The 230686-nt window shown below is 48.6% G+C and carries 210 protein-coding genes, 1 tRNA gene, 4 other RNA genes, 7 pseudogenes and 1 other annotated feature (2 of these 223 running past the window's edge); of the genes and pseudogenes, 98 read left to right on the top strand and 124 right to left on the bottom strand.

The features are described 5' to 3' along the window. From proQ to htpX, 3 genes are all read left to right on the top strand, one after another. Positions 1-195, top strand: partial view of an RNA chaperone ProQ gene (gene proQ / locus A7K98_RS10725; RefSeq protein ID WP_087488549.1) — the 3' portion only. It extends 483 nt beyond the left edge of the window; only the last 195 of its 678 coding nucleotides appear in the window; its start codon lies off the left edge, out of view; it ends in the stop codon at positions 193-195. Between the two features lie 19 nt (positions 196-214). Next, positions 215-2254, top strand: a complete 2040-nt coding sequence (prc, locus tag A7K98_RS10720; protein ID WP_087488548.1) for a carboxy terminal-processing peptidase — start codon at positions 215-217, stop codon at positions 2252-2254. Positions 2255-2495: 241 nt separating this feature from the next. Further along, on the top strand, positions 2496-3377 hold the full coding sequence (htpX, locus tag A7K98_RS10715; RefSeq protein ID WP_087488547.1) for a protease HtpX: 882 nt from the start codon (positions 2496-2498) through the stop codon (positions 3375-3377). 33 nt (positions 3378-3410) lie between these two features. Here the strand turns inward: htpX and A7K98_RS10710 are convergent, their stop codons facing one another. After that, positions 3411-3665 carry a YobH family protein gene (locus A7K98_RS10710; protein WP_087488546.1) on the bottom strand — a complete coding sequence of 85 codons (255 nt, stop codon included), beginning with the start codon at positions 3663-3665 and terminating at the stop codon, positions 3411-3413. Positions 3666-3874: 209 nt separating this feature from the next. On the opposite strand from A7K98_RS10710, the gene A7K98_RS10705 reads away from it, so the two are divergent. From A7K98_RS10705 to A7K98_RS10685, 6 genes are all read left to right on the top strand, one after another. Beyond that, entirely contained in the window at positions 3875-4171 is a 297-nt protein-coding gene (locus A7K98_RS10705) for a YebO family protein (protein WP_087488545.1), read from the top strand. A gap of 22 nt (positions 4172-4193) precedes the next feature. Then, a complete protein-coding gene (locus A7K98_RS10700) occupies positions 4194-5186 on the top strand; it encodes an MBL fold metallo-hydrolase (RefSeq protein ID WP_087488544.1) in 993 nt (330 codons plus the stop codon). A gap of 448 nt (positions 5187-5634) precedes the next feature. Beyond that, the gene (locus A7K98_RS21725; RefSeq protein WP_157665920.1) at positions 5635-5778 is read left to right on the top strand and encodes a DUF2627 domain-containing protein; all 144 of its coding nucleotides are present in this window, start codon (positions 5635-5637) and stop codon (positions 5776-5778) included. 13 nt (positions 5779-5791) lie between these two features. After that, positions 5792-6001 (top strand): transcription antiterminator/RNA stability regulator CspE, encoded by a 210-nt coding sequence (gene cspE, locus A7K98_RS10695; RefSeq protein ID WP_001062678.1) that lies wholly within the window; start codon positions 5792-5794, stop codon positions 5999-6001. A gap of 137 nt (positions 6002-6138) precedes the next feature. Further along, complete coding sequence (gene rlmA, locus A7K98_RS10690; RefSeq protein ID WP_087490462.1) at positions 6139-6963, top strand: 23S rRNA (guanine(745)-N(1))-methyltransferase; 825 nt, start codon at positions 6139-6141, stop codon at positions 6961-6963. Between the two features lie 267 nt (positions 6964-7230). After that, positions 7231-8793, top strand: a complete 1563-nt coding sequence (locus tag A7K98_RS10685) for a TerC family protein (RefSeq protein WP_087488543.1) — start codon at positions 7231-7233, stop codon at positions 8791-8793. 52 nt (positions 8794-8845) lie between these two features. On the opposite strand, the gene A7K98_RS10680 is transcribed toward A7K98_RS10685, so the two are convergent. From A7K98_RS10680 to pabB, 3 genes are all read right to left on the bottom strand, one after another. Next, complete coding sequence (locus A7K98_RS10680; protein WP_087488542.1) at positions 8846-10210, bottom strand: L-serine ammonia-lyase; 1365 nt, start codon at positions 10208-10210, stop codon at positions 8846-8848. Between the two features lie 159 nt (positions 10211-10369). Continuing rightward, positions 10370-10933 (bottom strand): CoA pyrophosphatase, encoded by a 564-nt coding sequence (locus tag A7K98_RS10675; protein WP_087488541.1) that lies wholly within the window; start codon positions 10931-10933, stop codon positions 10370-10372. Continuing rightward, complete coding sequence (pabB, locus tag A7K98_RS10670) at positions 10923-12302, bottom strand: aminodeoxychorismate synthase component 1 (RefSeq protein ID WP_087488540.1); 1380 nt, start codon at positions 12300-12302, stop codon at positions 10923-10925. Before pabB ends, A7K98_RS10675 begins: the two co-directional genes overlap by 11 nt. Before the next feature lie 112 nt (positions 12303-12414). On the opposite strand from pabB, the gene A7K98_RS10665 reads away from it, so the two are divergent. Further along, the gene (locus tag A7K98_RS10665) at positions 12415-12612 is read left to right on the top strand and encodes a YoaH family protein (protein WP_087488539.1); all 198 of its coding nucleotides are present in this window, start codon (positions 12415-12417) and stop codon (positions 12610-12612) included. A 14-nt stretch (positions 12613-12626) separates the two neighbouring features. Here A7K98_RS10665 and A7K98_RS10660 read toward each other — a convergent pair whose 3' ends face one another. Next, complete coding sequence (locus A7K98_RS10660; protein WP_087488538.1) at positions 12627-12971, bottom strand: RidA family protein; 345 nt, start codon at positions 12969-12971, stop codon at positions 12627-12629. Between the two features lie 122 nt (positions 12972-13093). Between A7K98_RS10660 and A7K98_RS10655 the strand changes: the two genes are divergently transcribed. From A7K98_RS10655 to rnd, 5 genes are all read left to right on the top strand, one after another. Further along, on the top strand, positions 13094-15007 hold the full coding sequence (locus tag A7K98_RS10655; protein ID WP_087488537.1) for an ATP-dependent DNA helicase: 1914 nt from the start codon (positions 13094-13096) through the stop codon (positions 15005-15007). 187 nt (positions 15008-15194) lie between these two features. Beyond that, a complete protein-coding gene (gene tsaB / locus A7K98_RS10650) occupies positions 15195-15905 on the top strand; it encodes a tRNA (adenosine(37)-N6)-threonylcarbamoyltransferase complex dimerization subunit type 1 TsaB (RefSeq protein WP_087488536.1) in 711 nt (236 codons plus the stop codon). A 61-nt stretch (positions 15906-15966) separates the two neighbouring features. Continuing rightward, positions 15967-16563, top strand: coding sequence for a Slp family lipoprotein (locus tag A7K98_RS10645; protein WP_087488535.1), 597 nt, complete (start codon positions 15967-15969; stop codon positions 16561-16563). A gap of 220 nt (positions 16564-16783) precedes the next feature. Continuing rightward, on the top strand, positions 16784-18499 hold the full coding sequence (gene fadD / locus A7K98_RS10640; protein ID WP_087488534.1) for a long-chain-fatty-acid--CoA ligase FadD: 1716 nt from the start codon (positions 16784-16786) through the stop codon (positions 18497-18499). A gap of 95 nt (positions 18500-18594) precedes the next feature. Beyond that, positions 18595-19716: a ribonuclease D gene (gene rnd / locus A7K98_RS10635; protein ID WP_087488533.1), complete on the top strand. Its 1122-nt coding sequence runs from the start codon at positions 18595-18597 to the stop codon at positions 19714-19716. Positions 19717-19769: 53 nt separating this feature from the next. On the opposite strand, the gene minE is transcribed toward rnd, so the two are convergent. The 3 genes from minE to minC are packed head-to-tail and all read right to left on the bottom strand — an operon-like array spanning position 19770 to position 21611. Next, complete coding sequence (minE, locus tag A7K98_RS10630; protein ID WP_038020843.1) at positions 19770-20039, bottom strand: cell division topological specificity factor MinE; 270 nt, start codon at positions 20037-20039, stop codon at positions 19770-19772. Positions 20040-20042: 3 nt separating this feature from the next. Beyond that, positions 20043-20855, bottom strand: coding sequence for a septum site-determining protein MinD (gene minD, locus A7K98_RS10625; RefSeq protein ID WP_087488532.1), 813 nt, complete (start codon positions 20853-20855; stop codon positions 20043-20045). A 33-nt stretch (positions 20856-20888) separates the two neighbouring features. Next, positions 20889-21611, bottom strand: a complete 723-nt coding sequence (gene minC, locus A7K98_RS10620; protein ID WP_087488531.1) for a septum site-determining protein MinC — start codon at positions 21609-21611, stop codon at positions 20889-20891. Positions 21612-21770: 159 nt separating this feature from the next. Here minC and A7K98_RS10615 point away from each other — a divergent pair, with 159 nt between their 5' ends. From A7K98_RS10615 to A7K98_RS10605, 3 genes are all read left to right on the top strand, one after another. Further along, entirely contained in the window at positions 21771-22043 is a 273-nt protein-coding gene (locus A7K98_RS10615; RefSeq protein ID WP_087488530.1) for a YcgL domain-containing protein, read from the top strand. A 278-nt stretch (positions 22044-22321) separates the two neighbouring features. Continuing rightward, complete coding sequence (locus A7K98_RS10610) at positions 22322-22981, top strand: fumarylacetoacetate hydrolase family protein (protein ID WP_087488529.1); 660 nt, start codon at positions 22322-22324, stop codon at positions 22979-22981. A 67-nt stretch (positions 22982-23048) separates the two neighbouring features. Continuing rightward, on the top strand, positions 23049-23498 hold the full coding sequence (locus A7K98_RS10605) for a YcgN family cysteine cluster protein (RefSeq protein WP_087490461.1): 450 nt from the start codon (positions 23049-23051) through the stop codon (positions 23496-23498). A 35-nt stretch (positions 23499-23533) separates the two neighbouring features. On the opposite strand, the gene dsbB is transcribed toward A7K98_RS10605, so the two are convergent. Next, complete coding sequence (dsbB, locus tag A7K98_RS10600; protein ID WP_087488528.1) at positions 23534-24055, bottom strand: disulfide bond formation protein DsbB; 522 nt, start codon at positions 24053-24055, stop codon at positions 23534-23536. Positions 24056-24318: 263 nt separating this feature from the next. Here dsbB and fadR point away from each other — a divergent pair, with 263 nt between their 5' ends. Next, entirely contained in the window at positions 24319-25017 is a 699-nt protein-coding gene (gene fadR, locus A7K98_RS10595; RefSeq protein ID WP_087488527.1) for a fatty acid metabolism transcriptional regulator FadR, read from the top strand. A 36-nt stretch (positions 25018-25053) separates the two neighbouring features. Here fadR and A7K98_RS10590 read toward each other — a convergent pair whose 3' ends face one another. Next, positions 25054-26586 carry a SpoVR family protein gene (locus A7K98_RS10590; protein ID WP_087488526.1) on the bottom strand — a complete coding sequence of 511 codons (1533 nt, stop codon included), beginning with the start codon at positions 26584-26586 and terminating at the stop codon, positions 25054-25056. 483 nt (positions 26587-27069) lie between these two features. On the opposite strand from A7K98_RS10590, the gene A7K98_RS10585 reads away from it, so the two are divergent. Next, complete coding sequence (locus A7K98_RS10585) at positions 27070-28368, top strand: D-amino acid dehydrogenase (protein ID WP_087488525.1); 1299 nt, start codon at positions 27070-27072, stop codon at positions 28366-28368. A gap of 18 nt (positions 28369-28386) precedes the next feature. Next, positions 28387-29466, top strand: a complete 1080-nt coding sequence (gene dadX / locus A7K98_RS10580) for a catabolic alanine racemase DadX (protein WP_087488524.1) — start codon at positions 28387-28389, stop codon at positions 29464-29466. Positions 29467-29514: 48 nt separating this feature from the next. On the opposite strand, the gene A7K98_RS10575 is transcribed toward dadX, so the two are convergent. The 3 genes from A7K98_RS10575 to A7K98_RS21325 all read right to left on the bottom strand — a co-directional run bounded on the left by A7K98_RS10575 (position 29515) and on the right by A7K98_RS21325 (position 32894). Next, complete coding sequence (locus tag A7K98_RS10575) at positions 29515-30705, bottom strand: multidrug effflux MFS transporter (protein ID WP_087488523.1); 1191 nt, start codon at positions 30703-30705, stop codon at positions 29515-29517. Between the two features lie 122 nt (positions 30706-30827). Beyond that, positions 30828-32543, bottom strand: coding sequence for a potassium/proton antiporter (locus A7K98_RS10570; protein WP_407703101.1), 1716 nt, complete (start codon positions 32541-32543; stop codon positions 30828-30830). A 252-nt stretch (positions 32544-32795) separates the two neighbouring features. Then, positions 32796-32894: a YoaK family small membrane protein gene (locus A7K98_RS21325; protein WP_156994551.1), complete on the bottom strand. Its 99-nt coding sequence runs from the start codon at positions 32892-32894 to the stop codon at positions 32796-32798. 473 nt (positions 32895-33367) lie between these two features. Between A7K98_RS21325 and A7K98_RS10565 the strand changes: the two genes are divergently transcribed. Further along, entirely contained in the window at positions 33368-34105 is a 738-nt protein-coding gene (locus A7K98_RS10565; protein WP_087488521.1) for a hypothetical protein, read from the top strand. 64 nt (positions 34106-34169) lie between these two features. Here the strand turns inward: A7K98_RS10565 and A7K98_RS10560 are convergent, their stop codons facing one another. Together A7K98_RS10560 and A7K98_RS10555 are read right to left on the bottom strand one after the other, a co-directional pair. Beyond that, positions 34170-35444: a YeaH/YhbH family protein gene (locus A7K98_RS10560; protein ID WP_087488520.1), complete on the bottom strand. Its 1275-nt coding sequence runs from the start codon at positions 35442-35444 to the stop codon at positions 34170-34172. 88 nt (positions 35445-35532) lie between these two features. Next, on the bottom strand, positions 35533-37467 hold the full coding sequence (locus A7K98_RS10555; protein ID WP_038020827.1) for a PrkA family serine protein kinase: 1935 nt from the start codon (positions 37465-37467) through the stop codon (positions 35533-35535). 402 nt (positions 37468-37869) lie between these two features. Here A7K98_RS10555 and A7K98_RS10545 point away from each other — a divergent pair, with 402 nt between their 5' ends. Continuing rightward, positions 37870-38619, top strand: coding sequence for a MipA/OmpV family protein (locus A7K98_RS10545; RefSeq protein WP_232461619.1), 750 nt, complete (start codon positions 37870-37872; stop codon positions 38617-38619). Between the two features lie 81 nt (positions 38620-38700). Here A7K98_RS10545 and A7K98_RS10540 read toward each other — a convergent pair whose 3' ends face one another. Together A7K98_RS10540 and gapA are read right to left on the bottom strand one after the other, a co-directional pair. Next, the gene (locus A7K98_RS10540) at positions 38701-39576 is read right to left on the bottom strand and encodes a D-hexose-6-phosphate mutarotase (RefSeq protein ID WP_087488518.1); all 876 of its coding nucleotides are present in this window, start codon (positions 39574-39576) and stop codon (positions 38701-38703) included. Between the two features lie 86 nt (positions 39577-39662). Beyond that, positions 39663-40661, bottom strand: coding sequence for a glyceraldehyde-3-phosphate dehydrogenase (gene gapA / locus A7K98_RS10535; protein ID WP_087488517.1), 999 nt, complete (start codon positions 40659-40661; stop codon positions 39663-39665). Positions 40662-40981: 320 nt separating this feature from the next. Here gapA and msrB point away from each other — a divergent pair, with 320 nt between their 5' ends. Both msrB and A7K98_RS10525 read left to right on the top strand, forming a co-directional pair. Continuing rightward, positions 40982-41395 (top strand): peptide-methionine (R)-S-oxide reductase MsrB, encoded by a 414-nt coding sequence (gene msrB, locus A7K98_RS10530; protein ID WP_087488516.1) that lies wholly within the window; start codon positions 40982-40984, stop codon positions 41393-41395. Between the two features lie 3 nt (positions 41396-41398). Beyond that, positions 41399-41680, top strand: a complete 282-nt coding sequence (locus A7K98_RS10525) for a YeaC family protein (protein WP_087488515.1) — start codon at positions 41399-41401, stop codon at positions 41678-41680. 49 nt (positions 41681-41729) lie between these two features. Here A7K98_RS10525 and ansA read toward each other — a convergent pair whose 3' ends face one another. Together ansA and sppA are read right to left on the bottom strand one after the other, a co-directional pair. Then, on the bottom strand, positions 41730-42743 hold the full coding sequence (gene ansA, locus A7K98_RS10520; RefSeq protein WP_087488514.1) for an asparaginase: 1014 nt from the start codon (positions 42741-42743) through the stop codon (positions 41730-41732). Positions 42744-42843: 100 nt separating this feature from the next. Then, positions 42844-44709, bottom strand: a complete 1866-nt coding sequence (sppA, locus tag A7K98_RS10515) for a signal peptide peptidase SppA (RefSeq protein ID WP_087488513.1) — start codon at positions 44707-44709, stop codon at positions 42844-42846. A 171-nt stretch (positions 44710-44880) separates the two neighbouring features. On the opposite strand from sppA, the gene A7K98_RS10510 reads away from it, so the two are divergent. The 3 genes from A7K98_RS10510 to A7K98_RS10500 all read left to right on the top strand — a co-directional run bounded on the left by A7K98_RS10510 (position 44881) and on the right by A7K98_RS10500 (position 47801). Further along, complete coding sequence (locus A7K98_RS10510) at positions 44881-45429, top strand: NAD(P)H nitroreductase (protein WP_087488512.1); 549 nt, start codon at positions 44881-44883, stop codon at positions 45427-45429. 165 nt (positions 45430-45594) lie between these two features. Beyond that, the gene (locus A7K98_RS10505; protein ID WP_087488511.1) at positions 45595-47508 is read left to right on the top strand and encodes a DNA topoisomerase III; all 1914 of its coding nucleotides are present in this window, start codon (positions 45595-45597) and stop codon (positions 47506-47508) included. 2 nt (positions 47509-47510) lie between these two features. Further along, the gene (locus A7K98_RS10500; RefSeq protein ID WP_087488510.1) at positions 47511-47801 is read left to right on the top strand and encodes a DUF1496 domain-containing protein; all 291 of its coding nucleotides are present in this window, start codon (positions 47511-47513) and stop codon (positions 47799-47801) included. A 29-nt stretch (positions 47802-47830) separates the two neighbouring features. Here the strand turns inward: A7K98_RS10500 and xthA are convergent, their stop codons facing one another. The 8 genes from xthA to A7K98_RS10460 all read right to left on the bottom strand — a co-directional run bounded on the left by xthA (position 47831) and on the right by A7K98_RS10460 (position 51197). Continuing rightward, entirely contained in the window at positions 47831-48637 is an 807-nt protein-coding gene (xthA, locus tag A7K98_RS10495) for an exodeoxyribonuclease III (RefSeq protein ID WP_087490459.1), read from the bottom strand. Positions 48638-48946: 309 nt separating this feature from the next. Further along, a non-coding RNA gene (locus A7K98_RS10490) (RtT sRNA) lies at positions 48947-49071 on the bottom strand. 39 nt (positions 49072-49110) lie between these two features. Further along, a non-coding RNA gene (locus A7K98_RS10485) (RtT sRNA) lies at positions 49111-49235 on the bottom strand. Between the two features lie 40 nt (positions 49236-49275). Continuing rightward, positions 49276-49400: non-coding RNA, RtT sRNA (locus tag A7K98_RS10480), on the bottom strand. A gap of 39 nt (positions 49401-49439) precedes the next feature. Beyond that, a non-coding RNA gene (locus A7K98_RS10475) (RtT sRNA) lies at positions 49440-49564 on the bottom strand. A gap of 40 nt (positions 49565-49604) precedes the next feature. Continuing rightward, positions 49605-49689 (bottom strand) — tRNA-Tyr (locus tag A7K98_RS10470). A gap of 144 nt (positions 49690-49833) precedes the next feature. Then, positions 49834-50682: a formyltetrahydrofolate deformylase gene (gene purU, locus A7K98_RS10465; RefSeq protein ID WP_038020815.1), complete on the bottom strand. Its 849-nt coding sequence runs from the start codon at positions 50680-50682 to the stop codon at positions 49834-49836. A 53-nt stretch (positions 50683-50735) separates the two neighbouring features. After that, positions 50736-51197, bottom strand: coding sequence for a YchJ family protein (locus tag A7K98_RS10460; protein WP_087488509.1), 462 nt, complete (start codon positions 51195-51197; stop codon positions 50736-50738). 222 nt (positions 51198-51419) lie between these two features. Here A7K98_RS10460 and rssB point away from each other — a divergent pair, with 222 nt between their 5' ends. The 3 genes from rssB to A7K98_RS10445 all read left to right on the top strand — a co-directional run bounded on the left by rssB (position 51420) and on the right by A7K98_RS10445 (position 54762). Then, a complete protein-coding gene (gene rssB, locus A7K98_RS10455; RefSeq protein WP_087488508.1) occupies positions 51420-52445 on the top strand; it encodes a two-component system response regulator RssB in 1026 nt (341 codons plus the stop codon). 173 nt (positions 52446-52618) lie between these two features. Next, positions 52619-53518 (top strand): UTP--glucose-1-phosphate uridylyltransferase GalU, encoded by a 900-nt coding sequence (gene galU, locus A7K98_RS10450; RefSeq protein WP_087488507.1) that lies wholly within the window; start codon positions 52619-52621, stop codon positions 53516-53518. A 236-nt stretch (positions 53519-53754) separates the two neighbouring features. Then, positions 53755-54762, top strand: coding sequence for an NAD-dependent epimerase (locus tag A7K98_RS10445; RefSeq protein WP_087488506.1), 1008 nt, complete (start codon positions 53755-53757; stop codon positions 54760-54762). 86 nt (positions 54763-54848) lie between these two features. Here A7K98_RS10445 and hns read toward each other — a convergent pair whose 3' ends face one another. Then, positions 54849-55256 (bottom strand): histone-like nucleoid-structuring protein H-NS, encoded by a 408-nt coding sequence (gene hns, locus A7K98_RS10440; protein WP_087488505.1) that lies wholly within the window; start codon positions 55254-55256, stop codon positions 54849-54851. 275 nt (positions 55257-55531) lie between these two features. On the opposite strand from hns, the gene A7K98_RS10435 reads away from it, so the two are divergent. Further along, positions 55532-56164, top strand: a complete 633-nt coding sequence (locus A7K98_RS10435) for a thymidine kinase (RefSeq protein ID WP_087488504.1) — start codon at positions 55532-55534, stop codon at positions 56162-56164. A gap of 64 nt (positions 56165-56228) precedes the next feature. Further along, positions 56229-57578, top strand: a pseudogene (locus A7K98_RS10430) (IS3 family transposase). A 55-nt stretch (positions 57579-57633) separates the two neighbouring features. Here A7K98_RS10430 and adhE read toward each other — a convergent pair. The 3 genes from adhE to cls form a co-directional block, all read right to left on the bottom strand. Then, positions 57634-60312 (bottom strand): bifunctional acetaldehyde-CoA/alcohol dehydrogenase, encoded by a 2679-nt coding sequence (adhE, locus tag A7K98_RS10425; RefSeq protein ID WP_232461618.1) that lies wholly within the window; start codon positions 60310-60312, stop codon positions 57634-57636. Between the two features lie 464 nt (positions 60313-60776). After that, positions 60777-61100, bottom strand: coding sequence for an HI1450 family dsDNA-mimic protein (locus tag A7K98_RS10420; protein ID WP_087488503.1), 324 nt, complete (start codon positions 61098-61100; stop codon positions 60777-60779). A gap of 39 nt (positions 61101-61139) precedes the next feature. Beyond that, the gene (gene cls / locus A7K98_RS10415) at positions 61140-62600 is read right to left on the bottom strand and encodes a cardiolipin synthase (protein ID WP_087488502.1); all 1461 of its coding nucleotides are present in this window, start codon (positions 62598-62600) and stop codon (positions 61140-61142) included. Between the two features lie 137 nt (positions 62601-62737). Here cls and A7K98_RS10410 point away from each other — a divergent pair, with 137 nt between their 5' ends. Next, entirely contained in the window at positions 62738-62935 is a 198-nt protein-coding gene (locus A7K98_RS10410; RefSeq protein ID WP_087488501.1) for a YciY family protein, read from the top strand. A 1078-nt stretch (positions 62936-64013) separates the two neighbouring features. On the opposite strand, the gene A7K98_RS10395 is transcribed toward A7K98_RS10410, so the two are convergent. Continuing rightward, complete coding sequence (locus A7K98_RS10395) at positions 64014-64310, bottom strand: YciI family protein (RefSeq protein WP_087488498.1); 297 nt, start codon at positions 64308-64310, stop codon at positions 64014-64016. A gap of 155 nt (positions 64311-64465) precedes the next feature. Here A7K98_RS10395 and A7K98_RS10390 point away from each other — a divergent pair, with 155 nt between their 5' ends. Then, a complete protein-coding gene (locus A7K98_RS10390; RefSeq protein ID WP_087488497.1) occupies positions 64466-65266 on the top strand; it encodes an energy transducer TonB in 801 nt (266 codons plus the stop codon). A 59-nt stretch (positions 65267-65325) separates the two neighbouring features. Here the strand turns inward: A7K98_RS10390 and yciA are convergent, their stop codons facing one another. Genes yciA through A7K98_RS10375 form a run of 3 tightly spaced genes read right to left on the bottom strand, consistent with a single transcriptional unit; the run spans position 65326 to position 67123 of the window. Continuing rightward, positions 65326-65745 carry an acyl-CoA thioester hydrolase YciA gene (yciA, locus tag A7K98_RS10385; protein WP_087488496.1) on the bottom strand — a complete coding sequence of 140 codons (420 nt, stop codon included), beginning with the start codon at positions 65743-65745 and terminating at the stop codon, positions 65326-65328. 50 nt (positions 65746-65795) lie between these two features. Then, positions 65796-66332 carry a septation protein A gene (locus A7K98_RS10380; protein ID WP_087488495.1) on the bottom strand — a complete coding sequence of 179 codons (537 nt, stop codon included), beginning with the start codon at positions 66330-66332 and terminating at the stop codon, positions 65796-65798. A gap of 56 nt (positions 66333-66388) precedes the next feature. Then, positions 66389-67123 carry a YciC family protein gene (locus A7K98_RS10375; RefSeq protein ID WP_087488494.1) on the bottom strand — a complete coding sequence of 245 codons (735 nt, stop codon included), beginning with the start codon at positions 67121-67123 and terminating at the stop codon, positions 66389-66391. Positions 67124-67507: 384 nt separating this feature from the next. On the opposite strand from A7K98_RS10375, the gene ompW reads away from it, so the two are divergent. Beyond that, on the top strand, positions 67508-68140 hold the full coding sequence (gene ompW / locus A7K98_RS10370; protein ID WP_087488493.1) for an outer membrane protein OmpW: 633 nt from the start codon (positions 67508-67510) through the stop codon (positions 68138-68140). Positions 68141-68204: 64 nt separating this feature from the next. On the opposite strand, the gene A7K98_RS10365 is transcribed toward ompW, so the two are convergent. From A7K98_RS10365 to A7K98_RS10335, 6 genes and pseudogenes are all read right to left on the bottom strand, one after another. Continuing rightward, positions 68205-68519, bottom strand: coding sequence for a BON domain-containing protein (locus tag A7K98_RS10365; protein ID WP_087488492.1), 315 nt, complete (start codon positions 68517-68519; stop codon positions 68205-68207). Between the two features lie 130 nt (positions 68520-68649). Then, positions 68650-69453 (bottom strand): tryptophan synthase subunit alpha, encoded by an 804-nt coding sequence (gene trpA / locus A7K98_RS10360; RefSeq protein ID WP_087488491.1) that lies wholly within the window; start codon positions 69451-69453, stop codon positions 68650-68652. Then, positions 69453-70643 (bottom strand): tryptophan synthase subunit beta, encoded by a 1191-nt coding sequence (gene trpB, locus A7K98_RS10355; RefSeq protein WP_087488490.1) that lies wholly within the window; start codon positions 70641-70643, stop codon positions 69453-69455. Before trpB ends, trpA begins: the two co-directional genes overlap by 1 nt. Before the next feature lie 38 nt (positions 70644-70681). Then, positions 70682-72043, bottom strand: a complete 1362-nt coding sequence (gene trpCF, locus A7K98_RS10350; RefSeq protein ID WP_087488489.1) for a bifunctional indole-3-glycerol-phosphate synthase TrpC/phosphoribosylanthranilate isomerase TrpF — start codon at positions 72041-72043, stop codon at positions 70682-70684. Between the two features lie 2 nt (positions 72044-72045). Beyond that, positions 72046-73636: pseudogene (gene trpD / locus A7K98_RS21565) on the bottom strand (bifunctional anthranilate synthase glutamate amidotransferase component TrpG/anthranilate phosphoribosyltransferase TrpD). Continuing rightward, entirely contained in the window at positions 73636-75198 is a 1563-nt protein-coding gene (locus A7K98_RS10335) for an anthranilate synthase component 1 (protein ID WP_087488486.1), read from the bottom strand. The pseudogene trpD and the gene A7K98_RS10335 overlap by 1 nt, the downstream one beginning before the upstream one ends. 23 nt (positions 75199-75221) lie before the next feature. Then, positions 75222-75326, bottom strand: a sequence feature (Trp leader region). Between the two features lie 149 nt (positions 75327-75475). Between A7K98_RS10335 and rnm the strand changes: the two genes are divergently transcribed. The 3 genes from rnm to rluB all read left to right on the top strand — a co-directional run bounded on the left by rnm (position 75476) and on the right by rluB (position 78081). After that, positions 75476-76375, top strand: a complete 900-nt coding sequence (gene rnm / locus A7K98_RS10330) for an RNase RNM (protein ID WP_249776134.1) — start codon at positions 75476-75478, stop codon at positions 76373-76375. After that, on the top strand, positions 76372-76992 hold the full coding sequence (locus A7K98_RS10325) for an L-threonylcarbamoyladenylate synthase (RefSeq protein ID WP_087488484.1): 621 nt from the start codon (positions 76372-76374) through the stop codon (positions 76990-76992). The genes rnm and A7K98_RS10325 overlap by 4 nt, the downstream gene beginning before the upstream one ends. Positions 76993-77157: 165 nt before the next feature. Further along, entirely contained in the window at positions 77158-78081 is a 924-nt protein-coding gene (gene rluB / locus A7K98_RS10320) for a 23S rRNA pseudouridine(2605) synthase RluB (RefSeq protein ID WP_087488483.1), read from the top strand. Between the two features lie 55 nt (positions 78082-78136). Here rluB and A7K98_RS10315 read toward each other — a convergent pair whose 3' ends face one another. Continuing rightward, the gene (locus tag A7K98_RS10315) at positions 78137-78898 is read right to left on the bottom strand and encodes a YciK family oxidoreductase (protein ID WP_087488482.1); all 762 of its coding nucleotides are present in this window, start codon (positions 78896-78898) and stop codon (positions 78137-78139) included. Positions 78899-79069: 171 nt separating this feature from the next. On the opposite strand from A7K98_RS10315, the gene sohB reads away from it, so the two are divergent. Beyond that, positions 79070-80116 carry a protease SohB gene (sohB, locus tag A7K98_RS10310; protein ID WP_087488481.1) on the top strand — a complete coding sequence of 349 codons (1047 nt, stop codon included), beginning with the start codon at positions 79070-79072 and terminating at the stop codon, positions 80114-80116. A 49-nt stretch (positions 80117-80165) separates the two neighbouring features. Here sohB and A7K98_RS10305 read toward each other — a convergent pair whose 3' ends face one another. Beyond that, on the bottom strand, positions 80166-80417 hold the full coding sequence (locus A7K98_RS10305; protein WP_087488480.1) for a DUF2498 family protein: 252 nt from the start codon (positions 80415-80417) through the stop codon (positions 80166-80168). A gap of 360 nt (positions 80418-80777) precedes the next feature. Between A7K98_RS10305 and topA the strand changes: the two genes are divergently transcribed. The 4 genes from topA to acnA all read left to right on the top strand — a co-directional run bounded on the left by topA (position 80778) and on the right by acnA (position 87654). After that, positions 80778-83384: a type I DNA topoisomerase gene (gene topA / locus A7K98_RS10295; RefSeq protein WP_087488478.1), complete on the top strand. Its 2607-nt coding sequence runs from the start codon at positions 80778-80780 to the stop codon at positions 83382-83384. Positions 83385-83586: 202 nt separating this feature from the next. Continuing rightward, on the top strand, positions 83587-84561 hold the full coding sequence (gene cysB / locus A7K98_RS10290; RefSeq protein ID WP_087490458.1) for an HTH-type transcriptional regulator CysB: 975 nt from the start codon (positions 83587-83589) through the stop codon (positions 84559-84561). Between the two features lie 151 nt (positions 84562-84712). Beyond that, entirely contained in the window at positions 84713-84880 is a 168-nt protein-coding gene (locus A7K98_RS21320) for a hypothetical protein (RefSeq protein ID WP_157665918.1), read from the top strand. A 116-nt stretch (positions 84881-84996) separates the two neighbouring features. Further along, a complete protein-coding gene (gene acnA, locus A7K98_RS10285) occupies positions 84997-87654 on the top strand; it encodes an aconitate hydratase AcnA (protein ID WP_087488477.1) in 2658 nt (885 codons plus the stop codon). A gap of 47 nt (positions 87655-87701) precedes the next feature. Here acnA and ribA read toward each other — a convergent pair whose 3' ends face one another. Continuing rightward, on the bottom strand, positions 87702-88301 hold the full coding sequence (gene ribA / locus A7K98_RS10280; protein ID WP_087488476.1) for a GTP cyclohydrolase II: 600 nt from the start codon (positions 88299-88301) through the stop codon (positions 87702-87704). A 209-nt stretch (positions 88302-88510) separates the two neighbouring features. Here ribA and A7K98_RS10275 point away from each other — a divergent pair, with 209 nt between their 5' ends. From A7K98_RS10275 to yciH, 5 genes are all read left to right on the top strand, one after another. Continuing rightward, the gene (locus A7K98_RS10275) at positions 88511-89245 is read left to right on the top strand and encodes a phosphatase PAP2 family protein (RefSeq protein WP_087488475.1); all 735 of its coding nucleotides are present in this window, start codon (positions 88511-88513) and stop codon (positions 89243-89245) included. A 141-nt stretch (positions 89246-89386) separates the two neighbouring features. Then, positions 89387-89698 carry a LapA family protein gene (locus A7K98_RS10270; protein WP_087488474.1) on the top strand — a complete coding sequence of 104 codons (312 nt, stop codon included), beginning with the start codon at positions 89387-89389 and terminating at the stop codon, positions 89696-89698. A gap of 6 nt (positions 89699-89704) precedes the next feature. Continuing rightward, a complete protein-coding gene (gene lapB / locus A7K98_RS10265; protein WP_087488473.1) occupies positions 89705-90874 on the top strand; it encodes a lipopolysaccharide assembly protein LapB in 1170 nt (389 codons plus the stop codon). Between the two features lie 177 nt (positions 90875-91051). Next, entirely contained in the window at positions 91052-91774 is a 723-nt protein-coding gene (pyrF, locus tag A7K98_RS10260; protein WP_087488472.1) for an orotidine-5'-phosphate decarboxylase, read from the top strand. Then, positions 91774-92094, top strand: a complete 321-nt coding sequence (yciH, locus tag A7K98_RS10255; RefSeq protein WP_087488471.1) for a stress response translation initiation inhibitor YciH — start codon at positions 91774-91776, stop codon at positions 92092-92094. Before pyrF ends, yciH begins: the two co-directional genes overlap by 1 nt. Before the next feature lie 49 nt (positions 92095-92143). Here the strand turns inward: yciH and osmB are convergent, their stop codons facing one another. From osmB to A7K98_RS10240, 3 genes are all read right to left on the bottom strand, one after another. Further along, positions 92144-92353, bottom strand: a complete 210-nt coding sequence (gene osmB / locus A7K98_RS10250; protein ID WP_407703111.1) for an osmotically-inducible lipoprotein OsmB — start codon at positions 92351-92353, stop codon at positions 92144-92146. A 357-nt stretch (positions 92354-92710) separates the two neighbouring features. Continuing rightward, positions 92711-94645, bottom strand: coding sequence for an exoribonuclease II (locus A7K98_RS10245; RefSeq protein WP_087488469.1), 1935 nt, complete (start codon positions 94643-94645; stop codon positions 92711-92713). A 124-nt stretch (positions 94646-94769) separates the two neighbouring features. Beyond that, positions 94770-97079 (bottom strand): FdhF/YdeP family oxidoreductase, encoded by a 2310-nt coding sequence (locus A7K98_RS10240; protein WP_087488468.1) that lies wholly within the window; start codon positions 97077-97079, stop codon positions 94770-94772. Between the two features lie 245 nt (positions 97080-97324). On the opposite strand from A7K98_RS10240, the gene A7K98_RS10235 reads away from it, so the two are divergent. Then, positions 97325-98233: a LysR family transcriptional regulator gene (locus tag A7K98_RS10235; protein WP_087488467.1), complete on the top strand. Its 909-nt coding sequence runs from the start codon at positions 97325-97327 to the stop codon at positions 98231-98233. On the opposite strand, the gene A7K98_RS10230 is transcribed toward A7K98_RS10235, so the two are convergent. The 8 genes from A7K98_RS10230 to pspF all read right to left on the bottom strand — a co-directional run bounded on the left by A7K98_RS10230 (position 98230) and on the right by pspF (position 107158). Beyond that, the gene (locus A7K98_RS10230) at positions 98230-99285 is read right to left on the bottom strand and encodes a hypothetical protein (RefSeq protein ID WP_087488466.1); all 1056 of its coding nucleotides are present in this window, start codon (positions 99283-99285) and stop codon (positions 98230-98232) included. The genes A7K98_RS10235 and A7K98_RS10230 overlap by 4 nt on opposite strands. Before the next feature lie 206 nt (positions 99286-99491). Beyond that, positions 99492-100280: an enoyl-ACP reductase FabI gene (fabI, locus tag A7K98_RS10225; RefSeq protein WP_087488465.1), complete on the bottom strand. Its 789-nt coding sequence runs from the start codon at positions 100278-100280 to the stop codon at positions 99492-99494. Positions 100281-100422: 142 nt separating this feature from the next. Next, positions 100423-101232 carry a putrescine export ABC transporter ATP-binding protein SapF gene (sapF, locus tag A7K98_RS10220; protein ID WP_157666055.1) on the bottom strand — a complete coding sequence of 270 codons (810 nt, stop codon included), beginning with the start codon at positions 101230-101232 and terminating at the stop codon, positions 100423-100425. Next, positions 101232-102227: a putrescine export ABC transporter ATP-binding protein SapD gene (gene sapD, locus A7K98_RS10215; RefSeq protein WP_087488463.1), complete on the bottom strand. Its 996-nt coding sequence runs from the start codon at positions 102225-102227 to the stop codon at positions 101232-101234. Before sapD ends, sapF begins: the two co-directional genes overlap by 1 nt. Further along, positions 102227-103117: a putrescine export ABC transporter permease SapC gene (gene sapC, locus A7K98_RS10210; RefSeq protein WP_087488462.1), complete on the bottom strand. Its 891-nt coding sequence runs from the start codon at positions 103115-103117 to the stop codon at positions 102227-102229. The genes sapD and sapC overlap by 1 nt, the downstream gene beginning before the upstream one ends. Positions 103118-103373: 256 nt before the next feature. Further along, complete coding sequence (sapB, locus tag A7K98_RS10205; RefSeq protein WP_087488461.1) at positions 103374-104339, bottom strand: putrescine export ABC transporter permease SapB; 966 nt, start codon at positions 104337-104339, stop codon at positions 103374-103376. Further along, complete coding sequence (gene sapA, locus A7K98_RS10200; protein WP_087488460.1) at positions 104336-105982, bottom strand: ABC transporter substrate-binding protein SapA; 1647 nt, start codon at positions 105980-105982, stop codon at positions 104336-104338. The genes sapB and sapA overlap by 4 nt, the downstream gene beginning before the upstream one ends. Before the next feature lie 165 nt (positions 105983-106147). Next, positions 106148-107158 carry a phage shock protein operon transcriptional activator gene (gene pspF / locus A7K98_RS10195; RefSeq protein ID WP_087488459.1) on the bottom strand — a complete coding sequence of 337 codons (1011 nt, stop codon included), beginning with the start codon at positions 107156-107158 and terminating at the stop codon, positions 106148-106150. Positions 107159-107334: 176 nt separating this feature from the next. Here pspF and pspA point away from each other — a divergent pair, with 176 nt between their 5' ends. The 7 genes from pspA to tyrR all read left to right on the top strand — a co-directional run bounded on the left by pspA (position 107335) and on the right by tyrR (position 113114). Further along, positions 107335-108006 carry a phage shock protein PspA gene (gene pspA / locus A7K98_RS10190; RefSeq protein ID WP_087488458.1) on the top strand — a complete coding sequence of 224 codons (672 nt, stop codon included), beginning with the start codon at positions 107335-107337 and terminating at the stop codon, positions 108004-108006. Between the two features lie 48 nt (positions 108007-108054). Further along, the gene (pspB, locus tag A7K98_RS10185) at positions 108055-108288 is read left to right on the top strand and encodes an envelope stress response membrane protein PspB (protein ID WP_087488457.1); all 234 of its coding nucleotides are present in this window, start codon (positions 108055-108057) and stop codon (positions 108286-108288) included. Then, positions 108285-108647 carry an envelope stress response membrane protein PspC gene (gene pspC, locus A7K98_RS10180; RefSeq protein ID WP_087490457.1) on the top strand — a complete coding sequence of 121 codons (363 nt, stop codon included), beginning with the start codon at positions 108285-108287 and terminating at the stop codon, positions 108645-108647. Before pspB ends, pspC begins: the two co-directional genes overlap by 4 nt. 33 nt (positions 108648-108680) lie before the next feature. After that, on the top strand, positions 108681-108929 hold the full coding sequence (locus A7K98_RS10175) for a phage shock protein PspD (RefSeq protein WP_087488456.1): 249 nt from the start codon (positions 108681-108683) through the stop codon (positions 108927-108929). Beyond that, positions 108910-110307 (top strand): YcjX family GTP-binding protein, encoded by a 1398-nt coding sequence (locus tag A7K98_RS10170; RefSeq protein ID WP_087488455.1) that lies wholly within the window; start codon positions 108910-108912, stop codon positions 110305-110307. Before A7K98_RS10175 ends, A7K98_RS10170 begins: the two co-directional genes overlap by 20 nt. Next, the gene (locus tag A7K98_RS10165; RefSeq protein ID WP_087488454.1) at positions 110304-111389 is read left to right on the top strand and encodes a YcjF family protein; all 1086 of its coding nucleotides are present in this window, start codon (positions 110304-110306) and stop codon (positions 111387-111389) included. The genes A7K98_RS10170 and A7K98_RS10165 overlap by 4 nt, the downstream gene beginning before the upstream one ends. 150 nt (positions 111390-111539) lie before the next feature. Beyond that, positions 111540-113114, top strand: a complete 1575-nt coding sequence (gene tyrR / locus A7K98_RS10160) for a transcriptional regulator TyrR (protein WP_087490456.1) — start codon at positions 111540-111542, stop codon at positions 113112-113114. 53 nt (positions 113115-113167) lie between these two features. On the opposite strand, the gene tpx is transcribed toward tyrR, so the two are convergent. Continuing rightward, positions 113168-113671 carry a thiol peroxidase gene (gene tpx / locus A7K98_RS10155; RefSeq protein ID WP_087488453.1) on the bottom strand — a complete coding sequence of 168 codons (504 nt, stop codon included), beginning with the start codon at positions 113669-113671 and terminating at the stop codon, positions 113168-113170. A 299-nt stretch (positions 113672-113970) separates the two neighbouring features. Between tpx and A7K98_RS10150 the strand changes: the two genes are divergently transcribed. The 4 genes from A7K98_RS10150 to A7K98_RS10130 all read left to right on the top strand — a co-directional run bounded on the left by A7K98_RS10150 (position 113971) and on the right by A7K98_RS10130 (position 118506). Further along, positions 113971-115557 carry a peptide ABC transporter substrate-binding protein gene (locus A7K98_RS10150; RefSeq protein WP_087488452.1) on the top strand — a complete coding sequence of 529 codons (1587 nt, stop codon included), beginning with the start codon at positions 113971-113973 and terminating at the stop codon, positions 115555-115557. 162 nt (positions 115558-115719) lie between these two features. Continuing rightward, on the top strand, positions 115720-116703 hold the full coding sequence (gene zntB, locus A7K98_RS10145; protein WP_087488451.1) for a zinc transporter ZntB: 984 nt from the start codon (positions 115720-115722) through the stop codon (positions 116701-116703). Between the two features lie 388 nt (positions 116704-117091). Next, complete coding sequence (gene ttcA, locus A7K98_RS10135; protein WP_087488449.1) at positions 117092-117985, top strand: tRNA 2-thiocytidine(32) synthetase TtcA; 894 nt, start codon at positions 117092-117094, stop codon at positions 117983-117985. A 248-nt stretch (positions 117986-118233) separates the two neighbouring features. Further along, on the top strand, positions 118234-118506 hold the full coding sequence (locus A7K98_RS10130) for a putative hemolysin (protein WP_087488448.1): 273 nt from the start codon (positions 118234-118236) through the stop codon (positions 118504-118506). 311 nt (positions 118507-118817) lie between these two features. On the opposite strand, the gene A7K98_RS10125 is transcribed toward A7K98_RS10130, so the two are convergent. Next, positions 118818-119813, bottom strand: a complete 996-nt coding sequence (locus A7K98_RS10125) for a 2-hydroxyacid dehydrogenase (protein ID WP_087488447.1) — start codon at positions 119811-119813, stop codon at positions 118818-118820. 162 nt (positions 119814-119975) lie between these two features. On the opposite strand from A7K98_RS10125, the pseudogene A7K98_RS10120 reads away from it, so the two are divergent. Both A7K98_RS10120 and A7K98_RS10115 read left to right on the top strand, forming a co-directional pair. After that, positions 119976-122591 (top strand): annotated as a pseudogene (locus tag A7K98_RS10120) (YdbH family protein). Between the two features lie 14 nt (positions 122592-122605). Next, positions 122606-122758: pseudogene (locus tag A7K98_RS10115) on the top strand (YnbE family lipoprotein); the annotation flags it as partial. A 108-nt stretch (positions 122759-122866) separates the two neighbouring features. Here the strand turns inward: A7K98_RS10115 and A7K98_RS10110 are convergent. Next, on the bottom strand, positions 122867-123466 hold the full coding sequence (locus A7K98_RS10110; RefSeq protein ID WP_087488445.1) for an FMN-dependent NADH-azoreductase: 600 nt from the start codon (positions 123464-123466) through the stop codon (positions 122867-122869). Positions 123467-123732: 266 nt separating this feature from the next. On the opposite strand from A7K98_RS10110, the gene hrpA reads away from it, so the two are divergent. Continuing rightward, positions 123733-127632, top strand: coding sequence for an ATP-dependent RNA helicase HrpA (gene hrpA / locus A7K98_RS10105; protein ID WP_087488444.1), 3900 nt, complete (start codon positions 123733-123735; stop codon positions 127630-127632). Between the two features lie 43 nt (positions 127633-127675). On the opposite strand, the gene A7K98_RS10100 is transcribed toward hrpA, so the two are convergent. From A7K98_RS10100 to rstA, 6 genes are all read right to left on the bottom strand, one after another. After that, the gene (locus A7K98_RS10100) at positions 127676-128485 is read right to left on the bottom strand and encodes a trypsin-like serine peptidase (protein ID WP_087488443.1); all 810 of its coding nucleotides are present in this window, start codon (positions 128483-128485) and stop codon (positions 127676-127678) included. Between the two features lie 110 nt (positions 128486-128595). Further along, entirely contained in the window at positions 128596-128727 is a 132-nt protein-coding gene (gene ydgU, locus A7K98_RS21655) for a small membrane protein YdgU (protein ID WP_257789953.1), read from the bottom strand. Between the two features lie 39 nt (positions 128728-128766). Beyond that, positions 128767-129255 carry an acid resistance repetitive basic protein Asr gene (gene asr / locus A7K98_RS10095; protein ID WP_087488442.1) on the bottom strand — a complete coding sequence of 163 codons (489 nt, stop codon included), beginning with the start codon at positions 129253-129255 and terminating at the stop codon, positions 128767-128769. A gap of 181 nt (positions 129256-129436) precedes the next feature. After that, entirely contained in the window at positions 129437-130921 is a 1485-nt protein-coding gene (locus tag A7K98_RS10090; protein ID WP_087488441.1) for a carboxypeptidase M32, read from the bottom strand. A gap of 1 nt (position 130922) precedes the next feature. After that, positions 130923-132242 carry a two-component system sensor histidine kinase RstB gene (gene rstB, locus A7K98_RS10085; protein WP_087488440.1) on the bottom strand — a complete coding sequence of 440 codons (1320 nt, stop codon included), beginning with the start codon at positions 132240-132242 and terminating at the stop codon, positions 130923-130925. After that, positions 132239-132970 (bottom strand): two-component system response regulator RstA, encoded by a 732-nt coding sequence (gene rstA, locus A7K98_RS10080; protein ID WP_087490454.1) that lies wholly within the window; start codon positions 132968-132970, stop codon positions 132239-132241. Before rstA ends, rstB begins: the two co-directional genes overlap by 4 nt. A 168-nt stretch (positions 132971-133138) precedes the next feature. Between rstA and A7K98_RS10075 the strand changes: the two genes are divergently transcribed. Beyond that, positions 133139-133546 carry a hypothetical protein gene (locus tag A7K98_RS10075; protein WP_087488439.1) on the top strand — a complete coding sequence of 136 codons (408 nt, stop codon included), beginning with the start codon at positions 133139-133141 and terminating at the stop codon, positions 133544-133546. Positions 133547-133570: 24 nt separating this feature from the next. Here the strand turns inward: A7K98_RS10075 and A7K98_RS10070 are convergent, their stop codons facing one another. The 4 genes from A7K98_RS10070 to A7K98_RS10055 all read right to left on the bottom strand — a co-directional run bounded on the left by A7K98_RS10070 (position 133571) and on the right by A7K98_RS10055 (position 138252). Next, positions 133571-134965, bottom strand: a complete 1395-nt coding sequence (locus A7K98_RS10070; RefSeq protein ID WP_087488438.1) for a basic amino acid/polyamine antiporter — start codon at positions 134963-134965, stop codon at positions 133571-133573. 216 nt (positions 134966-135181) lie between these two features. After that, a complete protein-coding gene (gene ydgH / locus A7K98_RS10065) occupies positions 135182-136135 on the bottom strand; it encodes a DUF1471 family protein YdgH (RefSeq protein WP_087488437.1) in 954 nt (317 codons plus the stop codon). A gap of 279 nt (positions 136136-136414) precedes the next feature. Further along, the gene (gene uspE / locus A7K98_RS10060; protein ID WP_087488436.1) at positions 136415-137371 is read right to left on the bottom strand and encodes a universal stress protein UspE; all 957 of its coding nucleotides are present in this window, start codon (positions 137369-137371) and stop codon (positions 136415-136417) included. A 125-nt stretch (positions 137372-137496) separates the two neighbouring features. Further along, on the bottom strand, positions 137497-138252 hold the full coding sequence (locus A7K98_RS10055) for an FNR family transcription factor (protein ID WP_087488435.1): 756 nt from the start codon (positions 138250-138252) through the stop codon (positions 137497-137499). Positions 138253-138594: 342 nt separating this feature from the next. Here A7K98_RS10055 and smrA point away from each other — a divergent pair, with 342 nt between their 5' ends. The 3 genes from smrA to A7K98_RS10040 all read left to right on the top strand — a co-directional run bounded on the left by smrA (position 138595) and on the right by A7K98_RS10040 (position 140631). After that, positions 138595-139155 carry a DNA endonuclease SmrA gene (smrA, locus tag A7K98_RS10050; protein WP_087488434.1) on the top strand — a complete coding sequence of 187 codons (561 nt, stop codon included), beginning with the start codon at positions 138595-138597 and terminating at the stop codon, positions 139153-139155. A gap of 204 nt (positions 139156-139359) precedes the next feature. Beyond that, the gene (locus A7K98_RS10045) at positions 139360-140259 is read left to right on the top strand and encodes a LysR substrate-binding domain-containing protein (RefSeq protein WP_087488433.1); all 900 of its coding nucleotides are present in this window, start codon (positions 139360-139362) and stop codon (positions 140257-140259) included. A gap of 87 nt (positions 140260-140346) precedes the next feature. Further along, the gene (locus A7K98_RS10040) at positions 140347-140631 is read left to right on the top strand and encodes a YegP family protein (protein WP_087488432.1); all 285 of its coding nucleotides are present in this window, start codon (positions 140347-140349) and stop codon (positions 140629-140631) included. A gap of 91 nt (positions 140632-140722) precedes the next feature. Here A7K98_RS10040 and A7K98_RS10035 read toward each other — a convergent pair whose 3' ends face one another. The 3 genes from A7K98_RS10035 to A7K98_RS10025 form a co-directional block, all read right to left on the bottom strand. Then, positions 140723-141943 carry a sugar transporter gene (locus A7K98_RS10035; protein ID WP_087488431.1) on the bottom strand — a complete coding sequence of 407 codons (1221 nt, stop codon included), beginning with the start codon at positions 141941-141943 and terminating at the stop codon, positions 140723-140725. 114 nt (positions 141944-142057) lie between these two features. Further along, positions 142058-142615: a cytochrome b561 gene (gene cybB, locus A7K98_RS10030; protein ID WP_087488430.1), complete on the bottom strand. Its 558-nt coding sequence runs from the start codon at positions 142613-142615 to the stop codon at positions 142058-142060. Positions 142616-142798: 183 nt separating this feature from the next. Further along, positions 142799-144064 (bottom strand): MFS transporter, encoded by a 1266-nt coding sequence (locus tag A7K98_RS10025; RefSeq protein ID WP_087488429.1) that lies wholly within the window; start codon positions 144062-144064, stop codon positions 142799-142801. A 92-nt stretch (positions 144065-144156) separates the two neighbouring features. On the opposite strand from A7K98_RS10025, the gene A7K98_RS10020 reads away from it, so the two are divergent. The 3 genes from A7K98_RS10020 (at position 144157) to bioD (ending at position 147169) form a co-directional block, all read left to right on the top strand. Beyond that, positions 144157-145047 carry a LysR family transcriptional regulator gene (locus tag A7K98_RS10020; protein ID WP_087488428.1) on the top strand — a complete coding sequence of 297 codons (891 nt, stop codon included), beginning with the start codon at positions 144157-144159 and terminating at the stop codon, positions 145045-145047. Positions 145048-145164: 117 nt separating this feature from the next. Further along, positions 145165-146388: a sugar metabolism global transcriptional regulator Mlc gene (gene mlc / locus A7K98_RS10015; RefSeq protein ID WP_087488427.1), complete on the top strand. Its 1224-nt coding sequence runs from the start codon at positions 145165-145167 to the stop codon at positions 146386-146388. Positions 146389-146488: 100 nt separating this feature from the next. Beyond that, positions 146489-147169, top strand: a complete 681-nt coding sequence (gene bioD / locus A7K98_RS10010; protein WP_087488426.1) for a dethiobiotin synthase — start codon at positions 146489-146491, stop codon at positions 147167-147169. A gap of 51 nt (positions 147170-147220) precedes the next feature. Here bioD and A7K98_RS10005 read toward each other — a convergent pair whose 3' ends face one another. From A7K98_RS10005 to ydfG, 3 genes are all read right to left on the bottom strand, one after another. Further along, the gene (locus tag A7K98_RS10005) at positions 147221-147481 is read right to left on the bottom strand and encodes a DUF1161 domain-containing protein (protein ID WP_087488425.1); all 261 of its coding nucleotides are present in this window, start codon (positions 147479-147481) and stop codon (positions 147221-147223) included. Positions 147482-147524: 43 nt separating this feature from the next. Then, on the bottom strand, positions 147525-147869 hold the full coding sequence (locus tag A7K98_RS10000) for a DUF1283 family protein (RefSeq protein ID WP_087488424.1): 345 nt from the start codon (positions 147867-147869) through the stop codon (positions 147525-147527). 137 nt (positions 147870-148006) lie between these two features. Next, on the bottom strand, positions 148007-148753 hold the full coding sequence (gene ydfG, locus A7K98_RS09995) for a bifunctional NADP-dependent 3-hydroxy acid dehydrogenase/3-hydroxypropionate dehydrogenase YdfG (protein WP_087488423.1): 747 nt from the start codon (positions 148751-148753) through the stop codon (positions 148007-148009). 460 nt (positions 148754-149213) lie between these two features. Between ydfG and guaD the strand changes: the two genes are divergently transcribed. After that, the gene (gene guaD, locus A7K98_RS09990) at positions 149214-150536 is read left to right on the top strand and encodes a guanine deaminase (protein ID WP_087488422.1); all 1323 of its coding nucleotides are present in this window, start codon (positions 149214-149216) and stop codon (positions 150534-150536) included. A gap of 73 nt (positions 150537-150609) precedes the next feature. Here the strand turns inward: guaD and hpxO are convergent, their stop codons facing one another. Next, the gene (gene hpxO / locus A7K98_RS09985) at positions 150610-151767 is read right to left on the bottom strand and encodes an FAD-dependent urate hydroxylase HpxO (protein WP_087488421.1); all 1158 of its coding nucleotides are present in this window, start codon (positions 151765-151767) and stop codon (positions 150610-150612) included. Positions 151768-152206: 439 nt separating this feature from the next. Then, on the bottom strand, positions 152207-152755 hold the full coding sequence (locus A7K98_RS09980) for a TetR/AcrR family transcriptional regulator (protein ID WP_087490453.1): 549 nt from the start codon (positions 152753-152755) through the stop codon (positions 152207-152209). A gap of 382 nt (positions 152756-153137) precedes the next feature. On the opposite strand from A7K98_RS09980, the gene A7K98_RS09970 reads away from it, so the two are divergent. Further along, positions 153138-153920, top strand: a complete 783-nt coding sequence (locus A7K98_RS09970; protein ID WP_087488419.1) for an SDR family NAD(P)-dependent oxidoreductase — start codon at positions 153138-153140, stop codon at positions 153918-153920. Positions 153921-154268: 348 nt separating this feature from the next. On the opposite strand, the gene A7K98_RS09965 is transcribed toward A7K98_RS09970, so the two are convergent. The 4 genes from A7K98_RS09965 to A7K98_RS09950 all read right to left on the bottom strand — a co-directional run bounded on the left by A7K98_RS09965 (position 154269) and on the right by A7K98_RS09950 (position 158195). After that, a complete protein-coding gene (locus A7K98_RS09965; protein WP_087488418.1) occupies positions 154269-155486 on the bottom strand; it encodes a lactonase family protein in 1218 nt (405 codons plus the stop codon). 641 nt (positions 155487-156127) lie between these two features. Beyond that, on the bottom strand, positions 156128-156421 hold the full coding sequence (locus A7K98_RS09960; RefSeq protein ID WP_087488417.1) for a hypothetical protein: 294 nt from the start codon (positions 156419-156421) through the stop codon (positions 156128-156130). Positions 156422-157203: 782 nt separating this feature from the next. After that, on the bottom strand, positions 157204-157695 hold the full coding sequence (locus A7K98_RS09955; protein WP_087488416.1) for a M48 metallopeptidase family protein: 492 nt from the start codon (positions 157693-157695) through the stop codon (positions 157204-157206). Positions 157696-157928: 233 nt separating this feature from the next. Next, entirely contained in the window at positions 157929-158195 is a 267-nt protein-coding gene (locus A7K98_RS09950) for a DksA/TraR family C4-type zinc finger protein (protein ID WP_087488415.1), read from the bottom strand. A 280-nt stretch (positions 158196-158475) separates the two neighbouring features. Between A7K98_RS09950 and A7K98_RS09945 the strand changes: the two genes are divergently transcribed. Together A7K98_RS09945 and A7K98_RS09940 are read left to right on the top strand one after the other, a co-directional pair. Continuing rightward, the gene (locus tag A7K98_RS09945; RefSeq protein ID WP_087488414.1) at positions 158476-158787 is read left to right on the top strand and encodes a hypothetical protein; all 312 of its coding nucleotides are present in this window, start codon (positions 158476-158478) and stop codon (positions 158785-158787) included. A gap of 39 nt (positions 158788-158826) precedes the next feature. Next, positions 158827-159422, top strand: a pseudogene (locus A7K98_RS09940) (LysE family translocator). A 116-nt stretch (positions 159423-159538) separates the two neighbouring features. Here A7K98_RS09940 and A7K98_RS09935 read toward each other — a convergent pair. Further along, positions 159539-160396 (bottom strand): oxidoreductase, encoded by an 858-nt coding sequence (locus tag A7K98_RS09935; protein WP_087488413.1) that lies wholly within the window; start codon positions 160394-160396, stop codon positions 159539-159541. A gap of 95 nt (positions 160397-160491) precedes the next feature. Here A7K98_RS09935 and A7K98_RS09930 point away from each other — a divergent pair, with 95 nt between their 5' ends. The 5 genes from A7K98_RS09930 (at position 160492) to A7K98_RS09910 (ending at position 165878) form a co-directional block, all read left to right on the top strand. Further along, entirely contained in the window at positions 160492-161409 is a 918-nt protein-coding gene (locus A7K98_RS09930) for a LysR family transcriptional regulator (RefSeq protein WP_087488412.1), read from the top strand. Between the two features lie 327 nt (positions 161410-161736). Further along, positions 161737-163185 (top strand): amidase, encoded by a 1449-nt coding sequence (locus A7K98_RS09925; protein WP_087488411.1) that lies wholly within the window; start codon positions 161737-161739, stop codon positions 163183-163185. Further along, positions 163178-164488 carry a purine-cytosine permease family protein gene (locus A7K98_RS09920; RefSeq protein ID WP_087488410.1) on the top strand — a complete coding sequence of 437 codons (1311 nt, stop codon included), beginning with the start codon at positions 163178-163180 and terminating at the stop codon, positions 164486-164488. Before A7K98_RS09925 ends, A7K98_RS09920 begins: the two co-directional genes overlap by 8 nt. Further along, a complete protein-coding gene (biuH, locus tag A7K98_RS09915) occupies positions 164481-165164 on the top strand; it encodes a biuret amidohydrolase (protein WP_087488409.1) in 684 nt (227 codons plus the stop codon). Before A7K98_RS09920 ends, biuH begins: the two co-directional genes overlap by 8 nt. A gap of 153 nt (positions 165165-165317) precedes the next feature. Beyond that, a complete protein-coding gene (locus A7K98_RS09910; RefSeq protein WP_087488408.1) occupies positions 165318-165878 on the top strand; it encodes a nucleotidyltransferase family protein in 561 nt (186 codons plus the stop codon). Positions 165879-165969: 91 nt separating this feature from the next. On the opposite strand, the gene A7K98_RS09905 is transcribed toward A7K98_RS09910, so the two are convergent. The 4 genes and pseudogenes from A7K98_RS09905 to A7K98_RS09895 all read right to left on the bottom strand — a co-directional run bounded on the left by A7K98_RS09905 (position 165970) and on the right by A7K98_RS09895 (position 168086). Further along, positions 165970-166989, bottom strand: coding sequence for an aldo/keto reductase (locus tag A7K98_RS09905; RefSeq protein ID WP_087488407.1), 1020 nt, complete (start codon positions 166987-166989; stop codon positions 165970-165972). Between the two features lie 2 nt (positions 166990-166991). After that, on the bottom strand, positions 166992-167564 hold the full coding sequence (locus tag A7K98_RS09900) for an NAD(P)H-dependent oxidoreductase (protein WP_087488406.1): 573 nt from the start codon (positions 167562-167564) through the stop codon (positions 166992-166994). A 127-nt stretch (positions 167565-167691) separates the two neighbouring features. Next, positions 167692-167769: pseudogene (locus tag A7K98_RS21560) on the bottom strand (type 1 glutamine amidotransferase domain-containing protein); the annotation flags it as partial. An 8-nt stretch (positions 167770-167777) separates the two neighbouring features. Beyond that, positions 167778-168086, bottom strand: a complete 309-nt coding sequence (locus tag A7K98_RS09895; RefSeq protein WP_087488405.1) for a superoxide dismutase — start codon at positions 168084-168086, stop codon at positions 167778-167780. 139 nt (positions 168087-168225) lie between these two features. Here A7K98_RS09895 and A7K98_RS09890 point away from each other — a divergent pair, with 139 nt between their 5' ends. Together A7K98_RS09890 and A7K98_RS09885 are read left to right on the top strand one after the other, a co-directional pair. Further along, the gene (locus A7K98_RS09890) at positions 168226-169125 is read left to right on the top strand and encodes a LysR family transcriptional regulator (protein ID WP_087488404.1); all 900 of its coding nucleotides are present in this window, start codon (positions 168226-168228) and stop codon (positions 169123-169125) included. Between the two features lie 647 nt (positions 169126-169772). After that, positions 169773-170014 (top strand): annotated as a pseudogene (locus tag A7K98_RS09885) (IS481 family transposase); the annotation flags it as partial. Between the two features lie 93 nt (positions 170015-170107). Here A7K98_RS09885 and A7K98_RS09880 read toward each other — a convergent pair. Continuing rightward, positions 170108-171256, bottom strand: a complete 1149-nt coding sequence (locus A7K98_RS09880) for a Fic family protein (protein ID WP_087488403.1) — start codon at positions 171254-171256, stop codon at positions 170108-170110. A 345-nt stretch (positions 171257-171601) separates the two neighbouring features. On the opposite strand from A7K98_RS09880, the gene betI reads away from it, so the two are divergent. Genes betI through betA form a run of 3 tightly spaced genes read left to right on the top strand, consistent with a single transcriptional unit; the run spans position 171602 to position 175358 of the window. Then, a complete protein-coding gene (gene betI / locus A7K98_RS09875) occupies positions 171602-172192 on the top strand; it encodes a transcriptional regulator BetI (RefSeq protein ID WP_087488402.1) in 591 nt (196 codons plus the stop codon). 12 nt (positions 172193-172204) lie between these two features. Next, positions 172205-173677: a betaine-aldehyde dehydrogenase gene (gene betB / locus A7K98_RS09870; protein WP_087488401.1), complete on the top strand. Its 1473-nt coding sequence runs from the start codon at positions 172205-172207 to the stop codon at positions 173675-173677. Positions 173678-173687: 10 nt separating this feature from the next. Further along, a complete protein-coding gene (gene betA / locus A7K98_RS09865) occupies positions 173688-175358 on the top strand; it encodes a choline dehydrogenase (protein WP_087488400.1) in 1671 nt (556 codons plus the stop codon). Between the two features lie 81 nt (positions 175359-175439). Here betA and A7K98_RS21485 read toward each other — a convergent pair whose 3' ends face one another. From A7K98_RS21485 to A7K98_RS09845, 5 genes are all read right to left on the bottom strand, one after another. After that, the gene (locus A7K98_RS21485) at positions 175440-175592 is read right to left on the bottom strand and encodes a hypothetical protein (RefSeq protein ID WP_169715413.1); all 153 of its coding nucleotides are present in this window, start codon (positions 175590-175592) and stop codon (positions 175440-175442) included. Between the two features lie 131 nt (positions 175593-175723). Next, complete coding sequence (locus tag A7K98_RS09860; protein WP_087488399.1) at positions 175724-176974, bottom strand: flavin-containing monooxygenase; 1251 nt, start codon at positions 176972-176974, stop codon at positions 175724-175726. Between the two features lie 135 nt (positions 176975-177109). Then, on the bottom strand, positions 177110-177928 hold the full coding sequence (locus A7K98_RS09855; RefSeq protein ID WP_087488398.1) for an ABC transporter permease: 819 nt from the start codon (positions 177926-177928) through the stop codon (positions 177110-177112). Between the two features lies 1 nt (position 177929). Then, positions 177930-178784 (bottom strand): ABC transporter permease, encoded by an 855-nt coding sequence (locus tag A7K98_RS09850; RefSeq protein ID WP_087488397.1) that lies wholly within the window; start codon positions 178782-178784, stop codon positions 177930-177932. A gap of 61 nt (positions 178785-178845) precedes the next feature. Continuing rightward, a complete protein-coding gene (locus A7K98_RS09845; RefSeq protein WP_087490452.1) occupies positions 178846-179877 on the bottom strand; it encodes a polyamine ABC transporter substrate-binding protein in 1032 nt (343 codons plus the stop codon). Positions 179878-180213: 336 nt separating this feature from the next. Between A7K98_RS09845 and A7K98_RS09840 the strand changes: the two genes are divergently transcribed. Further along, positions 180214-181176: a LysR family transcriptional regulator gene (locus tag A7K98_RS09840; RefSeq protein ID WP_087490451.1), complete on the top strand. Its 963-nt coding sequence runs from the start codon at positions 180214-180216 to the stop codon at positions 181174-181176. A gap of 43 nt (positions 181177-181219) precedes the next feature. Here A7K98_RS09840 and A7K98_RS09835 read toward each other — a convergent pair whose 3' ends face one another. The 11 genes from A7K98_RS09835 to A7K98_RS09785 all read right to left on the bottom strand — a co-directional run bounded on the left by A7K98_RS09835 (position 181220) and on the right by A7K98_RS09785 (position 191013). Continuing rightward, positions 181220-182149, bottom strand: coding sequence for a 2-hydroxyacid dehydrogenase (locus A7K98_RS09835; protein WP_087488396.1), 930 nt, complete (start codon positions 182147-182149; stop codon positions 181220-181222). Next, entirely contained in the window at positions 182146-182595 is a 450-nt protein-coding gene (locus tag A7K98_RS09830) for a type II 3-dehydroquinate dehydratase (RefSeq protein WP_087488395.1), read from the bottom strand. The genes A7K98_RS09835 and A7K98_RS09830 overlap by 4 nt, the downstream gene beginning before the upstream one ends. Before the next feature lie 12 nt (positions 182596-182607). Then, complete coding sequence (locus tag A7K98_RS09825; protein WP_087488394.1) at positions 182608-183222, bottom strand: glutathione S-transferase family protein; 615 nt, start codon at positions 183220-183222, stop codon at positions 182608-182610. Beyond that, positions 183219-184226 (bottom strand): NAD(P)H-quinone oxidoreductase, encoded by a 1008-nt coding sequence (locus A7K98_RS09820; protein WP_087488393.1) that lies wholly within the window; start codon positions 184224-184226, stop codon positions 183219-183221. The genes A7K98_RS09825 and A7K98_RS09820 overlap by 4 nt, the downstream gene beginning before the upstream one ends. 2 nt (positions 184227-184228) lie before the next feature. After that, positions 184229-185383: an ABC transporter ATP-binding protein gene (locus A7K98_RS09815; protein ID WP_087490450.1), complete on the bottom strand. Its 1155-nt coding sequence runs from the start codon at positions 185381-185383 to the stop codon at positions 184229-184231. Between the two features lie 229 nt (positions 185384-185612). Beyond that, positions 185613-186287 (bottom strand): DUF1028 domain-containing protein, encoded by a 675-nt coding sequence (locus tag A7K98_RS09810; protein WP_087488392.1) that lies wholly within the window; start codon positions 186285-186287, stop codon positions 185613-185615. 508 nt (positions 186288-186795) lie between these two features. Beyond that, on the bottom strand, positions 186796-187695 hold the full coding sequence (locus A7K98_RS09805; protein WP_087488391.1) for a nucleotidyl transferase AbiEii/AbiGii toxin family protein: 900 nt from the start codon (positions 187693-187695) through the stop codon (positions 186796-186798). Next, positions 187692-188462, bottom strand: a complete 771-nt coding sequence (locus A7K98_RS09800) for a type IV toxin-antitoxin system AbiEi family antitoxin (RefSeq protein ID WP_087488390.1) — start codon at positions 188460-188462, stop codon at positions 187692-187694. Before A7K98_RS09800 ends, A7K98_RS09805 begins: the two co-directional genes overlap by 4 nt. Positions 188463-188651: 189 nt before the next feature. Continuing rightward, on the bottom strand, positions 188652-188978 hold the full coding sequence (locus tag A7K98_RS09795; RefSeq protein WP_232461617.1) for a 4-hydroxythreonine-4-phosphate dehydrogenase PdxA: 327 nt from the start codon (positions 188976-188978) through the stop codon (positions 188652-188654). A 94-nt stretch (positions 188979-189072) separates the two neighbouring features. Continuing rightward, the gene (locus A7K98_RS09790; RefSeq protein WP_087488389.1) at positions 189073-190392 is read right to left on the bottom strand and encodes an IS4 family transposase; all 1320 of its coding nucleotides are present in this window, start codon (positions 190390-190392) and stop codon (positions 189073-189075) included. 114 nt (positions 190393-190506) lie between these two features. Further along, positions 190507-191013 (bottom strand): phenolic acid decarboxylase, encoded by a 507-nt coding sequence (locus A7K98_RS09785; protein ID WP_087488388.1) that lies wholly within the window; start codon positions 191011-191013, stop codon positions 190507-190509. A gap of 99 nt (positions 191014-191112) precedes the next feature. Here A7K98_RS09785 and A7K98_RS09780 point away from each other — a divergent pair, with 99 nt between their 5' ends. Then, complete coding sequence (locus A7K98_RS09780; RefSeq protein ID WP_087488387.1) at positions 191113-192009, top strand: LysR family transcriptional regulator; 897 nt, start codon at positions 191113-191115, stop codon at positions 192007-192009. A 73-nt stretch (positions 192010-192082) separates the two neighbouring features. Here A7K98_RS09780 and A7K98_RS09775 read toward each other — a convergent pair whose 3' ends face one another. From A7K98_RS09775 to A7K98_RS09760, 4 genes are all read right to left on the bottom strand, one after another. Further along, positions 192083-193123, bottom strand: coding sequence for a carbon-nitrogen hydrolase family protein (locus A7K98_RS09775; protein ID WP_087488386.1), 1041 nt, complete (start codon positions 193121-193123; stop codon positions 192083-192085). A 35-nt stretch (positions 193124-193158) separates the two neighbouring features. Then, positions 193159-194982: a solute symporter family protein gene (locus tag A7K98_RS09770; protein ID WP_087488385.1), complete on the bottom strand. Its 1824-nt coding sequence runs from the start codon at positions 194980-194982 to the stop codon at positions 193159-193161. After that, positions 194983-195309, bottom strand: a complete 327-nt coding sequence (locus A7K98_RS09765) for a DUF485 domain-containing protein (protein ID WP_087488384.1) — start codon at positions 195307-195309, stop codon at positions 194983-194985. Positions 195310-195559: 250 nt separating this feature from the next. After that, positions 195560-196552 (bottom strand): LysR family transcriptional regulator, encoded by a 993-nt coding sequence (locus tag A7K98_RS09760; RefSeq protein ID WP_198361151.1) that lies wholly within the window; start codon positions 196550-196552, stop codon positions 195560-195562. Positions 196553-196744: 192 nt separating this feature from the next. Between A7K98_RS09760 and A7K98_RS09755 the strand changes: the two genes are divergently transcribed. The 5 genes from A7K98_RS09755 (at position 196745) to A7K98_RS09735 (ending at position 204638) form a co-directional block, all read left to right on the top strand. Further along, positions 196745-197857 (top strand): ABC transporter substrate-binding protein, encoded by a 1113-nt coding sequence (locus A7K98_RS09755; protein WP_087490448.1) that lies wholly within the window; start codon positions 196745-196747, stop codon positions 197855-197857. Between the two features lie 280 nt (positions 197858-198137). Continuing rightward, positions 198138-199286, top strand: a complete 1149-nt coding sequence (locus A7K98_RS09750) for an efflux RND transporter periplasmic adaptor subunit (protein WP_087488383.1) — start codon at positions 198138-198140, stop codon at positions 199284-199286. Positions 199287-199288: 2 nt separating this feature from the next. Beyond that, positions 199289-202447, top strand: coding sequence for an efflux RND transporter permease subunit (locus tag A7K98_RS09745; protein WP_087488382.1), 3159 nt, complete (start codon positions 199289-199291; stop codon positions 202445-202447). Between the two features lies 1 nt (position 202448). Then, positions 202449-203876: an efflux transporter outer membrane subunit gene (locus A7K98_RS09740; protein WP_087488381.1), complete on the top strand. Its 1428-nt coding sequence runs from the start codon at positions 202449-202451 to the stop codon at positions 203874-203876. Positions 203877-203969: 93 nt separating this feature from the next. Next, entirely contained in the window at positions 203970-204638 is a 669-nt protein-coding gene (locus A7K98_RS09735; protein WP_232461616.1) for a TetR/AcrR family transcriptional regulator, read from the top strand. On the opposite strand, the gene A7K98_RS09730 is transcribed toward A7K98_RS09735, so the two are convergent. From A7K98_RS09730 to hutC, 5 genes are all read right to left on the bottom strand, one after another. Then, a complete protein-coding gene (locus tag A7K98_RS09730) occupies positions 204616-205182 on the bottom strand; it encodes a TetR/AcrR family transcriptional regulator (RefSeq protein ID WP_232461615.1) in 567 nt (188 codons plus the stop codon). The two genes, A7K98_RS09735 and A7K98_RS09730, sit on opposite strands and share 23 nt — an antisense overlap. A gap of 191 nt (positions 205183-205373) precedes the next feature. Beyond that, positions 205374-205682 carry a hypothetical protein gene (locus A7K98_RS09725; RefSeq protein WP_087490446.1) on the bottom strand — a complete coding sequence of 103 codons (309 nt, stop codon included), beginning with the start codon at positions 205680-205682 and terminating at the stop codon, positions 205374-205376. Positions 205683-206124: 442 nt separating this feature from the next. Continuing rightward, complete coding sequence (locus A7K98_RS09720) at positions 206125-207591, bottom strand: pyridoxal phosphate-dependent decarboxylase family protein (protein WP_087488379.1); 1467 nt, start codon at positions 207589-207591, stop codon at positions 206125-206127. A gap of 13 nt (positions 207592-207604) precedes the next feature. Then, positions 207605-208990 carry a diaminobutyrate--2-oxoglutarate transaminase gene (locus A7K98_RS09715; protein ID WP_087488378.1) on the bottom strand — a complete coding sequence of 462 codons (1386 nt, stop codon included), beginning with the start codon at positions 208988-208990 and terminating at the stop codon, positions 207605-207607. Positions 208991-209609: 619 nt separating this feature from the next. Beyond that, on the bottom strand, positions 209610-210368 hold the full coding sequence (gene hutC / locus A7K98_RS09710; RefSeq protein ID WP_087488377.1) for a histidine utilization repressor: 759 nt from the start codon (positions 210366-210368) through the stop codon (positions 209610-209612). 415 nt (positions 210369-210783) lie between these two features. Between hutC and A7K98_RS09705 the strand changes: the two genes are divergently transcribed. Further along, positions 210784-211941: an alpha-hydroxy acid oxidase gene (locus A7K98_RS09705; RefSeq protein WP_087490445.1), complete on the top strand. Its 1158-nt coding sequence runs from the start codon at positions 210784-210786 to the stop codon at positions 211939-211941. Here the strand turns inward: A7K98_RS09705 and A7K98_RS09700 are convergent. The 8 genes from A7K98_RS09700 to A7K98_RS09665 form a co-directional block, all read right to left on the bottom strand. Continuing rightward, positions 211923-212684, bottom strand: a complete 762-nt coding sequence (locus tag A7K98_RS09700) for an SDR family NAD(P)-dependent oxidoreductase (protein ID WP_198361150.1) — start codon at positions 212682-212684, stop codon at positions 211923-211925. The genes A7K98_RS09705 and A7K98_RS09700 overlap by 19 nt on opposite strands. Next, entirely contained in the window at positions 212681-213643 is a 963-nt protein-coding gene (locus A7K98_RS09695; RefSeq protein WP_087488376.1) for a zinc-dependent alcohol dehydrogenase, read from the bottom strand. Before A7K98_RS09695 ends, A7K98_RS09700 begins: the two co-directional genes overlap by 4 nt. A 23-nt stretch (positions 213644-213666) precedes the next feature. Then, positions 213667-214950, bottom strand: a complete 1284-nt coding sequence (locus A7K98_RS09690; RefSeq protein WP_087488375.1) for a hypothetical protein — start codon at positions 214948-214950, stop codon at positions 213667-213669. Further along, complete coding sequence (gene hisD / locus A7K98_RS09685) at positions 214943-216271, bottom strand: histidinol dehydrogenase (protein WP_087488374.1); 1329 nt, start codon at positions 216269-216271, stop codon at positions 214943-214945. Before hisD ends, A7K98_RS09690 begins: the two co-directional genes overlap by 8 nt. A 16-nt stretch (positions 216272-216287) precedes the next feature. Continuing rightward, positions 216288-217049 carry an ABC transporter ATP-binding protein gene (locus A7K98_RS09680; protein ID WP_087488373.1) on the bottom strand — a complete coding sequence of 254 codons (762 nt, stop codon included), beginning with the start codon at positions 217047-217049 and terminating at the stop codon, positions 216288-216290. After that, entirely contained in the window at positions 217049-217891 is an 843-nt protein-coding gene (locus tag A7K98_RS09675; RefSeq protein ID WP_087488372.1) for an ABC transporter permease, read from the bottom strand. Before A7K98_RS09675 ends, A7K98_RS09680 begins: the two co-directional genes overlap by 1 nt. A gap of 63 nt (positions 217892-217954) precedes the next feature. Next, positions 217955-218878 carry an ABC transporter substrate-binding protein gene (locus A7K98_RS09670; RefSeq protein ID WP_237268683.1) on the bottom strand — a complete coding sequence of 308 codons (924 nt, stop codon included), beginning with the start codon at positions 218876-218878 and terminating at the stop codon, positions 217955-217957. A gap of 339 nt (positions 218879-219217) precedes the next feature. Then, complete coding sequence (locus A7K98_RS09665) at positions 219218-219922, bottom strand: alpha/beta fold hydrolase (RefSeq protein ID WP_087488370.1); 705 nt, start codon at positions 219920-219922, stop codon at positions 219218-219220. A 121-nt stretch (positions 219923-220043) separates the two neighbouring features. Here A7K98_RS09665 and A7K98_RS09660 point away from each other — a divergent pair, with 121 nt between their 5' ends. Further along, positions 220044-220961, top strand: coding sequence for an ABC transporter substrate-binding protein (locus A7K98_RS09660; RefSeq protein WP_087488369.1), 918 nt, complete (start codon positions 220044-220046; stop codon positions 220959-220961). After that, entirely contained in the window at positions 220958-222280 is a 1323-nt protein-coding gene (locus A7K98_RS09655) for an NtaA/DmoA family FMN-dependent monooxygenase (protein ID WP_087488368.1), read from the top strand. Before A7K98_RS09660 ends, A7K98_RS09655 begins: the two co-directional genes overlap by 4 nt. Before the next feature lie 171 nt (positions 222281-222451). Here A7K98_RS09655 and A7K98_RS09650 read toward each other — a convergent pair whose 3' ends face one another. Continuing rightward, complete coding sequence (locus tag A7K98_RS09650; RefSeq protein ID WP_087488367.1) at positions 222452-222856, bottom strand: GNAT family N-acetyltransferase; 405 nt, start codon at positions 222854-222856, stop codon at positions 222452-222454. A gap of 217 nt (positions 222857-223073) precedes the next feature. Further along, positions 223074-224315 carry an alpha/beta fold hydrolase gene (locus tag A7K98_RS09645; protein ID WP_087488366.1) on the bottom strand — a complete coding sequence of 414 codons (1242 nt, stop codon included), beginning with the start codon at positions 224313-224315 and terminating at the stop codon, positions 223074-223076. A 118-nt stretch (positions 224316-224433) separates the two neighbouring features. Between A7K98_RS09645 and A7K98_RS09640 the strand changes: the two genes are divergently transcribed. After that, positions 224434-225300, top strand: a complete 867-nt coding sequence (locus A7K98_RS09640; protein ID WP_087488365.1) for a LysR family transcriptional regulator — start codon at positions 224434-224436, stop codon at positions 225298-225300. 67 nt (positions 225301-225367) lie between these two features. Here A7K98_RS09640 and A7K98_RS09635 read toward each other — a convergent pair whose 3' ends face one another. Continuing rightward, positions 225368-226147 carry a hydroxypyruvate isomerase family protein gene (locus tag A7K98_RS09635; RefSeq protein WP_087488364.1) on the bottom strand — a complete coding sequence of 260 codons (780 nt, stop codon included), beginning with the start codon at positions 226145-226147 and terminating at the stop codon, positions 225368-225370. A gap of 511 nt (positions 226148-226658) precedes the next feature. Here A7K98_RS09635 and A7K98_RS09625 point away from each other — a divergent pair. Then, the gene (locus A7K98_RS09625) at positions 226659-227612 is read left to right on the top strand and encodes a helix-turn-helix transcriptional regulator (protein WP_087488362.1); all 954 of its coding nucleotides are present in this window, start codon (positions 226659-226661) and stop codon (positions 227610-227612) included. Here the strand turns inward: A7K98_RS09625 and mdlD are convergent. Both mdlD and A7K98_RS09615 read right to left on the bottom strand, forming a co-directional pair. Further along, positions 227574-228881, bottom strand: a complete 1308-nt coding sequence (gene mdlD, locus A7K98_RS09620; protein ID WP_087488361.1) for an NAD(P)-dependent benzaldehyde dehydrogenase MdlD — start codon at positions 228879-228881, stop codon at positions 227574-227576. The two genes, A7K98_RS09625 and mdlD, sit on opposite strands and share 39 nt — an antisense overlap. 17 nt (positions 228882-228898) lie before the next feature. Further along, positions 228899-229777: a transporter gene (locus A7K98_RS09615; protein ID WP_087488360.1), complete on the bottom strand. Its 879-nt coding sequence runs from the start codon at positions 229775-229777 to the stop codon at positions 228899-228901. Positions 229778-230078: 301 nt separating this feature from the next. On the opposite strand from A7K98_RS09615, the gene A7K98_RS09610 reads away from it, so the two are divergent. Then, a protein-coding gene (locus A7K98_RS09610) for a GMC family oxidoreductase (RefSeq protein WP_087488359.1) crosses the window boundary here: on the top strand, positions 230079-230686 show its start. It continues 988 nt past the right edge of the window; only the first 608 of its 1596 coding nucleotides appear in the window; it begins with the start codon at positions 230079-230081; the stop codon falls past the right edge of the window.

Raw genomic sequence — 230686 nt, 5'->3', positions numbered from 1 at the left:
CGGGCACCTCAGGCTGTCGAATCCCGTAAACCGGTGACAGATACTTCCGTACTGCAGGCAGGTCAGGCGATTAAAGTTAAAGCCGGACAAAATGCAATGGATGCAACCGTCCTGGAAGTATCAAAAGAGGGTGTGCGGGTTCAGCTTTCATCCGGCATGGCAATGATTGTACGCGCAGAACACTTGCAGTTCTGAAACGGAGAGTGACCAGGGCATGAACACCTTTTTTAAGTTGAATATTATCGCTGGCCTGCTGATTGCAGGTCAGGTTTTCGCGGCAGATACGATTACCCGTGAAGATCAAATTCCTGTTCTGCATGAAGAACCGCAACATGTGACGGTCAGTGAGCGGGTTACGACTCGTTTTACACAATCACATTACCGGCAGATTGATCTGAACAGCGATTTTTCGAAGAAGATTTTTGACCGTTACCTGAATATGCTGGACTACAACCATAATGTATTACTGGCATCGGATATTGCTCAGTATTCAGGTAAGGCAGCAACGGTTGGCGACGAACTGAAAACCGGAAAACTGGATGTTTTTTATGACCTGTTCAACCTCTCTCAAAGACGCCGCTTCGAACGCTACCAGTACGCGCTGGAAGTTCTGAAACGTCCGATGGATTTTTCGTCAAACGAAACCATCAACCTTGACCGTTCAAAAGCGCCGTGGCCAACATCTACCGCAGAGCTGAACAGCCTGTGGGATGCAAAAGTCAAATATGACGAGTTAAGTCTGAAACTGGCCGGTAAAACCGATGCCGAAATCAGAGATACGCTGACCAAACGTTACAACTTTGCTATTCGCCGCCTGGCTCAGACTAATAGCGAAGATGTATTCCAGCTGGCAATGAACTCCTTTGCTCATCAGATAGATCCACACACTAATTATCTGTCACCACGTAATACTGAACAGTTTAATACAGAGATGAGTCTGTCTCTGGAAGGGATTGGTGCTGTGTTGCAGTCAGATGATGATTACGTCGTCATCAATTCTATGGTTGCCGGCGGCCCGGCTGCCCGCAGTAAACTCCTGTCTGTGGGTGACCGGATTGTAGGTGTTGGACAGCCAGGTAAACCGATGGAAGATATTATCGGCTGGCGTCTTGATGATGTGGTTGAGAAAATTAAAGGCCCGAAAGGTAGCCGTGTCCGGCTGGAAATTCTGCCAGCAGGTAAGGGCAGTAAAACTCGCATTATTACTCTGACGCGTGAGAAAATCCGTCTTGAAGATCGTGCTGTACAGATGTCTGTACATAATGTCGGCAACGAGAAAGTCGGTGTTCTGGATATTCCTGGTTTCTACGTAGGTCTGACAGATGATGTGAAAGTCCAGCTTCAGAAGCTGGAAAAACAGCATGTTGACAGCATCGTTATTGATTTAAGAACCAATGGCGGTGGTGCGCTGACCGAAGCGGTATCACTCTCCGGATTGTTTATTCCTTCCGGCCCTGTAGTTCAGGTGCGTGACAATACCGGTAAAATCCGTCAGGACAGCGATAATGACGGCATTGTGTATTATAAGGGACCGTTGGTGGTTCTGGTCGACCGTTTCAGTGCTTCAGCTTCTGAGATTTTCGCCGCTGCAATGCAGGATTATGGCCGGGCTCTGATTGTCGGCGAACCGACCTTTGGTAAAGGGACTGTTCAGCAGTACCGTTCGCTTAACCGCATTTATGACCAGATGCTGCGTCCTGAATGGCCGGCATTAGGTTCGGTTCAGTACACCATTCAGAAGTTTTACCGTATCAATGGTGGCAGTACCCAGTTGAAAGGGGTCACACCTGATCTTCTGATGCCTACCGGAGTTGAAGCCGTTAAAACTGGTGAGAAGTTTGAAGATAATGCACTGCCATGGGACAGCATCCCTGCGGCGACTTATCAGAAAACCGGTGATATTAAACCTTATCTGCCGGAACTGTTGGCTGAACACAACGCCCGAATCGCTAAAGATCGTGAGTTCCAGTATATCCTTCAGGACATTAAACGTTTTGATGCGATGAAAGATAAAATTGATATTGTTTCCCTGAATTACGCTGAGCGTGAGAAAGAGAACAAAGAAGAAGATACAGAACGTCTTGACCGGATTAACGCGCGTTACCAGGCTGAAGGTAAAAAGCCGTTAACCAGCCTTGACCAGTTGCCGAAAGATTATAAAGAACCTGATCCGTACCTGGATGAGACGGTTGATATTGCCAATGACCTTGCTCAGTTGGAAGATGCGACTCCGGCAAAACCGGCCACTAAATAAGCTGTTTCTTGTCTGGAAAAAACACCGGTTTTCCGGTGTTTTTTTTTGCCTGTCGTCCAGAGACAGCAAAGATCTTCTGTGTTTTGTCAGGAACTGCCTGAGGAGCGCGGAAAACTGTCTCTGATAGTGTAAAGTTATGTCTTTTCAGGTATCTGGAGCGATTACTCTCTTGAAAACCGGTGTAATGCACATAGGATAGGTGACAGAAAACCTGCGTTAATAATGAGGATAACCGACGTCTATGATGCGTATAGCTCTTTTCTTGCTGACTAACCTTGCAGTGATGCTGGTGTTTGGTCTGATCCTGAGTCTGACTGGCATTCGATCAGGGAGTGTTCAGGGGCTGATGGTGATGGCTGGCCTGTTTGGTTTTGGTGGCGCATTTGTCTCGTTGCTGATGTCGAAATGGATGGCACTGCGTTCAGTGGGCGGTGAAGTTATTGAACAGCCGCGCAACGAAACCGAAAACTGGCTGATGACTACGATCGCGCAACAGGCGCGTCAGGCTGGCATTGCCATGCCACAGGTGGCTATCTACCATGCCCCGGATATCAATGCTTTTGCTACCGGAGCTCGTCGTGATGCTTCACTGGTCGCAGTCTCTACCGGCTTATTGCAAAATATGAACCGTGATGAGGCTGAGGCTGTACTGGCTCACGAAATAAGTCATATTGCGAATGGTGATATGGTGACCATGACCCTGATCCAGGGGATCGTAAATACCTTTGTGATCTTTATTTCGCGAATTATTGCTCAGATAGCCTCCGGCTTTCTCTCTTCCGATCGTGACGGAGAAGAGAACAGTAATGGCAATCCACTGGTCTATTTTGCAGTGGCAACGGTTCTGGAACTGGTGTTCGGTATTCTGGCCAGCATTATCACTATGTGGTTCTCACGCCATCGGGAGTTTCATGCCGATGCCGGGTCAGCGAAGCTGGTCGGCCGTGAAAAAATGATCGCAGCTCTGCAGCGTCTGAAAACCAGCTACGAGCCACAGGAGCCAGGAAACATGATGGCGTTCTGTATTAATGGTAAAGGGAAATCACTGAGTGAACTGTTTATGTCTCACCCACCATTAGATAAACGTATTGATGCGTTACGTCGTGGTGATTACCTGAAATAATCCTTTTGTTCCGCCAGCCACCCGGCTGGCGGATTATCTGACAGCCAGTGGATTGGCCTGCACTTCATTCAAACCATCACTTTTATTCAGCCACGGGCAACTGGATTTACCAATGACACCGCTATCTGTTCTGAGATAGTGCGAAACCGTCAACCCTTTTGCAGTAAGGTACTGACAACTTAACCCCAGCCCGGCAGCAATTCTATGACTACCTGTCAGCACACCGTAGCCACTCAACAGCATTGCCAGCCAGAGGAAAGCTAACACGATTACAACACGTACTATCATCTGTTTTCGCTCCTGAAATTAACGATAATCAACGTTTTGTGTGTTTAATGCAGAATGCAATAAATCGCTACAGAAGAGGATCAGAGATAACTGAATTATTTTTGCCAAATTGTTGCCGCTAAACTGACAGCAGATGATCATTTTTGTTTCCCGGAGTAGAATCACATTTTAAGGGTTATTTCAGTGATTCAGGGTGTTGAGGCAAGTATATGAATGATATTTCATTAGGAATGGGGCCGTTTATGCTACCTGCATTAATTGCAGTAGCTGTGATTTTTGCCCTGATTATATGGTTCTTTATTAACCGGGCGAGTGTTCGTGCGAATGACCGTGTACATCTGCTCGAAGCATTATTGCGTGAGCAGAAAAAACAGAATGCATTGCTGAAACGTCTGCTGGAACTGAATTTGCCGCCGGAACCTGTAGAAGAAGAGGTCCCGGAAGAAGCACCAGTGGTCGCTGAGCCAGAAGAGAATGGCTATCTTAAATTTGTTCCGGAAAGATAAGTTGTCACGAGGTTTATGATTGATGGCATGGCGTAACCCCTGGTATGACCCCGCGAAATCTCATCATAATCCGCACGGATTCCGGAATTCGGAACCCGATAGCAGAGAGAAGGGCGACCTGAAAAAATGGAGAAAAATGCGAAAGCAGCAGGGGGTTCCGCACCCACCGGCCGAAGGCTATGCTGCCTTCAGCCGACAGTGGGTGACGACGCTGTCACTTGACGGTGAAGATGACCGTCTGTGGTGGCTCGGACATGCCTCACTGATGTTAAGAATCACGGGTCGTTACCTGTTAATTGATCCGGTTTTTTCACGCAGAGCATCGCCGCTGCCATTTGCCGGTCCTGAAAGGAAAACTCCGACACCGCTGACGGTGAGTGAACTGCCGCATCTTGATGCAGTATTGATCTCTCATAATCACTATGATCATCTGGATAAACCCACTATTCGTCAGATAATTGCAGCCTTTCCGGCAGTGCAGTTTTTTGTTCCGTTGGGGCTGGAGCGCTGGTTTAAAAGTCTGGGAGCTCGTAATGTTGTGAGTTTAGACTGGTGGCAAAGCGGCATGGTCGCCGGTGCAGAAATTCACGCTGTGCCTGCCCGTCACTGGAGCCGGCGAAGTCTGTTCGACAAGAATCGCTCATTATGGTGTGGCTGGGTTATCAGCAATAGTCGTTTCCGGTTCTGGTTCTCCGGCGACAGTGGCTTTACCCGTAGCCTGTTGGCTATCCCACAACAACTGGGGCCATTTACCCATGCGGCATTACCGGTAGGTGCTTATGCCCCTGAGTGGTTTATGAAAAATCACCATATGTCTCCTGCAGAGGCTGTTGTGCTGTTTGAAGCTGCAGGGCAACCTGAAACGGTACCTATTCACTGGGGTGTCTTTGAGCTTGGTGATGAAGGGCTGGATACTCCACCCCTGGCGCTGTCAGATGCCATGAGCCAATATCCACAACCTGTAGCAGCGCGGTTTTCTGCATGGAAAATCGGAGAGAGCAGACCATTATCCTAAATTGCGCTTCGCCTGAATGCCATCAGGCTAAGCAGGCCGGTTTACCACAGCGTCATAATAAAAAGATATAACATGATTGACAGTTTTGTGACGGTATTATTTCTCTCAGGGCGCTGCTGATAATAACAACAGTCACTATATTTGCTATAAAGCGAAACGTGGTTTATGTTTATTCACCGTACTGTTTGATATCAGGTAATGTATTTATATTACTGTACAATATTTGGCAGAGTGATAGCATTTTTTGGTATTTTCTTAGCAAAAATGACCATATGCATTTCGCTGTGATGTTGTTAACAACCCAGCCCGCACGGTCTGCGTGATGTTTAAACTGTGTTTTACATCAATAAATATGCGTTAAGTTCTGTCCGGGTATTAAAAATGGCTTGCCATTAATTAAGGGATATGTAATAACAATTCATAGATTAATCGAGGTGCGATTCTGTTTATGTATGGCATTATCAGTAAAGAAGATATGAGTAAAGACGTTATCGTTAGAACTGCTTCCTTTGCCGAACCAAATATTAGTGCCTCATTCAGTAATGTCCCGCGTTTTTCTGTAACACTGCCTTCGGGCAAAATAAACATTTAAAGGAATTTGCAAAATGGCAAAGATTAAAGGTCAGGTTAAGTGGTTCAACGAGTCTAAAGGTTTTGGTTTCATTACTCCTGCTGACGGCAGCAAAGATGTATTCGTACACTTCTCTGCAATCCAGGGTAACGGCTTCAAAACTCTGGCTGAAGGCCAGAACGTAGAGTTCGAAATTCAGGACGGTCAGAAAGGACCAGCAGCGGTTAACGTAACTGCTATCTGATTAAACGAATCGCTTTCCGGAATCACTTCCTGAAATGATGAATTGTAAAACCCCGCTCAGTGAGCGGGGTTTTTTACTTTAGCCTCCGGCAACGAACAGGTACACTTGCGGCAGTTTTTATCAGTGGGGTATCCGCAGTGTATATATGTCCGTTATGCCATCAGCCATTGTTACAACAGCAAGGCGGATGGCGGTGTGCCGACAATCACCATTTTGACCAGGCCAAAGAGGGTTATGTCAACCTTTTGCCGGTGCAGCATAAAGGGTCAAAAATCCCGGGAGACAGCCCGGAAATGATGCAGGCCAGACGCCGTTTTCTGGACCAGGGCTATTATCAGCCAATGCGCAGTGCCGTGACTGATATGTTGGCGGAACACCTCCCACAAACGGATGTACAGATTCTTGATATCGGTTGCGGGGAAGGGTATTACACCGCAGAAATTGCCCGTTGCTTTGCAGAACGTCAGGGTGCTGAAGTGTATGGGTTGGATGTGGCCAGGGTAGCAATTAAATATGCGGCTAAACGTTATAAAGCGATTCGCTTCTGTGTCGCCTCAAGCTACCGTCTGCCATTTGCTGATCAAAGTCTTAACGCTGTTCTCAGAATCTATGCGCCCTGTAAAGACGAAGAACTGGCAAGGACAATAGTCTCGGGTGGCTATTTGCTGACAGTGACTCCGGGACCGGACCATTTGCAGCAATTAAAAGCACTAATTTATTCCGATGTTCAGCAACATGAAGACAATGAACATCCGTTGGCAGATTTTGTTCAGGTCAAAGAGACCCGACTGACTTACTCAATGGACTTAACGTCGGAAGCTGCTACTGCCTTGCTACAGATGACCCCCTTTGCCTGGCGAGCGTCTGAGCAGGTCTGGCAACAGCTGGCGTCTGTTCAGAAGTTCTGCTGCGATGCTGACTTCAGACTTCGTCTGTGGCAACGAAAGCCACATCTAACGTAATGTAATGTCATTTAGTGTGTAAATGTAAAAATTTTTTTTGACGACGTAGCAGATACTGATACAGTGATTCTCTGTTTATTATTCAGGAGTAACGGGCTTAGCCCGGTTTATGGACCCTCACCGACGCCGTTCAGTTTTCCCGCAGCTGCATTGTAGTGCCTGCAATTTTTCGATCGACCATCCCTGTATTTACCCGCAACCGGTTATTGCCACAATATTTGGCCGGACCTCTGTTGCCACGCTATTTTTGTCCTCAAGGAGCCATTAATGGAAATATTTCTGGACCCCTCCATCTGGGCAGGGTTGCTGACACTGATTGTTCTCGAGATTGTTCTTGGTATTGATAACCTGGTGTTTATTGCGATTATCGCCGATAAATTACCCCCGAGGCAGCGGGATAAAGCGAGAGTCATCGGGCTTAGTCTTGCACTGGTGATGCGTCTGGGGCTGCTGTCGCTGATTTCGTGGATGGTGACACTGACACGGCCATTGTTCCACATCGGAGATTTTGGCTTTGCCGGGCGCGATCTGATCATGCTGGCGGGAGGGATCTTCCTGTTATTCAAGGCAACCACCGAACTGCATGAGCGACTGGAAAACCAGCCGGAAACTCATCAGGGAAATAAAAGTTACGCCAGTTTCTGGTCTGTTGTTGCCCAGATTGTAGTACTCGACGCCGTATTCTCACTTGATGCGGTAGTGACAGCTGTCGGAATGGTCAGCCATTTATGGGTCATGATGACCGCGGTGGTCATTGCCATGGGCATTATGCTGCTTGCATCGAAGCCGTTAACACGCTTTGTGAATGCTCATCCGACGGTAGTCGTGTTGTGTCTCAGCTTCCTGTTAATGATCGGTCTGAGTCTGGTAGCAGAAGGATTTGGTTTTCATATCCCGAAAGGTTACCTGTATGCAGCGATTGGTTTCTCAATCATCATTGAGATGTTTAACCAGATAGCCAGACGTAACTTCCTCCGCCATCAGTCTCGCCGGCCTTTGCGTGAACGCACGGCGGAAGTGATTGTGCGGCTGATGGGTGGCAAACAATCGCAATCATCAGGTGACACCTCACAGCCACAAAACCAGGTTATGGCGACCGAAAGCTTTAAAGATGAAGAGCGGTATATGATTACCGGAGTATTGACCCTGGCATCGCGTTCGGTCCGTAGCCTGATGACTCCGCGCGGTGATATTTCCTGGGTTAACTCAGAAAGCTCTGCAGAGGAAATTCGTCGTCAACTGTTGGATACTCCGCACAGTCTGTTCCCGGTATGTCGTGGAGAGCTGGATGAGATTATCGGGGTTGTCAGAGCTAAAGAGTTGCTGGTGGCACTGGAGCAACAGGTCGATGTCAGCGCGTTTGCGTCGGAAAACCCCGCAATCATTGTTCCTGAAACACTGGATCCGATAAATCTGTTAGGAGTGCTACGCAGAGCCCGGGGCAGTATTGTGATTGTGAGCAATGAGTTTGGCGTTGTTCAGGGGCTGGTAACACCACTGGACGTGCTGGAAGCTATTGCCGGTGAATTTCCGGACGAAGATGAAACACCTGATATTGTGCCCGATGGTGACGGCTGGCTGGTCAAAGGGGGAACAGACCTGCATTCACTGGAACAGTTACTTGATGTGCACTGTCTGGTTGACCCGGCGGAAGATTATGCGTCAATCGCCGGTCGGTTAATCAGTCACCGGGATCAGATTCCACGGGCAGGTGAAGTTATAGATATTGAAAATCTGCACTTCACTATTCTGGAGGCTACTGATTATCGTATCGATCTGGTGCGGGTGACCAAAGACCCGTCAGAGACTGACGAAGACGAGGCTGAATAATTCAACGGCCCCGGGGATTTTTCCTCAGGGCCGTTTTTAACAGCGATGACAGTTAGTCACACTGTACTTTTATCGCCAACCCGCCACGCGAAGTTTCCCGATACTTAGCATTCATATCTTTACCCGTTTCGTACATGGTTTCGATGACCTTATCGAGCGAAACTCTGGGTTCTGTCGTACGTCTGAGCGCCATACGTGCCGCATTAATGGCTTTCACTGAGGCAATGGCATTTCGTTCGATGCAGGGGACCTGAACCTGTCCGGCCACCGGGTCACAGGTCAGGCCAAGATTGTGTTCCATGCCAATTTCTGCGGCAACACAGACCTGCTCAGGGCTGGCTCCGGATAATTCGGCCAGACCGGCTGCAGCCATCGAACAGGCAACACCCACTTCTCCCTGGCATCCAACTTCTGCGCCGGAAATCGACGCATTCATTTTATACAAAATCCCTACAGCTCCGGAGGCCAGGAAATAGCGCAGGGCCACTTCATTATTCACCGGTGAGATAAACTGGTCGTAATAAGAAAGAACTGCCGGAATAATGCCACAGGCGCCATTGGTCGGTGCCGTAACTACACGGCCGCCGGCCGCATTTTCTTCATTCACTGCCAACGCAAACATATTGACCCAGTCGATAACGTTCATCGGGTCGGTCGAGTTCTTACTTCCGGAAACCAAAAGACGACGTAATGCCGCCGCGCGGCGGGGGACACGTAAAGGTCCAGGCAATACCCCCTCAGTATTCAGACCGCGATCAATACAAGCCTGCATGGTCTGCCAGACAGCGGCAAAGTAATGACTGATATCATCACGGCTGTGCAACGCCAGCTCATTTTTCAGTACCAGGCCTGAAACCGATAAACCGGTAGAGTGACAGTGAGAGAGTAACTCTTTAGCTGAATGAAACGCATAAGGTACTTCGACGGTATCTAATGCCGACTGGCCAAAATGCTGCTCTTCGACAATAAATCCACCTCCGACTGAATAGTAAGTTTTTTTCAGCAGGCAGTGATCATCATTCCAGGCGGTGAGAGTCAGTCCGTTTTCATGCAGTGGCAGATTATCACTGCGGAACACCATTCCGCCTTCGCGAGGGAAGCTTACCTCATGCTGACCACCTGCCAGCAGCAAACGCTGACGCTGATTCACATCGGCAACAAACGCGGGGATGCTGTCAATATCAACGCTATCAGGTGTAGCCCCGGCCAGTCCCATAATAATCGCAATATCAGTATGATGCCCGTGTCCGGTGAGCGACAAAGAGCCATAAACATCAACCGCGATCCGGGTGGTAAGAAATAATTTATCCTCAGCCAGCAGTTCATCGACAAACTGTTTACCTGCTTTCATTGGCCCCACGGTATGGGAACTGGAAGGGCCAATACCAATTTTGAACATGTCGAAGACACTTATCACAACCTGAACTCCTGACTTAACAGCCAAATAGCGATCGATATACCGGACTCCACTGTACAGGCAGCGAGAGCGGTATAACAAATTGTACTGAACCCTCAGGGCTGCAGTACAAATAACTTATTCTGTAGATTTTAGCACTTACATCGGCTGGAGGAGTGACTATATGCCGAGTAATTGCTTACCAAGATCGCGGATGATACCAGCAGTCATGCCCCAGATAAACTGGTGCGGATAGTCTGATACCCAGACCTGACGTGATTTTCCATTGCGGGTCACTATCAGTGGTGAAAAATGACGACTATCAAGCAGTGGTAATAACGGGACTTCGAACACCATTGCAACTTCTGCCGCTTCAACTCTGACAGGTAAATCCGCCGGAAGTATTGCCACAAATGGCGTCACGCGGAACCCGGTCTGGCTGCTGACTGTTGGCAACTGGCCAATGACTTCTATCTTATCGCCCGTCAGTCCCAGTTCTTCGTGCGTTTCTCTGAGCGCTGTCTCTTTAAGTGAACGATCACTGAAATCCTGTTTACCGCCTGGAAAAGCAACCTGTCCGGGATGATTTCGGAGATGAGCAGAACGAAGGGTTAGTAACAGTGTTGGCTCCGGACGATCGATAACCGGTAGCAGCACCGCAGCCTGGCGATCGCTCGCTTTCCCTACCGGTTTTGCCTGAGGAAGCTGCAACAGGAAGCGCTGCCGGAATTGTTCAATATTCATCAGAGTTTATCGCCGATAAGCGGGTCAGTGCCGGCAAAATACGTTGTAATTTGTGTAATGTTTCCTGGTATTCATCTTCCATCACACTGTCAGCAACAATTCCGCCTCCGGCGGTACAATAGAGTTTCTGTTGCTCGGCAATCAGGGTACGGATTGTGATATTGGTATCCATAGTACCGCAACGGCTTAAGTAACCGATGCTGCCACACCAGGCATTACGTCGGTGAGGTTCAAGTTCATCAATAATTTCCATGGCGCGAATTTTTGGTGCTCCGGTTATCGAGCCTCCCGGAAAACAGGCACGTAGCAGATCGCTGTTTTCGGTACCGACAGGCAGTCTGCCACGTACGGTGCTGACCAGATGATAGACCGCCGGAAACGTCTCGACCTCAAATAACTGCGGTACACTGACACTGCCGGGTTCGGCCACTCGCCCGATGTCATTGCGCAACAGGTCAACAATCATCAGATTCTCAGCACGGTCTTTTTCTGCGGTTGCCAGTTGTCGGGCTTGTTCTGCATCCGCTTGTGGATCATCAAGGCGTGGTCGGGTCCCTTTGATGGGACGGGTTTCCACCTGGCTGTCTTTAACATTTAGAAAGCGTTCAGGAGATAAACTGAGTAAACAGCTACCTGGCAGGCGCATAAACGCACTGAACGGAGCCCGGTTCTGACGGCTTAGATATTCAAAAGCCTGCCACTCGCTGCCCTGGTAATCTGCAGAGAACCGTTGGGCCAGGTTTATCTGATAACAGTCTCCGGCATCAATATAATTTTTTACCCGACTAAAACGCTGTTGATACTGTTCACAGGAAAGATTGCTTTGCCATTCCGAAACCAGTCTGAAAGCAGAGGAAGGGCGTGATTGCTGCGAATTTAACCACTCCAGTCGCTGGCTGCTGTCACTGAGGCTGACCAGAGTAAGGCGTTGTTTATGATGATCTGCTATCATAGCCCAGTCGTAGATCCCCACTGCCATATCAGCAGTGTGTAACTCGCTGATAGCTGTCTCCGGAAGCTGTTCGAACCGCCGTCCTAAATCATAACCAAACAGTCCCAGAGCGCCGCCGGTAAAAGGCAGGTCGGGGAGTGATGTTGTCACTTCCGGAAGCGTCTGTAAGGCTTCCTGCAGTAAGTCCAGCGGGTCACGGGTAGAGTGATGAATTGTATCTCCGTCACTTATCCGTGTGGTATCACCGGTCGTCGACAGCGTTATCAGGGGAGAAGCACTGAAAATATCAAAGCGGTTATCGTGATGTTCGGCCGCTGAAGAGCTCAGTAATATGGCCCACGGCAGTTGTTCCACACGGGAAAACCAGTGATTAAGTGCATCCGGTGAGTATTCGAGAGAGATGGTATTCAGAGTCATAAACGTCGGGCTGTAGCAATAAACTGGTCATAAGCCTGACATATTTTTTAATTACTGACATCAGTTATCTCTTCACTAATGACGGGAAACTGACTGGCTGACAGAGGTTTGTATGTTTAATGGATTACCCGCACTTTCTCATCAACAGCAGCAGCAGGCTGTTGAGCGTATTCATCAACTGATTGCGGAAGGTATGTCAAGCGGCGAAGCCATTGCGCTGGTTGCTGCAGAAATACGCAAAACGCACCAGGGCGGGCAGAGTCTGGCACGTTTTGAAGATGAAGACGACGACGCTGACGAGCATGAGTGACAGCGGTTTTCGTCTTAGCGGGCGGCAATAATCTTGATTTCGACTTTGTACTTAGGATGCATCAGACCGGCCTGAACAGTACAGCGTACTGGTGCGTTATCAGGGGCAACCCACGCATCCCAGGCTTTGTTCATGGCGGCAAAGTCGTCTTTGTCGGTCAGAAAAATAGTGGCATCGAGTATTTTAGTTTTATCAGAGCCAACGCGAGCCAGTAACCGGTCGATAACCGCCAGGGCATCGGCTGTCTGGGCAAAAGCATCGCCCTCAAGGTCTTCAGGGACACTGGTGTAATACACTGTTTCGTTATGAATAACGGCTTCTGACATCCGGTGTTCCGGGTCAATCCGGGTAATAGTCATTATGGGCTCCTTTAGTTTCCGGCAGTCAGCCTGCCATAACGTAATGAATATGTCATCCCTGGTAGTCCGTCTTATGGAAAACTGACATAATTGCGCGGTTTTAAGCTGCATCGGGAGGCGATGTGACAGATGATTTTTCCCCTGAAGGGGCGCTGACAACCGCAATCCCGGGGTTTCGGCCACGCGAGGCCCAGCGGCAAATGGCCGGGGCTGTGGCAGAAGCAATTAATGATGGCGGCGAACTGGTGGTAGAAGCCGGTACCGGGACCGGAAAAACCTATGCTTATCTGGTACCCGCTCTGCGATCCGGTAAAAAAGTGATTGTATCGACCGGTTCGCGGGCATTACAGGATCAGCTGTACAGCCGGGATTTACCGACCATTGTGCGTGCTCTGGGGTTTAAAGGTAAAACGGCTATCCTGAAAGGGCGTTCAAATTATCTCTGCCTGGAACGGATGGATCAACAGAACCTGACGGGTGGTGATTTGCCGGTACAGTCACTCACCGATTTGGTCAGTGTCCGGGGCTGGTCTTCGGTCACCGTTGACGGAGACATCAGTCAGTGTGCCAGTGTGGCAGAGGATAGTGCGCTTTGGCCACTGGTGACCAGCACCAATGATAACTGTCTTGGCAGCGATTGCCCGCGTTACAGTGAATGCTTTGTGGTAAAAGCCCGTAAAAGAGCAATGGATTCAGATGTCGTTGTTGTCAATCACCATCTGTTTCTGGCAGATCTGGTAGTTAAAGAGAGCGGATTTGCTGAATTAATTCCTGATGCTCAGGTCATGATATTTGACGAAGCCCATCAGCTTCCGGATATCGCCAGTCAGTATTTCGGGCAACAGATCTCCGGCCGTCAACTCCAGGATTTAGCCAAAGACATTATCATCGCTTACCGCACCGAAGTGCGGGATATGCAACAGTTGCAGAAAGCAGCAGACCGGTTATCTCAGGCAAGCCAGGATTTTCGTATGATTCTTGGCGAACCCGGATTTCGTGGGAATCTGCGTGAGTTACTACAGCAACAAAATATATCGCGGATGCTGGTGCTGCTCGATGATGCACTGGAACTCTGCTATGACGTAATAAAACTGTCTCTCGGGCGATCCGCGCTGCTGGATGCAGCGTTTGAACGAGCCGCGCAGTACCGGACGCGGCTTAAACGTATCATTAATACCGATCAGCCAGGTTTCAGTTACTGGTATGAATGTACTTCGCGACATTTCACCCTGGCACTGACGCCGTTATCAGTCGCTGAACGTTTTCGTGAAGTGGTCGATGCCCGGAATGCAGCCTGGATATTTACCTCTGCGACATTAGCAGTCAATGGCCAGATGCAGCACTTTGCGGGACGTCTGGGGGTCACTTCGGCCAGACAGATCATTCTCAATAGTCCGTTTGATTATGCCCGCCAGGCTTTATTATGTGTTCCGAGAAATTTACCAGAAACACACCGGCCAGGCGCGGCAAAACAATTGGTTAAGATACTGACACCTCTGATAGAAGCTAATCGCGGCAGATGTTTCTTTTTATGTACTTCTTATCAGATGATGAGAGAACTGGCCGCAGAGTTCAGAGCGGTGCTGAGCCTTCCGGTGCTGTTGCAAGGGGAAACCAGCAAAGGACAAATACTGCAGCAGTTTATCGAAGCCGGAAATGCATTGCTGGTGGCGACCAGTAGCTTCTGGGAAGGAGTTGATGTGCGGGGAGATGCCTTATCATTAGTTATTATTGATAAACTACCTTTTACCTCGCCGGAAGATCCACTGCTGAAAGCACGAATGGAAGATGCCAGACACCGGGGGCTTGATCCGTTTGATGAAGTTCAACTCCCTGATGCTGTTATTACCCTGAAACAGGGGGCGGGTCGTCTGATTCGTGATGAAACTGACCGTGGGGTGTTGGTGATTTGTGATTCGCGCCTGGTATCACGACCTTATGGCGCCTTATTCGTCAACAGTCTGCCGGATTGTCCGCGTACCCGTGATTTAGTCAGGGCCGAGCAGTTTATTACTGAAGGCAGGTCAACTGAGTAGTCTTATTCGGACAGGTTTACGATTGTAGTATTTTGTTGCGAATGAGTTTCATTTAGTTAATTTGTGACACGCTATACTATCTGCTGTGAGATGTTGTGTAACTGACCAGCAGATAACAGATAAACGGGTTGTGGGAACTCTTTTTTCCGGCAGCCGGAATGTTAACTTTTATCAATTACGAACTATTATGCAAGATATCTCAGCTTTAAAATTACTGGCTCTTGATACCGCAACTGAAGCCTGTTCTGCAGCAATTTTAAACCGTCAGCAACTTGATGCCCGGTTTGAGATTGCTCCACGCGACCATACCCGCAGGATATTGCCGCTGGTTGCCGAACTGCTGGCAGGTCAGGGGCTGGCGCTCACGGATTTGGATGCTCTGGTGTTTTGTCGTGGGCCAGGCAGCTTTACCGGCGTAAGAATTGGTATTGGTATCGCGCAGGGGCTCGCATTGGGCGCAGAATTGCCGATGATTGGTGTCTCTACCCTGGCGACTCTGGCCGAAGGAGCCTGGCGATTGCAACAGGCAGACCGGGTTCTGGCAGCGATTGATGCCAGAATGGGAGAAGTTTACTGGGCCGAATATCAACGCTCGGCTGACGGAGAATGGCAGGGTGATAACACGGAGCAGGTGCTAAGCCCGGCTCAGGCTGTTGAACGCATGCAACAACTCTCCGGACGCTGGGCGATGGCAGGCACTGGCTGGCAGGCTTATCCTGAATTACAGCAGGGTCATGCACTGGAGCTGACGGTTAGCGGGGCTGAGCTTCCGACATCGCAGGATATGTTACCGCTGGCTGTCAGCCAGTGGCAACGCGGTGAAGTATCCGCAGTCGCGGAAATTGAACCTGTTTATTTACGTAACGAAGTTACATGGAAAAAATTACCCGGCAGATGATGCTTTGCTGCAACCCGCGGTGATTTAAGAGGTCTAAACTGATAATACTCAGGAGATTATTATGCTCAGTTTACGAAATGGTTGTTCTGCATTGATGCTGGCATCCGTGTTATTGCTTGCCGGATGTGCAACTGTACCGCAAAGTATCCGCGGAACTTCACCTCAGCCGCAGCAGGATTTGGTTCGGGTGATGAACGCCCCGCAGCTGTATGTCGGTCAGGAATCACGTTTTGGTGGCCAGGTGGTGAATGTCACCAACAGTAATGGTATGACCCGTATTGAACTGGCGGTCCAGCCGCTGGACGATAGTGCACGTCCGGTTCTGGGTTCGGCATCCACCGGACGTATTTATGCAGATGTGCATGGATTTGTAGACCCGGTTAATCTGAACAATCAGTACCTGACAGTATTAGGGAATATTCGTGGTACTGAAAAAGGCCAGATTGGCCAGGCAACCTATGACTTCCTGGTTATTGATGTAACGGGTTACCAACGCTGGCACCTGGCCAGCCAGGTGGTAAGTCCGCCGATGCCGATGGATCCGTGGATTTGGTATGGTCCTGGTCCTGGCCGTTATCGCCATGGCTACTGGGGGAATCCCTGGTGGGGTTTTTATAGCCCCGGCCCCGCCACGGTTCAGACATACCTTACCGAATAGAGGTCCAGGCCAGCCAGCGCGAAGGCCACCTCCGCCTCCGCCACCGCACAAAGGTAAGTGATACATCCGGCCCGGAGCCAGTATGGTTCCGGGTTTTTTTATATGCCGGACAGTATCGGGATTGAGTAATTAGTGACAGATATCGCAACACGGAGATCGTGTTTTTAGCAAACTGGTACAATGAGTTAAAATAATGTTAAACAGGCAGGAGGGATTTAACATGGTGTTACAATATGATTTTCAGACGCCAGCAAGGACGAAGGCCTGGTTAGCACATTATCCTGACGGGGTACCGCCGGAGATCGATGCCGATCACTATAACTCATTGATTGATCTTTTCGAACACGCTGTACTGCGTTACAACGACAAACCTGCCTATATCAGCATGGGGGAGGAACTAACATTCCGCCAGCTGGAAGAGCAGAGTTGCGCCTTCGCGGCCTTTCTGCAACAGGAGCTGAAACTGGAAAAAGGCACCAGAGTTGCTCTGATGATGCCTAATACTCTTCAGTTTCCGATAGTGTTGTTTGGTATCCTGCGGGCAGGAATGGTGGTAGTGAATGTTAACCCGCTGTATAAGCCCAGAGAGTTACGCCATCAGTTGTCTGACAGTGGTGCCGAAGCTATCGTGATCGTCAGTAATTTTGTGAATACTCTGCAGCAGGTTATCGGGGAAACCCGACTGAAACATGTGATTGTTTCTGACCTGGGCGACGGTTTGCGTTGGCCTAAACGGGCGCTGGTAAACCTGGCTGTTAAGTATGTTAAACGTCTGGTGCCTGCCTGGAACCTGCCCGGTGCTCATTCTTATCGTGACTGCCTGAAACGTGGCCACCAATTGACTTACGCCAGACCTCAACTGAGTAACAATGACCTCGCGTTTCTGCAATACACCGGAGGTACCACAGGTCTGGCAAAAGGAGCAATGCTGACTCACCGGAATCTGCAGGCGAATCTTGAACAGTGCAAAGCAATGTACGGAGGCTTGTTAACTCCGGGCGAAGAGATGGTAGTCACTGCCTTGCCTCTGTACCACATCTTCGCGCTGACCGTTAACTGCCTGCTGTTTCTGGAGGTTGGAGGCAGTAATCTTCTCATCACCAATCCGTTTGATTCTAAAACCATGATTAAAACCCTCGGGCGTTATCGGTTTACCACCTTAAGCGGAGTAAATACTTTATTTAACACCTTACTGGCGAACCCTGAATTCAGAAAACTGGATTTTTCAGCTCTGAAGCTGACTGTGGGGGGCGGGATGACCGTGAATAAAGTCGTTGCTGAACGCTGGGAGGCGCTGACCGGCAACTATCTGCTGGAAGGTTACGGCCTGACGGAGTGTTCTCCTCTGGTTTCAGTCAATCCCTGCAATATTACCAGCTATACTGGCAGTATCGGGGTGCCGGTGCCTTCTACCGAGATAAAAGTGGTAGACGATAACGGTAATGAGCTGCGGGATGGAGAGCAGGGTGAATTACTGATTCGCGGGCCTCAGGTGATGGCGGGTTACTGGCAGCAGCCGGAAGCTACACGCGAGGTCATGACCGATGGCTGGTTGCACAGCGGGGATATAGTTACGGTAGACAGTGAAGGGTTTATCCGGATTGTTGACCGTAAAAAAGATATGATTCTGGTCTCCGGGTTTAATGTCTATCCCAGTGAAATCGAAGAAGTTATTATGTCTTATTCTAAAGTTTCCGAAGTCGCTGCTGTGAGTGTCCCAAGTGAAGCTACCGGCGAGGCTATCAAAGTATTTGTGGTCGCCAAAGATAAGTCGCTGACCCGTGAAGAGTTACTTGACCACTGTCGTAAAAATCTGACAGGCTATAAAATTCCGAAGTACGTTGAATTTCGTGATGCTTTGCCGAAAAGCAATGTCGGGAAAATTTTGCGCCGCGAATTACGCACAGAAGCAGCGGCGCAACGCCACCATGACTGACAGGGCGAAGCATTTTTATGCCAACGCCGGGTAATCCGGCGTTTTGTTTTATATCATCGCTGTGAAGTATTTCCACAGTAAGAGAGAATGTTGCTTTGAATTATCAACTTATCGACACTGATCAACAGCTGGCTCAAGTTTGCCAGGCCGCTCTGAACCATTCTGCCGTCGCTCTGGATACCGAATTTGTCCGTACCCGTACCTACTATCCACAATTAGGGTTGATTCAGCTGTTTGATGGTGAGGCGGTTACTCTGATAGACCCGCTCACTATCACCGACTGGTCACCCTTCATAACCCTGTTAACTGACACGCGAGTGGTTAAATATCTGCACGCCGGCGGTGAGGATCTCGAGGTTTTTCTGAATCGCTTTTCTGTGTTACCAACACCGATGGTCGATACTCAAATTCTGGCGGCTTTTCTTGGTTATCCCATGTCACTTGGGTTTGCTGCAATGGTGGCGGAGTTTACCGGCGTTGAGCTGGATAAAAGTGAATCCCGGACTGACTGGCTTGCCCGCCCGTTAACCGAGCGTCAGTGCGAATATGCTGCGGCTGATGTGGAATATCTGCTGCCCATAGCGCTAAAACTGCATCAGCAGGCCAGCGAGCAACAGGTGCTGAGTAAAGCATTGAGTGAATGCGAGATGCTGTGTGAACGGCGTCAGGATATTTTGCCGGCAGAGTATGCATGGGCCGAAATCAGCCAGGCCTGTCAGTTACGACCACGTCAGCTGGTAGCACTGCAGAAACTGGCGGGCTGGCGGTTAACCTATGCACGCCGTAAAGATATGGCTGTGAATTTTGTGGTTAAAGAAGAACACCTGTGGAAGGTTGCGCGTTATCTGCCGGGGTCGTTGGGAGAATTGCAACAGCTGGGGCTGATTGGTCCGGAAATTCGGTTTCATGGACAGACGATGTTACAGCTGGTGGCAGAAGCCCTGGAAGAACCGGAAGAACAGTTACCGGCAGTCATGAAAAATCTTATCGATTGCCCGGGTTACAAGTCACTGTTTAAGGATTTGAAAGCCTGTATTAAGCAGATAAGTGAACAGACGGGCTTTAGTCAGGAGCTTTTGGCATCACGCAGGCAAATAAACCAGGTACTGTCAGCGCACTGGCAGATCAAGCCTCGCGAGAAAACACCGGAATTGTTGAAGGGCTGGCGGGGTGAATTAATGGCGGAAAAGATTGCCGCCATTATCAACGTTAAGTAATCCTGAAAAAGATGCCGCAAATAAATGCGGCATCTTCTGTCTCTCCCGGAGGATCATTTCGGTGCTTCTTCCGTTTCCGGTAAAGTCACATTCAGTTCAAGAATCGAAATGTCCTCTCCCTTTTGATCCAGCTGGACTGTCACCATATCCGGATCAATCTTCACATACTTACAAATCACTTCCAGAATATCGCGTTTCAGCTGTGGCAGATAATGTGGTTCACTGTCCCCACGACGACGTTCTGCCACAATAATCTGCAATCTTTCTTTGGCGATATTTGCAGTATTTTTTTTACGGGATAAAAAGAAATCAAGTAATGCCATGGCTTATCCCCCGAACAGGCGTTTTAGGAAACCCTTCTTCTCTTCTTCAATAAAGCGGAAGGGACGTTCTTCGCCGAGTAAGCGATCGACGGTATCAGCATAGGCTTTGCCTGCATCTGAAACGGTATCCAGAATGACAGGTTCCCCCTGGTTAGAGGCACGGAGCACTGACTGGTCTTCAGGAATCACACCAACCAGAGGAATGCGCAGGATTTCCAGCACATCTTCCATGCTAAGCATATCGCCACGGCTAACACGTCCCGGATTATAGCGGGTCAGTAGCAGGTGTTCTTTCACTGGATCCTGACCTTTTTCGGCCCGGCGTGATTTAGAAGCAATAATGCCAAGGATACGGTCAGAGTCACGGACCGAAGAGACTTCAGGGTTGGTGGTAATAACGGCTTCATCTGCAAAATAGAGCGCCATTAATGCCCCGGTTTCAATACCGGCTGGTGAATCACAGACAATAAAATCAAAGTCCATGGTTGCCAGTTCATCCAGAACCTTACCAACACCTTCATAATTCAGAGCATCTTTATCGCGTGTCTGTGAAGCAGGCAGGATAAACAGGTTTTCGGTTCGCTTATCTTTAATCAGTGCCTGGTTCAGTGTGGCATCACCCTGAATAACGTTAACGAAGTCGTAAACAACGCGACGTTCACAGCCCATGATTAAATCCAGATTACGCAAACCGATATCGAAATCGATAACGACGGTCTTTTTTCCCTTTTGCGCTAAACCGGTTGCGATGGCCGCGCTTGACGTTGTCTTGCCAACGCCCCCTTTACCAGATGTAACTACAATAATGCGTGCCATATATAATGATTTCCTTAACAATAGAAAAGGGGTCTAATTTAGTGTCTTTATCGACAATACACCGTCGGTTAATGTCAGTCGTGCAGCCTGGCCAAAAAACTCTGCAGGAATTTGATCCATGATCCAGTATTCACCTGCAATAGAAACCAGCTCAGCTGCTAAATTTGTACAAAATATTCCGGCATTTTGATCCCCTCCGGCTCCGGCAAGAGCTCGGCCGCGCATCATTCCGTAAATATGGATATTACCATCAGCAACCAGTTCTGCGCCTGCGCTGACACTACTGGTGACGATTAAGTCAGCATTTTTAGCATAAATCTGCTGTCCGGACCGCACCGGGGTATTAATTATGCGGGTTCTGGCAAATTTTTCACTGTCAACGACCGGAGCCGGAGCGACAGGTTCTGCTGCAACGGGAGTGGGTGCACTTTCTCTGGGTTTTCTTGCTTCTTTACCTTCGGTCAGTACAGGTAAACCCGCAGCCTGAATCAGTGACTTCAGTTGCTCGTCTTTACAGCCACTGACTCCCATAATCCGTAAACCAGTGGAAGTCACAGCCTGTTGCATTTGTGGCCAGTTAACCGCTGATGATAATGATGAAATATTCAGGACCACCGGGGCATTTTTTAGAAACGCCGGAGCCTGATCAATTTTTTCCTGAAGCGCCTGACGAATCACCTCGGGTTGTGAATGGTGAAGATGGACAACAGATAAAGTAAAACTGCTGCCTTTTAGTTCGATTGGCGTTTGCGGCATCTGTCCCGACTCAGTCCTGTTTTGACAGTTTCATTTCTGAACAAGCGATAAAAATATCCGCTCCTGGTCCAGAAGGTTCAATATTCGAATGACTCATGTCATGTTATAGTTACACTATTATAGAGGCAAGTCACCACAGAGATTAATTCGGAGAAAAATATGTTTTGCGCCATTTACAGAAGTCCACTTCGTGATCAGACTTATCTGTATATCGAAAAAAAAGATGACTTTTCCCGCGTGCCGGCTGAGTTGTTGAAAGGCTTCGGCAAACCGGTTCTGGCTATGGTGATTTCACTCGCGAGCCGCGAGAAACTGGGCAGTGCTGATATTGTGAAAGTCAGACAAGAATTGCAGGATAAAGGTTATTATTTGCAGGTGCCTCCGCCGGTGGAAAACTTACTTAAAATGCATCTGGCTGCAAACGAAAATTAATTATTAAGATTTCTCTGTAAATATAACCAGTATTATTTGCAGAGCATTATTTCTGTTTACCCCAGTCATTTTTTCGATGTTCCTGCGCAAAACAGTTAACTCATGATTTATTCGGCAAAGTTCTTTCTGCCGGAACAGCACTGACAGCAGGTAAGACTTTGTTACTTATTGTCCATGGTTGTGGTTAACAAGCATGCAGTACCGCTATTTTCTTTTACTGGTTTTCTTGCTAAGTATAACGGAGGTGAATGCTTTCTTATACTAAACAAGGGGACGTCATGTATCAGCATCGTAACTGGCAGGGAGAATTACTGAATTTACCAGCCGGAAAAGTAGTTTGTGTCGGAAGCAACTACGCTAAACACATCAGTGAAATGGGCAGTATTACTCCGGAAGAGCCGGTAGTGTTCATCAAGCCAGAAACTGCGCTCTGTGATCTTCGTCAGCCGCTGTCTCTGCTGTCGGGTTTTGGTGAAATTCATCATGAAGTGGAACTTGCCGTCCTGATTGGCAGTACCTTGCAGCAAGCCCGTGATGAGCAGGTTATGCCAGCAATTGCCGGCTATGGTGTTGCACTGGATTTAACGCTGCGTTCAGTACAGGCCGGCCTGAAGAAGAAAGGGCAACCTTGGGAAAAATCGAAAGGTTTTGATAATTCCTGCCCGGTGTCCGGGTTTATTCCGGCCGCTGAATTTAGCAGCGATCCTCAGAACACGCCCCTGAAACTCGAAATTAACGGCGAAGTTCGTCAGTCCGGAAATACCAGCGATATGATGTATAAGATTGTGCCGTTGATTGCCTACATGTCGCGCTTCTTTACGTTACGCCCGGGAGACATCATTCTGACCGGAACCCCTGAGGGTGTTGGACCGTTAGCTTCCGGAGATTCGTTAAAAGTGTCATTTGCTGACTATGGTGTCAGTACCCGGGTGTCGTAATACTTGCATATCCGGTGACGACTCTTTATAACGGGCGGCTGATTTATATAAAGAGACCAAAATTATGATAACCAATCCTCCTTTCTGGCAAACCAAAAGTCTTGATCAAATGACAGATGAGGAGTGGGAGTCTGTTTGTGATGGTTGCGGGCAGTGCTGCCTGAACAAATTACAGGACGCAGATACCGATGAAATTTACTTCACCAATGTCGCCTGTAATTTACTGAATATAAAAAGCTGTCGTTGCAAGCATTATGAAACTCGTTTCGAGTACGAGCCGGATTGTATCAAACTCACACGGGAAAACCTGCCAACCTTCTCCTGGTTACCCAGGACCTGTGGTTACCGGTTACTGGCAGAAGGAAAATCACTGCCGGACTGGCATCCGTTGCTCACAGGCTCAGCCAAAGAGATGCATGCAAAGCGTATTTCCGTCAGGTACATCGCAGTGCGTGAAAGTGAAGTGAGGAACTGGGAAGACCATATTATCGACAGGCCTGATCAGAATGGCTGCTGAGAACAGCAGCCATAGTTCCGGGCATTAAAAGCGGTTTAGTATTTTTTGTTGCTAAAGACACTAAGCTGCGCAATCAGTACTAACACCGCAACCAGCAGATAAACCACAAATACGCCCAGTAGCCACTCTGGCATACTCAGGTTGAAGAGAGTCCAGCTACGGTCCAGACAGTCGCCGGTTGCAACAAACATGCCTGGTACCCATTTATCGAGCGGCAACCAGGACGGGAATCTCGCCATAAAATCACAGGTAGCAAACAAAGGTGGATGAACCTGTAACATGGTATGTTCCCAGGACAAACGCACACCTTCACCTGCACCTATCAGCCAGACAATAATTCCGACGAAGCGAAAGGGTGTTGAGGGAGCAAGCGCGCCCACTAATCCTGCCAGTAACACACCTAATAAGGCGCATCGTTCATAAATACACATAACACAAGGTTTCAGCCCCATCACATGCTGAAACCAAAGAGCGGTAAGTTCTAACGCAAAGGCTGTCAACGCCAAAAGCAACCATGCTGTGCGGCCTTTGGAACAACGGTTTAACATTCGTAACATGCTGTTTTCCTTGTTTAAATCAGATATCCTGCAGTGTAAACCAAAACGGCAGATAATCCACCAATATCCCATACAAACCCGGGATGAAAATGTCACCCTTTGTTGCGCTGGTGGACGTTTAGGAATTGTACGGTAAAACGCCCACTGATATAGGAATTTATTGATGTTGATCGTGTTTTAATAATCAGCAATGCTGTATGGCTGATGGCGGTTTTGTTATGATGAATCAATAAACCGACAGTTGGTAAAAGAGATAACTTGCTATGGTCATTAAGGCGCAAAGCCCGGCAGGGTTCGCTGAAGAATATATTATCGAAAGTATCTGGAATAGCCGTTTTCCGCCGGGATCTATTCTGCCTGCCGAGCGTGAGCTGTCTGAGCTGATTGGTGTCACCCGCACGACACTGCGTGAAGTTCTGCAACGATTATCCCGGGATGGGTGGCTGACAATTCAGCATGGTAAGCCGACCCGGGTGAATGATTTTTGGGAAACTTCAGGCCTGAACATTCTTGAAACACTCGCCCGACTTGACCATGAAAGCGTACCGCAGCTGATTGATAATCTTTTGGCAGTGCGTACAAATATTGCGACCATCTTTATCAGCCGCTCTCTTCGTCACTATCCTGAACAGTCACGCGCCGTGCTGGCCACAGCTCATGAAGCTGAACTGCGTGGTGACGATTACTCAGATATCGATTACCAGGTATTTCGCGGGTTGGCATTTGCCTCCGGTAACCCAATTTACGGGCTGATTATTAACGGACTCAAAGGGCTCTACACCCGGGTCGGTAAACAGTATTTTGCGAACCCGCAGGCTAAAGAAAGGGCGCATGAGTTTTACATGGCTCTGTATGAGTTATGTGACCCGGAAACGACCAATGAGAAAATCACTGAACTGGTACGGGATTACGGACGTGACAGTGGAAAAATCTGGCACAGCATGCAAAAACCTGCTGCGTGATAAAAGAAAATCCGGCCGTTTCCGGCCGGACAGGATCTAGACCTGTTGGCGGGGAGGGCAGCGTTCAAGCATGTCGACACTACCGTCATCATTCAGTTGTTCCAGCTTCACATCAAATCCCCATAACCGGTGCACATGTTTCATCACTTCACTACGGCTATCCCCCAGTGAAGCGCGGTTTTGCGGTATATAACGTAATGTCAGAGAACGGTCACCCCGTAAATCGACATCCCACACCTGAATATTAGGCTCAATGTTGCTCAGATTATACTGAGCTGACAGCTGCTGACGTATTGTGCGGTAGCCTTCATCATCATGTATCGCCGATATTTCCAGGAAGTTTTTCCGGTCATCATCGGCAACTGAAAACAGATGGAAATCACGGATAACTTTGGGAGACAGGAACTGGCTGATAAAGCTTTCATCTTTAAACTCGCGCATTGCGAAGTGTAACGTTTCCAGCCAGTCGCTGCCGGAAATATCCGGGAACCATACACGGTCTTCCTCAGTCGGAGACTGACAGATCCGTTTAATGTCCTGAAACATGGCGAACCCCAGGGCATAAGGGTTAATACCGCTATACCACTGGCTGTTGTAAGGCGGTTGTGCCACAACATTGGTATGGCTGTGCAGAAACTCCAGCATAAACCGCTCGGTCACTTTTCCTTCATCATACAGATGGTTGAGGATAGTGTAGTGCCAGAATGTCGCCCAACCCTCATTCATGACCTGGGTTTGTTTTTGTGGATAGAAATACTGACTGATTTTGCGCACGATACGCAGAATTTCGCGTTGCCACGGCTCCAGTAATGGCGCATTTTTTTCCATGAAATAGAGCAGGTTTTCCTGTGGCTCAGCCGGATAACGTGGTCGTTCGGCTGCAGTTTCTTCTTTCTCTCTGCGCGGCAAAGTTCTCCATAAGGTATTTACCTGGCTTTGCAGGTAGGCTTCGCGGCTCTCTTGCCGTGCCTTTTCTTCCTGAAGAGAAATCTTTTGCGGTCGTTTATAACGGTCTACGCCATAGTTCATCAAGGCGTGGCAGGAATCTAACAGTCGTTCAACCGCTTCAATACCGTATTTTTCCTCACAACCGGAAATGTAATTACGGGCAAACAGCAGGTAATCTACGATAGACCCTGCGTCAGTCCAGCTGCGAAACAGATAGTTATTTTTAAAGAAAGAGTTATGACCATAACACGCATGAGCCATGACCAGTGCCTGCATGGTCATCGTATTTTCTTCCATCAGGTAGGCAATACACGGATTGGAATTAATAACTATTTCGTACGCCAGTCCCTGTTGCCCTTGCTTGTAGAGCTGCTCGGTTTCGATGAATTTTTTTCCAAAGGACCAGTGGGCATAGTTGATGGGCATACCGATGCTGGAATAAGCATCCATCATTTGTTCTGAGGTAATTACTTCTATCTGATGCGGGTAAGTATCCAGCCGGTATGACTTAGCCACACGGTCAATTTCAGCCAGGTATGTCTCAAGCAGTCCAAAGGTCCAGTCCGGACCATCGCTCAGTCGTTCAGGCCGGAGCGAAGGGGCATCAAAAACAGTTGTCATAGCGCACCTCGTCTATCTACAGTGGTCTGTCTACAGTAAGTCATCACCTGGTATCAGACTCATCATCCTGATGAGGAAAAATTTTTTCGGGTAACTGTTTAAGGATAGCTGATTCTTTTAGGTTGCAATGACAGGCTACCCCGAAAACGGATACAAAAGAAGGTACAGATTTATCCCGGACGATTTTTTCTGCCAAATGTCAGTAATTGACCTAAAAAACAGAATAAAATCCTGTATATAAGCATATTATATGGCAACATTTAAAAATTCTGACATCTATTAATAAAAACGTTTCCCGCATAATTAACTGCCGATTTTTAATTTAAAACCAGTTTAACTACTGAATATTCATCCTGATGCTAATTTTTGTTATCAAAACGGTAAAAACAAGGTGAAATAGACTGTATACAAGGTTTTCGGTCAGGATAGTTAATATCACTGCATCGTTGACAATAATTCGGGGTTTTATGCTGTGGGGGCGCGATGAAAGTACTTATTCTTGGAAGTGGAGTTGTCGGGGTTGCCAGTGCCTGGTATCTGGCACAGGCGGGTCACGAAGTTACCGTCATTGATCGCACCAGTGGCCCTGCAGAGGAGACCAGCGCAGGTAATGCCGGACAGATTTCTCCTGGTTATGCGTCACCATGGGCCGCCCCGGGAATTCCATTGAAAGCAGTTAAGTGGATGTTCCAGCGCCACTCACCACTGTCGATTCGTCCTGACGGTTCTGCTTTCCAGTTACAGTGGATGTGGGAAATGCTGAAGAATTGTACTTTGCCACATTACCATGAAAATAAGAGCCGTATGGTACGTATTGCAGAGTACAGTCGTGACTGTATTAAAGAATTGCGAGCCACCACAGGCATTGAATACGAAGGGCGTCAGGGCGGTACTTTGCAACTGTTTCGTACTGAACAGCAGTATGCGAACGCGGCTAAAGATATCGAAGTGCTCAGAGAGGCGGGAGTCCCTTACCGGCTGGTGGAATCTGCCGAACTACCGTCTATTGAATCCGCGTTGTCAGCAACACGTCACAAACTGACCGGCGGTCTGCAACTGCCAAATGATGAAACCGGCGACTGTAAACTGTTTACCCAACGGCTGGCTGCTATGGCAGAGAAGGCCGGAGTAACCTTCCGTTATAACGTGACAATTGATCAGCTGTTACGTGAGGGCAACAGTATCAGTGGTGTCCGTTGCGGCAGTGAAACGCTCACTGCAGATCGTTATATTGTTGCCTGCGGTTCTTATTCCACTGCGTTGTTAAAAGATATTGTGACCATTCCGGTCTACCCGTTGAAAGGCTATTCACTGACAATACCGATCAAAGATTATGCTGCTGCCCCGGTTTCTACCGTACTGGATGAAACTTACAAAATCGCAGTCACCAGGTTCGATGACCGTATCCGTGTCGGCGGAATGGCAGAAATTGTTGGATTTAACACCAAACTATTACCTGCCCGCAGAGAAACACTGGAGATGGTAGTCAGTGATCTTTATCCTGAAGGTGGCCAGATTGAACAGGCGACATTCTGGACTGGTTTACGACCAATGACGCCGGATGGTACTCCGATCGTCGGACGCACACCGTTATCTAATCTGTTTCTGAATACAGGCCATGGCACGCTGGGCTGGACTATGGCTTGTGGGTCCGGAAAATTAATCGCTGATATTATTTCCGGTAATACACCGGATATCGCAGTCGATGACTTATCGGTCATGCGCTACCTGCCAGGTTTTGATGTCAGTTCATCACAGCCTAAAGTCAGTGTTGCCCGTTAAGGATTCCAGGAGAAGAGTATGTCACGACCGATTATCGCAACTGTCAGTCATCAGGCCCTGAAACATAACCTCTCGGTGGTCAGAGAGGCGGCTTCAGGAGCAAAAGTCTGGTCCGTTGTGAAATCTAATGCTTACGGGCATGGTATCGCCCGATGCTTACCTGCATTGTCTGCCACGGATGGTTTTGCGTTACTGAATTATGAAGAAGCAATTTTGCTGCGGGAGCATGGCTGGGAAAAGCCGGTGTTACTGCTTGAAGGGTTTTTTAAAGCGGCTGATCTTGCTCTGCTCGATAAATACCGGCTGAGCACCAGTGTTCACAGTGAATGGCAGATTGATGCGCTGGCGAATGCCCGCCTGACTGCGCCACTCAACATTTATGTCAAAGTAAACACAGGAATGAATCGCCTCGGCTTCCGTCCCGATCAGGTCGCTGCAGTATGGCAGCGGCTGGCGGCTTTACCGAATGTGGGTGAAATGACATTAATGACCCATTTCGCCCGGGCCGAGGACAGCGATGGTGTTGATACGCCACTGGCAAAAATTGACGAGATTGTGACTGCCTTGCCTGAAATTCCTGCCCGTTGTCTGGCGAATTCAGCCGCCACACTCTGGCATCCACAAACGCATCATCAGTGGGTGCGACCTGGTATCATTCTGTATGGTGCGTCGCCTTCCGGACGCTGGCAGGATATCGTAGGCACCGGACTGAAGCCGGCTATGCGTCTGAACAGCGAGATTATTGGCATTCAGCAGTTACAACCAGGAGAAGGGGTAGGTTACGGGTATCGTTACCGTTCGACGACTTCTCAGCGCATCGGGGTCGTTGCCTGCGGTTATGCTGATGGCTACCCACGGCATGCGCCTACCGGAACGCCGGTGGCAGTCGACGGTGTCGTCACGCAAACCCTCGGAGCTGTATCCATGGATATGATCATGGTCGATCTGACTCCCTGCCCACAGGCAACCATCGGTTCATCTGTGGAATTATGGGGTGAACAGGTGCCAGTGGATGATGTGGCACAGTCATCCGGTACTGTCGGATATGAACTGATGTGTGCGGTGGCTCCGCGTGTACCTTTCCGGATTGAACCCTAAGTTTTGTCACGTCAGTCACCCCGGTAAATTTCCGGGGTGACTATTTAGTTACAACGCCTGCAATGTACCTTTCACCCGATGGCTGCAACGCCATGCTAACAATGCCAGCAGGGCACCAGTGAGCATCATTACGGTTAAAGCAATCCGTGGGTCAACCGGCAAAGCAATGATTGCCAGGCTGCCTCCGGCACCTCCGGCCATCTGAATAAACCCCTGCAATGCAGAGGCGACACCCGCCTGTTGTTGATAAGGCTCCAGTGCATAACTGGTTGCCGGTCCGATAATAAACGCTAACCCGGCCACTGCAATGGCAACCGGCAACATATAACACAGCCAAAAATGTTGCAGTGTCGTACTGAAAAACAGGATTTCACCGGTCATCATGGCTGAAGCAACCAGCATCAGAATACTGCCGGATAACAGGCAGAAGGGCCTGCCGGCTTTGCGGATAACGTAACTGACCACATTACTGACCAGCATAATCCACAACCCGTTAGCACCAAAAACCAGTGCGAAAGTCAGTGGAGATAAACCACCTTGCTCCATCAGTACTCCCGGAGCCAGTGACACATAAGTCAGCACCATTCCCAGCGCACCGGCATTAGCCAGTGAAAAACAGATAAAACGAGGACTGGACAGTATTCCTGCATATTGTTTCAACGGAAAAAATGAGACTTTTAAGGTGTTCTCAGGGCGGGTTTCGGGTAAGCGTAAAATGATCAGCAAACCGACCACCAGGCCGTAGAGTGCCAGAAATCCAAAAGGTGCCCGCCAGCCAAATAATCCGGCTAAAGTACCGCCCAGCATAGGAGCCAGTGCGGGTACAATGTTTAACGCCCCATTAAGGAATCCAAAGGTTTTAGCCGCTTCATCACCACTCAGGCGGTCACGGACTCCGCTAAAAGCCACTACCGCTGTACAACATACGGCACAGCCCTGAATAATCCGTGCTGTCAAAAACCACGGCCAACTAACAGCGAAAACGGCAACCAGGCTGCCGACCACATATAAGATCAGTCCCGCAATTGCGACCGGTTTCCGGCCGAAGTTGTCCACAAGGGGGCCGGTCACCAGTTGTCCCAACCCCATGACCAACAGGAACAGAGGAATGGTGGACTGAATATTTTCCACCGGGGTGGCCAGACCGACTGCAATCTGTGGCAGTGTCGGTAAATACAGGTCAATTCCCAGAGGTGCCAGCAGAACCAGCGTGAGTAATAACAGAGTGTATCTATTCATGAAATAAGCAGAGGTTCCGCAAAAAAACGCAAAAGAGTACCGGTTTAGTTTCTAAACCGGTAGATGAATGATTAAATTTAGCTGGTTCACCTGGATGATGGTGGATGGCAACCGGCACGGGGTCAGGACTGGTTATCTATCATCCTGACACCTACTTTGACAATGTTATTGTCTTCTTTTTCAGCAATGGTCCATATAACGTTCATCCATTCCAGCTGGTCACCTACCACCGGGGTACCTCCCAGTTGTTGAATGATCATCTTCGCCAGTGGCTGATGCGCCTGGATATCCTGATCGAGTTCCAGTCCATAGACCTGAGCGACATCATACAAATCAGTTCTGGCATCCAGAATAAAATCACCAAAAAATCGTTGTTCCAGCGCGACAGGGGGGCTTTCACTGAACATTTTACCCAGTGCCGGTAAGTCTTTCTCCCGGCCAATAACACATAAAATATCACCTTCCATAAGTCGGGTTGACCCTGACGGGTGCATCAGAACATTATCCCGGAACAGCGCAGCAATCCTGGTTTCAGCCGGCATTTCCAGCTCTCTTAGCGCGGCGCCAATACACCATTTATCGTCACTTAACTGATAAACGAACTCTTCCCACGGGCTGTGTGGATGAATATCCAGGCCGATACGCTGAATAGGCTCAGCCGCCGGAGGGACGACCACTCTGGCCAGTTTCGCGGCCCGGGTAAGAGAAGTGCCCTGGAGCATTAAAGACACCAGAACCACAAAGAAGGCGATATTAAAGTAGAGTTTAGCGTTATCCAGACCGGCCATCATCGGGAAAACAGCCAGAATAATAGGTACCGCGCCGCGCAGTCCGACCCAACTGATAAAGAAACGCTCACGGATGGTGAAATTTTTGAACGGCAGCAATCCAGCAAATACTGACAATGGTCTGGCAATAAAAATTAGCCATAAAGAAAGCAGCATGGCCGGTACGGCGATATGCCATAAGTCACTGGGAACAACCAGCAGACCCAGCACGATAAACATACCAATCTGACTTAACCAGGCCATACCATCGAAGGTTTGCAGAATGCCGTGACGGTTTCGCACCGGGGTATTCCCCAGCCAGCAACCACATAAATAGACGGCCAGAATACCGCTGCCTTCCATGAGTGTCGTGAATGAAAACACCAGAATCCCGCCACTTACGGCCAACAGCGGATACAATCCTGCTGACAGCGTGATGCGGTTAATCAGTTGCTGAATAGCGAAGCCACCGCCAATGCCGAACACAATACCCAGACCGAATTCCTGCACCAGATGAACCAGGAACATCATATCCAGCCCGCTTTTGCCTTTGCTTATCATATCGATAAGCGTGATGGTCAGGAAAACTGCCATCGGATCGTTACTGCCGGATTCTATTTCCAGGGTAGAACTGACCCTTTCATTCAGACCTTTACCGCCCAGCAGTGAGAATACCGCGGCAGCATCGGTAGAGCCGATAATGGCGCCAATCAAAAATCCCTGCATCAGGTCCAGGTTAAATAACCAGGCAGCCATCATCCCCGTCAGACCGGCCGTGATTAGCACACCTATGGTGGCCAGCGATAACGAGGGCCAGAGTGCCACTTTTAGTGATCCGGCTTTGGTTCGCATCCCGCCATCGAGCAGAATAACAGCCAGTGCAAGATTGGAAATTAAGTAAGCCGCCGGGTAATTATCAAAGGCTATACCGCCGATGCCATCCTCGCCAGCCAGCATGCCGAGTGCAAGAAATATCACCAGGATAGGAATACCCAGGCGGGACGAAAAGGCACTGAGAATAATACTTGACGCTACCAGCACTGAGCCAATAACAAAAAGACTATAAATCATGCTGGTTTCCAAATGACAGCTCCCTGAAGGTAGATGATTTACTGAAGAGGGTCGGGAATGGCGAGGGGAATTGCAGACCCTGGTCACACAATACACTGCCACCCTGATATTTAAACTGAACTACAGCGACAGAAAGGGTAAATACAGCTGGTTTACCGTGAATTATGTGCCGTAAACCTGATGTCAGACTACCATTGCATGGCGCGATATTAAACAGAAGAAGGGAATACGGTCATGCTATCAGAAGGAAAGTTACTGGCCTGGCATCCAGGCACCGCTGGCGATAAACCAACCCAGTAACACCACACCGGCGACGATAATAGCGACAGGAAACAGATAACCAATCTTCATGTTCAATACCTTTTCATTGACAGCAGAGTGCGCCTACAGGTCAGGTATTCCACGGTAACCAGTGATGAGTCAGCAGAAACATTACCAGCTCGAGAATAATGACCAGGCTCAGAATAACGCCAAGTTTATGATTACAAATCCACGCAGCCATCGTTGTTGACTCCACAGTGACCCGGATGCTGATTATTATACCTTTTGTTGCCACTGAGTTGAATCATCGCTTTCGCGCTTTTTGCGAAATGTGTGCTGCAATAAAGCTATCGTTTAAATTCACCCCGCAAAAATGCTTTGATTAGCCGCTCAATTCACTCTCTGACGGGTAGTCTTGACAGGGTCGGAAGCCATGATTAACCCATAGTCGACGAAAACGATGCATAGCAGAATCTTAGAATATGCAAGGTTCGGGTTGCATCTTGTGGTTGTGGGGCGAAGCCTGTCGCATAACTTACCTGTGAGCATTGACCGGAGGAACGATGAAATACTACAAAACAGGATTATTAATTGCCGGATTGAGTGGATGTCTGATGGCGCATGCTGCTACACCGAGTATGTCGTGGAAAGTGAGTACAACACAGCCTTTGAATGAAATAACTTTTGGCTTACAGATCAACGCTGCTGCGCCGAAAGATGAGTTCTATTTTGCCAACCAGTTTGGCTTTACCGGCGGTGGGGGTATCGGTTATACCGGCATTCAGCCAACGGTGAATACCCCGGACGGAAAAAGCCAGTTTATGGTGCTGTTTAGCAGTTTTAGAAAAGATTCGATAGCACGTAATGAAAATTGTAAAGGGGGAGCAGATGGCAGCCCGTCCGGGGTCACCTGCCGTAAATATGTGCCAGGAGCGCCGGGAGATACATTTCTCTTTGATGTGAAAAAGGAGGGGAATCTGATGACCGGAACGGCGATAAATCAGACTACCGGCCGCAAAGATATTATTGGTCAATGGGAAGTCGGGGACAGTGCCGGATCTTTGGCCGGAAGCCAGGTTTCCTGGATAGAGAACTATAAAATGAACAGCTCTTCCTTCAAACTGACCTGTGATAATAAAGGCTGGCCGTATTATGAGGTGAAGTTTTTGACGCCGGTAGGCAATGGCGGTACAGCTGCAGGGAGTATCAGTGGTTTAAACCATGGTTCAGACAGTTGTCCGGGAGCTATTACCTGGACAACTGATTCTTCCGGTACTCTGGTTAAAGGAGGGTATAAATAGTCAGGTCTGAACTGACAACAGGTCTGAATAACAGCCGACTGTCTGTCGGCTGTTGCAGGGGAGATTAATTGTCCGCGGTTTGCCGTTGAAACAGTTCCCGGAATACCGGATAAATATCTTCTGGCTCGCGGATATGTTGTATCGCAAAATTATCAAACTGATTCTGTAATTGTTCATATTCACGCCACAACGTCTGATGGGCGCGCCGGGTAATTTCGATATAGCTGTAGTAACGGACGACCGGCAGGATCTGACTGGCCAGAATCTGATGACATAATGGTGAATCGTCAGCCCAGTTGTCGCCATCGGATGCCTGTGCGGCATAAATATTCCACTGTAACGGGTCATAACGCTCCCTGATTACCTCATCCATCAGCTTAAGCGCACTTGATACTATGGTTCCGCCCGTTTCCTGTGAGTAAAAGAATTCCTGTTCGTCGACCTCTTTGGCCTGGGTATGGTGCCGAATATAGACCACATCAACATTTTTGTAGCTGCGACTGAGGAACAGATATAACAGGATATAGAAACGTTTAGCCATATCCTTGGTCGGCTGATCCATAGAACCAGAGACATCCATCAGGCAGAACATCACTGCCTGGCTGGAAGGTTCCGGGCGTTTTTCAAAATTCTTATATCGCAGGTCGAAGGTGTCAATAAACGGAACCCGGGCAATGCTGGCTCTGAGTTCGGCAATCTCTGCGGATAAACGCTCCTCTTCAAGTAACTGAATCGGTTCCTTAGACTGAATCGTTTCAAGCGCCTGTTCCAGTTCCCGTAGCTGACGACGTTTACCTGCTGTCATGGCAGTCCGGCGCGCCAGTGAATTTTGCAGTGAACGCACAACACTGATATTGGACGGGACGCCGTTGGCAGTATAACCGGCGCGATGAACTTTAAATTCAGTCACCTGGTTATGGTTATTTTTTTGCAGATTGGGTAACGCCAGATCTTCGAACAAAAGATCCAGATATTCATCTTTGGATATATTAAAGCTGAACTCATCCTGACCTTCACCCTGTTGGCTGGCTTCTCCCTGACCACTGCCACCGCCGCCACCGCCCTGATTACGTTCAATACGGTCGCGGGTTACAAAATGGTCATTTCCAGGATGAACACGGACCCGTTCGCCGCCACCGCCCTGGTGAAACATCGGTTCGCGAATATCGTCGACAGGAATGGAAACAGATTCACCGCTTCCGGTATCAGTCACTGAGCGTTTGTTAATTGCTTCAGAGATCGACTTCTTAATCTGTGATTTGTAACGGCGTAAAAAGCGCTGCCGGTTAACGGCACTCTTATTTTTACCGTTCAGACGCCGATCGATAAAATAGGACATAGCACACTCCCGGACATCACTGTGATACGAACCGGCTCTTGCCGGTTCGGCGCCGGAGAACAGAGTGTCCTCCGGCGCAACTAACGGCTTATGAGGATTTACGTACGCGTAAATACCATTCACAAAGCAGTCGTACCTGTTTACGGGTATATCCTTTTTCCATCATCCGGTCGACAAAATCATCGTGTTTTTTCTGCTCATCGGTTGAGGTTTTGGTGTTGAACGAGATAACCGGTAACAGCTCCTCTGTGTTAGAGAACATTTTCTTCTCAATCACCGTCCGCAATTTCTCGTAACTGGTCCAGTTCGGGTTACGGCCGCCATTCTGAGCCCGGGCACGCAATACGAAATTGACAATCTCATTACGGAAATCTTTAGGATTACTGATGCCTGCTGGTTTCTCAATTTTTTCCAGCTCAGCATTCAGTGACTCACGGTCAAATAACTGACCGGTGTCCGGATCACGGTATTCCTGATCCTGAATCCAGAAGTCTGCATAAGTCACATAACGGTCGAAAATGTTCTGACCATACTCAGAGTAGGATTCCAGATAGGCGGTCTGAATTTCCTTGCCAATAAATTCAGCGTATTTAGGAATCAGATAGCCTTTCAGGAACTCAAGATACTTATCCGCCTGTTCCTGAGGGAATTGCTCACGCTCAATTTGCTGTTCCAGCACATAAAACAGGTGAACAGGGTTGGCTGCGACTTCGGTATGGTCGAAGTTAAATACCCGTGACAAAATTTTGAAGGCAAAACGGGTAGACAAACCATTCATACCTTCGTCAACCCCGGCATAATCGTGATATTCCTGCCAGGATTTGGCTTTCGGGTCAGTATCTTTAAGGCTTTCACCGTCATACACCCGCATTTTTGAGTAAATGCTGGAGTTTTCCGGAGATTTCAGCCGTGACAGGATAATGAACCGGGCCAGGGTCTCCAGAGTCCCGGGTGCGCAAGGAACACTGGTCAGCTCACTGTTGTTTAACAGTTTTTCATAGATACGTATCTCTTCAGAGACCCGCAGGCAATAAGGCACCTTGACGATATATACACGGTCAAGGAATGCTTCATTATTCTTGTTGTTACGGAATTGCACCCACTCTGATTCATTGGAGTGGGCGAGGATCATCCCATTAAATGGCAGGGCAGAGATACCTTCAGTACCGTTATAGTTTCCTTCCTGAGTTGCGGTCAGCAATGGATGGAGAACTTTAATCGGAGCTTTGAACATCTCAACAAACTCCATGACACCCTGGTTAGCCCGGCACAGAGCACCTGAATAACTGTAAGCATCAGGATCGTTCTGGGCAAAGTGTTCCAGTTTGCGGATATCCACTTTACCTACCAGGGCGGAAATGTCCTGGTTATTTTCATCACCTGGTTCGGTCTTAGCGATAGCCAGCTGTTCCAGGATGGATGGCCAGACTTTTACGACTTTAAAACGGGTGATATCGCCGCCAAATTCATGCAGTCGCTTGGCCGCCCATGGCGACATAATAGTGCCAAGATAACGGCGAGGGATGGCATACTCTTTTTCAAGAATAGCGGCATCTTCCTGGGGATTAAACAGGCATAACGGATGGTCATTGACCGGGCTGCGTTCACCATTAGCCGTCAGTACATAAATGGGTACCCGTTGAATCAGGGCTTTCAGCCGCTCGGCCAGTGAGGATTTACCGCCACCCACGGGACCCAGCAGATAAAGTATCTGTTTCTTCTCTTCAAGCCCCTGAGCGGCATGTTTCAGATAAGAGACAATTTGTTCGATAGCGTCTTCCATACCGTAGAACTCTTCGAACGCAGGATAGCGGGAGACCACGCGGTTCGAGAAAATACGTGACAGTCGCGGATCCTGGGCCGTGTCTACCATAACCGGCTTACCGATAGCGGTCAGCAGTCGTTCGGCGGCATTTGCATAGGCACTGCGGTCCTGTTTACAGATTGAAAGAAATTCCTGCAATGTGAACTCTTCGTCTTTGGCCGCTTCATAGCGCTGGCGATAGTGATCGAATATATTCATAACGATGCCCGTCCTTTCAGTTTTAGCACAGGTAAAGGAGCATGCTCCTGCAGGATCTGCTCCTGGAAATACGGCTCTGCTATCAGTACAGCAACCCTTATGCCAGGATATGATTTTATAAAAAGATAATTCCCGCAAAGGGGTAAAAATTAGTTTTTGAATGAGCCGTATAACTTAACTGTAGTAACTATCTGACAGTTTTGCTGCTGTTATTTGAATTATTTCGCGATATATCAATAACAAACTGTGCTATCGGCTGCTGCACTGAGCCCGGACGGGCAATAGCAGCGAAAGTTGCAGAGATAACCCCGGATTTATGATCAATGTGTGCGCTGACCATTTTCGTCAGGACATTGTAAGGATAGACTGCGGCAGTCAAAATAATTACAGGACTGTTACATTTTGAAAAAATCACTTTTTTGCTTCAGCGCGCTGGTATCAGCGTGCTTCTCTGGTCAGGTTCTGGCTGAAAACACACCACTGACAGTCGGCGCTTCGGTGTTGTACATGCAATCCCCTTATCACGGTGATAAAGACCGTTATTACCCGTTCCCTTTGCTGAACTATGAAGGGGATCATTTCTTTATTTCTGGCTGGCAGGCTGGCTATTATCTGTGGAAAGACAACAGCGATCAGTTGTCTGTTATTATCACCAGTTCTGGTCAGGAATACCGCCCTAAGAAGAATGATTTCAGTGATATGCGCCAACTTGACAAACGCCACCTGACCCTGATGGCGGGGGGAATGTGGCGACATACCGCAGACTGGGGGGTAGTGAAAACCTCGCTGGTGGGCGATGTGCTTGGTGAAAGCAACGGTATGATCTGGACGACTGACTGGCACTATCCATTGACTCTGGGTGGTTTTACGCTGAATCCGGGTGTAGGGTTGAGCTGGAATAGTGCACGTGAAACCGGCTATTACTACGGGGTTTCACAGGATGAGTCCTCCCGCTCGGGTATTGCTTCGTATCATTCCGGCGATAGCTGGAATCCATATGCTGAAGTCAGTGCGGTCTATCCACTGACCAGCCGTTGGCAGCTAGGGGTAGGAGGCCGGTACCAGTGGTTTGACAACGCAGTCAAAGACAGCCCGATGGTATCTAAATCCGGACAGGTGATGGTCTGGAGTGGTGTCAGTTATACCTTCTGATAAAGTGCACCAAAAAGGCGCCACTGGCGCCTTTTTTTGGTGCTGCGTGCTTTCTGCTGGTGCGGCAGCAGATATCACGTCTTAAAGATGTTTTGAGACCCGCAGAGTCACACCCATACGACCTGGCAAATCAGCTTTACTGATAAGCGGGGTACTAATACGTGCGGTTTCAACACAAACCATCGTTTTATAGCCATCATTCGCCATATCCGACATGCTGCAGGAGAGTTCCGGGCCCGGGTTCCAGGTGACAACGTCACTTTTATGGTGATGATACACTTCGAGCTGACGTTTACCGTTACGGTCAGTAATCACATTGCAATCGTCTGCCGCAGTAAAAATTCGGTCCGTCCGGTCAGGATAAGTCTGGTCGGTGGTTTGCTGACCCGCAGGGTTATCCGTCACTTTATCGATAAATGGCTGACCCAGGCCGCTGACAGAAACGCCGGCAATATCTTCTACCTGGAAGTAGCTGTGCAGGGCTGCAATAGATTCAAATTCGCCATGAGCTTCCAGCTCTATTTCACAGTGACTACTCATCCTGAAACGGGCAATTAATGAAAACTCATGTGGCCACAGTTTCAGGGTTTGTGGGGAATGTTTAAGCTCAAAAGTTAAAATGACGCCTTGTTCATTTTCGTCGTGAGCCAGAAGTGTCCATGGCAGAGTACGGGCAAAACCATGCGCGGGCTTACCGGCAGGACCAAACCACGGCCAACAGACAGGAATGCCACCCCGTAACGCTTTTCCTTCCTGGAACAGTGTTTCACTGCTTAGCCAGATGACGGGTTTCTCATCTTTGGGTTGCCATGAAATAAGATGTGCACCCTGAAGGGCTATCACAGCATGGACCTTTGGATGATTAATAACTATCAGCGGTAGCTGATCTTTCTGACGCTGAGAAATATAAGGGGTTATCTGACGGATGACCGGCAGTTTATACAATGAGTCCTGCATCTTCTCACCTCAAAAATGGTTACCCTGACATTGAAAAGGGCGACCGAAGTCGCCCATAGCTGTATCTGTAATAACAAATATCAGAATTATTTAGCTGCAACCAGTGCAATCAGATCCAGAACTTTGTGAGAGTAACCAGTTTCGTTGTCATACCAGGAAACCAGTTTCACAAATTTGTCGTTCAGAGCGATACCAGCTTTCGCATCAAAGACAGAAGTCAGTGACTCACCGTTAAAATCGGTAGAAACAACGTCGTCTTCGGTATAACCCAGAACACCTTTCATAGGACCCTGAGAGGCAGCTTTAATCGCATCTTTAATCTGCTCGTAAGTTGCAGATTTTTCCAGACGTACAGTCAGGTCAACAACAGAAACGTTTGGAGTAGGGACGCGCAGTGACATACCAGTCAGTTTACCGTTCAGTTCTGGCAGAACTTTACCTACAGCTTTAGCTGCACCGGTAGAAGACGGGATGATGTTCTGAGAAGCGCCACGACCACCACGCCAGTCTTTGTGAGACGGGCCATCAACAGTTTTCTGAGTTGCTGTGGTTGCGTGAACTGTGGTCATCAGACCTTCAACGATACCGAAGTTGTCGTTGATCACTTTAGCCAGTGGTGCCAGGCAGTTAGTGGTACAGGAAGCGTTAGATACGATGTCCTGGCCGGCATATTTGTCAAAGTTAGCACCACGAACAAACATTGGGGTGTCATCTTTAGAAGGACCGGTCAGAACCACTTTTTTGGCGCCCGCAGCGATGTGTTTACGTGCAGTTTCGTCAGTCAGGAAGATCCCGGTTGCTTCTGCAACTACGTCTACACCCACTTCATCCCACTTCAGGTTCGCCGGGTCTCTTTCGCTGGTTACACGGATTTTTTTACCGTTAACAATCAGTGCACCGTCTTTTACTTCAACAGTACCGTCAAACCGACCATGAGTGGAGTCATATTTCAGCATGTAAGCCATGTATTCCGCGTCGAGCAGGTCGTTGATTGCAACGATCTCGATATCTGAACGCTGTTGCGCAGCACGAAAAACAACACGACCGATACGGCCAAAACCGTTAATACCTACTTTGATAGTCATATATTCCACCAGCTATTGGTTATTGAATAAAAGGTTGGCTGTAAAATTACAAAAACCGCTTTCGCCGTCAAGCTTAATCGTGTCAATTGTTGTGGCAGATCAATCCCCGGGTCTGTGTTTACACGTTGGGGATTGATAAATATGCTTAACCAAATGTATGGCAATTTTCGGCCATGCAAAGTGGAAAAAGTAGATTGCAGTCACAGTTTCAAACAACACTTCCCGGATTTCAGCTGTCAGCACGAAATGCCAGCCCTGTTTTGTTGCCTGTTTGTTATAATACGCCATATTTAGCTTTGTTAATAGTCAATGGATACAGCATGTCGTCAGAGAATAAAAACGAAAATTCTGCAGGTTCGAACCTGACAGAAATGCAACAGTACGTGACTCAACAACGTGGAACTGAACCTCCGTTCAGCGGGGCTCTGCTGCATAATAAACAGGAAGGGGTTTATCATTGCCTGGTTTGCAATGCTCCGCTGTTTTATTCTGACAGTAAATATGATTCAGGCTGCGGTTGGCCGAGTTTCTATGAACCCGTGTCTGACAATGCGATACGTTACATTGAAGACAATTCACATGGTATGCACCGGACTGAAATTCGTTGTGGTAACTGTGATTCACACCTCGGACATGTGTTTCCTGATGGCCCTCAGCCAACCGGAGAGCGTTATTGTGTGAACTCAGCATCGCTGAATTTTACCGATCCTCAGGGCAAAGTGATTCCGGGATAACCGATGAATAATACTCTTCAGGCATTGCTGGCTGGTATGACTCCGGAAGTTTATCAACGGCTTGCCACAGCAAGTGAAACAGGAAAATGGCCGGATGGTGTGGCATTAACACCTGAACAGCGCGAGCATACTTTACAGCTTGTTATGCTCTGGCAGGCGCAACACAATGATAATCCGGATCATATGACTATCAGCCAGCAGGGCGATATGGTGATTAAAACCAAACAACAGCTGAGGCAGGAGTTTGGTATTGATGATGACACTGTCAGGCTGACTCTGAACTGAGTAGGCAGCCATAGTGGCCGGTTTACTGACCGGCCACAAGAGTACAGGCTTAATCCGGAGTTAATTCGCCCCGAAGGTTTTTCTGCATCAGAGCCCTGATCTCTTCAGGATTGTAACCCGCAGTGAGCAGGTAGTGCAGTTTGGTCAGCGTTGCTTCAACCGTCAGATCATAGCCACTGATGACTCCGGCATTTTCCAGTGCGTTTCCTGTTGCATACCCCCCCATATTTACCTTACCCGAAATACATTGGGTCAGATTAACCACGACGATACCGCGTTGGGACGCCTGTTGTAATTCATTCAGAAACTCAGGATTTTGCGGTGCGTTTCCAACCCCGTAAGAACGAAGAATCAGTGCTTTAACCGGCTGGCGCAGGAAGTTACGTATCACTTCGGCCGAAATCCCCGGATAGAGTGTCACTACACCGATCGGTTGAGGTTCAATCGTATGGACTTGCAAAGGTCCGCTGGACGCTGGTGCTGGCGGAGTGTTTAACCGGCGGATATGAATTCCGGCTTCCAGCAGCGGAGTCAGGTTAGGTGAGGCAAAAGCATTAAAACCATCCGCGTGCGCCTTGGTAGTCCTGTTACCGCGATACAGAGTGTTGTTAAAAAACAGCGAAACCTCATTAATCGGATAATTAGCCGCCACGAACAGTGCATTCAGCAGGTTTTGCTGACCATCGGAACGCAGTTCGGCCAGAGGTATCTGTGACCCTGTCACAATGACCGGTTTACCCAGATTCTCAAGCATGAATGAAAGGGCCGAGGCAGTAAATGCCATGGTGTCTGTACCATGCAAAATCACAAAACCGTCGTAACGTTCATAATTCTGTTGAATATCGTCAGCAATGACCTGCCAGTCTCCCGGAGTCATATCTGATGAATCCATTAATGGCTGATATTCATGGATAGTAAAATCAGGCATTTCAGATCGGTGGAATTCCGGCATGTTCAGCACCTGTTGTTGCAGATGTCCGGACACTGGAACATAGCCATGGGCTGAGCGTTGCATACCAATGGTTCCGCCGGTATAGGCGACATAAATATTTTTTTTCTGCATGGGCGTCAGATTCAGTAGTGTTAATCAGGAGACAGAATGGCGGCAGTATAAAAGCAATCGGAGAGAAAAGCAGCCTGAACAGGGTTCAGGCTGCGTCTTTTTAGTTTAACACTCCACAATTCATGCAGTATGCATAACGGTTCTGAGGATCAGCGGTATTGCCGGTCAGGCCGGGTTGCTTCTGAATATCACTCATCACTTCAACCAGAGGTGCCGGTAGTAATGCTTTGACACTCACCGGTAATACTGCACTCACCGAAGCGCTCATCTGGTCCAATACCTGGTCAAAGAAAGATGGCTGTTCCTGATACCAGTCGAGAACCGGAGAGCTGATATGTGCCAGTTCTGCGGCTTTTTTAACTGCGTCGTCAAAGTCACCTAACTGATCCACCAGACCATTGGCTTTTGCATCACTACCGGTCCATACATGCCCCTGAGCAATCTGGTCTATCTGCTGCGGGGTTTTATGCCTGGATTCAGCCACCAGGTTCAGGAAGTTGCGGTAGCCATTCTCGATACTGATTTGCATCATCTGCTGCACCTGATCCGGCAAGGCTTTGGTCGTTGAGACATCAGCCAGCGGCGATGTGGAAACACCGTCGGTATGCACACCAATGGTGCTTAGCGTATTTTCTATGGTGTTAATTACCCCGAAAATTCCGATAGAACCAGTCAGCGTTGTCGGGCTGGCGATGATGTAACTGCCCGGGGTGGAAATCCAGTAGCCACCGGAAGCCGCGAGACCGCCCATTGAAACAACCACTGGTTTACCGGCAGTTTTGGCGGCCATCAGCTCCTCGCGAATAGCTTCAGAAGCGGTAACACTTCCGCCCGGGCTGTTCACCCGCAGGATAATCGCCTTAATATCCTTGTTCAGGCGGGCTTCACGAATCTGTGAAACAGTAGTGTCACTGCCGACGTTGCCTGCGCTGGCCTCTCCGTCAGTAATGGCCCCGTTAGCAACAATCACAGCGATATTGCCTTGTTGTCCGGCATGAGGATCTTTAACCGGATAATTATAAATACTGACATTACGGTAATCTTTAGCCTGAGGATCCCAGCCAAATTTCTTAATCAGGATCTGGTCCACCGCAGCCCGCGACTGCAAACCGTCAACCAGTTTACTGTTCAGGGCGTAGGTGGCGGTATTACCATCATCAGCTTTCAGCGCAGCAATCAGATTATCTGCACCCGGGAATACCTGTTGCGGAGTAATATTACGATTAGCGGCCACAGTAGACAGGTAATTGTCCCATAGCTGATTAATCCAGCGACTATCGGCATCTTTTGCAGCCGGAGACATATCGTCACGCAGGAAAGGTTCAACCGCAGATTTATACGTCCCCACACGGAACACATGAGAAGACACTTTCAGCGTATCAAGCAGGGTTTTGAAATAGAGGCTGTTGGTTGCCATCCCGTGAATATCGACAGCACCTTGCGGTGACAGATAGATGGTATTGGCAAAACTGGCCAGATAGTACTGAGCCTGACTGAAATTATCACCGTAGGCATATACTGGTTTGCCCTTATCACGAAATTCCTGCAACGCTTTACCAATATAGCGTAATGAAGGTTGATCGCCGCCGGCGAAATTACTCAGATCCAGCACGATTCCGGTGATTTTATCATCATCTTTCGCCTGGCGAATGGCATCGACAATATCAAACACAGAGTTTTGCTGCAGTGTCTCACTACGACTACCAATGATTTCGCGACCAATCTTGCTCAGACGGTTTTTGGCCGAAGGCTGATCAACAATTGAGCCATCCAGGTCAATTTTTAAAGCACCGCCGGTCAGGGTCTTCGCTGAACCGGAGGAACCACCGCTGACCTGCAACCAGATACCGACGCCAACAACAATCAGTAATAAAAGAAACAGGTTGAGAATGAACTCCCTGATAAAATTCAATACCCGCCAGACGACTGAAAACAGCCTGACGATGAATCGCCCCAATGTGCGCATAATTTCTCCGTTAATATTTCTACAGGCTGATCTTTTGCCTGAGTTCTGATCATTCAGGCATCATCCTAAAGAGCACTGCTCTAAATGTCAGCAGGAAATCACCGGCAGACTGTTACAAATGTCGTTGTTATGCCAGACTGAGCACTATTCATCGCATTATCAGGGGAATTTATGGACGCACTTGAACTGTTACTGCAACGCCGCTCTGCGGGACGCCTCACTGAACCTGCGCCACAAGGTGAAGTGTTAAACCATATTTTGCAGGCCGGGTTACGGGCTCCGGATCATGGAGCGCTGAAGCCCTGGCACTTTGTTATTATTGAACAGGAAGGGCGGGAACGTTTTAGCCAGGTGCTGTCAGCTGCAGCGGTTGCGGAAGGTCAGGATGAAAAAGCTATTGAGAAAGCCAAAACTGCGCCATTTCGTGCTCCGTTGATTATCACCGTGATTGCCCGTTGCGAAGAACACCCGAAAGTTCCTGAGTGGGAACAGGTGGTTTCTGCGGGTTGTGCAGTGATGGCAATGCAGATGGCCGCACAGGCTCAGGGATTTAATGGTATCTGGCGTAGCGGTGCATGGACTGAAAGCGAGAGCGTCCGCGAGGCATTTGGCTGTCGGGCACAGGACAAAATTGTCGGTTTTCTTTACCTGGGGACACCACAATTAAAAGCTCCACCAGTGGCAGCGGAAGATACCGCAGCTTTTGTCAGTTATTTCTGACAGAAAAAAGCCGCGAAATCTGGCACTATTCAGGCGGCTTTTCTGCTGCGTTAAAGGAAGCCAGTAACCGGCATTAGATTGGTTACTGAAGGCCCGGTAAGCCGTTAGTTCCGGGCCAAATACAGATGATTTACAGCCACCCGACTGAAAGGAATATCGCGGTTAATGCGTTTGTTTATTGCCGAAAAGCCCAGTCTTGCGCGGGCTATTGCAGATGTACTACCTAAACCGCACCGACGCGGGCAGGGATTTATTGCCTGTGGGAATGATCAGGTTGTCACCTGGTGTGTTGGCCACCTGCTGGAACAGGCTCAGCCTGAAAATTATGATCCACGTTATGCCCGCTGGTCGCTGGCCGATTTACCGATAGTTCCTGAAAAATGGCTGCTTAAGCCTCGCCCGGAAGTTGCTAAGCAGTTACGGGTGATAGAAGAACTGCTCCAGCAGGCGTCTCAGGTAGTTCATGCTGGTGACCCTGATCGCGAAGGTCAGTTGCTGGTGGATGAAGTGCTGGACTATCTGAAACTGAGCGGTGAAAAAAAAGCAACGGTTCAGCGCTGCCTGATTAATGATCTTAATCCTCAGGCTGTGGAGCGGGCCATAGAGAAACTGCGTGAAAACCGGGATTTTGTTCCACTCTGCATCTCGGCGCTTGCCAGAGCCCGGGCTGACTGGCTTTATGGCATTAATATGACCCGTGCTTATACCTTGTTTGGCCGTAATGCGGGCTATAACGGGGTATTATCGGTTGGGCGGGTTCAGACTCCCGTTCTCGGGCTGGTGGTTCGTCGTGATGAAGATATTGCCGGTTTCGTCGCTAAAGATTTTTTTGAAGTCAGAGCGCATATTCTGGCCGAAAACGAGCAAAGGTTTACAGCATTATGGGTACCGAGTGATGCCTGTGAATCCTGGCAGGATGAAGAAGGGCGTTTGCTTAACCGTTCGCTGGCCGATCATGTGTGTAAGCGTATTACTGGTCAACCAGCTCTGGTCACCAGCTATCAGGATAAACGTGAGTCAGAGATTGCTCCGCTTCCGTTCTCGCTTTCCAGTCTGCAAATTGAAGCTGCGCGACGCTTTGGACTGAGTGCGCAGAATGTACTGGATATCTGCCAGAAGTTATATGAAACCCATAAACTGATCACTTATCCGCGTTCTGATTGCCGTTATTTACCGGAAGAACACTTTGCCGGGCGACATGCAGTGATGGAGGCTATCAGCAGCCATCTGCCTCAGCAGGCAATGCCGGAAGAACTTAATCCGGATTTACGTAATCGTTGCTGGGATAATAAAAAGGTTGATGCTCACCACGCAATTATTCCAACCGCAAGACGAACGAATACCCGGTTGACGGAAAATGAACAGAATATTTACGGGCTGATTGCCCGGCAGTACCTGATGCAGTTTTGCCCTGAGGCTGTTTACCGCAAATGCGTGATTGAACTGGAAATTGCTGGCGGGAAATTCGTCGCCAAAGCCAGATTCCTGGCGGTCTCTGGTTGGCGGGTGCTGTTAGGCGCGAAAGAGCGTGACGAAGAAAACGACGGTACACCGTTGCCTGAAGTTAAAAAAGGTCAGGAATTACTGTGCGAGCAGGGAGAGGTGCTGGAAAAGAAAACTCAGCCACCGCGTTACTTTACTGATGCCACATTATTGTCAGCCATGACAGGTATTGCGCGCTTTGTTCAGGATAAAGCACTAAAGAAAGTGCTGAGAGAGACCGATGGTTTAGGTACGGAGGCGACGCGTGCCGGGATTATCGAACTACTGTTTAAACGGGGTTTTCTGGAGAAGAAAGGGCGCTATATTCATTCAACTGCAATAGGAAAAGCGCTGATTCATGCACTTCCTCAGCCGGCGGCCAGCCCGGATATGACTGCACACTGGGAATCAATGCTTACCAGCATCAGCGAAAAGAACTTTCGCTACCAGGATTTTATGCATCCTCTGGTGAATACATTGCAAAGCCTGATCGGTGAGGCACGACGCGCTCCTCCGGTACAAATTTTAAGACAACTGCCCGCCGCTCCACGCAAAGGGGGGCCAAAAAGGAAGAAAAAACCTGTCACGGAGGAATAAATATGCGCTGTTTAGTGCTGATTTCAGCTGGATTCTGTTGTTTTTCTGCATTCTGTTCGGTCGATGCCAACAGCCGGGGGGCGGTCCGGCTGGATATTGATACAGGGCAAATTATGTCTGTTGGACAAACAGGTCGTGCAGACTGGCAGAATAGCGACCGGGTCTGTTTCTATAATAGTCAGCGTTATTCTGAAGGTGCGGTGATTAAGGCAGGACCGGTGTTGATACAGTGCAGCCGCGAGCAGAATGTTACAGGAACGGAACCTCTGATCTGGAAACCGCTGAGCCGTTAAGACTCAGCGATATTCCGGCAAACAACTGATCAGAGTTTGAATTCAGCCCAGACAGGAGCATGGTCAGAAGGTTTTTCCATACTGCGGATATCATAGTCGATACCAGTGGCAACGCATCTGGATGCCAAAGGCTGGCTGGCCAACAGCAAATCGATACGCAGACCACGGTTGTCATCAAAGCCTTTTGAACGGTAGTCAAACCATGAGAAACGATCTTCCACCTGTGGATTAGCTGCGCGCCATGTATCTGTCAGACCCCAGCCTAACAATTTATCCATCCATTCGCGTTCTTCCGGAAGGAATGAGCATTTTCCGGTTCTCAGCCAACGTTTGCGGTTGTCTTCTCCAATACCGATGTCTTTGTCGGTACAACTGATATTCATATCCCCCATAATCAGCACCGGATTTTCGGTACTTAAATGAGTTTCCAGATGACTTTGCAAATCCTGATAGAATTTATCTTTAGCCGGAAATTTTATCGGATGGTCACGGCTTTCGCCCTGTGGGAAATAACCGTTAATCACGGTGATGTTACCAATTGGTGAGGGGATTTCAGCCATAATAATCCGACGCTGAGCATCTTCATCATCGGTCAAAAAACCACGCTGTACACTAACCGGTTCAGCTTTGGTCAGTAATGCGACTCCGTAATGTCCTTTCTGACCATGGTAAAAGACGTGGTAACCCAGTTTCAGAACCTCTTCCAGAGGAAACATATCATCGTGGACTTTGGTTTCCTGTAATCCGATAACATCTGGCTGAAGGTTCTCGACCAGCGCGGCTAACTGGTGTGGACGTGCTCTGAGCCCGTTGATATTGAAAGAAACAAATTTCATGTTTTTACCACTTTCATAGAATTTAACCGCGATGGTAGCGATTTTTTCCCCGAATGTCACCGTAAGCAAGGGCAGGGAGAGCGATTGCGCATTTCGCGGAAAACAGGAGGGTGGACTGCAGCTTCAGATCAGATTGTGAGAATATTAACATCGGTGGTTATTGTTCAGATAAACAAAGCGTATCTAGCGGGCCGTGCCAAAGTACGTTGCCTCACGTTGTTCGGCCCGAAGCTTGTCGAAGGTTCTCGTCTTTCTCCGTGGAGAATATATAAGCTTGCCCGGGATGTCTGGCTGAAACGCCATTTGAAATGGTGGTGGGAGAAGGATGACTCGCTGTTCCAGCTCGCCCTGCGGGCCGTGCTAAAGCACGTTGCCTCACGCTGTTCGGCCCGAACCTTGTCGAAGGTTCTCGTCCTTCTCCGTGGAGAATATATAAGCTTGTCTGGAATATCTGGCTGAAACGCCATTTAGAATGGTGGTGGGAGAAGGATGACTCGCTGTACCAGCTCGCCCTGCGGGCCGTGCTAAAGCACGTTGCCTCACGTTGTTCGGCCCGAACCTTGTCGAAGGTTCTCGTCCTTCTCCGTGGAGAATATATAAGCTGGTCTGAATTGTTTGGCTGAAGCGCCATAATAATATGGTGGTGGGAGAAGGATGACTCGCCGTACCGGCTCGCCCTGCGGGCCGTGCTAAAGCACGTTGCCTCACGTTGTTCGGCTCGAACCTTGTCGAAGGTTCTCGTCCTTCTCAGTGGAGAATATATAAGCTTGCCCGGAATATCTGGCTGAAACGCCATTTAGAATGGTGGTGGGAGAAGGATGACTCGCCGTACCGGCTCGCCCTGCGGGCCGGGCTAAAGCACGTTGCCTCACGTTGTTCGGCTCAAACCTTGTCGAAGGTTCTCGTCCTTCTCCGTGGAGAATATATAAGCTGGTCTGAATTGTTTGGCTGAAGCGCCATAATAAGATGGTGGTGGGAGAAGGATTCGAACCTTCGAAGTCTGTGACGGCAGATTTACAGTCTGCTCCCTTTGGCCGCTCGGGAATCCCACCTGATTGTGATGCTTCTTAACCTGTCGAAGCGGGGTGCATATTAACAGAACTTCTGAATGTGTAAACAGGCAAAACGGATATTTTTCATCGCTTGCCTGTTTTTTACACGGTAAATGAATGACATGCGTATTTTGCAGTCAATTTTTACAGAATAATAGTCCGGTTGCCGTAAACAAATACCCGCTGAGCAAGCACCTTATCCAGGGCACGGCTGAGAGCATTCTTTTCTACATCACGTCCCGCACGCATCATATCGTCAGCCGTAAAGCTGTGATCAACATGAATAACGTCCTGCATAATGATTGGACCCTCATCCAGATTATCATTCACGTAGTGCGCAGTGGCGCCAATAATCTTCACGCCGCGTTCATAGGCCTGATGGTATGGACGTGCGCCAATAAAGGCAGGCAGGAAAGAATGATGGATATTAATAATCTGATTTGGAAACCGTTTTACAAATTCCGGGGTCAGAACACGCATATATTTTGCCAGTACTACATAGTCAGGCTGATAACGCTCAATTTCGTCTGCCATACGCATGTCGTGATCTTCACGGGTCAAACCCTCATGACTGACCAGTACGAACGGGATATCAAACCGTTCTACCAGAGAACGCAGTGTCTCATGGTTACCTATGACCGCCGCAATCTCCATATCCAGGCCACCAAAGGTGCTTTTCATCAGCAAATCACCAAGGCAATGAGCCTCTTTGGTGACCATAATTACGACACGACGGCGCCCTGCAGGTTGCAGTTCACGCACCGATCCGCCAGGTAAAGCGCTGTCTAAATCTGCCAGTAATGTGGTGTCATTAAAAATGCCTTCCAGCTCGGTACGCATAAAAAAGCGGCCGGTACGGTGATCGACAAATTCATTATTCTGGACAATATTTAGTTCGTGCTTGTAACAAATATTGGTAATTTTAGCGATGAGTCCTTTAGCATCAGGACAGATGGTTCGTAAAACTTTTCTCTGTAACGTCTGGGCTTGCATTGTGCGCATTATCCTGTCGAATCTAATTTCAGTCGTGCAATGTGGCTGATTTGCTACTGACCACAACATTTTTTATATTTCCTGCCGGAACCGCAAGGGCAGGTATCGTTTCTGCCCGCCTGCAGATGAACGCCGTCAACATAATACCAGTGTTGCTCTTCCCTGATAAAGCGAGACCGTTCGTAAATCGCCGAAGTTTGATTTTTTTCGCAATATCGGGCAAAAAAAGTAACAAATGCTTCATTACTATCATTATTATAGTCATGTGAGATAACGTTCAGCCCGAGCCATTGGGTCTCAGACAGATTGGCGGAAATAAGTTGTTCGAGTCCGGGACTTCTCTGAGATTGATGCCAGCTTTCTATCAGCCATGGCACATTACCACGTTGATACGCAGTATAGCGGGAACGCATGAGCGATTGTGCATCAGGCGCAATCTGTGTTCCGCTGATATACCGGCCACAACAATGGTCATAATTCTGCTGGCTTCCACAAGGACAGGGTTCGGTGGACACTTTATCTCCGTTTTATCTAAAATGTTTAATGCTTTTTGCGGCCTGATTCAGCTAAAACAGGCTGACAGGTGAAAGGCCGAGGATGAACTATACTATACAAAAGCAGCAGATTCTCTTACTGACAAAAGTTCACATTGCCAGAAGACTGCGCTTAAAACTGTCGGGTATCTATTCCTGCAGAGAGGAACGTTATAACTCTGAGAACAAGAACAGGTATTTGTAATGAGTAACCCATTGTCCGGTAAAAATATCTTAGTTGTTGAAGATGAAGTCGTCTTCTCTTCGCTGATTTGTGGTTTTGTTGAGAGTATGGGGGGGAAAACTCTGCCTGCCAGCGATGGAAAAGTGGCACTTAACCTGATCGACCATTATCCGGTTGATCTGGTCATTTGTGATCTCAACATGCCGGTGATGCGGGGTGATGAATTTGTTCAGCAATTACGTATTCGTGGCAATGCTCTCCCGGTTGTAATTATTACCGCCAGTGAGGATGTATCTGAAATTGCTGGCATGCTCCGGCTGGGTGTACAGGATGTACTGCTGAAACCTCTTGATGACCTGGAGCGGGTGCGGGATGTCATTCTGGAATGCCTCTATCCATCAATGTTTGCCTCCAAAATCAAAGAGGATGAGCAACTTTTCGACAGTTGGGATGATTTGATTCAACAGCCGGACAAAGCAATCCGGCTGATTAAACAACTCCAGCCCCCCATCCGTCAGTCTCTTGCTAACACTCAGGTGAATTACCGTCAGCTGACCTGTACCGGTGAACCCGGTTTAGTCTTTGATATTGCGGCACTTTCTGACTCTCAGATTGGCTTCTATGTACTGGACGTGACTCGTGCCGGCAACAACGGCATTATGGCGGCGTTGTTACTGCGGGTTATGTTTAATGAATTGCTGCAGAAAAAAATTGCTGATCAGCGTCAGCAGTTGCCTGAACTCAGTAGCATTCTTAATGATATCAATAAATTACTTCAGGATGCCGGGATGACGGGGCAGTTTCCTTTGCTGGTAGGATACTATCACCATACTCAGAGACAATTGCTACTGGTCCCTGCAGGGTTACACAGTGTTATTGATATTGACGGTGTTCAGCACGAACTGGATACCGGCATCCCGCCAGGAACATTTGAACAAATACATGCGACACAGCACAGTTTTTCTTTGACAGCGTGCGAATGTAGTATCAGTGGAGCTGGTGGAAAGCTCAAACTGATGCTCTGTGCAAATGATCAGCTTCCATGAACAATAATGATGTAAGTTTCTTATCTGTCAGGGTAAATTACCGGTTAGTATAATTCCTAAATTTCCCGTGATTGCGCTTTCAGGCGAAATCCGGGGGGGATCAACTGATATACTGTGGCTGTTCAAAACAAAAAATCCTATGGGCAATACTCGCCCACGAGTGAGGTAATTTGATGTCTGCTTATAAATCAAAAGTAAAAAAAGCGGTAATTCCGGTGGCGGGATTAGGAACCCGTATGTTGCCGGCAACCAAGGCAATTCCAAAAGAGATGCTGCCACTGGTTGATAAGCCGTTGATCCAGTATGTGGTGAATGAATGTATTGCTGCCGGTATTCATGAAATTATTCTGGTAACGCACTCTTCAAAAAATTCTATCGAAAACCACTTTGATACCAGCTTCGAGTTAGAAGCTATGCTGGAAAAACGTGTTAAACGTCAGTTACTCGATGAAATTCAAAGCATCTGTCCTCCTCACGTCACCATTATGCAGGTGCGTCAGGGTGTTGCAAAAGGACTGGGGCATGCTGTGATGTGTGCACATCCGCTGGTAGGTGATGAACCTTTTGCGGTTATCCTGCCAGATGTGATCATTGATGAATACGAATCAAACCTGCAGCAGGAGAACCTGGCAGAGATGTTACACCGGTTCGATGAGACCGGTCGTAGTCAGATTATGGTTGAGCCGGTTGCCGATGTCACTGCATACGGTGTAGTTGACTGCCAGGGCGCGGACTTACAACCTGGCCAGAGTGCACCAATGGTTGGAGTGGTCGAGAAGCCTAAAGCTTCTGAAGCACCTTCAAACCTGGCCGTTGTGGGTCGCTATGTACTTTCTGAACATATCTGGCCTCTGCTGGCGAAAACTCCTCCGGGAGCAGGTGGTGAAGTACAGTTAACTGACTCTATCGCTATGCTGATGGAGAAAGAAACTGTCGAAGCTTACCACCTCAAAGGTCTTAGTCACGATTGTGGTAACAAGCTGGGTTATATGCAGGCGTTTGTTGAATACGGTGTTCGTCACCCTGTTCTTGGCGAAGATTTCAAAAACTGGTTGAGCAAAACTGTAAGCTGATAAAGTAGCAGGGCGGCGCTGGTTGCCTTGCTAACCGCAGTGGAATTACATCAGTCAGATATTCAGGGTCATGCCATTGTGTATGACCTTTTTTTTTATTGTCAGAGCTCAGAGCGCCATAAATGGCGGAAAGCTAAAACAATCCGTGATTTTTGTATCGCGAAACCTGTATCATTCTGTCGGTCGTAATGGCGGGAATGAAAACAGCCATCTGTATAAGCTGAAAAGAGGGAAATATGAACTATCTGGTGACAGGCGCAGCAGGGTTTATCGGTTTTACTGTCTGCCGGCGTTTGCTGGAAGCCGGGCTCCGTGTTGTGGGTATCGATAATCTGAATGATTATTATGATGTCCGGCTGAAACAGGACCGGGTAGAGTTGCTAAAGGCATTTCCTGGTTTCACTTTTGAGCAGGTTGATATTGCTGACAGGGCCGCGATGGATTCATTATTCAGCCGCCATTCTTTCCAGCGTGTCATTCATCTTGCCGCTCAGGCAGGTGTTCGTTATTCACTGGAAAATCCACATGTCTATGTAGATTCAAACGTTGTCGGGCACCTCAATGTGCTGGAAGGTTGTCGACATCATAAAATTGGGCATCTGCTCTATGCCAGTTCAAGCTCTGTCTATGGGTTAAACCGTAAATTACCGTTTTCCACGGAAGACAGTGTCGATCATCCGGTCTCATTATATGCTGCGACCAAAAAAGCTAATGAACTGATGAGTCATAGTTATTCTCATTTATATCAGTTGCCAGTGACAGGATTGCGCTTTTTTACAGTTTATGGTCCGTGGGGCCGGCCTGACATGGCGCTGTTTAAATTTACCCGTGCGATACTGGCCGGTGAATCCATCGATGTATATAACTACGGGCAAATGCAACGAGATTTCACATATATTGATGATATTGTGGAAGCCATTTTTCTGCTGCAGGATAAAATCCCACAACCAGACCCTGACTGGACGGTGGAAAGCGGTTCAGCAGCGAAAAGCTCTGCCCCCTACAGTATTTATAATATAGGCAACAGCCAGCCGGTGGCTCTGATGGATTACATCAATGCACTTGAAGACGCCTTAGGAATTACGGCTAAAAAGAATATGTTACCTTTGCAGGCAGGGGATGTTCTGGATACCAGTGCAGATACAGCGGAATTATATAACCTGATTAACTTTAAGCCGGATACTTCAGTACGTGAAGGCGTTAAGAAGTTTGTTAGCTGGTATCGGGATTATTACAAAGTATAAAAAAGGAGGGTAATTACCCTCCTTTAATGTTGCCGGATAACCGGCAACAGGAAAATTTACCGGAGAATGAAAGCTAATCAGTCAGATTAAAGAGCAAAGTCTTCCAGTTTTTTACCGTCTGATTCGATGGCTTTTCTGATCACTGCTGGTGTACGGCCCTGGCCAGTCCAGGTACGAAGTTCACCCGCTTCATCAGTATACTGATATTTGGCAGGACGTGCGGCACGACGCGCTTTAACCGCAGGTTTAGCTGCTGCAACAGCCTGCAGAAGTTCATTTGGATCAATACCATCTGCAATCAGCATTTCACGATATTGTTCCAGTTTGCGTAAACGTTCTGAGTTTTGTGCAACAGCCTGGGATTCTTCTTCACGACGCTCGTTAACAATAACTTCAAATTTCTCAAGCATCTCTTCCAGAGTTTCAATACTATATTCTCTGGCTTGCGCACGCAGTGTACGAATATTATTCAACGATTTAATCGCATCGCTCATTGTCCGGATCTCACAATTAATTGGTTATTATGCAGAAGATTATAATCATAGTCTCAGGTAAAATTTACTGCAACTAATAACTATGACATCATTAACAAATTAATATCCCGGTGACTTTAGAAACAAACAGATAACTGTCGGCAAAATAACGGACAAGCGTTAAATATTCGCAAAGCAAATGCGAAAAATACAGATATATCTGATGATGCACATTTTGTATGCACGGGATATGTTAAGATGAAATCAATTACTTTGTACTCCAGAGAGCAGGTGACATGGCACAGCTTTACTTTTATTACTCTGCAATGAATGCAGGGAAATCCACTTCATTGCTGCAATCGTCGTATAACTATCATGAACGCGGAATGAAAACGGTCATTTATACCGCTGAAATTGATAACCGCTTCGGAAAAGGTAAAGTCAGTTCCCGTATAGGATTATCCTCTGAAGCCAGGCTTTATAACCAGCAAACTGATATAGGTGATGATATTCACCGGCTACATCAGGAAGCCCGGTTACATTGTGTGCTGGTTGATGAAAGCCAGTTTCTAACCCGCCAGCAAGTGAAATCACTGACCTGGGTGACTGACTTTCTGGATATTCCTGTGCTGTGCTATGGATTGCGAACGGATTTTCGCGGGGAGTTATTCGAAGGGAGTCAGTATCTGTTGGCCTGGGCAGATAAATTAGTTGAGCTGAAAACCATCTGCCACTGTGGCCGTAAAGCCAGTATGGTATTACGCCTTGACGCGCAGGGTGAACCGTTCAGACAGGGAGAACAGGTGGTTATAGGCGGGAATGAAAGTTATATCTCAGTCTGCCGCAAACACTACTGGCAGGCAATTGAACAAAATGATCTCAGCGCTATACATGGTGCGGGGAATGGCCCGGAACTTATTCAGCCATAAAAAAACCGCTCGGATGAACTGCACCCCAAAAGTTGGACACCCAACTGAGTAAGGTGCAGTTTTTATGAGTAAGTATTCTCTCAGCTTCAAACTTGAGGTCGTGCAGCACTACCTTTCCGGACTGGAGGGACAGAAAGCGACAGCAAAACGGTTTGGTATCGATAACAGTGCCGTAAGAAAGTGGACTGCTTTATGGCAGCTTCATGGCGAAGCCGGGCTGACTATGCGGTGCTTCACCTATTCTCCGGCTTTCAAAGAGTCTGTTATCTTGTCTATGCGTGAACACCGTCTGTCTGTTCGCGAAGTCTGTGCCAAATTCGCTATCCCTGCTTTTTCCTCAGTATGTCTGTGGGAACGGTTGTATGATGAGGGGGGTATTGAAGCCCTCAAAGTCAACCGCGGCAGGAAAAAAACGATGCCAGATACACCTGAAAAGAAAGCGGTTAACCTTTCTCAGACCACCCTCAATACGGACGAACGCGAAGAGCTTGAGCAACTACGCGTCGAAGTGGCTTACTTAAAAAAGCTTCAAGCCTTACTCAGGGAAAAAAACACGCCAAAACGCGGGATAAAACGCAAGTCGTGAATGAGCTAAGGTCACAATTTCCTTTGGCGCGTTTGCTGAAAGCCGCTGAGTTAGCCAGAAGTACGTTTTACTGGCAGTTGTCATGCGGCAAAAAGGCAGATAAATATGCCGATGATAAGCGTCGGATCCTGGCGTTGTTCCATCACCATAAAGGGCGATATGGATATCGCAGGATCACGCTTGCGGGTCGGGGTGTTTACTGAATCATAAAACGGTTCAGAGGCTCATGAAGCAGTTACAGCTGGCATCCTGTATCAGAGTGAAAAAGTACAACTCTTACAAAGGCCGATACGGCAAAGCTGCCGGTAATGTGCTGGATCGTAAGTTTACTGCGGACAGACCAAATCAGAAGTGGGTCACGGACGTTACGGAATTTAAAGTTGGCGGGGAAAAGCTGTACTTATCTCCGATACTTGATCTTTATAACGGTGAAATCGTGGCATATCAAATGGAACATCGCCCCGGTTGTCGATGGTAGATGATATGTTGACTAAAGCGTTATCAGTGCTGAACGAAGGTGAATACCCGTTGCTCCATTCAGATCAGGGTTGGCAGTATCAAATGGTGCAATATCAGAAGCGACTTAAGGAAGCAGGGCTGAAACAGAGCATGTCACGAAAGGGCAACTGCTATGACAATGCGGTAATAGAAAGCTTCTTCGGGACATTAAAGGCGGAATGCTTTTACCTCAGTGAATATAGAGATATAAAAGAGTTACGCATAGCAATCGATGAGTATATCCACTATTACAATCATGAAAGAATAAAACTGAAACTAAAAGGGGTGAGTCCGGTAGAGTACCGAACCCAGGCCCTGGTAGCCGCTTAACATGAACCGTCCAACTTTATGGGGTCAGTTCAAGCTGGCGGTTTTTGTTTTCAGGTTATTTTACTTTCTTTTTACTGCGGGATGCAGCCGCAGGTTTTTCAGTTTCTTCAGAAGTCGCAGATGCTCCTTCGCTGAATTCCCTGCCGTAAAAACTATCCAGCATTATCTGTTTTAATTCGGCAATCAGAGGGTAACGTGGGTTAGCTCCTGTACACTGGTCGTCGAAAGCATCTTCTGCCAGCTTATCAATTTTTGCGAGGAAATCGGCCTCCTGAACGCCTGCTTCCCGAATTGATTTAGGAATTCCCAGGTCTGTTTTAATTTCATCCAGCCATTTCAACAGGGCGGCAATTTTAGCTGCGGTGCGATCGCCTGGCTGACCTAAGCCCAGATGATCCGCAATTTCAGCATAACGACGACGTGCCTGAGGGCGGTCATACTGGCTAAAAGCGGTCTGCTTAGTAGGGTTATCATTTGCGTTATAGCGGATAACATTCGAAATCAGCAGGGCATTTGCCAGCCCGTGCGGGATATGGAATTCAGAACCCAGCTTATGCGCCATTGAGTGACATACCCCAAGGAAGGCGTTAGCAAAGGCAATACCTGCTATTGTGGCGGCATTATGTACCCGTTCGCGGGCAATCGGATTTTTCGCACCTTCATGATAGCTGGCTGGCAGGTTCTCTTTCAGCAATTTCAACGCCTGCAGTGCCTGTCCATCGGAATACTCGTTCGCCAGTACTGAGACATAAGCTTCAAGTGCATGCGTCACTGCATCCAGACCACCAAAAGCACACAGTGATTTTGGCATATCCATGACCAGGTTTGCATCGACAATGGCCATGTCCGGTGTCAGAGCATAGTCCGCCAGAGGGTATTTCAGTCCGGTGGCATCATCGGTAACCACTGCAAAAGGTGTCACTTCTGAACCGGTACCGGAAGTTGTGGTAATAGCGACGAGGCTGGCTTTAACGCCCATTTTAGGGAATTTATAGATACGTTTGCGGATATCCATAAATCGCAGAGCCAGTTCTTCAAAGTGAGTTTCCGGATGCTCATACATCACCCACATGATTTTCGCCGCATCCATCGGGGAACCACCACCTAAGGCAATAATGACATCAGGTTTGAAACTATGCATCTGAGCTGCGCCTTTACGAACAATGCTGAGCGTCGGATCGGCTTCAACTTCAAAAAATATCTCAGTTTCAACACCATGCGCTTTTAATACCCGGGTAACCTGGTCCGCATAGCCATTGTTAAACAGGAAGCGGTCGGTAACGATAAATGCCCGTTTTGCACCATCTCCGGCGATTTCTTCCAGAGCAATCGGCAGTGAACCACGACGAAAATAGATGGATTTAGGAAGTTTATGCCACAACATATTTTCAGCCCGTTTAGCGACGGTTTTTTTGTTGATCAGGTGTTTAGGCCCGACGTTTTCTGAAATAGAGTTACCACCCCAGGAACCACAGCCTAATGTCAGGGAAGGGGCCAGTTTAAAGTTGTATAAATCGCCGATACCCCCCTGAGATGCAGGAGTGTTAATCAGTATCCTGGCGGTTTTCATTTTCTCACCAAACAATTTTACCCGTTCCGGCTGATTATCCTGGTCGGTATACAGACATGAGGTATGTCCGATACCACCCATTTCGACCAGTTTTTCGGCTTTAAGCAAAGCATCGTTAAAGTCTTTGGCACGATACATGGCGAGTGTTGGTGATAATTTTTCGTGAGCAAAAGGCTCAGACTCATCAATAACACTGACTTCACCAATTAATATCTTGGTGTCTGCAGGTACGTTAATACCAGCCATCTCAGCAATTTGGGTTGCCGGCTGACCAACAATGGCCGCGTTGAGACCACCATTTTTTAGAATGATGTTTTGTACTGCCTGTAATTCACTGCCTTGTAACAGATAACCGCCGTGACTGGAGAAACGTTCACGGACTGCATCATAGACAGTATCATCGACGATGACTGATTGTTCAGAGGCGCAGATGACCCCGTTGTCGAAGGTTTTTGACATCAGGATAGAGGCAACCGCACGCTTAATATCCGCAGTGTTGTCGATAACTACCGGAGTGTTACCCGCACCTACACCGATAGCCGGTTTACCTGAACTGTAAGCGGCTTTCACCATGCCCGGGCCACCCGTAGCAAGAATCAGATTAATATCCGGGTGATGCATTAGCTGGTTAGACAGCTCTACAGAAGGTTCATCAATCCAGCCGATCAGATCTTTAGGTGCTCCCGCAGCAATAGCAGCCTGCAGCACAATATCTGCAGCTTTATTAGTTGCATTTTTTGCCCGTGGATGAGGGGAGAAAATAATACCGTTACGGGTTTTAAGGCTGATTAGTGCTTTGAAAATAGCAGTGGAGGTCGGGTTAGTGGTTGGGACGATACCGCAGATCAGGCCGATGGGTTCAGCAATGGTGATAGTACCGAAAGTATCATCCGTTTCCAGGATGCCGCAGGTTTTTTCATCTTTGTAAGCGTTATAGATGTATTCGGAGGCAAAATGATTTTTAATAACTTTATCTTCGACGATCCCCATTCCGGATTCCGCCACCGCCATTTTTGCCAACGGTATTCGGGCATCTGCGGCAGCCAGTGCTGCTGCCCGAAAGATTTTATCAACCTGCTCCTGACTAAAATCTGCATACTGTTGTTGCGCGTGTTTTACTCTGGCTACCAGCGCATTCAGTTCAGCAACGTTTGTTACAGTCATGCTTATCTCCTGAAGGAAAATTAAACTTTTTTAGTAAACATACGTGTCAGATTTCTGCTACTGCCCGTGATAACACGGTGCTTACTAAAAGAATCTCATATCGGCATGAAGTTATGAAGTCTGGTTGAGAATAGATTACCGGGATGTTGCAAAGCGGGTACTGATACAGATCAAATTATGCGCAAGCTGATACCTTTCAGCTGCGCTAAAACTCTGTATTTGTGCCTTAAGTGTTAAGTTTAGTTTAGTTGTATGTTTATTTCATGCCAGGGCTTCATAAGCCCGAACAGGGAAATGTTAAATAAAGCTAATCTGTTTTGTTCCGGGAAGAACAGGGGGGAGGTCAGTGTTACTGAACAGAAAAAATGATTGCAGTAAGGGTTCAGGAGCCTGGTTGAGCGCAGCGATAAATAAATCAGAGCGGGTACAGAGCTGAATACGGTGCCCTGAAGGGCACCTGGAATTTATTCACGCCACAGGATATGGCAGAGTTTATGGTCTTTTTCACGACACAACAAAACCCGGGCGAAAACATCGGTAATAGGTTCACCATCGGCTTCACCCAGACCAATAACTACTTCGGCAAAAAAGTCCGGATTTAAATCGAAGTCGACATGTTCATTCCAGTCTTCTGAAGGATCGAACAATTCTGCGCCACCGCGCTCTTCGAACTGTAAATTAAACAGAATAATATCTGCCGGGTCCAGATTGTCCCCTGCCAGTTCAAGAAATATATCGTACGCCTGCTCCAGCGTTTCATCTTCAGTAAGACGATTGTTGAGATCCATGATGAGCCTGTACTTTTAATAGTGTGTATGCGGCCTTTTTTACAGCAAAGGACTGAAGAAGTAAAACAGTCGTTCTACTATGCGGCGCCAATATGGACGTTTTGCCCATTCTTTAGCATCCAGCAGTTCTGAGCGCTGAATATAGTCCTGTTGAACAAGTGAGACATCATTCCCAAAATCGATATCATCAATGACCAGTGTGACTTCAAAATTTAACCACAGACTGCGCATATCCAGATTTACGGTTCCTACCAGGCAGAGTTCCCCGTCTGCCAGGACACTTTTGGTATGCAGTAAACCGTCTGAGAACTGATAGATTTTAACTCCGGCTTCCAGCAGCTCGGTAAAAAAAGCCCGACTTGCCCAGCCGACCAGCAGTGAATCATTTTTCTTTGGAACGATCAGGCTGACATCTACGCCACGCAGCGCCGCAGTGCAGATTGCATGTAACAGGTCATCACTGGGTACAAAGTAAGGTGTTGTCATCACCAACTCTTCGCGCGCTGAGTATATAGCAGTCAGCAGGGCCTGATGGATCATATCTTCAGGAAAGCCAGGGCCGGAAGCAATCACCTGAATAATATGCCCGCTGGCCTCTTCAAAAGGCATCACTACCTGGTCAGGCTGAGGGGGCAAAATACGCTTACCGGTTTCAATCTCCCAGTCGCAGGAGAAGACGATTCCCAGAGTGATAGCAACAGGACCTTCCATCCGGGCCATCAGGTCTACCCATTGTCCCACACCTGCATCCTGTTTGAAGAAACGAGGGTCAACCAGATTCATACTGCCGGTATAGGCAATCGAATTATCTATCAGAACAATTTTACGGTGCTGACGCAGATCCATGCGTCGCAGAAACATCCTGAACAGATTGACCTGAAGTGATTCAACCACTTCTATTCCGGCGTCACGGAATTTTTTTGGCCAACCGCTGCGAAAAAATGTCCGGCTGCCGGCAGAGTCGAGCATTAGCCGGCAGAAAACTCCGCGTCCGGCGGCCTCAATGAAGGCTTCAGCTACCTCATCTGCCAATCCGCCAGGCTGCCAGATATAAAAAACCATCTCAATATTATGCTGCGCTTTACCAATATCACGAATCAGAGCGTGCATAACATCATCGGAACTGGTCAGTAATTCCAGATGATTACCTTTTACACCGGGGATGCCGTGTCGATGTTCGCATAACCGAAATATTGCGCTGGCAACACTACTGGTGCTGGTCGCGAAAATATGTGAAGAGTTCTTTAATTCTGTCATCCAGCGGGCAGTAGCCGGCCACATAGTTCTGGCACGCTCTGCCCGGCGCTTACCCAGATATAGTTCACCAAAGCTAAGATAAGCAATAATTCCCACCAATGGCAGAATGTAGATGATGAGCAACCAGACCATTGAAGAGGAAACTGTCCGTCGTTTCATCAGGATTCTGAGGGTGACGCTGGCAATTAACAGCCAGTAGCCAAACAATATCAACCCGTTAACCAGTGAATAAAATATCGTCATTAAGTGGAAGTCCGGTTCACGCTTTCGTCATCTGAGTGTACGTTGAGTTGCGTTATTGTAAAACCTTTTCTGAAACCAGCGTTGGATCCCGGCATTAAGCGCGTATACTGTTGCTGTAATACTCAGGGGAGAGAGTGATGAAAAGAAGCAGAAATGAAGTCGGACGCTGGAGAATGGCACGCCAGACCAACCGGCGTAAAGTACGCTGGCTTGAAGCACAATCCAGGCGTTATACCCATATCCGTCTGATAAGACACCAGTTGGCAAAGCTACAACGCAGGTCTTTACTGTTTAAACTGTCTGAAAGTAGTCCCTCGTCAAAACATTATTTCTGATATCAGATCTCCGCTGCTGGTTCTTCAGTAGCGGAAACCTCAACGTTTCTTAAAAACTACTCAGCACATGGCCGTAAAAACCGGCTATCCATACAATATATGCCAGCCAGATAATGACACCAGCACCCAGAAAGAATTTTGTGTTCATAATAGTAGTCTCCGGAAGGCCTTGTTTGATGTTAAACAGGTTACGGGATTCAGTATAAAAATCCCGGAGGCAGTGATATTGATGTGGATCAATCGCAGTTAACTGAGCCCCTAAATTGATTGACTGTCTATGTGCCGGGCTTTGAATAATAGTCCGTTGCTGTAATTCCACTGTATTGATGGTTGTTAATTCGACGCTGTCCGGGGGGAACTCCTGCCAGGGAAGCTAAATAACTCTAATCACTATGGTTAGAACAAGGGAAAACCCGTCAGGGAGACCGTGCGGGTTTACGGCAACCTTCGGACTGGTGCCATTACAGGTGTTTCTGAGATTCGAAACACTTATCCTGAAGCCTTCTGACAGCATCCGGTGGCATGGGAGCCGTCATCATCTTCCTGTAAGTCATGCATTCTGGTGTTGTTTCTGCATGATGCTTCTGATGAGCACATGCAGTGAGCGAAAATATTGCAAATGACAAATAAATTAATTTAGTCAACTCACCCTCCTCAGATATTTATAAGTGTAGCCAGCTATCACAGAGTATCCTATCGGCTGTTGTTTAATGAAATCAATAAGCCAGGATATAGTGACTCTAAAGCCACATTATTCGTCTGGGCAAACTGGCGGACGAGCATCACTAAGACAAACGATGACTATGATGCCCCCTGGCGTGACCCGTCATGGGTGGCAATGGCTCGTTAATCATCACTACCATAATAAGGCTGATATGGTAATCGCACCTGGTACCACGTCTAAAGCGCTGAAGAGGGGGGGACGTTTATGGTGAAGAGTTTTTGATGAGCAGGGTGCGCAACTCGAATTTGAAAGCCCGGACAAAAAATATTTTGTGTACCTAATTGAGTACCTTTTTTAATTTAATGTCCGATGCTTTTTATTTAACGAATTGTTTTAATGGCGTTTACTATTGTATCAGAACACCCGCTTAAAGGGTTTTACAGTGACATTCTGATAGACACCCGCTGCAACATAAGGATCATCATTGGCCCATGACTGAGCGGATTCCAGTGACGGAAACTCTGCAATCACCGTTGAACCAGTGAAGCCGGCTACTCCCGGCTCATTACTGTCAACTGCTGGCAGAGGGCCGGCAACAATCAGCCTGCCTTCATCCTGTAACAGTTGCAGACGTGCCAGATGAGCTGGGCGAACGGACAAACGTTTTTCAAGTGATTCTGGAAAATCTTCAGCGTAAATGACGTATAACACGGCGATTATCTCTTGCAGCAATAAGTTGAAAACTCAAAGTTATGCTAAGCGTGACATCAGTGCAAATAAAATGGCACAACTGAGTCAGGAATACGTATTGAAACTGATTGCTATTTGCATTTAAAATGAATCATCACTGAACTGACCAGATCGCTATGAGCACTTTGACAGAAGAATTTCCTAAACGTTTATCATTATCCATGCTGGTATCAGTCGCTTTACATGGCGTGGTAGTTGCCGGACTGTTGTATGCATCATTCAATCAGGTTCTGAATGTGCCTACGCCTCAGGCTGCTATCGATGTCTCTATGGTAGCGCCGGAAGTTCAGACCCAGGCCGCGATTAGTCAGCCTCTGCCGGTTCCGCAGCCTGTAACTCCTCCACCACAGGAGGTTCAGCCTCAGCCGGCACCTGAGCCGGAGCCAGAACCTACACCGACACCTCAGCTGGATAAACCGGTACCTATTGAAAAGCCTGAACCTAAGCCGAAGCCTAAGCCTGAGGTCAAGAAGCATCATGAGGTGAAGAAAAAAGCAGTTAAACCTAAACCTGTGGTGAAACATGAAGAGAAGCCGACGGAGAAAAAAGAAGATCTGACGGCTCAGCAAAAAACTAATCCGGCAGATCAGACCAAAGCCCAGACAGCACCGCAAAAGTCTAAAACTGATCAACAGAGTATTTCCCAGGGCAAACCACAATCTGTCAGTATTACCAGTCCGACCTATCCGGCACGTGCACTGGCTTTCCATCTGGAAGGGCGGGTTAAAGTTCAGTTCGATGTGGATGATGCTGGTAATGTGGTAAATGCACGGATTATTGAAGCCCAGCCACAAAATATGTTCGATCGTGAAGTCAAACAGGCCATGAGGCACTGGCGTTATCAAAGCGGTAAGCCAGGTAAAGGTCTGACAATGAACATTTTGTTTAAAATTGATGGCAGCTCATCTGTTGAATAGCAGGATGATTCGAAAAAAAAGCGCAGAGATGCGCTTTTTTTGTGCGATAGATATTTTTCTCAGGGGTAAGTCTTGTTAGCTACTGGCTCACTCAACGCCCTTGATTTACCGTGGTCATCTACCGCAACGTAGATAAATACTGCCTCAGTAGTACAGTAAGTCTGGCCGATAGGCTCAGAAGACACTTTTTTAATCCAGACTTCTACATTGATGGTAATTGAACTGGTGCCGGTACGAATACAGCGGGCATGGCAGCTCACCACATCGCCTATCGCAACCGGTTTCAGAAATGTCATACCATCGACACGAACAGTGACGACACGACCATTTGCGATTTCTTTAGCCAGAATTGCTCCACCCATGTCCATCTGGGACATCAACCAGCCACCAAAAATATCGCCATTTGCGTTGGTATCCGCCGGCATGGCCAGCGTACGCAACACCATCTCACCTTGCGGTTGCCTCAGACTTTCAGTCATTTTTATTCTCTGTATTATTCCCTGTGGCCTGCAGGCAGACCACGGCGGGATTATTTTTCTTCACGTGGCAGATGACGCCAGATATATAAACCACTGGCCGCGGTAAACAGCAGTGTTAATGCTGTCAGACCGAACACTTTAAAGTTAACCCATAATGATTCAGGCAACCAAAAAGCGACATAAATATTTACTAATCCGCAAACAAAGAAGAAAACTGCCCATGCAGCATTGAGCTTGCGCCAGACGGGAGCAGGTAATTCGAGTTCTTTCCCAAGCATTGACTGAATCAATGGTTTTTCCATCCAACACTGACTGAAAAGCAACGCTGCAGCAAACAGAGTATAGATAACGGTCACTTTCCATTTAATAAATTCGTCATTATGGAAAATGAGCGTCAGTGAGCCAAATACAGTCACCAGCAGGAAAGTGATAATTGTCATTTTTTCCAGCTTGCGATACAGCACCCAACTGACAACCAGTGCGATCGCCGTAGCTGCAATCAGTGCCCCTGAAGCGACGAAGATGTCATATAACTTGTAAAACACAAAAAAGACGACAAGTGGCAGAAAGTCCAGTAATTGTTTCATAACAAGTCCGAATAATACGGCTTACCTGCGAGTAAGCCGAAAAATAATACAGATGATTAACGAATCAGCATATACAGGCGGAACAGGTAAATGACCAGTACCGCTGACAGCAAATTACCCAGAGTAGTGGCAATGACTGCTGCTGTGGTGGCAGGCAACAGTGTCTGTGACGCAAAAATAAACATCAGCAGTACCTTACCAGCCAGCCAGCAAACCACTGCAGGGGCCAGTGATTTAAGGTTTTTCCAGGCCAGCGGAACACTAAGTTTCATGGCTCCGATAATACCGCCGCGTTTCTGGCTAAGTAACACTGGTGCCAGAGCAAACAGAATGGTCAGGAAAATACCCGGCACCATAAGGGCCATAAAACCAATCTGAACAATTAACGTCACCAGAAATGTCTGAATCAGTAATGCTGGCAGAAATCCTACTGATGCTCCGATAGCTCCCAGGGCACTGATTTTTTTACCCGCAGATACCGACGGAATTAACACCAGCATTCCACCGAGTAATAAGGTATTGCCAATCAATGCCGACAGCGTACCTACAGCAGAAGTGTGCAATAAAATCTTCTGTTGATCCGGTGTCATATTCTGCAGAACGGAAATCAGCGATCCGGTATTGTCATCCCCTTGCATCAGAGCCGCAACCTGATCAGCCCCCGGAGAGAAAACAGTCCCCAGTATTACTGTGACCAGAGCGCTGGCAAGTGCAATAAGGGTGATCGCTGGCAGCTGGTGGCGCAAAAAATTTGCAGTATCACGGTATAACGAGCTGGCCGTGAGAGACATGTACACTCCTTTGGGAAACAAATGAATTAACCGGAAGATTGTACATGTTAACCCTGCTGACGGGCACCCTGACTTACATAACTTTCCGTTTTTATCGCTGGTCGCTGTTTCCTTAACCACTCTGAGCAATTCCATTAGCAAAATCCGGCTGGAGGTTCACTGAGCTACGGAGACGCGCTAAGACAATTTTTTTATCCAAAAAGCGCGATTGCGTAGTGGTGAAAATTGATCTAAATCAAGGCTTTGTTTTTTAACTATTTTTTATCCCCGGAAAGACATGATTTTCTGTGTGATTCGCGTTAAACATAGCAACAACCAATGACAATTTAACGATTGTTCACATTGAAAACTATAAAGCGATGGCGTTTCAGGAGAGGAGTGGCTATGAAAATCGGAAAAATTGGGTTACTAATTGCGGCCCTGCTACCAGCGGTAGCTTCAGCGCATCAGGCTGGTGATTTCTTTATCAGGGCAGGGAGTGCAACAGTACGTCCGACCGGTGGGTCCGATAATGTACTTGGCCTTGGTGAGTTTAATGTCAGCAATAATACCCAGCTGGGATTAACTTTTACTTATATGGCAACTGACCATATTGGTGTGGAATTACTGGCAGCTACACCTTTCCGTCATAAAGTAGGGCTTGGACCGACAGGAACCCTGGCAACCGTACACCAACTGCCTCCTACATTAATGGCGCAATATTACTTTCTGGACAATACCTCAAAATTCCAGCCTTATGCCGGTATTGGATTAAATTACACCACCTTCTTTAATAATAAATTCAATGATACTGGTCGCGCAGCAGGGCTGAGTGATTTGCATGTGAAAGATTCGGTAGGTGTTGCAGGACAACTGGGTATGGATTATCAGATTAACCAGCACTGGATGCTGAATGCTTCAGTCTGGTACATGGATATTAATACCAAAGTTAAATTCAAAGCGGGTGATGATCAGGAAAGTATTAAAACCAATATCAACCCGTGGGTATTCTTCTTCGGTGTCGGTTACAACTTCTGATAAAGCATGCTTAACTGCTATAAAAAAGGCCGGATTTCCCGGCCTTTTTTGCGAAACAGAATAACTACTTGATCTGAATGTTATTAACAACAGAAGTTACGCCCGGTACTTCACGGGTAACTTCTACTGCGCGACTGGCTGCCGATGGGGTTGCTACGAAACCGCTCAGCTGTACGCGTCCTTTAAATGTCTCAACATTAATTTCGGTAGATTTTAGTTCTTTAGTACCCAACAATTGTGCTTTTACTTTTGTGGTAATTACGGTGTCATCGATGTAACCGCCGGTGCCTTCTTTTTTAGGGCCCGGAGCACAACCTGCTAATGACAGTGCTACCACAGATGCCAGCACAGCACTGGCTAAACCTTTAATAAACTTCATTTAATGTCTCCCTGTATTTTAAACATCATACCCCGGTGAGTTCCGGTACATTTGTAGTTTAACTGTAATTCAGGAATCTACCAGTTTTACGTTAAAAAGGCCTTCACCTGAAAAGTGAAGGCCTGATTAATCAGCGGGTAGCCGCTTTGAGTGAGGCAGCAAAATCAGTCAGTTTCTGCAGCATCACTGCGGGTTGCTGCAAATTCTGTTCGATAATTTTGACCACGGCAGAGCCAGAAATTGCACCTGCTGCACCGGCCCCGATAGAATCTTTGACCTGTGAAGGCTCAGAAATTCCAAATCCCTGGACCGGAGGCGCTGCATGGTATTCATGCAGTTTGCTGATGATATGATGCAGTGGCCGCGCGGCTTTATTTTCCGTTCCGGTAACCCCGGCACGTGACAGCAGATAGGTGTATCCGCGTCCATGAGAAGCGATTTCACGCAGCAAATCATCACTGGCATTTGGCGGGCAGACAAAAATAGGCGCAATATTATGTCGGGTTGCTGCCTGGCGGAAGGGTTGAGACTCTTCCATCGGAACATCCGCGACCAGCACGGAATCTACGCCAGCTTTCTGACAACGGGCATAAAAGTTGTCAATTCCCGGGCTGAAAACCAGGTTGGCATAAATCAGCAGACCAATCGGGAGTTCAGGGTATTTGCTACGGACCTGAGCAATAATTTCAAAGCTCTTTTCGGTATTCATTCCGGCACTGAACGCCCGCAGATTAGCCGCCTGAATGGTCGGACCGTCTGCCAGCGGATCGGAGAATGGAAAACCCAGTTCAAGCGCGTCTGCGCCACCTTCGACCAGAGCATCGATAATCTGCAGGGATAATTCGAACGAAGGATCGCCCAGCGTGACAAACGGGACAAACGCGCCTTCTTTACGCTCTGCGAGGCGGTTAAATAATAAAGAGTAACGTTCCATCAGATTTCTCCACGCTGCTTCAAAATATCGTGCACAGTAAAAATATCTTTATCGCCACGCCCTGACAGGCTGACAACTAACAGCTGCTCTTTTTCAGGATTTTCACGAGCCATTTTCAGAGCATGGGCCAGTGCATGTGAGGATTCCAGTGCCGGAATAATCCCTTCATGACGTGACAGTTCTTTAAATGCTTCCAGAGCCTCATCGTCAGTCACTGACACATATTCTGCGCGTCCTGTGCTGTTAAGGTAGGCATGTTGTGGCCCAACTGACGGGAAATCCAGACCGGCAGAGATGGAGTAAGACTCTTCAATCTGCCCATCTTCTGTCTGCATCATTGGCGATTTCATACCAAAATAAATGCCTACTTTGCCGTGTTTGAGTGGTGCGCCGTGTTGTCCGGTTTCAATACCCAGACCTGCCGGTTCGACACCGATTAACCCGACGGATGTCTCATCAATAAAATCAGCAAACATTCCGATAGCATTCGAACCACCACCGACACAGGCAATTACGGCATCCGGCAGACGACCTTCATGTTCAAGGATCTGGGCACGGGTCTCTTCGCCAATCATCCGCTGGAATTCACGCACGATGGTTGGGAAGGGATGCGGGCCGGCAGCGGTGCCCAGCATATAGTGAGCTTTCTCATAGCTGCCAGACCAGTCACGCAGGGCTTCATTACAGGCATCTTTCAGAGTTGCTGAGCCGCTGTGCACAGGAATAACTTCAGCTCCCATCAGGCGCATACGGAAGACGTTTGGCGACTGGCGTTCGACATCTTTAGCACCCATATAAATCCGGCACTTCATGCCCAGCAGGGCACAGGCAATTGCTGAGGCGACACCGTGTTGTCCGGCACCGGTTTCAGCGATAATTTCATTTTTCCCCATCCGCTTTGCTAATAGCGCCTGACCCAGAACCTGGTTAGTTTTATGGGCACCACCGTGCAGCAAATCTTCACGTTTCAGGTACAGACGGGTGCGGGTTCCGGCAGTCAGATTGCGGCACAAAGTCAGTGCTGTCGGGCGACCTGCATAATCTTTCAACAGTTGGGTAAATTCCTCCTGAAATTCCGGGTCTCGCTGGGCACTGACAAAAGCTTCTTCCAGTTGAGTCAGGGCAGGCATCAGAATTTGCGGCACATACATACCGCCAAATTCACCAAAATAGGGGTTCAGTAAAGTCATAACTCAGTTTCCTGTATCGTCAGATCGACGCGTCCTGATTAATAAGCGCGTAATTGTTGGAATACATCTGCCAGTTTTTGCGGATTTTTAATTCCGGGAGCACTTTCTACGCCAGAATTAAAATCCAGCCCAATGCAACCGGTCAGAGCTGCCTCGGCACAATTATCGGGAGAGAGACCGCCGGCCAGCATGACATTATGCAGATCCTCACCTTTCAATAATGACCAGTCGAAACGCTGTCCGCTGCCCCCCTGACCATTGTCGAACAGATACCGGTCAACATGAGGGATATCACGGGCTGGCAGATGGTCACGAATACTGAAGGCTTTCCAGATAGCAATGTTGTCTGGCAGTTGCTTGCGCAGAGTAGCAATCCACTCTGCAGATTCATCACCATGCAACTGAACTGTATTCAGTGACAACCGGGTGGCAGTGCTGACAACTTCGTCCTGTGAAGCATTACGGAATACACCAACGAATTTAAGCGGTGCAGCAGTGATCAATGTTTCTGCCTGCTCAATGCTGATTTGTCTTGGCGATCCTTCGGCAAAAATTAGCCCGCCATAGACTGCACCAGCCTGCCAGGCGGCACTCACATCTTCGCTGCGGGTCAGGCCGCATACTTTATTATCGCCAATCAGTACACGGCGAACGGCTGCGGCAAGATTATCCTCTGACATCAGAGAAGAACCAATCAGGAAACCATTGGCATAATCCCTTAACTCACAGATCTGACTGTAATCGTAGATGCCCGATTCACTGATAATAGTGGTATCTTTCGGGAGCTGCGGTGCTAACTGGCGTGTCTTATCAAGATGAACCGAAAGATCACGCAGATCGCGGTTGTTAATCCCTGCAACGCGAGGTTTCAGTACCAGTGCTCGTTCCAGCTCTTCCTGATTACTGATTTCGGTCAGTATGCCCATATTAAGTGAATGAGCAACTTCGGCCAGTGCCAGATACTGCTGATCATCCAGTACCGACAGCATCAGTAAAATAGCATCCGCCTGATAGTAACGGGCCAGATAGATCTGATACGGGTCAATAACAAAATCTTTGCACAGCACAGGCTGGGTGATAGCGGCACTGACCAGTGGCAGAAATTCAAAATTGCCCTGAAAGTATTTTTCATCCGTCAGCACGGAAACGGCGGATGCGTAGTCACGGTACACCGTAGCGATGGCTACCGGGTCAAAGTCTTCGCGGATTAATCCTTTAGAAGGTGACGCTTTTTTGCATTCCAGGATAAATGCGCTTTTGTTACGTTGTAACGCCTTATAAAAGTCACGTGTTGATGGCACAAGCTGAGACTGGAAATCTGCCAACGGCTGTTGTGCTTTACGAGCTTCGATCCAGATGGCTTTGTCTGCAACAATCTTCTCTAAAACAGTACCCTTCATGATTATCCTCTTGCTGCCAGTGCAGTCACTAATTCGTAAGCCCGGCCACTACGGATGACAGCGATTGCCTGTTCTGCGTTTTCGCGCAAATCTTCATTGCCGAATAATTTCATCAGCATAGCAACATTGGCTGCAATCGCCTGTTCATGGGCTGGCTGGCCATGACCCTGAAGTAACTGACGTAAAATATCACGATTTTCCTCAGGCGTACCGCCCGCCAGTGACTCTTTATCATGAAAATCAAGCCCGAAATCCGGAGGACTGATTTCATAACGGGTAATTTCACCGTCACGCAATTCAGCCACCATTGTCGGTGCATGAATCGCGATTTCATCCATTCCTCCGCCATGAACGACTGCTGCGCGACGGTAGCCCAATACTTTAAGAGTTTCAGCAACCGGCTGAATCAGTTGTGGACTGTAGACGCCAATTAACGCTAACGGAGGGCGAGCCGGATTAATCAGCGGGCCAAGCACGTTAAATAATGTCCTCGTCTGTAACTGTTTGCGCACCGGCATCGCATAGCGAAACCCACTGTGATATTGCGGGGCAAACAGGAAACAGACGTTCTGATCGTCCAGTGCCTGACGGGCATTTTCTGGTGTCATATCCAGATTAATGCCAAACGCAGCCAGCAGGTCAGATGAACCGGACTTACTGGAAACGCTGCGGTTGCCATGTTTGGCAACTTTAAGTCCACAGGCGGCAGCGACAAAGGCACTGGCGGTTGAGATATTAATACTGTTACTGCCGTCACCTCCGGTTCCGACAATGTCCGCAAACATATAATCAGGACGAGGGAATTCACGGGCATTGGCCAGTAGCGCAGTGGCAGCGCCGGCTATTTCTTCAGGGGTTTCACCGCGAACTTTCATCGCAATCAGCGCAGCACCCAGAGACACCGGATCCATTTCGCCGGTAACTATGGCCGAAAAAAGTTGTTCGCTTTCTGTCTGGCTGATGACTTTGCCCTGATATAACTGTTCCAGAATCTGCTGCATTTCTTCGTCCTTATTTACCAAGCGCCCAGGCGAGGGTCTGTTCAAGTAATTTTGCCCCCTGGGTTGTCAGAATTGACTCCGGGTGAAACTGGAAGCCACAAACTTTGTCTTCATCATTACGGATGGCCATCACCATACCGTTGAAGGTGGCGTTTACTGTTACATCCGCCGGAATATTGCTGCCTACCAGAGAGTGATAGCGGGCAACCGGCAGCGGGTTAGGTAAACCACTAAACATTGCCTGACCATCATGGCTGATAGCAGATGCTTTACCGTGCAGAATTTCACCGGCCTGACCGACAACGCCGCCATAGCTTTCGACGATGGCCTGGTGGCCCAGACAAATACCGATAATAGGCACTTTACCGCGCATTGCTTTTAGTAAAGCGGGCATTGAGCCTGCATCAGCAGGAGCTCCCGGGCCAGGAGACAGCATCAGAACCGGGTTTTCCATGCTGCTCAGACGTTCAGTCAACGTTTCAACCGGCAGGTTATTGCGATAAACCACGACATGATGACCAAAGGTCCGTAGCTGATCGACCAGGTTGTAAGTAAAGGAGTCAAAGTTATCCAGCAGTAAAATATCGGCCATCAGAAAATCTCCTTGCAGTGATGGGCTGTTGCGATGGCGCGTAATACGGCACGTGCTTTATTGCGGCTTTCGTCGGCTTCTGCTTGTGGTACTGAGTCCAGCACCACGCCACCACCGGCCTGCACAGTCGCAATTCCGTCTTCAACATAGGCCGAACGAATAACAATACAGGTATCAAAATCGCCGGTACCGGTGAAATATCCGACGGCTCCACCATAAGATCCGCGACGGGTCCCTTCAGATTCGGCAATCAGTTGCATTGCTCTGACTTTCGGTGCTCCACTTAATGTCCCCATATTCATTACCGCGCGGTAAGCGTGCAGAACATCAAGATCTTCGCGCAATGTACCAATGACCCGGGAGACCAGATGCATTACAAAGGTGTACCGGTCAACTTTGGTCAGGTCAGCAACGTGACGAGTGCCCGGCACGCAAATTCTGGCCAGATCATTACGTGCCAAATCGACCAGCATCAGGTGCTCAGCGAGTTCCTTATGATCGGTACGCATCTCCAGTTCGATACGGCTATCGAGATCGCGGTCCAGCTCACCGGCAGCATTACGGCCACGCGGACGGGTACCTGCTATCGGGTAAATCTCTATCTGACGCGAGGTGGCGGAGTATTTCAGAGAGCTCTCCGGTGATGCACCAAACAGAGTAAAATCATTGTCCTGCATAAAAAACATGTAGGGACTCGGGTTACTGTTTTTCAGTGTGTCGTAGGCTGCCAGAGGAGACGGACAGGGTAAAGAGAAGCGACGAGACGGGACAACCTGAAAAATTTCACCAATACGAATAGCGTGTTGTAAACGGCTGACAACCTCACAATAGACTTCATCGCTTTGATTACAGCTGAGTTCCATTTGCTCAACTTTCTGAGCCACCAGTGCCGGTGCAGATTGCTGCATTTGTTGATGCAGCTGATGAATGCGCTGTTGCAACCGCTGAAATTCGCTGGCTGACGGGGTAAATACACTGGCCTGTAAACGTGCGGTTTGTGACTGATGATCAATAACCAACAATGTTTCAGCCAGATAGAAACAGTAATCTGGGCAACGCTGATGATTATCCAGGTCCGGTAACGTTTCAAATCCGGCGACCAGGTCGTAGGCAAATAAGCCGCCCAACATAACCGCTTCACGGTGATTTTCGCTGTGATTAATCAGCGCAGGGATTAACCGCAAGGCATCAAGCACTGAAACAGATTTCAGTCGGGAATCTTCATCCTGGAGTGGGTCAATCACAGGGAAAAACAGTTCACGCCCGTCCGGTCTGACCTGAATTTCTACGCTGTCCGGTAATGCTGCATCCAGTAATGGCAGCAGGCTGGCGCCGTTTTCAGACAGGGCCTGAACCGAAACCTGACGGCCCATGGCGCTGATACGCAGCGCGCTGTCCGTAATCAGCAGGCTTTGTAGATTATTTTTACTGTCAACATCGGCAGATTCCAGCAGCAAAGTGGCCGGGCGTGCACCGCAAAGCTGGTTGAAAACCGCTGCCGGGTCATGCCGATAAGGGGCATCACCGGTAATAAGTTTTAATTCTGGTTTTGCTGTAGCCATGGTTATTTCTCTGAATTTTTTTCAAAAAAAAGCCCGCGATTCGCGGGCCCTGAAATCTGCACTGTGGTTATACTTACGGTGCACGACAACATCGCCCTTTAAGGGAGAGTCATGCGCCACCAACGGAAAGAATGCAAAGTATTAACCAACATGAGAAGTATCCTTATCTGAACTTGTGTACTAGTTAACTGGTTCATGAGCGGATTGTCAATACATCTTTTTCACTTATTGCTAAAATGCCACAATACGTCAGAGCACAATAGCTATTGGAGTTAATTTGACCGAGCGAACGGCATTTCAGCTATACGATTTACATAGTCATACCCGGGCATCTGACGGTGTCTTAAGTCCTGAAGAACTGGTAATTCGCGCACATGACCGTGGTGTTAATGTACTGGCGATTACAGACCATGACACTACTTCCGCGATTCTTCCCGCGCAACAGGCGATTATTCAGCACCAGTTACCCCTGACATTGATAACCGGCGTAGAAATATCAACGTTATGGGAGAACCATGAAATTCATATTGTGGGTTTGGGGATGGATATTGGCCATCCTGCTATCTGTGAGTTACTGGAAAATCAGCACCAGAAACGTCGATTTCGTGCAGAAGAAATCGCCCGCCGGCTGGAAAAGGCAGGTATTGCTGGTGCACTGGAAGGCGCTACAGTGCTGGCCGGGGAAGGGCAGATTACCCGCGGCCATTTTGCGCGCTATCTTATGGAGTGCGGTAAAGCAACAACTATGGCTCAGGTGTTTAAACAATATCTGGCGCGGGGCAAAACCGGATATGTCCCGGCACAATGGTGTACAATAGAACAGGCGATTGATGCCATACATCAGTCGGGAGGCAGAGCGGTGGTTGCCCATCCTGGCCGCTATGATTTGTCTGCCAAATGGTTAAAACGATTACTTAAATTTTTTGCAGAAGCTGGTGGTGATGCAATGGAGGTGGCGCAATGTCAGCAACCTCCTGATGAGCGACAGCAACTGGCAAAATATTCTCAGGAGTACGGGCTGGCGGCTTCACAGGGGTCGGACTTTCACCAACCCTGCGCCTGGATAGAACTGGGGCGTAAACTCTGGTTACCGGCAGATGCTGAAGCTGTATGGTTACGTTTTCCTGAAATTCAAAGTGTTGCACCGGTATTCAATGGTGCAGGGAGTGAAGTATGAGTCAGTTTTTTTATATCCATCCGGAAAATCCACAGCCGCGCCTGATAAGTCAGGCAGTCGATTATCTTAACAAGGGCGGGGTTATTGTTTACCCGACGGATTCCGGATATGCGCTTGGTTGTCGTCTGGAAGATAAATCTGCGCTGGAGAGAATTTGTCGCCTGCGTCAGCTGGATGACCATCATAATTTTACTTTAATGTGCCGTGACTTATCAGAACTGTCGACCTATGCACAGGTGGATAACAGTGCGTTCCGGCTGATCAAAAATAATACTCCCGGCAGCTACACCTTTTTGCTTAAAGCGACTAAAGAGGTTCCGCGGCGTTTAATGAACGAAAAACGTAAGACTATCGGCTTACGTGTAACTTCTCACCCGGTGGCTCAGGCTCTGCTCGAGGCACTCAACGAGCCAATGATGTCTACCACCCTGATGCTACCGGGTAATGATTTTGCTGAATCAGATCCTGAAGAAATTCAGATGAGTATTGGTAAGCAGGTGGATCTTATTCTGAATGGCGGAACCATCGGTCAGCAACCGACGACCGTCGTGGACTTAACCGGTGATGCTCCGGAAGTGCTGCGGGAAGGTGCCGGCGACCCGGCTCCTTTCCGTTAAAACCGCCCTGTGACAGCCATAAACCGCAGTCACTGAAAAATAAAAAATCGTTACATTGTGACTGCGATCCTGTATAATGGCAGTCAGTATTTACGTAAGTATTTGATTTTTATATTAAATATACCCTAAACCTGAGGCCTGGGAAGGCGACAGTGAGGCTGCTCCATGAGCGAAAAGTTACAAAAAGTTTTAGCGCGTGCCGGACATGGTTCCCGTCGTGAAATTGAAGCAATTATCTCTGCCGGACGGGTCAGTGTGGACGGAAAAATTGCCACTCTGGGCGACCGTGTAGAAACCGGAAGTTCTCTTAAAATCCGAATTGATGGTCATCTGGTTCGTATCGCTGAGACCTCCAGTGAAGTATGTCGGGTTCTGGCTTACTATAAACCTGAAGGTGAGTTATGTACCCGTAATGATCCTGAAGGCCGGCCAACAGTTTTTGATCGTTTACCTCGTCTGAACGGTGCCCGCTGGATTGCGGTCGGGCGTCTTGATGTTAACACCTGCGGTTTGATGCTGTTTACCACTGATGGTGAGCTGGCGAACCGTCTGATGCACCCGAGCCGTGAAGTTGAACGTGAGTACGCGGTAAGGGTATTCGGGCAAATTGATGATGACAAAATTCGTCAGCTTAGCCTGGGTGTTCAGCTGGAAGATGGTCCTGCGGCGTTCAAAACGTTGAAGTTTGGCGGCGGAGAAGGCCTTAACCAGTGGTATAACGTCACACTGACCGAAGGGCGTAACCGTGAAGTTCGTCGTTTGTGGGAAGCTGTCGGAGTACAGGTCAGCAGACTGATTCGTGTTCGTTACGGCGATATTGTGTTACCAAAAGGCTTGCCACGAGGCGGATATATGGAGATGGACCTGACATCAGTCAACTATCTGCGCCAGCTGGTTGAAATGCCGGAAGAGACGGTAACTAAACTGGCAGTAGAAAAAGATCGTCGTCGGACCAAAGCTAATCAGATTCGTCGTGCGGTGAAAAAACACAGTCAGCTGGGTAGCAAAACTTCCGCTAACCGTCGTCCTGCATCAGGTCGCAGTGCTGTGGCACGCCCGACATCTAAACGTAATAATGGTAACGGCTGAGTTATAGTTTCAGGTGTTATCAGAAACCCCGGATTTCCGGGGTTTTTTTATCATATTAGCTGGCAGGGCCCGCTTTACGTCCGGGCTGAGCATCAAAACTGATGCCTGTCTCGCCGATGCTGGCATCACTCATCACATGCAGGTAAACCGGCATGATATCAGCGGGTGTTCTCAGCAGGCTGGCGTTCTCTTCAGGGAATGCACTGGCACGCATGGTAGTCCGGGTTCCGCCCGGGTTGATACAGTTTACCCGCAAGCCACTGTCTCTGTATTCGGCGGCCAGCACCTGCATCATCCCTTCAGTGGCAAATTTAGACACTGAATAGGTTCCCCAGCCAGCACGGCCCTGGCGGCCGACACTGGAACTGGTAAACACCAGCGATGCTGAGGTGGCGTTAAGCAGGAGCGGCAGCAAAGCCCGGGTCAGAAAGAAACAGGCATCAAGGTTTATTTTCATCACCTGCTGCCACTCTTCCGCGCTAATTTCCGACATAGGTTGGAGGGTGCCAAGTATACCGGCATTATGCAGTAACCCTTCCAGCGTCGGGGTGATAGCTGCAACCTCGCGGGCAAATTGCTGGCAGTCTTCAGCTGTGGCGGTTGCCAGGTCCAGTACCAGTACACTGGCGGGTTGTTGCTGCAGGGCATTGATTGTCTGGCGCACCTGCTCCAGTTTTTGTGGATTGCGGCCGGTGAGTATTACTCTGGCACCCTGCCTGGCGTAGGTGATTGCGGCTTCACGGCCAATACCATCTGAGGCTCCGGTGACTAAAATAGTGCGGTTTTTCAGCAGGCTGCTGTCAGGGATACTGTTCACGGACGGTCCTTTGTTTTATTAGATTTCATGCAGTTATGTCGTAAATTATCATATGATAGACTTTGATGACAGGCTGTTACTTTCCTGATTTGCCAGGGTGTTACCCAGATTGATTTACACTACTGGCCGGGAATTCAGACATTTCAACGGATCTTGACTAAGGTGGGCTGAGTGAGTTTTATTGCAGAGTACGGGCTATTTTTAGCCAAAATTGTCACGGTGGTAGTGGCAATTATTGCGCTGGTACTGGTCGTTGTTGGAGTATCTTCGCGTAAAAAGGGCACCCAGGGACAACTGAATCTGGGACACCCCGGGGAAGACTATCAAACGCTTAAACAGACGCTGTCTGTGGCAAAACTCCCGGAACATGCACAGAAACCCTGGTTAAAAGAGCAGAAAAAGCAGCAAAAAGCCAAAGCTAAGGCTGAGAAAGCCCGTGCGAAACAGGGAAATATCAGTGCTGCTGCTAAAACTCTCTTTCTGCTTGATTTTAAAGGAAGTATGGATGCCGGCGAAGTCGCTTCATTGCGTAAAGAGATTTCAGCGGTGTTATCCGTTGCTGTGCCCGGAGATGAGGTGCTGCTGAAACTGGAAAGTCCTGGCGGAGTGGTGCACGGATATGGTCTGGCTGCGTCCCAGTTGCAACGGTTACGTGATCATGGCATTCCATTGACCGCGGCAGTTGATAAAGTTGCAGCCAGTGGTGGTTACATGATGGCATGTGTTGCCTCGCATATTGTTGCCGCACCGTTTGCCATTATTGGTTCGATTGGCGTTGTTGCTCAGGTACCTAACTTCAACCGTTTACTGAAACGTAACGATATTGATATCGAACTTCACACGGCGGGTCAGTATAAAAGGACACTGACACTTCTTGGTGAAAATACCGATGCCGGTCGTGAAAAATTCCGTGAAGATTTAAACGAAACCCATCAGTTGTTTAAATCATTTGTTCATCAGATGCGACCGTCACTGGATATTGATGCCGTGGCAACCGGTGAACACTGGTACGGGCAACAGGCTCTTGAAAACGGGCTGATTGACGAGATTGCTACCAGTGATGACATCATCATTAAGAAAATGGATGAGTTTAATCTGCTGTCAGTCAGTTACAGTAAAAAGAAAAGCATTATTGAACGGTTTACCCAAAGTGGTGCCAGTGTGGCTGAACGTCTGCTGCTGAAATGGTGGCAGAAAGGCGAAAAACCGCTGTTGTAATAATGCCCCGCCGTTTTCTGAAACACATCTGCCCCGGCCTTCGCCGGGGTTATTCTTTCAGGTAATAATGCGGAGACAGTTCCACGGTCAGAAATTTGAACATATTGAAGGCCAGTGTGCTCTGTTGGGTAGGCATTCCCTGTGTGTCTGCAAACCACGGGCCACTAAAAATCAATAATGGTCCCTGCTGACGGACCGAGGTGATTTTCATCGCAGGAAAGTAATCTTTGTGCTGTTGCAACTTCTGATTGGCCAGCGTAATCAGGGCGGTAGCATCGAGTGTTTCAGGGGTTGTGTTCATTTTTAACTCCGGGTGATAAGTGACATTACAAACCTTGTGGTTATTGTAAAAGAGTGTCACCGCGGAAACAAAATTATTGGTGCGATTAGTGGCGTGAAATACGCCGGGATGCTAATAAAGTTGCGTAACAGATTTTATCAGGTACAGTGTGGACGATTTCAATATCAGGCTATTGAGGCCAAAAACAGGTTGAATTCCTGAGTAAAATATTATTGTAATCATGCTGTTAATATTCGGGCAATGTTCAGTGATCGATGATCTGGCGTGATAAGCAGGAGTCGGCAGCAGCTATGGTTGTTGCAAATCAGGGGAGTAAACCTCTCCCGTTCTTCAGGACGTTTTTATTAGGTAAAGTTATCTATGGGTAAAGCACTCGTTATTGTTGAGTCACCTGCAAAGGCTAAAACTATTAATAAATACCTTGGCAGTGGCTACGTTGTTAAATCAAGTGTGGGTCACATTCGTGATTTGCCGACCAGTGGTTCGCTGGCAAAAAAGACAGCTGAGACTGGCAAGCCGAAAACAACGAAAACAACTAAAACCGGTAAGAAAGACGAGAAAAGCGCGCTGGTCAACCGTATGGGCGTTGATCCCTGGCATGGCTGGAAAGCTAATTACCAGATTTTACCGGGTAAAGAAAAAGTTGTTTCTGAACTGCAGGCACTGGCTGCTGATGCTGACCACATTTATCTCGCAACGGATTTGGACAGAGAAGGGGAAGCTATTGCCTGGCATCTGCGTGAAGTTATTGGCGGAGATGACAAGCGGTTCAGCCGCGTGGTGTTTAATGAAATTACTAAAAATGCGATTCGCCAGGCATTTGAACAGCCTGGTGAACTGAACATCGACCGCGTAAATGCACAGCAGGCGCGGCGGTTTATGGACCGTGTTGTGGGCTACATGGTCTCACCTCTGCTATGGAAAAAAGTGGCGCGCGGCTTATCTGCCGGTCGTGTCCAGTCAGTTGCTGTACGACTGGTGGTGGAGCGTGAACGCGAAATCAAGGCTTTCGTTCCGGAAGAGTATTGGGAAGTCGACGTGCGCCTGAATACTCCTAAGGGTGACGAACTTCTGATGCGGGTCACTCATCAGGGCGAAACTGCATTCCGTCCTGAAAATAAAGCAACCACTCAGGCTGCTGTCGCTCTGCTGGAAAAAGCCAGCTATCAGGTGACTGAGCGCGAAGATAAGCCAACCAGTAGCAAACCAGGCGCACCGTTTATTACCTCTACGTTGCAACAGGCTGCGAGTACGCGCCTGGGCTTCGGCGTGAAAAAAACCATGATGATGGCTCAGCGTCTGTATGAGGCAGGGCATATAACTTACATGCGTACTGACTCAACCAACCTGAGTCAGGATGCGATCGAGATGGCTCGTGGCTATATCGAAGGCAATTTTGGTAATAGCTATTTACCGAATACCGCCACGGTATATACCAATAAGGATAATTCGCAGGAAGCGCATGAAGCGATTCGTCCTTCTGATGTCAATGTAGAGGCTGATCAGCTGAAAGATATGGAAGCTGATGCGCAGAAACTTTATCAACTGATCTGGCGCCAGTTTGTTGCCTGTCAGATGGTGGCAGCGAAATACGATTCTACAACTCTGACCGTTCAGGCAGGAGAGTATCGCCTGAAGGCGAAAGGCCGTACATTGCGTTTCGATGGCTGGACCCGTGTGATGCCGGCACTGCGTAAAAACGATGATGATTTGACTCTGCCAGCGGTGGATGTCGGTGAATCACCAGCGTTACTGGATGTTGTTCCTGCACAACACTTTACCAAACCACCGGCCCGATTCAGTGAGGCTTCACTGGTTCGTGAACTGGAGAAACGGGGAATTGGTCGTCCTTCAACCTATGCCTCGATTATCTCGACCATCCAGGATCGTGGTTATGTCAGAACTGAAAGCCGCCGCTTTTATGCTGAGAAAATGGGTGAAATCGTTACCGACCGACTGGAAGATAATTTCCGTGAGCTGATGAATTACGATTTTACTGCGCGCATGGAAGATAATCTTGACCAGGTCGCCAATAATCAGGCGGAGTGGCGTGCTGTGCTGGACCACTTCTTCACTGATTTTAGTCAGCAACTGGAACAGGCAGATAAAGACCCTCAGGATGGCGGTATGCAGCCAAACCAGATGGTGGTGACTTCCATTGAATGTCCGACCTGTCAGCGCCATATGGGTATTCGTACTGCAACTACCGGTGTATTCCTGGGATGTTCTGGTTATGCTTTGCCACCAAAAGAGCGCTGTAAGCAGACCATCAATCTGATTCCGGAAAATGAAGTACTCAATATCCTGGAAGGCGATGACGCAGAGACTAATGCATTACGTGCTCGCCCGCGCTGCCAGAAATGTGGTACCGCGATGGACAGTTACCTGATTGATGACAAACGGAAACTGCACGTTTGTGGTAATAACCCTTCCTGTGATGGCTATGAAATTGAAGAGGGTGAATTCCGCATTAAGGGCTATGACGGTCCAATCGTAGAATGTGAAAAATGCGGCAGTGAAATGCACCTGAAAATGGGGCGTTTTGGTAAATATATGGCCTGTACCAATGAAGCCTGTAAAAACACCCGTAAAATTCTGCGTAATGGTGATGTAGCTCCGCCGAAAGAAGATCCGGTTCCGTTACCTGAACTTGCGTGTGAAAAATCAGATGCTTATTTCGTATTGCGTGATGGAGCTGCTGGTATTTTTCTGGCGGCCAATACCTTCCCTAAATCACGCGAAACCCGTGCGCCGCTGGTGGAAGAATTGCAACGGTTTAGCGACCGGTTACCGGAAAAATTCAGTTACCTGACTGAAGCACCTGTAGCTGACCCGGAAGGTAATAAAGCGATGGTTCGCTTTAGTCGCAAAACAAAGCAGCAATATATTTCGTCTGAAAAAGACGGGAAAGCGACAGGCTGGTCAATGTTCTATATTGACGGAAAATGGCAGGAAGCTAAGAAATAGTTTTTTTCTGTGAAACAGGCCAGCTTTTGCTGGCCTTTTTGCTTTTAACTTATATAGCTATTTGTTCTGTTGAGAATATTTTAATGCTATAGTGGTTATAGAAAAAATGTATGTGCTGTCTGTTAAGGATTCGACAATTTTTACCAGATAACTATTTGCAGGAATGCAGGCACTGAGTGCCCCTTGTCCAGAATGGTGGGCTATGAAATTACAGCAATTGCGCTATATCGTCGAAGTCGTAAACCATAATCTTAATGTTTCCTCGACGGCTGAAGGGTTGTATACCTCACAGCCTGGTATCAGTAAACAAGTCCGGATGCTGGAAGATGAGCTCGGTGTACAGATATTTTCCCGTAGTGGTAAGCATCTGACCCAGGTAACTCCGGCCGGCGACGAAATCATCCGAATTGCCCGCGAAGTTCTGTCAAAAGTTGATGCCATAAAATCGGTGGCTGGCGAACATACCTGGCCTGACCAGGGTTCACTGTATGTGGCTACCACCCATACTCAGGCCCGCTACGCACTTCCTCCGGTGATTAAAGGCTTTATCCAGCGTTATCCTCGTGTTTCACTGCATATGCACCAGGGATCACCGATGCAGATTGCTGAAGCCGTTTCTAAAGGGAACGCGGATTTTGCGATTGCGACTGAAGCTCTGCATCTGTATGACGACCTGGTGATGCTTCCTTGCTACCACTGGAATCGCGCGATTGTCGTTCCGCCCGGACATCCTCTCAGCGAAAAATCCCATGTGACGATTCAGGATTTAGCCGAGTATCCGTTGGTGACTTACACATTTGGCTTTACCGGACGTTCAGAGCTGGATTCTGCGTTTAACCAGGCTGGTCTGACGCCAAAAATCGTGTTCACTGCAACAGATGCTGACGTCATTAAAACCTACGTTCGTCTGGGGTTAGGTATCGGGGTGATAGCCAGTATGGCGATTGATCCGGTTTCTGATCCGGATCTGGTGAAAATTGATGCATCAGATATTTTCACTTTCAGCACAACTAAAATTGGCTTCCGTAGCAGTAGCTTCCTGCGAACCTACATGTATGACTTTATCCAGCGTTTCGCTCCGCATCTTACCCGCGACGTGGTCGATACAGCCATTGCCTTACGATCAAACGAAGACATCGAAGCGATGTTTAAAGATATTCGCCTGCCGGTGAAATAAATATAGTTTTCCGGACCGCATTTTTTCTTCTGCGGAGCCGGCGGTTTTCTCTTATGCTAACCGTGCCTGTCAAGGATGACTCGCAAAGCAGTAACGCCCGTATCAGTCTGAAACTGCAGGGCGTTATTCTGATGTTTAACAGGGAGGTACTATGCTTTTTTCAGATCTTATCCATTCAATACGTCGTTTTTATCCCCGTAATAATCCGATAATTTCCCTCCATCAATACCGTCGCCGGGTCTGGCTGATTGCCTTATTGATTTGTGTTCTGTTCTGGCTGATGGTCGGGTTAATCCTCCGGCAGTTGTTTTTGTGTTAATTGTCTGTGTCTTATTTGTTATTTAGTGTTATACGAAGAACAGCTCCCTTTATTTAGTCTATTTTTAAATAAACCCTGTTTTTTTACGGGGTCTTTGCCACTGCAAAGGAGGAGCTATGTCGTTATCATTACGTGAAAGCAGCCAGAAGATACTGGCGGTTAATGGCAAAAACTACAGCTATTACAGCCTTCCCGAACTGGAGTCGCTCACCCGGCCCTGTGCTGCACTTCCCAAATCACTAAAAATTTTACTGGAAAATCTCCTGCGCTGGCAGGACGACGAAACTGTTACACAGCAGGATATCCTTGCGATTATTGACTGGCTGAATGCGGGTAAAGCCGATCGCGAAATAGCCTACCGTCCGGCACGTGTATTGATGCAGGATTTCACTGGCGTACCTGCAGTCGTTGACCTCGCTGCGATGCGTGAAGCTGTCGACCGGCTGGGGGGAGATGTCAGTAAAGTGAATCCACTTTCTCCGGTCGATCTGGTAATTGACCACTCAGTGACTGTCGATTTTGCCGGTCAGCAGAGTGCTTTTGAGCAAAATGTCGGTCTGGAAATGCAGCGAAATCACGAGCGTTATATTTTTCTGCGTTGGGGACAGCAGGCATTCAGGCAGTTTCGTGTTGTTCCACCCGGAACCGGAATCTGTCATCAGGTCAATCTTGAATACCTTGGACAGGCCGTGTGGCAACAGGAAACAGATAACGGCACGCTGATCTATCCCGACACCCTGGTTGGTACCGATTCTCATACCACCATGATCAACGGCCTGGGAGTGTTGGGCTGGGGCGTGGGAGGCATTGAGGCAGAGGCGGCAATGCTTGGGCAGCCGGTGTCGATGCTGATTCCGGAAGTAGTTGGATTTCGGCTTAGCGGTAAACTTCGTCCGGGTATCACTGCAACTGATCTGGTATTAACCGTCACTCAGATGCTCAGGAAGCACGGGGTGGTGGGCAAATTTGTTGAGTTTTATGGTGACGGACTGGCAGACCTGCCTTTGGCAGACAGGGCAACTATTGCCAATATGGCTCCGGAATATGGCGCGACATGCGGATTTTTCCCGATAGATCAGGTGACGCTTAATTATATGACCCTGACCGGTCGAAGCAGCCAACAGATTGCACTTACAGAAGCTTATGCCAAAGCACAGGGCTTATGGCGTGAAGCCGGTGATGAACCGGTGTTCACCAGTAGTTTATCTCTCGATATGTCGGAAGTAGTGAGTAGCCTGGCAGGGCCTAAACGTCCGCAGGACCGGGTAGCACTTAATAAAGTTCCTGAAGCGTTTGAGCTGGCATCTCAGGTCAGCCATCCTGCAACTGATACGAAAGTTGATGATGCGAAGCTCCCTGTGGATGGTGCGGTAGTGATAGCAGCAATTACTTCCTGTACTAACACCTCAAATCCGGCGGTTATGATGACCGCAGGCTTACTGGCTAAAAACGCCGTTGCCCGGGGACTTAAACGTCAGCCGTGGGTTAAAGCCTCTCTGGCGCCAGGTTCAAAAGTGGTGACCGACTATCTGGCTGTCGCCGGATTAACTGAATCGCTGGACCAACTGGGATTCAATCTGGTGGGATACGGTTGTACCACCTGTATTGGTAACTCCGGACCGTTATCTGATGAAGTAGAAAATGCGATTAAAACCGCCGACCTGACTGTCGGGGCGGTATTATCAGGAAACCGTAATTTTGAAGGACGCATTCATCCGTTGGTAAAAACCAACTGGCTGGCTTCTCCGCCACTGGTGGTTGCCTATGCTCTGGCGGGTAATCTGAAGATTAATCTGGAGGAATCCCCGCTCGGAGTCGGCAGCGATGGTAATCCTGTCTGGCTGAAAGACATCTGGCCAACTCCCGGTGAAACCGACGCAGCGGTGCAGAAAGTCAACAGCAGTATGTTCCATAAAGAGTACGCGGAAGTTTTTCAGGGGACCGAAGAATGGCAAAAAATATCGGTCAGTAACAGTGCCCTGTATCCATGGGATTCCGCCTCGACATATATCCGTAAAGCACCGTTCTTCGATGTTATGGATAGTACGGTGCCGGAAGTCGAAGATATACGGTCTGCTCGTGTGCTGGCGATGCTTGGTGATTCTGTAACTACAGACCATATTTCGCCTGCCGGCAATATTAAAGCAGACAGTCCTGCTGGCCGATATCTGGCAGAGCAGGGGGTTGCCCCACAGGATTATAATTCTTATGGGTCCCGGCGAGGTAACCATGAAGTTATGATGCGGGGTACTTTTGCTAACATTCGTATCCGTAATGAAATTGTCCCTGGCACTGAAGGTGGTTACACCCGTTATTTTCCGCAGCAACAACAGCTTTCGATCTACGATGCGGCAATGAAATATCAGCAGGACGGCACGCCACTGGCGATTATCGCAGGTAAAGAGTACGGTTCCGGCTCCAGCCGTGACTGGGCCGCGAAAGGGCCGAGGTTGCAGGGGGTACGGGTTGTGATTGCCGAGTCCTTCGAGAGAATTCACCGCTCTAATCTGATTGGAATGGGAATTCTTCCGTTGGAGTTTCCTGCGGGTGTTAGCCGTAAAACGCTGCAACTGACGGGTGAGGAAACTATCGATATTCAGGACTTAGCCGGAATTACCCCGGGGGCGAGTGTTCCTGTAACACTGACAACAACCAGTGGTCAGGTTCAGCAGGTGAACATGCATTGCCGGATAGATACTGCTACGGAATTATTGTATTACCGTAATGGTGGAATACTGCATTATGTGATTCGAAAACTGCTACAGGAAAAATAACCTGCAGATGAAGATACCGCCCCTGAGAGGCCAGGGGCGGAAAAAAACTAATCGTCGTTATGGTGAAGCAGGTGGCCCATTTTCAACGCTTTGGTGTCCAGATATCCGGTATTTTTTGGATTTCTGCCAACTTCGAGAGGAACCCGCTCAGCAATATTAATGCCGGCTTCAGTCAGGACTTTCACTTTTTTCGGATTGTTGGTCAGTAACCGTACTTCTGAAACTTCCAGCAGTTTAAACATATCAGCACAGAGAGTGAAATCGCGTTCATCGGCAGCAAACCCTAATTTCAGGTTAGCCTCAACGGTGTCATATCCCTGGTCCTGAAGCGAGTAAGCACGGATTTTGTTCAGCAAACCAATATTACGGCCTTCCTGACGATGATATAGCAGGACTCCGCGCCCTTCAGTGGCAATGGCATTCAGCGCGGACTCCAGCTGAAAACCACAATCACACCTCAGGCTGAATAACGCATCGCCCGTAAGACATTCTGAATGAACCCGGGCAAGTACAGGCTCAGGGCCAGAAATATCACCAAAAACCAGTGCAACATGATCTTTGCCGGTGCTGATCTCTTCAAAACCCACCATCTGGAAATCACCCCATGGTGTGGGCAGTGTGGCTTGTGCCACCCGCTTAAGTTTCATGCAAACTCCGCTGTCAAAACGTATTATTATCAGTACTCTGAAACCAGAGTTGAATTGAATATTGTGCCACAATCATCGGTAGTCTGCGTAATACTCTGAGAAGCAGATCACAGATAAAGCACAATCCGACTAGTGGCGCAGATTAACGTATTTCCGGAAACTCAGAAAATGATAATTATCGATTTAGCTGCGGAGAAAAAGTATATACGATGTTAAAACAGGTTAAACTTATCTGTAGCGGAATGCTTATTTTACTGATACTGCCACTTGGTCTGTGGCTGTATGGCTGGCACTGGGTCCCGACAAAATCAGATGACTGGCAACTTATATTATTTGCTTTCACAGAAACCGTCACTCGTCCGGCAGGGCTTATCACCACTGGGTTGTTAGGAAGTTGGCTATTGTGGAAATTACGTCATGACCAGCGTAGTACCCGGCAAAGACTGGTGGTTGTATTGAGTATAATTGTTGTGGTGTGGGGCGGGCAGGGAATCAACACGCTGATTAAATTGCAGGTCAGAGAAGCAAGGCCCTATGTGGTCTGGTTAGCGTCAGAAACTGCGCGTCCTGCCGAGCAATTCTATCAGATGCCGACCGCAGAGCGCAGTGCACAGGTACTTGAGTTAACCCGGGACAACCGGATGTTGCCTGGCTGGTTAACCCGGCACTGGGCGGCAGAAACAGGCTATTCGTTTCCGTCGGGACATAGTATGTTTGCTGCCTGCTGGTCCCTGCTTATGCTGTTCTGGTTGTGGCCACGTGGCAATGTTTTTACCGTGATGGTGACGTTTGTTTGGGCCATTCTGGTGATCTGGAGTCGAATGGCCCTGGGTATGCACTGGCCGCAGGATGTCATTATGTCTGTCATTAATGCCGGTGTGCTGATGATAATTGCCGGAATGGCAATTAATTCACCTTATATCACCCGTAAAAGCATGGAATGATGCGCTGAAACGTAAAGCTATATTGTAAATATGTTCTGCATCCCCATAATAGAAAGATGCAGGTGTGCCGGAATGTTAACCGTCAGCAACATAAGCCCTCCGGCGATAGCGCTTACGGAAAATACGATAACAGGATGCATTGTGAAATATTTAGTCATTTTTTTAGTGGTTCTGGTCATTTTTATTATCTCAATCACCCTTGGGGCGAAAAATGATCAGGTCGTAACCTTTAATTATCTGCTGGCCCAGGGCGACTTTCGTGTGTCTACATTGCTGGCCAGTCTGTTTGGTGCGGGATTTATTCTCGGCTGGGTTATTTGTGGTCTGTTCTGGTTGCGTGTACGTTTATCGTTATCTCGTGCACAGAGAAAAATTAAACGTCTTGAAACTCAGTTTAATACGCCGTCTGCTGCTGTCACCACTGCCAATGGTAAAGTTGTGGTGAAGGAATAATCAGCTATGCTCGAACTGCTGTTTCTGTTATTGCCGGTTGCTGCGGCCTATGGTTGGTATATGGGCCGTCGAAGTGCGCATCAGGATAAACAACAGGAAGCGAACCGCCTGTCTCGTGATTATGTCACCGGCGTTAACTTTTTACTTTCGAATCAGCAGGATAAAGCGGTCGATTTGTTCCTTGATATGCTTAAAGAGGACAGTGGGGCCATTGAGGCTCACCTGACTCTTGGTAACCTGTTTCGTTCCCGTGGTGAAGTTGACCGCGCGATCCGAATTCACCAGTCGCTGATGGAAAGTGCTTCGCTCGACTATGATCAGCGACTGCTGGCTATTCAGCAGCTCGGCCGTGATTATCTGGCTGCGGGGTTGTATGACAGAGCCGAAGATATGTTCAGCCAGCTGACGGATGAAACCGATTTTCGTGAAGGCGCGTTGCAGCAATTATTACTGATTTATCAGCAAACCAGTGACTGGACACAAGCGATTGAAACAGCTGAACGTCTGGTTAAACTGGGCAAAAATAAACAGGCTACCGAAATCGCACATTTCTATTGTGAACTGGCTCTGCAGGCCATGAGCAGTGATGATCTGGATAAGGCGATGAGTCTGTTGCGCAAAGGTGAGTCAGCAGATAAACAGTGTGCCCGGGTATCGATTATGATGGGCCGAATATTCATTGAACAGGGTGAAGAGCAAAAAGCAGTGCAGTCTCTGCAACGGGTATTACAGCAGGACCCTGATTTAGTCAGCGAAGTTTTATCGTTACTGGAAGGTTGCTATCAAAGGCTGAATTCCCCGCAACTGTGGCTGGAGTTCCTGCAACAGTGCGTCGCTCTTGAAACCGGCAATGCGGCTGAACTCTACCTGGCCGACATTATCGATAACAACGAGGGTTCTGAGGCAGCACAGCTGTTCCTGATGAAACAACTTGAACAACACCCAACCACCCGCGGTTTTCACCGGCTGATTAATTATTATCTGCAGGATGCAGAAGACGGCAGAGCTAAACAAAGCCTGGTTGTGTTGCGGGATATGGTAGGGGAACAAATTCGAATCAAGCCGCGTTATCGCTGCCATAAATGCGGTTTTACTGCCCACGCTATCTACTGGCATTGTCCCTCATGCAGAAGCTGGGCAACGGTTAAACCGATTCGTGGCCTCGATGGCCAGTAAAATGACAGAGCCTTCGGGTTCTGTTTTTTTACACTAACATTAGTTACAACATACTAGAATGTTATTTATATGCCAGCCTCAGCAACGTGCAAAACAGGTGACATCGCAGGTCAGGCAGGTAGAATAAGCGCCGTTTGCCCATATTTTTCGCCTGCCTGATTTAAAAGGAACACTGCAATGACTGATTTATCGCCATCTTCTGTTACTTCACCGGTAGTAGTCGCTCTTGATTTTGACGATATGCATCGGGCATTGTCGCTGGTTGACCAGATTGATCCGAACAGCTGCCGTCTGAAAGTGGGAAAAGAGATGTTTACCCGTTTTGGACCAGAGTGGGTTAAAACACTGCATGCCCGTGGTTTCGAAGTATTTCTGGACCTGAAATTTCATGATATTCCTAACACGGTGGCGCATGCTGTTGCTGCTGCGGCAGATTTAGGCGTGTGGATGGTCAATGTGCATGCCAGCGGTGGCGCCAGGATGATGAATGCCGCCTGCGAAGCTCTGCTACCAATGGGGAAAGATGCGCCTTTACTGATAGCTGTTACAGTGCTTACCAGCATGGAAGCCAGTGACCTGCATGATTTAGGTATTAACCGCACCCCTGCAGAGCAGGCGTTATTACTGGCCAGTCTGACACGTAATTGCGGGCTGGACGGTGTGGTATGTTCTGCCCATGAAGCAGTGGCTTTTAAACAACAATTTGGCAGCGATTTTCTGCTGGTCACACCGGGAATTCGTCCGGCCGGTTCGGATGCACAAGACCAGCGCCGGATAATGACTCCGCCTCAGGCTAAAGTTGCCGGTGTTGATTATATGGTCATTGGTCGGCCGGTGACTCAGACTACTGATCCTTCTGCGTCACTGACTGCAATTTTACATTCTCTGCAGGTGTCATAATGAGCAAAGATAACCTGGTGTATTCCACAGAAACGGGTCGCATCACACCACAGCAGACACCGGTTGAACGCCCTAAAGGTGATGGTATTGTGCGAATCTCACGTCAGACCAGCGGCAGAAAAGGCAAGGGCGTTTGTATTATCAGCGGGCTGGATCTTGATGATAATGAGCTTTCTAAGCTGGCAGCCGAGTTAAAAAAGAAATGTGGCTGCGGTGGAGCGGTTAAAGAGGGTGAAATTGAAATTCAGGGCGATAAACGAGATCTTCTGAAAACATTGTTGGAAGCGAAAGGTTTCAAAGTCAAACTGGCTGGCGGCTAACCAGAGAATAGCCGGAAAAGGGCAATATGCTCTTTTCCGGCCTGCAGTATTAATGGACCTGATGACCGACCACGCCACCGACCGCTGCACCGCCCAGAGTTCCTAAGGTACTACCACCGGTCAGAATATTTCCGCCGATAGCGCCGACTCCGGCACCCAGAGCTGTATTTCTGTCACGTTTAGACCAGTTAGAACAGCCCGCCAGGCTGCATAAAATCAGTGTTGCAATCAGGGCAGAGGCAATGCTTTTTTTTGTGATTATCACAGTCAACTCCTTAATTATTCACCGTGTTCCCGGCAGATAAGACGACTGAATTATATTGATATCCACCTGAATTCAGGTGCTATGGTATTAAACCCTGTTATGCCCCGGGTAAGCCCGGTAGCAATAACTGGCCCTATTTTATGCATTACCTGATGAGGGAGAAGAGTGATTATTCCTAATCAGAGTTCAGCATTTTCTTAGTTTAGGCGGATTTTGAAAATTTGCAGTGGCGTACTACGTTAGCTACTGGCATTGACCCTGGAGTTGTTGCTGTTGAGGGCCGGGAAGGGCATATTTTGCAGAGGCAGGAAAAAGTGCGTACCGGCTGACCGGTACGCAGCTGATTTAATCTCAGGCTACAGGGCGTGCTACCACATTACGGTTTTCCATACGGACTTCCGCAATTGTGACTTCAATAATATCGGTCACACGATAGCGTTCTTCACCTTTGATCTGTACCGTACCACTCTCCTGCGAACAGACTAATTCATCACGAACGCTGTGGATGAAAGGTGCAGGAATAAATGCAACAGCTCCGGTATCAGTTAGCCTTACACGCATTCCACCACGCGAGACATCAATAATCTCAGCGGTAAATTTGTGGTCAGTCCCTGCATATGGAGCCAGATAGCGGGCATATAACCAGTCGCCTACATCACGCTCTGCCATCCGGTTCAGGCGACGCCTTTCTCCCATGATAGTCGTGAGTTCTGCGGCTGGCTGCTCAGGTTGCTGTCCAAGGATAATGGCTTTCAGCAAACGATGATTCACCATATCGCCATATTTACGGATAGGTGAAGTCCAGGTAGCGTACGCATCAAGTCCTAAGCCAAAATGTGGTCCTGGCTGGGTACTAATCTCGGCAAATGACTGGAAACGACGAATCCGGCTATCCAGATACTGTGTTGGCTGGTTGTCTAACTCACGACGCATCACTTTGAAACCTTCGAGAGTAGAAATTTCTTTCGGATCAACCGTAATTCCATGACCCGCAAGAACACCTGCAACCTGTTCTGCATTCGCTTCATCGAAGCCCGCATGTACGTTATAAATACCGTAACCCAGAGATTCACTCAGCACTTTAGCGGCGCAGATATTAGCTGTAATCATCGCTTCTTCAATCATCCGGTTAGCAATCCGGCGTGGTTCAGCAATAATCTCCAGCACTTCACCTTTCTCACCCAGCAGGAAACGATAATCAGGGCGATCTTTAAATACCAGTGAATGAGTCTTACGCCATTCACTGCGAGCCAGGCAGAAACGATGAAGCAGAGTGATCTGTTGTGCAATAGCTTCGCTGGCTGGCTGCCATTCACCACTATTTTCCAGCCAGTCAGACACATCGTCATAAGCCAGTTTGGCTTTAGATTCAATCCAGGCAGCAAAGAAATGGACGTTATCTTCCGGCGTACCATCAGCGGCGATGGTGATGTGGCAGGCCAGTACCGGGCGGCGAACACCTGGTCGCAGAGAACAGACATCGTCAGATAACTGACGCGGCAGCATAGGAATATTGAAGCCAGGCAGATAATTGGTAAAGGCCCGGAGTGAAGCCAGTTTATCCAGTTCACTGCCTTCTGCAACATAGGCAGTCGGGTCAGCAATCGCGACCGTCAGGCGGAGCTTGCCACCAGGCAACTCTTCAGTGAACAGTGCATCATCCATATCTTCGGTGCTGGCGCTGTCAATGGTGATAAATTCCAGGGCGGACAGATCTTCGCGCTCCAGTTTTTCATCCATCATCTCTCCGAAAGTAATTTCCGGGGCCGCGCGTTCAAGATTGTGACGTGACAGTGTCACCCACCATGGTGCCAGATGGTCATCAGCGTAAGTAATGAATTCCGTTAGCTCTGCATAGAAACTGCGATCACCTTTTAACGGGTGGCGGCGCATCTCAGCAACGGCCCAGTCACCAGCCTGGAAGTTATGTTCCACATTCCGGGCAGGACGGCACTGAATTGCCTCTTTCAGCAACGGATGGTCAGGGATAATCGATAACCGGTCATCTTTTTTCTGGATTCGTCCGACAAACCGGGTCAGGAACGGTTCAACCAGAGTTTCCGGCTCGGCGCTCTCTTTACCATTATTGGTCTGGATGACAGCGATGATTCGATCGCCGTGCATCACTTTTTTCATTTGCGGAGGCGGGATAAAGTAACTTTTCTGAGCATCGACTTCCAGAAAGCCGAACCCTTTATCGGTACCTTTTACCACACCCTCAGCACGAGGAGTCTGGGCATGAAGCGTTTGTTTAAGCTGCGACAGCAGCGGATTATCCTGGAACATAGTTTTTTAGTTTCGTGGCCTAACAGCGGCTGACAGTTTTACGCGAATCATAGCACTCGGGCAAGAGCCAAACGGCGAAAGATAAAAAAAGCCGGAAACATTTCCGGCTTTTTTACTAAATTACTCAGGCGATTCTGAGAGATGGCTGTTCTGTGGTCAGTGACAGTTTTACCGGTACCGATTTTGATGTCGGAGTACCGCTATCGTCACCGAAACTGGAGAGTGGTACCAGAGGGTTAGTCTCAGGGTAATACGCAGCCAGATTCCCGCGTGGGATGTTATAAGGCACCAGAACAAACCCCTGTACCTGACGGGTAATGCCGTCGTTCCACAGCGTCTCAATATCAACCTGTTGACCTTCGGTTAACCCCTGGGCACTCATATCTTCAGGGTTAATGAACACCACTTTTCGCTGACCATAGACTCCACGATAGCGGTCATCCAGGCCGTAAATGGTAGTGTTGTACTGATCATGTGAACGTAATGTCTGCAATACAAACGGCGCAGTTTCACCAGCCAGTTGCGGAAACAGGGATGCTGGCAGCGCAGAAGCATTGAATTCAGCTTTACGGGACGGGGTATTGAATTCTAAACGAGCTGCCGCATTACCCAGATAGAATCCTCCAGGCTGGTCACATTTCTGATTAAAATCACTGAAACCCGGAATAGTCGCTGCGATATGGTCACGAATGATGTTGTAATCATCGGCCATTTCCAGCCAGTCGAGTTTTTCAGCACCCAGTACAGCGTCTGCAATTCCGGCGACTATTGCGGTTTCTGAACGTTGAGTATCAGCCAGTGGAACGCCCACGCCTTCAGACGCATGTACCATGCTGAAAGAGTCTTCCACGGTAATAAACTGTGAACCGGTGGCGCGGATATCGCGTTCGGTACGTCCCAGTGTTGGCAGAATCAGACTGTTACGGAAGCCAGGCACCAGATGGGTCCGGTTGAGTTTAGTGCTGATATGCACGGTCAGTCCACAACGCTGAATGGCCTCTTCGGTACGCGGTGAATCCGGAGCAGCAGCAGCCAGATTTCCTCCCAGAGTGATCAGAACCCGGATTTCATCCCGCAGCATGGCTTCGATGGCTTCAACAGTATTATGACCAGCTTCCCGTGGTGGCTGGAAGTCAAAGTGGCTGGCCATCGCATTGAGGAACGGGGCATTAGGTTTTTCATCAATCCCCATGGTCCGGTTACCCTGAACGTTACTGTGACCACGGACAGGGCATAAGCCAGCGCCTTTTTTACCTAACTGACCAAACAACAGCTGAAGGTTAACAATTTCACGTACAGTATCTACGGAGTGTTTATGTTGAGTAACGCCCATGGCCCAGGTACAAATAACCCGTTCAGCACTCTGATAGATAGCAGCAGCCTGACGAATTTCTTCTTCTGACAGACCCGACTGGAAAGTAATCTGTTCCCACTGAGTAGCATCAACAGCGGCCAGATAGGCATCCACACCGACAGTGTGCGTGTTGATAAATTCATCATCAAAGATGCCTGGCTTGCCCTCAGCAATATTATTGCGATGCTGCTCGAGTAAGGTTTTCACCATCCCGCGAACCGCAGCCATATCACCGCCAAGCTTTGGCTGATAATACGATGAGCTGATTTGTCCCGCCATCGAGGTGACAACTTCTAACGGCTTTTGTGGATCGGCGAAACGTTCCAGACCGCGCTCACGCAGCGTGTTGAACGTGACGATTTTAGCTCCATGGTCTGCTGCATGGCGCAGGCTATGTAACATACGTGGGTGGTTAGTTCCCGGATTCTGGCCGAAAACAAAAATGGCATTGGCATGATCGAAGTCATCGAGTCGGATGGTGCCTTTACCTACACCGATACTACGCTTCAGACCGGTACCACTGGCTTCGTGGCACATATTTGAGCAATCGGGGAAGTTATTGGTGCCGAGCATTCTGCCAAACAGCTGATACAACCATGACGCTTCATTACTGGCCCGGCCAGAAGTATAAAGTTCGATTTGGTCCGGATTATCCATCTCACCGATATGTTGTGCTATCAGTGCAAATGCATCGTCCCAACTAATAGGCTCATAGTGGTCGGTTTCTGCATTGTATGACAGAGGGTGAGTCAGGCGTCCCTGATATTCCAGAAAATAATCACTTTCCAGATACAGACGACTGACCGAATGGGCAGCGAAAAACTCATTATCCACTACGCGGCGGGTTGCTTCCCAGGTAACGGCTTTAGCTCCGTTCTCACAAAAGCTGAAGGTGCTTTTGTTATCATCGCCCCAGGCACAGCCCGGACAGTCAAAACCACGGGCTTTATTCATGCGCAGCAGGTTGCGCATATTTTTTAAAACTGACTTACTTTCAAATACATAGCGGGTAGTAGCTTCCAGCGATCCCCAGCCACCGGCTGCAGCGCGATAAGGTTTAATCTGGCGTTTAAATTTCATAATAAGCTACTCATGTGACCTGATTGTTATTGTCGTGTATTGATTATATAAACGAAATTGTGCTTTCGTGTTTGCGAAATGTCTAATTGATTACAATAAACAAGCAATAGATGAACTTTATCGCGGGTTGATCGCTTGCGTATCCGGTGAAACCGCGTGATCCTGAGAGAAGTACATCAGTAGCTCTGTGCCAGAGCTACGGCAGAGAAGTTAAAATCAGCATTAAGCAGAGGAGTGCAAAGGTAATGGATTTAAAACAACTGGTCTATTTGTGCAATCTGGAGCGCGAAAAGCATTTCGGACGTGCCGCGGAAGCCAGTTTTGTCAGCCAGCCGACACTGTCTTTGCGCCTGAAAAATCTTGAAAAAGAGCTGGGAGTGTCACTGATCAACCGAAGCAATAACTTTTCCGGCTTCACGCCTGAAGGTGAGCGGGTGTTAAGCTGGGCACGTGAAATAGTTTCAGTTTATCAGGGGCTTAAACTAGAAGTTGATGCCATGAAGCATGGCATTCAGGGAACACTTCGTATCGGAGTTGTCCCGCAGTGTAGTATGTCTCTGTCCGGGGTATTACAGGCCGTCTCCCGGCATTATCCGGAGATAAACTACCGGATTGATGTGATGAGTGCCGATCAACTGTTGGAAGCCATTAACAGCCATACGGTGGATGTGGCTTTTGGTTTCTTTGAAATGAGTACATTACGTGAGTTGCAGTTTCAGGATGCGCTGTTTCCTGACCAGGGTGTTGTGGCACTCTATTGCAGTAATACTTTTGACTTAGCTGAAAATAATTCGCCGGTTGCTCTCGCTAAAATCGCTGAATATCCGTTATGTCTGGCCGCGCAAACACGATATTTCCGCCGCTATCTGGATAACAGTTTCCGTCAGGCCGGTGTGCCATTCCGGGTCATTATTGAAAGCCCCTCTGTGCTACAGCTACTGGAGTCAGCACACCAGGGTATCGGCATTATGCTTGCACCTAAAGGGAATGTTTTACCGGCAATGCTTGGTGAACTCTCGCAGGTTGCGGTGGACATCCCGAAGATGTCCAGACAGGGTGCAATGGTAATTGCCGGCAGCAGCAGGGCGACAGCGTTAACTCAGCATTTTTTTGATGAAGCCAGGCCTCTGCTGCTGTCATTAAACAGTTTTTAACCCAGAGGGATCAGTGCCTGATCCCAGCCCAGCCCGGCGGCGACAAGCAGCAGTTGCAGTATCGCCTCTGTTTTCCAGCCATGACGGTTAAGTTGTTGAGTCTCTGTAAAACAATCCCGTGCCGGTATCTGTATCAACTGACTGAACAGGTGACTGGCAGTGCCGGGTTTTATGATGTCACTGGCACTGTCTGTCGATAAGTGAACCGCTGCATTAAGTTCAAACGACTGAGCTTCAGAAAGTGTAGTCACCTGAATCATACGTAAACTAAGCCAGGCTTCCGCGGCAGCCGGTGCATGCGCAATCACCAATGGTTTGAGTACCGGGTGATTTAACCGTGATAACTCCCTGATTATTTCTACAGCAGGAGCACGCAGGAGACTGAACTCTGCTGGCGGCACTCTCTGTGTTGCATTTTTTTCTGCCAGCAGGTCTGGGAACACAGGGGCGCTGGTCAGCATAAAATAGGCCGGAAGTTTGATTCCGGACAGCGCCATAATCCCCGTCATCATCCGGGACTGCCAACTGATAAAACCACAAATATGGTGCAGTGTCAGAATATCTGAGGCGTTCAGACCCACGTTTTGTAAACGTGATACTACCGGGGCAGATGCCGTCGCCGGGTAGCAAGCCAACTGGCGGGCATATTGAGTGATTTCGGTCAGACGGTTGTTATTTTCTTTGGTTCCGGAGGGGCCGGTTAGCGGGCTCAGGCGGTTGGCGTAAAAATCACATAACAGGCTAATATCGGTTAGCTGGGCCACTGTGAGGGCGATATTAAGGCGGTCATAAAGAGTCAGCGAACAGTCAGACTCCGGACAGGGACTTTCCGGGAAAAAACGGCTATAAATGGCAGCAGTGTGGCGGGTGACAGGCAGCAATAATTGCCTGAGTGCCACCGAAACAGCGGTATGCTGTAGCAGCCCGGCAAACAAATCTGCGGGGTTTCGCAGGGGGCTTTTCGCCGAACCCGAAGGCAGACAGGTCTGATGTGTTCCCTGGTGTGATTCACTCATCAGGGTGTAGTTACTTTGACGCTGGCGTAATTCCATAGTAATTCCTTCTGATGTCAGGCAGATGAATTCCGGAAAAGGCTCACCTGCAAACGGTCATAAGCCTATAGTGACTTAGCTGAAGGAACGGCAGAAGGAATGTTAGCGACTAACTAATAACAAGCTGATATATGAATGAATTTATGCGGGTTGCAGAAGAGGGGGATAAAGTAACGGCAGGCGGAATAACCACCTGCCGAAGGAACTTATTTCAGTTCCAGCTCGTTCATAGCTGCAATGCTGAAGCCGCCATCAACGTGGACAACTTCACCAGTGATACCACCGGCCAGGTCTGAACACAGGAATGCTGCAGAATTACCTACATCTTCGATAGTCACAGTACGGCGGATTGGCGTTACAGATTCGCAATGTGACAGCATTTTACGGAAATCTTTAATGCCTGATGCTGCCAGAGTACGGATTGGACCTGCAGAAACGGCGTTAACACGAACACCTTCAGGACCCATCGCGTTAGCCATGTAACGGACATTGGCTTCCAGAGACGCTTTAGCCAGACCCATAACGTTATAGTTAGGGATAGCACGCTCTGCACCCAGGTAAGACAGGGTTAACAATGCTGAGTTAGGGTTCAGCATAGCACGACACTCTTTTGCCATAGCTACAAAGCTGTAGGCACTGATGTCATGGGCGATTTTAAAGCCTTCGCGGGTCACGGCGTTAACATAGTCACCGTCAAGCTGGTCACCTGGCGCAAAGCCGATAGAGTGAACAAAGCCATCAAATTTAGGCCATACTTTAGCCAGATCGGTGAATAACGCTTTGATGCTCTCGTCTTCAGCCACATCACAAGGCAGAACGATGTCTGAACCCAGATCTTTGGCAAACTCTTCAACGCGCGCTTTTAACTTTTCGTTTTGGTAAGTGAATGCCAGTTCAGCACCCTGCTTATGCATCGCCTGAGCGATACCCCATGCAATAGACAGTTTACTGGCAACGCCAGTGACCAGAATGCGCTTACCGGAAAGAAAACCCATAGCTGTAATCCTTAATATGGTTATTGTTGTCGGCGGTGGCTGGTTGTTTTTTCAGCCAGTCCGCAATGTTCAATCCGGGGATTCTAACACGACAATGGGTTATCAGGTAAAGTCACGAACGCTCAGGGCAAAATTCTGTGATTTATCGGTCATTTCGTCGCCAGGCTTCGGCGGTCAGGGCTTCACCAAAGTGGCTGGTAATAAGCCTTTTCGTCAGATCGTGTAGCGGTGAGGCCAGTACGTCAGCGGTACCACCACGTTCGACAACCTGTCCCTGATGCATCACCATCACCAGATCACTGATATGTTTCATCATTCCGATATGCTGAGTCACGTAGATATAGGACAATCCATCCCGTTCCTGCAGTTCCAGCATCAGATTCACCAGCTGTGAACGCATGGTCATATCCAGAGAAGCCAGTGCTTCATCAGCAACAATGACTTTAGGCTGTAATATCAGTGCTCGTGCCAGAGCCAGGCGCTGTTTCTGGCCGGGAGCCAGCATATGCGGGTAATAGCCTGCGTGATCACGAAGCAGGCCGACTTTACGCAGTGTCTCAATAATTCGTTGTTCACGCTCTTCCGGAGTCAGTCCGGTATTTAGCCGTAGAGGTAAATCCAGAATCTGGCTGACGCGCTGCCGTGGGTTAAGAGATGTCCCCGGATCCTGGAAGATCATCCGAATGACCTGGCTACGGTAGCCGTAATCTCCGAATTCCAGCGGGTGATTATTGATAATGATTTCTCCGGAAGTCGGCGCGATCATGCCACTCAGCATTTTCGCCAGCGTCGATTTACCGGAACCATTCTCTCCGATAATCGCCAGAGTTTGTTTTTCCCGCAGCGTGAAACTGACATTTTTAACCGCATCCACCAGCTGTGGCCGGAACAGTCCGGTTTTATAGCGGTAGGTTTTAGATAAATCACGGACTTCGAGTAAGGTTTCCATAATTACTGCGGCTCTTTGTTCAACGGGAAGTGGCAGGCATATAAATGCGTCTTATTGCCGGTCAACCGTGGTGCGATAATACATTCCCGCTGTGCATAGGGACAGCGGGGGCCCAGACGGCAACCAACCGGCAAATGTTCCAGCGAAGGTATGGCACCGGACAGTGTATTCAGCCGGCTTTTATGCGGTAACGCTCTGCCAAAATCGGGCATTGAACGGATCAACGCCTGTGTATAAGGGTGATTAGGAGTACTGATCAGCTCTTCGCTCTGCGCGGTTTCCACCGTCTGGCCGCAGTACATCACATTGATCCGGTTTGCCCACTGGCTCATGGTACGCAGGTCGTGGCTAATCAACAAAATAGTCGTATTGTTATTCTGGTTCAGCCGGCTCAGCAGCCTGAAAATCTGGGCCTGAGTAGTTGGTTCCATTGCATTTGTTGGTTCATCGGCAATCAGCAATGTTGGCTTATTCGCCAGAGCAATCGCAATCATGACTTTCTGACATTCACCTTCGGTCAGCTCATAGGGAAAGCTGCGCATAATGTCTTTGTGATCTTTAATACCGACCCGATGTAACAGCTCAATCGCTCGCTTTTTCCGCCAGAACCAGAAACGCCGATACCAGTGTCCTTTCAACGTCCAGCGAGGAATCGCCTGGATTAACTGACGGCCAATACTCTCTGAAGGATCAAGACACGACTGCGGTTCCTGAAAAATCATCGAAATATTACGGCCGATGATCTTACGACGCTCGCGGGGAGAAAGGCGTAACAGGTCGATATCATTGAAACGCATCCGGTCAGCGGTCACCCGCCAGTTGTCTGAAGTCACGCCACAAATAGCTTTCGCTATCAGGCTTTTTCCGGAGCCAGACTCACCGACCAGGCCACGAATTTCACCTTCGTTAAGGATCAGGTTGACCCGGTCTACGGCTTTCACCGGACCTTCCGAAGTAAAAAATTCGATAGTGAGGTTACGTATATCCAGTAATGGCATTATTTCACCCCGGCCTCGATAGCACGACGAATACCGTCGCCTAATAAATTAATAATTAATACGCTTATCATCAGCAGCACCCCGGGTAACATAACAGTCCAGGGCGCTACGTAAATTAACTCCAGTGAATCGCCCAGCATGGCTCCCCATTCAGGCGAAGGCAACTGAGCCCCGAGGCCCAGGAAACCCAGTGCGGCAATATCCAGAATCGCCATCGACAGTCCACGGGTAAATTCACTAACCAGCAGCGGAAGTACGTTCGGTAAAATAGTGTCTTTAAGTAGTATCAGTTGACTGGCACCATCCAGCCTGGCAGCCACTACATACTCTTTTTCCATCTGGTCATGAATGGCAATATAAATCGCCCTGACTAGCCGTGGCATCAGTGCCAGCCAGACAGCTATCAGTGCGTGAAACAGGCTTGGCCCGGCAAACGCAACCACGATAATTGCCAGCAGCAGAGAAGGAATAGATAGCAGGGTATCCAGAATATGGTTCATAACAGCAGAACGGAAACCATGAGTCAGACCGGCAAGTATCCCGAGTACCAGAGCGCAAATCGCAGACAATAGTGTGACCAGAATGGCTGAACCTACCGTCGGGGCGGCACCACTCAACAGACGACTGAGCAGATCTCTGCCTAAATCATCGGTCCCCATAAAGAATGACACATCACCGTAACGTGACCAGGAGGGCGGCAATAGCTGATAACCCATAAATTGCTGATCCACGCCATAAGGCGCCAGCAGCCCGCCAAAAAGACAAAGCAGCAACAGGGCGGCAAAACCGTACAGGCCCACCATTGCCGCTGTATCGTGATAAAACTTACCCCAGGATTGACGAAAGGTACCGGGCAGTCGTTTTTCCTGATAAATATTATCTGCGGGCATATATCACCGTTTTACTTCTGTTATTTATCATGTTTGTCGCTTTGTTGTTTATTGCTCCGGATATTCCGGTGCTATTCCACTCGTGTTGAGTCGGTTAATCATTAAGAGGGTCACCGGTAATTTGCCGCTGCCTGCGGAGCGGACAAACATCTTAAGACCCGATACCCTGATTATAACGTTGTTTTTCAGGCCCTGAGGATGGGGTTGCCACTACGGGCACTCCCTTTAACCTGCAAGCCTGTCTGAACTGGTATCACTAACGAAGTGCATACCACTCTTTGTGTTTCAGCGGATTTAGCGCCGCACCGATGATGTCAGACAGGACATTCACAATCACGACCATGCTGCCAATCACCATCACCCCTGCTGATATCGCCGTATAATCCTGCTGACGAATCGCCCCTATCAGCCAGTGACCAATACCTGGCCAGTTGAAAACCACTTCGGTGATCATGGTCAGTGTCAGCATGGTTGAAAATTGCAGGCCGAGATGCGGTATTACCGGAGGCAGGGCATTATGCAATACATGACGGCGGATAACCGTAAATCGTGACAAGCCACGGGTGATGGCTGCTTTGATGTAGCTTTTATCAATCACGTCCAGAGTGCTGTTGCGAATCAACCGAATCACCTCAGTCATCGGAGCTACCGCCAGGGTAATCACCGGTAACAGCAAATGCTGAAAAATACTGATCAGCATCTGGTGGCGCCACACAGAATGAGAAAGCAGGGTATCAATCAGCACAAACCCTGTGACATGAGGTAGCGGATAGAGCAGATTCAGCCGGCCGGAAACCGGCAACCAGCCAAGAGTGAGTGAAAAGAACAGCGTCAGCAGTAATGCCAGCCAGAAAACTGGCAGTGAAAAGCCAATCAGTGCCAGCGCGCTGATCAGTTTATCCTGCCATTTCTTTCGCATCACAGCCGCAATAATACCGAGCGGAATTCCCAGCAGCAGCGCCATGGCAAAAGCCAGCACACAGAGTTCCAGGGTGGCCGGAACAACTTCGGTCAGCTGTTGGAAAATGGGCTGTCCGTTGACATTGGATACACCGAAATCAAGCTGCAACATGCCTTTGAACCAGAACCACCAGGCATCCGTCAGCGACGCTCCTTCCAGCGGGGCGTGCGGGGTAAAATAGCTCAGGCTGAAAGCTACCAGTGACAGCATAAACAGTGTCACCAGCAGCAAAACCAGTCGGCGTAAAATAAAGATGATCATGGTGTGTTCTCTTCGGAATCATCACGGTATACCCCGGCGAAAGAGGTATTACCAAACGGACTTAGCACCAGTCCTTTAATATCATAGCGGTAAGCCTGCAATCTCAGAGACGAGGCCAGTGGTAACACCGGTAGCTGCGCTGCCAGCATTTGCTGAGCCTGGTCATAACTGTCAATCCGGTCAGCCAGTTGCTGAGAAGTTAAGGCGTTATGCAGTATCTGGTCAAATTGCGGATTACACCAGTGAGCATAGTTAGTCGCCGAGCCGATGGCGGCACAACTGAGTAATGGACGGAAAAAACTGTCCGGATCATTACTGTCGGTTGCCCAGCCGGAAAGCGTCATATCATGGTTCAGCGCCATTAACTGCGCTTCCTGGAAACGACCTTCAACCGGAATAATATCCACTGTGACACCGATGCGTGCAAGGTCAGCCTGGATCAGTTCGGCCATTTTAAGCGGGCTGGGGTTCCACGGCTGAGACTCGGTAGGGACCATCAGCCGGAGATGGAGATCCTGAATTTTGAGTTGTTTCAGCTGTTCCCTGGCCTTGTCCGGATCATAATCAGAGATACTGGCCTGATTATCGTAAGCCCAGGAGGCGCGGGGCAGAATAGATGCTGCAGTTTCGGCGGTCCCGTAATAAATAGACGTCATCAGCCGTTCATTATTAATCGCCAGAGAGAGCGCCTTGCGCACCTCGGGGTTATCCAGCGGCGGTTTGCGGGTATTAAACGCCAGATAGGCAATGTTCATCCCGGGACGCAGTGTCATGCGCAGTCTGGGGTCATCACGTAAAATAGGTAGCTGGCTGGCGGCAGGGTAAGCCAGTACATCGCACTCCCCGGTCAACAGTTTGGATAAACGTCCGGTGCCACCGGCTCCGATATCAATCACTACCTGCTGCAGGCGAGGAATCCCTTTCCAGTACTGCGGATTTCGGAGCAGACGGATAAACAGACCGGCGCGATAGGCACTGAGCTGAAAAGGGCCAGTGCCCACAGGCTGGCGATCCATCTGTTCCTGATGGCCGCTGGCAGTCAGTTGATCAGCATATTCTTTTGACAACACCGGCGCATAATGGGTAGCAATGTGCCATAAAAATGAGGCATCAGGATTGGCCAGCCTGAATTCAACCGTGTAGTTATCCAGTTTTTTGATGCTCAGAACACTGTCCGCAAACTGCAGGCTGTCAAAATAGGGATAACTGCCACCGCCAACGTCATGCCATGGATTATTGCGGTCGAACATGCGTGAAAAGCTAAACACCACGTCATCGGCGTTCATTGTTCTGTGCGGAGTGAACCAGGAGGTGGTCTGGAAGCTGACACCATGACGCAGATGGAAAATATAGGTGGCGCCATTATCTTTGACTTCCCAGCTGTCAGCCAGTTCAGGGATCAGCCGGTAAGTATAGGGGTCCACATCCAGCAGGCGATCATATAACTGTGCCGATAAGGTATCTACCGTCAGGCCGCTGCTGGCAAGTTGCGGATTAAAGGTATTCAGTACACCGTTTACACAATAGACAAAGCCACTTTGCCGGATGTCGTGGGTCTCCGCGGCGAAAGCTGTACTGCAACACAGGCTCAGTCCCAGGCTCAGCGCAGATAGTATTTTCGACGCAGATAATATTTTCGACATAGTACTCAAAGATGTTTTGTTGTTTACAGGGAGTGTATCGCAAACCCGGCTGTGACCCCAAATTTGCTGACCGGCCCGTGATATTTTTTCTTTATGGTGACAGAATTAAATGGTGGCGGAATTAACCTGAATCGTCTGGTAACCAGCCGCAACCAAGGGAAGTCATTAACGTTCTGTCGGAATCTGATGTTTTTTTAGCAATGCTCTTAGCTGATGGTAGGTCAGACCAAGGGCTTCAGCAGCCTTACGTTGATGGAAGTGATTTTGCCGTAAGCTCATTTCAGTGATCAGAAATTCCTGATGGTTTTGCCATTCGCGCAAATCCAGAGGCAGGGCAGGCAAAACAGTGTTGCTGTCATTACTGGGCTGTGGCTCAGCGGCTGCTGATGAATCTGGCGTAAAATCCGGACGAAACGGATTAAAAATAATCTGATCAAGCACTTCATCACTGTTGTTATGTCGGTAGACCGAGCGTTCGATAACGTTTTTCAGTTCTCTGACATTGCCAGGCCAGTGCCAGGCAAGCAACTGTCTGCGGGCTTTTTCGCTAAACCCGGGAAAAAGCGGTAATCCCAGTTCACGGCACATTTGGATAGCAAAATGTTCTCCCATCACCAGAATATCTGACTGGCGTTCACGTAAGGGTGGGATATTTACAACATCAAATGCCAGCCGGTCGAGTAAGTCGGCGCGAAATTTACCCCTGGCCGCCAGACCAGGAAGATCCTCATTGGTCGCGCATACCAGCCGGACATTGACCTGCAGCGATTGGTTTCCGCCGACACGCTCTAACTGACCATACTCTATTACCCGCAACAGCTTTTCCTGGACAATCATTGGCGCGGTGGCCAGCTCGTCAAGAAACAGGGTGCCGCCATCCGCTCGTTCAAATCGACCCAGATGGCGTTTCTGAGCCCCGGTAAAGGCTCCGGCTTCATGGCCAAACAGCTCAGAGTCGAGCAGATTATCATTCAGTGCCGCACAGTTCAGAGAGATAAACGGCCCCTGCCAGCGTGAGGAGAGATAGTGAAGCCGGCTGGCAATCAGCTCTTTACCGGTTCCCCTTTCACCAATTACCAGTACCGGCTTATTGAGTGGTGCCAGCGCCGAAACCTGCTCCAGCATTTCAAGGAAATTGTTTGACTCACCCAGCAGGTTATCCTGACGCTCATTCATGATGAAATTAACCACTTAATGATGAATATCACCATTTTACGCGAACAGCATCAGCGGGCAATTTAATTAAATGCATATAAAACAGTTAGATAATAATTGGCACGCTGATTGCTATTATATTTGCGAATGATTTTTTAATCCCGGCAATAGTGCCGGCTGATTTCAGGAGATATGACATGGGTATTTTTTCTCGTTTTACCGACATCGTGAATGCCAACATTAATTCACTGCTGGAACGGGCTGAAGATCCACAGAAGCTGGTGCGCCTGATGATTCAGGAGATGGAAGATACTCTGGTTGAGGTCCGTACCACGTCAGCCCGTGCGCTGGCAGAAAAGAAACAACTGACTCGTCGGGCGGAACAGTCAGCGGCACAGTCGCTGGAATGGCAGGAAAAAGCTGAACTGGCTATTCGCAAGGATAAAGAAGATCTGGCACGTGCGGCATTACTGGAAAAACAGAAACTGGATGCGCTAACTACTTCGCTACATCAGGAAATTGCCCAGACTGACGATACTCTGGAGCGTATGAAATGTGAAATTACAGAGCTGGAAAACAAACTGACAGAAACCCGTGCACGCCAACAGGCTTTAACACTGCGCCACCAGGCAGCTTCGAATTCACGCGATATTCGTCGTCAGCTTGATAATGGCAAAATAGATCAGGCAATGGCCCGTTTCGAATCTTTTGAACGTCGTATCGATCATATGGAAGCAGAAGCCGAAAGTCAGCGTTTTGGTAAGCCTCAGACACTTGACCAGCAGTTTGCCAGCCTGAAGGCTGACGATGATATCAGCCAGCAGCTGGCTGCATTGAAAGAAAAAATGCAGCGTAATGACGGACAGTAAGGTCCGTTGTTTACTCTGGCTAAACCGCGACTCAGGTAAGGAGAGTTCATGAGCGCAATGATACTTTTTATGATCCCGCTGACTATATTTGTACTGTTTGTGGCCCCGATCTGGCTGTGGCTGCATTACAGCAATAAAAACAGCAACGGTAGTCAACTGTCACCTCAGGAAATGCAGCGTCTGCAACAGCTGACAGTAGACGCCAGCCGGATGCAGGAGCGAATCCGGGCCCTTGAAGCGATACTGGATGCAGAAAATCCGCAATGGAGGCAGCAGCAATGAACCAGCAGACTGTGACTTCACGCCGGTTATGGCGTGATCCGCAGAACGGTAAACTGATGGGTGTGTGTGCAGGGATGGCGGAATATCTGAATGTCCCCGCCAATCTGATCCGCATAATGGTGATTATCTCGCTGTTTATCGGACTGTTTTTTATTACAGTGGTCGTTTATTTCGCCCTTGGATTCTTTCTTGATAAAAAGCCAGTCTCGGAGGACTTCACAGCAGACACTCCAACGGCAGGGGAACTGCTGAGTCAGTTGGAACAGCAGATGCAACAGGGTGAGCAAAGAGTCAGAGAAATTGAACGCTACGTCACTTCAGAGACTTTTTCAGTGCGTAGCCGGTTTCGACAGTTGTAGGGAACCACAGGTGATTTCCGTCGGAGGTGAATTATGAAATATCAGCAGTCGCAGAGCAGATGGCAACGCCTGATGCCGGCGTTACTTTCGGTGGTAAAGTTTATCATTCTTACAGTGATCAGCCGGACTCCGGCGGGGATCAGCGCCAGGGTTCTGAACCGGGTAGCCCGGAAACCATTACGTATCGCGCTGGCACTGGTGCTTGAACCGGCGTTGTCTGCAATAATGAAGAAATTGTCGTCGCGCCTGTTCAGGGAGAAACATGAAGAAGCTGCAAAATGAGATAGTTTCGCTGGTGAACCGCGGGGCAGATAAACATCTGCGGCTGGCGGTCACCGGACTCAGCCGCAGTGGCAAAACAGCGTTTATCACTTCACTGGTGAATCAGCTACTTAATATCCATAATGGCGCCCGGTTACCGTTATTTTCGGTAGTCAGAGAGGAGCGGTTGTTGGGTGTAAAACGTATTCCTCAGCGGGATATGGGCATTGCGCGGTTTAATTATGACAGCGGACTGGCGCAGTTATATCAGCAACCACCGGAATGGCCGACTCCGACCCGCGGCATCAGCGAGATGCGGCTTGCACTGCGTTTCCGGTCTCAGGATTCGCTGCTGCGTTATTTTAAAGAAACGTCCACTCTTTACCTGGAAATTATTGATTATCCGGGGGAGTGGCTACTGGATTTACCCATGCTGGACCAGGATTATCTTCGCTGGTCACAGCAGATGATGGGGCTGTTGCAGGGCGAGCGAGGTGAACGTGCGGCTCACTGGCGTAGCCTGGTCGCAGGGCTTGAAGCCGGAACGGTTGCTGATGAACAACAGCTGGCCGATATTTCAGCCGCCTGGACCGCCTATCTGCATGACTGCAAAGAGAGTGGTTTACATTTTATTCAACCAGGCCGTTGTGTGATGCCTGGCGATATGGCCGGAGCCCCGGCTTTACAGTTTTTTCCCTGGCCTTTTGTTGATGATCTTTCCCTGTCCGGGCTCAACCGGGCGGATAAACACTCTACCTTTGGTATGTTGCAGGCCCGCTATGACTACTATTGTCAGCATGTGGTCCGCCGTTTCTATAAAGACTACTTTGTGAAATTCGACCGGCAAATTGTGCTGGTCGATTGCCTGCAGCCACTCAACAGTGGACCGCAATCGTTCAATGATATGCGACTGGCATTAACCCAACTGATGCAGAGTTTTCATTACGGGCAGCGGACATTATTACGCCGGTTGTTTTCGCCAGTGATTGATAAGCTTCTTTTTGCGGCCAGTAAAGCAGACCATATCACTCATGATCAGCATGTGAATCTGGTGTCGCTTTTACAGCAAATGGTTCAGGATGCCTGGCAGAATGCAGCTTTCGAAGGTATTAAAATAGATTGCCTGGGGTTGTCGGCTATTCGGGCAACGGAATCAGGCAATATCAGCCATCAGCAACAGGTGTTACCCGCGTTACGTGGTCACCGGTTAGCTGATGGTCAGCCACTGACTTTTTATCCCGGTGAAGTGCCGTCCAGGCTGCCAGCCCCCGGATTCTGGCAAACCCAGGGATTTCATTTTGAAGCGTTTCGTCCGGCTGAAATGGACAGTGATGCGCCTCTGCCGCATATCCGTATGGACAGTGCGTTGGAGTTTTTACTGGGAGATAAATTGCGATGAGCGAACAGACACCCATCAAACCGCGTGTTGACTTTAATGCCTCCAGTGAAGCCCGCCCTGAAGAACTGAGGCCGGCACAGCATTTTGACGGCGACGATACCTCGTTTACAGCATTAGCACCACTCAGTGATTTCCCTGAGGAAGAGGCTGCTGACGAAGAACCCGTGGTCGCTGCCTTACGTCCGCGCCGGTCACTGTGGCAAAAAATTGTACTACTTGCCGTGGTTATATTTCTGGTCAGCGTGGCCGGTCAGACGGTCAACTGGCTGGTTACCGCCTGGCAAAGCCGGCAATGGGCAGAACTGGGTGCTGCCACGGCACTTGGCCTGGTGGTTATTGCCGGACTTGGGAGTCTGGCAGTTGAGTGGCGGCGGTTATTTGTATTGCGACACAGGGCTCAGGAGCGCGATGAGGCTCAGGAATTACTGAGCAGTCACGGCAACGGTAAGGCCAGAGCCTTTTGTGAAAAGTTGGCTGCGCAGGCTGGAATAGATGCTGCTCATCCGGCCTTGCGCCGCTGGCAGGCAGAGTTACAGGACACTCATAATGACAGGGAAGTGATGGTACTGTATGCCGCCAGGGTGCAGCCGGTCGCAGATAAACAGGCCAGGGCTAAAATCAGTCGCTATGCTGCCGAATCGACACTGATGATTGCGGTGAGTCCACTGGCAATGGTTGATATGGCGTTTATTGCCTGGCGTAATATCCGGATGATCAATCAGATTGCCCGTATCTATGGCATTGAATTAGGTTATTTCAGCAGGTTACGGCTGTTCCGGGGCGTGCTGTTTAACATTGCATTTGCCGGGGCCAGTGAGCTGGTACGTGAGGTTGGCCTGGACTGGATGTCTCAGGACATTATGGCCAGATTATCTGCCAGGGCTGCCCAGGGGATCGGTGCTGGGCTGCTGACGGCCCGACTGGGCATTAAAGCGATGGAGCTCTGCCGTCCGTTACCCTGGCTCAACGACGATAAACCACGGCTGGCTGATTTTCGTGGTGAGTTACTGACTCAGTTGCGTGAATCGATGAAAAAGAAAACTCCGGCAGGGTCAAAAACGGATAACCGGTCTGACCAATAATTCAGGACTTACGTCAATTAAATGATACAACTCCTCCCTGTGAAGCGGTGGAGTTGTACATTGCTGTCAACTTTTCATGACACATCTCTTCTGCTGCGTCAGTTGCCGGGTTATTATGACAGATTAATGTCATGGCCGGGAAACAGACTGATGCGCCTCGAAATAATATGCAAAGACAGGTTAGGGCTGGTACGTGAATTGCTCGATCTGCTGGTCACCAGAAAAATTGATTTATATGGCATTGAAATAGTTGCACTGGAGCGCCTGTACCTGCGCTTTAGTCCTATTGCTTTTGATGAGTTCAGTTCTCTGATGGCGGAAATCCGTCGCACGCCCGGGGTAACCGATGTCCGGACAGTCACCGACATGCCTTCTGAACGAGAGAACCGGGTGCTGAATTCGTTACTGGTGGCGATGCCTGAACCTGTACTTTCCGTGGATTTAAAAGGACGGATAGAGTTGGCGAACCCGGCAGCGTTGAGCTTATTTGCTCAGGATGAGAAAAAAATCCGCCAGCATAATATCAGCCAGTTGATTGATGATTTTCATTTCCCACTGGTCAGTGAAGGTGACACTGTCACGCAGCTGACGCAATGTGTTTTGATTCATGGCCGTGATTTCCTGATGGAACTGATACCTATCTATTTACCGGATAACCAGGAACAGCAGGTTTCACCGGTAGGCGCCATGATTATGCTGAAATCTACGGCGCGGATGGGGCATCAGCTACAAAATCTCAGCAGTTCTGATGACTCCGGTTTTGCGCATATTGTGGCTGTCAGCCCTGTCATGCGTCAGCTGGTAAATCAGGCAAAAAAACTGGCTATGCATGATGCCCCGTTGCTGATTATTGGTGATACCGGGACCGGAAAAGATGTTCTGGCCAGAGCCTGTCATATGCACAGCAAGCGGAGTGCTAAACCCTTTCTGGCGTTGAATTGCGCATCACTCCCTGACGATGTAGCTGAAAGTGAGCTGTTTGGCCATGCTGCCGGAGCCTACCCTAATGCTTTAGAGTATAAGAAAGGATTCTTCGAGCAGGCCAGTGGCGGTTCAGTATTACTCGATGAAATTGGTGAAATGTCACCCAGAATGCAAACCAAACTGCTGCGCTTTCTGAACGACGGTACATTCCGTCGGGTTGGTGAAGAACACGAGGTTCACGTTGACGTCCGGGTTATTTGTGCAACTCAGAAAAATCTCCAGGAGCTGGTGACCCGTGGGGAATTCAGGGAAGATTTATTTTACCGGCTGAATGTACTGACGCTTAATCTGCCTGCATTACGGGAACATCCTCAGGATATACTGCCATTGACAGAGATGTTTGTTGCCCGTTTTGCAGATGAACAGGGGATTCGTTGCCCGGCTATCTCACCACAATTACCGGCATTTTTGGGGCGTTACAGCTGGCCGGGAAATATCAGACAGTTAAAAAACATCCTGTATCGCGCTATGACCCAACTGGAAGGTGATGAACTGCAACCCAGGGATATTGTGTTGCCGGAACAGTATATTGCAGACCTGACTCTGGATGATAATCTTGAGGGTTCACTGGATGATATTACCAGCCGTTATGAAAGAGCAGTACTGACCCGTTTATATGACCACTATCCAAGTACCCGTAAACTGGCTAAACGACTCGGAGTATCTCATACCGCTATTGCCAATAAACTGCGCGAGTACGGACTGAATAATAAGAAGGGTGCGGCAGAAGAAGCGGAGTAATCCGGAGCAGTATTAAATCAGGTCCGGGGAAGATTCCCCGGACCGAAAAACCGTTACTTCAGTACTGCCAGCGCAGCATCGTAATCAGGCTCGTTAGCAATCTCTGAAACCAGTTCAGCATGCAGTACAGTATTGTTTTCATCCAGAACCAGCACAGCGCGCGCAGTCAGGGCCTTCAGTGGGCCTTGTTCAATTTCGACACCGTAATCCTGTTTAAAATCGCTACCGCGCAGAGTTGACAGGGTAATCACATTATCGAGGCCGTCAGCACCACAAAAACGGCTTTGGGCAAACGGCAGGTCAGCAGAGATACATAACACCACCGTATCCGCCAGCTGTGAAGCCAGCTGGTTAAATTTACGTACTGATGTAGCACAGGTGCTGGTATCAATACTTGGGAAAATGTTCAGGACTTTCCGCTTCCCGGCGTAATCACCAAGAGAAACTTCACTCAGATCTTTTGCCACTAAGGTGAAGTCAGGGGCAGTTTTACCGGCAACCGGAAACTGGCCTGCGACTGCAACAGGCTGGCCTTTAAAGTTAACTGTCTGAGACATTTGCTGTTCCTTTTAATCATAAGTAATTTACTGTTACGCTGTGGGTTCAGGTAACAGTGCAAGTGACCTGCTAATTTATCCCACATTCTGCTGCGTTTTACGAGTCAGGCTCACAGAAATCCGGGCAAAAGGCAGTTCCTGTTCACCGGAACGCCCGGATATCCGCAATCATTGCGGCGTACCGGTAACGCCCGCGACCGGGAAGATAACCGCCAGACGGACACTGGCAGACCGGTTAAGGGAGCAGGCAGCAGCAAGTATCGTCAATACCGTCATCTGCACGACGGAACAGGGAGGGAATGATGGTTAGAAAGCTGATATTAGGTCTGCTGGCGCTGGCAGTTTCGGCCGGAGCAGCGGATATTCCGGCCGGTAAAGTGCCGGCAGGTAACCAGCAACTGGTCAGGCAGGTAACGTCTCTGCCACCGGTAGACGAACGTTTGAAGCAAAGTCACCCTGAAGATGCACCTTGGTTACAGGATCTGTTTGAAGGGCTGACCGTTGTTGATCACCAGGGAAATATTCAGCCGGGGGTCGCAGTCAGCTGGAGCAGTAATGATAACCGGCACTGGATTTTTACGTTGCGGAAAAATGCCCGATGGTCAGACGGAAGCCGGGTCACATCCAGTGATTTTGTCAATAGCTGGCAGCAACTTGCCGCGCCGGGCACACCTGAACGTTACCAGAATTATTTGCTGCAAAGCGGGGTGTACAATGCCCCTGAAGTGCTTAGCGGTGAGCTGCCAGGGCAGGTTTTAGGAATTACTGCCATCGATGATTGGCATCTGAAAATCACCTTGTCACGACCGCTGGCTTATTTTCCTGTAATGACGGCCCATCCGGCCTTTTTTCCGGATAAACCCCCGGCAGGTACTCCTGAAGCTCCGGTCAGCAGGCAACCCCGGCAATTCAACGGAGCATGGCAGTTAAACAGCCAGCAACCGCACTCAGTCAGCCTCGTTCCTAATCCCCATTACCACCATGCTGAGCAGACAATACTGTCAAAAGTGACCTACATTGAAATAAGCAACACTCAGGAGTTGTTACAGCGTTACTCCAGGGGAGCGGTTCAGATTTCTGCACCACTAAAAACTCCCCCGCAACTGACGGCAAAACTCGCCGATCAACTTCACCGCTCCCCACGGCTCTCTGCTCAGGTGCTGGTATTTGACCGTGTTAACGGTCCGACATCTGATGTGCGGGTCAGAAAAGCATTATCATGGAGTATCGACAGACAAGCCATCACTACAGATACCCTGCAAAACAAAGCGATAGCTGGCTGGCGAATGACGCCTTCAGCGGCAGGAAATTTTACACCGCCATTATTGTCTGCTGAACAACATCCACCTCAGGGCAGAATTAGCCAGGCTAAATCCTTGCTGCTGGCCGCAGGCTACGGCCCTTCGCGGCCGCTTAACCTGACATTCAGTTACCGTGATAGCGGGGATGAACCGGAGGTTGCTCATGCCATTGCCGCAATGTGGCAAAAACAGCTCAATGCACAAGTCACCCTGAAGCCACAGTCATCGGGTCAACCCCGGTTCTCAGGGGCGGATGTGACGACTGCCACGGTTCACGCAGAGTTTAATCATCCGGCAGCATTTCTTAATCAACTGACCACCGGTCACCCACAAAATATCTCCGGATTCAGTAATGCGGCGTATGACTCTCTGATTCTCAGAGCGGAAAGAGAGTCCTCGGAGCCGCTCCGAAATCAGGACTATCAACAGGCAGAGCATCTGATTGCTGAACAGGTACCAGTAGCCCCGATTTTTCAGTATGTTACGCAGCGACTGGTTGCTCCTGAAGTACAGGGCTATTCACAGGATAACCCGCTGGGGTATTCCAACAGCCGGGAGTTGTGGATTGAGCAACAGACAGAATAAAGTGTGGCGGCATCTTTAAATATCATGTTGATTTAATGAGTTATTATTCAGCAGGATTTTTTAACTCTGAAACGCACCTTTACGTTTTAAACATCTTTATTATTCAGCAATCCACTACAATACAGTTTTATGAAAACAGTCAGAATGAAGTAAGGGGAATTTGTGAGCATTATTGACGGTAAAGAACTGCATATCCCGGATGCGATTATTTCCTGTCAGCTGGACGGGCAAGGGGGCATGTTGCCAATCAGTGATACTGAGATGGTAAATTGTGAACGCCCATGCTGGCTGCACTTGAATTATGCTCAGCAGGGAAGTGCTGAATGGTTACAGGCTACCCCGTTGCTCCCGGATTCGGTCCGTGATGCCCTGGCCGGAGAAAGTATGCGTCCACGGGTCAGTAAACTGGCTGACGGTTTTATGATCACGCTACGCAGTATTAATTTCAATCATGACTCAAGACCGGATGAGCTGGTTGCGGTCAGAATCTTTATTAATGACCGGCTGATTGTTTCTACCCGGCAGCGTAAGGTAGCAGCAGTCGAAGATGTCTGGTCAAATCTGAAAAACAGCGTGGGTCCGGATAATGCCGGGGACTGGCTGGTCGAGTTTTGTGACTCACTGACGGACCATATCAGTGAGTTTATTGAAGATTTGCACGATAAAATTATCGATATGGAAGATGCTCTGCTGACAGGGAAAAGCCCTCAACGTGGTCAGATGGCATTATTGCGTAAGCAACTTATTGTTATGCGCCGGTATATGGCCCCGCAACGGGATGTTCTGGCACGAATTGCCAGTGAAAAATTTCAGTGGATGGATGATGCTCAGCGCCGGCTGATGCAGGATATCTCTGAAAGACTGGGAAGAGGGCTGGAAGACCTGGATGCCAGTGTCGCGCGTACCGCTGTACTGAATGATGAAATCGACTCACAGCGTGCCGAAGCAATGAACCGCCGTACCTATATTATGTCACTACTGGCGATGGTCTTTTTACCATCAACCTTTCTGACCGGCTTGTTTGGGGTAAACCTCGGAGGCATCCCCGGGAACCAGTGGCACTTAGGTTTCACAGTATTCTGTGTTGTGCTGGTGATTATCGCTGTGGGTATTACCTGGTGGCTGAAAGACAGAAAATGGCTGTAACAGGCGATGTGGATATAACCGGAAAAAGTATGATCTCAATCAACTCACCGTTGCTGTAAAAAGCAGATACTTCTTTCCGCAGGTGAATGCAACGTCAAGCGATGGGCGTTGTGCTCCACATTGTCTTACTTTTGAATTACTGCATAGCACATTTAATTCTTATGACCCCGGCGTTTCTGACGCCGGTTTTTTTTTGCGGCTAATATCCGTAACACTTCTGCTGTCTGCTCTGACCGGTACTCTCAGTTCACTTCCCCACAAATGCTTTTCTCTGATACAGCCTGATAAGGAGATTTCCCCGTTGAATAAAAATCCGTATAATCCGCTGCCATGCAGGCATCCAACCAGGAAATAACTGCCGGTTCGCCCGGCGATGTGAACAGAAGCTATGATTCAGACAGATACCAGAAAAGAAACGCTCGAATTCAACAAACTTCAGAAACGTCTTCGCCGGAATGTCGGTAATGCTATTACTGATTACCAGATGATAGAAGACAATGATGTTGTGATGGCCTGTATGAGCGGCGGCAAAGATTCATTTGCAATGTTAGATATTCTGCTGAGCCTGCAGAAGGTTGCCCCGATCAAATTTGAGGTGATTGCCGTCAACCTGGACCAGAAACAACCCGGATTCCCTGAGCATATTCTGCCTGATTATTTCGAACGGCTGAATATTCCTTACTATATTGTGGATAAAGACACCTATTCCGTGGTTAAGGAAAAAATTCCTGAAGGGAAAACCACCTGCGGTTTATGTTCAAGATTACGCAGAGGGACACTCTATTCTTTTGCCGAAAAGATAGGGGCGACAAAAATTGCTCTGGGTCATCATATGGACGATATTGTCGAAACGCTGTTTCTGAATATGTTTCACGGCGCACGTATGAAAGCCATGCCACCAAAATTACGTTCCGATGACGGGCGAAATGTGGTTATCCGCCCGTTAACATACTGCCGTGAAAAAGATCTGATTAGTTTTGCTGAGCAAAAAGATTTCCCGATTATTCCGTGCAATCTTTGCGGTTCTCAGGAAAACCTGCAACGCCAGGCGATTAAATCCATGCTTTCTGAATGGGACAAAAAAGAACCTGGCCGTGTGGAAAGCGTATTTAAGTCGCTGCAAAATGTCAGCCCAAGCCAGCTCGCCGACCGTGAACTGTTTGATTTCGAAAACCTGCCGCTCGACAGGCAGGGTGAACGCGAAGCTTATGCGTTCACAGAAGCTACCGTATCTTCTACCAACATTGATGAATCCTTGTTTATTAATGTGACCAATCTTTGAGCCTGTTTTTATTGATGGCCTGATATTTTCCTGCGGTGTAAACAGCCGCAGGAAAATGTTATATCACTGTAATTGGTGCTGGTTTATTGCAATATTTTCGGTGATAAATCTGCACAAATATTATCCGGGATAAATCTGCTGGTAATTTTCGTCAGAATAAATCGTAAATTCGTGTAACAGGTATCGACGGCAGACAGTTTGCTGACATATTCTGTGGTGCGAACTGACAATATTCCCGGAGTCGATTGATGAAAATAGCCGCATTGTTGCTGGTAAGTGCCTCTGTGTTACTTTCTGCCTGTAGCAGCCCCAACGATAATAATGAACCTCCTCAGCAGGCAACAGCCGCACATATTCAGCCCGTGGTTATGTCCTCTTTAGCCGAAAGTAACTGTGCCGGTGCAGGCGGGATTCTCGCTTATTCCCGACAACTGGATGGCAGCAGAATTGGTATGTGTCAGCTGGCCAATGGCAAACGTTGCAGCGAATCGGCATTAATTGGTGGATCCTGCGCCCGTTAAACCATTGATGCGCAGGGCTATTCATCGACATTCGGCCGGTATGGGATGGTCAGAGGGAAGCCGTTAAAAATTTGCGGGCCTGGCTATGACTGTGCCAGTCCCTGAATCACAGCGCGCTGATTTCACTCTTCAGAATGCAAAGCCCATTGTGAAAGGTATCATCACAAAGGTTTGACGGATTCCGATTTGCAATTCCTTTTTGTTGGATGCCTATGAAACGAAATCCCGCAATAGGCCAACCCGGCCTGCCGGTTCAGGCCAGGGATGGTGTTAATTAAGCACAATTACTGACTGCGTTGGCTGGTTTCCGGTCACTGTCCCGGTAGCTGGTTGGGACATTCTTCTCCCCGTGACAACTGCTGAAGATTATCCAGGGTGACCCGGGCAATAGAGCTCAGGGCTTCGGTGGTCAGAAAAGCCTGGTGCCCGGTAAATAATACGTTATGGCAGGATGACAGCCGACGGAATACATCGTCCTGAATAACATCATTCGATTTATCCTCAAAAAACAGATCACGTTCGTTTTCGTAAACATCCATCCCCAGCGAGCCAATTTTTTGTTGTTTAAGTGCTTCAATAGCGGCCTGTGAATCAATCAGACCCCCACGGCTGGTATTAATGATCATCACTCCGTCTTTCATCTGTGCAAATGCTGCAGCATTCAATAAATGATGGTTATCGGTATTTAACGGACAGTGCAGGGAAATAATATCTGACTGCCGTAAAAGTGATGGAATATCGGTGTATTCCACCTGCATATCCAGAGCCAGTTGTGACGGAAAAGGATCGCTGGCGAGCAGTCGCATGCCAAAACCTTTCAGAATTCGTAGTGTCGCCAGCCCAATTTTGCCGGTACCGATAATACCGGCCGTCTTTCCATGCATTGTGAACCCGGTCAGTCCTTCCAGCGAGAAATTGGCATCACGTGTTCTCTGGTAAGCACGGTGGATACGCCGGTTTAGCGCCATCATCAATCCGACGGCATGTTCAGCAACGGCTTCGGGAGAGTAAGCCGGGACCCTGACTACACTAATTCCAGCAGCGTCAGCCGCAGGTAAATCAACGTTATCAAAGCCGGCACAGCGTAAGGCAATATAACGCACACCCAGAGAAGCCAGCTCATGAATAACTTCTGCAGTACACTCGTCATTGACAAAAATACAAACCGCATCGAATCCCGCGGCGTTTTTTGCTGTATGACGATCAAGTTTAAAATCATAGAAAGTTAACGAAAATCCAAAAGACTGATTAATCTGTTGCAGGGAATGCTGGTCGTAATTTTTTGTACTGTAAATAGCGATGTTCATTACCGGACTCCGGAAAACTTTACAGGGAACAGTGTGTGATAATAGCGCTAAGTGATAATTTTACCTAAACTGGTAGCAGACAGAGTGTCTGTACTTAACCGTTACGGATGCTAGGGAAAGCGCTGAATCGGACACAGGATCTGGATACGGAATCAATTATTTATGAAAGGTAAGGCAACAGGCATACTGGTGGCTGTGCCCCTATTACTGCTGCTGTTTCTGGCTGCGGTAGGGACAGTTAACTTATGGTTGCCCCGTCTGGCTGTCTTCTGGCTGCCGAAAGGGGTCACTCTGGAGATGCACGGACATCTTCGGCCCGGGTTTAACCATCTGAAACTCCCCGATATCACGTTACGTGCAGGCGACTGTGAGGCTGCGGTTCTGCATGCACCTGATTTCGGTTATCGGGATCAGTTATGGCAGATAACTGCTGAACAGGTGCGCCTTGACTCCCAATGCCTTGCAAAACTGCCAGAGTCACCGTCATCGACATCCACGGCGAAAACACTGGCCAGCTGGCAGTCAATGTTGCCAGCGTTTTAGTTAAGCATTAGTCAGTTGCAGATACGCCCCTGGTCGCAGTATTCAGCCAGCGTGCATTTACTGAGCCAGCACGGCAGGCAAACCCTGACGCTGGAGGGTGAACAGCTACACCTGGACGCTGAACTGAATCAGAAGCAACTACTGCTTCGTCAGTTGAGTCTGACAGTTGCTGGTTTATCTCAGCCCCTTAACGTTTCCGGCAGTATCACGCTGGCAGAATTGACCAATCAACTACCACAGACAGGCAGGTTAAATGGTCAGCTATCGATAGCTGAAATTCCACTCAGCCTGGCATTTCACTGGCAACAGCAACAGGGCGAACTCACACTGACTACCCCGGGGCAATCACGACCGTTACTGAATCTGCCCTGGACTGTAACGCCACAGTCGGTGGATATTCATCAGGGACAATGGTTCTGGCCATTTGCCGGCCAGCCTCTGCAGGGCGGGCTGGCTGTGTCGGCAGAAAACTGGTCTTCCGGCCTGGATAATATCCGGTTTAGTGGGCGGATGAATGTACTGACCTCCGGGCTTGGCGGTAAGGGTAACGCGGTGCTAAGTTTCGGCCCTGGCAAACTATCGTTGGCGGAGAGTGATTTGCCGCTCAGACTGACAGGCAATGGCGGCGCGGAAAAGTTGCAGTTTTTTGCCAGCCTGCCAGCCCGGTTAACCGGACCTTTGTTGATGCCGGAAGTGCGTTTCCTGAGTGGTGCATTGCTGCGGGTTCGTGGAAGAATACTCGATACGTTACAGGTAGACGAAGCACGCTGGCCGCTGGCAGGAGTTCGTCTGAGTACCGCGGGGGTCAGCGGGCCATTACAGGCAATACTTAAGTTGCATGAGCCGGCTTACGGCCAGTATCGCTTACAACTCTCCGGTAAGGCCGACCATTTTTGGCCAGATAACGGTCGCTGGGCGTGGCGCTACTGGGGAAATGGTTACCTGAGACCGTTACAGGCTCACTGGGATATTCATGGACAAGGGCTGTGGGATGATAAGCTCATTACCGTACAGACTCTGTCGACCGGACTGGATCGGATAAAGTTTGCAGATATTACCGCAGAGTCACCCCGGCTGTTGCTTAGTAAACCTCTGCACTGGTCGCGGGACATCAGGACTCCGGAATTTAGTGGTGAATTTTTACTGACTACCGGAGTTTCACGTTTTGGTTATGGTGGGTCGCTGGCTGCAGGGAAATTACCCGTGACGATCCGCGGAAGCAGTCCTGATAATTTTCAGTACCAGGCTCAGCTGACTGCCGGTGAAGCCGGACCACTAATTTCACGAGGTCGCTGGGATGGTCAACGGTTACGTGGTCAACTCTGGTGGCCGTCTCAGCCACTACAGGTATTCCAGTCACTGGCTAAGCCAACGGTTAAAATGAAACTGACAGGCGGGACGCTTCGTGGGCAGGCCGCATTTTCTGTATCCGGAGAAGAGGGATTTCAGGCGGGCGGTCACTGGGTGATAAGCCAGGGCAGTTTGTGGACTCCGGATAATCAGATCAGCGGAGTCGATTTCTCATTGCCGTTTCGTTATCACCGGCAGCGCTGGCAGTTTGGATATCACCAACCGGTGCATCTGACAATTGGCAGGGTGACAAATCAGATAGCTATCAGCCATATTACTGCAAGTCTGCAGGGCTATTATCCCTGGAGTGAATCACATCCCCTGGCACTTACTGATGTCAGCATGTCGTTACTCGACGGTACCATGAGCCTGAGTGACTTAAGGTTGCCACAACATCAGCCAGCAGTGCTTAAGGCAGAAAACATCAGCCTCAGCCCGTTGATTACCGCATTACACCCAAAACAGATCGCCATGTCCGGTCGGGTTGACGGAGAACTGCCTTTACTGGTGGATGACCCACACTACGTGGTCCGTAATGGCTGGATAAAAAATAACGGTCCGTTGACTCTGCGGGTAGATAAAGACCTGATTGATTCAATTACCAGTAACAATATGGCTGCCGGAGTGGCGGTAGACTGGCTTCGTTATATGGAAATCAGTCGTTCGGAGGCAACATTACAGCTCACCAGCAACGGCGAGCTGACAATGAAGTCGAAGGTGCAGGGCACCAGCCGCTTTAGTAATAAAGACCAGCGGGTGAATCTGAATTACACTCACCAGGAAAATGTGTTCATGCTGTGGCGCAGCCTGAGTTTTGCTGACAACCTGCAATCGCAATTGTCGCAACATCTGAAATTACCTGCAGAAAAGGAACTGAATCAGTGAAAACCGTATACCTGATGGTCTGCCTGGTGCCGGCTTTCCTCCTGAGCGGATGTATCCCGCGCATCGAAGTGGCCGCGCCAAAAGAACCGATTACTATTAATATGAATGTGAAAATAGAGCATCAAATCACGATAAAAGCAGATAAGGATGTGCAGACGTTGCTGGAAGATGACACGGCGGATACGAATAATAAACAGCCACAGGACGGGAAAGCAGAGAAGCATTCGACAGATACAGAATAACCGTGCCGGACCCGCAGGTCCGGCAGCAGACTATCAGGCAGCCAGAATTGACTCGATAGCACTTTTAGCGTCGGTAGTAGCTTTAGCAGCAACTTCCGGGCCATAACCGTAACCTTCAGCAAACACAAAGTTCACGTCGGTCATTCCCAGGAAGCCCAGGAACAATTTCAGGTAAGGTGTCAGTAAGTCAGCAGGTGTATCTTTATGAACACCACCACGACTGGAGATAACTACTACACGTTTGCCTTTAATCAGACCTTCAGGGCCTGATTCGGTGTAGCGGAAGGTCACACCGGCGCGAGCCACCAGATCGAAATAGGTTTTCAGCTGGGTAGGGATGTTGAAGTTATACATTGGTGCAGTAATTACAATAACATCGTGAGCCTGCAATTCGTTGATCAGTTCGTCAGATAATGCTGCAACATCTTTCTGACGCTGTGACAGTGGTGCTTCTGAAGGACGCAGGCCACCAACCAGTTCACCATCCAGAACAGGGATTGCCTGATCCGCTAAATCGCGCACAGTGACAGTGTCACCTTTCGCGGTTGCCTGAGCGGCATAAAAATCAGCCAGCTGGCCTGACTGAGAATAACCGGCAAGGATACTTGATTTAAGGATCAGAACTTTACTCATTTGATATTTTCCTGTCTGTAAGGCGGAACATACATCCGCTGAATTACAAACACTCTACGGGGCTTCCGGCCCGGAGAAAAGCAGAAAATTTCGCGACCTATATTCGAAAAATCTGAACAACTTCTTCACCGACTTCGATGTTCAGAGATAACGGCTAAACAGCGATTATGTTACAATCAGCAGTAATCACAGACTGCCGGACAGAGCCAGCATTATTCTTCGTCACCCGGTCATTTTGTCATATAAAATCAAGGTAACAGATTATTATGTCTTCTCAGGATTTTTCACCATTAACCTCTCTTCGTCAGCGGCTGGAACCGTTGATTCTGCGTGATCGTCAGCAGCTGAAGCGACGACTCGTCGGTGCCGAAAAGGTGAAAAACCCACAGGAACGTGCGGAAATAGCCAGTAAGATTGAACAGGAAATCGTTGAAGCCGAAACCCGTTTGTCGCTGCGTATAGCATCAGCCCCACAACAGATAGAATTTCCGGACAATTTGCCGGTCAGTCAGAAGCAACAGGAAATTGCCGCCGCTATCCGCGATCATCAGGTGGTGATAATTGCCGGAGAAACCGGGTCAGGGAAAACAACTCAAATCCCGAAGATCTGCCTGACACTGGGGCGGGGAAACCGTGGACTTATCGGCCACACCCAGCCACGACGCCTGGCCGCAAGAACAGTTGCTACCCGGATCGCTGAAGAGATGAAATCTCCACTGGGCGATTACGTAGGTTATAAAGTCAGGTTTAATGATCAGGTCAGTGACAATACCCGCGTCAAACTGATGACTGACGGTATTTTGTTGGCCGAAATCCAGCAGGACAGACTGTTGTTGCAATATGACACTCTGATTATCGATGAAGCACATGAACGCAGTCTGAATATCGATTTTTTGCTTGGCTACCTGCGTGAGTTATTGCCGCGTCGGCCTGATCTGAATGTGATTATTACTTCTGCGACCATCGATCCACAGCGATTCTCACGTCACTTCTACAATGCGCCCGTAATTGAAGTGTCAGGCCGGACGTATCCGGTAGAGGTTCGTTATCGTCCGGTTTCAGAAGATTCCAGCGACGGTGACCGTGACCAGTTACAGGCTATTTTCGATGCTGTAGATGAGTTAATGCGGGAAGCTCCCGGTGATATTCTGATTTTTATGAGCGGAGAGCGGGAAATTCGTGATACTGCGGATGCACTGAACCGTCGGGAACTGAGGCATACAGAAATTCTGCCGTTGTATGCCCGACTGTCGAACAGTGAACAGAACCGTGTATTTCAGTCTCATGCAGGAAGGCGCATTGTACTGGCGACTAACGTAGCAGAAACCTCGTTGACCGTACCTGGTATCAAATATGTTATTGATCCGGGAACCGCCCGAATCAGCCGTTACAGCTATCGTACCAAGGTTCAGCGATTACCTATTGAGCCTGTCTCTCAGGCTTCAGCTAATCAGCGAAAAGGGCGCTGCGGACGCGTTTCAGAAGGGATTTGTATTCGTCTCTACTCTGAACAGGATTTTGATAATCGTCCGGCGTTTACTGACCCGGAGATCCTCCGTACTAACCTGGCCTCAGTGATTTTACAGATGACGGCGCTGGGTCTGGGGGATATCGCTGCCTTTCCATTTGTTGAAGCGCCAGATAAACGACATATCCAGGACGGTGTTCGCCTGCTCGAAGAGCTGGGCGGGATTTTGCCGGCAGTGGATGGTCATTACAAACTTACACCACTTGGCCGACAGCTGGCTCAGTTGCCGGTAGATCCGCGGCTGGCACGTATGGTGCTGGCGGCACAGCAGTTTGGGTGTGTGCGGGAAATGATGATTATCACTGCTGCATTATCGATTCAGGATCCGCGTGAGCGTCCGGCCGATCGTCAACAGGCTTCTGACGAGAAACACCGGCGCTTTGCGGATAAAGAGTCCGATTTTCAGGCCTGGGTAAATCTGTGGAATTATCTTCAGGAACAGCAGCAGTTGCTATCCGGCAACCAGTTCCGGCGCCAGTGTAAACTTGATTATCTCAACTATCTGCGGGTTCGTGAATGGCAGGATATCTACACACAACTGCGTCAGGTAGTCAAAGAGCTGCGCTTGCCGATTAACAGTGAACCCGCTCCTTATCGCGAAGTACACAGTGCACTGTTATGTGGTTTACTGTCACATATTGGTCAGAAAGACCTAGAGAAACAGGAGTTTACCGGGGCAAGAAATGCACGCTTTTCGATCTTTCCGGGCTCCGGATTATTTAAAAAACCGCCTAAATGGGTGATGGTAGCTGAGCTGGTGGAGACCAGCAGGTTGTGGGGCCGTATTGCGGCACGGATTGACCCGGAATGGATTGAACCGCTGGCTAAGCATCTGCTGAAATACCACTATAGCGAACCTCACTGGGAAAAAAGCCAGGGAGCCGTGATGGCGGTTGAAAAAGTCACTCTCTATGGTTTGCCGTTAATCAGCGGCAGAAAAGTTAATTACAGCAAGATTGATCCTCCGTTATCAAGAGAGCTGTTTATTCGTCACGCGCTGGTGGAAGGTGACTGGCAAAGCCGTCATGCTTTCCTGAAAAATAACCGTAAACTGCTGAACGAAATAGAAGATCTCGAGCATAAGTCCCGGCGCAGAGATATTTTGGTCGATGATGAAACGCTGTTTGCGTTTTATGACCAGCGTATTGGTCATGAGGTAGTTTCAGCCCGGCATTTTGATCAGTGGTGGAAACTGGTAAGTCAGCAGCAGCCGGAACTGCTCAGTTTCGATAAACAGATGCTGATCAAAGATGGCGCATCACAGGTTAGCCAACTGGATTACCCAAATTTCTGGCATCAGGGAAATCTGAAACTACGCCTGAGTTATCAGTTTGAACCCGGTACGGGTGCGGATGGCGTCACAGTACATATTCCATTGCCGTTACTTAATCAGGTTGAGGACAGTGGTTTCGAATGGCAAATTCCGGGTGTCCGGCGTGAACTGGTTATTGCGCTGATCAAATCCCTGGCTAAACCATTACGCCGAAATTTTGTACCCGCTCCTAATTATGCAGAAGCATTTTTACAGCGGGTAACCGATACCGACCAGCCACTGGTTGATCGACTGGAACGTGAATTTCGTCGGATGACCGGGGTCACGGTGAGCCGTGAAGACTGGCAGTGGGATGCGATACCCGATCATCTGAAAATTACTTTCCGGATAGCTGACGAGAATAACAAGACGCTGGCGGAAGGGAAAAGTCTGACAGCGCTCAAAGACTCACTGAAAGATAAGGTCCAGGCCACATTATCGGATGTTGCGGATGACGGAGTCGAGCAGCAAGGGCTGCATGTCTGGAGTTTTGGCGACTTACCGCAAAGTTATCAGCAAAAACGTGGTAACTACCAGCTGCAGGCCTGGCCTGCACTGGTCGATGAAAAAGACAGCGTAGCGATCCGTTTATTTGACAGCCCGGCAGAGCAAAGCAAGCATATGTGGCGTGGCCAGCGACGTCTGCTGTGGCTAAACATTCCGTCACCGGTGAAATATTTGCACGAGAAACTGCCGAATAAAGCCAAGCTTGGTCTCTACTTTAATCCTTACGGTAAAGTCACCGAATTAATTGATGACTGTATCTCATGCGGTATAGATAAGCTGATGGCAGAGCATGGCGGACCGGCATGGACGGAGAAGGACTTTAGCCGGCTGAAAGAGACCATTCGTGCGGAACTTAATGAGACAGTGGTGGCTATTGCAATACAGACTGAACAGATTCTGACCACCGTATTTCAGATTAACAAACGTCTGAAAGGTAAGGTCGATATGAGTCAGGCACTGGCATTATCAGATATTAAAGCTCAGATGTCCGGCTTGATTTATCGCGGCTTTGTTACAGGGAATGGCTGGCAGCATCTGAACGATACTCTGCGCTATTTACAGGCGATTGAACGCAGGCTCGATAAGTTGCCCGTGGATCCACACAGTGATCGTAGCAGGATGATGAAAGTTCAGGCGATGGAGCAACAGTGGCAACAATGGCGTGGCAAACTGCCGCCTCAACAACAGGATGATGAAGATGTCACTGCGGTTCGCTGGATGCTGGAAGAGTTGCGGGTGAGCCTGTTTGCTCAGCAACTGGGAACGCCATATCCGGTGTCTGAAAAGAGGGTTTTGCAGGCGATGGAGCAAAAGTCGTAACAGCAAGGAAAAGCGCAGCAGCACTGGCTGCTGCGCTGACGGGTCACTCGTGAGCTAATTGTTGTAACTTGCTATAAAATGAAGTTACCGCAATGGCACGGTTATCGGCGCGATAACGATCCTGAGCACCCGGAGCAGAACTCTGTACCGCTATAATCTGCCAGCCGTTTTCGGTGTTTAGCATCAGAGGAGAACCACTATCACCCGGCAGGGTATCGCAACGGTGAGATAATACCGATTTCTGCGCCCAGCCAGTGATCTGGCAATCCTGATGTGCATACAGATTATCCAGATGGTCAGCAGGATATCCCGCCTGAGTCACCAGATTATCTTTGGCTTTTAGTGCAGCAATCAACTCTGCGCGACTTCCTGAAAATACCGGCACCGGCTGAATCGCGGAAGGGGGATTATGAATAATAACCACCGCGTAATCGTAAGGTGCTGCCGAAGGGGGAACTATCCAGCCATCTCCGTCCGCTTTCAGTTTACCCATTAGCAGGGGTTCAACCCTGGCATCAATATCATGGATCTCATAGCGCCAGCCTTTAGCCGTAGCCATAAAACGAATTGCGACCGGAGGATCAAATTTTCCGGGAGGGGCAAGCAGGCAGTGACCCGCTGTCAGGGCAATATGGGGGGAAATAAGCGTGGCAGTACATAAATTGCCGCTGTCAGTTTCTAACTGGCCAATCGCATCCCAGGGCGCACTGTCAATGTCAGTGATAGCCTTACGATGATCTTTACCAAAGAACAGGGTTTTTATTTCGCCGGGAGTCGGTGTGTCATCGTCATCAGCGTGAACCTGCACACTCAAACAGAACAAACTTAAAACAAATACAGTCAGCAGGCGCATAATTCTCTCAACTGCGGGAAGTATGTAGATTAATCTTCAAATTATTGAATGATTACTATAGTCCGTAAGGTGATAAAAAGGGAGAGATATTGCGTATTTACGGTCTGAAGTTAAATAAAAAAGCTGGCAGCAACCACACCACACATTATGACCACGACCAGAATGATTTCGAAACGATAACGACGCACCATACTAGTAACTCCGGGAAAGAAACACCCGGCATAACCGGGTGTTTTAATCACTATGACGCGGATTCAGGAGTGTTCCTGGCGGTCAGGTGCTTATTTTTTTACTGATTTTTTAGCAGCTTTGTGGTGTTTTTTAGCAGCCTGAGCTTTCTGAGCTGGTGCTTTTTTAGCTACTGCTTTTTTGTGGTGGTGTTTTTTAGCAGCCTGAGCTTTCTGAGCAGCAGCTTTCTTAGCTACTTTTTTGTGGTGATGTTTTTTAGCAGCCTGAGCTTTCTGAGCAGCAGCTTTCTTAGCTACTTTTTTGTGGTGCTTTTTAGCAGCCTGAGCTTTCTGAGCAGCAGCTTTTTTAGCTACTTTTTTGTGGTGCTTTTTAGCAGCCTGAGCTTTCTGTGCAGCAGCTTTTTTCTTGGAAGCTTTTTTGTGATGGCTTTTCTTATGATGTTTGGTAGTAGTTGTATGAGCAACCGGAGCAGCAGTAGTTGCTGCAGCAGCTGGTGCCGGAGTTGCAGTAGTTTCTGCAGCGAAAGCAACAGATGACAGACCCATAGCAGCGGCAACTACCAGTGCAAATAATTTTTTCATTGCAAAATCCTCGAATTCATTTCATTTAATAGCCCACTGCGGGGCCGGTGAAATGAATATATGAGAATATTTTCAGGACGTCCGTTGCGGAATGGTATCGCTGTGTAACCGATTGTACAAAGTGTCAGGACTAGGATTTTTCCGAGTCCGATCAGCTAAAAAAAGCTGACCGGACAGAAGGTTAGGCGAGGTAACGTTGCTCGAGATGTTGGCGGAAAAACTGGCTGTTTAATGGCTCTCCGGTGGCATTTGTCAGCAATTGTTCAACCGATAACAGACTACCATGTTGCCAGATATTTTGTTTCAGCCAGCTGAAAAGAGGCGTCAGTTCACCGCGTGAAATTTCATCGGTAACAGAAGGGTGCTGTTGTCGGAAAGCTGCAAACAACTGAGCTGCATACATAGCGCCGAGAGTGTAAGTCGGGAAATATCCAAATGCGCCGTCGGTCCAGTGAATATCCTGCATGCATCCATTCTGGTAATCACCCCGGGTATCAAGCCCCAGATAGTGCTGCATCTTTTCGTCCCACAACGCCGGTATATCAGCAACTTCAATATCACCTTCAGTTAAAGCCCGCTCAATTTCATAACGTAACATGACATGTGCGGGGTAACTGACTTCATCTGCCTCAACACGAATCAGTCCGGGTTTCACCTGCTGTGCCAGCCGGATAAAATTGTCCATTTCCAGGGCCGGCTGAGCGCCGAAAGCATCAACAACACGGGGGTGAATCAGTTGCAGGAATTGCGTGCTGCGTGCCAGCTGCATCTCAAGCATTAAGCTCTGTGATTCATGAACTGCAGTGGAACGGGCAAGACCTGCAGGTAAACCAGCCAGACTGGCAGGCAGATTCTGTTCATAGCGCGCATGTCCGGTTTCATGAATAACGCCCATCAGCGCACTCAGGAACAACGTGTCATGATAGCGGGTAGTAATTCGTACATCCTGTGGAACGCCTCCGCAGAACGGGTGTGCGCTGACATCGAGCCGGCCATGGTCAAAATCGAAACCAAGTAATGCCATGGTTTCAAGGCCAAGTTTCTTTTGTGCGGCAACCGGGAAAGTGCCGGTTGGCGGCAGAGGCAAATTATGTGATTGTTTCGTGACCACTTGTTGTAACAGTGAAGGCAGCCATTGTTTGAGGTCGGTAAAAATGGTGTCCAGTTTAGTGCTGGTCATTCCCGGCTCATAAAGGTCCAGCAGTGCATCATAGCGCGATGTACCGTTGGCACTGGCACGGATATCTGCTTCCTGACGGGTTAGTTTAACCACTTCACGCAGATTGGCTGAAAACCCCTGCCAGTCATTGGCCGGGCGTTGTGTCCGCCATGCATGTTCGCAACGTGAGCCTGCAATAGCTTTGGCTTCCACCAGTGACGCTGGCAACACTGAAGCCTGCTGCCACTGGCGAGACATTTCATTCAGGCTGGCCCGTTCTGTCTCCGTCAGCTCTTGTTGTTCTGCAGCTTTCAGCCATTCACCCACTTGTTTGTCGGTGAGTAATTCATGACGAAGTAAACTAAGCTCAGCCAATGCTTCTCCACGTGCTGAACTCCCTCCCGGGGGCATCATGGTCTGCATATCCCAGCCAGCAATAGCGGATAAATGCTCAAACCGGGACAGGCGGCGGAATCGTTGACATAGCTGTTGGTAAGCGTCGTTCATATTAATCCCTCCGGGGACTGACTGAAGAAAGATAAGCTTCATCTGGCTGGTTAACCGGCCAGCAGAACCGTACACTGGCACCGCCCAGTGGGCTGCTGTCGATAGAGACGGTACCGCGAAATGCCTGAGCAATAGAGTGAACAATCGCCAGTCCGAGACCACATCCACCGGTGGCCCGGTCGCGGCTCGGGTCTAGTCTGACAAAAGGTTCGAACACATGCTCACGTTCTTCAGGGGGGATGCCCGGACCGTCATCTTCCACCTGCAGCAAACCGGTGTTGCCGTCAAACCATAAACTGATCCGCATACGTTGTGATGAGTAACGTAAACCGTTGTTCACCAGATTATCCAGTACCCGTTCCATCAGGCGTAAATCGGCATAACCCCGGTTTTCCTGTTGCGGAATATCCAGTTCTATCTGCTGGTCCGGGTGAAGGGAACGAGCGTCTTCCACCCGTTCTGCCAGCCAGTGAGCCAGGTCAAACTGCTGTAATTTCATATCTACTTTCGGGCGGTCGAGGCGGGCATAGGTCAGTAGTTCCTCGATTAATCCTTCCAACTGGCTGATATCACGATTCAGCGCTGCGGCTTCACTTTCGCTCAGGTTTTCGCTCATTTCCAGCCGGTAGCGCAGCCGCACCAGAGGAGTACGTAACTCATGGGCGATTCCATCGATAAGCTGTTTTTTACTGGCGACCAGCACCTTAATATTCTCTGCCATCTGGTTAAAGGCAATTCCTAACCGGTAAAGACTGGAAGTGTTATCAAAATTAGTTCGTGAATCGAGATCACCCTGGCCAAAACGTTGTGCGGCACGTTCCAGTCTTTGCATCTCTTTCCAGTGAGGACGCATCCAGATAAACACCGGCAGTGCCAGTGACATCCCGATAAATGCCAGCAAAGCAATATCCAGTAATCTCATCTGATGCAGATAAAACAGATAAGGAATAGGGCCGACAGATAACACGTAGTGGCTGCGAGGAATGTGTTGCAGGAAAGTATACTGATCATCCAGAGCAACGATTTCTCCGGCCCGTAAACGGCGCATTTCATCCGGTGGCAGATCATAGCGGGTCATGGGTTCGATATGCAGCTTGAAGGACAGGTTCAAATCCAGATTATCAATCGTTTTGTTCCAGTCCCGCGGAGGAATCTCACGCAGCTCACTGCGCATCAGATAAAGAGAACTGGCCATCAGATCATTCATAGACTGCCGGCCAGCACGCTCCGCCGTCATTTTATAGACAAGGCCTACCAGCAGTGTCATTACCAGAAAGCAGACGAACAATAACAGATAGAACTGGATAAACAGTTTCTTCATTCGGAGTGGGTATCCCAGGCCTGCGGTGCAAACAGGTATCCTTTATTACGGATGGTTTTAATCCGAAACGGTTCTGTCGCATTGTCATGGAGTTTTTTACGTAGCCGGGAAATAGCCACATCAATACTGCGATCCAGGCCGTCATAACTGACACCGCGCAGTGTTTTAAGCAACGCATCGCGGTTAAGTATCTGACCTGCATGGCTGGCCAGCTCCCAGAGCAGGTCGAAGTCGGCAGTAGATAACGGAATTTGCTCATCTGCCAGCGTTACTTCGCGGTTAAGCATATCAATGGTCAGGGTACCAAACCGGATCAGCCGGGCTGGGGCAGATCCGGAATGTTGTTGTTCTTCACTGTTAGTACTTTGCAGTGCCTGACGCAGGTGTAAGCGTAAACGGGCCAGTAGTACCGCAGGCGGCGTCGTTTTAAGAATATAGTCATTGGCACCCATCTCCAGTGCCAGGATATGGTTCATGTCACTATCGAGTGAAGTGAGCAGCACAATAGGTCCTGACCAGCGGGCACGCAGATCACGACAGAGAGTCATACCATCTTTTCCGGGCAGCATAATGTCCAGCATGACCAAATCCGGATCTTCTTCAACAATACGCTGTTCAGCACGATCTCCACGGGTTTCAACCACCACGTCAAAGTCGTGTTTTCCGAGGTAAGCAGCGATCAATTCGCCAACTTCAGGTTCATCTTCTACGTAAACAATTTTATTCATAATTAACAATAATTATTAATATTTAACAACGAAATTACCCGGCCCTTAAACTACTGCTACGTTAACACGAAAAAGGCATCTGTTGCTGGTATATCCCCTACTAAATATGTCATTATAAATCCCGGAAATATGAGTTTCCCAGGGATCATAGTAACAGGGGGAGTTTGAGTGTCTGATGATAAACTGGCTTCAGGCGCAGATAACCAGCGCATTTGTTTTAATTACAGTGATTATCTTTCAGCTTCCTGTAAGAAGCACTGGAGTTTTGTTGATGCGATCTACGGTGTGCTGCCTATTTTCGGAATGGTAACACGTAAATCTGCGCGTAACAGAAATTCAGAGACCGAGGCCGAACTGTTTAAAGCCATGGCCTTACAGATAATTTCGACACAGGTGAGTGACGAAATTAATATTGCGCGGCTGATTGCTTTAGCCGAGCAGCAAAAAATTGTCAGCTTTGAAATCCAGCTACCATATCCACTCTCCGAGCTTCAGCTGGCTGGCATTCACGACGAATACCGCAAACCACTGACACTCAGACAGTATGATGACTGTCTGAACATCGTTCTTCCTTAAGCTTCCAGGTGTCACTGCTGGCCCTCAGGTCAGCATCAGCCTGATCGCGATAGCGACCGCCGCCAGTAAAATACCAGCGATTATCAGTACTTCTTTGCGCACCAGAGGCACCGGCTGCGGAGCTGTGTAGCGTGCGACAACAAACAGCAATAATCCCGGAGCATAGAGCATCAGTGACATCACCAGGTTTTCGGGACCGGACGCATATAACAACCATAATCCGTACAAAGAAGCCCCGGTTCCTGTCAGCATCTCTTTAGAAATTTTGCGCTGAGCTGTTTTCATTAAAAACAATCCAACCAGTAGGTACGGTACCAATACCATCTCTGAGGCAATGTTCAGAAGATTGTCATAGCCGGCATGAGTTATACCGATAATCAGCAGGCAAATCTGGACACTGCCGTTGGTCAGCCATAACGAAGCCGCAGGAGCCGCATAGCGATTTTGTCGGCTAATGATACGCGGGAATGTATCGGTTTTTGCGGCAAGGAAGGGGATTTCTGCAGCCATTATGGTCCAGCTCAGATAAGCTCCTGAGACTGACAACACCAGTCCGCCGACAATGACCACGGTTCCCCACGGGCCAACGATCCCAGCCAGCAACCCTGCCATCGAAGGGTTATGCATTCCTGCCAGTTGCTCGCGTGGCACAATACCTAACGACAACAGTGTTACTAACAGGTAGACCACCAGTGCGGCCAACACCGCGGTTAACGTTGCCCTTCCAACGTCCCGCCGCTGTCTTGCCCTGGCAGAAATAACAATTGCACCTTCAACCCCGATAAATACCCATAAGGTGATAAGCATGGTTTGTTTGATTTGATACCAGAGCGGGTGTCCCAGACTCAGCCCGCGAAAATCATGGCTGAAATTGGCAAACCGAAAGGCCAGCAGTGCAACTACCATAAACAGACATAACGGTACCAGTTTACCCAGGGTGGCCAGAATATTAATGGTCGCTGCAGTCTGTACTCCACGCAGTACCAGGAAATGGACCAGCCATAATAGCAGCGAGGCACCGCAAATTGCAGGCCAGGTATTACCTGAACCGAATACAATATGCCCCGGCGAGTCGGTAAAAAAACTTAACGCCGAAAATACGATAACCAGATAGGAGACATTGGCAATTACCGCACACAGCCAGTATCCCCAGGCAGAACAAAATCCTGTCACCTCACCGAAACCTTCGCGGGCATAGGTGAAGATACCGCCATCAAGATCCGGACGCAGACGCGACAGTAACAACATGGCCATTGCCAGGAAAAGTATGCCAATACCGGTAATCAGCCAGCCACCTAACAAAGCTGCGGGGCCTGCGACCGCTGCCATATTTTGTGGCAGGCTAAATACTCCTGCACCCAGCATAGAACTGAGTACCAGGGCTGTCAGTGCCGCGAGGCCTAATTTCTTTTCAGACATGTTGTTCCTGAGTAAAACTTCAGCGCATGAGCGCTTATTCGCACGTAAAACCAGCGGAAATTGCTGAGTTAGTAAATTCGGATGGAATTATCCACCAGAACAGCAGGGCGGAGATTTTACGGAGAGGCCGGCAGGAACGCAACGCGTAAAACGTGGAATCGGATTAAAGCAGAAGATCACGGGTAACAGAATATTACCCGTGATCTTAGCGGTGGTTTATTTAAACAGTTCCGCCGTAACTGTCAGGTTACCGCCGCTCTGGTTTTGCCACTGGCGGGTAATGTGGTAGTACTTAGCACCTTTCGCCGCAGCCAGGCGGCCTATGGCGTCTGACATTTCTGTCGGGGTACCAAAGTGATTAGTAATTGTCACTGTATCAAATGGCGTCATCTGAGCCGCAGTGAGATCACTCAGTTCCTGCACTGATTTACCACCAGGCAACCGGACAGTGTAACGCTGGCCAGTAGTATTCTGTGTTTCGAAGAAACGACCGACACTTCTGTCTGGCGCTTCAGAAGAGGCAACTCCCGGAATTTCCACTTTAGCGGCAGCAGCACCGCCAGCAGCCAGTGCTGCTTTACCGGCCTGAGAATCGGCAGGGATAGCATCCGGGCTCTGCACACGACGTTCTTTAGCATCTGCCTTGTAGACATAAGCAGTGATGAACTGGTTACCGCCATTATTAGTATCAATCTGACGTACGATAAAGAATGATGCTGCACCTTTATCTTTCGCTGCACGGGAAATAGCATCAACCGCATCCGGTTGACTTGGGAAATAACCGCTCACGGTAACAGTATCGAAAGGCTCTAACCGGTAAGCGACATTTTTCGGTAATTCATTCACGCCATTGTAACGGCTGTAATGGGTTTCTTTTACAGCAGCAGGTGCATCACTGCGATACAAATCGGCAGTCACACGCCAGTTACCACTATTACCTGTGGCATCGCTGACACCCTGAATAAAGAAAGATGCTGCGCCCATTTCATCTGCGCGTTTTGACACAGCGTCACTGACATCAATCAGTGAATTAAAACGTCCGCTGAGATTAATACGTTTAAAAGGCTGTAACTCTGCTGCTTTCTGTGGTGACAGCTCCTGGGCTGCAAATGCATTAACAGCAGTGACAGAAAAAAGAGCTGCTGCCAAAAGGGTGTTCTTTAGCTTCATAAAAATAATCCTTCGCCTTGCTCAAAAGAGTACGAAACCGTCCCGGACGTTGATGTGTAACCTGTTTGGTTTCGATTATTGCATGTAATAATTGTGCTGTCTCAGTCAATTTATGCATTTATCCTGCCACAGATAAAAAAAGAAGATTCAGGAGATTGCGGAAATATTATGACATTACGATGAAGCAGACTTAAAACGCACTGTAGCAGGAAAATAAGGTGGGTTAAGTACAATTGGTGTTGCTGCTGCCAGCCTGGCAGCAGCAGGGCAGAGAAAAAATCAGGCCGATGGCGTTTCTTCTTCGTTGTCCAGTTCCGGAGCAACAAAGTCGTCAGGTTTAAACACCAGCAGGTCACAGCGCAGATGATCGATCACCTGTTCCGCGGTATTCCCGAGGAAAGCTGCGGAGAGTCCTGTACGGCCTACTGTTCCCAGCACCACAACCCCTGCATCCAGACTGCTGGCCAGTGCAGGAATCACTTCATCAGGTTCGCCTTTATCGACATGAGTAAACTCATCGGCAATAGAGAATTTTTGACGCAGTGTTTTCATAGCGATCAGGTGCTGACCACGGATGGCATCATTATAAGTTTGCGGATCAAAGTCAGGGAGTTCAATGGCTATGTTCACGGGGGTGAGCGGATAGGCCCCGACCAGATGAACTTCAGTATGGTTGACCATATCGGCCAGTAACTGGCTTTCTCTGACCAGTTTCTGGTTCAGCGCGTCATGCTGTGGTTCTTCGCTGGCAAGGTTTACTGCCACCAGCGCTTTACCACCTTCTGGCCATGGCTGGTCTTTAACCATCCAGACCGGGCTCGGACATTTACGTAATATATGCCAGTCGGTGGGAGTGAAAATCACGGATTCCAGCCGGTCATACTGGTGGGCCATTTTCAGGACTAAATCATGTTTAAACTGCAATACTTCCTGAATAATGGCTTCGTGTGGCCGGTTATGCCAGACCACTTTGATTTCAATATCGACACCAGAATCTATATAGGCCTTAGCTTGTTGGCGGATCCATTCAGTACGCTGATTAATTACGCCCTGACGCATACTGGTTCGTTCATCAGGAGACAGCAGGGTAGTCATCTCATACGAGAAATCATAAATAGCGAGGAAGGCTTTAATCTTGCCGCCGATGCGTTGATTCAGATATACCGCACGCCGCAGCGCTGGCTGGTCATCCTGCTCTGAGTCAATAGCTACCAGGACATTTTGATATCTGGACATAATGACATCTCCTTGCAAAAGGCTTAATTCACTTAAAGATAGCCTAAGTTGCCTTGCGGGAGAAGAGGAGAAATTAAAAGCAGAGCAGAGTGACAGGATGTCACGCTGTTCTGCTTATCTCTGGCTCAGGAGTGACAGGGAACTGTCTGTCCGGCCAGTTCGGTCAGCATCGGATGATTTTCGATAGTGATGTATTTACCTTTCACTGCCAACATCCCGCTCTTCTGAAAACGACCCAGCAGGCGGCTGATGGTCTCAACGGTAAGCCCCAGGTAATTTCCGATATCTCCACGGGTCATGGTCAGACGGAACTCACGCTGTGAGAAACCTCGCTGTGCAAAGCGACGAGACAGGTTCCAGATAAAAGCAGCCAGACGCTCTTCAGCGCTCTTTTTCGACAATAAAAGAATCATGTCCTGGTCACTTTTAATTTCACCGCTCATCAGACGCATCATTTGCTGACGTAGTGCCGGCATTTTTCCGGAGAGATCGTCCAGTGTTTCAAACGGGATTTCACAGACCATCGACGTTTCGAGAGCCTGAGAAAAGCTTGGATGGTGGCTGCTGATAATGGCATCGAAACCTACTAAATCACCGGCCAGATGGAACCCGGTAATTTGCTCATCGCCCTGTTCGGTAATGGTGTAACTTTTTAACGTACCGGAACGAATAGCGTAAAGGGATTTCAGCTCATCACCTGCCTTGAACAAAGACTGGCCTTTCTGGATAGGTTTCTTACGTTCGATAATATTATCCAGCTGATCCAGTTCATGCTCGTTAAGCGTGAAGGGAATGCATAACTGGTTAATGCTACAGTCCTGGCAGTGGATGGCACAACCGCCAGATTGAACGCGACGAATAATCCTTTTTTCTGGAATCATAATTCAGTTCCGGTAGTTATTAACTTGTACGAATTTTAACATTTTTCGCGAAGAAAAACAGGCTTACATTACATCGTTTTCTAAAATATTTTTATAATTTCAAATAATTTTGTAAATGACCTGTAAATTCATCTGCTTATCTGCTGAGGAGTATAAACTAATTTGTTGCCACAAGATAAATGTGGTTATCCAAATAATGCAAATTGTTACCCGCACGGTCACTCTACGCTGATTGTCCGGAGGGTAATTGATCGAAGATAAGCGCTTTAATGCTGAAAATCGACGTTAGAAACGCTATTCTTTGATCGGTCGCTTAGTGTTACTTCCCCTACAGGAGTGGTTATGACGAATCCTGATGATCACACATTATTTAGCCTGGCGGTTAATGATGTTAATCCGATAAAAAATAACCAGAAGATCCACATTCCCCGTTCGGTTAACAAGGTTCTGCCGCGCAGTGAAACGATAAATACAAATTTCCTGCTCAAAGACCGGATTACCCCTTTGTCACTGATGACCCCGGCAACCTTTCGGGCTGAAGGGCTGCAAACCGGAGTTGTTGATAAATTGCGCCGTGGAGCTTATTCACTGGATGGCAGCTTGTTTCTGATCCGCCAGAGCGTCGAACAGGCCAGGCAATCTGTCTATGAATTTATGACTGAAATCATCCGCAGGGGCGGGAGGAATGTACTGATCATTCATGGAAAATCCCGCGAGGAGACCAGCCACAGTAATATCATCCGCAGTTATCTGACCCACTGGTTACCTCAGTTTTCTCAGGTTCAGGCATTTTGCGTGGCTCATCAACGGCACGGGGGCAGCGGTGCAATGTACGTCTCCTTACGCAAACCAGAAGAGTTACGTGAGCAAAATCGTGAACTCCATGGCGGGCGCAGCAGATAACGGCTTCTGACCTGCAGACCTTTGCCAGTGCTTTATCTCAGTGGAGCTGACTACCTTTTTATCTGCGGTTGAGCCGAGACGGCAATCTGTCGGCGGTTTGCTGATTCATCAGTCACTTTAAGCAGCATGACTCCGGTACATCCGAATACATGCGGTGGCACGTGGCCTAAACCACACTCAATTTTTCAGCAAAACAGGATTTGGATGCGTAAAAAGATTCCCGGCACTGCGTCATTACTGGCATTTGAAGCTGCTGCCAGGCACGGTAATTTTGCCAGGGCAGCCGATGAGCTCGCTCTGACTGAAGGTGCCATCAGCCGGCAGATAGCCCGGCTGGAAACGTTACTGGAGTGCAGGTTGTTTGAGCGCTCCGGAAACCGGGTTAGCCTGAATGCTACCGGGGCACGCTATGCCAAGTCGGTCCGGGAGACCCTCGAACGTTTTGACCGGGATACCCGTTCGGTAAGCGGCAGTATCGCCAGCCAGCGAAATCTTGAACTGGCAGTATCACCTACCTTTGCCAGCCGCTGGTTGATCCCCAGACTGAAAAGTTTCAGACAACAGCATCCGGACATTACCCTGAATATCACCGCCAGTAGTGACCCGTTTATTCTCAGTGGCAGTGGGCTGGATGCTGCTCTCCATTTTGACCATCCTGCCTGGGCAGGCATGCAGGTCAGGCATTTGTTCCGCGAACGGCTGATCGCGGTGTGTCACCCGCAGTTAATGACCGGAGAAGACCCTCAGCAATTACTGAACCGGTTACCGCGGATTCATCGCCGGCAAAATCCCGACGCCTGGGCACATTTCGCTGATATCGCAGGTATTCACCTCGATCATCCGTTGCAGGGCGCTATTGTGGATCTGCATGAGATGGCGATAGCCGTTGCTGTTGCCGGTGACGGGGTGGCATTGATTCCGGAAGTGTATGTTCAAAGAGAGCTTGCTACGGGGCAACTGGTTTCTCCCTGGAGCCATTCGGCCTTACTCAGTAAAACTTTCTGTCTGATACTGCCAGCCACTGTCGGGCAGGAACATTCAGCACTGCATGATTTTGCCTGCTGGCTGATATCTCTGGCCGACCAGACTGTGTTTTCAGAATAATCGCTGCGATTTTTTAGCGGGCAACATTGCATTCTCAGTCATCACGGAAAACACTTAGCGGGGTACATTTACTTCGGAGATTCAACGATGAGTGGAAAGTATGAAGTTTTTCTGGGAAAAGATCAGCAATACTATTTCCGTCTGAAAGCTGCTAACGGAGAAGTGATCCTCAGCAGTGAGGGCTATGTGAATAAAAGCGGTTGTCTGAATGGCATTGCCTCGGTACAGAAAAATAGTCCCGAAGATCATAATTATGAACGTCTGACAGCCAAAAATGATGCCCCTTACTTTACGCTGAAAGCCGCGAATCATCAGGTTATTGGCCGTAGTGAGATGTACAGCTCCGTTGCTGCACGGGAAAAAGGCATTTAGTCAGTGAAAAAAAATGGCGCCAGTAGCACGATTAACGAACTGCCGGCGCACTAAATATAATGGCATTATCCCCGGCTGGCCTGGGATAATTTCACAGATTAGAACGAAGTTGCGGGTATTTTTTCAGACTGTACAGACACCACACCAGGCTAATCAGTGCAAATGCAGATCCTACATAGCCTACGAGATTCATTCCCAGATGGCTGATGACCTGATTACCGATCAACGCGCCAGCACCAATCCCAATATTATAAATGCCTGACATCAGTGACATTGACACATCGGTTGCATCCGGTGCCAGTGACAAAACCCGCACCTGCATCGACAGGTTAATCAGCATCATTGCAATTCCCCAGACAATACAGACGGTCATGATTGCCGGAGCATGCGTTGAGGTGACTAAGAACAGCCCCATGCAAAGAGTTATGGCTGCTATCGCTCCGGAAAGGAGTGACGAAGGAAAGCGTTTACCCAGGGTACTGAACAGCACGCTGCCAAAGATACCTGCAGCCCCGAACAGCAGTAACAGCAGGGTAGTGAAATTAGCACCCTGTTGAGCCAGTTGCTGCATAAAGGGTTCAATGTAGCTGTAAGCGGTATAATGGGCTGTCACTACCAGTGTAACCAGCAGATACATGCTCATCAGCGCCGGACGGCGAATCAGCATTGGCAGGCTTTTTAACGAACCAGTATGTTCACTTGGCAGTTTTGGCAGCAGTCTGGCAAGCATTACCATCAACACCAGTGAAGAAACCGCAATAATGCCAAAGGTTGTACGCCAGCCCATGGTCTGTCCGATTATCCGCCCAAGCGGGACACCCAGAACCATAGCCAGTGCAGTTCCTGTTGCAATCATACTCAGGGCCTGGGTTTTTTTACCCGGAGGTGCAATCCGGATAGCCAGCGATGCGTTAATTGACCAGAAAACCGCATGGGTTACCGCGATCCCGATGCGGGAAACCAGTAATGCATTGAAGTTCCAGGCGACAGCTGAGAGCACATGGCTGGCAATAAAAATTGAAAACAGAATAACCAGTAAAATTCGTCGCTCAACATTGCGGGTAAGCAACATTAATGGCAGTGACAACAGAGCTACACACCAGGCGTAGATCGTCAGCATAATCCCCACATCGGCAGTTTGCATACCGAAACTGGTTCCAATATCAGACAGTAAACCGACGGGTACAAACTCCGTGGTATTAAAGATAAAGGCGGCGACAGCCATCAACAGTACCCGTAGCCACGCTGTTTTGCGGGACACGGGACGGGAATGTAACGGACTTTCATTGACGGAGGGTGATTCGGCGGTCATAAGAAAAAGGGTTTTCCTCAGCATTAAGTGATCTAACTCACAAAGTGCTGCTATTGTGACGAATTTAAAGACAGGATTAAACCCTTAATTCAGCTTATCTTCTGCAAAAACGATTCATTTACGTGATGAACGACGCCGTGTTGGCATCATTCTTAGCAGTGTGTCATCGCGGAACAGAAAATGGTGTGCGATAGCGGCAAGGGCATGTAATCCAATCAGCCAGTAGCCAAAATTAGCCAGTGTCTCATGCCAGTTAATGATTTGGCGGCTGAGGGTGAAATCCGGATGATCCGTCACCGGCATAGGAATACCAAACACCAGCCATTGTTGGCCACGGACATAGCGGGAAGATACACCCAGTATCGGTAATACCAGAAATAACAGATATAAGAGTTTATGAGCCAGAGAAGAAAGCAGATGCTGCCACTGTTTCAAAGGTGGTGTTACCGGTGGTGCCGGATAACGAAAACGAAGTAATAGCCGGACACACATCACCGCAAACACCAGAATGCCGCAACTGAAATGAGTTACGATTATCGTTTTACCCTGCCAGGATCCCCGTGTCGCAAACCCGCGCAGCTCAATAGTACTGTAAACGATGATCAGTAACAGTAATGTTAACCAGTGCAGGCGGATTTGCCAGTGCTGATATTTATTCTGAAAATCCGGCATAGCGTTCTCCGTCTGCAATCAGGCAGTTCAGGTGTCAATGTTATCGACATGTTACAATGAACAATGTGAAGAAAAGTATAGGCAGGATTATAATTTTAATTAAAAATTATTACGGGCTGAAATTATCAACATGGGCGGGTTTGCTGCCGGTAATCTGAATAGTACCGGCAGCAGGCAGGAGATTTAGCGGGGAACTGTTTGTACCCGTTGCATCAGTTTATAACCAACAAAGAGTGCTAAAACCAACAGCACGGCAATAAATGCGGTAACACCCGGCCAGCCATAATTGCGCCAGAAGATACCACCGGAAGTGCCTGCAACACTCGAACCCAGGTAATAACTGAACAGGTACATCGAAGATGCCTGGCCTTTAGCCCGTTTAGCACGAAGTCCAATCCAGCTACTGGCAATGGAGTGTGCGGCGAAAAAGCCACCGGTGAACATCAACAGACCCGGCAGGATCATCCAGACCGAAGAAAACAGCGTGATCAGCACACCAGCCAGCATCAGGCCGGTTGAAAATAAGAATACCGGACCGCGGCCAAACCTTACACTCATGGCACCTGCTTTAGGCGAACTCCACGAGCCGGCAAGATAAACGATCGAAATTAATCCGACGGTCGCCTGGCTCATAGAATAGGGCGCATGCAGTAAACGGTAACCGATATAATTAAACAGGGTGACAAATGCCCCCATGACCAGGAAACCGATAAGAAACAGCAGCGGCAACCCTTTATCCCGGAAATGAAGTCTGAAATTAATCAGTAATACTTTCGGGCGTAATCGAACGGCTCTGAAATGCCGTGAATCAGGTAAGATTTTCCAGAACATAAACGCTGCAGCCAGTGCACAGCAACCAATACTGAGAATTGCTATCCGCCAGTTAAAAAAATCAGTAATCACACCGGTCAGTAAACGTCCGCTCATCCCTCCGATGGAATTCCCGCTGATATAAAGGCCCATGGTAAAGGCCAGCACGCCGGGATGAATTTCTTCACTAAGGTAGGTCATCGCCACCGCAGCAACACCACTGAGTGATAAACCAATCAGTGCGCGCATGATAAGTATGCCGGTCCAGCTGGTCATCAGCCCTGAAGCCAGAGTACAGCAGGCAGCCAGAATCAGGGCACCAACCATCATCGATTTACGGCCGATAGCATCAGATATGGCCCCAGTAATTAACAGGCCAAGTGCCATACATGCGGTAGAGACAGAAAGTGATACTGAACTGAGCGCCGGGGAAATATCAAACTGATGGGAAAGAACCGGCAATATTGGCTGAACACAATAAAGCTGGGCAAAGGTGGCAAGGCCGGCGGAAAAAAGAGCTACGGTAACCTGGATAAATGACGAAGTGCCGCGGGTAATATAAGGCGATTTACCGCTGCGTTGGGCAGGACTCTCTTCTTCCGCTGACGGAAGAGTTGTCGCCCGGGACGTGCTGTTCATGAACATTCCTCAGTGATTAGTATCCGCTCACTCTAGGAAAAGCCAAATAAGTTGTCTAATATATTAATAATCTCAAATGATATTTCTAAAATATGAATCTTGAACTGAGGCACTTACGTTACTTCATTGCAGTGGCAGAAGAGTTACATTTTGGCCGGGCAGCCAGCCGGCTCAATATTTCTCAACCTCCACTAAGCCAGCAAATCAGACAACTGGAAGAGACGGTGGATGCACGATTATTCGCCCGTAATAACCGTCGTGTTGAGCTGACGTCTGCCGGTAAACAATTTTTGAATGATGCCAGGGCCATTCTGGCTCAGGTGAAACAGGCCAGCGAGCGTGCCTCACGATTGCACTATGGTGACAGCGGGGAATTAAGGCTGGGTTTTACTTCGTCAGCCCCCTTAATCAAACGGATTTCCGAAGTGGTTTATCAGTACCGTCTGGCATACCCTGACGTGCATCTGCACATGCAGGAAATGAACAGTCGTCAGTTGCTCCTGCCGTTACAGGAAGGCAGGCTGGATTTGGCCATTATGCGCAATACTGAACTGCCGGATGATTTACAGTATTGCCTGCTGCAAAAAGAAGCCATGTATGCGGTAGTTCACCGCGACCACCATTTGGCCAGACAACGTAAAATTTCTGTCACTGATTTACGTGATGAGCCATTTGTGTTTTTTGACCATCAGGGGGGAACTGCACTGTATGGGGAAATTCTGGGGTTGCTGCTGCGTTACCAGATTACCCCAAATATCACTCTGGAAGTCGAAGATGCGATGGCTATTCTGGGCCTGGTAGCGACCGGACTCGGTGTTTCTATTCTGCCGGCTTCATTTCGTCGTGCAAAGCTTAATGAAATTGTCTGGCTGGAGTTATCAGAACCGGATGCTCGTTCCGAGGTCTGGCTGGTCTGGTCAGCACAGCGGCAGATTACGGCGCCTTTACGGCATATGCTGGAACTGATGTCCTCTGTCAACTGACTGTCATAAATCTTCTGTGAAGTCAGTCACATTTCCACCGGCCCCTGACGTAACTGTTAGTAGAAAACCTCATACTCTTTTTATTTCGATCAGCGAATAAAACCAAAGGGGCGGTGAGTGTTTGAAGAAAGCCAGCCTGGGCATATTGATCATATTAAGCAGATTAACGCAGGCGTTGTTTACCGCCTGATTGATCAGCACGGGCCGGTATCACGAATTGAACTTTCGAAACTGGCTCAACTCGCCCCGGCAAGTATTACCAAAATTGTTCGTGAGATGATGGAAGCTCATCTGGTCCGTGAATGTGAAATAGCCGAGCCAGGCAACCGTGGTCGTCCCGCGACCGGGCTGGAGCTGGATTGTGAGGGCTGGCATTTTCTGGCAATACGCTTGCATAACCGTAGTCTGCTGATGACTCTGCGCGATCTGAGTGGCAAAACAGTCACCGGAGGAGTGGTAGACTTCCCGACAGACCCTTTAATGCCGCTCGCAGATTTTATCATCGGTGCAGTTGAGCAGTTTTTCAGTCGCCATCAGTCAGTGCTTGAACGTCTTACCGCCATTACAATTACGTTACCCGGGCTTATCAATGCCCGTAGTGGCGTGGTGCACCGGCTGCCAGAACATCAGGAAAAAGATATCCCTCTGGCCCGGAGCCTGAACCGCCAGACCGGATTAAGCGTCTATATTCAGCACGATATATCGGCGAGAATGCTGGCCGAGCATTATTTTGGGGCTGCCAGGGGCGTCAGGGATGCCATATTACTGGTGATGGATAAGCAGGTCGGGGCTGCGGTGATCACTGCGGGACAACTTCTGCATAAAAACAGCTCTGCGCTGGTTGAGATTGGGCATACCCGGGTTGATGCCAGTGGAGAGGCATGTTACTGCGGTAATCGCGGCTGTCTTGAAACCGTTGTTGGCACCGAAAGTCTGTTAAAACAGGCACACGAACGTATGCTTACTACACCCGACAGCCTGTTACATAAGCACGATGAAGAAAGGGATACTCGTTGGTTGTGCCGTGCTGCTATGGATGGTGATCCTCTGGCCTGCGAAATTATTACCACCGCAGGGGAGCTGGTTGGCCGTAGTCTGGCAATGATGGTCAATATTTTCAATCCGCAATATATTCTTATTGGTTCTCCACTGAATAGTGCAGCAGAAATTTTGTTTCCGGCCATAACTGCTGCGATTTGTCGTGAAGCATTACCCGCCTACAGTGAGCAGGTCAGTCTGCGACCTGCCGAATTTAATCAGCCGGGCACCTTACCTGGTACGGCTCTGGTTAAAGATGCATTGTACAGTGGGGAGTTATTGGTCAGGCTTTTACAGGGATAGCTGGCATAAACTTGCGTTAGCGCAATTCATGATGTTGTTCAGTGACCTAGAATGCATTCTGTATTTTTAAAAAACGTACTGGTGAATCCTGGGAGCATACGTGAAAAGAGTGTTTATTACAGGCACGGATACCGCCGTGGGTAAAACCGTTGTATCTCTGGCATTCTTACAGGCTGCGGCACAACAAGGAATGAAATGTGTCGGTTATAAGCCGGTTGCGAAAAATGCCAGACAGACGGACGAAGGGATGCGTAACAATGATGCACTGTTGCTGCAACAGGCATCGTCACTGGATTTGCCTTATCAGACCATTAATCCGTTCGCGCTGGAAGGTGATGAAATCAGCACCAGCCCGGGATGCCGGGTTGATTACGGTGTGCTCAGTCGTGGGCTGGCAGAAATCAGCCGCCAGGCTGAACAGGTGGTTATCGAGGGCACCGGCGGATGGCACTGTCTGATGAATAATGAGCAACCGCTTTCTGACTGGGTTATCAGCCAGAATTTACCGGTGGTCATGGTGGTAGGCATCAAACTGGGGTGTATTAATCACGCACTGTTGACTGCGGAGTCGATTATTGGTGATGGTCTGTCATTGTGCGGGTGGGTGGCTAACCGGATTAACCCCGGACTGGCCGAATATGCCAGTATTATTGATGTATTACAAAAACACCTTGGAGCACCGTTGGTGGGAGAAATACCCTATCTGCCCAGGGCTGAACAGCGTGATTTAACAAAATATATTGATTTGTCACGGATACGCGAACCGGAATTTGTTATTTAACGGCAGGGCGGGAGTGAGCAGGAACATTCGCAATGTTCCTGCTGCAGGCTATCAGGAAGACGGAGTACTACCGTCATCAGCCAGACGCTTATAGACGATCTTCTGAGTATCATTCTGACAATGACCAACGACCAGACCATCTTTCTGATCGGCCTGATCACTTGGCACGATATCAAGACTGAATCCGGATTCAGGAACCCCGTTAGCAATAATCTTTTTACTGATATCGGCCTTCACTGATTCACAGGATGCCTGTGCCAGCAAAGGGAAAGCAATTAACAACGCACTGGTTAACAGAACTGACTTTTTCATACTTAGCTCCTTTATGCTGATAAAACTGTTACCCAAAACGGAATCAGGGGTTAACAGGACGACCGGTACGGCGATCAAGACACCGCAGGGTATTCGGTTCCCAGTAAGCGTTAAGATTCTCGCTCTGTTCACATTTATCACGGGTATCAAAAGCTTTATCTACTTTATTAAATTCTTTTTCCGCCCGCTGATTGACTTTATGCCGCAGAGCCTGGGTATCATCCCACTGTTGTTGGCTTTGACGGGCATCCTCTTTCGTCATCGCATTATCACCGCTGTCGATAACAATATGCTGTGTTGCCGCCAGGCTTCCCGCGGCTGTGAAAAGTAATCCACCGCCAAGAATAGCACTCAGAATAACAGGCAACATTTTTGAAGTTATTTTCATATTGATTTCCTTTTATCATTTTCCGGAAAGCTATTCATTGCTGTTCCGGCCGGCAAAAGTATAACACTTTTGCCGGCATGACTACGCTATCACAGTTTGCTACGGTCAATGGCAGCTATCTAAAGCGCAGTAAGCTGTTACTGTTTTGCTACCTTCAGTCCGCCATAAGTCTGACTGACAGGCATCATTTCAAGGGTGTTAATATTCACATGTGCAGGGAGGGCTGAAACCCAAAACACGGCTTCGGTCACATCTTCCGGTGTGAGTGCCTGAGTACCGTCATAGACTGAACTGGCTTTACCATCATCGCCTTTAAAACGTACATTTGAAAACTCAGTACCGCCAACCAGACCCGGTTCAATATTGGTCACACGAACCGCAGTGCCATGCAAATCGGTACGCAGGTTCAGACTGAACTGACGCACAAATGCTTTAGTCGCACCATAGACATTACCCCCCTGATAAGGCCAGCTGCCGGCGGTGGAACCAATATTAATAATGTGACCTTTATTACGGGCGACCATACCGGGTAATACGGCACGGGTAACCAGCACCAGCCCCTTGGCATTGGTGTCAATCATGGTTTCCCAGTCATCCGGATTAGCATTCTGCGCAGGTTCCAGCCCCAGAGCCAGGCCGGCATTGTTTACCAGTATATCAATAGCCTGCCATTCTGCAGGTAACTGGCTGATGGCCTGCTCAATAGCGGCACGATCCCTGACGTCCAGCTGTAGTGGTAACACCTTGTCGCCATATTTTTCTTTCAGTTTTTCCAGACGCTCAGTTCTGCGGCCGGTAGCGATAACTTTGTGCCCTGCATCGATAAAACGGGCAGTAATCGTTTCACCAAAACCAGCGGTAGCGCCTGTGACAAGAATAATCATATCCACACCTTTTGTTCAGTTACTGAATGACAGATTACAACATAGCATTGATAGAGCGACGTTGCCTCTTAATCGTCATCATTTGACTGTGAGAGAATGTTGATGATTGCCCTCTGATGGTGCAGATATACGCGTGTTGGTGCGAATATTTGCAGGGTTTCCGGGAGAACAGGTGAGGTGTGTTTATAAAACAGCCAGGCAACCGGTTGCGGGGTTAAAGCAAACGATTGCGAAGAGAATATCGTTTATTATTCCTCGGATAATGCAAAATGGAACTATATCTTATTGAAAATAAATGAATTTAATCAATAATGATGAGTGGCACAATGATTGCAACACAATGATTGCAGTAAGCGATGATACCAGGGATAGAGCAGTCAAAGTTGTAACCGGCGTTTCAACCGGCATTTATCCCGATTACCAGATCCCCTGATGTTCCGGGGGGTGACAGAGGAAAAATATGTCTCAACCAGGCTTGCAGGCGATTCGTGGCGCATTCGTTCATTTTGTGGATATTGCCAATGAAAAACAGCCAATAACCGAACAGTTTCGTTATCTGCCAGACGGTTTACTGCTGACCGATAACGGCAAAGTATGTTCACTGACTGCCTGGAGTGATGACGCTCAGATCCCGGCAAATGCGGTGTTTACCGATTTGCGGGGCAAACTGATCATGCCTGGCTTTATTGATACTCATATTCACTATCCACAGACTGAAATGATAGCTGCCTATGGTGAGCAATTGCTGGAGTGGTTACAGCAATATACTTTTCCGGTAGAAAGCCAGTATGGTGATCCGGGTTATGCCGCTGAGATGGCTAAATTCTTTATCCATCAGTTATTCAGCCATGGAACAACCACCGCTCTGGTGTTTGCCTCAGTTCATCCGGAGTCTGTTGATGCGCTGTTCACAGAAGCTGAAAAATATGCCATGCGGTTGATCGCCGGTAAAGTCATGATGGATCGCCATGCTCCGGAGAACTTACTGGAAACTCCTGAACAAAGCGCTTTACAAAGCCAGCAGCTAATCGAGCGCTGGCATGGCAAGGGCAGGTTGGGATATGCCATTACTCCTCGTTTTGCCCCGACCTCGACTCCTGAGTTATTGCAACAGGCGGGTGAATTACGCAACAAATATCCCGGGGTGTGGATGCAAACGCATCTGAGCGAAAACCTTCGCGAGACAGAATGGGTGAGGGAACTGTTCCCGCAGCAAAGTAGTTATCTGGGGGTATATCACCATTATCAGTTAACCGGAAAACGTTGTGTGTTTGCTCACTGCATTCATTTGCAGGACACGGAGTGGGATTGTCTGCAACAAACGGAGTCAGCAATTTCATTCTGCCCAACCTCTAATCTTTTCCTGGGGAGTGGGTTGTTTAATCTGCAACGGGCCCGGCAACAAAAAATACCGGTAGGAATGGGCACTGATGTCGGTGCAGGCACCAGTTTCAGCCTGTTACGTACATTAGGAGATGCTTATAAAGTACAGCAACTGCAGAATTACAAGTTTAATGCCTGCGAAGCTTTTTATCATGCAACCCTTGGCGGTGCTCATGCACTGGATCTGCATCAGCAGATTGGGAATTTTAATGCCGGTAAAGAAGCTGACTTTATTGTTCTGGATTTACAGGCAACACCCTTACAGGCACTGCGCAGTAGTAACAGCAAGGATATTTACGAACAGCTGTTTGTTTTGATGACGCTGGGAGATGAACGAAATATTGTTCAGACGTGGGTCAACGGGCAATGCGTGTGGCGTCAGGGACAGGCAGATAACTGAGAGTATTTTATTCCGCAACGGTTATCCGGCAGGCAGGTGCATCAGACCTGCCGGAACAACCGTTACAATGTCTTCAGCCTAAAGGGCCGCCTTCAATGGTTTCACACATCCCGCCAAGCACACGCTCACCGGTTTCTTCACGCAGCTCACTATACCAGTCAGCAGTGGCCTGAGGGTCTTTACCGTGGGTCACATCACAACGCTTACGGGCTTTCAGGATCAGATCTTTAACCCGCAGATTACGGCGGTTCTGGTAACGCAGCAGGCTGTCTTCAATACCCAGGGAATGTGAAGCCAGAACCGATGCCAGTACAATGGCATCCTCCATCGCGGCACATCCACCCTGACCGATATCTGGGGTCGTACTGTGGGCAGCATCACCTAATAACGCGACCCTGCCTTTAACGAATTCCATAAACGGTTCAATGTCGTGAATTTCGACACGATTGGTCGTCTGTGGGTCTATAAGTTTAATCAGCTGCTGAACAGGCTCAGCCCATCCTTTAAAGTAGCCACTCAGGTCATCTTTGAGGGTTTCTCTGTCTTCAGCGAGACCTTTTTCCAGTGGGACATCAAAGAAGAAATAGAAGCGGTTTCCACTGACCGGCATCAGGGAGACCCGCTTGCCTTCACCAACAAAAGTGGTCCATTGATCGGCCGGGGCTATCGATTCATCAATAGTCACCAGTCCGTTCCAGTTAACATAACCAGCATAACGGCGTTCAGTGGACTGGCCACGCACATATTCACGGACAACAGAGTGGGTACCGTCGGCGGCAATCAGGAAATCCCCCTGAGCTTCGCTACCATCTTCAAACCATACCTGTACACCATGACTATCCTGTTTCACGCGCGTAACACGTTTACCAAAATTGATCTTTTCTGCGCCATAGCTGTCAATAAGCATTTGTTGTAACTCTGCTCTGGCTACGGGATAGGGGTACTCACCGACACGTTCAACCAGTGGTGACAGGCTGAATCTGGTCAACTGGTCGCCGCTGGCATAATCGTTGTAAGCCATCCAGGCCATATTCCCGCCAAGAGCCCTGAGTTCATCTCTCAGTCCGAGGGCATTCAGACATTTGACACCATTGGGCCAGATAGAAATTGCTGCCCCAACGGGTTTCATTTGTTTCACTGCTTCAAAGACTTCGGTTTCATAACCGCAACGACTTAACGCCAGTGCCGAACTCATCCCGCCGATACCCGCGCCAATAACTATTGCTTTCATCTGAATCTCCTTTTTTAAGGCTACACAGCTTCTGCAACTTTTGTACCAGTTAGGGGTGAGAGAGTGATTTGATTTTAAAAGTATATAAATCAGATAATTAAAGAATAAGGTTGATTTTAATCGCTGTTTTTTATGCACCATTACTGTGCCACGAGAGATTTGCACAGGCTTTAAATGCACTTTAATGATCCATTGTGAATCAACTGTTTCATTTGCCGGAGAGGTATTTCAGAATCGTTGTTGAATGAGCAGGGGTAAAGTCTGATAAAGACAAAGGGCGGCACATTGGAAGTGCCGAATGCTGATTTCTGTCCTGTAGCAGTGAAGGTACAGCCTCTTCTGTTACTTTACCTTGTTTGTCGCCGCGATAAATAAGTTCTGAAAACTTATCTTTACGGATAGGCACCGGGCGGTTTTGTTTTGTCTCTGTGAAACTGGGTCAGGTTGGTTTGCGGCGGGGAACTGTTAAGTCGGCACGACAGACCTCCAGAATTTCATCAGACAGGGACGAATTATCCGGACAGGCACGGGACAGTATCAGAGCACCAACAAGATGAGAAATTGTATTTATCAGGTCAGCTCGGGTGTCTTTATCAGCACCAAAAGCAGCCAGTTGCTGTTCAATTCCCGCAGCAAATGCTTCCTTAACAGGCTCAGGCTGGCGAGCTGCATCAGTACTCAGAGCCGACATTACGCAACCTTCACCCATATGATCACGATGTTCCCGGGAGAGATAAAGTCTAATGAATTTGTCCCTGTCAATGTTTTCCGTTTTTTCTGCTGACTGAGTAAAACCACAGTTCATCGCTTCAGACAACAAATCAGACTTAGAGCTAAAGTGCTTGTAGAAGCCACCGTGAGTTAATCCAGCCTCCGACATCAACTCAGATATTCCGATTCCATCGTAGCCGCGTTCACGAAAAAGTTTTGAGGCCGTTTCAACAACCCGCATCCTGTTCTCGCGTACCTGTTCTTTTGACACCTTCACGTTATTACCCCCTAAAAAACAGGGCTCAATTATACATTGATGATGGTCGTAATCAAACCGGTTGACTTTAATGATTATGATCATCATCATTAAAAGACAGTTAAAGCAACCATTGCCAGGCATATAAACATGACGAACCAACCACTAATTCATCAATGTGTGCTCAGGCTAATGGCTCCTGCAAATTACATCGCAATAGCATCATTAAAGCGAAAAGAGACAGATCAGGCCTGGATGCTGACAAACCGATGGCATCCCGCCACACGTTGGCCGGTACTCCGGACCTGGCCGTAAAGTTAAAAAAGGCAGCAACGGCTCTCTCACGTTTCTGTGCGGGACGCGTATTACGAATTCTGTTTAACCCTTCATTAAAGAGGTCAGCATGACTAAAACTTCAGTTCTGATTACGGGTGCATCTACGGGCATTGGGGCAGTGTACGCTGAACGATTTGCGCGTCGCGGCCATGACCTTATTCTGGTCGCGCGTGACAAAGCAAAATTAGAGACCCTGGCTGATCGTCTGCGTCAGGAAAATGGAATTTCTGTCGATGTACTGCCTGCCGACCTTACAGTAGCGGGTGATTTAGCTGCTGTTGAAGCTCGCCTTCGTGAAGACTCCGGCATTGGTATTCTTATTAACAATGCGGGTATGGCGCAGTCCGGAAGTTTTACAGAACAGACACCTGAATCTATCGACAAAGTGATCGCACTTAATATCACGGCCCTGACAAGATTGGCCAGAGCAGCGGCGCCACGATTTGCGGAAGCAGGTGAGGGATCTATAGTCAACATTAGTTCTGTACTCGGACTTGCGCCGGAATATGGCTTAACGGTGTATGGCGCAACCAAAGCTTTTGTTCTTTTCCTGTCTCAGGGATTGAATGTCGAACTGGCATCTAAAGGCGTTTATATTCAGGCGGTGCTGCCTGCCGGCACTTACACCGAAATCTGGGATCGTTCAGGTATTGGTACCAGTGACTCAGTAAAATTTATGGAAGTAGGTGAGTTAGTGGATGCTGCGCTGGTTGGTTTTGATCGCCGTGAGCTGATTACTATCCCTCCATTACAGAATGCTGAATCCTGGGATACCCTCAATACATCGCGTCAGGCTCTGTTCTCTGACATTAAACAAAGTGAAGTTGCACAACGGTATAAAGCCATTTAGTCAGTCAGGTCTGTCTTTCAGGAAAGTATCAAGGCTGGTTTCATCCTGAAAAATCGTCTTTGAATAAGCACAGGTTGATATAAGGACCGGAGATATGGCGTATCTAAGGCTACAGCTGCATTGATATCAGGATGAGACCACAACGATGGCGGGCACTATTATCTCGCCAGGGGTTCCTGGTTATGCCAAAAAGCGTGAAATTAGTTCACATCTGCCTGTGATGAGAACGGGAAACTGTCTGGCAGGGAGAAAAAAGTCCGAAAACTGGCAGTGTTTTCGGACTTTTACTTAACCACGGGTTCATTCAACGGTTCAGTTACTGAACAGTATTACCCTGAGGTTGCTGTTTTAATTAACGAACTTGATATCTGTCGGGGTACCAATCTGTAATGTAACTGCGGTAGGAGTCAGCTCACCGGTTTCGGCATTTCTTCTTAACTCAACCACATTGTTTGAGTACACATTGGCAATAATCATGTACTGACCTGTCTTATCGAACGCAAAGGCGCGAGGTTCAATACCGCCAGAAGAGAAGCGTTTGGTGAGGGTTAATTTTCCGGTTGTTGGATCCGCCTTAAACACCACAATTTCATTAACCTTACGACGGTTACCTACATATAGGAATTTATGGTCAGGGCTGAACAGGATACCTGCGCCACCTTTGTCATCCGGATTAGTGCTATCGGTCAGGTCAGCAACCTGAATTTCGGTAAGCTTATCGTTATCTATACGATAGACATGAACCTTCGCCGACATCTCTGTACTGAGATAAGCGAATTTCCCGTTAGCGGAAAAGGTCATATGGCGGGGACCTTCACCTGGTTTGAAGTGTAAATCAAAACCGGGTTCTGCAGTCAGTGGCTGTGATTTATCCGCATGATAGCTGAATGCGTGCACAGTATCGGCACCCAGGTCGGCAACAAATAGCATTTTACCATCCGGGGTAATATTGACCGAATGAGCGTGGCCACCATCCTGACGATCTTTGACTATGTGCGATCCCTCGATAAAGGGAACATGCTGAACAGCTTCTCCTAAACTACCATCAGCCCGCAGAGGGAACAGGGTAATACCGGCATTACGGGGTGCAACAGAGTAGTTTGCCGCGATTAAATATTTATCATCTAAGGTGATTGTTGCATGGGTTGGCTGCGAACCCAGACTGTCTGCCTGATTAATGGTACTTAGCTTGCCTTGTTTACCCACTTTTAGCGCAGTAACAGAACCGGCATCATTTTCATTGGTGGTGTAAGCAAATTTATGGTTATGGCTAAATACAATCCATGACGGGCTTGATAGCTTCAACACATCCAGCGGGAGTAAAGAACCATCACTATTCAGGCGGACACGGTAGATACCCTGGCTCGGATAAATGGCTTTTTGAACCAAATCGCCAGTGTCCTGCCCGGTCCATGAACCCACCAGGAAAGTCTGAGCAGGTAAATTATGAGCTGGCTGAGCTAGCAAAGAGCTGTTTTCAGCATAACTGATGCTGGTGGAAAAGATTAAAGAAATTAAAGAGAGATTTAACGCTTTTTTTATCCGGTGATGTGTTTGGGTTTTCATCTTTGTGTTAACAACGGTAATTATAAGTTATTTATGTATACAACATTTACATTGACTCTCATAGAAAATTAACAAGGAAAACTTAACATTAATCATTTGTGATGATTTAATAACCAACAAGTACGGATTCTATGCCATAAGGGCTGATACCTTCTTTTCCCAGTTTTCTGATACCCGACAGCAGAAGGTCTGGAAAGGCCACAGCCTGCATTAATTATTAGGAAAATTAATATAAAAGGTTGCCAGAATTGAACGCAGGCAGGAGATAATCTGTTTAGTCAGGTTCTGTGCCAGTACGATTTATTAACCAGTCATGGCAGGCAGTTTTAAATAAGCAAAGGGATCACGTAATGAGGCTATTACCACTGATTTCAGCCATCAGATAATCTGAAATCATTGCAGTTAACATTCAAAAATAATTCTCTGCGTCAAAATATCTCTCCCTGGAAAATCAAAGATCGGATTTTTTGTTTGTTGCAGAAATATACCGTTAAATTCTTAATGGTCATTCAGCAGCTGATATGCAATCGCTATAAAATTATTCATTCCGCAAGTCAATGTCGCTTGCGGAATATTATACGAAAATAAATTTCGCGGTGATACCGGGCGCTTTCTTTTGAACCAGGTGAAATTAATTAGCGTCAACGATAAGCAATCACCAGAACCCCCAGAGAATGTTCACGGTTAACCCATTTAAGTTTACTGGTACCCAGCCCCATAGGAAGATAGCTACTATCTGATGATAACTCTATCTTTTTACTGGTTTTATGCGTGCCTTTCTGACAGCTAAAAGTCACCGAGGTTGAACTGATACTGTGCATGCAAGGTGACTGGTATATATAGCCGGTAAATATTATCCTGCCGGTATATGAATAAGCAGCCGATGGCAACAAAAATAACAGGAATAAAAATCCCAGACCACTGAGTGATTTCATTTATGACTCCCCGCATCGTGTGCTACCCAATATTATTGTGGATCACAAACAATATAATGAAGTTTATTAAAAATCACATTGATCATGCGTATATAAACCAGTGACTGGCTAAAAACCAGATTATTACAGGTTTATATTACAGTAATAATAAAATTCCCACAAAGTTGTGTCTTTTAAAAATTAAAATGGTGAGCCCAGAGAGTCAGGGATCTATTTTTATAATATATAACAAAGCAATTTCCGGCTTAATATGACCGGTAATTCTTAAAGTAATTGATGTTTGCTGCGACTTCTGTGTTTAAGTTAGCGCTGTTTATGTTTTTTGGCAATCATTGATTTTGCAATTTTTCAGTTTTTTTTTGCATATCACGCAAAATGCACTAACAACAGTCCATCATGCATAAAATCAGATGACGGCAGATCATTATAAGCATCTGAATTAAAATGTTTTATTTGTGTTTTTTAGAGGGGGCAGAGAGATGCAAAGATAATGTAATCATTACGATAATCTATGGTCAGGGTGGTTACAGGGAATTTTCATAAGTAAGTGTGATTAATTATTCATCGGCGCCAACAGCAGAGAAGGGGCTTTCGGTGTTACATTGAAAAACTGATGATCACCGGGAATCAGTTATTGATCATCAGTTTTATTGGTTCATACAGGAAGGCAGATTCAGGGTTAGCCGGACGCCCTTTTAACTGTAGGTTAGAAACCGAACAACAAAACAGGCTGTTGGCATTAAACAACAACAGGCTGTTTTATTTTTTAATGGATCGATGAGCTACTGTTGATCACGCCAGTTCAGCCATAGCCGAAGATCAAATTCCAGCTGGTGGTAGTCTGGTTCCATATGGCAACAGAGTTGGTAAAAGGCTTTGTTATGATCTTTTTCTTTCAGATGTGCCAGTTCATGTACCACAATCATCCTCAGGAAATCTTCCGGGCCTTCGCGAAACAATGTCGCAATCCTGATTTCATTATTTGATTTAAGCTTGCCGCCCTGAACCCTCGATACAAAGGTATTGGTACCCAGTGTGCCACTGACAGGATTTTGTTTGTTGTCATAGTAGACTTTAGACAGTGCGGGGGCATTTTTAAGGTAACGCTGCTTATATTCAGCCACAAACTGATACAGAGACTTATCACTCTGGATATCGTGACGAGAGGCATACTTTTTTTCCAGCCAGCGGCCAAGCTTTCCCTGATCAGCCAGACTCTGAACCTGGCTGATAATCGCAGGGGGATAACCGTTGAGGTACTTTAACTGTGTCATTAGAACGTGAAGTGGGAGAATAAACAAGTGATTATACACTTATGGCACCCACCGGAGAACCTGTGTTCAGGGCTATGACGGCAAAATTTGTATCAACGGTAGTGGAGCAGATAAGCAATATAAGAATAAAAATATCCGAAGAACGACCGGAGCTGAACTAACAGGCGGACTTTGTAATTCAGCACTATTAAGTGACAACGTCACTTAATAGGTATAATTTAATCAGCGTTTACCTATCTCAACTGACTGTCCTTACTGCCTCTCCGGTTGTATCCGCTGTTAAACTCATCCTTCTTCTCCTTTTCATTCTGGCATTTTAGACAATATCTGACACCAGCAAGGGCTTTTCGCCGGGCTTCCGGAATGGGGTCACCACACTCTTCACAAATTTCAGCGCTTTCACCACGGCCGAGATGCTCACGCGCCCTGGCAACGGCATCTTCGACCGTGTCATCAATTTGTTTATTTACAGCTCCGTCGTCAGACCAACCACTTGCCATATTGATTCCTTACTGATTAGCCACTAAGCCAGTATAGAAGAAAAGCTGGTAATACCTGAAACTGCGTGATTGTTGTGTAATAAAACCTACTGACGTGTGGAGTTCCCCCAGGCGTCGCTACATGAAATCCCGGAAAATCCCGGAGGGTGAGTGACCGGTTTTTTACGTAGCGCAGTCATTTATAAAGTAGCCAGATATCTCGCCTTTCCAGGTTAGTTATTCAACAATTAAGATTGTAAGATGGGTTGAACAACAGTAGCTCCGGATTAAGGAACATTGAATGAGCTGCCATCGGTGCCAGGATTTATGTGTTAAATATATTATCCGTCAGCCAGAACAGTTACGTAAGGCCATTCGTATTGCACGGGATTCCCTGGCTGACGGAACACTGGTTGAGGTTAAACCAGAGACTGACTGGAATCAGTTCAGTTTTGATGAGTGTGCAGAGAAAATGATATGGGGTGATATTGTCGATTATCATTTCGCCTGCAACACTTGCGGTACCCAATTTGTTTTGGGTGCTGAAACGTACCATGGCAGTGGCGGATACTGGTCACCGGAAAGTGAAACACCAACTGCTACCATTGATTAAACCTGCTTCTCTGAACATTTTCCTCCTGAATTCAATTGTATGGATATAAATATTACCGGATTTATCCCTGCGCTACTCCCGGTAGCACTTTCCCCTGGCGCGAGTTTCTCGTTAGTGATGAGCAGTGCTTTGACCGGGGGGCGGAAAGGTCTGTTCAAAACGCTTGGTGGTACTGCGCCTGGCATTTACACCCATGCAACCCTTATAGGACTTGGTACAACAGCGGTGATTGCGTCATCACCGGCCTTATTTGGCTTGCTAAAAATGGCAGGAACTTTATATCTGTTTTGGTTAGGTTTTATGCTTATCAGGAGCGGATTACGGCCAGGACAAGCCGTGTTTTCAACAGCCAGTACTTCCGTAACGCTAAAAGAAGCCTGGGCGGCCAATGTTCTTAATCCTAAAGCCATAATCTTTTATCTGACGGTGGTGTCACAATTCGCCGGTAATCAGGGAGGGCTGAATAACTTTCTGGTACTGGCTTCTGTTCATGTGATTGTCATGAGTGTCTGGATTTTACTGGTTAGCTACCTCCTAATCTTCTCTGTCAGCAGAGCTAACCCTCTGATGTTAAAAAATACGTTAATATTTCCGGCGGAGTGCTGTTGGTATTTTTTTCATTGTATAACTTTTAAATAAAGCCAGTAGTGACTCCGGAACAGAGCTGCGTAATGCCGTTTAATACGAGATAAAAGGAAATATCTGTCGGGTAACAGGAGCCGTCTGTGACGGCTCAAATGTACTAACTTGCTTACCCGATACTGTCCAGCTGCTGGATGATTCCAGGTGACAGTACCAAATCCCCACTGGCAAGATTCTGTTTCAGATGTTCAGGCGATGATGTCCCGGGAATGAGTAATATGTTCGGTGATCTTTGTAACAACCAGGCCAGCGCAACCTGTAAGGTGGTCGCATTCAAAGCCTCAGCAACGCTATTCAGTTGCTCTGACTGTAATGGCGAAAAGCCGCCAAGCGGGAAGAAGGGCACATAAGGAATGCCATCTGCTGCAAGCAGATTGATCATTGCCTCATCCTGTCGGTTCGCCAGATTATACAGATTTTGCACGCAGGCGACTGGCGTCATTGTTCGTGCTTCCCGGACTTGCTTTTCCGTCACATTACTCAAACCGATATGGCGCACCAGGCCGCGCTGTTTAAGCTTTAACAAGGCTTCAATCTGTGGCTCAAGTGACCCTTCAGCGGGGGCGTGAACGTTAAGCATTGAGCGAAGATTTACAACTTCCAGCACCTCAAGCCCCAGATTGCGCAGATTATCTTCTACTGCATTAGTTATTTCTTCAGGGCTTGTGGCCGGATGCCAGCCTCCTTTTTCATCACGCCTTGCGCCCACTTTGGTGACAATCACCAGGTTATCCTTGTAGGGATGAAGCGCTTTTTTAATCAGCTGATTGGTAATATGAGGGCCATAAAAATCGCTGGTGTCGATATGATTCACTCCGGCGGCGATTGCATCGCGTAATACCTGCAAGGCACGGTCTTCATCTGCCGGTGGCCCAAATACACCAGCCCCTGCTAATTGCATGGCGCCATAACCGAGACGGGAAACTTCACGGTCTCCAAGAATAAACGTTTTTAGTGGCTGCAGCATAATACCTCCTCATCGTTGATAGCTGCGATTGTAACTGACGAAGTGTTGTGCAACTATCCATGCAAATCAGGACACAGTGTACGGAGTGACGGACAATGGCGATCGACATGTCATTATTGCATGCAGTGGTTGCAGTGGCTAAAGCAGGGGGATTTCGGGAAGCGGCACGTATGACCGGCAGTAATCCTTCCCGTTTAAGTGATGCGGTGCGACGAGCTGAAGAGCAACTGAATGTACGGTTATTTAATCGTACAACGAGAACTGTTGTATTAACTGAAGCGGGCAGAGCACTGATGTCACGACTTCTGCCCGCGATGAACGAAGTAGACGCTGCACTTGATGCCCTCAATACGTTTCGAACGACACCTGGCGGAACACTGCGTCTGAATGTTCCGGTAAGCGCAGCACGACTGGTTTTGCCGGCTATAGTCCCTGGTTTTTTACAGCGTTATCCGGATATTCAGCTCGAAGTAGTCGCAGAAAGTAACGTGCAGGATATCTTCCGCGATAGCTGCGATGCCGGTATTCGCTACGACGACCATCTTGAGCAGGATATGGTGGCCATGCCAATTGGTCCGCGTACCCAAAGATTTGCTGCCGCAGCGGCGCCAGTTTATCTGAGCCAGCATGGCATACCTCAGCATCCGCGTGAGTTAATGCAGCATCGATGTTTGCATGGCCGATATGCCACGGGAGTGGTTGCCGAATGGGAGTTTAGTTGTGACGGAGAACGGATATGTCTGCAACCGAAAGGCCCACTGGTTTGTAGCATAGGCGCGGCAATGGATCTAACGGTAGAAGCCGCTATCGCTGGTGCTGGTGTGGTATATCTGTTTGAAGACTGGCTTAAACCCGCGTTTAATCAAGGGAAATTACAGCCGATTTTATCCGACTGGTGGCTAAGTTTCCCCGGATTATGGCTGTATTACAATGACAGGCGGTTAGTTCCGGCACCGCTAAAAGTATTTATTGATTATGTTCGTGAGCTAAATGATCACACAGGACTGAGGTAGCACTGACTCTATGCTCTAAACCAACATTGTAATTTACCTGTGTAAAGATCATGTGGTGCAACTCTGCTTTCCCAGCGCTGTTTTGAATTACATGCTGGCTTTAAACGATATTGAGATTAACCAGCCCCAGTTTTCACTAAAATGGCACAACGCTGTGCTCTTATTGTGCTGGCTATGAAATTTAATGTGTTCCGCAGAAACATAAGAATTCGATCTTGTATCCAAGCCCGTATTCCACTTGCCATTAACCCCCCATCACCATTTACCCATATCTTCTGGCACGTAAACTGCATTAATTCTGTCAGGTAACTAAAACAGGGGAATACCATGTTTGAGGCTTTGCTTGATGGCGATGCTACTTCATTAGCATCGCTGATTCGTAATGGTGAGGTGTCAGCTCGTGAGTTAACGCAGGCCGCACTGGACAGACTGGAACAACGAGAGCCGCTGATACAGGCTTTTTGTACGGCCACACCAGAATTAGCATTGCAACAGGCATCCGCGGTGGATGCGAAACGTGCACGTGGTGACACGCTTGGTCCATTTGCCGGGGTCCCTTTAGCTGTCAAGGATTTGATATGTACAGCAGGGGTAAAAACTACCTCGGGCTCTGCAGCTTATGCAGATTTTATCCCTGAAGATGACGACATTACCGTCGAGCGCTTACTGGCTGCAGATGCGATACTGCTCGGTAAAACTACGGCTCCTGAGTTTGGTTACAGCGGTGTGGGGCATAATCCTTTATTTCCTTCACCACGTAATCCCTGGGATTTAAACAAAACACCAGGTGGTTCCAGTGCCGGGTCGGGTGCAGCTCTTGCAGCTCGCCTCTGTCCAATTGCATTGGGCAGTGACGGCGGCGGGTCAGTGCGTATTCCAGCGGCTCATTGTGGTGTTTATGGATTTAAAGCATCGATGGGCCGGGTACCGTTATGGCCTGGTTGCCGGGACGAACGCTATCCAGGCGTCTCAAGTTGGGAATCATTGGAGCATATTGGTCCCATGACGCGCACTGTACGTGACAGCGCACTCATGATGTCGGTGATGGCAGGACCAGATATGCGCGATCGCCATTCGATTCCTTGCAATGATGTAGACTGGCTCTCTGCTCTGGACAAACCACTGAATGGACTGCGCATTGCATTTAGTGTCGATTTTGGTTATATCGCCGTTGATAAGGAGGTTCGTGACGTTGTCACTAAAGCCGCGCAATATTTAGCCCGCGAGTTAGGCGCGGAACTGGAAGAGGCTGATCCAGAGATTACCGATGAAGGGGCTACATTTGCCGCAATTGTGGCGTTTGAAAGCGATCTTTCCGGTATGCGTCAGATGCAACAGGATTTAGGTTCACGCATGTCTCCACATCTCAGCGCCATGCTACAGCATAAATGGCATGCGGAAAATTTTACAGACGCAAATACCGCACGTAAAAAGATCTGCAACCAGTTGTGGAGGTTTATGCAGCACTACGATTTGCTGTTAACACCGACACTTGCAGTACCACCATTCCCTCTTAACATGCAGGGGCCTGAAATAATTGACGGGCGCATGGTGCGCAGTGATCACTGGTTATCGTTCTGTTATCCCTTTAATTTCACTGGTCAACCGGCAGCCTCAATCCCTGCAGGATTTACCGCCAGCGGGTTACCGATTGGCCTGCAAATCGTCGGTCGCCATCTGGACGATGCTCTGGTACTGGCAGTCAGTGCCGCTTTTGAACGTATCCAACCCTGGAATCACCTGTATCCTGCCTCAATTGGAGTTGCTCATGAATAACAAATCATCTCCTGCTCTCGAGCAGGAATTTGAACACGAACCTGTTCCTCTAAGCCATCGCCACTCGACCCGTTCGGTGTCAGCAGTCTGGTTCGGTTTCCCAATGATACTCACTAATGCATTGTTTGGCGGCATCATTACATGGCATCTGGGCTTCTGGCCTGCACTGACTGCTATCCTGTTAGGTAATCTGGTGCTGTTCGCCTACGTTGGCGCACTCAGTTGGTTTGCCGGCAATACGGGTATGAACTTTGCGCTACAGGCTAAACGCACATTTGGTACCAAAGGCTATATCCTGGTTTCTGGTTTTCTCTCCACCGTGGTTATTGGCTGGTATGCATTTCAGACTGGTTTAACGGGTACGGTGATAAACCAGACCTTCGGCTGGAACGCACTGGCAGTGACGGCAATCGCTATGGTGTTGTACACCGGTGTCACATTTCTCGGAGTACGTGCGTTGTCGATTCTTGGAATGGTTGCCGCACCATTATTTGTAGCGCTAGGTTTGGTAGCACTGTGGCTGATTGCTCAGAATCACGATTTCAGTACCATCACTCACTTTCAGGGAGGGGCTGGCGCGGTTGGTGTTATGAGCATGGGAACGGCAGTGACCATGGTGGTGGCTGGATTTGCCGATTCAGGCACCATGACAGCAGACTTTACCCGCTGGTCTAAAGATGGAAAATCAGCAGTTATCGCCGCGTTCTCCGCTTTTCCTCTGGCGAACGTGATTTCTTATCTGTTCGGAGTGGTGATTGTGTCAGTAGGCGCAGCAGTTGATCCCGCCAGTAACGGTGGTAATTTTCTGCCCATACTAATGAACCACAGCACGTTACTCTCTGTCATCGCTTTCCTGTTTGTATTTATTAATCTTGGCTCGGTTTGCACCCATTGTTTGTACAATGGTGCTGTTGGTTTTAGCCATCTGTTTAGCAGCAAAATGCGCATCTGGACATTGATTCTCGGGGCGATCGGTGGGGCCCTGGCATTGGCCGGAGTCTGGTCTTACTTCCTTGAATGGCTGAGTTTACTTGGTATTGTGGTGCCACCTTTTGGCGCCGTGATGATAGTTGATTTAATATTCATGGCAAAAATCAGTGAGAAGCGTAAAACTCGTCGCCTTCGTGGTAGTGCTTTTGCTGCATGGGCAATTGGCAGTTTGTGCGCGGTCATTGCCCACATTGAATTCCCGCAGTTTGGTGAAGCGGTGATAGGTATGGTGACGGCTGCTGCCGGTTACACCCTGATTGTCATACTGAAACGCGAAAGCATTGAAAGTCTGGTGGTGCAGAAAAATGTCTAAGTTTACTATTGATTCAACACCTTATCCCTGGCCATTTGATGGTCATTGCACGCCTGCCGATACCGCATTAATCATTATCGATATGCAAACCGATTTTTGTGGAAAGGGCGGCTACGTCGATAGTATGGGTTATGACATCGCATTGACCCGGGCACCGATTGTTCCGTTGCGGCTTGTGCTGGAACGTATGCGGGAATTAGGTTTCCCTGTCATTCATACGCGCGAAGGTCATCGTCCCGATCTCAGTGATTTACCGGCCAATAAACGCTGGCGTTCAAGACGGATGCAGGCAGAAATTGGATCGTCCGGTCCCTGTGGCAGGATTCTGGTACGCGGTGAACCTGGATGGGAAATTATACCAGAGTTGGCACCGCTGGCCGGTGAAACGATAATTGATAAGCCAGGCAAAGGTTCTTTTTATGCCACTGACCTTGAATTGATCCTGCGCAGTCAGGGGATTCGAAATTTGATAATCACAGGTATCACTACAGATGTCTGTGTGCACACAACATTGCGCGAAGCCAATGACCGTGGCTTCGAATGCCTGGTACTGTCTGATTGCTGCGCTGCGACTGAGTTAAAACACCATGAAGCGGCACTGAGTATGATTCATATGCAGGGCGGTATTTTTGGCGCGGTCGCCAGTTCTGAAACGTTGCTGGCAGGACTGGCTTAACTGTGTACTAAAAAATCAGGTACAGTGACTCCTAAACAAGTAGCAGAGCAACGCAAGCAGTAAGTCTTTTACCCGGAGAAATAATACATTATGAGTCTGGAGTCATTCAGGCTCATTAATTTCTTCTCACGATCAACTCTAAGAGTGAAAACAATGAATCTGGCCATATTGGTCATGGCGGCAGGATTAGGTCGCAGGTTTGCAGCAGAGGGGGGCGGGCAGAAATTGCTGGCTGAACTTGACGGAATTCCTGTCATCACGCATTCACTGATCAATGCAGCATCTACAGGTATGGATCTGTACGTTGTCACTCGTCCTGAGGACGTTAGCCTGCATGGACTTATTCAACCGGGACAGTTAATTTATTGCCTGAGTAATGGACTGGGTGAATCGATCGCTGCAGGAGTTCAGGCTACTTCCGGATATGATGGATGGATAATCGCTCTTGGAGATATGCCCTGGATTAAATCCGACATTTTCCATGCAGTTGCTGCTGCACTAAATCAGTATAAGTCCGTGCGCCCGGTTATTGGTGGAACACCGGGCCATCCGGTTGGTTTTCGACATGAATGTTTAGCTGATTTGGTCGCACTAAAGGGGGATAACGGAGCACGGGAAGTGTTGAAGATCCATCCACCACATAAATTACTGCTGAAGGATTCCGGATGTTTACGGGACATAGACAAACCGGAAGATCTGTCGCAACACCGATAAAATAACAGTGGGGTAATTCCTGGCTCCATAGTAGTTTTGCGTGTATTCCTCTTGTTTCCTCAGCATTGGCAAAAATGAAAGTGAATAAGGGCTACCGCGTCCAGACCTGCCTGGCGTCTTTCGTTTGCGGCGTGTTTTGCGCCATGATCCCCGTCAGAGCGTGCGGCTGGTAGGTTTCTTCCAGAAACCGGATTTCCTCCGGGCTTAGTTTAAGATTTACGGCGTTTACCGCGCCATCGACGTGATCTTTTTTTGTGGCCCCTACGACAGGTGACGTGACTTTTGTCAGCAGCCAGACGAGTGAGATTTCCGTCATGGACACCTGATGTCGTTCAGCAAGCTCGGCGATGCGCTCGATAATGCTCCGATCCTGTTCAGCCGTGCTGTCATATTTTCCGCGGGCATAGGCATCCTCGAAGGCTCGCCGCGTGTGGCCTTCTTTCCGGGAGAGACGACCGCTGGCCAGCGCGCTATAGGGGGTCATGGCGATATCATCTTCAGCGCACAGACCGAAGAGCTCTCGTTCATCTTCACGCATAATCAGGTTGTAGTGGCTTTGCATGGAAACAAAGGCCGTCAACCCTTCGCGTTCGGCAAGGGCGTTCGCTTTCGCAAGCTGCCAGGCATAGCAATTGGAAATACCAATAGCGCGCACTTTGCCCGCAGTAACGGCGGCATGAAGCGCTTCAAGCACCTCAATAACTGGCGTGTTGTAATCCCAGATGTGGTAAATGTAGAGGTCGATGTAGTCCATCCCCAGATTCTGCAGGCTCTGGTCGAGCGATCGGGCTATTGTCTCTTTTCCGCCGATCCCCGCGGCAATTTGCGCGGCGGTTCGTGGCAGAAACTTGGTGGCCAGCACCACGTCCTCGCGTTTTGCCATCTCCCGCAGCGCCCGGCCAACGTATCGCTCGCTGGAGCCGTTCTGATAGGCGATGGCGGTATCGTAAAAATTGATACCCTTTTCGAGACCGTAGCGGATGATGTCCCGGCTTGCTGTTTCGTCCAGCGTCCAGCGATGCTGGCCCGTTAACGGGTCGCCAAACCCCATACATCCCATACAGATGCGGGAGACCAGTAAGTCACTTTTACCGAGCCGGGTATACTGCATCGTTATTCTCCCTCTGGATTATTCACGACGGAATTGAGCAGATCGACAAGCCTTGAAGCGTGTTCCCGGGCAAGCGTTTCTTGCTGCGCGATTTTGTCGGCATCCCGGTCGGCATAGCTGATACCGCAGGTATAAACCGGCGCCAGCAGCTCAAGATTGCACAGTTTTGCCGTGGTCTCGAACGGAATAAGATACTCTTCAATGGTATGGCCAAAGAAACCGTCAGCGGTATAGAGCGCCTGTGGCGCCCCTGTAGTGAAGGAGAGGAGCAGCTTTTTACCGCCCAGTTTCGCCGTTGAGCCATGCGCGAAGCCGTGGACAAAGACCTCGTCCAGCCATTGTTTCATTAACCCGGGCAGCCCATACCAGGAAAAAGGAAACTGCCAGACAATCACATCGGCCCTGAGCAGGCTTTCCTGCTCCGCAGCGATATTGAATTTGCCGTCCGGATAGAGCCAGTCCAGACGACGAATTTCAGCATCGGGAAGGGCGGTCGCCACTTCATCAAGGATCGTGGCATTGGCGACGGAATGGGTAAGCTCAGGATGGCCTGAAACAATAAGGATATTTTTCATTTCAATGAGTTAAATATATTTGGTGAATGTTTAACCCAGTATAGAGTGACACCATTATTTTTTTTAGAGCAGTAAAGACTCATTCACTTTTAGACAAAAACTAATAATGGTCGACTGTTCTCATTGTACCGGTCGGTACGCCGGATGCGCCTTTCATCGGGTGGCTTGAAACGACACACAGCACGGGTTTATCTGCAGGTTTCATATCGGGCCTCACTCTTTATTTTTAAATTCAGCGGCAAAGAGATTTTCCCAGTTAATAAAGGAGCCAAGCGGAATGCACTCGAAGCTTAGTAAGCCTGCTTTTGCCAGCGGGAATTCGGCCATAACGTTCATCGCCTCATCGATAGAGTCACATTCAAGAAAAATAGCGACGCCAGGTCTGTCCTGACGGAAGTAGATGTCGCGGATGAAGCCGGATTTATACAATCCCCAGGCGTGTAGCGCTTCAGCGTTAAGGTGTGGAGCATATTTTTCCAGCGATGCTCCAGGTGCGGGGATATCCAGACATAAAATTCGCATCATAGTCTCCTGAACTCAGGTCGTTGTAGAAAGAGATAAAAGTTTAAGAGGCGAATTTCACGAATATTAGAGGAGCATTGACTTAAGCATCTTTAGACTGTACTTAATAATCAGGCGGAGATTGCTTTAGGAACACATTATGAATAACGCCCTGTATAACCAGATACGCATCTTTCAGAGCATTGCACGTGAGGGCAATATTTCAGCAGCCGCAAGAAAACTGGAAATTACGCCTCCCTCCGTCAGCAATGCGCTTAAGCTGCTGGAAGATCATATTGGCCATCCGCTTTTTGTGCGTACGACCCGCCGTATTGAGCTGACGGAAACCGGGCAGCTGTTGCTGGAACAGACCGCTGCGGCGGTGGAGTCGCTGGAACATTCGCTTGAAAGCATTCGCGACCAGAATCAGGAGCCCTCTGGTATCGTGCGAATCACGCTCTCGCGTTTTGCCTATCTGTTAATTCTTAAGCCTGCAATGGCGAAATTCTGTCAGCAATATCCGGGTATACAGCTGGAAATATCGGTTTACGACGGTACCGTGAATGTTATCGAAGAGCGTTTTGATCTGGGGATCCGTTTTGGCGATATTCTGGAGGGTGGGGTGGTAGCACGGCCGTTAATGAAGCCTTTTCGTGAAGGGTTATATGCATCCTCAGCCTATCTTAGTAAGTATGGAATCCCGGAAGTGCCGGCTGACCTTTGTCATCATCAGCTTATTGGTTACCGTTTTATCACGAACAACCGAATACTTCCGTTGATCCTGAACGATCGCGGAGAACAGTTGACCATTGAGATGCCCGGGCAGCTAATCAGCAACGATATTGATGTTATGGCAGATGGAATCCGTAACGGCCTTGGCATCGGGCGTTTGTTTGAACCGATCTGGCGATTGCAGCCCAACAACGAGCAATTGATACCTGTAATGGACAAGTACTGGCAAACTTATCCGTCGGTTTATCTCTATTATCCAAAAAATGCAGGTAAAACTAAAAAAGTGAAGGCTCTGATTGATTTTCTGATTTCTGCGACAGAACGGTAATCAGATGAGAAGCACCGTTGATTTATAAACCGTTGTGCAAAAGCCGCTATGAAACTGATTTCCAATACCAGCCAGTTTACTAAGTTCCTGGCTTCGTAGTAGTTTTGCGTGACCGGGCAACATTACACGTGCGACTAACGCGATGGGTCACCAGACTGCTAAGTTAGTTGCTACCAAAGTGAATTCAGTTCCGGAGCAACTCAATCGCGGAGATAATTAAGAAACAGACCATTTACGTCATGGCAGCTACAGATAAACTTGTAATGACCCCAAGGCAGGAGATAGCAGGATCAGGATTATCTGGTACCATACTGAATTATGCAATTTAACATAATATACATTATGCGCACCAAGGTTAAGGAGGATGGATTCTGATGTAATATCGGCATAAATCCCCGACATTATAATCCGGCCTTTATCAGTAATTTTAGACAATGACCGGCGGCTTCAATGAGCCACCGGTTTAACCAGCCAGTGATTATCTCTTGTATGCAATAACCAGCCATTCACTCAGCAGCCGCTTAACGCAGTACTGACATAAATCCGGCATCAGCCGCTGTCCATCACCGAAAACTAAAACAAAGCCGGCATTGCGATCGATAAATAAGAACCCCTGAAATTAAGGATCATTTGTTTCAGCCGTACGGACCCAAACCAAAGCAATGTCGCCGCAGACAAACGGCATCTGCGAACGGTTCCACAGGACGATATTGCAGGGATTTTATCAGGTAGCGTTCCGCAAGAAACTGTATGGCGAACTCGATACATTACAATCAGATCTTGATATGAGCGAACCCATCAGGGAAAAATGTGCTGTGGCCGGACGCCAATGGAAACATTACTTGATGGAAAACGCATCTGGGCTGAGAAAAATTTAAGCCAGATGTAATCTGACAGATACCTGTATAAATAACTGGTAACTGTCAGATTAGGTCTGAGCTAATACAGCTGATACGCACGATCATAATGTAGCTGAGTGCGATTACTCACGAAGAAGTTCTACGTACCGTCTGTATTCGTAACTCCTATGACGGGATCTGCCGGACGTTTCAACCAGCACCCCTGCCTCTACGAGGCTTTTCACGGCATTGTTCGCTGTCGGGTAAGTAACATCAAGCAGCTCAACGGCACGGTCAACGGTCAACTTTGGCATCGTTGGTAAAAACTCGAACAAGCGGATGCTGTGTACGGATACCGACTTCTGAAACAACATTCGCTTTCTGTCATCTGCAAAAAGAGTCGCTATTCTGATAATGCCCTTTTGTGCTTCCTCGGCTGAATAAGTGACTGCTTCCAGGAAAAAAGCAATCCACTGCTCCCAGTTCCCGCTCGTCCGGATATCAGTAAGACACTGGTAGTAGTATCTCTGATGTTGTTTCAGGTAGCCGGAAACATACAGTAGAGGTTCATTCAACAGCTTCCATTCTTCCAGCAACATGGCTATCAGAAGACGCCCTATTCTCCCGTTACCGTCAAGGAAGGGGTGAATAGTTTCAAACTGAGCATGTACGAGCGCAATTCTGACAAGCGGCGGCAGAGATTGGTCTGGGGAGTGAATGAACTTTTCGAGGTCAAACAGCAAGTTCCCCACTTCCTCTGGCGGCAGCGGAACATAAGATGCATTCCCCGGTCTCGTTCCTCCAATCCAGTTTTGGGTGGTTCGTACCTCTCCTGGCTGTTTCGCTGCACCCCGGGCACCGGATAAAAGCACCTCGTGCGCATTTTTTAGCAGACGAACGCAAACCGGCAGACCAGAGGGAGAGTTCATCTCGTCATGTACGAATTTATAGGCCCGCAGGTAGCTAGTTACTTCTTCAACATCATCAACATTTGTGACGGCAAGTCCGGCCTCTTCGTCGAAGATATCGGTCAGGGTTGCCTGTGTGCCTTCCAGTTGAGATGTTAGCAGTGCTTCCTTACGAATTGCGCTGTAGACCAGCCATTCACTCGAAGATACCAGTCCTGACATGCCAGAAAGTCTTGCCAGTGATTTTTCTGCCTTTTCATTTAGCTCCTTAAAAGACGTTGGGTCCAGTTCAGGAGAAACAGGTGGTAAGGGAGCTGGCAGAAATGAACGGACCGTCTCATCATAACTGGTTGTTGTGATGATTTGGCCGGAAGCACGCTTCATAAAAAATCCTTTCACTGAGAACAACGTTATTAAAGGAATTTTTAATTGTGACACATCTTATTAAAGAGTTCTTTAATAATGGACAGACTATTTAAATATTTTTTTCCTGCCAAAGGCAGCCGATATCCTTACCCTTCATTTTGTTCTGCCACACCTGTCCGCTAACAATATTTCAGGCGCTCAAATCCATGCTCCCTTGCCTGCAGAAAATCCCTGATTAACCCGAACCTACAGCTTATACATAGTTAAACATTACTTTTACTTTATATTCATGTATCATTTAATTCATTGATTGAACGTTCAACCAATAAAGTGATGGCGTAAAAGAATTTACGGAGAAGTGGTATGTCGCGCAAAGATATCCCTGAGCAACGCAAACAACAGCTGATAAATGCTGCAGTTGAAATGATTAGCGTCGTCGGCCTGGCCGGAGTTACGTTGTCACAGGTCGCTAAACAAGCTGGTATGTCAACAGGGATTGTCAGTCATTATTTTGGCGACAAAGAGGGGCTGATTCTTGCAATCATGAGGAAAATATTAAGAGATCTTCATGAAGCTGTGGCGAAGTGTCGTGCTCAGGCGGATAAGGATGTGCGTTCTCAGTTGTTTGCCATTATTGATGGTAACTTTGATCCGTCACAAATCAGCGAAGTTTCAATGCGTTCCTGGCTCGATTTTTGGGCAGCCAGCATGCATAGCCCTGAATTACACCGCTTACAGCGCATAAACGATCATCGCCTGTTTTCTAATATTTGCGTTCAGTTTAAACGGCTGATGCCAGCAGAGTCGGCCAGATCGGCATCCCGTGGGCTGGCCGCACTAATTGATGGGTTGTGGCTGCGAGGCAGTTTGTCCGGCGATAACTTTGATGTTCAGCAAGCAAGCCTGATTGCCCGTGATTACGTGGTGCAAAAACTGGCAGATTTCACTCATTAAGGAGACCAATCAGTGCCTCAATTTCCTCTTCAGAAGTTGTATATCCACGGTAAATTAACTGATGCTAGTGGTAATGAAACATTCCAGAGCGTGAATCCGGCAAATGGTGAAATCCTGGCTCAGGTTCAGCGTGCCACGCAGGCCGATGTCGAACGTGCTGTCGTCAGTGCTGAGCAGGGACAGCGTGAGTGGGCTGCGATGACAGCAACTCAGCGTTCACGCATATTGTTACGAGCCGTGGCCATTTTAAGGGACAGGAATGATGAACTCGCAGTGCTGGAAACGCTCGATACAGGCAAACCGCTCTCAGAAACCTCGGTGGTCGATATTGTGACTGGTGCTGATGTACTGGAGTACTACGCCGGACTGGCCAGTGCTATTGAAGGTACTCAGTATCCGTTGCGTGAAGGCAGTTTCTTTTATACCAGGCGCGAACCACTGGGTGTTACCGCTGGTATCGGTGCCTGGAATTACCCTATTCAGATTGCGTTATGGAAGTCTGCCCCTGCCCTGGCCGCCGGGAATTCAATGATTTTTAAACCGAGTGAAGTGACACCTTTGTCAGCCCTGGCACTGGCCCAAATCTATACCGAGGCTGGTGTTCCTGATGGCGTATTCAATGTATTACAGGGCTTAGGAAGCGATGTCGGACAATGGCTGACAGAACATCCACGGATAGAAAAAATCTCTTTCACTGGCGGCATCACTACCGGCAAAAAAGTGATGGCCAGTGCAGCAGCAAGCTCACTAAAAGAAGTCACCATGGAACTCGGTGGTAAGTCGCCGCTAATTATTCTGCCGGATGCTGATATTGATCAGGCTGCAGATATTGCGATGATGGCGAACTTTTACAGTTCAGGTCAGGTTTGTACCAACGGCACGCGGGTTTTTGTTCACCACAGCCAAAAGCAGGCATTGGAAAAGGCTTTACTGACACGCGTGGAACGTATCCGCCTTGGACTTCCTGATAACCCAGAGACTAACTTTGGTCCTCTGGTTAGTTTTGCTCATATGGAAAATGTGTTGCGCTATATCGAACTGGGCAAACGTGAAGGTGCAACATTGCTGGCGGGAGGTGAACGTGTCGTTTCAGGAGATTTTGGTCGTGGAGCCTTTGTACAACCCACCATTTTTACCAATTGCCAGGATCACTACACCATTTCCCGCGAGGAAATTTTTGGCCCTGTTATGAGTATTCTCAGCTACGGCGATGAGCAGGAAGTGATTCAGCGAGCCAATTCGACCCATTTTGGCCTGGCAGCCGGCGTGGTGACTTCTGACCTGAGTGCAGCTCACCGTGTGATTCATCAGTTGCAGGCTGGTATTTGCTGGATAAACAGCTGGGGCGAATCTCCCGCTCAAATGCCGGTGGGCGGCTACAAACAATCCGGGGTTGGCCGTGAAAATGGTATTGAAACTCTCGCCCACTATACCCGGACGAAATCTGTTCAGGTTGAACTGAAACCATTCATTTCAATTTTTTAAGGATGAGTGAATGAGTACTAGTGAATACGACTATATCATTATTGGTGCGGGCTCAGCAGGTAATGTACTGGCCACCCGCTTAACAGAAGATCCGGATATTAAGGTACTGCTACTGGAAGCCGGAGGCCCTGACTATCGCATGGATTTTCGCACACAAATGCCAGCAGCATTGGCCTATCCCTTACAGGGCCGTCGCTATAACTGGGCATATGTTACTGATCCTGAACCTTATATGAATAACCGCCAAATGGAATGTGGCCGGGGCAAAGGTCTGGGTGGTTCTTCACTGATTAATGGTATGTGTTATATCCGTGGGAATGCCATGGATTATGATAACTGGGCCAGGCAATCAGGGCTGGAAAACTGGAGTTATCTGGATTGTCTGCCGTATTTTAAAACTGCAGAATGCCGCGATACAGGCGGCAATGATTATCATGGCGATAGGGGCCCTGTCAGCGTGGCTACACCAAAATCAGGTAATAATGTTCTGTTCCATGCCATGGTAGAAGCTGGTGTTCAGGCCGGATATCCGCGTACTGATGACCTTAACGGCTATCAGCAGGAAGGTTTTGGTCCAATGGACCGTACCGTAACCCCGAAGGGACGTCGTTCCAGCACTGCCCGTGGTTACCTTGACCAGTCACGCTCCCGGCCTAACCTGACTATTGAAGTTCATGCGACCACAGACCGTATTTTGTTTGATAATCATCGTGCTTACGCGGTGAGTTGGCTGCGCAACGGCAAGCAGCAGATGGCCTGCGCACAACGGGAGGTTCTGTTGTGTGCGGGAGCCATTGCTTCCCCGCAAATTCTGCAACGTTCTGGTGTCGGGCCTGGTCAGTTATTGAGTAACCTGGATATTGAAGTAGTTCAGGATTTACCAGGAGTAGGATCGAACCTTCAGGACCATCTTGAAATGTACTTGCAGTATGAATGCCGGCAACCGGTATCATTGGCCCCTGCCCTTAAAATGCATAATCAGCCCGCCATTGGTGCCGAATGGCTGATTAACGGTTCGGGGATTGGTGCCAGTAACCAGTTTGAAGCCGGTGGATTTATTCGGACCCACGACGAATTTGAGTGGCCAAATATTCAGTTTCATTTTCTGCCGGTAGCGATTAACTATAACGGTTCAAATCCAATAAAAACCCATAGTTTTCAGGCTCATGTCGGTTCAATGCGCTCGTTAAGTCGCGGACGTGTACAACTGAAGTCTAAAGATCCATACCAGCATCCCGGAATCCTGTTTAACTACATGGCGCATGATCAGGACTGGCGTGAATTTCGGGCGGGTATTCGGATTACCCGTGAAATCATGCAACAGCGGGCCTTAGATCCTTACCGCGGCGAGGAGATATCCCCCGGGGCTCATCTGCAATCTGATGCTGAATTAGATAAGTTTATCCGTGAGCATGCAGAAACAGCCTTTCACCCTTCCTGCTCCAATGCTATGGGATACCACGATATGGCGGTAGTGGGTAATGACGGTAAGGTTCATGGAGTTGAAGGTTTACGCGTGGTGGACGCATCAATTATGCCACAGATTACTACCGGGAATTTGAATGCACCTACCATTATGATAGCCGAGAAAATTGCCGATATGATTCGCGGCCGGGCACCACTGCCCCGGGTTAACGTGCCTTATTACGTTGCCAATGGCGCTCCGGTTCGCAATGCCTGAATTACCGGAATATCACCCGGCGTTATGCCGGGTGGTGTGTTACACAGGTATCAACCCCAAAGTCAAACAGTCAGAACGGAATCAACCTGACCTGATTCGTGCGGAACGATCGACACAATTATCCGGGCCAATCAAATCCATATCTTTTTCGCGGGCAGCAATTTTATAGCGCTTAGCACCATCAAGGGCTGACCAGAAATTTATCGAATTCCGTGAGCGGCCATCGCTTATCATTCATCTTCACCGTTCGGTCCTGCCAGTTTTCGCTGAAAATTATACTGAATATCCGCAATATATCGTAACCACCTGCATTTTTGATGCTTACAAATCTGACGGTTCAACCTCTTTCCCGGTCCGGCAGAAAATTACTCTTTCTCGTAGTCGCTGTAAGCGTTTTGCAATGCTATGTGGTCTGCAATATATTTTGCATCGTGCCAGACACCATAGATAAACGAAGATGCCCGGTTAACCAGGTTTGGCAACCCGACAAAGTAAATGCCACGTTCTGCCGAGATCCCTCGTTTGTGAAATGGCAGCCCTTTTTCATCAAACGCATCCACCTGCAACCAGCTGAAATCGAATCTGAAACCTGTTGCCCAGACAATGTTGGTGATCCCTGTAGCTTGTAAATTCAATTCCCTGACCGGGTTGGTCAGGCATTCCGGATCAGGCAACAATGTCCAGGCTTCTGGTTCAGGCGGTAATCCGAGACCATTACGTTCAATATAGACATCTGCATCATGCAGTACTTCGAAATAAGCTTTGTCTCCTTCGGCAATATTTTCTGCCAAACCCTCAGCAAAACTCAGAACTCCATTTTCCCACCGTTGTGTGATTCCGGTCAGTGTGATTCCCATATGCGCCAGACGGCGAAAATCCACTGTTTTGCCACCCTCATACCCACTTACAGCAAAGGCAACATGTTCTTTTTTGGGTTTAATTTTTACCTCGTCCCACAATCCCAAAGCACCAAGCCACCAACAGTAATCGCGGTCCCGGTATGCGCGTGGTGGACGGTAATGTTCTCCAACTGACAGGTACACATCGCGCCCGGATTTGCGCAACTCTTCGGCAATTTGTGAACCGGAGGCACCGGCACCCACAACCAGAACACCACCTTCGGGCAATTGATTCGGATTTTTGTAGACTGAAGAATGAATCTGATGGACGGCTGAATTTTCAGGAACAATCTGCGGAAATGAGGGCTTCTGAAACGGGCCTGTAGCCGCCACTACATTGTCTGCTTCAAATTCTCCAACTGAGGTCTGTACACTGAAGCCACTGCGGCCCGCTAAACGTTCAACTTTGTATACTTCGACACCGGTACGTACTGGTGCATTAAGCATTTTCACATAATCTTCAAAGTATTGGGCCATACGCTCTTTGGGCGGAAACATCTCCTGAGGGATATTATCAAATTTAAGTGAAGGAAAACGATCATGCCAGGCGGGTCCGTTGGCGACCAGAGAATCCCAACGTTCTGAACGCCAACGTTCGGCAATGCGGTTGCGTTCAAACACCACATGTGCAACCCCCATCTGAGTAAGATGTTCACTCATAGCAATACCCGCCTGCCCCGCACCCACCACAATAGTGTTAATTTTTTCTGCCGACATTTTTCATTCCTGAGTGTTTTTGATACGAGTTCTTTGGTTATTAACCAGCATAGCCTGCCCCTGGGCTATCACTAATCAGACTTTTTAGATTCAAAGCTTCGGAAAACTAAAAGCGAATGACTTCACCTGAATGAATTAATGCACGGACTCCACATTCAATATTTTCCCCAGCCCAAAGAACTGATTGGCAATAATTAATATGGCCGCAGTAACCACAATATAAATCACTGATAATGCTGACAACGTTGGGTCAGCGAATTCGCGTACATAGTTATACATGGCCACTGGCAGGGTCTGTGTTGCCTGAGTGGTAATAAATAAAGATGCGGTGAATTCATTGAATGACATTATCGCTGCAAATAACCATCCCCCGAACAGACCTGGTAAAATCAGTGGCACCGTAATAGTCCATATAACCCGTAATGGCGATGCTCCCAGACTGGCTGCGGCCAGTTCTGTACGCTGTTCGAGGTTTTTTAAAGAGACATAAACGCTTCGCAATACAAACGGCAGAACCAAAACAATATGGCAGAATACAACTACTGAATAGCCCCGTCCCAGATTCAGTTGTGATACCAGCATGAGTAATCCAAGACCGATACTGAAATGCGGAATAAATAACGGCGACAGCAAAATGCCTTCCAGCACTTGTTTGCAGGAGAACGTGTAGCGTTCAATGGCAATCGCCAGTGTCGACCCAATAATCACTGCCAGCGATGATGCCCATGCAGTCACCCACAGACCGGAATAAAAACCTTGGCGGAAATCATCATAACTGACAGCGCGCGCAAACCAGCGAAGTGACCAGCCCCTGGGTGGGAAAAACAGTATCGACGTGCTACTGAATGACGAGATAAATACGACGACAGTGGGTAATAACACAAAAACCAGAATCGCAGAGACTAGTACTCGCCCAGCCAGTATTACAAGTTTATCGTTCAGTGTCCTGGTCATATCATTTCTCTCCCATCGCAGGCAGGAATCGGGTAATGCGTTTCAGAGCCATCAGCAGAAGAATCGTCAGACCGAGACCAGCAATGCTAAGAGCTGCTGCAAACGGAAAATTCAATGAAGAGAAACCGAGCTGATATACCATAGTGGCAATCGTTGCTACCCGACCGCCACCGATCAGTTGTGGGGTCGCGAAGGCACTGAACGTCCAGGCAAAAGCAGTGGTCAGACTTGAAATAATCCCGGGTAATGAAAGAGGGATCGTTACAGTTATCAATCTGCGTATTGGACCGGCTCCCAGGCTGGCAGCCGCTTTTTCATAATCAGGGCTGATATGCGATAGTGCAGTCGCCAGCATGAGTACCATAACCGGCATGGTCACGTGTACCAGCGCCACTACCACGCCACCTTGGGTGAACATAAACTGTACAGGTTTAGCAATAAACCCTGTTGCCAGAAGCAGACTGTTCAGAAAACCCGTGTTGCCAAGCACAATAATCCATGAATAGGTACGCACCACTTCCCCGAGAAATAACGGAGTAATAGCGATAATAAGAATAGCTGACTTGATCCATCGGGTACGGGTGCGGACAAGGGCATAGGCCAGCGGATAACTCATTATCAGACCATAAATGGCCGTTTTAGCGCTTAATACCACGGTATTAATAAACGCTTCAGCAAAGATGCGTTTAAACAATCCACTGAAGTTTGCCAGGGTAAATCTTCCGACATCCAGTGAACCGGGAATATATGCACGGATGCTGAATTGCATCACAGCTAACATGGCGATGATTAATCCAAATGCAGTCAGCGTTGCCGGCAGGATGAACCAGGGTAAAAATGTAGGTTTTCTCGTCATAGATCTGCTGCCTGAAGAAACTATAAGATACGGACGCCAGGAGAAGCCGCCCGGATTTATATTAATGAGACATAATGTTCTCTGAGAACCATTGCCGCCATTCCGCGGTTTTTTCTGCCCGTAGTTGTGGGTCAGTATTGATTGTGGCATCCCACTGCGCTGCGGTGGTTAACATACCGGGCAGTTTTGCCAGGTTCGGATCAATATGTGCATTGGTTACCGTCGGGCTTCCCCGATAGATCTTCGCCACCTGCTCCTGAATTTTGGGATTCAACGCAATATTGATAAATTTGTAGGCCAGGTCAGCATGTTTTGTGCCTTTATTTATACCTATAGTATCCACCCCAAGAACTGCACCTTCCTTAGGAATAGCCAGTTTGATATTTACCCCCTCAGCCATCATGGTGTATGCGTTCATCGATAGCATCACCTGTACCGGTGTTTCACCGGTCGAAATCAGTTGCTGACTGTTAGCGTCATCGGTGTAGAAAGATTTTATATTTGGGATCAATGCTTTTAGTTTCGCCTGCCCTTGTTGCCAGTGTGCAGCATCCGCTCCCGAAAGTTTGGCGGCAACAGTAATAATATGGCTTGGGTCCCAGTCAGGTAACGCTATCATATTCTTCAGTGCCGGGTTCCAAAGGTCATTCCAGCTGTTGAAAGTGATGCCTTTAGGTACCAGATCAGGTCGATAAGCAATGGTATATACATAGCCCCAAACACCAAGATGATATGGACTGACTTTGGCCTCGCTGACCAGATTCACCGCATTTGGGATTTTACTCATGTCTAACTTCTCAAACAGCCCACTGTTTGCATACAGATAACCGACCTGGGCCGTGGTAAAGGTGACGTCCGTTTCGGGAGTATCACCGGCGAGTTTAGCTTTATTCAGTCTGTCTATTGTCCCGCCGGTGACAAATTGCACGTTTGCTCCGGTTTCTTTGGTAAATTCTTTAGCAATTGTCTGATCAATAAGATCTTTAAAACCTCCCCCCCAGGTGCTGACTATCAAGGTGTCGGCTGCCATTGCGTTGCCGGCACTTAATATGCTGGTGGTCAATAACGTTATGGTACAAATCTTACGCAACATATTTTGTCCCCATTGAATTAACAGGCTGGTGAAGTTATCTGTAACCACCGTCGACCGCCGTAACTGGCTCTGGTGTTATTACGATTCTGCCCCCGGCTCACTCTTCGGTAAAACAGGCTTTTCTGCGTCGTTGCATCAGGATTTCTGACGCTATAAATAACGGTGAACAAGTGAGGATTTACTTAACTACTAATAAGGGAGAAGCGAATAGTCAGCCGCTATCAGGCAAGTGATGATTCTCTTACCTGGTATTTGGCATGATAAATGCAGGGTAAATGGCAATATCATAATGACTGGCGTGATAACAATCATGTCGGCGATCCCGGGAGAACCTGTATGCTCAGTCGCATTACTCAGCGTCAGCTGGAATACTTTGTCGCCTCCGGCGAAGCGGGCAGTATTATTGGTGCCTCGGAACGTATCCACGTTTCCTCGCCATCAATCTCTGCTGCAATTACTCATATTGAGTCGGAGCTGGGCGTTCAGTTATTTGTCCGCCACCATGCTCAGGGCGTATCTCTGACAGCCATTGGTCAGCAGGTATTAAGAGAGGCAAGACTGATTCTGTCGCAAATGTCTAACCTCTATACTATCGCTTCAGAATCGCTGAATAATGTTCGTGGCCCTTTACGCGTGGGCTGCCTTGATACGCTCGCCCCAATGCTGACTCCTGAACTGGTATTTGGGTATGGTCGTGCTTTCCCGGGAGTACGTATCACGTTGATTGAAGGTAATCATGAACAGTTACTCAGGCAATTGCGCAGTGCAGATATCGATATTGCACTGACTTATGATTTGGTACCAGTTAATGATATTGAATTTCAGCCACTTGCCAAACTTCCGCCCTACCTTATGGTTGGGGAACACCATCCACTGGCCAACCAGCCTGCAGCTACTCTCCAGGACCTGGCAGAAATGCCGATGGTTTTACTCGATATGCCGTGCAGCAGGGAATATTTCCTTAGTTTGTTTAGTCAGGCCGGTATCACCCCGAATATAGTAATGCGCTCAGGTAATCTGGAGGTAGTGCGTGCGATGGTGGCAAATGGCGTGGGCTTTGCCATCACTAATGTTCGCCCTAAAGCAAACCTGTCACAGGATGGGAAACGATTAATTCGTGTGCGACTGGCGGGTGTCAACCAGCCTATGCAACTTGGGTATGCCACTGTAGCCAGTGCTCATCATTCTATGGTGGTGAATGCTTTCGCCGAACGTTGCCGGATGTTTATCTCCGATCAATATATTCCGGGAATGGCTGCACCCAGCTATTTCGATCCACAGGCCGTTCGTGTTGCATGATCAGCGGGCATGGCGGGCGGCACAACCGCCCGCCGAAATACAGTTAATAGCCCCGTTCAGGAAATACCTGATTAGTGACTGGTTCCCCGCGCATGGATCGCAGAATATTTTCGGCCACCTGAAGTGCGGCACTGGCGGGAATAGCCACCGACGCAAGATGAGGGGTAATCAGAACGTTTTCCATTTGCCACAGCGGATCTTCTGGCGGAAGCGGCTCTCGATCAAATACATCCAGTGTCGCTTCGGCAATCTGTCCGCACTGTAATGCCGCTGTCAGCGCTGGCTGATCAACAATTGCGCCCCGTGAAACATTTATAAATGACGCACCATGCGGTAATTTTTTCAGACGTTCAGCAGTAAGCAGCCCTTGTGTCTGTGGCGTTAACGGCAGCATCACTACCAGAATATCACTTTCTGACAGGAAACTATCCAGTTCTGAAAGGCCGCTGCTGCACAGAATTCCCGCTATCTCTTTCTGTGTCCGCGACCAGCCCCGTACATCAAAGCCCTGTCTCGCCAGCTCCTGCGCGCTTCTGGATCCCAGCTCTCCGAGTCCCAGGACTCCCACACGGATACTGCCAGGAACCCGTGGATGCAGATAGTGCCAGCGCCTTTGGCGTTGAGCACGTTCAAAAACAGGAATATCGCGGGCATAACGCAAAACAGCAAACAGTACATACCCTGCCATCATTTGGGCCATCTCCGGGTCAGACAGCCGGAGGATAGGTATATCCGGTAAATCATCCCTGCCGGTCAGTGAATCAACACCTGCCCCCAGATTGACCAGCAGTTTCAGATTAGGATAAGGCGCAAAAAAGTTGCGTGGTGGTTTCCATGCCAACGCATAGTGTACGTCATCCGTATCATTCACTGCTTCGGCCCGGCAGATGGTTACACCTGGCAAATAAGGAGCGAGTAAGGCAGACCATTGTTCAAAACTGTCGAATTCACTGTAAAAAACTAAAGTACTCATATGGCAGGGTCCCCGAGCAAATTGATTACCGCGTCAATCGCCAGTTCATAGCCTGTTGCCCCAAGTCCGGCAATTACTCCGGTGGCCGCTTTGGAGACCATCGAATGATGGCGGAACGGTTCGCGTTTCCAGATATTGCTCATGTGAACTTCAATGACGGGGCCTTCGAACATCAACAACGCATCAAGAATTGGGACTGAGCTGTAAGTCAGACCTGCAGCATTGATAATCAGACCTGACGCGTGTTGTCGTGCTTCCTGAATCCAGTCAACCAGTACGCCTTCATGATTACTTTGCCGGAATTGCAAGGCAACTCCCTGAGTTTCCGCGCGTTTCTGGCAACGTTCACCAATACTGACAAAGCTTTCACTCCCATAGGTACCGTTCTTATCGAGACCATAAAGATTGGCATTCGGCCCATTCAGAAAATAGATCTGTTGTAACATATCAGCTCCAGATTATACGTGCGGACGCGATTCAACCATTGCCGGATGTGTATCGAAAACAGCAAACCATGCAGCAAGTTGCGGGTGGTTTTCACGCCAGTGAAACTGAGCAAAACGAAAATCAAGGTAGCCCAGAGCACAACCAATCGAGATCAGTCCGATATCATCAGGTTGCCGGCTAAAACCTGTCGCCTGTCTCTCACTTTCTGCCAGCGCTGCGTTAACCTTCTTCAGTTGGGCATCAGCCCATCCCTGCCACTGCTTTTCCGGTGGCCGGGCGTTGAATTCATAATGCGCTAACAGCGCCGCATCGGCGAGTCCGTCTCCCAGAGCCTGACGTGTCAGGCTTATCCAGCGTGCTTCTCCGCTATGAGGAATTAATGTCCCCTGAGCAAGAGAATTGAGATATTCACAAATGACCCGGCTATCGTAGAGACATAAACCCTCTGCTGTACGTAACGCCGGTACCTTCGCCAGAGGGTTGAAGGAGGCAATACGTTCGTCGCGATCGACCGGGTGTGCGGCAGAATCCAGCAACTCAATATCATCGCTAAGATTTAACAGTCGGGCGCAGACCATCACTTTTCGGACAAATGTTGATGTCGTTGCGAAGTAAAGTTGCATCATACGACCGCCTCCGGAGCCACCTCTAACAGGACCTTACCGGTATTAGCATTCGTTTCCAGAATCCGGTGAGCCTGAGCAACATCGGCAAGCGGAACAATTTGATGCAGAACCGGTGAGATTTTACCGGCACTCATCAATGGCAACAGATGCTTTTCAATGCATCGTGCAAGACGAGCTTTCTCTGCACTGCTTTTCGGTCGAAGCGTTGAGGAGGTCAGGCTCAATCCTTTGCGCATAATCAGTTGTAAATCCAGCTCAATTCTGGCCCCCTGCATAAACCCTAAACTCACATGACGCCCTTGCGGTGCTAATACACGGAGGTTACGGGAGACGTAATCGCCGCCGACATTATCCAGCACTATATCTACGCCCTGCCCATTAGTTATCTGGTTAATCACCTCCACAAAATCTTCATTATGGCGATCGATAGCTCGCCATACCCCCAATTCCCGGAGGGCGGCAATCTTTTCCCTGCCACCGGCGGTGGCAATAACCTGTGCACCGCACGCCTGTGCACATTGCAATGCAAAAGTACCGACGCCACTTGCAGCGCCATGGATAAGTACGGTTTCGCCAGGTTGCAACCGTCCAAGTTCAAACAAATTATGCCAGACCGTAAATGCAGCTTCAGGGACGCCTGCTGCTTCTGCCAACGATAAGCTTTCGGGGAGAATTAAACATAGTTCAGCGCGGGCTATGCAGTAGCCTGCATAGCCTCCACCATTCAGCAGGGCCATTACCGGTGTTCCGACAGAGAGGTGTTCGACCCCGGCCCCTACTGCGACGATATTTCCTGAAACTTCCAGCCCTAAAATATCAGTAACGCCGGGCGGAACCGCGATTCCATTGCGTTGCATAATATCGGGACGATTGACACCCGCATAAATAACCTGAATCAGGACTTCACCGAAAGCCGGTTGTGGGACAGGACGCTGCACCAGCTCTAACATGTCCGCTCCACCGGGTTGGCGGGCAATGACTGCATTCATTATTTCCGGCAGCATAATTACTTTCCCTCCGATTCTGTGGATCTGAATGCAGAGATACTTTTCTCATCAAAACTGATTCCGGCAACCCGACCGACCGGCCAGTCATTTAATGAATCCAGACCGGACTGCCTCACAAACAGTGATGCTGTATTAAGGGAAGGTACATCAAGGTACACATCAACATGATCACCCTGAAATACGTGAGTAATTACAGTTGCACTGAACAGCGCATCCGGCCCGAGGGAGACTAAGCGGATATTTTCCGGACGAACATATACATCCAGACGATCACCAACGGTCGCATTCACGCGCTCGGCAGGCAGGCGTACTGTATTTCCTCCCAGTTCGATGATTGCTGTGCTGTCACGCCCGGCATAGACACCAGGCAGGATATTTACATCACCCACAAATCCTGCAACGAACGGATCGGCAGGATGATGATAAACCACATTTGGAGTGCCGATCTGGCGCACGTGGCCTGCCGACATAACAACGATGCGGTCACTCATACTCAGGGCTTCCCCCTGGTCATGGGTGACGAAAACAGTGGTCACTCCAAGCTTACGCTGAATTGCTTTTAGTTCGACTTGCATCGACAAACGCAGATTCTTATCTAACGCTGAAAATGGCTCATCCAACAGCAGTACTTTAGGACGAATAACCAGCGCCCTCGCAAGTGCCACACGTTGCTGCTGTCCGCCTGAGAGTTCACGCGGTTTTCGTTGACCGTAGCCAGCAAGTTTCACCAGTGCCAGTGCCTGTTCAACCCGTTCAGTGATTTCTGTTTTTGAGACACCACGCATGCGTAAACCGTAGCCCACGTTTTTCTCTACTGACATATGTGGGAATAGCGCATAATTCTGGAAGACAATCCCGATCTCGCGCTGGTAAGGAGGGATTTCCGTCACTGGCTCACCATCGATGAAGATTTCCCCGCCATCCGTTTCGGTAAACCCTGCCATTAAATTGAGTAGCGTCGTTTTTCCACAACCTGAAGGGCCAAGTAATGTAATGAATTCCCCTTCCTCAATGATTAAGGAAATTTTATGCAACGCAACGGACTCTCCAAAACGTTTCAATACACCATCCAGCCGTACAGCGATGTGCTGTTTACCAGATTTCAGGTGTTCTGTTTTTGACTGAGGAAATGGGGTGATTTCTGCACTAACCATATAATCTCCACGATTCAGACTTAAGATTTCTGTCACCAGCATACGGTTTCTGGCGATACCAGGCTGTTAGTGCTTCCTGAAGCTGACGTTTTGAAAAGATAAAGCAGTCTCTGATGTTTAACCCGGGGGGCTGGTAGCGCGGGAAGTCAATTGTTTAACCGCCAGTTCGATAGCGTTGCTCCCCGTTTTCAGACCTGCTTTTCTCGTCATGTATAAGTCCTCGCTACTCTTATTCGTCGCCGGGAACCCCATAGCCCGGAGCACTCTCAGGATTTAGCGCGCGGGTGATATAATCCTGCATCTGTGGCTTGTAAGCCTGCCATAGCAGATCAAGTTCCTGAACAGGATCTCCCTCAGTCCAGTCAACACGTAAATCGACGACAGGCCACAGAAGTTCACCAATCACCGATAACGCAGATGAGTGTACACGCCCGGTCTCTCCGCCAGCTTTCACTCCTGCGATCATCGCAGCGATCAGTCGCTCGGTCAGTTGCCCCTGCTGCTTTTCGAACGCATTGGTCATATCGGTAATAACCTGCTGACTTACCAACGAATGACCCGCTGCGACACAGTTTTCACCAATGGCCACATTACTGATTGCCGGGATGTGTTGGCCACTGTAAAAAGCCCTGAGCCCGTTACTGGCAAACACCACCACCTGGTGAAACGGCAGGTATTTATCGTCATTAAGTCCGGTTTTGAGCGCAATATCGGGTGATACACCCTGTTCTATAAGGTCCAGAATATGCCTGCCCGGAAACGGTAAGCGGGAGTTCAGGCTCGAAACCACCCCGACCTGGCTGCGCAGTAGCAGACTACGGGCTCCGACAGCCACACCGTCTGAACACACCGCAATACCCAACTGACCGGAGTCCGGACAGTGTCCAATAATTGAAAACGTCATGATTGCATTCCGTAAAGTGGCTGACATGTACAGTGAATACCGGCGATAAACATAATTGCCCGCGACGCCTGACGGGGAAAGTTCGTTCCCCTGAAGCGAATCCGGACATGAGATTTAGCATTGGGTTGTCGCATATAAATATCAGTACTCATCTGCCCCTGATAACAAATGGATTTGAGGTCAGATATACACGCCATACAGCATGGGTGAAAACAGCATTTCCTGAGCTGTTGATTTAGAAAATCCGAACTCCTGAGTTCTTATGCAGGGGGATATGTATCTGAGCTAAAGGGGGGGATTAATCTGTTACCGGATAGTGGTAATTCATCACATGACAGCTTAGGTTTCGGGGAATAATGGCGTTACATTAATCAGTTTCTGGTGAACAGTGACTATTTCGTCTGAACATCAGCATAGCAGCAGGACAGTATGCCCTTGCCACTTTTCCACCACATGATGCATCATTCAGCGGAAGATACATTTTAAATCATCACTGATATGTTGCAGGTCACTGACTCAGTAGCGCTTCTGCTTTATCAAGTTGTTCCTGCCATTTCAGGGGTTTCTCCGTTCGCAGTTTTTCAAGGTTGTGCAGTTTCCATTTGACCGAGGGAAAATGCCTGAATTCATACAGAGACCAGTCGGGTTCTGCACGACTGAAACTCAGGAGAAATGCTTTATCTTCAGTCGTCAGGCTTTCACGTATCATTGATACCAGTTGCTTTCTCGTCTGCTCGTAATCCTCATAGCTAAAAGGAATGTCACTCATTCCCTGGAACTGATTTTCATAAGCACTACGTTGGTCAAGCAAATGTGGGTCTAGCATTTCGTGTACCGGCCGGGTACTGCTGGCCAACCCATAGATTAGCCCGTGCCTGATGTCGTCCGTAAATCCTGTCTCCTGAAGCATCAGTTTGACGTCGAACAAATCGCGAGGATGTTGGCGGTCAAGAGCCGCACACAATTTACCACCATAAAGTTGTGACCTGGAGACCACGGGCATCGCACAGAATGCATCAAAGATCTCCTGGGCTGTATTGCACAGTGGCATCTTAACTGCGTTAGCGATCAGTCCTCTGCCGACGGTGTTGACCTCTATTTTGATCAGTACACCTTGTTCCGTCACCTGAAGCTTGCAGACATCCGCCCTGTGCTCTATCTGTATACCAGACCTCACGTTTTGAATATTGCCCTTAACACGCAATAAAGCCTGATTGATTCCTTCGAGACTGCTATTGCGGTCAGCAACCGGTACGTATGTCAGGTCGATATCAACCGACAGTCTCGGCATATCGTGATAGAAAAGATTGATAGCCGTACCACCATGCATAGCGAAACAATCTTCTTTTGCCACTTCAGGAAGCACATCAAGTAGTAACTGTACCTGCTTTTTGTAAATCTCTTTCATTTTGCTGATTCCAGTTCTTCCGGGACAGTGATCTGGTATTTTACGTTCAGGACCCCACCCGGGGTGATCATTCTTTTGCCACTGCCCAGATCGACTTTTTCTGTGTTAACAAAGCTGAACCAGTCGTGCCCTGCTTTCTCAGCCATGTAAAGGAACAGGCGTTTCACCTTAACCGACCTGCAACTCTCAAGCAGTTTTTGAACAGAAAGCGGGCGCAGATTGTTTAATCCTTGCATCAGTTCGTATGTTTCCAGCAACGGCTGATGTGCAGGTGCGAGGTAAAGACATTCCATAACAGCACGTGCCGGACCGGAAATCAGCACGTTAAATGATTTATGCCCAAGTTCGATAAGCCCCTGTTCCCGCGGCAAAAAATCTGAGGATTTTGAATTTATCTCTATTCCCCAGTTGTATTCCTGATACCATTTTGGAAGTTTCTCGCCCGGCGGACCAAACAGCGTTACCCGATGTTCATTAAAACCAAGGTAATGCGCACGACCCTGGAGTGCCAGTGCTGTTTTAGCCCCCGGATGTATTGCCATACCAAGTTGCGTCTGCAGGGCATAAATCCCCCCCAGATAATCAATCTCATCACCTTCCCTTTGCAGCGCACCTGTTCCGATGGATTTATACCACTGACTTTTCCGGTATTGCTTTAACAGCTCCTGACTATAGCCCTGCTCAGCCAGCCACGACGATGTCAGTACCACACCATCAGGTGTGGTACTCAGGAGATGGTTTAATTTAGAGATTATTTGGGTAGTCATAATACCCCTGTACCTTTTTTTATAAACCTACATCAACGGGAAGGTTTATATATAATTATTTTAAGGTATTAATAATACCCTAAAAAGTAAATAAATAAACCACGTGTTTGGAATATATCGGAGTTGGAGAAATCTGCCTGCCAGCAGATTTAGTCATGAGAAGGCCGTAGTTACCGGCCTGGAGAAGGATTACTGCGCGGTAGATCCGGCCATACGAACCAGCAGTTTCAGGGCACTTTCAAATGCCGATGGAGAGGCAATGCCCTGTCCGTACAGGTTATAAGCTGTACCATGGTTAGCAGTAGCAATAGGAACAGGAAGGCCGCCCTGCACGGTAATACCACGCTCGAAACCGAGCATCTTAAGCGCCGTGGCAAACTGATCGTGATACATAGAAACCACTGCATTTAACTGTTGAGTTTCTACGGCTTTATAGGTGGTATCGGCGGGGTACGGGCCGTACACATCAATGCCCAGGGCTTTAGCACGGGCCATTGCGGGTTTTATGATAGACAAAATTTACTACAGGTTAAATGCTAACACTGTATTCCTGGCCACGATCGAAAGCCCGGTTTTACGTTTAAAAAAACCGGCCCGGGGCTAATGCCGGTCACTTAAGGTGACCGGCATTGTTTTTAAAGGGATATTTCGACCTTTTCTCCCTCACTTCTCTCACATATTCCCGTTCTCGTCGTGGTGGCAGTTTCAGCATCCCGGCATTACTGTAAAAGTGTTTAAGGTGACCCGGGATGGCTCCCGGTGAAGCCCACGTCAGACCGATCAGTAGCCGTAATATCTCTGATACTGCACCGCTGAAGCTCAACTGGTAAGGCAGGTAATTTCCTTTCAGGCTGAACGCCATTTTAATCATCTGGTAACGCACCAGGTTATACGTCAGCATTCCCCATAGCTCCTGCTTCACCAAATCGGGCAACCGGCTTCTCAGCGTCCAGCGGTTTCCCAGTAAAAACTGCTTTGCCTCACGATATCCCAGCTCGATTTCCCAGCGATGCTTATAAAGTTCTGCCACGTCAGTCGCCGGATGACGCATCGCATCTGTCATGGAAGTGACTACCTGCCGTTCCGTCCCGTTCACTTTCCGCCTGATTAGCCTCACTATGAGTTCTTCCGGCAGGCCTTTCCATTGCTTTCTGGCCTGAGGCGTGGTTTTCAGTCGTATCAGTTCGTCCTGCCTGCCGAGCTTTCGTACCACTTCATACTGAGTGTTCTTTTTCAGCGGTGTTAGCCAGTGGCGATTTTCACCTGCATTATGCCAGTCATGTAACAACCCTAAAGAGTAAAAGCCCTTATCAAACAGCGTAATACTGTTATCCGGTGCATTTTCTGCCAGCTGAGCGGCCAGCCGCATTTCGTTGATATCGTAGCGACCTGACACACTTGCACGCAGCAGATGGCTGCTGAGTTCCATCAGACACACCATACGAACCTGAGGATAACCGCGTTCACCATGCTGATTAGATGCTTTGCCGAAGGCCTCTGCATTTTCAGGAGTGTCCCGGGTATGCCAGACAACGCCATCAACAGCATTAAGCGTCAACCCGTGCCAGAGGGGATGTCTGGCTTCTTCGTGCCAGTGTTGTTGAGTGAGATCAAACAGGACCCGGATGGCATCTTCGCCCAGTGTTTTTCGGCGGGCAATCACAGAGCTGGGTGCGGTAAATGACCGTCCGGTCCGGTCAACAATATCCATCAAATTCACGATATGGCTCATGGGCTTATTGTTGAATATGGCCATACCGATAACCAGCCAGACCATCGACTCAAGGGGAAGTTTACGCTTACGCAGCGTGACGGTATGAGTGAGGGAAAACGCCTGTCGGATGAGGTCAGGAGAGAGCAGGTCAGAGAGGCTCTGTACTTCTTCGGGAGCAGTGAGATTAATAATGCCGAGAGCTTGCGAAAGTTCCATTTAAAAAGGGTCCATGTCTGCATATGAACCCTTTTTACACCAGCCACCGGATCGGTCAAATGATCCTTAAACGATCGGCATTAGGCCCGGGGCCGGTTATGGTTACTGTCGTCATTACCGCAGGTTTTCAGGAAAATCTGCCGGTAGCTCGCTGGCGGCACAGGCAATCACTGAATCATTATTGGCGCCGCAATCCCGTACAAAGGTGATAGTGGCAAATTCATCAATCACCTCAGTCGGGTAAGCCGGGCCGGCATCACGATACTGGTTCATTAGCGGAATGTGGTCATTCTGGAAACAGACCGTTTTTTCCGGATTATTCATCACCCAGCGCGGGAAAAAGATAGTTCCATGGAAAAGTTTATCGGCAAAATTAACGATCAGGCTGACATCGGTGCCGGTGGGCTCTGTCCAGGAAATTTTATAAACGCTTTCCCCTACCCGGACAATATACGCCTGCTGATCTTTTACCCAACGATTCCCCACCAGACCACTGTGGATACGGTAATCCAGAGTATGCTCGTTTTTTACATAAATTTCGTAATTCCAGCCATTATCATAGGTATAGACCAGGTGTTTACCGACAAATTTGCTTAAATCGTGTTTATCAAATGTGCTCATTTTCGTGCTCCCCGGTTTCAATACCTGAATGCTACGCCTTTAAATTTCCGATGAATAACGCTAATTTATGATTTAATTCATCCAAAAAGTGAAACAATCATGCAACGTACCACTCTGGAACAATGGGCAATTCTCGATTGTGTTGTGGCTACAGGTAGTTTTGCCCGGGCTGCACTGCAGCTTCATCGCAGCCAGTCATCAGTCAGTTATAATCTTTCACAGCTACAGGAACAGCTCGGGGTTACATTGTTGGTTGCTGATGGGCGCCGCAGTGTACTCACTACTGCCGGGTCTGCTTTACTTTTGCAAATGCGGCCATTACTCAAAGCATTTGGCTACGTGGAGGCCCTTGCCGCAACCATGCATGACGGACAGCGGACACAGTTAAATATGGTAGTCGACGCTATATGTCCGCGCGGGCTGTTATATCGGGCACTGAATCAGTTTCGCGAACGCTGGCCTCATTTGCAGATTCAGCTGACCGAAATACTCGAGGGTAGTACGCAGGAAATCACAGCATTTAATGATGCTGATATCCAGATTGTAACTGCACGGCAAAATCTCACCGGGCGCGGTGAATGGCTGATGAATGTTGATTTTATTGCGGTTGCCCGTTACGACCATCCGTTATTTGCCAACACTGAACCCCTGACAGAGGCGTTGTTAAGCCGCTGGCCCCGGATTCAGATTGCTGATGGTCAGCAGGCCGCAGCAACCGCAGGACATGCCTGGAATTTTTCGACAGTAGATGCCGCAGCCGGGGCCATTATTGCCGGGTTAGGTTATGGCTGGCTGCCACGTACGCATATCGGGAAACAACTGGCAGAGGGTGAACTAAAACCGTTACCCCTCAGCCATGGTGCTCACAGGATGACCCCTTTACACGTCATTTTGCGCCAGGATCTCGCCCCGCCGGATGAGCCGGTCAGCTTTCTGCTGTCTGCCCTTAAACAGACTCTCCCTGATGAACAACAAGGAATTGATGAAACTCTCTGATGCCGGGGAACGCGTCAGTGGCAGCATTTCATTTTGCTATCACTGACTGGGGGCAGACGCAGGGATAACCCGCTTATATTTCGGTTTGTTGTTCGCCGTTATCGCCGGCAATCACCGGATAGCTATTTTCGACCGATGGGTGTTCTGTAAATCTGGCCGGGACCAGGCGATGCCTGTTGACATTCAGGCTGAACACATCAAAACGATTATAATATCCAACTACATCATGCAGTTGTTTTAATTCAATGATTTGAGTGAGGTCAAAGGTCGCATATGCTATGCCTTCTTCATGCTGCAACATATCCCCGATCTGGGTTCCCGTCGGGTCAACAAACATTGTCACTGCCTGCGGCGTATTTTCGAGAATCTCTCCAACGCTGCTGTCAAAATCTGTCAGCATGCTGATCATTTCATTATCCATAAGAGATGCACTCATAATGCCGAAGCATTTAGCTTCGAAAGAATGAGCACCTGCGCGTATACGGTTCGCCGCAAGATTATCAAAATTGCCACCTGCCGTTGGTTTTTTAGTAGGCCAGACAGAAGGCCATTGTGAGATATGGATTTGCTCACCCTGCGCCATCAGAGAGTAACGGGCCAACGGATTGGTATTTTCTCCACAGATTAATCCCCCGATCTTGCCTATACGGGTGTCACATACATTCAGCCCGGCACCATCACCGGCAGCCCACACCATTTTCTCGTAGAAAGTAGGCACTAGTTTTCGGTGATGATTAATAATTTTTCCTGTCTGATCAATCAATACCGATGAGTTCCACAAACACCCGACACTGACAGGGCTGCGTTCACTAAAACCTACACATATCAGGATGTCATGACGGGCTGCTGCACTGCACAGTGCTTTAATTTCTGGTCCATCAATAAGCAAACTATTCTCTGCCATTTTCCTGAACCACTGGTGGTTATAAATTGGCCCCCAAAGCGCGGCCCACACAGGAAAACCAGGTATAAATGATTCCGGAAAAACCACCAGTTCGGCGCCATTGTTGCTGGCTTCTGCTATCAGATTTAACGCTTTTTCAAGTGTAGCCCGGGCATTCATATAAACAGGTGAGGCATGGACAGATGCTGCTTTAACAGTGGGTAATTGCATTTTTTCCTCGAAATTATTAACAAATATATGGGGTACTATGACTGGATGCGACTTCCTAAATCCCGGCGAATAGCGAGTTCTGGCCAACGCTGCAGAGCCCGCTCGTCACGAAACAGCAGTGAAAAAACGATTACCAATAAAAATCCTGCAGGTATTGTGATGATTCCCGGATTGTTCAGAGAGGTCAGTGGCTTTTTCAGTCCTATAATGCTGGTTGCGTTATCCGGAATTGCATCAATCTTCTGCTGCAACTCAGTACGCAATTTCAGATTCTGTGTTGAAGAATTGGGTTGGAGCTCTGCTAAATGAAGCTGGCTGACTAACTGCTCTTTTTGAATCAGAGGATAATTCATCCCCGGAGAGACCAGTACCAAACCAATGGATAAGAGAGTGCCGCCAACAATTCCAGCCACTACCCCTGCGGTATTACACCGGCGCCAGTAAAGTGACAGGATAAGAGCCGGCAGGTTTGCTGAGGCAGCAACGGCATATCCCAACCCTACCAGATAAGCCACATTTTGGCCTTTGGCAGCAATGCCCGCGATAACGGCGATTACAGCCATGATCAGTGTGGCTATCCGGGCGGCAATAACCTGCTCCTGCTCAGAGGCTTTCTCTTTTTTGATTGCCCCGACATAAACATCATGTGCCATGGCAGATGCGGCTGCCAGGGTCAAACCTGCCACCACAGCAACAATTGTGGCGAATGAAATTGCAGAGACCAGAGCTAACAGGAAATTTCCGCCCATACTGTCCGGTCCGCCGCCCAGGTATTGCGCAAGTAAAGGAGCCGCCAGGTTACCGCCCTTTTCAGCGCTACGTATGGCTTCTGCGCCAAGGAAATGAGCACAGGCAAAACCAATAATGATGATGAACAGGTGGCATACACCGATAAACAACATGCTCCATAGCACAGATTTTCGGGCATCAACTGCACTACGAACAGCAAAGAATCGCATCAGAACATGCGGCATAGCGGCCGTACCAAGCACCAGGGCCAGCCCCAGCGAAATTTGTTCTACCGGTTTTTTCAGGTACAAACCTGGCTCCAGAAAGCGTTGTCCTGCTTGTTCTGGCGTCATTGATGAATCCCGGAACAGGGATAAAACGTAATGCTGAATCCTGACGTCGCTGGTGATATGGTTGATAAAACTGACGCCATTAAAACCAAACGGCAGCCATGAAAGAACGACTAATACAAAACAGCAACTAATGAGTAATATGGCTTTAGTGACCTGAACTGCGGTTGTGGCACGCATACCTCCAAACGCAACATAGATCATCATTAATACGCCCACGGCAATCACGGATATTTCATATGGAATACCAATAAGCGCCCTGACAATCACTGCTCCACCGGCTATCTGCGGTACCATATAAAACAAAGCTACAATCACACTGGAAAATGCAGCAACAGTTTTCGTTGCCCTGAATGAATTTCTCCAGGCCAGCACATCACCGAGAGTAAACTTCCCAAGATGCCGGCAAGGTTCTGCGACAAGAATTAACACCGGAATAAAGGCGATAAAAAAGCCAACGATATAACTCACCCCATCAAAACCATACAGCGCAATCAATCCGGAAACGCCAAGAAATGCGGCTGCTGAAAGGTAATCTCCGGCAATAGCCAGACCGTTTTGAACCGGACCGATACCCCCACCGGCGGTATAAAAATCATCTGCAGTGGCATTCTTTTTAGAGGCTAACCAGGTAATAGATAATGAAAAAAGAAATAAAACAGCGAATATAGTAAAAGTTATTCCTTTATGACTATTATCCACCAGGGCATTATCTGCTGCATATACCGGGCAGGTAATAAGCGCAGGCAGAACTGATAATAATATAGTTTTAGCTTTCATTTAAAATGACGACCTGTCAGTGAGTGTTTCAGGCCACTGGTGATTATCCAGTTGCCTCATTTTTTTGACGTAATAACAGGCAATCAGCCCCCCTAATGGATATTGCATAATTACCCAAATCAGACCGACATTTACAGATCCTGTTATCCGGTAATTCATCATCCCCGGAGCCAGAAAATTAAGTACCGGAACAGAGAAGTAGAACGCCAAAGTAATTCCAATCAATGTCCAGATAACAATGAGTTTATGTCGCGAATACTGCCGGTATTGCTTGCTGTTATAGATGTCATTTATAGATGTTTTTTTGCTGCTTATGACGTCATTCATATCCCCCCCTTTGGTGATTTTTGCACATTAACAGAGCTTTTTAAGGCTAAAAAGTCGTGATTTCGCACAGGCCATTGCATTTTTGCAAAGGAAAATACGCACCAGTTTGGTGAAGAATTAATGAAAAGAAACCGACGTTGAAACGATGAGTTGCCCGGATGAAAGGAGTACCTGAAATAATAAGATAACTGAATTTCTCTGCTCAGCCACTGGCACTGAATACATGCACCCTTGCGGTGCATACAGAGTATCAGACGATGGTAATACCTGGTGTGTTTGGATAATCCTGTTTAAAAGATTCGACCAGAAAATGAATAACTGTTTTAATTTTAGGCAAAAAACGCAACTCTTTATGTACAGAAAGCCAGATAACACGTTCACTAAATAGCGTCTGATCCAATACCTTTTGCATGCCATAATGTTCTGCATGCATAAAGTCAGGTAACATCACCAGGCCGCACCCTCCGCTGGCAGCAAACATCTGTGCAATCATGCTGCTCGAACTGAATACTATCTGTGGATTAGCAATTATTTCATCCAGCCAGCGCACAGTATCCAGTTCGACTAAATCATCGATATAGCTGACAAATTTATGCTGTTTTAGTTGTTCTTTATTTTCAGGAATCCCGTGATTACGGATATATTCATCAGACGCATATAAATACAATTTAAATTTACCTACTGGCATGATATCCAGACCTTTTGCTTCGTAGGGATAAAAACTTAAAAATACATCCGCTTCACGACGATTCACATGAACCTGATGTGGCGAAGTAATGAGTTCGACATGCAGGTCAGGATATTGATGGCTAAAGTCAGAGAGTTTTTTGGCCAGGTAAAAAGAAGCAATACCTTCCATGGTACCAATTCTGACCTCCCCTTTGAGGTGCTGATTTAATGATGCTACTCCGGCCCCTGCAGTCGCCAGGAGCTGTGATTCCATGGCTTCAACGCTGGTTAGTATTTCCTTTCCTTTGAATGTCAGTTTTAACCCGGATGGATGACGTTCAAATACTGGTGCGGATAACGACCTTTCAAGACTGGCAATCCGGCGACTTACGGTAGAAACATCAATCCTCAGGTGTCTGGCAGCACCGGATAAACTTCCGGCCCGGTAGACTTCTAAAAAAATTCGTAAATCATTCCAGTTTGGCATCGATGGCTGCACGTTTCGCGGTCCTTTCAGGGGATTAATCGTCGTTTTCTCAGTAAAAAACCGGGTTAACAAGAAACCAATATTCATATCCACGTGCAAGGTCTTTGTGTTTGCGCATGAATATCAGCACTACAAGATACCAGGTAATCGCACTGTATGCTGGTAAAACTGCGGTCATTGCAGATGCCGATGGCTTTCCAACAGAGAATGGGACGCATTTCTATTGTTTTCAGAGGTGTTTTTTCTGATACTGTTGCCCCCGTATTGCCGGAACTTATTATGTTTAAGCCAGTTTTCAGAAAAAATATGCTTGTCGCGACACTACTGCTGATGGCCCCTTTTATCGCACAGAGCAAAGTTGTCACCGACAGCCTGCAACGTCAGGTCACAGTCCCTGATAATCCACAGCGTATTGTGTTGGGTGAAAGCCGCATGTTGTATACCTTAGCATTGGTTGAGGACGGTAATCCTGCGAAACGGGTGGTTGGCTGGCCAGCAGATTTGCGCAATTTTGATAATCAGACATGGCAGCGCTACTTGCATGCATGGCCAAAAATTGCCGATATTCCATTAATTGGCAATTCTAATTTTTCACAACTTAACTCTGAAAAGATCATTTCACTTCGGCCCGATCTGGTCATTTTTCCAGTGTATGCCCGCACTCCGCCTGACAGTTCTTCGTTGTTACAACAACTGTCTGCCGCGCATATTCCGGTCATCTTTCTCGACTTTCGCGTTAATCCGCTGGCGAATACTGTCAGCAGTCTGAGAACACTGGGAGAAGCTCTCGATGATCAGCCCAAGGCGGAAAGATTTATTAAGTTTTATCAACAGCATATGCAGATTATTCATGACCGACTGGAGCACTGGCAAGGCCGGAAACCCAGGGTGTTTTTACAACTGCATCTGGACCGCAACAGAGATTGTTGTACGACCGTAGCACATGGTAACCTGGCGGATATGATGGCTTTTGCAGGTGGCGATAATATTGCTGCCGGCCATTTCCCTGCTGTGTATGGTAAGGTCAGCCCTGAAACTCTGCTGGTGGAGAAACCAGATATCTACATTGCGACTGGTTCTTCCGGTCCTGATCATCCTGACCAGTTACAATTGGGGCCGGATGTCACGGCAGATCAGGCAAAAAATTCTTTTACTGCGGCACTGAACAAAAATAGTACTCTTGCCCTGCTGCCCGCGGTTAAAAACCACCAGGCTTTCGCGCTGTGGCAAAACTTTTATATGAGTCCCTGGCACTTACTGGCAGTTGAACAGTTCGCCGTTATCTTCCATCCTCAGTTATTTCAGGATGTTTCCCCTGCCCGCACTCTGCAGCAAATGAATCAGCAATTTCTGTCTCTTCCTGAAAACGGTACCTACTGGACCAGCAACTGATCAGTATTGATCCGCTATACACCAGTGACAGCGGTAACTCCGCTGTCACTCTTCAAAAAAAAACATTAGAAACAGTCCGTTAGTTAATCACCACCCTGTTCCATCTCTTCTGATACTTATCGCTTAGCAGCCTGTTTGCTGGCAGTTGAAAAGCTGTTTCCTTCTGACACTGCCGGGGGCCACTGAATTTTGTGAGTTCTTTTTCATTTTCCTGACATACACAGATGTGTAGATTTGTTAATCTGACAAATGGGAATGAACGTTCACTACAGGATTAATCATGAAGTCAATTCAGCGCAGTGTTATCGCAGGGCTGGTATTATTATGTGCCGGTTGCGACCAGAGTAGTTCTACTCAGCAAGCAGCTGCTGTTACAGAAGTCGGCGTAACTACTTTGCATACGCAACCTGTGAATATTAACAGTGATGTTACCGGGCGTGTCACAGGAACTATGGTTTCAGCGGTAATCCCTCAGGTCGGAGGGATTATCCAAAAACGTCTGTTTACTGAAGGTGATGATGTTAAGGCCGGTCAGGTTCTCTATCAGATTGACCCCGCCACCTATCAGGCCACTTATGATCAGGCTCTGGCTGAATTAAAATATGCTCAGGCCGTGGTAAAAAGCAGCAAATTAAAAGCGCAACGTTATGCTGCTCTGGTCAAAGAAAACGGAGTGTCAAAACAGGATGCTGATGATGCAGAAGCTACTTATCTGCAAAATGTTGCTTCCGTTGAACAGTACCGGGCCGCGGTAGAAAGCGCGCGAATTAATCTTAACTACACGCGAGTCACGGCTCCGATTAGTGGCCGGATTGGTATTTCATCGGTCACGCCTGGTGCATTAGTGACAGCCAGCCAGTCAACTGCGCTGGCCACCATCCGTACACTTGACCCTATCTATGTCGATCTTACTCAATCCAGCATGCAACTGCTGAAATTGCGTCAACAAAAAAGCTCTCTGAAGCAGGAAACGGATACCGTTCCGGTCACAGTGAAGCTGGAAGATGGTTCCACATATAACCAGACCGGGAAGCTGGAGCTTACCGAAATTGCGGTTGATGAATCGACCGGAAGCGTGACTATGCGGGCCATCTTCCCTAACCCTCAACATATTCTGTTACCCGGAATGTATGTCAGGGCGAGTGTAACCAATGGCGTGAAAACAGATGCCATTCTGGCCCCGCAACAAGGCATTACCCGCGATGCCAAAGGTGACGCTACCGCGTTAGTTGTCGATTCAGAGAATAAAGTTGAAAACCGGTCTGTGGCAACGACTCAGGTCATTGGCAATAAGTGGCTGATTAATAGTGGACTGAAAGACGGGGATCGTCTGATCGTTCAGGGCACCGCTAAAGTCCAGGCCGGGATGACCGTAAAACCGGTTGAAGTCAATCCGGATGCCACTACAGCGACAAACGGAGACAACTAATTATGCTGGCTCAGTTTTTTATTCGCCGCCCTGTTTTTGCATGGGTAATCGCAATCTGCATTATGATGTTCGGGGTACTGAGTATCCGCAGTCTGCCGATTGCCCAGTATCCGGATGTTGCCCCTCCGCAGATTAGTATTCAGGCAACGTATACCGGTGCCTCCGCCGCTACTCTGGAAAGCAGTGTTACCCAGGTCATTGAACAACAACTGACCGGACTGGACGGGCTGCTCTATTTCAGTTCTACCAGTACCGCATCAACCGGCCAGGTGAAAATCAATGTCACCTTCCAGCAGGGAACTGACCCCGATATTGCTCAGGTTCAGGTCCAGAACAAAGTACAACAAGCGGAAAGCCGCCTGCCAACTGCGGTTACAGATCAGGGTGTGACCGTAGAAAAAGCCCAGAGTGACTTCCTGCTGGTGCTGGCCCTGTATGATAAAACCAATAAAAGTACCTCCTCTGATATTTCTGATTATCTGGTCAGTAATATGGAAGATACGCTGGCGCGTGTGTCAGGGGTGGGCACAGTGCAGGTGTTTGGTGGTGAATATGCCATGCGGATCTGGCTGGACCCGGTAAAACTGGCATCCTACTCTCTGATGCCATCAGACGTGGCAACCGCGCTGGAAGCTCAGAATACCCAGGTCTCTTCGGGTCAGTTAGGCTCGCTGCCCTCAGGAAAAGAACAGCAATTAGTCGCCACCGTGCAGTCCCGTTCCCGGTTACAAACCCCTGAACAGTTCCGCAATATTGTGCTCAAAAGTGAGACTGACGGGTCACTGGTACATCTGAGTGATGTCGCTCGCGTCGAAATGGGTGATGAAGATTATAGTGCCAACGTACTGGCTAACGGACATCCGGCATCAGGGATGGCAGTTCAGCTGGCTTCGGGTGCTAATGCCCTGACCACTGCAGAGAAAGTCAAAGCGGCAGTTGATACTTTCCGTAGCAGCATGCCCGCCGGATACGAAGTTGCGTATCCGATGGACAGTACCGATTTCGTCAAAATATCTATCGAGGAAGTAGTAAAAACCCTGATTGAGGCGATTATTCTGGTGATTATCGTGATGTTTGTGTTCCTGCAAAACATCCGTACCACCTTAATCCCTGCTATCGCGGTACCGGTAGTTCTGCTTGGTACTTTTGGGGTACTGGCCGTATTTGGCTATTCCATTAATACCCTGACGATGTTCGGGGTGGTACTGGCCATCGGGCTATTAGTTGATGACGCCATCGTGGTGGTAGAAAACGTTGAGCGCGTGATGCGTGAAGAAGGCCTGTCTCCCCGCAAAGCCACCGAGAAATCGATGAAAGAAATCACCGGCGCACTGATTGGTATTGCGATGGTGCTGTCGGCGGTATTCCTGCCAATGACCTTTTTCAGTGGCTCAACCGGGGTTATTTACCGGCAGTTCTCCATCACTATTGTCTCCTCAATGGTGTTGTCTGTGATTGTCGCACTGACCCTTACCCCTGCGTTATGTGCCACTATCCTTAAACCTCATAATTCTGAAAGCACCTCGAAAGGCTTTTTTGGCTGGTTTAACCGCAGTTACGATAAAGTTCAGTCGCGCTATCAGAATGGTGTAGGCCGTGTCATTGCTGGCAAATGGCGTTATATGCTGGTCTATGGCGTGTTGGTGATTGGCTGTGCTGTCTTATATACCCGCCTGCCGACCAGCTTCCTGCCGACCGAAGACCAGGGTTATATCATGGTGCAGTACCAGCTGGCACCGGGAGCCACGGATAACCGTACGTCTGAAGTTCGCCGTCAGGTGCAGGAGTACTTTTCCACCAAAGAGAAAAACAACGTCAACGTCAGCATGCTGGTCAATGGCTTCAGCTTTTCAGGCAGTGGCCAGAACGCCGGTATTGGATTTATTGCACTGAAGAACTGGAGCGATCGTCCGGGCGCTGCAAATACCGCCAATGCGATAGCTGCCAGAGCCATGGCAAACCTCTCATCGATTCGTGATGCGCAGATTTTCGTTCTGACACCACCCTCTGTATCGGGTCTTGGCCAGTCTGATGGCTTTACATTCGAACTGCAGGGGCGCGGAGCAACCAGCCGGGATCAACTGCTGGCCTGGCGCAACCAGCTGATTGCTGAGGCTAATAAAGATCCTGCAATGAGCGCAGTACGTGCCAACACCCTGCCCGATTTACCTCAGTTACAGGTAGATATCGATGATCAGAAAGCTCAGGCGCTGGGATTAACTATCAGTGATATTAATACCACCCTGGGAGATGCTATCGGTGGCTCCTACGTCAATGACTTCGTTGATCGTGGACGGGTGAAGAAAGTGTATATGCAGGGGGATGAACAGTACCGGAGTAAACCTGAGGATATCGACCGCTGGTATGTGCGCGGAGAAGACAGCTCAGGCGATGCCACCATGGTGCCTTTCTCGGCCTTCGCCAGCTCTCACTGGACCTATGGTCCGGATGTGCTGTCACGCTACAACGGCCTTTCTTCCTACGAGATTGAAGGTTCAGCTGCTGCAGGTCAAAGTTCAGGTGAAGCAATGAATGCCATGGAAAAACTGGCAGCCAAGCTGCCATCCGGCGCGACCTTCTCCTGGAGCGGATTGTCTTATCAGGAAAAACTGTCCGGCGGTCAGGCGATGTCATTGTATGCCATTTCGCTGATTGTGGTATTCCTGTGTCTGGCTGCACTTTATGAAAGCTGGGCTATTCCCTTCTCTGTCATGTTGGTCGTTCCGTTGGGAGTGCTTGGTTCATTACTGTCGGTGACCCTGCGTGGGCTGGAAAATGACGTTTACTTCCAGGTTGCGTTACTGACCATCATCGGTTTGTCGGCGAAAAACGCCATTCTGATTGTTGAATTTGCGGAAGAGAATTACCAGAAAGGCGAAGGACTGGTTAAAGCTGCCGTTCATGCCGCCTCTATGCGTCTGCGACCAATCATTATGACATCACTGGCATTTACCGCAGGGGTATTCCCACTGGCCATTTCTTCAGGAGCTGGTGCCAACAGTCGTATCGAAATTGGTACCGGCATCATTGGCGGGACAATCACAGCAACCTTACTGGCTATCTTCTTTGTGCCACTGTTCTTTGTTTTAGTTCGTCGCCGCTTCCCGGGGCTTCCAAAGGATGACGAATCGCAAGCCTCTGTAGATAAGGCAGGAGAATGATATGTCAGCAAAAGCCTTAATGCTCTTTTTACCCTGCTTTCTGGCAGGGTGTGTTTCACTGGATCCGCATTATGATCGCCCCACTGGGGCGGTCAGCAACCAACTGCCGGCCGGTGATGCCTATAACAAATTGCAGGATACCAACACTAATAATTATCGCTCTCTGGCATGGCGTGATTATGTCCTGAATGATCAGTTACGTCAGGTTGTGGCCATGTCACTCAACAGTAGCCGCGATTTACGTGAAGCGGTTGCCAGTGTGAAAGCGGCTCATGCGCAGTATGGAGAGGAACGTTCCTATCTGTTCCCGACCGTTACTGCCGGCCTTAGCGGAACCCGCTCCCGTGCTTTGACCGGAGAAGGCAATCAGACAGCCCTCAGCAGCAGTTACAGCGCGGAAGGAAGCACCAGTTCGTTTGAACTGGATCTGTTTGGTAAAAATCAAAGTCTGACCCGTGAACAGTATGAAACCTACCTCGGTACACTGGAAGGTGCCCGCAGTACACGACTGACGGTATTATATAACACCGTCTACTACTGGCTGTTGCTGGCTGCTGACCGCAGTAATCTCGAGATTGCCAGACAGACAGCTGAAAGTGCCCGTCAGTCGTGGGAAGTCACACAAAAACAGATGGATCACGGTACTGCTTCGATGGTGGATGTTTCTTCCGCAGAAACCACCTACCAGTCGGCGGCTGCCGATGTAGCCAGTTACACCACTGATGTTGCTCAGGACAAAAATGCCCTGGATCTGGTGGTGGGACAGAGCGTACCAGAAAACCTGTTACCAAAAGATATCGAGTCGATTGGTCAGGCATTGCGTGAAGTTCCTGGTGGGATCACTTCTGCGGTACTGGAAAACCGGCCAGATGTGCTGGAAGCAGAGCATAACCTTAAATCTGCTAATGCCAGCATTGGCGCGGCAAGGGCAAATTTCTTCCCTTCAATCTCACTGACCGCAAGTGGCGGTGTTGGTAGTTCTGAGCTGAGTTCATTATTTAAAAATGGTGCGGGAATCTGGTCATTTGCGCCCAGTATTTCACTGCCAATTTTCAGTGGCGGCTACAATGTCTCTTACTTAAAATACACCAAAGCGGAAAAAGAGCTGTATGTTGCAACCTACGAAAAGACCATTCAGACAGCATTTTCTGAGGTTGCTGACGCCCTGGCCCGTCGCGGCACAATTGATGAACAGTTAGACCGTGAACGGAAAAATGTAGCAGCATCACAGACCTACTATCACCTTGCCGATTTACGATATCGTAACGGGATTGATACTTATCTGGACGCGTTGACTGCGCAGCGGACGTTGTATACCGCACGGACCAGTCTGGTTACGACTCAGGAAGCTTATTATGTCAACCTAATCACTTTATATAAGGTGATGGGTGGCGGTTCTGATTTGAATGAGTCACAGATAAAACAGTAAGTGAATTACAGCGGGTCGGTTCATATCGCCCTGCTGTGATTTTTTCTGACAAAATTGATCAGACATTAGCACTTATCCTGGGTATATCAGACGATGGTTTTTGTCATTAAACCTGAGCATAAAAATAACACTGGAATTCAACACAATGTCGGAGATACCTTGAGTAAGCCTGATGACCTTTTAGCCACCCGCCGCAGGAAACAGATAATTTCGGCCGCAAGCCTGTGTTTTAGCCAGACAGGATTTCATAGTACCAGCATGGCTGATATTATTCAGGAGTGCGGATTAAGTGCCGGTCAGATATATCGTCATTATTCAGGCAAAGAGATAATCGTCAATGAGTCTATCCGCTATATTACGGAACACTGGTGTGCATTTTTGTTAAAAAATCTTCCACAAGAAACTAAGACAGACAATATTATTGATATTAACTCAGCTTTCTGGGATGAATGGCCGGAAGACCAGCGCAGGTTGTTAATTGAAACTTATTCAGAAGCTTCACGTAATGACACAGTAAGACAGATCGTGAATCGGGCAGAACAAAAATTATTTGCCGGACTTGATGAAAAATTTTTAATCTCAATGCCGGAAAGCTCTCAACAAGCACGCCGCCAGAAAATCTTGTTGCTGATACTCCTGACTGACGGGATCATCTGCCGAAGGTTTACAGATAACTCATTGAATTCTGATGAAATCAAAAGAATTAATGGAATATTCAGTCATCAACTGCATGTCACAACTAACGGCTGTCAGTCAGATTAACTTCCCTGGCAATAGTATTAAATAAATGCATAAAATCATCCGGAACACTACTTTTCTTCATGCAGCGGCGGATAATTATTCCGTCGATAATCAATGACATCATATAAAGCCTGGTATTAATAACGCTGGCATCAACCCCGGGATAGCGTCCCTGGGTTTCAACAATGAAGTTCTGTTTAAGATCATTCCACGCGTCATACATAATATCGCTAATTCGTTCATTCCGGGTTGATTCAGCCGAAATTTCCATTAACAAAACGATGCTCTGTTCAACTGCCGGCGGCAGAAGATCATCTGCTGAATAAATTTCAGGAAAAGAATGAGATATTTTTTCGAAGTCGGCATTTAATAGCTGCTTCATGCGCCTGACAACATCCAGCACCAGAGCTTCGATAATAGCGTCTTTATTGGTGAAATATTTATAAATTAATCCGACACTAACGTTTGCGCTGGCAGCAACATTTTGAATTGAGGTCTGATGAAATCCTTTTTCTCGCATGCAACGTTCCGCTGCCTGCAGAATTTTTTGTTCACTGTTCATCATTAACCTCATCGCTGGCTGGAAGAAATACCCTACGGCATAATAGCCTGAATACTTATAATAACGTGTTCAGGATCGAAATAATACCCGACAAAACAGAAAGCAGCGTGCCGGGAAATATAAATTGAAGAGTGATTACAGCTGGCAATGAGTTTTTAAGATTCAGGCAGCATATTGCTGCCCTTAGGGTGAAATTAACGACGACGACCTTTGGCCACTGATGCCGACCAGTTAAAATCTGAAACTTCGCTGGCAGACAAAGATTCAGGTTTTTTTCTGCGTACAGGTTTTTTGGCTTTAGCAGCTAACGCTTTTTCTTTACTCAGTTTAAGTTCCATTACCTGCTGTCTGGCATCGAGCGTGAACTCTTTATCTTTCTTGCTATCAGGCTCTTTACTGGTTCGCTGACGGTATTTTTCGACTAAAGACTGATAAATAACATCAATCTCTTCGCGTTCCTGAGGAGTAAACTGGTCGATCGATATCATTTTTTTGTCGTTCATTACCTGCCCCGCTATTTGTCGGTTCATGCTGTGATAATCAACAGCATAACATGGGCTGATCGAAGAATTCTCACCAATTACACCCGGGTCCATGTCGCGGTGTGATGAAAAACATCAGGGAGAGGCTAAGCAGTTGAAGCAGAATTCACGTAGCAGCACCAAAGTTACCCCGTCAAAACCGGGCAATCCGCTAATATTTCACCCGGGTTATGGAGAAAAAAGGCTGGCAACCTGCAGGATAGTGAATCAACAGTGAAGAAACTGACGTGAGCAATAAGATATCTGGCGTCATACGTCTTGCTGATGGTTTTTATCGCACCGTTCCCTCAGGCGGGTATTAAATCTCATTTGGCACCATAGAATGATCACCATATGTATGTTGTAACTAATAGAGTCTAAAAAAAGCCGGCGACCTGAGTCACCGGCTTCTTTCACTGAATTATCAGTGACTTAGTAGTTGTTCAGCACATTGCTGTACACTACCCAGTAATTTCTTCACATCATCCAGAGTAACAATCGGGTTCAGCAACGTCATTTTCAGACAGGTAATACCATCTGCTTCCGTTACCCCAACGTTTGCACTTCCTGATGCCAGCAAAGTATCACCAATATGTTGATTCAGCAGACCGAGAGCTGCGTCATCCACTGGCGCGGCAGGAGTGAAGCGGAACAACACACTGGCCAGTTGTGGCTGCATGACCAGTTGCAGAGATGGCTGAGTCGTAATGTATTCAGCCACCTGCTGTGCCAGAGTCACACCGCCATCGATGATTTCAGCATATTTAGCCTGTCCCAGCGCTTCCAGTCCCATCCATAATTTCAGTGCATCAAAACGACGGGTAGTCTGTAATGATTTCGAAACCAGGTTAGGAACGCCCTGCTCTTCATCAAAATCGGAGTTCAGGTAAGCTGCCTGATAACGCATCAGTTCATAGTGGCGTGCATCTTTCAGCAGGAAAGCACCACAACTGATGGTCTGGAAAAATTGCTTGTGGAAATCCAGAGTAACTGAATCTGCTGCTTCCAGGCCATTCAGGTAATGACGATACTGCTCAGAAAGCACTAACGCCCCTCCCCATGCAGCATCAACATGAACCCAGATGCCTTCGCGGGCAGCCAGCGCTGTGATTTCCGGTAACGGGTCGATAGCTCCGGCGTCGGTAGTTCCGGCCGTAGCAACAATTGCCATTACCTGTTCACCGCGGGCTTTCGCTTCGGCCAGTTTCTCCTGCAGATCATTAAGATCCATACGGGAGAAGGCATCAGTTTTCACCTGAGTGACTGAACGATAGCCCAGCCCCATCAGCGCCATGTTTTTCTGCACTGAAAAATGCGCATGCTCTGAACAAAATACTTTAATTTTGCTCAGGTCTCCGGTCAGACCATCCTGCTGAACAGAATGCCCCTGACGAGCGAAGTGAGCATCACGGGCCAGCATTAAGCCCATCAGATTACTCTGTGTACCACCACTGGTGAATACACCGGCATCGCCAGCCGGATAACCTACACGCTCACGCAGCCATTCAATCAGTTTAACTTCAATGATAGTGGCTGACGGGCTCTGATCCCAGGAGTCCATGCTCTGGTTGGTCGCATTAATCAACACTTCCGCGGCCTGGCTAATCACCAGGCTCGGGCAATGCAGATGCGCCACACACTGCGGGTTATGTACCGACAGACTGTCATGCAGAAATAAATCTACTGCACGGGCAATTGCCGACTCATTCCCCAGCCCTTGCCGGGTGAACTGCAGCTGAATGCGCTCGCGCAACTCAGCTACGGTTTTCCCCTGGTACATTTCAGGCTGTTGCAGCCATTGTGCGACGGCCTTTGAACTTTGTTCAATGGCCGCCTGGTAGGCGGCGACACTTTCAGCCGATCCGCTAAGGATCGGGTTTAACTCTGACATACTACGGCTCCGCTTAAGCAGGCTGAACACCGGCACTTAACAGCGCCTGCTCAAATTTATCCAGGAAAATACCCAGCTCATCGTTGGTGATCAGCAGGGATGGCAGAAGACGCAGCACAGCACCGTTACGACCACCACGCTCCAGGATCAGTCCCTGTTCGAAGCATTTCTTCTGCAGTAATGCAGAAAGTTCACCATCGGCAGGGAAACTACCCATATGGTCAGCAGCTTCATGTGGTTTAACGATTTCAATACCAATCATCAGGCCTGGTCCACGAACCTGACCAATCACCGGATAACGCTGCTGTAAAGATTTCAGTTTGCCGGTCAGCCATTCGCCCTGAGCGGCAACTTTATCGGCAATTTTCTCTTCTTTCAGGATTTTCAGCGTGGTCAGGCCGGTAGCCATTGCCATCTGGTTTCCGCGGAAAGTGCCGGTGTGATGGCCTGGTGACCAGACATCGATCTCTTTTTTGATGCCAAGTACTGCCAGTGGCAGGCTGCCGCCTACGGCTTTAGACATCACAATGATATCTGGCTCGATACCGGCGTGTTCGAAGGCAAACAGTTTACCGGTACGGGCAAAACCAGCCTGCACTTCATCAACAATCATAACGATGCCGTGTTCACGGGTCACTTTACGAATACGTTGCAGCCACTCTATCGGGGCCGGGTTAACACCACCCTCACCCTGAACGGCTTCGAGGATTACTGCCGCTGGTTTACGTACACCACTTTCAACATCGTTGATCAGGTTTTCGAAGTAATAGCTAAGCGCTTTTACCCCGGCTTCGCCGCCAATGCCCAGTGGGCAACGGTACAGGCTCGGGTACGGCATAAACTGAACTTCCGGCATCAGGCCATCAACAGCTTCTTTCGGTGACAGGTTACCTGTCACTGATAAGGCACCGTGGGTCATTCCGTGATAACCGCCTGAGAAGCTGATAACGCCGCTGCGACCAGTGGCTTTCTTAGCCAGTTTCAGTGCTGCTTCAACCGCATCAGCTCCGGAAGGTCCGGTAAACTGCAGGCAATAATCTTTACCTTCGCCAGGTAACAGCGAAAGCAGGTAAGCTGAGAACTCATCTTTTAACGGAGTTGTCAGGTCGAGCGTATGTAACGGTAAGCCACTGGTAATGACACTTTGGATGGCCTGAAGCACTTCCGGGTGATTATGGCCCAGAGCCAGTGTTCCTGCACCGGCAAGACAGTCCAGATACTGCTTATTGTCTGCATCAGTAATCCACACACCCTGCGCTTTGGTAATCGCTAAAGGTAATTTACGTGGATAGCTTCTGACATTAGATTCGAAACTGGCTTGTCTGGACAGAAGGCTTTCATTGCTTTGCGGTAATGAATTAGCGCTCAAAGTATTAATACGGACTTTATCCGTCATCATATCTCTCCTACAACCCGGACCTCATGTTGGCCGGATTGAAAAATAGGTTAAAAAAGTATGTATATAAAACGCGGCTAATATAGTTTTTTTTACCCCCGGGCTCAATAGTTAATTTTTGCAGATACTCACGACATATCTATATAAATCAGTCACAAAGAACTTAATGGCTGAGCACAAATTATTTGTTGCTTTGTAACTAATAGTGTTCAGACGTGATTTGGTTGTACATTCAGTGCGAAATGGCACACAAAAACCTCTAAACACCCCTGGTGTTAATGCCGGTAAAATCAACTACGGTCACTCTCCTCCCCTTATTTTCCAGTCCGGGCATCGTGATTCGCTGAACAATCGGTCCTGACAAATCAGCAGTCAGGATAAACAATTATTTTAGACAGTTAGATGACAATACGGCATCGGGATAACTATGAGGCTGTGGCCGGACGTTTCTGAGCGGTGCTAAACCGCTCTGTCGCTACCCTGATCACTGATTTGACCAAGGGGTTGATAAACGGAGTCGGGAGAGTAAGTTTGTTTAGTAAATCATCACAAGCAACTGGTTCTGGTGCTGGAAGAGAATCAAATAGTAAGTCTCCGGATTATCGATACCCGTTGTTGCTTATCACTGCCCCCGCCCGCTAAATTTACCCAGTAACTTATAACGCGTTCCGGGATAGAGAAATTTCGAGTAGGTCACCACCGTAGACTGGCTCCAGGTCTGGCGGCGAATCAATAAACAAGGTTCCCGGTCATCAATATCCAGTAACTGTTGTTGTTCACTGTCTGCCATAACTGCCTCGACAATATGCTCTCCCGCCGACAACGGTGCCACATTCATCAGATAGGTGTAAGGCGTTTGAGTCTGGTAATCGTGGTTAAGATAGTCTGGTGCACCCTGTGGATTTACCAGTCGGTCTTCCAGCTGTACCGGCACACTATTCTCATAATGGATAATCCGTGAACTAAAAACGTTTTGCCCTGCACGCAGCCCGAGCAATGCAGCCTGTTCCGCACTGGCTTTGACCTCCTCCAGCCAGATGGTACGACTGGTATGCTGATGGCCGCGCAATTTTATCTCTTCAGCAATATTGTGCACTTCCAGCATCTCGGTATAGCCTTTGCTTTCTGCTACAAAGGTTCCGACGCCCTGCATTCGTAGCAGAAAACCTTCGCTGGTCAGTTCACGCAGCGCGCGGTTGATAGTCATCCTGCTGACACCCAGGCTACTGACCAGCTCATTTTCCGAAGGTATTTTCTGATTAGGTTTCCAGACACCTTCAGAGATCTGACTGATAATGGCTTGTTTTACCCGCAGATAAATTGGCGCGGGCAGATCACTCATTGCTTCCGTCAGCTGTGTAATCGCACTTTTCACGGTCATAGTATTTTCCTGTGTCACGTCTGACTGATATTTTCCGACGGCGGATTCCACCCCTAAAATCGTCCCGCAGAGCCGTTTGTTTTGCCCCTGTTTGCTGCACACTGCACCGTGCCGGAGCAGCTTTCTGCCAGTACGGCACTAAGTAACGCCCTCTGGCAATAAATCAGTCACTGAGAATCATGGCGCATCTCTTGCATAGTACTGGCCAGGTTGTCTACACATGATCAGACAATACCGCTCAATGCTTCATTCTGAAGATGTTTTATGCAAAACGGATACCGTTCCTGAATATATTCAGGTTATTGCGCTCTGTACCCGGCAATTACGGTTGCCAGAAGATAACTAAAGTTTTCCATTCCGGAGGTGGATTTTCACTTCCGTGATACCTGACAAAGCGAGGCTTAATAAAATTGCTATGATTCTTAATACTGACGATCTGCGTAACCAGGCAAAACGCATACTGCCAGGCTTTGTTTTTGATTATATTGATGGCGGCGCAGAGGATGAGAAAACCCTGCAAATTAACCGTCGTGCATTTGACCAGTGGCTGTTTGCGCCGTCGGTATTACGGGATGCCAGCCAGAGAGATCTTTCTGTCAGCCTGGGTAACAGCCGTTTATCAGCGCCACTGCTGGTTGCCCCCACTGGCTATAACGGTATGCTGCGGCATAACGCCGATCTGATGCTTGCTCAGTCAGCAGCACAGGCAGGTATCGGCTATATCCAGAGTACTGTATCTACTGCCGCGATGGAGTCAGTCGCAGAGGCTTCCCCCGGAGACCGCTGGTTTCAGTTGTATGTACTAAAAGACCGACAGGTCACCCGGGATCTGCTTGAAAGAGCTACCCGTGCTGGCTGCAGTGCTCTGGTGGTCTCTGTTGATGCCGTTCATTTCGGCAACCGTGAAAGAGATAAACGCCATTACCGACGCCCAATGAAGTTGTCGTACAGGGCAATGGCCGAAGTTGCCATGAAACCACGCTGGTTTTGTTCAACCCTGCTTCCCGCAGGAATGCCCGGATTCGGTAATCTGCTGCCCTATTTGCCGCCGGAATACCAAAAAGGCGCTGGCGGAGCGGGCTATTTTGCCAGTCAGATGGATACAACTTTAAACTGGGAGATCCTGAAGTGGATACGCTCACTGTGGCAGGGAGATTTATACATTAAAGGCCTGATGACACCACAGGATGCTTTACTGGCAAAAAGTATCGGCGCTACTGGTATTGTCATTTCAAACCACGGTGGACGGCAACTCGACGGCACACTCAGCCCGTTAACCGTGTTACCGGAAATCCGCCGTCAGACGGGACCCGGTTTCACTTTACTGATCGACAGCGGGTTTCGTCGCGGCACAGATATCGTGAAAGCGCTGGCTCTTGGCGCAGATGCGGTTTTACTTGGCCGGCCATTACTGTATGCACTCGCTGTTGGCGGGCGGGCGCAACTTGATAAAACCATTGCTGCGCTAATCGGCGAGACCTCGCAGACACTTGCGCAGCTGGGCTGTACATCACCTGGAGAACTGACACCTGACTTACTCTATACCCCGTCGGGTCAGAGTGCCGCCAGATAACCACCATCAACATAAAGTATCTGACCGGTGATATAGCGGGCTGCTGCTGAACTCAGAAACACAGCGGCCCCTTTTAAATCTTCAAGTTCCCCGAACCGTTGCTGCGGTATTTTTTGCTGCATGGTTTCACGCCATTGAGTGTCACGGTAGAACACTTCGGTTAATTCGGTTTCAAAATAACCCGGTCCAATACCATTAACACGAATTCCCCGCCCGGCCCACTCGGTGCTCAGTGCCCGGGTTAACCCCGCCAGCCCCGATTTAGAACTGCCGTAAGCGGCTGCCCCGGCAACACCGACCAGGCTGGTCAGTGAACAGATATTAATAATGCTGCCACTGCGTCCCGCGGCCAGCATCGATTTTGCGACGGCCTGAGCACAGAAAAATGCACCTTTCAGATTTGTTCCGACAATGGTATCCCAGAGCTGTTCAGTCACGTTTTCCGAGGCACACACCTGTTCAGTTCCGGCATTGTTAATCAAAATATCTATCACACCGGCAGCAGCAATTGCGGTTTCTATCGCGGGAATATCGGTGACATCCAGTATGATACCATCAGCCTGATATCCCTGACTGCGCAGCTGGTCAACAGCCTGATCGACACTCTGCTGATGACGACCGCTGATAACTAACTCAGCTCCAGCCTCTGCCAGTCCTGTGGCAATCGCCAGGCCTATACCTCTCGTCGCTCCGGTTATCAATGCCCGCTGGCCACTGAGCGAAAAAGCATTCATTTTATTCATGGTTGGATCACCGTTTTGAGGTAGCCGGATTGCCCGGCCAGTAAGCGCTGGTAAGCTGCCGGAACATCATCCAGTGGAATAACCGGAGCAGTCAGCTGTCGTAACTCCGCTGTCAGTTCTGCCATTATCCCCAGTGCATCACGTTGCTCATCACGGAATACACTGCAGCCTACCAGGCTGATTTCCCGCTCCACCCAGTAGTTAAAATCCAGCCCGGCGGAATCATGGAAGATCCCCACCAGAGCAATCTTCCCTCCCGCGGAAATTTGCTCACTGAGCTGGCGCAGCACCGAAGCGATGCCGGTAGCTTCTACGGCATAACTAAATTGCCCCGCCGGTTGCAACGGAATCACCGCTGCCAGCCGTTGGTAACGTTCACTGTTAGGTTCGGCAAGCTGTATTTTGCACCCTTTAAGGTGGTGCAACAACAATGCGACCAGACCACCAATGGTGCCACCTCCGGCAACTTTCACCGTTGCACCGTTGGGAGGATTCAGTTGAGTGACGACCCGTAATGCCACCCCCAGCGGCTCACTGAGAACAGCAATGTCGTCCGGAACCTCGTCGGGAACCCGTAGTAAATTACGTTCAGGCAACCACACCTGTTCAGCAAATCCACCGTCAAAAACCTCTCCGACAAAACCGAGCTTCTGGCAAAGCTGGAAGTCCTGCCGCTGGCAGGCATCACACTCCTCGCACCAAACCCGCGAATCGGCAACAACCCGACAACCATTGGCGAATGTCGCGCTGTTCTGTTGACCGGTTACCACACCGAACAGTTCATGTCCCGGAGTGACTGGCTGACCGGTCATCCATTTACCTGTTCTGAAATTATGCAGGTCGGAACCACAAATCCCGGCACGTAAGACTTTTACCTGCACCCAGCCTTCGGGCGGGATACGCGATGTTTTCTGCTCAACTCTGAGATCACCTGGTGCATAAAGAACTACGACTTTCATTCTCTGTTCCTCATGTAGGGAATTCAGATTAGGCTGTTTAGCCATTCACTGAAGTGTGAGTCGCCGCCACTGCCCAGCATGACAGCCACTGACAAACCGATTGCTGAGCTGACCGGGTTATGTTGGCCCGCCGCTCCGGCACGTAAATCCATGACCAGCGTCGGGCAACAAAATAATGCCAGCCGGACAATCCGCTGCCAGTCATCCGGTAACCAGCCTTTGTCTTTCAGCGTGGCCAGCAATGGCTTCCAGTACAAATCACCTTTGCTGGCCAGAAATGCTTCACGTAACGGAGTGAGCTGCCAGTTATGAGTCACGTTGATTTGATTATCCTGCAAAGTTACTGTGACACTGTAACGTTCTTCCGCATCCTGAGGCTCGTATAACCAGCAAGGATGAGCAAAAATATTATGAAATGTGGCTTTAATTTCAGCCAGCAGTGACGGGATGGCACTTCCGGCAAAGGCGGGGTCAAAACTAACCAGTCGCGGAGGGTCACTCTCTTCATACCAGACATTGGCATTATGAGCGTCACCGTGTGCTACCACCACTCCCTGCCCGTTCAGATAATCCGGATTTAGCCGCTGGCCGGATTCAAGGAACAGTGATTCCAGAGTGTGCGGATATAACACACCATTAATACACCAGTGCATATCTTTCAGCTGCTGCCACTCAATCTGCTGGTCACCTAACAGAAAACTTTTCCCGATATAGAAAGCCGCAACCCTGCCACCCAGTCCAGGAGTCACTCCGTCAGAAATCAGCCGGTGATAAAACAACTGATGAATGGCTTCACCCGCGATTTCTTCTGAGGAAGCCTGTCGAAGGGTCGGTAATGTTTGTCTTAGCAGCAGTTCATCCGCTTCGCGTTGCGCTTTGACCACCGGCACTATGGCCTGCCAGTCGTGCCGGGTTTCCAGGTCGCGGCAGACATCGGCCAGCCGGCGGTCATCACGCAAACTGTACAACAGGATTTGTCGCCCGGGTTCGCCACAGGTGAACAACGGCACATCCACCGGAAACCCATGTTCCCGTAACAATTCAGCCCGGTAATATTCTTCTACCGTACTCTCTTCTCCCTCTTCGTGGTGATACTTGAAAAAGAAGGTCTGCTGATCGTCCAGAGTAACCCGGCCGTTCAGTGAGTTAAGGCTGTATTGATCGCGATTTATGGTCAGTGTTACCGCCTTACGACCGGTAACTTCACTGATCAATTGTTTCAGCTTTTCGGCGGCTGCCTGCCACTCCCCCTGCCGGGTTAACAGCCTGGCTTCGGCAGCCAGTGGTGGGCGCCGGCACTCACTCATCGCCACGACCCTTCAGTAAATCCTGACGAATATCAGATACCGCCAGTGCATGGCCAGGGAATCCTTCATACCCGGCAAAACGTCTAGCGTTTGGCGCCAGCGTCTGATACCCCGTCGGGGTCACCCAGGCTACCGATATCCGTTTCATATAATCAAACACCGACAGCGGTCCGGCAGTTTTCGCTGCGCCATTGGTCGGCAGGACCGCGTTCGGACCGAGCATAAAATTCCCCAGAGTGATCGGAGTATGCGGCCCGAGCAAAATTTCGCCTGCGTTGCGGATACGCATCATGACTTCCATGGGTTCACTGGCGAGAATCTCCAGATGTTCCGGCGCATAACTATTGACGAACTCTATTGCCGTGGCGAAATCTTTAGTTAACACTACACCGCCATGAGTTCCACCCAGCACTGCCTGTGAAAAACCAGCGCGCTTCTCACCTATGGTCTGCCAGTAACCAGGCAGAGCTTCGATCGCTTCACGGGCAACTTCCGGGCTGGAGGTCACCAGATAAGCCGATGAGTCCGGACCGTGTTCCGATTCAATTAACAGATCCAGCGCAGCCAGTGCTCCGTTAACTGAATCATCAGCCAGAATAATACTTTCACTTGGGCCGGCAGGAACGCCCGGATCGATAAGTCCGGACAACTGTCGTTTTGCCGCAACCACCCACGGGCTACCGGGACCGACAATTTTCAGGCATTTGGGCACTGTTGCCGTGCCATACGCCACCGCTGCCACTCCCTGGGCGCCGCCACATTTATAAATATCGTTAATACCCACCAGCCGGGCAGCCACCAGCGTGGCATCATCAACCCGCCCATCCGGTCCCGGCGGAGTAATCACAACCGGCAGAGGAACTCCGGCAACCACAGCAGGAACCGCGGTCATAATCAGTACACTGGGAAACGAACCTTTACCCCGCGGCACATAACAGGCAACTGAATCAATTGGCACATGACGATCCCCGGCAAATGCGCCTGGCAGCATTTCTTTAAACCACATCTCTTCCGGTTTTTGTGCTTCATGGAAAACACGTACATTGGCGACCGACATACGCAGCGTTTCGATAATTTCAGGATCCATGCGGGCAAACGCCTGCTCAAATTCTTCTTCGGTCGCTTTCAGAGAAAAATGTTCCGGCACCACGCCATCGAACTCCCGACCAAAGCGGATTAATGCCTGATCGCCTTCGGTTCGAACTGCTTCAATAATCGGTTTAACTTTTTCGGTAAAAAACGACAAATCAGATTCAGTCCGGCGAAACAGTTGGGCCGGTAATTCATCTGCCAGTGAAAGATCGTGAAAAGAAACAGACATAACCAATCCTTAATTATCAATAAACAGTAGAATGTTGATGGATACGATGCAGAACTTCGTGCTGCAGATCGGTAAATTCAGAGGTTCGGTTAATCCCCTCATGCCTTGGTCGCTGTAGCCCTACCTCGAAAGTAGTATCGATATGCCCCTGACCCATGACCACTATCCGGTCGGATAACCAGACCGCCTCTTCAATATCATGGGTGACAAACATCACCGTCAGACGGTGCTTTTCCCAGATTTCGATCAGCAACTGCTGCATCTGATGACGGGTCATTGCATCCAGCGCACCGAACGGTTCATCCATTAGCAGGATTTTCGGGCGATATGACAGCGCTCTGGCGATAGCGACGCGCTGTTTCATCCCGCCGGAAAGCTCGCCTGGCCAGCGATCGGCCGCAGCACCAAGCTTCACCAGTTCCAGATGCTGCTGAGCAATCTCCCGACAGTCCCGGGCAGGTGTACCCGCGGCTTTCAGGGCGAATTCAATATTGCCCCGCGCGGTCAGCCAGGGAAGCAAGGTATAAGACTGAAATACCACGCCGCGATCCAGCCCGGGTCCGGTGATCGACTGGCCGTCCACCCGCACATCGCCGCTGTCAAATTCTTCCAGTCCCGCAGCAATCGACAGCAAGGTACTTTTACCGCAGCCGGAAGTGCCAACCACCGAGACAAATTCATTATCATTCAGCGTCAGATCGATTTCTTTCAACACCCGACGACGGCTTTTACCCATAGGGAAGCTTTTTTCAAGCTGATGAAGTTCGAGGGTAGCCATTAGGAACGTCTCCGGTTGTAACGAAACAGAATTCGCTCAGCACCGCGCATTAACTGATCGGTAATCAGCCCCAGAATGCCAAGCAGCAGGATGTAACCGATGATGGTATCGGTCTGAAAATAACGCTGAGAGACCACGATCCGGTAGCCCAGTCCGGAGGTGGAAGCCACCAGCTCGGCAAGTACCAGCCACGTCCATGCCCATCCGAGACTGATACGCAGCGCATCCCAGATAGCTGGTAATGCTGACGGAATGACGATCCGTAACAGGATCTTATGATCAGGCATACCAAGCGTTCTGCCGAGTCCGACAAAATCGCCAGGCACACGCTTAACAGCATCCATCATCATCAGTACCTGCTGGAAAAAGGTACCAATCCAGATCACCAGAAATTTCTGGCTGTCATCAGTCCCTGTCCAGAGAATAGTCAGCGGGACAAAGGCCACCACTGGCATATACCGGATAAAATCGACCAGCGGTTCGAAAATAGCTTTAAACAGTCCGTAACAGCCCGCCAGCACCCCGATAATAATCGCCATCACCGAAGAGATAGCGAAGGCAATAACAATCCGGTAAAGACTGCTGCCAATATCGCTGAGTAAAGTGCCATTCAGCGCCAGGGCAACCATGCGATCCCAGACCCTGTCGATACCTGGCAGGAAAATCGGCTTCACATACCCGCCGGAAGTGGCCAGCCACCAGGCCAGCAATAAGAAAACAAAGACTGCCACGGAAATTGACAAAAACTGTGCCCGCGACGGGGTTTTACCGATAGTCAGCAAATTGCCACGTTTTTTACGAACAGGCTGACGCCCCGACTGCTGAGGTTGAGGGGTACTCATAGTGACTCCACACAAAGGCAAAACTCTGCCGTTATCCGACAGAGCTGCAGATCAAACAGAGAATTACGGTGCATCAACAAAGCTGGCATCTATCGTTTGTGCCGGGGTCACCGGAGCACTGACAATACCTGCTTCGGTAGCCGCTTTCAGAATGTGTGGGAAGGTTTTGGTCGTAAAATCATGTGACAGGAACTTTTTATTGTCGGCCAGTGAATAGTAATGAATACCGTCAAATGCAGTTTTCAGATCATCCGGGGAAGCACCCACCGCTTTGGAAATTACTGCCCGTCCCTCACTGGTATGAGCGTTATAATAATCCAGAGCCTCACCCCATGATTTAATCAGTGCCTTAATTTCCTGCGGGTGCGCAGTAATATAATCATCACGGACTACCAGCACGTCACTGATAAGCCCCGGGTCAGATGCCCCGCTATAGATAACCTTCAGATCAGGATTCCCCTTACGCGCTACTGTCAGATAAGGTTCGTAAGTCACTGCGACCGGAACCCGTCCGGCAATAATAGAATCCCCGGCGGAGGCCGCTGGCATTGGCACCGGTTTAATATCTGAATATTTCAGCCCCGCGGCGGCCAGTGCACTGCGCAGCAGAATATCGCTGGTACTGCCCTCTTCATAGGCCACCTGCTTACCTTTCAGATCTTTAATGCTGGCAACACCTTTACCCGCCAGCATGGCATCTGCAGTATTACTCTGATCGAGCATCATAACGATTTTGACCGGCAACCCTGCCGAAATCATTCCCATTGCGGTATGAGTGGCGATATTTGCCACATCGATCTGCCCGCTGGCCAGTGCTGCGTTAATATCTTTATCTTCGGTAAAATTAATAATATTGACCTTTTTCAGGCCCTGTTTTTCAAATATGTTCTGGCCGGCAGCGACATACCACTGTCCATAGCCGAGCCAGGGTTCGATACCCATTTTGACTTCAGTGGTATCCGCTGCCTGCGCTGCCGTTGCCGACATCCCCATTGCACCTGCCCAACACAGTACAGCCACTGTTTTTGTCAAATTACGCACTGAAAACATAAAGGTACCCTTCCGTCAGAGTCAGCAGAAGACCGGGGTTATCCGGCCATGTATAGACAATCCCATGCAAGCAGAATGCCAAAACTATGCTGCCCGACATCGCCAGTGATTACCGTGAGTTAGTCGGAAATTTCCCATCATGGTGCTCCTGTACAGTGCATTGCACTATCAGGAGCAGACAGCGAAGAAAAGTTAAACGTTCAGAAGGGTTGATCAAAAATGCAGTAAACTTTCCCCCGGGAAACAAGCCTCACCAGCACCGGGGGACAGACTGTTTTACAGCCGGTGTTTCGCCAGCCAGTTGGTGGTAATTTCTGCCAGTTTTGCCGGTTGTTCCAGAGGGATCATATGTCCACAGTGCTCAACCACCAGCGATTCAGCCTGAGTAAACCGCTCTGCCAGCTCAACGGCTTCCTCCGGCAGACGCAGATTATCCTGACGTGCGCTGATCACCAGCACCGGACAGTTGATACTGTTAAGCGGAATATCTGTCCGGTCGAGCAGAGACTGATTACGGAACACTTGTGCTCCCAGCGTTTTACCCATGTTTCTGATTCGCTGTACCAGTTGAGGATCAGCAGCATGTTCCGGGTGCAGTGAGGTTTTAATCGCGGACGGACTTAATCCCTGAAAACTCCCATTCAGGGTTGCAGCAGCAGCGTCCCGCTTCCGCTGTTTCTGTAGCGGTGTATCGTCACGCAACGAGGTGGCTATCAGTATCATTCCTGTCACCCGCTCCCCGTATTGCGCAGCTAAAGTACGGGCGACATAACCACCCATCGAAAAGCCCACAATCACAAAGCGTTCAGGCAGACGGTCTGCATAACCGGCGGCAATTTCCTGCAACGTTTCACCCGGTGACAATGGCAGCCGCAAATAGCTGCGGTCTGTTGTCATTTTTTCCAGGTAATCATCCCAAAGCGTTTCATCCAGCATAAAACCGGGCAGTAGTACAACAGGTAAACTCCGGGTGGCAGTCATTTCTGCTCCTTCAGGGATAGGATATCGGTTTCTGCCATCTGGCGGAAAAGCTTGTCAGATATCGTTATTTTGCCGCCATGATGCCGCTGGTTAAGCTGTGAATTTAACAGGGAAATAGTAAATGAAATTATTTATCTGTGCATTGTTGTTTTGCAGCGCAACAGTTCAGGCCACACAACTGACTATCGGTGATCAGAAAGGCAATGCCAGGGCCGTGATGGAAGCTGCCGGTGAAATCAGTCATCTGTCATATACGGTGAAATGGGTCGAGTTTCCCAATGCAGCCCCACTACTGGAATCACTGAATTCCGGTCATCTGGATGCAGGTATGGTAGGTGATGGCCCGCTGGCATTTGCCGTCGCGGCGGGAGCCTCGGTTAAAGCTGTGCAGGCATCTCAATACCTGGGTAACGGAATTATCGTTAAACAGAACAGCCCGATACATAACATCCATCAGCTTCAGGGTAAGACAGTCGCTACGGTGAAAGGCTCTGCGGGGCAAAATCTGGTGCTCTCGGCGCTGGCCAAAGCTGGTATGCCTGCGAACAGTGTCCGGTTTGTCTTCCTTTCCCCGGCAGATGCCTCACCGGCGCTGGATAATGGTTCAGTGGATGCCGTTGCCAGTTGGGAACCTTATGTTTCATTCGGTTTATACCAGTCTGGCGACCGTCTTCTGGTAGACGGCAAAAACTTCCCTGTATCCAATTACCTGGTGGCGACCGATCAGGCAATTGCTGATAAACACGATGAGTTACAGGATTTTAGCCAGCGATTATCCAGAGCCAGAATCTGGGGGTTACAACACCCGGAAGCTTATTCTCAAACCATCAGCCGGATTCTGGGTATCCCGGAAAACGTCGCATTAAGTAAGGTAAAACGTGAAGACAACTCACCGGTGAGCAATTTTAACCTGCTGATCGCCCGTCAACAGGCGGCAATAGATACCTTCACTCAAAGTGGCCTGATTAAGCCAGGTCTGAAAGCCAGGAGTTTACTCAGTGCCGGATTTTTTACAGCGTCAAAGGGACTCCAGCCATGATGAACCTTGCGTTATATCTCGATGCGGGTATCCACCAGGGCGGATGGCGCTATCCACAGGCAGCCAGGGATAACGGCAGTCGCTGGCCGTTACTGCGCAATATTGCATTGCGTGCAGAAGCAGCAAAACTGGATATGGTGTTTATTGCAGATAAGTTGGCCATTGATGATATCTATGGCGGTGACCTGTCAGCAACCGTCAGAAGCCGGCCCCAGGGATGGTCGGAACCGTTGACTCTGCTGGCTGCACTGGCGGCGGTCACTACGCAAATCGGACTCGGTGGCACCGTCTCATCCTCATATTCTCTGCCTTATACCGTGGCTCGCCAACTGGCAAATATTGACCATATCAGCGAAGGCCGGGCTGCCTGGAATGTAGTGACTTCGGTCAGCGATGCCGAGGCACGTAATTACGGACGTTCACAACACTATTCACACAGCGAACGCTACCGGCGTGCCGCCGAATTTATCCCTCTGGTCCGTCAATTGTGGGACAGTTTCGCCGCCGATGCGGTAGTTAATGACCAGCAAAATGCGTTGTTTGCTAATCCGGAACGCTTTCGTTATCTGCATCATCACAGTGAATGGTTTAGTGTCCGTGGACCATTGAATATCCCACGGCCGCCGCAGGGCTACCCGGTCACCATTCAGGCGGGAGTGTCTGATGAATTCATTGATCTTGCCGCACACTTTGCCGAGGTAATGTTCGTCGTACAACCGGATCTGCAACGAGCAGCCAGTTTCTGTCAGCGGATTAAGCAGAAAGTGGCGCTGGCCGGACGTCAGCCACAGCATGCGCGCATTTTACCCGGTCTGGTTCCGGTGATTGCAGAAACACGCGCGGCAGCGAAGGAGAAAAAGCATCATCTTGATTCTCTGATCACGGTGGATTCTGCGTTGAGTTTTATGTCCGCCAGCATGAATCATGATCTGGGACGCTATCCGGTTGACCAACCCGTGCCGGATATTCGTGATTTTATCACCGGCAGCAAAGGCCGGTTTAATTTTGTGATCAGTCAGGCACTTGAACAGCGACTGACCTTAGGGGAAATGGCGCTACGTTATGCAGAAAGCCTGTCATTCCCGTCCCCGGCAGGTACCGCTGACGAAATTGCGGCAATGATGACAGAATGGTATCAGGCCGGAGCCTGTGATGGTTTTGTGATCCTACCCGCTTATCTGGAAACTGACGGCAACCTGTTCCTGGACGAGGTTGTTCCCAGACTGCAACGGTCCGGTGTTTTCCGTAAGGAATACCCTGGCAAAACCTTGCGCGATACACTGGGACTGAACGTACCGGAAAACCCCTTTTTCCCGTAAATAATGAAAGCGCAATCCATGGATATGATTTCACTATTGAAGATGAGATTATTTTAGATTATCTGTCGACTATCCGGATTGATTACCTGCATGGCTAAACAGACCGGGCAGTGTTATGAGTTTTTTTAAATAAACCAGACCATTGCCCACCTTCGCTGGATTTATCTCAGATTAGGGATAAAGTAGTTTTATGGATGAAGTTGAGATGAAGAGTGAATTGTCATTGGGCGATTTAAGTTCGGTAAAACCCAACTGGCGGTACAATTTTCTTGCTGCTTCATTCAAAGCATCAACAAACATACCGTGTATGCCGACCGCATCAGAAGCTTTTGACACAACTTTTATTGCATGGGCAACAAGTACCGCCCCGTAGCCATTTCCCTGAAGCGATATGTCTATTGCCAACCTGCCCAGAGTGATAGCCGGAGCATTAGAATAAGGGATCTCCTTTTGCTGGCTTTTGGTTGGCAAAGAGTCGCGCTCAAAACTGCTGCCTGAAAGTGTATAGAAGCCGACAATCTTTGGTATCTCGTCATCGGTTATAAGGACATATCTGCGAAAGTACCCGTGATTCAAGGGATAGCTTACCGGACAGGCAGCCGGATAAGGTCATCAGCGACCTGATAAAACATCCGAATTCAACCTCATTAGCCGGTTCAGACAGCATCCTGGGAACCAGACTCATTTCTGGTGAGTACTATGTCAGTACAGCATCAGAATTTTCCATGAATAAAAAATAATCACCGCTGCCTGTTGCAAGCACACCACCAGCAATAAACAGCGGTTATCTGTCTTAGTGGTCAGTTTTACTGAGAAACTGCCGGATAAGCCCCGTGACCTGCTCTGCGGATTCCAGCATTGGGTGATGCCCGGTCTCAGGCAACAGAGCCAGCTCACCTGATGGCAGTGTATCTGCAATCTCTATACTGAGTTCCGGTGGCGTCGCAGGGTCTTTTTCACCACAGATGACCAGTACCGGTACCCTAATATCAGCCAGCAACGGTCGTATATCTCCACGGGTAAATACTGCTGCGGTGGCTGCCAGCGCCATCGCCTGTGGGTCCTGTTGCAGCATTAATTGCCGTTCTTCCAGAGCCTCATGCGGTGAATTCTCCAGCCAGCGGGAGCTGTTCAACGTCTGTTGAAGGCTGGTAAACAATTGACTGCGTTGTTGTTGCGTTCCACTGTGCAAAATCTCGCGCCGTTGCTGCCAGACAGCCATTCTGTCTGCAGGCTCCTCGCGGGCACTGGTCCCCAACAGGATCATGCGCTGTATCCGTTGAGGAAAACGTGCCGCCAGCCGTATCCCTGCCATTCCTCCCTGACTCTGACCAATAAAAGTGACGGGCTGCTGAAATAGCTCCTCAATCATCAGAGCCAAATCTTCGGCAATATCATCGAGGGTCCAGCCTGACGGCGAGTGGCCACTCTGCCCGTGCCCTGGCATATCAATCACTATGCAGCGGTAGTTTTGACTTAGTCCGGAATATTGTGCGCGGAAAGCCTGCCCGCCCAGAAACAGTCCGTGTGCAAACAGCAGTATTGGCCCTTCCCCGATATCCAGATAACGATACACGGTGCCATTAATCCGCACCTGCTGATGCACTGGTTGTGGCTGTACAGTGAATGCCTGTTTCAGCAACAGAGAATCTTCATAGATCTGATAACGGGATATCTGCTGTCCTCTGACAGTAAAGCGGATCACCATATCGCTGCCAACAGTTTGCCCGGTGGAAAGAATAGTGTGCCGGAAGCGACCTACCGCCAGAACATTTTCATGGTCACCATAGTAATGGCTAATCACAAACTCTCTGGCGAGAAAGTTTTGTGGGAAGCTCCTGAGCCATGCGACGACCTTATTTCTACCCTGTAATAATCCTGCGGTACTGACCCCGGGATCCCCGTCCACATGCCATACCACATCTTCACAGAGCAATTGTGTCAGTCTGGCAATATCTCCTGCGGCAAAAGCACTGAACCAGTTTTCTGTTACCTGACGACTGGCAGAAAAATCCTGTGATGTTGTTGTCTGCATACATAACCCCTTTTCGTTGACGTACTTAGTACGAGCTGATGGCGAAAAGTATATGTTTGCTATTTACGGAGAAAAACCACTACTATCGGCAAATCATTTTCCATAAAAGGAAAACAGCATGCCATCTTACGCCCCTGACTGGGATGATATCCGTTTTTTTCTTAATGTTGCCCGCAGCCAGAGCCTGACCAAAACTTCAGCCCAACTCAATGTCAGCCAGTCTACGGTGTCAAGAAGGATCCAGTCTCTGGAACAACGCTTACAGGTCCGGTTGTTCACCCGCCACCAGTCCGGCTACTATCTGACCGAATCAGGGAGTGCGCTGTTACAATATGCTGAGCAGACCGAAGAGAGCATTCTGCAGCTGGAAAGTCATCTGACCGGCACTGACCGCCGGCCCGAAGGCACCGTCCGGCTGGCCACTACCGATCTACTGGCCAGCCAGCTGATTATTCCGGCATTACCGGAATTTATGCACCAGTATCCCCGTATCAGGCTGGAGATAATCACCGGTATTTCTGAGGTTTCTATGTCCCGGCATGATGCAGACCTGGCATTAAGGATGGTAAGGCCACAACAAAACTCACTGAAAGTGCGGCGCGCCGGGGAAATTCCCTGGTCGGTACTGGGGCATCAGGAGTATCTGAATAGCTATCCGTCAGAGTCGCAGTGGCAATTTATTTGCTGGGACAGTGCGTGGGATCATCTGCCATCAGCCCGTTGGGTCAGTGAACATTTCCCCCACAATGAGTCAGCGCTGATCACCACCAGCCTGAACCATCAGATAGCCGCTGCCAATGCCGGGCTGGGTGTGGCAGTACTCCCGGACTTTGTGACCCGACACTATTCTCAGTTACAGGCAGCTGATGGCAGACAACAGATTTATCGTGAAACGGTATGGATGGTGAGTCATGGCGATTTGCTGGAATCAGCCCGTGTTCGTGCAGTGGCAGATTTTCTGTTGGCGGTAATGGCGACTGGCTAGCCGAAGTCCATTACCGTTAAACATTACTGCCATCAGACTGGCGTTCCGGAAAGAGGGTTTGTGATACTCAGCGTGGTAGCAACCCCATTTCTCTGAGCTGCAAGAAACTTTCCCGGGTATCACCCTGTGGATGGTATTCCATGCTGATCCAGCCCTGATAGTTAAGCTGTTCAAGCAGAGAAAACAGTTTGTCAAAATCCACAGCTCCGGTACCCGGCTGATGACGGCCAGGAACATCGGCGATCTGGATGTGATCTATCCGGTCAATAAAGGCCGGTAACACTTTAAACGGGTCTTCCCCGGCACGCAGCGAATGATAAAGGTCGTACTGAACCCGCAGATTGTCAGAATTCACAGAGTCCAGAAAACGTACTGTTTGTTCGGTACCCGATAATAAAGCGCCGGGAACATCGTTATGGTTTATCGGTTCCACCACCATGCGGATCCCTTCCGCTTTCAGGCTCTCAGCCGCATATTCAAAGTTCTGCTTCAGGGTATTCATGGACTCAGGGGTATCTTCGGCCGGACCAGACGGACAATTGATCCGCGGCGGTTGTAACTGCCGTCCATAGTCCCGCGCCAGACTGACCGCCTGCTGATATTCAGCCACCCTCCCTGCCTGACCGGCGAATCCCCGATCTCCGGCATCCCAGTCACCCAGCGGCATATTGAATAACACCAGCTGCAGGTGATGTTTATCCAGTGCCTGGCCGATTTTCTCTGCCGGCCAGTGGTAAGGAAAAAAGAACTCTACGGCATGAAATCCATCTTCCGCGGCCACGGCAAAGCGGTCAAAAAAATCATATTCGTTATAGAGCATGGTCAGATTAGCGGCTATGCGAATCATCAGAGCTTCCTTCTGGTTGCCGGTCACTGTCACAGAATGCTCAGCAGAGACTGAGAATACGACAGAGACCGTGCCATTAACCGCCCATCTGCTATTACGGCTTTGCAGTATCCCTGCATCAGAGACATATCGCTGTCTGAAAAGTCCTTCCCGGGGAGCGGGTAACTACAGATGAGCATAAGTTTATTAAATGTTCATATGAACACTACCCGTTGACTGCAACCTGAGTAAAACCCTAAACTCTGATTTTGTGATTCATGCATAACTTTTTATTAACAAACAAAAAGCCATTTCCCTGAGTACAACAAACCAGATCCCGATCATAAAAACCCATAACTGGCGGGGGTATTCTGCGATAAAAGACAGCATGATTTCCCATTGACGGTATAACTCCGCACGCGACACCAGGGCCGAAATGTGATATTTTTGTAACATATCAGTCCCTGAACGGCAGAAGCTTGCGCGACAGCGTGAGAAGTAACGCTATAAACCAGTGAAAGGATCGTTGCCTATGCAGGAGAACCAGTTAACGCAGTTTTTAGCTAATGCTTACGGACTGCAGCTCACCGGTGACCCACAGGAAACCGCGCCGGATGCCTTCCATAAACTGCAGTTTACCCAAACCCCTGCGGGTATCTTTTCGCAGATAGAGGCGTTTCGCCCGACTCTCGGCCCAAGCCAGAACCATCCGCACAAAGAACAGTTAATTTTCAAACTGGTGACACGCGGGAATATTCGTATTCGTAATGCCAGTGGCGAGTACTGGTTACCGGATGGTTCTTTGTCGTTGCTGACTCAACAGCGTAATTTTGAAGAGAGTTTTATCTCCCCGACCTCGTTACTGGTGATTGGATGCGACAGTGCCTTGTGCCAACGGGTTCTGCCTTTGCTACGCAAAAGCGGCGGCCACAGTACCACACCTGAACCGCAAGATTTTATCTGGCTGCAGTCACTGATCCGCCAGTATCTGAGCAATCATCAGTTTCTCAGTCCCGGCTTGTCAGCCATCAGTAGCCAGTCAATTATCACCACACTCTGCGAAATGTTGTTGAATGGTCCGCAGAAAAACACCAATCCGCAACTGGCACGACAACGTACTATTAGTGAGATTCGTGAATTTATCAGTGATAATCTGCATGACCCGGCATTAGACGGTGAGATGATCGCCGCCCATATGAGACTGAGCGTTAACTATATGAATCGTCTGCTGCACAGCGAGCAACTGTCTCTGATGAAATGGGTGTGGCAGCTGCGTCTGGAGGAAGCCAGACGGTTACTGAACAGCCCTGCCATGCAGCATTTGCAGCTGGCAGAAATTGCCTGGAATTGTGGTTTTGCCAGTCAGTCCCATTTCTCTCATGCGTTTAAAAAGCATTTTGGCATCAGCCCGAAACAGATGCGGACCGATGGCCCGCAACTGTCACAGTTAACTCAGGGTCACCGTCCTGACAGAACGCTGGTGTGAACAGGTATCGAAACTGGCTTTTCCGTGGTATTTGCCCATTCCTGAAGGACCGATACCGCCAAACGGTAATTGCGTTGATAAGACATGGGACAGTGCATCATTAATCTGTGCATCACCTGACTGAACAGTACTGATAAATTCCAGCGCCCGTGTGGTGTCACAGCTGAATACATACAGTGCCAGTGGTTTGTCATGATAACGCACAATGTTTTCCCGGCATTCATTCAGATCACGGTAGCTGAGTACCGGCAGGATTGGTCCGAAGATTTCCTCCTGCATTAGTGCATCCTCCCAGCCGACATGGCTGACCACCGTTGGCGCAAACTGGCGGGTTGCCTTATCAAAACTGCCACCACTGATCACCTGACCACCGGTCCGTGATAAGTAACCCGCCAGTTTATCAATCTGCCTTTCACTGACCACTTTGCCAATATTTTGCCCCTGCATATTATCCAGGGCTTGTTTAAGCTGACGGGTAACCTCAGTTTGTAGTGACTCAGGAACCAGCAGATAATCCGGAGCCACACAGGTCTGGCCGCTGTTAAGGTATTTGGCGAAACAAATCCGTTCTACCAGTTGTGGAATATCCGCATCTTCCATCACGACCACCGGGCATTTACCTCCCAACTCCAGTACTACCGGAGCCAGTTGCTCTGCCGCGGCTTTCATCACCACTTTCCCTACCCCCGGGCTGCCGGTAAAGAAGATAAAATCGAATGGTTTCGCCAGCAGCCACTCATTTTCCTGCCTGGCCCCTTCCACAACGGCCACGTACTGTGCAGGAAATGCCTGTTCAATGACCTGACGAATCACCGCGGAGGTGGCAGGAGTTGCTTCTGAGGGCTTCAGAATAGCCGTGTTACCGGCTGCGATAATGCCTGCCAGAGGGGTCAGCGTCAGGTTAAACGGATAATTAAACGGACCGATAACATAGCTGACACCATAGGGTTCAGCACGGATACGCCCTTGTGAACCTGCCAGGGTTCCTTCTAACGGAAACACCTGGTCCTTAGACCATTCCGGAAGACCTGCCAGCATACTGTCTATTTCTTCAACCACAGCGCCGATTTCAGCCAGATCGACAATTTCCGGGGTTTTACCCAGATCACTTTCCAGTGCCGCATAAATTGCCGGTTTGTTATCCAGAATCACCTGGCGTAATTTACGCAGTGCCGCCATCCGCACCGTAATATCACGGGTGTTACCTGCCTGAAACCATTGCTTCTGGGCCGCAAAAATATCATTAATCGTCTGTTCTGTACTCATCATTGCCTCACTCAATCTGTTCAGAATACATAGAGTAATCTGAGGTTAACGCCGGTATCTTTTTTGTAGCCACTACTGACATCGAAATCACGGACCAACTGTGTACTGACCTGAAAATGGCCACCAAACAGTTGCTGATACTCCAGTCGCATTTGTTGTGCTGACGTTTTGGTACCGTTGTACTCTCCGTCCAGGTACTGCCGGCCGCCAGCGGTAACCGAATAACCCAGTGCGACTTTCTGTTGATGATTGAAGTCGTAACGCAGATTAGTCTGCCACTGATAACCGGCATGTTGTTTCAGCGTCTGGCTGCCATCACCGGCCGAGGTGTTGTGTCCGTAAAATACCGAATCCTGAAACATTTCCAGGCTAAGTTGCCGGTATATCGGTTCAACCCAACCCAGCTGTAAATCAAACTTATAGCGATTCTCACCAATGTTTAGTGACTTATTACGATCATATTTTCCCCAGGGCAGCGTGACTAACGGGGTTATCCCGACATAGCGCCCCACATAACCCACCTGCGGCTGATTGACCACCCAAAATGTGGCTCCGATAATCGGGTCGCTGAAACCGGTGGTACTCCCCAGAGACTGTCCACCCACGCTGGCATTACTGACCGAACCAAACGGCAATAATATCTGCGGGTCAACCACCATGCCGCCGATCGTGGTGTAATGAATCAAACGCAAAATCGACATTTCGGTACGGGCATAACCGTCCTGACGCTGATGTTGCTGGTAGTAATCGTTGGATTCACTGTATTGCAGATACAGGGCTGCAATATTACTGCCTGCCGGTAAGGCATCATAATCACCGCTGTTAACATCAACGGCATATCCCGCGGCACTGTATAAACAACTAATTCCCAGAGCAGCGCACCAGACTTTATTTTTCATAGGGTCACTCTACTTTTTAGGTGAGTTATTAATTATTGGTATCCACCCAATCGAATCTAACAACTTTGAAACAATATTTTTGTCTGAGCAGTGCATTTGATTATCCCCTGTTGTGCCTTAAATTTTAAATTGTTATTTATTAGATAGTTATATATTTATTCATTTTGATTTTTTGTGCCTGAATTATATTTTTAACATTGATGTTTTTTACATTTTTAATATTATTAATTCACAAATAATAAAAACCCGTCTTCTTCTGTCGCAGCAATATTCGTCACGGATATTTGCTAAGGAATAAAATATGCAAAACAAATATGATGTAATTATTATCGGAAGTGGCGCCGCGGGTTGTGTTGCCGCAGGCTATCTCGCAGAAAATACCCGGTTATCCGTTGCCGTTATTGAAGCCGGTAGCACGGATAAAGATCCGATGATTCATATTCCCGCCGGTTACGGACAAATTCTGGCGAAAGATCACCATGTCTGGCCTTATGACACCATACCTCAGCATGGGTCCGTCAGACGTTTCAGAATGGGTAAAGTCGTCGGTGGCGGCACCTCTGTAAACGCGATGTGCTACGTGCGGGGACAGAAACGGGATTTTGACAGCTGGTACCAGGCCAGTGGTAATGACAGTGACTGGTCTTTTGAATCACTGTGGCAGACGTTTATCAGCCAGGAAAAAAATGACACCTTCCACAACCAGCATCATGGTATCGACGGTAATCTGGCGGTACAACTGCCGAAGGGAATTAACAGCCTGAATCAGTACTGCATGAAGGCGTTCCAGGAATATGGCCTTCCCTACAATGCTGACTACAATGGCGACAGCCAGGTCGGTGTTTCACCGGTGCAGAGCAATGTCGCCGATCAGAAGCGTTGCAGTGCTTATGTCGCTCACCTTAAACG

Origin of the sequence: Tatumella citrea (assembly GCF_002163585.1) — a bacterium.
GTDB classification, from domain to species: Bacteria; Pseudomonadota; Gammaproteobacteria; order Enterobacterales; family Enterobacteriaceae; genus Tatumella; species Tatumella citrea.
This window is presented reverse-complemented; position numbering and strand designations above follow the sequence as displayed.

Coding starts and splice junctions, on each gene's coding strand:
- prc (WP_087488548.1), top strand. CDS start 215: ATGAACACCTTTTTTAAGTTGAATATTATCGCTGGCCTGCTGATTGCA.
- htpX (WP_087488547.1), top strand. CDS start 2,496: ATGATGCGTATAGCTCTTTTCTTGCTGACTAACCTTGCAGTGATGCTG.
- A7K98_RS10710 (WP_087488546.1), bottom strand. CDS start 3,665: ATGATAGTACGTGTTGTAATCGTGTTAGCTTTCCTCTGGCTGGCAATG.
- A7K98_RS10705 (WP_087488545.1), top strand. CDS start 3,875: ATGAATGATATTTCATTAGGAATGGGGCCGTTTATGCTACCTGCATTA.
- A7K98_RS10700 (WP_087488544.1), top strand. CDS start 4,194: ATGGCATGGCGTAACCCCTGGTATGACCCCGCGAAATCTCATCATAAT.
- A7K98_RS21725 (WP_157665920.1), top strand. CDS start 5,635: ATGTATGGCATTATCAGTAAAGAAGATATGAGTAAAGACGTTATCGTT.
- cspE (WP_001062678.1), top strand. CDS start 5,792: ATGGCAAAGATTAAAGGTCAGGTTAAGTGGTTCAACGAGTCTAAAGGT.
- A7K98_RS10685 (WP_087488543.1), top strand. CDS start 7,231: ATGGAAATATTTCTGGACCCCTCCATCTGGGCAGGGTTGCTGACACTG.
- A7K98_RS10675 (WP_087488541.1), bottom strand. CDS start 10,933: ATGAATATTGAACAATTCCGGCAGCGCTTCCTGTTGCAGCTTCCTCAG.
- pabB (WP_087488540.1), bottom strand. CDS start 12,302: ATGACTCTGAATACCATCTCTCTCGAATACTCACCGGATGCACTTAAT.
- A7K98_RS10665 (WP_087488539.1), top strand. CDS start 12,415: ATGTTTAATGGATTACCCGCACTTTCTCATCAACAGCAGCAGCAGGCT.
- A7K98_RS10660 (WP_087488538.1), bottom strand. CDS start 12,971: ATGACTATTACCCGGATTGACCCGGAACACCGGATGTCAGAAGCCGTT.
- tsaB (WP_087488536.1), top strand. CDS start 15,195: ATGCAAGATATCTCAGCTTTAAAATTACTGGCTCTTGATACCGCAACT.
- A7K98_RS10645 (WP_087488535.1), top strand. CDS start 15,967: ATGCTCAGTTTACGAAATGGTTGTTCTGCATTGATGCTGGCATCCGTG.
- fadD (WP_087488534.1), top strand. CDS start 16,784: ATGGTGTTACAATATGATTTTCAGACGCCAGCAAGGACGAAGGCCTGG.
- minE (WP_038020843.1), bottom strand. CDS start 20,039: ATGGCATTACTTGATTTCTTTTTATCCCGTAAAAAAAATACTGCAAAT.
- minD (WP_087488532.1), bottom strand. CDS start 20,855: ATGGCACGCATTATTGTAGTTACATCTGGTAAAGGGGGCGTTGGCAAG.
- minC (WP_087488531.1), bottom strand. CDS start 21,611: ATGCCGCAAACGCCAATCGAACTAAAAGGCAGCAGTTTTACTTTATCT.
- A7K98_RS10615 (WP_087488530.1), top strand. CDS start 21,771: ATGTTTTGCGCCATTTACAGAAGTCCACTTCGTGATCAGACTTATCTG.
- A7K98_RS10610 (WP_087488529.1), top strand. CDS start 22,322: ATGTATCAGCATCGTAACTGGCAGGGAGAATTACTGAATTTACCAGCC.
- dsbB (WP_087488528.1), bottom strand. CDS start 24,055: ATGTTACGAATGTTAAACCGTTGTTCCAAAGGCCGCACAGCATGGTTG.
- fadR (WP_087488527.1), top strand. CDS start 24,319: ATGGTCATTAAGGCGCAAAGCCCGGCAGGGTTCGCTGAAGAATATATT.
- A7K98_RS10590 (WP_087488526.1), bottom strand. CDS start 26,586: ATGACAACTGTTTTTGATGCCCCTTCGCTCCGGCCTGAACGACTGAGC.
- A7K98_RS10585 (WP_087488525.1), top strand. CDS start 27,070: ATGAAAGTACTTATTCTTGGAAGTGGAGTTGTCGGGGTTGCCAGTGCC.
- dadX (WP_087488524.1), top strand. CDS start 28,387: ATGTCACGACCGATTATCGCAACTGTCAGTCATCAGGCCCTGAAACAT.
- A7K98_RS10575 (WP_087488523.1), bottom strand. CDS start 30,705: ATGAATAGATACACTCTGTTATTACTCACGCTGGTTCTGCTGGCACCT.
- A7K98_RS10570 (WP_407703101.1), bottom strand. CDS start 32,543: ATGATTTATAGTCTTTTTGTTATTGGCTCAGTGCTGGTAGCGTCAAGT.
- A7K98_RS21325 (WP_156994551.1), bottom strand. CDS start 32,894: ATGAAGATTGGTTATCTGTTTCCTGTCGCTATTATCGTCGCCGGTGTG.
- A7K98_RS10565 (WP_087488521.1), top strand. CDS start 33,368: ATGAAATACTACAAAACAGGATTATTAATTGCCGGATTGAGTGGATGT.
- A7K98_RS10560 (WP_087488520.1), bottom strand. CDS start 35,444: ATGTCCTATTTTATCGATCGGCGTCTGAACGGTAAAAATAAGAGTGCC.
- A7K98_RS10555 (WP_038020827.1), bottom strand. CDS start 37,467: ATGAATATATTCGATCACTATCGCCAGCGCTATGAAGCGGCCAAAGAC.
- A7K98_RS10540 (WP_087488518.1), bottom strand. CDS start 39,576: ATGCAGGACTCATTGTATAAACTGCCGGTCATCCGTCAGATAACCCCT.
- gapA (WP_087488517.1), bottom strand. CDS start 40,661: ATGACTATCAAAGTAGGTATTAACGGTTTTGGCCGTATCGGTCGTGTT.
- msrB (WP_087488516.1), top strand. CDS start 40,982: ATGTCGTCAGAGAATAAAAACGAAAATTCTGCAGGTTCGAACCTGACA.
- A7K98_RS10525 (WP_087488515.1), top strand. CDS start 41,399: ATGAATAATACTCTTCAGGCATTGCTGGCTGGTATGACTCCGGAAGTT.
- ansA (WP_087488514.1), bottom strand. CDS start 42,743: ATGCAGAAAAAAAATATTTATGTCGCCTATACCGGCGGAACCATTGGT.
- sppA (WP_087488513.1), bottom strand. CDS start 44,709: ATGCGCACATTGGGGCGATTCATCGTCAGGCTGTTTTCAGTCGTCTGG.
- A7K98_RS10510 (WP_087488512.1), top strand. CDS start 44,881: ATGGACGCACTTGAACTGTTACTGCAACGCCGCTCTGCGGGACGCCTC.
- A7K98_RS10505 (WP_087488511.1), top strand. CDS start 45,595: ATGCGTTTGTTTATTGCCGAAAAGCCCAGTCTTGCGCGGGCTATTGCA.
- A7K98_RS10500 (WP_087488510.1), top strand. CDS start 47,511: ATGCGCTGTTTAGTGCTGATTTCAGCTGGATTCTGTTGTTTTTCTGCA.
- xthA (WP_087490459.1), bottom strand. CDS start 48,637: ATGAAATTTGTTTCTTTCAATATCAACGGGCTCAGAGCACGTCCACAC.
- purU (WP_038020815.1), bottom strand. CDS start 50,682: ATGCAAGCCCAGACGTTACAGAGAAAAGTTTTACGAACCATCTGTCCT.
- rssB (WP_087488508.1), top strand. CDS start 51,420: ATGAGTAACCCATTGTCCGGTAAAAATATCTTAGTTGTTGAAGATGAA.
- galU (WP_087488507.1), top strand. CDS start 52,619: ATGTCTGCTTATAAATCAAAAGTAAAAAAAGCGGTAATTCCGGTGGCG.
- A7K98_RS10445 (WP_087488506.1), top strand. CDS start 53,755: ATGAACTATCTGGTGACAGGCGCAGCAGGGTTTATCGGTTTTACTGTC.
- hns (WP_087488505.1), bottom strand. CDS start 55,256: ATGAGCGATGCGATTAAATCGTTGAATAATATTCGTACACTGCGTGCG.
- A7K98_RS10435 (WP_087488504.1), top strand. CDS start 55,532: ATGGCACAGCTTTACTTTTATTACTCTGCAATGAATGCAGGGAAATCC.
- adhE (WP_232461618.1), bottom strand. CDS start 60,312: ATGACTGTAACAAACGTTGCTGAACTGAATGCGCTGGTAGCCAGAGTA.
- A7K98_RS10420 (WP_087488503.1), bottom strand. CDS start 61,100: ATGGATCTCAACAATCGTCTTACTGAAGATGAAACGCTGGAGCAGGCG.
- cls (WP_087488502.1), bottom strand. CDS start 62,600: ATGACGATATTTTATTCACTGGTTAACGGGTTGATATTGTTTGGCTAC.
- A7K98_RS10410 (WP_087488501.1), top strand. CDS start 62,738: ATGAAAAGAAGCAGAAATGAAGTCGGACGCTGGAGAATGGCACGCCAG.
- A7K98_RS10390 (WP_087488497.1), top strand. CDS start 64,466: ATGAGCACTTTGACAGAAGAATTTCCTAAACGTTTATCATTATCCATG.
- yciA (WP_087488496.1), bottom strand. CDS start 65,745: ATGACTGAAAGTCTGAGGCAACCGCAAGGTGAGATGGTGTTGCGTACG.
- A7K98_RS10380 (WP_087488495.1), bottom strand. CDS start 66,332: ATGAAACAATTACTGGACTTTCTGCCACTTGTCGTCTTTTTTGTGTTT.
- A7K98_RS10375 (WP_087488494.1), bottom strand. CDS start 67,123: ATGTCTCTCACGGCCAGCTCGTTATACCGTGATACTGCAAATTTTTTG.
- ompW (WP_087488493.1), top strand. CDS start 67,508: ATGAAAATCGGAAAAATTGGGTTACTAATTGCGGCCCTGCTACCAGCG.
- A7K98_RS10365 (WP_087488492.1), bottom strand. CDS start 68,519: ATGAAGTTTATTAAAGGTTTAGCCAGTGCTGTGCTGGCATCTGTGGTA.
- trpA (WP_087488491.1), bottom strand. CDS start 69,453: ATGGAACGTTACTCTTTATTATTTAACCGCCTCGCAGAGCGTAAAGAA.
- trpB (WP_087488490.1), bottom strand. CDS start 70,643: ATGACTTTACTGAACCCCTATTTTGGTGAATTTGGCGGTATGTATGTG.
- trpCF (WP_087488489.1), bottom strand. CDS start 72,043: ATGAAGGGTACTGTTTTAGAGAAGATTGTTGCAGACAAAGCCATCTGG.
- A7K98_RS10335 (WP_087488486.1), bottom strand. CDS start 75,198: ATGGCTACAGCAAAACCAGAATTAAAACTTATTACCGGTGATGCCCCT.
- A7K98_RS10325 (WP_087488484.1), top strand. CDS start 76,372: ATGAGTCAGTTTTTTTATATCCATCCGGAAAATCCACAGCCGCGCCTG.
- rluB (WP_087488483.1), top strand. CDS start 77,158: ATGAGCGAAAAGTTACAAAAAGTTTTAGCGCGTGCCGGACATGGTTCC.
- A7K98_RS10305 (WP_087488480.1), bottom strand. CDS start 80,417: ATGAACACAACCCCTGAAACACTCGATGCTACCGCCCTGATTACGCTG.
- topA (WP_087488478.1), top strand. CDS start 80,778: ATGGGTAAAGCACTCGTTATTGTTGAGTCACCTGCAAAGGCTAAAACT.
- cysB (WP_087490458.1), top strand. CDS start 83,587: ATGAAATTACAGCAATTGCGCTATATCGTCGAAGTCGTAAACCATAAT.
- A7K98_RS21320 (WP_157665918.1), top strand. CDS start 84,713: ATGCTTTTTTCAGATCTTATCCATTCAATACGTCGTTTTTATCCCCGT.
- acnA (WP_087488477.1), top strand. CDS start 84,997: ATGTCGTTATCATTACGTGAAAGCAGCCAGAAGATACTGGCGGTTAAT.
- ribA (WP_087488476.1), bottom strand. CDS start 88,301: ATGAAACTTAAGCGGGTGGCACAAGCCACACTGCCCACACCATGGGGT.
- A7K98_RS10275 (WP_087488475.1), top strand. CDS start 88,511: ATGTTAAAACAGGTTAAACTTATCTGTAGCGGAATGCTTATTTTACTG.
- lapB (WP_087488473.1), top strand. CDS start 89,705: ATGCTCGAACTGCTGTTTCTGTTATTGCCGGTTGCTGCGGCCTATGGT.
- pyrF (WP_087488472.1), top strand. CDS start 91,052: ATGACTGATTTATCGCCATCTTCTGTTACTTCACCGGTAGTAGTCGCT.
- yciH (WP_087488471.1), top strand. CDS start 91,774: ATGAGCAAAGATAACCTGGTGTATTCCACAGAAACGGGTCGCATCACA.
- A7K98_RS10245 (WP_087488469.1), bottom strand. CDS start 94,645: ATGTTCCAGGATAATCCGCTGCTGTCGCAGCTTAAACAAACGCTTCAT.
- A7K98_RS10240 (WP_087488468.1), bottom strand. CDS start 97,079: ATGAAATTTAAACGCCAGATTAAACCTTATCGCGCTGCAGCCGGTGGC.
- A7K98_RS10235 (WP_087488467.1), top strand. CDS start 97,325: ATGGATTTAAAACAACTGGTCTATTTGTGCAATCTGGAGCGCGAAAAG.
- A7K98_RS10230 (WP_087488466.1), bottom strand. CDS start 99,285: ATGGAATTACGCCAGCGTCAAAGTAACTACACCCTGATGAGTGAATCA.
- fabI (WP_087488465.1), bottom strand. CDS start 100,280: ATGGGTTTTCTTTCCGGTAAGCGCATTCTGGTCACTGGCGTTGCCAGT.
- sapD (WP_087488463.1), bottom strand. CDS start 102,227: ATGCCATTACTGGATATACGTAACCTCACTATCGAATTTTTTACTTCG.
- sapC (WP_087488462.1), bottom strand. CDS start 103,117: ATGCCCGCAGATAATATTTATCAGGAAAAACGACTGCCCGGTACCTTT.
- sapB (WP_087488461.1), bottom strand. CDS start 104,339: ATGATCATCTTTATTTTACGCCGACTGGTTTTGCTGCTGGTGACACTG.
- sapA (WP_087488460.1), bottom strand. CDS start 105,982: ATGTCGAAAATATTATCTGCGTCGAAAATACTATCTGCGCTGAGCCTG.
- pspF (WP_087488459.1), bottom strand. CDS start 107,158: ATGAATGAGCGTCAGGATAACCTGCTGGGTGAGTCAAACAATTTCCTT.
- pspA (WP_087488458.1), top strand. CDS start 107,335: ATGGGTATTTTTTCTCGTTTTACCGACATCGTGAATGCCAACATTAAT.
- pspB (WP_087488457.1), top strand. CDS start 108,055: ATGAGCGCAATGATACTTTTTATGATCCCGCTGACTATATTTGTACTG.
- pspC (WP_087490457.1), top strand. CDS start 108,285: ATGAACCAGCAGACTGTGACTTCACGCCGGTTATGGCGTGATCCGCAG.
- A7K98_RS10175 (WP_087488456.1), top strand. CDS start 108,681: ATGAAATATCAGCAGTCGCAGAGCAGATGGCAACGCCTGATGCCGGCG.
- A7K98_RS10170 (WP_087488455.1), top strand. CDS start 108,910: ATGAAGAAGCTGCAAAATGAGATAGTTTCGCTGGTGAACCGCGGGGCA.
- A7K98_RS10165 (WP_087488454.1), top strand. CDS start 110,304: ATGAGCGAACAGACACCCATCAAACCGCGTGTTGACTTTAATGCCTCC.
- tyrR (WP_087490456.1), top strand. CDS start 111,540: ATGCGCCTCGAAATAATATGCAAAGACAGGTTAGGGCTGGTACGTGAA.
- tpx (WP_087488453.1), bottom strand. CDS start 113,671: ATGTCTCAGACAGTTAACTTTAAAGGCCAGCCTGTTGCAGTCGCAGGC.
- A7K98_RS10150 (WP_087488452.1), top strand. CDS start 113,971: ATGATGGTTAGAAAGCTGATATTAGGTCTGCTGGCGCTGGCAGTTTCG.
- ttcA (WP_087488449.1), top strand. CDS start 117,092: ATGATTCAGACAGATACCAGAAAAGAAACGCTCGAATTCAACAAACTT.
- A7K98_RS10130 (WP_087488448.1), top strand. CDS start 118,234: ATGAAAATAGCCGCATTGTTGCTGGTAAGTGCCTCTGTGTTACTTTCT.
- A7K98_RS10125 (WP_087488447.1), bottom strand. CDS start 119,813: ATGAACATCGCTATTTACAGTACAAAAAATTACGACCAGCATTCCCTG.
- A7K98_RS10110 (WP_087488445.1), bottom strand. CDS start 123,466: ATGAGTAAAGTTCTGATCCTTAAATCAAGTATCCTTGCCGGTTATTCT.
- hrpA (WP_087488444.1), top strand. CDS start 123,733: ATGTCTTCTCAGGATTTTTCACCATTAACCTCTCTTCGTCAGCGGCTG.
- A7K98_RS10100 (WP_087488443.1), bottom strand. CDS start 128,485: ATGCGCCTGCTGACTGTATTTGTTTTAAGTTTGTTCTGTTTGAGTGTG.
- asr (WP_087488442.1), bottom strand. CDS start 129,255: ATGAAAAAATTATTTGCACTGGTAGTTGCCGCTGCTATGGGTCTGTCA.
- A7K98_RS10090 (WP_087488441.1), bottom strand. CDS start 130,921: ATGAACGACGCTTACCAACAGCTATGTCAACGATTCCGCCGCCTGTCC.
- rstB (WP_087488440.1), bottom strand. CDS start 132,242: ATGAAGAAACTGTTTATCCAGTTCTATCTGTTATTGTTCGTCTGCTTT.
- rstA (WP_087490454.1), bottom strand. CDS start 132,970: ATGAATAAAATTGTTTACGTAGAAGATGAACCTGAAGTTGGCGAATTG.
- A7K98_RS10070 (WP_087488438.1), bottom strand. CDS start 134,965: ATGTCTGAAAAGAAATTAGGCCTCGCGGCACTGACAGCCCTGGTACTC.
- ydgH (WP_087488437.1), bottom strand. CDS start 136,135: ATGAAGCTAAAGAACACCCTTTTGGCAGCAGCTCTTTTTTCTGTCACT.
- uspE (WP_087488436.1), bottom strand. CDS start 137,371: ATGTCCAGATATCAAAATGTCCTGGTAGCTATTGACTCAGAGCAGGAT.
- A7K98_RS10055 (WP_087488435.1), bottom strand. CDS start 138,252: ATGATTCCAGAAAAAAGGATTATTCGTCGCGTTCAATCTGGCGGTTGT.
- smrA (WP_087488434.1), top strand. CDS start 138,595: ATGACGAATCCTGATGATCACACATTATTTAGCCTGGCGGTTAATGAT.
- A7K98_RS10045 (WP_087488433.1), top strand. CDS start 139,360: ATGCGTAAAAAGATTCCCGGCACTGCGTCATTACTGGCATTTGAAGCT.
- A7K98_RS10040 (WP_087488432.1), top strand. CDS start 140,347: ATGAGTGGAAAGTATGAAGTTTTTCTGGGAAAAGATCAGCAATACTAT.
- A7K98_RS10035 (WP_087488431.1), bottom strand. CDS start 141,943: ATGACCGCCGAATCACCCTCCGTCAATGAAAGTCCGTTACATTCCCGT.
- cybB (WP_087488430.1), bottom strand. CDS start 142,615: ATGCCGGATTTTCAGAATAAATATCAGCACTGGCAAATCCGCCTGCAC.
- A7K98_RS10025 (WP_087488429.1), bottom strand. CDS start 144,064: ATGAACAGCACGTCCCGGGCGACAACTCTTCCGTCAGCGGAAGAAGAG.
- A7K98_RS10020 (WP_087488428.1), top strand. CDS start 144,157: ATGAATCTTGAACTGAGGCACTTACGTTACTTCATTGCAGTGGCAGAA.
- A7K98_RS10005 (WP_087488425.1), bottom strand. CDS start 147,481: ATGAAAAAGTCAGTTCTGTTAACCAGTGCGTTGTTAATTGCTTTCCCT.
- A7K98_RS10000 (WP_087488424.1), bottom strand. CDS start 147,869: ATGAAAATAACTTCAAAAATGTTGCCTGTTATTCTGAGTGCTATTCTT.
- ydfG (WP_087488423.1), bottom strand. CDS start 148,753: ATGATTATTCTTGTCACAGGCGCTACCGCTGGTTTTGGTGAAACGATT.
- guaD (WP_087488422.1), top strand. CDS start 149,214: ATGTCTCAACCAGGCTTGCAGGCGATTCGTGGCGCATTCGTTCATTTT.
- hpxO (WP_087488421.1), bottom strand. CDS start 151,767: ATGAAAGCAATAGTTATTGGCGCGGGTATCGGCGGGATGAGTTCGGCA.
- A7K98_RS09970 (WP_087488419.1), top strand. CDS start 153,138: ATGACTAAAACTTCAGTTCTGATTACGGGTGCATCTACGGGCATTGGG.
- A7K98_RS09965 (WP_087488418.1), bottom strand. CDS start 155,486: ATGAAAACCCAAACACATCACCGGATAAAAAAAGCGTTAAATCTCTCT.
- A7K98_RS09960 (WP_087488417.1), bottom strand. CDS start 156,421: ATGAAATCACTCAGTGGTCTGGGATTTTTATTCCTGTTATTTTTGTTG.
- A7K98_RS09955 (WP_087488416.1), bottom strand. CDS start 157,695: ATGACACAGTTAAAGTACCTCAACGGTTATCCCCCTGCGATTATCAGC.
- A7K98_RS09950 (WP_087488415.1), bottom strand. CDS start 158,195: ATGGCAAGTGGTTGGTCTGACGACGGAGCTGTAAATAAACAAATTGAT.
- A7K98_RS09945 (WP_087488414.1), top strand. CDS start 158,476: ATGAGCTGCCATCGGTGCCAGGATTTATGTGTTAAATATATTATCCGT.
- A7K98_RS09935 (WP_087488413.1), bottom strand. CDS start 160,396: ATGCTGCAGCCACTAAAAACGTTTATTCTTGGAGACCGTGAAGTTTCC.
- A7K98_RS09930 (WP_087488412.1), top strand. CDS start 160,492: ATGGCGATCGACATGTCATTATTGCATGCAGTGGTTGCAGTGGCTAAA.
- A7K98_RS09925 (WP_087488411.1), top strand. CDS start 161,737: ATGTTTGAGGCTTTGCTTGATGGCGATGCTACTTCATTAGCATCGCTG.
- A7K98_RS09920 (WP_087488410.1), top strand. CDS start 163,178: ATGAATAACAAATCATCTCCTGCTCTCGAGCAGGAATTTGAACACGAA.
- biuH (WP_087488409.1), top strand. CDS start 164,481: ATGTCTAAGTTTACTATTGATTCAACACCTTATCCCTGGCCATTTGAT.
- A7K98_RS09910 (WP_087488408.1), top strand. CDS start 165,318: ATGAATCTGGCCATATTGGTCATGGCGGCAGGATTAGGTCGCAGGTTT.
- A7K98_RS09905 (WP_087488407.1), bottom strand. CDS start 166,989: ATGCAGTATACCCGGCTCGGTAAAAGTGACTTACTGGTCTCCCGCATC.
- A7K98_RS09900 (WP_087488406.1), bottom strand. CDS start 167,564: ATGAAAAATATCCTTATTGTTTCAGGCCATCCTGAGCTTACCCATTCC.
- A7K98_RS09895 (WP_087488405.1), bottom strand. CDS start 168,086: ATGCGAATTTTATGTCTGGATATCCCCGCACCTGGAGCATCGCTGGAA.
- A7K98_RS09890 (WP_087488404.1), top strand. CDS start 168,226: ATGAATAACGCCCTGTATAACCAGATACGCATCTTTCAGAGCATTGCA.
- A7K98_RS09880 (WP_087488403.1), bottom strand. CDS start 171,256: ATGAAGCGTGCTTCCGGCCAAATCATCACAACAACCAGTTATGATGAG.
- betI (WP_087488402.1), top strand. CDS start 171,602: ATGTCGCGCAAAGATATCCCTGAGCAACGCAAACAACAGCTGATAAAT.
- betA (WP_087488400.1), top strand. CDS start 173,688: ATGAGTACTAGTGAATACGACTATATCATTATTGGTGCGGGCTCAGCA.
- A7K98_RS21485 (WP_169715413.1), bottom strand. CDS start 175,592: ATGATAAGCGATGGCCGCTCACGGAATTCGATAAATTTCTGGTCAGCC.
- A7K98_RS09860 (WP_087488399.1), bottom strand. CDS start 176,974: ATGTCGGCAGAAAAAATTAACACTATTGTGGTGGGTGCGGGGCAGGCG.
- A7K98_RS09855 (WP_087488398.1), bottom strand. CDS start 177,928: ATGACCAGGACACTGAACGATAAACTTGTAATACTGGCTGGGCGAGTA.
- A7K98_RS09850 (WP_087488397.1), bottom strand. CDS start 178,784: ATGACGAGAAAACCTACATTTTTACCCTGGTTCATCCTGCCGGCAACG.
- A7K98_RS09845 (WP_087490452.1), bottom strand. CDS start 179,877: ATGTTGCGTAAGATTTGTACCATAACGTTATTGACCACCAGCATATTA.
- A7K98_RS09840 (WP_087490451.1), top strand. CDS start 180,214: ATGCTCAGTCGCATTACTCAGCGTCAGCTGGAATACTTTGTCGCCTCC.
- A7K98_RS09835 (WP_087488396.1), bottom strand. CDS start 182,149: ATGAGTACTTTAGTTTTTTACAGTGAATTCGACAGTTTTGAACAATGG.
- A7K98_RS09830 (WP_087488395.1), bottom strand. CDS start 182,595: ATGTTACAACAGATCTATTTTCTGAATGGGCCGAATGCCAATCTTTAT.
- A7K98_RS09825 (WP_087488394.1), bottom strand. CDS start 183,222: ATGATGCAACTTTACTTCGCAACGACATCAACATTTGTCCGAAAAGTG.
- A7K98_RS09820 (WP_087488393.1), bottom strand. CDS start 184,226: ATGCTGCCGGAAATAATGAATGCAGTCATTGCCCGCCAACCCGGTGGA.
- A7K98_RS09815 (WP_087490450.1), bottom strand. CDS start 185,383: ATGGTTAGTGCAGAAATCACCCCATTTCCTCAGTCAAAAACAGAACAC.
- A7K98_RS09810 (WP_087488392.1), bottom strand. CDS start 186,287: ATGACGTTTTCAATTATTGGACACTGTCCGGACTCCGGTCAGTTGGGT.
- A7K98_RS09805 (WP_087488391.1), bottom strand. CDS start 187,695: ATGAAAGAGATTTACAAAAAGCAGGTACAGTTACTACTTGATGTGCTT.
- A7K98_RS09800 (WP_087488390.1), bottom strand. CDS start 188,462: ATGACTACCCAAATAATCTCTAAATTAAACCATCTCCTGAGTACCACA.
- A7K98_RS09790 (WP_087488389.1), bottom strand. CDS start 190,392: ATGGAACTTTCGCAAGCTCTCGGCATTATTAATCTCACTGCTCCCGAA.
- A7K98_RS09785 (WP_087488388.1), bottom strand. CDS start 191,013: ATGAGCACATTTGATAAACACGATTTAAGCAAATTTGTCGGTAAACAC.
- A7K98_RS09780 (WP_087488387.1), top strand. CDS start 191,113: ATGCAACGTACCACTCTGGAACAATGGGCAATTCTCGATTGTGTTGTG.
- A7K98_RS09775 (WP_087488386.1), bottom strand. CDS start 193,123: ATGCAATTACCCACTGTTAAAGCAGCATCTGTCCATGCCTCACCTGTT.
- A7K98_RS09770 (WP_087488385.1), bottom strand. CDS start 194,982: ATGAAAGCTAAAACTATATTATTATCAGTTCTGCCTGCGCTTATTACC.
- A7K98_RS09765 (WP_087488384.1), bottom strand. CDS start 195,309: ATGAATGACGTCATAAGCAGCAAAAAAACATCTATAAATGACATCTAT.
- A7K98_RS09760 (WP_198361151.1), bottom strand. CDS start 196,552: ATGAATATTGGTTTCTTGTTAACCCGGTTTTTTACTGAGAAAACGACG.
- A7K98_RS09755 (WP_087490448.1), top strand. CDS start 196,745: ATGTTTAAGCCAGTTTTCAGAAAAAATATGCTTGTCGCGACACTACTG.
- A7K98_RS09750 (WP_087488383.1), top strand. CDS start 198,138: ATGAAGTCAATTCAGCGCAGTGTTATCGCAGGGCTGGTATTATTATGT.
- A7K98_RS09745 (WP_087488382.1), top strand. CDS start 199,289: ATGCTGGCTCAGTTTTTTATTCGCCGCCCTGTTTTTGCATGGGTAATC.
- A7K98_RS09740 (WP_087488381.1), top strand. CDS start 202,449: ATGTCAGCAAAAGCCTTAATGCTCTTTTTACCCTGCTTTCTGGCAGGG.
- A7K98_RS09735 (WP_232461616.1), top strand. CDS start 203,970: ATGGTTTTTGTCATTAAACCTGAGCATAAAAATAACACTGGAATTCAA.
- A7K98_RS09730 (WP_232461615.1), bottom strand. CDS start 205,182: ATGATGAACAGTGAACAAAAAATTCTGCAGGCAGCGGAACGTTGCATG.
- A7K98_RS09725 (WP_087490446.1), bottom strand. CDS start 205,682: ATGAACGACAAAAAAATGATATCGATCGACCAGTTTACTCCTCAGGAA.
- A7K98_RS09720 (WP_087488379.1), bottom strand. CDS start 207,591: ATGTCAGAGTTAAACCCGATCCTTAGCGGATCGGCTGAAAGTGTCGCC.
- A7K98_RS09715 (WP_087488378.1), bottom strand. CDS start 208,990: ATGATGACGGATAAAGTCCGTATTAATACTTTGAGCGCTAATTCATTA.
- hutC (WP_087488377.1), bottom strand. CDS start 210,368: ATGACCGTGAAAAGTGCGATTACACAGCTGACGGAAGCAATGAGTGAT.
- A7K98_RS09705 (WP_087490445.1), top strand. CDS start 210,784: ATGATTCTTAATACTGACGATCTGCGTAACCAGGCAAAACGCATACTG.
- A7K98_RS09700 (WP_198361150.1), bottom strand. CDS start 212,684: ATGAATAAAATGAATGCTTTTTCGCTCAGTGGCCAGCGGGCATTGATA.
- A7K98_RS09695 (WP_087488376.1), bottom strand. CDS start 213,643: ATGAAAGTCGTAGTTCTTTATGCACCAGGTGATCTCAGAGTTGAGCAG.
- A7K98_RS09690 (WP_087488375.1), bottom strand. CDS start 214,950: ATGAGTGAGTGCCGGCGCCCACCACTGGCTGCCGAAGCCAGGCTGTTA.
- hisD (WP_087488374.1), bottom strand. CDS start 216,271: ATGTCTGTTTCTTTTCACGATCTTTCACTGGCAGATGAATTACCGGCC.
- A7K98_RS09680 (WP_087488373.1), bottom strand. CDS start 217,049: ATGGCTACCCTCGAACTTCATCAGCTTGAAAAAAGCTTCCCTATGGGT.
- A7K98_RS09675 (WP_087488372.1), bottom strand. CDS start 217,891: ATGAGTACCCCTCAACCTCAGCAGTCGGGGCGTCAGCCTGTTCGTAAA.
- A7K98_RS09670 (WP_237268683.1), bottom strand. CDS start 218,878: ATGTCGGCAACGGCAGCGCAGGCAGCGGATACCACTGAAGTCAAAATG.
- A7K98_RS09665 (WP_087488370.1), bottom strand. CDS start 219,922: ATGACTGCCACCCGGAGTTTACCTGTTGTACTACTGCCCGGTTTTATG.
- A7K98_RS09660 (WP_087488369.1), top strand. CDS start 220,044: ATGAAATTATTTATCTGTGCATTGTTGTTTTGCAGCGCAACAGTTCAG.
- A7K98_RS09655 (WP_087488368.1), top strand. CDS start 220,958: ATGATGAACCTTGCGTTATATCTCGATGCGGGTATCCACCAGGGCGGA.
- A7K98_RS09645 (WP_087488366.1), bottom strand. CDS start 224,315: ATGCAGACAACAACATCACAGGATTTTTCTGCCAGTCGTCAGGTAACA.
- A7K98_RS09640 (WP_087488365.1), top strand. CDS start 224,434: ATGCCATCTTACGCCCCTGACTGGGATGATATCCGTTTTTTTCTTAAT.
- A7K98_RS09635 (WP_087488364.1), bottom strand. CDS start 226,147: ATGATTCGCATAGCCGCTAATCTGACCATGCTCTATAACGAATATGAT.
- A7K98_RS09625 (WP_087488362.1), top strand. CDS start 226,659: ATGCAGGAGAACCAGTTAACGCAGTTTTTAGCTAATGCTTACGGACTG.
- mdlD (WP_087488361.1), bottom strand. CDS start 228,881: ATGATGAGTACAGAACAGACGATTAATGATATTTTTGCGGCCCAGAAG.
- A7K98_RS09615 (WP_087488360.1), bottom strand. CDS start 229,777: ATGAAAAATAAAGTCTGGTGCGCTGCTCTGGGAATTAGTTGTTTATAC.